The sequence below is a fragment of the Promicromonospora thailandica genome, assembly GCF_024171955.1.
Lineage (GTDB): Bacteria > Actinomycetota > Actinomycetes > Actinomycetales > Cellulomonadaceae > Promicromonospora > Promicromonospora thailandica.
In genome coordinates this window covers 114,206-342,001 of the sequence record NZ_JAMTCS010000004.1, presented here as the reverse complement: position 1 = coordinate 342,001, position 227,796 = coordinate 114,206, and the positions used below count along the sequence as shown (strand labels likewise).

209 protein-coding genes, 2 tRNA genes, 1 pseudogene and 1 riboswitch (2 of these 213 only partly in view) are annotated in these 227,796 nt (G+C 74.0%); of the genes and pseudogenes, 135 read left to right on the top strand and 77 right to left on the bottom strand.

Features of this window, described 5'->3' with window-relative positions; translation table 11 throughout:
• On the top strand, positions 1-592 hold the final stretch of the coding sequence (locus tag APR03_RS08695) for a hypothetical protein (protein WP_253834700.1). It extends 1,562 nt beyond the left edge of the window; the window shows 592 of its 2,154 coding nt (coding positions 1,563-2,154); the start codon falls outside the window, past its left edge; the stop codon is at positions 590-592.
• A gap of 59 nt (positions 593-651) precedes the next feature.
• Here the strand turns inward: APR03_RS08695 and APR03_RS08690 are convergent, their stop codons facing one another.
• The 4 genes and pseudogenes from APR03_RS08690 to APR03_RS25425 all read right to left on the bottom strand — a co-directional run.
• Complete coding sequence (locus APR03_RS08690) at positions 652-1,806, bottom strand: damage-control phosphatase ARMT1 family protein (protein WP_253834698.1); 1,155 nt, start codon at positions 1,804-1,806, stop codon at positions 652-654.
• A 2-nt stretch (positions 1,807-1,808) separates the two neighbouring features.
• On the bottom strand, positions 1,809-1,904 hold the full coding sequence (locus tag APR03_RS08685; RefSeq protein ID WP_253834696.1) for a DALR anticodon-binding domain-containing protein: 96 nt from the start codon (positions 1,902-1,904) through the stop codon (positions 1,809-1,811).
• Positions 1,905-1,914: 10 nt separating this feature from the next.
• A complete protein-coding gene (locus APR03_RS08680) occupies positions 1,915-2,283 on the bottom strand; it encodes a hypothetical protein (protein WP_253834690.1) in 369 nt (122 codons plus the stop codon).
• An 18-nt stretch (positions 2,284-2,301) separates the two neighbouring features.
• A pseudogene (locus APR03_RS25425) lies at positions 2,302-2,454 on the bottom strand (hypothetical protein); the annotation flags it as partial.
• 393 nt (positions 2,455-2,847) lie between these two features.
• On the opposite strand from APR03_RS25425, the gene APR03_RS25195 reads away from it, so the two are divergent.
• The 4 genes from APR03_RS25195 (at position 2,848) to APR03_RS08655 (ending at position 5,996) form a co-directional block, all read left to right on the top strand.
• On the top strand, positions 2,848-3,888 hold the full coding sequence (locus APR03_RS25195) for a protein NO VEIN domain-containing protein (RefSeq protein ID WP_253834688.1): 1,041 nt from the start codon (positions 2,848-2,850) through the stop codon (positions 3,886-3,888).
• 161 nt (positions 3,889-4,049) lie between these two features.
• On the top strand, positions 4,050-4,808 hold the full coding sequence (locus tag APR03_RS08665; RefSeq protein WP_253834687.1) for a DUF6308 family protein: 759 nt from the start codon (positions 4,050-4,052) through the stop codon (positions 4,806-4,808).
• A 7-nt stretch (positions 4,809-4,815) separates the two neighbouring features.
• Complete coding sequence (locus APR03_RS08660; protein WP_253834685.1) at positions 4,816-5,355, top strand: hypothetical protein; 540 nt, start codon at positions 4,816-4,818, stop codon at positions 5,353-5,355.
• The gene (locus APR03_RS08655; protein WP_253834683.1) at positions 5,355-5,996 is read left to right on the top strand and encodes an ankyrin repeat domain-containing protein; all 642 of its coding nucleotides are present in this window, start codon (positions 5,355-5,357) and stop codon (positions 5,994-5,996) included. Before APR03_RS08660 ends, APR03_RS08655 begins: the two co-directional genes overlap by 1 nt.
• Before the next feature lie 4 nt (positions 5,997-6,000).
• On the opposite strand, the gene APR03_RS08650 is transcribed toward APR03_RS08655, so the two are convergent.
• On the bottom strand, positions 6,001-6,801 hold the full coding sequence (locus APR03_RS08650) for a class I SAM-dependent methyltransferase (RefSeq protein WP_308216465.1): 801 nt from the start codon (positions 6,799-6,801) through the stop codon (positions 6,001-6,003).
• A gap of 154 nt (positions 6,802-6,955) precedes the next feature.
• Here APR03_RS08650 and trpS point away from each other — a divergent pair, with 154 nt between their 5' ends.
• Entirely contained in the window at positions 6,956-8,029 is a 1,074-nt protein-coding gene (gene trpS, locus APR03_RS08645) for a tryptophan--tRNA ligase (protein ID WP_253834675.1), read from the top strand.
• A 22-nt stretch (positions 8,030-8,051) separates the two neighbouring features.
• A complete protein-coding gene (locus tag APR03_RS08640; RefSeq protein WP_253834673.1) occupies positions 8,052-8,840 on the top strand; it encodes a hypothetical protein in 789 nt (262 codons plus the stop codon).
• 63 nt (positions 8,841-8,903) lie between these two features.
• Here APR03_RS08640 and APR03_RS08635 read toward each other — a convergent pair whose 3' ends face one another.
• Positions 8,904-9,923 carry an alcohol dehydrogenase catalytic domain-containing protein gene (locus tag APR03_RS08635; protein WP_253834671.1) on the bottom strand — a complete coding sequence of 340 codons (1,020 nt, stop codon included), beginning with the start codon at positions 9,921-9,923 and terminating at the stop codon, positions 8,904-8,906.
• Positions 9,924-10,138: 215 nt separating this feature from the next.
• Here APR03_RS08635 and APR03_RS08630 point away from each other — a divergent pair, with 215 nt between their 5' ends.
• The gene (locus tag APR03_RS08630) at positions 10,139-11,122 is read left to right on the top strand and encodes an AraC family transcriptional regulator (RefSeq protein WP_253834669.1); all 984 of its coding nucleotides are present in this window, start codon (positions 10,139-10,141) and stop codon (positions 11,120-11,122) included.
• A 6-nt stretch (positions 11,123-11,128) separates the two neighbouring features.
• Here the strand turns inward: APR03_RS08630 and APR03_RS08625 are convergent, their stop codons facing one another.
• Complete coding sequence (locus APR03_RS08625; RefSeq protein WP_253834667.1) at positions 11,129-11,335, bottom strand: tautomerase family protein; 207 nt, start codon at positions 11,333-11,335, stop codon at positions 11,129-11,131.
• A 114-nt stretch (positions 11,336-11,449) separates the two neighbouring features.
• Between APR03_RS08625 and APR03_RS08620 the strand changes: the two genes are divergently transcribed.
• The gene (locus APR03_RS08620) at positions 11,450-12,313 is read left to right on the top strand and encodes an MmyB family transcriptional regulator (protein WP_253834665.1); all 864 of its coding nucleotides are present in this window, start codon (positions 11,450-11,452) and stop codon (positions 12,311-12,313) included.
• A 94-nt stretch (positions 12,314-12,407) separates the two neighbouring features.
• A complete protein-coding gene (locus tag APR03_RS08615; protein WP_253834663.1) occupies positions 12,408-13,640 on the top strand; it encodes a hypothetical protein in 1,233 nt (410 codons plus the stop codon).
• On the opposite strand, the gene APR03_RS08610 is transcribed toward APR03_RS08615, so the two are convergent.
• Positions 13,637-15,235 carry a sensor histidine kinase gene (locus APR03_RS08610; protein ID WP_253834661.1) on the bottom strand — a complete coding sequence of 533 codons (1,599 nt, stop codon included), beginning with the start codon at positions 15,233-15,235 and terminating at the stop codon, positions 13,637-13,639. The two genes, APR03_RS08615 and APR03_RS08610, sit on opposite strands and share 4 nt — an antisense overlap.
• Positions 15,235-15,942, bottom strand: coding sequence for a response regulator (locus APR03_RS08605; RefSeq protein ID WP_253834659.1), 708 nt, complete (start codon positions 15,940-15,942; stop codon positions 15,235-15,237). The genes APR03_RS08610 and APR03_RS08605 overlap by 1 nt, the downstream gene beginning before the upstream one ends.
• Before the next feature lie 101 nt (positions 15,943-16,043).
• Between APR03_RS08605 and APR03_RS08600 the strand changes: the two genes are divergently transcribed.
• From APR03_RS08600 to APR03_RS08585, 4 genes are read left to right on the top strand one after another with little or no spacing between them, the layout of a single operon-like run.
• Positions 16,044-16,724, top strand: coding sequence for a hypothetical protein (locus tag APR03_RS08600; protein WP_253834658.1), 681 nt, complete (start codon positions 16,044-16,046; stop codon positions 16,722-16,724).
• The gene (locus tag APR03_RS08595; RefSeq protein ID WP_253834656.1) at positions 16,721-17,776 is read left to right on the top strand and encodes a peptidoglycan-binding domain-containing protein; all 1,056 of its coding nucleotides are present in this window, start codon (positions 16,721-16,723) and stop codon (positions 17,774-17,776) included. Before APR03_RS08600 ends, APR03_RS08595 begins: the two co-directional genes overlap by 4 nt.
• The gene (locus APR03_RS08590; RefSeq protein ID WP_253834654.1) at positions 17,773-18,492 is read left to right on the top strand and encodes an ABC transporter ATP-binding protein; all 720 of its coding nucleotides are present in this window, start codon (positions 17,773-17,775) and stop codon (positions 18,490-18,492) included. The genes APR03_RS08595 and APR03_RS08590 overlap by 4 nt, the downstream gene beginning before the upstream one ends.
• Positions 18,489-19,676, top strand: coding sequence for an ABC transporter permease (locus APR03_RS08585; RefSeq protein ID WP_253834652.1), 1,188 nt, complete (start codon positions 18,489-18,491; stop codon positions 19,674-19,676). Before APR03_RS08590 ends, APR03_RS08585 begins: the two co-directional genes overlap by 4 nt.
• A 23-nt stretch (positions 19,677-19,699) precedes the next feature.
• Here the strand turns inward: APR03_RS08585 and APR03_RS08580 are convergent, their stop codons facing one another.
• Positions 19,700-21,043 (bottom strand): glycoside hydrolase domain-containing protein, encoded by a 1,344-nt coding sequence (locus APR03_RS08580; RefSeq protein WP_253834650.1) that lies wholly within the window; start codon positions 21,041-21,043, stop codon positions 19,700-19,702.
• Between the two features lie 184 nt (positions 21,044-21,227).
• Between APR03_RS08580 and APR03_RS08575 the strand changes: the two genes are divergently transcribed.
• Complete coding sequence (locus APR03_RS08575; protein ID WP_253834786.1) at positions 21,228-22,667, top strand: AAA family ATPase; 1,440 nt, start codon at positions 21,228-21,230, stop codon at positions 22,665-22,667.
• Here the strand turns inward: APR03_RS08575 and APR03_RS08570 are convergent.
• Together APR03_RS08570 and APR03_RS08565 are read right to left on the bottom strand one after the other, a co-directional pair.
• On the bottom strand, positions 22,576-23,778 hold the full coding sequence (locus APR03_RS08570) for an acyltransferase family protein (RefSeq protein ID WP_253834648.1): 1,203 nt from the start codon (positions 23,776-23,778) through the stop codon (positions 22,576-22,578). The genes APR03_RS08575 and APR03_RS08570 overlap by 92 nt on opposite strands.
• Positions 23,775-24,869 (bottom strand): D-alanine--D-alanine ligase family protein, encoded by a 1,095-nt coding sequence (locus tag APR03_RS08565; protein WP_253834646.1) that lies wholly within the window; start codon positions 24,867-24,869, stop codon positions 23,775-23,777. The genes APR03_RS08570 and APR03_RS08565 overlap by 4 nt, the downstream gene beginning before the upstream one ends.
• 303 nt (positions 24,870-25,172) lie before the next feature.
• Here APR03_RS08565 and alr point away from each other — a divergent pair, with 303 nt between their 5' ends.
• The 4 genes from alr to APR03_RS08545 are packed head-to-tail and all read left to right on the top strand — an operon-like array spanning position 25,173 to position 29,078.
• Complete coding sequence (alr, locus tag APR03_RS08560; RefSeq protein WP_253834644.1) at positions 25,173-26,312, top strand: alanine racemase; 1,140 nt, start codon at positions 25,173-25,175, stop codon at positions 26,310-26,312.
• Positions 26,309-27,340 (top strand): hypothetical protein, encoded by a 1,032-nt coding sequence (locus APR03_RS08555; RefSeq protein WP_253834642.1) that lies wholly within the window; start codon positions 26,309-26,311, stop codon positions 27,338-27,340. The genes alr and APR03_RS08555 overlap by 4 nt, the downstream gene beginning before the upstream one ends.
• Positions 27,337-28,374 carry a CapA family protein gene (locus tag APR03_RS08550; protein ID WP_253834640.1) on the top strand — a complete coding sequence of 346 codons (1,038 nt, stop codon included), beginning with the start codon at positions 27,337-27,339 and terminating at the stop codon, positions 28,372-28,374. Before APR03_RS08555 ends, APR03_RS08550 begins: the two co-directional genes overlap by 4 nt.
• Positions 28,371-29,078 carry a M15 family metallopeptidase gene (locus APR03_RS08545; protein ID WP_253834638.1) on the top strand — a complete coding sequence of 236 codons (708 nt, stop codon included), beginning with the start codon at positions 28,371-28,373 and terminating at the stop codon, positions 29,076-29,078. The genes APR03_RS08550 and APR03_RS08545 overlap by 4 nt, the downstream gene beginning before the upstream one ends.
• A 14-nt stretch (positions 29,079-29,092) precedes the next feature.
• Here APR03_RS08545 and APR03_RS08540 read toward each other — a convergent pair whose 3' ends face one another.
• Positions 29,093-29,968: an alpha/beta fold hydrolase gene (locus tag APR03_RS08540; RefSeq protein ID WP_253834636.1), complete on the bottom strand. Its 876-nt coding sequence runs from the start codon at positions 29,966-29,968 to the stop codon at positions 29,093-29,095.
• 84 nt (positions 29,969-30,052) lie between these two features.
• Here APR03_RS08540 and APR03_RS08535 point away from each other — a divergent pair, with 84 nt between their 5' ends.
• The 6 genes from APR03_RS08535 (at position 30,053) to APR03_RS08510 (ending at position 36,331) form a co-directional block, all read left to right on the top strand.
• The gene (locus APR03_RS08535; protein WP_253834634.1) at positions 30,053-30,547 is read left to right on the top strand and encodes a CGNR zinc finger domain-containing protein; all 495 of its coding nucleotides are present in this window, start codon (positions 30,053-30,055) and stop codon (positions 30,545-30,547) included.
• A gap of 669 nt (positions 30,548-31,216) precedes the next feature.
• Positions 31,217-32,392 (top strand): NUDIX hydrolase, encoded by a 1,176-nt coding sequence (locus tag APR03_RS25190; RefSeq protein WP_253834632.1) that lies wholly within the window; start codon positions 31,217-31,219, stop codon positions 32,390-32,392.
• A 55-nt stretch (positions 32,393-32,447) separates the two neighbouring features.
• The gene (locus APR03_RS08525) at positions 32,448-33,137 is read left to right on the top strand and encodes a DUF3592 domain-containing protein (protein WP_253834630.1); all 690 of its coding nucleotides are present in this window, start codon (positions 32,448-32,450) and stop codon (positions 33,135-33,137) included.
• A gap of 142 nt (positions 33,138-33,279) precedes the next feature.
• Positions 33,280-34,278 (top strand): tripartite tricarboxylate transporter substrate-binding protein, encoded by a 999-nt coding sequence (locus tag APR03_RS08520; RefSeq protein ID WP_253834628.1) that lies wholly within the window; start codon positions 33,280-33,282, stop codon positions 34,276-34,278.
• Between the two features lies 1 nt (position 34,279).
• Positions 34,280-34,819 (top strand): tripartite tricarboxylate transporter TctB family protein, encoded by a 540-nt coding sequence (locus APR03_RS08515; RefSeq protein ID WP_308216467.1) that lies wholly within the window; start codon positions 34,280-34,282, stop codon positions 34,817-34,819.
• A 3-nt stretch (positions 34,820-34,822) separates the two neighbouring features.
• Entirely contained in the window at positions 34,823-36,331 is a 1,509-nt protein-coding gene (locus APR03_RS08510) for a tripartite tricarboxylate transporter permease (protein WP_253834624.1), read from the top strand.
• Positions 36,332-36,360: 29 nt separating this feature from the next.
• Here APR03_RS08510 and APR03_RS08505 read toward each other — a convergent pair whose 3' ends face one another.
• Complete coding sequence (locus APR03_RS08505) at positions 36,361-37,107, bottom strand: sulfite exporter TauE/SafE family protein (protein WP_253834622.1); 747 nt, start codon at positions 37,105-37,107, stop codon at positions 36,361-36,363.
• A 98-nt stretch (positions 37,108-37,205) separates the two neighbouring features.
• On the bottom strand, positions 37,206-38,582 hold the full coding sequence (locus APR03_RS08500) for an MFS transporter (protein WP_253834621.1): 1,377 nt from the start codon (positions 38,580-38,582) through the stop codon (positions 37,206-37,208).
• A gap of 258 nt (positions 38,583-38,840) precedes the next feature.
• Between APR03_RS08500 and murA the strand changes: the two genes are divergently transcribed.
• From murA to APR03_RS08485, 3 genes are read left to right on the top strand one after another with little or no spacing between them, the layout of a single operon-like run.
• Complete coding sequence (gene murA, locus APR03_RS08495) at positions 38,841-40,157, top strand: UDP-N-acetylglucosamine 1-carboxyvinyltransferase (protein ID WP_253834620.1); 1,317 nt, start codon at positions 38,841-38,843, stop codon at positions 40,155-40,157.
• A 40-nt stretch (positions 40,158-40,197) separates the two neighbouring features.
• Positions 40,198-40,959 (top strand): lysophospholipid acyltransferase family protein, encoded by a 762-nt coding sequence (locus APR03_RS08490; RefSeq protein ID WP_253834618.1) that lies wholly within the window; start codon positions 40,198-40,200, stop codon positions 40,957-40,959.
• The gene (locus tag APR03_RS08485; RefSeq protein WP_253834616.1) at positions 40,956-41,999 is read left to right on the top strand and encodes an NAD(P)H-dependent glycerol-3-phosphate dehydrogenase; all 1,044 of its coding nucleotides are present in this window, start codon (positions 40,956-40,958) and stop codon (positions 41,997-41,999) included. Before APR03_RS08490 ends, APR03_RS08485 begins: the two co-directional genes overlap by 4 nt.
• 16 nt (positions 42,000-42,015) lie before the next feature.
• Here the strand turns inward: APR03_RS08485 and APR03_RS08480 are convergent, their stop codons facing one another.
• A complete protein-coding gene (locus APR03_RS08480; protein ID WP_253834614.1) occupies positions 42,016-42,699 on the bottom strand; it encodes an AMIN-like domain-containing (lipo)protein in 684 nt (227 codons plus the stop codon).
• Between the two features lie 44 nt (positions 42,700-42,743).
• On the bottom strand, positions 42,744-43,772 hold the full coding sequence (locus APR03_RS08475; protein ID WP_253834612.1) for a GlxA family transcriptional regulator: 1,029 nt from the start codon (positions 43,770-43,772) through the stop codon (positions 42,744-42,746).
• 83 nt (positions 43,773-43,855) lie between these two features.
• On the opposite strand from APR03_RS08475, the gene APR03_RS08470 reads away from it, so the two are divergent.
• Together APR03_RS08470 and APR03_RS08465 are read left to right on the top strand one after the other, a co-directional pair.
• Complete coding sequence (locus APR03_RS08470; protein WP_253834608.1) at positions 43,856-45,163, top strand: MFS transporter; 1,308 nt, start codon at positions 43,856-43,858, stop codon at positions 45,161-45,163.
• Positions 45,164-45,216: 53 nt separating this feature from the next.
• On the top strand, positions 45,217-46,377 hold the full coding sequence (locus APR03_RS08465) for a trans-sulfuration enzyme family protein (RefSeq protein WP_253834607.1): 1,161 nt from the start codon (positions 45,217-45,219) through the stop codon (positions 46,375-46,377).
• Here APR03_RS08465 and APR03_RS08460 read toward each other — a convergent pair.
• The gene (locus APR03_RS08460; RefSeq protein ID WP_253834784.1) at positions 46,374-47,504 is read right to left on the bottom strand and encodes an acyl-CoA dehydrogenase family protein; all 1,131 of its coding nucleotides are present in this window, start codon (positions 47,502-47,504) and stop codon (positions 46,374-46,376) included. The two genes, APR03_RS08465 and APR03_RS08460, sit on opposite strands and share 4 nt — an antisense overlap.
• Before the next feature lie 207 nt (positions 47,505-47,711).
• Here APR03_RS08460 and APR03_RS08455 point away from each other — a divergent pair, with 207 nt between their 5' ends.
• The 4 genes from APR03_RS08455 (at position 47,712) to APR03_RS08440 (ending at position 52,871) form a co-directional block, all read left to right on the top strand.
• Entirely contained in the window at positions 47,712-49,415 is a 1,704-nt protein-coding gene (locus APR03_RS08455; RefSeq protein ID WP_253834606.1) for an aldehyde dehydrogenase family protein, read from the top strand.
• A 117-nt stretch (positions 49,416-49,532) separates the two neighbouring features.
• Positions 49,533-51,110, top strand: coding sequence for an AMP-binding protein (locus APR03_RS08450; RefSeq protein WP_253834604.1), 1,578 nt, complete (start codon positions 49,533-49,535; stop codon positions 51,108-51,110).
• Positions 51,111-51,144: 34 nt separating this feature from the next.
• Complete coding sequence (locus tag APR03_RS08445; RefSeq protein ID WP_253834602.1) at positions 51,145-52,275, top strand: D-alanine--D-alanine ligase family protein; 1,131 nt, start codon at positions 51,145-51,147, stop codon at positions 52,273-52,275.
• Positions 52,276-52,337: 62 nt separating this feature from the next.
• Entirely contained in the window at positions 52,338-52,871 is a 534-nt protein-coding gene (locus APR03_RS08440; RefSeq protein ID WP_253834600.1) for a DUF6232 family protein, read from the top strand.
• A 3-nt stretch (positions 52,872-52,874) separates the two neighbouring features.
• Here APR03_RS08440 and APR03_RS08435 read toward each other — a convergent pair whose 3' ends face one another.
• Together APR03_RS08435 and APR03_RS08430 are read right to left on the bottom strand one after the other, a co-directional pair.
• Entirely contained in the window at positions 52,875-53,627 is a 753-nt protein-coding gene (locus tag APR03_RS08435) for a TetR/AcrR family transcriptional regulator (protein ID WP_253834598.1), read from the bottom strand.
• Positions 53,624-54,100, bottom strand: a complete 477-nt coding sequence (locus APR03_RS08430) for a DUF3515 domain-containing protein (RefSeq protein ID WP_253834596.1) — start codon at positions 54,098-54,100, stop codon at positions 53,624-53,626. Before APR03_RS08430 ends, APR03_RS08435 begins: the two co-directional genes overlap by 4 nt.
• Positions 54,101-54,197: 97 nt before the next feature.
• On the opposite strand from APR03_RS08430, the gene APR03_RS08425 reads away from it, so the two are divergent.
• On the top strand, positions 54,198-55,274 hold the full coding sequence (locus APR03_RS08425; protein WP_253834594.1) for a thiamine-phosphate kinase: 1,077 nt from the start codon (positions 54,198-54,200) through the stop codon (positions 55,272-55,274).
• A 19-nt stretch (positions 55,275-55,293) separates the two neighbouring features.
• Here APR03_RS08425 and APR03_RS08420 read toward each other — a convergent pair whose 3' ends face one another.
• Both APR03_RS08420 and rpmB read right to left on the bottom strand, forming a co-directional pair.
• The gene (locus APR03_RS08420) at positions 55,294-55,806 is read right to left on the bottom strand and encodes a GNAT family N-acetyltransferase (protein ID WP_308216464.1); all 513 of its coding nucleotides are present in this window, start codon (positions 55,804-55,806) and stop codon (positions 55,294-55,296) included.
• Positions 55,807-55,960: 154 nt separating this feature from the next.
• On the bottom strand, positions 55,961-56,158 hold the full coding sequence (rpmB, locus tag APR03_RS08415; protein WP_119143026.1) for a 50S ribosomal protein L28: 198 nt from the start codon (positions 56,156-56,158) through the stop codon (positions 55,961-55,963).
• Positions 56,159-56,441: 283 nt separating this feature from the next.
• On the opposite strand from rpmB, the gene APR03_RS08410 reads away from it, so the two are divergent.
• The 9 genes from APR03_RS08410 to mutM all read left to right on the top strand — a co-directional run bounded on the left by APR03_RS08410 (position 56,442) and on the right by mutM (position 65,402).
• A complete protein-coding gene (locus APR03_RS08410; protein WP_253834592.1) occupies positions 56,442-58,181 on the top strand; it encodes a DAK2 domain-containing protein in 1,740 nt (579 codons plus the stop codon).
• Positions 58,178-60,454 carry an ATP-dependent DNA helicase RecG gene (locus APR03_RS08405; RefSeq protein ID WP_253834590.1) on the top strand — a complete coding sequence of 759 codons (2,277 nt, stop codon included), beginning with the start codon at positions 58,178-58,180 and terminating at the stop codon, positions 60,452-60,454. The genes APR03_RS08410 and APR03_RS08405 overlap by 4 nt, the downstream gene beginning before the upstream one ends.
• Before the next feature lie 75 nt (positions 60,455-60,529).
• Complete coding sequence (locus tag APR03_RS08400; RefSeq protein WP_253834588.1) at positions 60,530-61,513, top strand: endonuclease/exonuclease/phosphatase family protein; 984 nt, start codon at positions 60,530-60,532, stop codon at positions 61,511-61,513.
• Between the two features lie 78 nt (positions 61,514-61,591).
• Positions 61,592-62,203 (top strand): 16S rRNA (guanine(966)-N(2))-methyltransferase RsmD, encoded by a 612-nt coding sequence (gene rsmD, locus APR03_RS08395; RefSeq protein ID WP_253834586.1) that lies wholly within the window; start codon positions 61,592-61,594, stop codon positions 62,201-62,203.
• Positions 62,200-62,697 carry a pantetheine-phosphate adenylyltransferase gene (coaD, locus tag APR03_RS08390; RefSeq protein WP_253834581.1) on the top strand — a complete coding sequence of 166 codons (498 nt, stop codon included), beginning with the start codon at positions 62,200-62,202 and terminating at the stop codon, positions 62,695-62,697. Before rsmD ends, coaD begins: the two co-directional genes overlap by 4 nt.
• 178 nt (positions 62,698-62,875) lie before the next feature.
• Entirely contained in the window at positions 62,876-63,430 is a 555-nt protein-coding gene (locus APR03_RS08385) for a YceD family protein (RefSeq protein ID WP_253834579.1), read from the top strand.
• A gap of 2 nt (positions 63,431-63,432) precedes the next feature.
• Positions 63,433-63,627, top strand: a complete 195-nt coding sequence (gene rpmF / locus APR03_RS08380; protein WP_108495103.1) for a 50S ribosomal protein L32 — start codon at positions 63,433-63,435, stop codon at positions 63,625-63,627.
• Position 63,628: 1 nt separating this feature from the next.
• Entirely contained in the window at positions 63,629-64,366 is a 738-nt protein-coding gene (gene rnc, locus APR03_RS08375) for a ribonuclease III (RefSeq protein ID WP_253834577.1), read from the top strand.
• Entirely contained in the window at positions 64,359-65,402 is a 1,044-nt protein-coding gene (mutM, locus tag APR03_RS08370) for a bifunctional DNA-formamidopyrimidine glycosylase/DNA-(apurinic or apyrimidinic site) lyase (protein WP_253834575.1), read from the top strand. The genes rnc and mutM overlap by 8 nt, the downstream gene beginning before the upstream one ends.
• A gap of 32 nt (positions 65,403-65,434) precedes the next feature.
• Here the strand turns inward: mutM and APR03_RS08365 are convergent, their stop codons facing one another.
• Positions 65,435-66,409, bottom strand: a complete 975-nt coding sequence (locus APR03_RS08365; protein ID WP_253834573.1) for an NAD(P)-dependent oxidoreductase — start codon at positions 66,407-66,409, stop codon at positions 65,435-65,437.
• Between the two features lie 90 nt (positions 66,410-66,499).
• The gene (locus APR03_RS08360) at positions 66,500-67,408 is read right to left on the bottom strand and encodes a C40 family peptidase (RefSeq protein ID WP_308216461.1); all 909 of its coding nucleotides are present in this window, start codon (positions 67,406-67,408) and stop codon (positions 66,500-66,502) included.
• Between the two features lies 1 nt (position 67,409).
• Positions 67,410-67,560, bottom strand: a riboswitch (cyclic di-AMP (ydaO/yuaA leader).
• A 153-nt stretch (positions 67,561-67,713) separates the two neighbouring features.
• Here APR03_RS08360 and APR03_RS08355 point away from each other — a divergent pair.
• Positions 67,714-69,330 (top strand): phytoene desaturase family protein, encoded by a 1,617-nt coding sequence (locus APR03_RS08355; protein WP_253834571.1) that lies wholly within the window; start codon positions 67,714-67,716, stop codon positions 69,328-69,330.
• 72 nt (positions 69,331-69,402) lie between these two features.
• Here the strand turns inward: APR03_RS08355 and cydC are convergent, their stop codons facing one another.
• Genes cydC through APR03_RS08335 form a run of 4 tightly spaced genes read right to left on the bottom strand, consistent with a single transcriptional unit; the run spans position 69,403 to position 75,626 of the window.
• Positions 69,403-71,202 carry a thiol reductant ABC exporter subunit CydC gene (cydC, locus tag APR03_RS08350; RefSeq protein WP_253834562.1) on the bottom strand — a complete coding sequence of 600 codons (1,800 nt, stop codon included), beginning with the start codon at positions 71,200-71,202 and terminating at the stop codon, positions 69,403-69,405.
• On the bottom strand, positions 71,199-73,061 hold the full coding sequence (gene cydD / locus APR03_RS08345) for a thiol reductant ABC exporter subunit CydD (RefSeq protein WP_253834779.1): 1,863 nt from the start codon (positions 73,059-73,061) through the stop codon (positions 71,199-71,201). Before cydD ends, cydC begins: the two co-directional genes overlap by 4 nt.
• Positions 73,058-74,113, bottom strand: coding sequence for a cytochrome d ubiquinol oxidase subunit II (gene cydB / locus APR03_RS08340; RefSeq protein WP_275977257.1), 1,056 nt, complete (start codon positions 74,111-74,113; stop codon positions 73,058-73,060). The genes cydD and cydB overlap by 4 nt, the downstream gene beginning before the upstream one ends.
• Positions 74,114-74,129: 16 nt before the next feature.
• Positions 74,130-75,626 (bottom strand): cytochrome ubiquinol oxidase subunit I, encoded by a 1,497-nt coding sequence (locus APR03_RS08335; RefSeq protein ID WP_253834559.1) that lies wholly within the window; start codon positions 75,624-75,626, stop codon positions 74,130-74,132.
• A gap of 482 nt (positions 75,627-76,108) precedes the next feature.
• On the opposite strand from APR03_RS08335, the gene APR03_RS08330 reads away from it, so the two are divergent.
• From APR03_RS08330 to APR03_RS08320, 3 genes are all read left to right on the top strand, one after another.
• On the top strand, positions 76,109-79,669 hold the full coding sequence (locus tag APR03_RS08330; protein ID WP_253834557.1) for a ribonuclease E/G: 3,561 nt from the start codon (positions 76,109-76,111) through the stop codon (positions 79,667-79,669).
• Between the two features lie 190 nt (positions 79,670-79,859).
• Positions 79,860-81,011, top strand: a complete 1,152-nt coding sequence (locus APR03_RS08325; protein WP_253834555.1) for an acyltransferase family protein — start codon at positions 79,860-79,862, stop codon at positions 81,009-81,011.
• A 26-nt stretch (positions 81,012-81,037) separates the two neighbouring features.
• On the top strand, positions 81,038-81,640 hold the full coding sequence (locus tag APR03_RS08320; protein WP_253834553.1) for a thymidine kinase: 603 nt from the start codon (positions 81,038-81,040) through the stop codon (positions 81,638-81,640).
• Here APR03_RS08320 and APR03_RS08315 read toward each other — a convergent pair.
• Entirely contained in the window at positions 81,627-82,217 is a 591-nt protein-coding gene (locus APR03_RS08315) for a protein-L-isoaspartate O-methyltransferase family protein (RefSeq protein ID WP_253834777.1), read from the bottom strand. The two genes, APR03_RS08320 and APR03_RS08315, sit on opposite strands and share 14 nt — an antisense overlap.
• 114 nt (positions 82,218-82,331) lie before the next feature.
• On the opposite strand from APR03_RS08315, the gene APR03_RS08310 reads away from it, so the two are divergent.
• The 14 genes from APR03_RS08310 to APR03_RS08245 all read left to right on the top strand — a co-directional run bounded on the left by APR03_RS08310 (position 82,332) and on the right by APR03_RS08245 (position 94,538).
• Positions 82,332-85,031, top strand: coding sequence for a glycine betaine ABC transporter substrate-binding protein (locus APR03_RS08310; RefSeq protein ID WP_253834551.1), 2,700 nt, complete (start codon positions 82,332-82,334; stop codon positions 85,029-85,031).
• Positions 85,032-85,244: 213 nt separating this feature from the next.
• Positions 85,245-85,553 carry a 50S ribosomal protein L21 gene (rplU, locus tag APR03_RS08305; RefSeq protein WP_119143071.1) on the top strand — a complete coding sequence of 103 codons (309 nt, stop codon included), beginning with the start codon at positions 85,245-85,247 and terminating at the stop codon, positions 85,551-85,553.
• 76 nt (positions 85,554-85,629) lie between these two features.
• Positions 85,630-85,887 carry a 50S ribosomal protein L27 gene (rpmA, locus tag APR03_RS08300; RefSeq protein ID WP_119143073.1) on the top strand — a complete coding sequence of 86 codons (258 nt, stop codon included), beginning with the start codon at positions 85,630-85,632 and terminating at the stop codon, positions 85,885-85,887.
• 199 nt (positions 85,888-86,086) lie between these two features.
• Complete coding sequence (gene obgE / locus APR03_RS08295; RefSeq protein ID WP_253834550.1) at positions 86,087-87,604, top strand: GTPase ObgE; 1,518 nt, start codon at positions 86,087-86,089, stop codon at positions 87,602-87,604.
• 62 nt (positions 87,605-87,666) lie between these two features.
• A complete protein-coding gene (proB, locus tag APR03_RS08290) occupies positions 87,667-88,848 on the top strand; it encodes a glutamate 5-kinase (protein WP_253834548.1) in 1,182 nt (393 codons plus the stop codon).
• Between the two features lie 57 nt (positions 88,849-88,905).
• Positions 88,906-90,210, top strand: a complete 1,305-nt coding sequence (locus APR03_RS08285; protein ID WP_253834546.1) for a glutamate-5-semialdehyde dehydrogenase — start codon at positions 88,906-88,908, stop codon at positions 90,208-90,210.
• A 126-nt stretch (positions 90,211-90,336) separates the two neighbouring features.
• Positions 90,337-90,489 (top strand): hypothetical protein, encoded by a 153-nt coding sequence (locus tag APR03_RS08280; protein WP_253834544.1) that lies wholly within the window; start codon positions 90,337-90,339, stop codon positions 90,487-90,489.
• A 13-nt stretch (positions 90,490-90,502) separates the two neighbouring features.
• On the top strand, positions 90,503-91,117 hold the full coding sequence (gene nadD / locus APR03_RS08275; protein ID WP_253834542.1) for a nicotinate-nucleotide adenylyltransferase: 615 nt from the start codon (positions 90,503-90,505) through the stop codon (positions 91,115-91,117).
• A 16-nt stretch (positions 91,118-91,133) separates the two neighbouring features.
• A complete protein-coding gene (locus APR03_RS08270; protein ID WP_253834540.1) occupies positions 91,134-92,162 on the top strand; it encodes a hypothetical protein in 1,029 nt (342 codons plus the stop codon).
• Positions 92,159-92,596, top strand: coding sequence for a ribosome silencing factor (gene rsfS / locus APR03_RS08265; protein ID WP_253834538.1), 438 nt, complete (start codon positions 92,159-92,161; stop codon positions 92,594-92,596). Before APR03_RS08270 ends, rsfS begins: the two co-directional genes overlap by 4 nt.
• On the top strand, positions 92,593-93,258 hold the full coding sequence (locus APR03_RS08260; protein WP_253834536.1) for a histidine phosphatase family protein: 666 nt from the start codon (positions 92,593-92,595) through the stop codon (positions 93,256-93,258). The genes rsfS and APR03_RS08260 overlap by 4 nt, the downstream gene beginning before the upstream one ends.
• 92 nt (positions 93,259-93,350) lie before the next feature.
• Positions 93,351-93,426, top strand: a tRNA-Ala gene (locus APR03_RS08255).
• A gap of 232 nt (positions 93,427-93,658) precedes the next feature.
• Positions 93,659-93,796, top strand: coding sequence for a hypothetical protein (locus tag APR03_RS08250; RefSeq protein WP_253834534.1), 138 nt, complete (start codon positions 93,659-93,661; stop codon positions 93,794-93,796).
• 115 nt (positions 93,797-93,911) lie between these two features.
• Positions 93,912-94,538, top strand: a complete 627-nt coding sequence (locus APR03_RS08245) for a superoxide dismutase (protein WP_253834532.1) — start codon at positions 93,912-93,914, stop codon at positions 94,536-94,538.
• 53 nt (positions 94,539-94,591) lie between these two features.
• Here the strand turns inward: APR03_RS08245 and APR03_RS08240 are convergent.
• Positions 94,592-94,664, bottom strand: a tRNA-Ala gene (locus APR03_RS08240).
• 150 nt (positions 94,665-94,814) lie between these two features.
• On the opposite strand from APR03_RS08240, the gene APR03_RS08235 reads away from it, so the two are divergent.
• Positions 94,815-96,644 (top strand): LamG-like jellyroll fold domain-containing protein, encoded by a 1,830-nt coding sequence (locus APR03_RS08235; protein WP_253834530.1) that lies wholly within the window; start codon positions 94,815-94,817, stop codon positions 96,642-96,644.
• Positions 96,645-96,659: 15 nt separating this feature from the next.
• Here the strand turns inward: APR03_RS08235 and APR03_RS08230 are convergent, their stop codons facing one another.
• The 3 genes from APR03_RS08230 to APR03_RS08220 form a co-directional block, all read right to left on the bottom strand.
• The gene (locus tag APR03_RS08230; protein ID WP_253834528.1) at positions 96,660-98,975 is read right to left on the bottom strand and encodes an exo-beta-d-1,3/1,6-glucosidase; all 2,316 of its coding nucleotides are present in this window, start codon (positions 98,973-98,975) and stop codon (positions 96,660-96,662) included.
• 98 nt (positions 98,976-99,073) lie between these two features.
• Positions 99,074-99,967 carry a PhzF family phenazine biosynthesis protein gene (locus APR03_RS08225; protein ID WP_253834527.1) on the bottom strand — a complete coding sequence of 298 codons (894 nt, stop codon included), beginning with the start codon at positions 99,965-99,967 and terminating at the stop codon, positions 99,074-99,076.
• Between the two features lie 69 nt (positions 99,968-100,036).
• The gene (locus APR03_RS08220) at positions 100,037-100,873 is read right to left on the bottom strand and encodes a helix-turn-helix domain-containing protein (RefSeq protein WP_253834525.1); all 837 of its coding nucleotides are present in this window, start codon (positions 100,871-100,873) and stop codon (positions 100,037-100,039) included.
• Positions 100,874-100,992: 119 nt separating this feature from the next.
• Between APR03_RS08220 and APR03_RS08215 the strand changes: the two genes are divergently transcribed.
• From APR03_RS08215 to aztD, 7 genes are all read left to right on the top strand, one after another.
• Complete coding sequence (locus APR03_RS08215; protein WP_253834523.1) at positions 100,993-102,189, top strand: Gfo/Idh/MocA family protein; 1,197 nt, start codon at positions 100,993-100,995, stop codon at positions 102,187-102,189.
• Positions 102,190-102,235: 46 nt separating this feature from the next.
• Positions 102,236-103,861 (top strand): apolipoprotein N-acyltransferase, encoded by a 1,626-nt coding sequence (lnt, locus tag APR03_RS08210; protein WP_253834521.1) that lies wholly within the window; start codon positions 102,236-102,238, stop codon positions 103,859-103,861.
• Between the two features lie 83 nt (positions 103,862-103,944).
• The gene (locus APR03_RS08205) at positions 103,945-105,378 is read left to right on the top strand and encodes a carbohydrate-binding protein (RefSeq protein ID WP_253834792.1); all 1,434 of its coding nucleotides are present in this window, start codon (positions 103,945-103,947) and stop codon (positions 105,376-105,378) included.
• A 63-nt stretch (positions 105,379-105,441) separates the two neighbouring features.
• Positions 105,442-106,095 (top strand): GyrI-like domain-containing protein, encoded by a 654-nt coding sequence (locus APR03_RS08200; protein WP_253834519.1) that lies wholly within the window; start codon positions 105,442-105,444, stop codon positions 106,093-106,095.
• 65 nt (positions 106,096-106,160) lie between these two features.
• Positions 106,161-107,612, top strand: a complete 1,452-nt coding sequence (locus APR03_RS08195) for an HNH endonuclease (RefSeq protein WP_308216460.1) — start codon at positions 106,161-106,163, stop codon at positions 107,610-107,612.
• Positions 107,613-107,667: 55 nt separating this feature from the next.
• Positions 107,668-108,294, top strand: a complete 627-nt coding sequence (locus tag APR03_RS08190; RefSeq protein ID WP_253834517.1) for a DUF6518 family protein — start codon at positions 107,668-107,670, stop codon at positions 108,292-108,294.
• A gap of 93 nt (positions 108,295-108,387) precedes the next feature.
• Complete coding sequence (aztD, locus tag APR03_RS08185) at positions 108,388-109,704, top strand: zinc metallochaperone AztD (protein WP_253834515.1); 1,317 nt, start codon at positions 108,388-108,390, stop codon at positions 109,702-109,704.
• 112 nt (positions 109,705-109,816) lie between these two features.
• Here aztD and APR03_RS08180 read toward each other — a convergent pair whose 3' ends face one another.
• The gene (locus tag APR03_RS08180) at positions 109,817-110,965 is read right to left on the bottom strand and encodes an epoxide hydrolase family protein (RefSeq protein WP_253834513.1); all 1,149 of its coding nucleotides are present in this window, start codon (positions 110,963-110,965) and stop codon (positions 109,817-109,819) included.
• A gap of 80 nt (positions 110,966-111,045) precedes the next feature.
• Between APR03_RS08180 and APR03_RS08175 the strand changes: the two genes are divergently transcribed.
• Entirely contained in the window at positions 111,046-111,999 is a 954-nt protein-coding gene (locus tag APR03_RS08175) for a helix-turn-helix transcriptional regulator (protein WP_253834511.1), read from the top strand.
• Between the two features lie 5 nt (positions 112,000-112,004).
• Here the strand turns inward: APR03_RS08175 and APR03_RS08170 are convergent, their stop codons facing one another.
• Positions 112,005-112,670: a TetR/AcrR family transcriptional regulator gene (locus tag APR03_RS08170; RefSeq protein ID WP_253834510.1), complete on the bottom strand. Its 666-nt coding sequence runs from the start codon at positions 112,668-112,670 to the stop codon at positions 112,005-112,007.
• Between the two features lie 59 nt (positions 112,671-112,729).
• On the opposite strand from APR03_RS08170, the gene APR03_RS08165 reads away from it, so the two are divergent.
• Together APR03_RS08165 and APR03_RS08160 are read left to right on the top strand one after the other, a co-directional pair.
• Positions 112,730-113,590 (top strand): SDR family NAD(P)-dependent oxidoreductase, encoded by an 861-nt coding sequence (locus APR03_RS08165; protein ID WP_253834509.1) that lies wholly within the window; start codon positions 112,730-112,732, stop codon positions 113,588-113,590.
• An 85-nt stretch (positions 113,591-113,675) separates the two neighbouring features.
• A complete protein-coding gene (locus tag APR03_RS08160; protein ID WP_253834507.1) occupies positions 113,676-115,172 on the top strand; it encodes a mannitol dehydrogenase family protein in 1,497 nt (498 codons plus the stop codon).
• A gap of 7 nt (positions 115,173-115,179) precedes the next feature.
• On the opposite strand, the gene APR03_RS08155 is transcribed toward APR03_RS08160, so the two are convergent.
• On the bottom strand, positions 115,180-116,109 hold the full coding sequence (locus APR03_RS08155) for a sugar-binding transcriptional regulator (protein ID WP_253834505.1): 930 nt from the start codon (positions 116,107-116,109) through the stop codon (positions 115,180-115,182).
• Between the two features lie 220 nt (positions 116,110-116,329).
• Here APR03_RS08155 and APR03_RS08150 point away from each other — a divergent pair, with 220 nt between their 5' ends.
• From APR03_RS08150 to APR03_RS08140, 3 genes are read left to right on the top strand one after another with little or no spacing between them, the layout of a single operon-like run.
• The gene (locus APR03_RS08150) at positions 116,330-117,679 is read left to right on the top strand and encodes an ABC transporter substrate-binding protein (protein WP_253834503.1); all 1,350 of its coding nucleotides are present in this window, start codon (positions 116,330-116,332) and stop codon (positions 117,677-117,679) included.
• Positions 117,676-118,623 (top strand): carbohydrate ABC transporter permease, encoded by a 948-nt coding sequence (locus APR03_RS08145; RefSeq protein ID WP_253834501.1) that lies wholly within the window; start codon positions 117,676-117,678, stop codon positions 118,621-118,623. Before APR03_RS08150 ends, APR03_RS08145 begins: the two co-directional genes overlap by 4 nt.
• 2 nt (positions 118,624-118,625) lie before the next feature.
• Positions 118,626-119,462 (top strand): carbohydrate ABC transporter permease, encoded by an 837-nt coding sequence (locus tag APR03_RS08140; protein WP_253834500.1) that lies wholly within the window; start codon positions 118,626-118,628, stop codon positions 119,460-119,462.
• A 23-nt stretch (positions 119,463-119,485) separates the two neighbouring features.
• On the opposite strand, the gene APR03_RS08135 is transcribed toward APR03_RS08140, so the two are convergent.
• Positions 119,486-120,070: a TetR/AcrR family transcriptional regulator gene (locus tag APR03_RS08135; protein WP_253834499.1), complete on the bottom strand. Its 585-nt coding sequence runs from the start codon at positions 120,068-120,070 to the stop codon at positions 119,486-119,488.
• A gap of 65 nt (positions 120,071-120,135) precedes the next feature.
• On the opposite strand from APR03_RS08135, the gene APR03_RS08130 reads away from it, so the two are divergent.
• From APR03_RS08130 to APR03_RS08120, 3 genes are all read left to right on the top strand, one after another.
• Positions 120,136-120,906: an SDR family NAD(P)-dependent oxidoreductase gene (locus tag APR03_RS08130; RefSeq protein WP_253834498.1), complete on the top strand. Its 771-nt coding sequence runs from the start codon at positions 120,136-120,138 to the stop codon at positions 120,904-120,906.
• Between the two features lie 155 nt (positions 120,907-121,061).
• Positions 121,062-121,859: an endonuclease I family protein gene (locus tag APR03_RS08125; RefSeq protein WP_253834497.1), complete on the top strand. Its 798-nt coding sequence runs from the start codon at positions 121,062-121,064 to the stop codon at positions 121,857-121,859.
• A 123-nt stretch (positions 121,860-121,982) separates the two neighbouring features.
• Positions 121,983-122,474: a nitroreductase/quinone reductase family protein gene (locus tag APR03_RS08120; RefSeq protein ID WP_253834496.1), complete on the top strand. Its 492-nt coding sequence runs from the start codon at positions 121,983-121,985 to the stop codon at positions 122,472-122,474.
• A 1-nt stretch (position 122,475) separates the two neighbouring features.
• Here the strand turns inward: APR03_RS08120 and APR03_RS08115 are convergent, their stop codons facing one another.
• Genes APR03_RS08115 through APR03_RS08105 form a run of 3 tightly spaced genes read right to left on the bottom strand, consistent with a single transcriptional unit; the run spans position 122,476 to position 124,479 of the window.
• Positions 122,476-123,264: an anti-sigma factor family protein gene (locus tag APR03_RS08115; protein ID WP_253834494.1), complete on the bottom strand. Its 789-nt coding sequence runs from the start codon at positions 123,262-123,264 to the stop codon at positions 122,476-122,478.
• The gene (locus APR03_RS08110; RefSeq protein WP_253834492.1) at positions 123,261-123,776 is read right to left on the bottom strand and encodes a sigma-70 family RNA polymerase sigma factor; all 516 of its coding nucleotides are present in this window, start codon (positions 123,774-123,776) and stop codon (positions 123,261-123,263) included. The genes APR03_RS08115 and APR03_RS08110 overlap by 4 nt, the downstream gene beginning before the upstream one ends.
• A 25-nt stretch (positions 123,777-123,801) precedes the next feature.
• Positions 123,802-124,479: a YceI family protein gene (locus tag APR03_RS08105; RefSeq protein ID WP_253834490.1), complete on the bottom strand. Its 678-nt coding sequence runs from the start codon at positions 124,477-124,479 to the stop codon at positions 123,802-123,804.
• A gap of 115 nt (positions 124,480-124,594) precedes the next feature.
• Between APR03_RS08105 and APR03_RS08100 the strand changes: the two genes are divergently transcribed.
• Together APR03_RS08100 and APR03_RS08095 are read left to right on the top strand one after the other, a co-directional pair.
• Positions 124,595-125,296 carry a class I SAM-dependent methyltransferase gene (locus tag APR03_RS08100; RefSeq protein ID WP_253834488.1) on the top strand — a complete coding sequence of 234 codons (702 nt, stop codon included), beginning with the start codon at positions 124,595-124,597 and terminating at the stop codon, positions 125,294-125,296.
• Positions 125,297-125,334: 38 nt separating this feature from the next.
• On the top strand, positions 125,335-125,712 hold the full coding sequence (locus APR03_RS08095; protein WP_253834486.1) for a hypothetical protein: 378 nt from the start codon (positions 125,335-125,337) through the stop codon (positions 125,710-125,712).
• A 7-nt stretch (positions 125,713-125,719) separates the two neighbouring features.
• Here the strand turns inward: APR03_RS08095 and APR03_RS08090 are convergent, their stop codons facing one another.
• Entirely contained in the window at positions 125,720-126,520 is an 801-nt protein-coding gene (locus APR03_RS08090; protein WP_253834485.1) for an SDR family NAD(P)-dependent oxidoreductase, read from the bottom strand.
• Positions 126,521-126,612: 92 nt separating this feature from the next.
• Between APR03_RS08090 and APR03_RS08085 the strand changes: the two genes are divergently transcribed.
• Entirely contained in the window at positions 126,613-127,044 is a 432-nt protein-coding gene (locus APR03_RS08085; RefSeq protein ID WP_253834483.1) for a MarR family winged helix-turn-helix transcriptional regulator, read from the top strand.
• A gap of 9 nt (positions 127,045-127,053) precedes the next feature.
• Here APR03_RS08085 and APR03_RS08080 read toward each other — a convergent pair whose 3' ends face one another.
• Entirely contained in the window at positions 127,054-128,223 is a 1,170-nt protein-coding gene (locus APR03_RS08080; protein ID WP_253834482.1) for a UDP-N-acetylglucosamine--N-acetylmuramyl-(pentapeptide) pyrophosphoryl-undecaprenol N-acetylglucosamine transferase, read from the bottom strand.
• A 111-nt stretch (positions 128,224-128,334) separates the two neighbouring features.
• Between APR03_RS08080 and APR03_RS08075 the strand changes: the two genes are divergently transcribed.
• Both APR03_RS08075 and APR03_RS08070 read left to right on the top strand, forming a co-directional pair.
• Positions 128,335-128,946: a GNAT family N-acetyltransferase gene (locus tag APR03_RS08075; RefSeq protein WP_253834480.1), complete on the top strand. Its 612-nt coding sequence runs from the start codon at positions 128,335-128,337 to the stop codon at positions 128,944-128,946.
• 267 nt (positions 128,947-129,213) lie between these two features.
• On the top strand, positions 129,214-129,357 hold the full coding sequence (locus APR03_RS08070; protein ID WP_253834478.1) for a hypothetical protein: 144 nt from the start codon (positions 129,214-129,216) through the stop codon (positions 129,355-129,357).
• 122 nt (positions 129,358-129,479) lie between these two features.
• Here the strand turns inward: APR03_RS08070 and APR03_RS08065 are convergent, their stop codons facing one another.
• Positions 129,480-130,247: an IclR family transcriptional regulator gene (locus APR03_RS08065; protein WP_253834476.1), complete on the bottom strand. Its 768-nt coding sequence runs from the start codon at positions 130,245-130,247 to the stop codon at positions 129,480-129,482.
• Between the two features lie 89 nt (positions 130,248-130,336).
• On the opposite strand from APR03_RS08065, the gene hutH reads away from it, so the two are divergent.
• From hutH to hutI, 5 genes are all read left to right on the top strand, one after another.
• Positions 130,337-131,935, top strand: a complete 1,599-nt coding sequence (gene hutH, locus APR03_RS08060) for a histidine ammonia-lyase (protein WP_253834474.1) — start codon at positions 130,337-130,339, stop codon at positions 131,933-131,935.
• A 29-nt stretch (positions 131,936-131,964) separates the two neighbouring features.
• Positions 131,965-133,641, top strand: a complete 1,677-nt coding sequence (gene hutU, locus APR03_RS08055) for a urocanate hydratase (RefSeq protein ID WP_253834471.1) — start codon at positions 131,965-131,967, stop codon at positions 133,639-133,641.
• Between the two features lie 89 nt (positions 133,642-133,730).
• Entirely contained in the window at positions 133,731-135,257 is a 1,527-nt protein-coding gene (locus APR03_RS08050; protein WP_253834775.1) for an allantoate amidohydrolase, read from the top strand.
• Positions 135,258-135,392: 135 nt separating this feature from the next.
• On the top strand, positions 135,393-136,787 hold the full coding sequence (locus tag APR03_RS08045; RefSeq protein WP_253834469.1) for a formimidoylglutamate deiminase: 1,395 nt from the start codon (positions 135,393-135,395) through the stop codon (positions 136,785-136,787).
• Positions 136,784-137,986: an imidazolonepropionase gene (gene hutI, locus APR03_RS08040; protein WP_253834467.1), complete on the top strand. Its 1,203-nt coding sequence runs from the start codon at positions 136,784-136,786 to the stop codon at positions 137,984-137,986. The genes APR03_RS08045 and hutI overlap by 4 nt, the downstream gene beginning before the upstream one ends.
• Positions 137,987-138,006: 20 nt before the next feature.
• On the opposite strand, the gene APR03_RS08035 is transcribed toward hutI, so the two are convergent.
• From APR03_RS08035 to APR03_RS08020, 4 genes are all read right to left on the bottom strand, one after another.
• Positions 138,007-139,806: a glycoside hydrolase family 35 protein gene (locus APR03_RS08035; RefSeq protein ID WP_253834466.1), complete on the bottom strand. Its 1,800-nt coding sequence runs from the start codon at positions 139,804-139,806 to the stop codon at positions 138,007-138,009.
• A 94-nt stretch (positions 139,807-139,900) separates the two neighbouring features.
• Positions 139,901-141,241 (bottom strand): ABC transporter substrate-binding protein, encoded by a 1,341-nt coding sequence (locus APR03_RS08030; protein WP_253834464.1) that lies wholly within the window; start codon positions 141,239-141,241, stop codon positions 139,901-139,903.
• Between the two features lie 46 nt (positions 141,242-141,287).
• Complete coding sequence (locus APR03_RS08025) at positions 141,288-142,214, bottom strand: carbohydrate ABC transporter permease (RefSeq protein ID WP_253834462.1); 927 nt, start codon at positions 142,212-142,214, stop codon at positions 141,288-141,290.
• A 3-nt stretch (positions 142,215-142,217) separates the two neighbouring features.
• On the bottom strand, positions 142,218-143,087 hold the full coding sequence (locus tag APR03_RS08020) for a carbohydrate ABC transporter permease (RefSeq protein ID WP_253834460.1): 870 nt from the start codon (positions 143,085-143,087) through the stop codon (positions 142,218-142,220).
• A gap of 177 nt (positions 143,088-143,264) precedes the next feature.
• Between APR03_RS08020 and APR03_RS08015 the strand changes: the two genes are divergently transcribed.
• Together APR03_RS08015 and APR03_RS25185 are read left to right on the top strand one after the other, a co-directional pair.
• Positions 143,265-144,353 (top strand): LacI family DNA-binding transcriptional regulator, encoded by a 1,089-nt coding sequence (locus APR03_RS08015; protein ID WP_253834774.1) that lies wholly within the window; start codon positions 143,265-143,267, stop codon positions 144,351-144,353.
• 141 nt (positions 144,354-144,494) lie between these two features.
• A complete protein-coding gene (locus APR03_RS25185) occupies positions 144,495-145,229 on the top strand; it encodes a phosphatase PAP2 family protein (RefSeq protein WP_253834458.1) in 735 nt (244 codons plus the stop codon).
• Here APR03_RS25185 and APR03_RS08005 read toward each other — a convergent pair.
• Together APR03_RS08005 and APR03_RS08000 are read right to left on the bottom strand one after the other, a co-directional pair.
• Positions 145,208-146,764 (bottom strand): glycerol-3-phosphate dehydrogenase/oxidase, encoded by a 1,557-nt coding sequence (locus tag APR03_RS08005; protein WP_253834451.1) that lies wholly within the window; start codon positions 146,762-146,764, stop codon positions 145,208-145,210. The genes APR03_RS25185 and APR03_RS08005 overlap by 22 nt on opposite strands.
• Positions 146,765-146,794: 30 nt before the next feature.
• A complete protein-coding gene (locus tag APR03_RS08000; RefSeq protein WP_253834449.1) occupies positions 146,795-147,421 on the bottom strand; it encodes a TetR/AcrR family transcriptional regulator in 627 nt (208 codons plus the stop codon).
• Between the two features lie 49 nt (positions 147,422-147,470).
• Here APR03_RS08000 and APR03_RS07995 point away from each other — a divergent pair, with 49 nt between their 5' ends.
• Both APR03_RS07995 and APR03_RS07990 read left to right on the top strand, forming a co-directional pair.
• Positions 147,471-149,093: an FAD-binding oxidoreductase gene (locus APR03_RS07995; RefSeq protein WP_253834447.1), complete on the top strand. Its 1,623-nt coding sequence runs from the start codon at positions 147,471-147,473 to the stop codon at positions 149,091-149,093.
• 9 nt (positions 149,094-149,102) lie between these two features.
• On the top strand, positions 149,103-150,035 hold the full coding sequence (locus APR03_RS07990) for a diacylglycerol kinase family protein (RefSeq protein ID WP_253834445.1): 933 nt from the start codon (positions 149,103-149,105) through the stop codon (positions 150,033-150,035).
• A 4-nt stretch (positions 150,036-150,039) separates the two neighbouring features.
• Here the strand turns inward: APR03_RS07990 and APR03_RS07985 are convergent, their stop codons facing one another.
• Complete coding sequence (locus APR03_RS07985) at positions 150,040-150,798, bottom strand: IclR family transcriptional regulator (protein WP_253834443.1); 759 nt, start codon at positions 150,796-150,798, stop codon at positions 150,040-150,042.
• 256 nt (positions 150,799-151,054) lie between these two features.
• Between APR03_RS07985 and APR03_RS07980 the strand changes: the two genes are divergently transcribed.
• From APR03_RS07980 to APR03_RS07965, 4 genes are all read left to right on the top strand, one after another.
• Complete coding sequence (locus APR03_RS07980; protein ID WP_253834434.1) at positions 151,055-152,290, top strand: cytochrome P450 family protein; 1,236 nt, start codon at positions 151,055-151,057, stop codon at positions 152,288-152,290.
• Between the two features lie 85 nt (positions 152,291-152,375).
• The gene (locus APR03_RS07975; protein ID WP_253834432.1) at positions 152,376-153,956 is read left to right on the top strand and encodes a Re/Si-specific NAD(P)(+) transhydrogenase subunit alpha; all 1,581 of its coding nucleotides are present in this window, start codon (positions 152,376-152,378) and stop codon (positions 153,954-153,956) included.
• Complete coding sequence (pntB, locus tag APR03_RS07970) at positions 153,953-155,374, top strand: Re/Si-specific NAD(P)(+) transhydrogenase subunit beta (RefSeq protein ID WP_372494800.1); 1,422 nt, start codon at positions 153,953-153,955, stop codon at positions 155,372-155,374. The genes APR03_RS07975 and pntB overlap by 4 nt, the downstream gene beginning before the upstream one ends.
• A gap of 167 nt (positions 155,375-155,541) precedes the next feature.
• On the top strand, positions 155,542-155,967 hold the full coding sequence (locus APR03_RS07965; protein WP_253834430.1) for a hypothetical protein: 426 nt from the start codon (positions 155,542-155,544) through the stop codon (positions 155,965-155,967).
• A gap of 17 nt (positions 155,968-155,984) precedes the next feature.
• On the opposite strand, the gene APR03_RS07960 is transcribed toward APR03_RS07965, so the two are convergent.
• Positions 155,985-157,406, bottom strand: coding sequence for a hypothetical protein (locus APR03_RS07960; RefSeq protein WP_253834428.1), 1,422 nt, complete (start codon positions 157,404-157,406; stop codon positions 155,985-155,987).
• Between the two features lie 59 nt (positions 157,407-157,465).
• Between APR03_RS07960 and APR03_RS07955 the strand changes: the two genes are divergently transcribed.
• Positions 157,466-158,773, top strand: coding sequence for a glycosyltransferase (locus APR03_RS07955; RefSeq protein ID WP_253834426.1), 1,308 nt, complete (start codon positions 157,466-157,468; stop codon positions 158,771-158,773).
• 14 nt (positions 158,774-158,787) lie between these two features.
• On the opposite strand, the gene APR03_RS07950 is transcribed toward APR03_RS07955, so the two are convergent.
• Positions 158,788-160,233: a hypothetical protein gene (locus tag APR03_RS07950; protein ID WP_253834424.1), complete on the bottom strand. Its 1,446-nt coding sequence runs from the start codon at positions 160,231-160,233 to the stop codon at positions 158,788-158,790.
• A gap of 193 nt (positions 160,234-160,426) precedes the next feature.
• Between APR03_RS07950 and APR03_RS07945 the strand changes: the two genes are divergently transcribed.
• From APR03_RS07945 to APR03_RS07935, 3 genes are read left to right on the top strand one after another with little or no spacing between them, the layout of a single operon-like run.
• Entirely contained in the window at positions 160,427-161,872 is a 1,446-nt protein-coding gene (locus APR03_RS07945) for a condensation domain-containing protein (RefSeq protein WP_253834422.1), read from the top strand.
• Complete coding sequence (locus tag APR03_RS07940) at positions 161,869-163,338, top strand: condensation domain-containing protein (RefSeq protein WP_253834420.1); 1,470 nt, start codon at positions 161,869-161,871, stop codon at positions 163,336-163,338. Before APR03_RS07945 ends, APR03_RS07940 begins: the two co-directional genes overlap by 4 nt.
• The gene (locus APR03_RS07935) at positions 163,319-164,728 is read left to right on the top strand and encodes a condensation domain-containing protein (RefSeq protein ID WP_253834412.1); all 1,410 of its coding nucleotides are present in this window, start codon (positions 163,319-163,321) and stop codon (positions 164,726-164,728) included. Before APR03_RS07940 ends, APR03_RS07935 begins: the two co-directional genes overlap by 20 nt.
• A gap of 85 nt (positions 164,729-164,813) precedes the next feature.
• Here APR03_RS07935 and mqo read toward each other — a convergent pair whose 3' ends face one another.
• Positions 164,814-166,307 (bottom strand): malate dehydrogenase (quinone), encoded by a 1,494-nt coding sequence (mqo, locus tag APR03_RS07930; protein ID WP_253834410.1) that lies wholly within the window; start codon positions 166,305-166,307, stop codon positions 164,814-164,816.
• A gap of 219 nt (positions 166,308-166,526) precedes the next feature.
• Between mqo and APR03_RS07925 the strand changes: the two genes are divergently transcribed.
• Positions 166,527-167,477: an SDR family oxidoreductase gene (locus tag APR03_RS07925; protein WP_253834408.1), complete on the top strand. Its 951-nt coding sequence runs from the start codon at positions 166,527-166,529 to the stop codon at positions 167,475-167,477.
• 6 nt (positions 167,478-167,483) lie between these two features.
• Here APR03_RS07925 and APR03_RS07920 read toward each other — a convergent pair whose 3' ends face one another.
• From APR03_RS07920 to APR03_RS07910, 3 genes are read right to left on the bottom strand one after another with little or no spacing between them, the layout of a single operon-like run.
• Positions 167,484-168,155 carry a maleylpyruvate isomerase N-terminal domain-containing protein gene (locus tag APR03_RS07920; RefSeq protein WP_253834406.1) on the bottom strand — a complete coding sequence of 224 codons (672 nt, stop codon included), beginning with the start codon at positions 168,153-168,155 and terminating at the stop codon, positions 167,484-167,486.
• Positions 168,152-168,805 (bottom strand): pyridoxine/pyridoxamine 5'-phosphate oxidase, encoded by a 654-nt coding sequence (locus APR03_RS07915; protein ID WP_253834404.1) that lies wholly within the window; start codon positions 168,803-168,805, stop codon positions 168,152-168,154. Before APR03_RS07915 ends, APR03_RS07920 begins: the two co-directional genes overlap by 4 nt.
• Before the next feature lie 43 nt (positions 168,806-168,848).
• Positions 168,849-169,403, bottom strand: a complete 555-nt coding sequence (locus APR03_RS07910) for a TetR/AcrR family transcriptional regulator (protein WP_253834402.1) — start codon at positions 169,401-169,403, stop codon at positions 168,849-168,851.
• A gap of 65 nt (positions 169,404-169,468) precedes the next feature.
• Between APR03_RS07910 and APR03_RS07905 the strand changes: the two genes are divergently transcribed.
• Complete coding sequence (locus APR03_RS07905; protein WP_253834400.1) at positions 169,469-169,744, top strand: hypothetical protein; 276 nt, start codon at positions 169,469-169,471, stop codon at positions 169,742-169,744.
• A 132-nt stretch (positions 169,745-169,876) separates the two neighbouring features.
• Here APR03_RS07905 and APR03_RS07900 read toward each other — a convergent pair whose 3' ends face one another.
• The 4 genes from APR03_RS07900 to APR03_RS07885 all read right to left on the bottom strand — a co-directional run bounded on the left by APR03_RS07900 (position 169,877) and on the right by APR03_RS07885 (position 172,656).
• Positions 169,877-170,095 (bottom strand): SCO4848 family membrane protein, encoded by a 219-nt coding sequence (locus tag APR03_RS07900; RefSeq protein WP_253834399.1) that lies wholly within the window; start codon positions 170,093-170,095, stop codon positions 169,877-169,879.
• A 58-nt stretch (positions 170,096-170,153) separates the two neighbouring features.
• Entirely contained in the window at positions 170,154-171,359 is a 1,206-nt protein-coding gene (locus APR03_RS07895; protein WP_253834397.1) for a GNAT family N-acetyltransferase, read from the bottom strand.
• 48 nt (positions 171,360-171,407) lie between these two features.
• On the bottom strand, positions 171,408-172,043 hold the full coding sequence (locus APR03_RS07890) for a GNAT family N-acetyltransferase (RefSeq protein ID WP_253834390.1): 636 nt from the start codon (positions 172,041-172,043) through the stop codon (positions 171,408-171,410).
• Positions 172,044-172,125: 82 nt separating this feature from the next.
• Entirely contained in the window at positions 172,126-172,656 is a 531-nt protein-coding gene (locus APR03_RS07885; protein WP_253834388.1) for a GNAT family N-acetyltransferase, read from the bottom strand.
• Between the two features lie 99 nt (positions 172,657-172,755).
• On the opposite strand from APR03_RS07885, the gene APR03_RS07880 reads away from it, so the two are divergent.
• Genes APR03_RS07880 through APR03_RS07870 form a run of 3 tightly spaced genes read left to right on the top strand, consistent with a single transcriptional unit; the run spans position 172,756 to position 175,534 of the window.
• Complete coding sequence (locus APR03_RS07880; RefSeq protein WP_253834386.1) at positions 172,756-174,144, top strand: DHA2 family efflux MFS transporter permease subunit; 1,389 nt, start codon at positions 172,756-172,758, stop codon at positions 174,142-174,144.
• A 19-nt stretch (positions 174,145-174,163) separates the two neighbouring features.
• Complete coding sequence (locus APR03_RS07875; RefSeq protein ID WP_253834384.1) at positions 174,164-175,027, top strand: siderophore-interacting protein; 864 nt, start codon at positions 174,164-174,166, stop codon at positions 175,025-175,027.
• Positions 175,028-175,084: 57 nt separating this feature from the next.
• Positions 175,085-175,534 (top strand): VOC family protein, encoded by a 450-nt coding sequence (locus APR03_RS07870; RefSeq protein WP_253834382.1) that lies wholly within the window; start codon positions 175,085-175,087, stop codon positions 175,532-175,534.
• A 22-nt stretch (positions 175,535-175,556) separates the two neighbouring features.
• On the opposite strand, the gene APR03_RS07865 is transcribed toward APR03_RS07870, so the two are convergent.
• Both APR03_RS07865 and APR03_RS07860 read right to left on the bottom strand, forming a co-directional pair.
• Positions 175,557-176,480, bottom strand: a complete 924-nt coding sequence (locus tag APR03_RS07865; RefSeq protein ID WP_253834380.1) for an NADP-dependent oxidoreductase — start codon at positions 176,478-176,480, stop codon at positions 175,557-175,559.
• 63 nt (positions 176,481-176,543) lie between these two features.
• A complete protein-coding gene (locus tag APR03_RS07860) occupies positions 176,544-179,081 on the bottom strand; it encodes an ATP-dependent DNA ligase (RefSeq protein WP_253834378.1) in 2,538 nt (845 codons plus the stop codon).
• 173 nt (positions 179,082-179,254) lie between these two features.
• Here APR03_RS07860 and APR03_RS07855 point away from each other — a divergent pair, with 173 nt between their 5' ends.
• From APR03_RS07855 to APR03_RS07830, 6 genes are all read left to right on the top strand, one after another.
• Positions 179,255-179,536, top strand: a complete 282-nt coding sequence (locus tag APR03_RS07855) for a glutaredoxin family protein (RefSeq protein ID WP_253834771.1) — start codon at positions 179,255-179,257, stop codon at positions 179,534-179,536.
• Between the two features lie 79 nt (positions 179,537-179,615).
• Positions 179,616-180,560, top strand: coding sequence for a non-homologous end joining protein Ku (ku, locus tag APR03_RS07850; RefSeq protein WP_253834376.1), 945 nt, complete (start codon positions 179,616-179,618; stop codon positions 180,558-180,560).
• 53 nt (positions 180,561-180,613) lie between these two features.
• Positions 180,614-182,278 (top strand): metallophosphoesterase family protein, encoded by a 1,665-nt coding sequence (locus tag APR03_RS07845; RefSeq protein ID WP_253834374.1) that lies wholly within the window; start codon positions 180,614-180,616, stop codon positions 182,276-182,278.
• Between the two features lie 10 nt (positions 182,279-182,288).
• Entirely contained in the window at positions 182,289-183,017 is a 729-nt protein-coding gene (locus APR03_RS07840) for a metal-dependent transcriptional regulator (protein ID WP_253834372.1), read from the top strand.
• Positions 183,018-183,093: 76 nt separating this feature from the next.
• Positions 183,094-184,284 carry an MFS transporter gene (locus tag APR03_RS07835; RefSeq protein WP_253834371.1) on the top strand — a complete coding sequence of 397 codons (1,191 nt, stop codon included), beginning with the start codon at positions 183,094-183,096 and terminating at the stop codon, positions 184,282-184,284.
• Between the two features lie 45 nt (positions 184,285-184,329).
• The gene (locus APR03_RS07830; protein WP_253834369.1) at positions 184,330-184,974 is read left to right on the top strand and encodes a vitamin K epoxide reductase family protein; all 645 of its coding nucleotides are present in this window, start codon (positions 184,330-184,332) and stop codon (positions 184,972-184,974) included.
• Between the two features lie 28 nt (positions 184,975-185,002).
• Here APR03_RS07830 and APR03_RS07825 read toward each other — a convergent pair whose 3' ends face one another.
• Positions 185,003-186,313 carry an alkaline phosphatase family protein gene (locus APR03_RS07825; protein WP_253834368.1) on the bottom strand — a complete coding sequence of 437 codons (1,311 nt, stop codon included), beginning with the start codon at positions 186,311-186,313 and terminating at the stop codon, positions 185,003-185,005.
• A 137-nt stretch (positions 186,314-186,450) separates the two neighbouring features.
• Here APR03_RS07825 and leuS point away from each other — a divergent pair, with 137 nt between their 5' ends.
• The gene (gene leuS, locus APR03_RS07820; RefSeq protein WP_253834769.1) at positions 186,451-189,396 is read left to right on the top strand and encodes a leucine--tRNA ligase; all 2,946 of its coding nucleotides are present in this window, start codon (positions 186,451-186,453) and stop codon (positions 189,394-189,396) included.
• Positions 189,397-189,528: 132 nt separating this feature from the next.
• Here the strand turns inward: leuS and APR03_RS07815 are convergent, their stop codons facing one another.
• Positions 189,529-190,152 carry a DUF3800 domain-containing protein gene (locus APR03_RS07815; RefSeq protein ID WP_308216459.1) on the bottom strand — a complete coding sequence of 208 codons (624 nt, stop codon included), beginning with the start codon at positions 190,150-190,152 and terminating at the stop codon, positions 189,529-189,531.
• A 43-nt stretch (positions 190,153-190,195) separates the two neighbouring features.
• Complete coding sequence (locus tag APR03_RS07810) at positions 190,196-191,911, bottom strand: helicase HerA-like domain-containing protein (protein WP_253834366.1); 1,716 nt, start codon at positions 191,909-191,911, stop codon at positions 190,196-190,198.
• A 93-nt stretch (positions 191,912-192,004) separates the two neighbouring features.
• On the opposite strand from APR03_RS07810, the gene APR03_RS07805 reads away from it, so the two are divergent.
• The gene (locus APR03_RS07805; protein ID WP_253834365.1) at positions 192,005-192,886 is read left to right on the top strand and encodes a DegV family protein; all 882 of its coding nucleotides are present in this window, start codon (positions 192,005-192,007) and stop codon (positions 192,884-192,886) included.
• Positions 192,887-192,897: 11 nt separating this feature from the next.
• Here the strand turns inward: APR03_RS07805 and APR03_RS07800 are convergent, their stop codons facing one another.
• Positions 192,898-193,767, bottom strand: a complete 870-nt coding sequence (locus APR03_RS07800) for an alpha/beta fold hydrolase (RefSeq protein WP_253834364.1) — start codon at positions 193,765-193,767, stop codon at positions 192,898-192,900.
• Positions 193,768-194,008: 241 nt separating this feature from the next.
• Between APR03_RS07800 and APR03_RS07795 the strand changes: the two genes are divergently transcribed.
• From APR03_RS07795 to holA, 6 genes are all read left to right on the top strand, one after another.
• Entirely contained in the window at positions 194,009-195,058 is a 1,050-nt protein-coding gene (locus tag APR03_RS07795; protein WP_253834363.1) for a ComEA family DNA-binding protein, read from the top strand.
• On the top strand, positions 195,055-197,523 hold the full coding sequence (locus tag APR03_RS07790) for a ComEC/Rec2 family competence protein (protein WP_253834361.1): 2,469 nt from the start codon (positions 195,055-195,057) through the stop codon (positions 197,521-197,523). Before APR03_RS07795 ends, APR03_RS07790 begins: the two co-directional genes overlap by 4 nt.
• Before the next feature lie 110 nt (positions 197,524-197,633).
• Positions 197,634-198,482 carry a hypothetical protein gene (locus APR03_RS07785; protein ID WP_253834359.1) on the top strand — a complete coding sequence of 283 codons (849 nt, stop codon included), beginning with the start codon at positions 197,634-197,636 and terminating at the stop codon, positions 198,480-198,482.
• Positions 198,483-198,490: 8 nt separating this feature from the next.
• On the top strand, positions 198,491-199,195 hold the full coding sequence (locus APR03_RS07780) for an N-acetylmuramoyl-L-alanine amidase (RefSeq protein ID WP_253834357.1): 705 nt from the start codon (positions 198,491-198,493) through the stop codon (positions 199,193-199,195).
• Complete coding sequence (locus APR03_RS07775) at positions 199,192-200,064, top strand: neocarzinostatin apoprotein domain-containing protein (protein WP_253834355.1); 873 nt, start codon at positions 199,192-199,194, stop codon at positions 200,062-200,064. Before APR03_RS07780 ends, APR03_RS07775 begins: the two co-directional genes overlap by 4 nt.
• A 29-nt stretch (positions 200,065-200,093) precedes the next feature.
• The gene (gene holA, locus APR03_RS07770) at positions 200,094-201,101 is read left to right on the top strand and encodes a DNA polymerase III subunit delta (protein ID WP_253834353.1); all 1,008 of its coding nucleotides are present in this window, start codon (positions 200,094-200,096) and stop codon (positions 201,099-201,101) included.
• Positions 201,102-201,175: 74 nt separating this feature from the next.
• Here the strand turns inward: holA and rpsT are convergent, their stop codons facing one another.
• Positions 201,176-201,436 (bottom strand): 30S ribosomal protein S20, encoded by a 261-nt coding sequence (gene rpsT, locus APR03_RS07765; RefSeq protein ID WP_253834352.1) that lies wholly within the window; start codon positions 201,434-201,436, stop codon positions 201,176-201,178.
• A gap of 245 nt (positions 201,437-201,681) precedes the next feature.
• On the opposite strand from rpsT, the gene APR03_RS07760 reads away from it, so the two are divergent.
• Entirely contained in the window at positions 201,682-202,806 is a 1,125-nt protein-coding gene (locus tag APR03_RS07760) for a calcium:cation antiporter (protein ID WP_253834351.1), read from the top strand.
• A gap of 19 nt (positions 202,807-202,825) precedes the next feature.
• Here APR03_RS07760 and APR03_RS07755 read toward each other — a convergent pair whose 3' ends face one another.
• The gene (locus APR03_RS07755; RefSeq protein WP_253834350.1) at positions 202,826-203,389 is read right to left on the bottom strand and encodes a type II toxin-antitoxin system PemK/MazF family toxin; all 564 of its coding nucleotides are present in this window, start codon (positions 203,387-203,389) and stop codon (positions 202,826-202,828) included.
• A 70-nt stretch (positions 203,390-203,459) separates the two neighbouring features.
• Positions 203,460-203,891: a type II toxin-antitoxin system PemK/MazF family toxin gene (locus APR03_RS07750; protein ID WP_308216458.1), complete on the bottom strand. Its 432-nt coding sequence runs from the start codon at positions 203,889-203,891 to the stop codon at positions 203,460-203,462.
• Positions 203,892-203,992: 101 nt separating this feature from the next.
• Here APR03_RS07750 and APR03_RS07745 point away from each other — a divergent pair, with 101 nt between their 5' ends.
• On the top strand, positions 203,993-204,886 hold the full coding sequence (locus APR03_RS07745; protein ID WP_253834349.1) for an aminoglycoside phosphotransferase family protein: 894 nt from the start codon (positions 203,993-203,995) through the stop codon (positions 204,884-204,886).
• Between the two features lie 8 nt (positions 204,887-204,894).
• Here APR03_RS07745 and APR03_RS07740 read toward each other — a convergent pair whose 3' ends face one another.
• Positions 204,895-205,635 (bottom strand): maleylpyruvate isomerase family mycothiol-dependent enzyme, encoded by a 741-nt coding sequence (locus APR03_RS07740; RefSeq protein ID WP_253834348.1) that lies wholly within the window; start codon positions 205,633-205,635, stop codon positions 204,895-204,897.
• Between the two features lie 213 nt (positions 205,636-205,848).
• On the opposite strand from APR03_RS07740, the gene APR03_RS07735 reads away from it, so the two are divergent.
• Complete coding sequence (locus tag APR03_RS07735; RefSeq protein WP_253834347.1) at positions 205,849-207,198, top strand: hemolysin family protein; 1,350 nt, start codon at positions 205,849-205,851, stop codon at positions 207,196-207,198.
• On the top strand, positions 207,195-208,241 hold the full coding sequence (locus APR03_RS07730; protein WP_253834346.1) for a CNNM domain-containing protein: 1,047 nt from the start codon (positions 207,195-207,197) through the stop codon (positions 208,239-208,241). Before APR03_RS07735 ends, APR03_RS07730 begins: the two co-directional genes overlap by 4 nt.
• 15 nt (positions 208,242-208,256) lie before the next feature.
• On the opposite strand, the gene APR03_RS07725 is transcribed toward APR03_RS07730, so the two are convergent.
• Entirely contained in the window at positions 208,257-208,826 is a 570-nt protein-coding gene (locus tag APR03_RS07725; protein ID WP_253834344.1) for a type 1 glutamine amidotransferase domain-containing protein, read from the bottom strand.
• Positions 208,827-208,959: 133 nt separating this feature from the next.
• Between APR03_RS07725 and lepA the strand changes: the two genes are divergently transcribed.
• The 4 genes from lepA to APR03_RS07705 all read left to right on the top strand — a co-directional run bounded on the left by lepA (position 208,960) and on the right by APR03_RS07705 (position 214,188).
• Positions 208,960-210,825, top strand: coding sequence for a translation elongation factor 4 (gene lepA, locus APR03_RS07720; RefSeq protein ID WP_275977254.1), 1,866 nt, complete (start codon positions 208,960-208,962; stop codon positions 210,823-210,825).
• Complete coding sequence (hemW, locus tag APR03_RS07715; RefSeq protein ID WP_253834342.1) at positions 210,826-212,094, top strand: radical SAM family heme chaperone HemW; 1,269 nt, start codon at positions 210,826-210,828, stop codon at positions 212,092-212,094.
• A gap of 141 nt (positions 212,095-212,235) precedes the next feature.
• A complete protein-coding gene (locus APR03_RS07710) occupies positions 212,236-213,207 on the top strand; it encodes a hypothetical protein (RefSeq protein ID WP_253834340.1) in 972 nt (323 codons plus the stop codon).
• A gap of 114 nt (positions 213,208-213,321) precedes the next feature.
• Positions 213,322-214,188: a hypothetical protein gene (locus APR03_RS07705; RefSeq protein WP_253834338.1), complete on the top strand. Its 867-nt coding sequence runs from the start codon at positions 213,322-213,324 to the stop codon at positions 214,186-214,188.
• Between the two features lie 85 nt (positions 214,189-214,273).
• Here the strand turns inward: APR03_RS07705 and APR03_RS07700 are convergent, their stop codons facing one another.
• The 4 genes from APR03_RS07700 to APR03_RS07685 all read right to left on the bottom strand — a co-directional run bounded on the left by APR03_RS07700 (position 214,274) and on the right by APR03_RS07685 (position 218,764).
• Positions 214,274-214,753: a DUF4870 domain-containing protein gene (locus APR03_RS07700; protein ID WP_253834336.1), complete on the bottom strand. Its 480-nt coding sequence runs from the start codon at positions 214,751-214,753 to the stop codon at positions 214,274-214,276.
• Positions 214,754-214,777: 24 nt separating this feature from the next.
• Positions 214,778-215,641: a DUF3097 domain-containing protein gene (locus tag APR03_RS07695; RefSeq protein WP_253834334.1), complete on the bottom strand. Its 864-nt coding sequence runs from the start codon at positions 215,639-215,641 to the stop codon at positions 214,778-214,780.
• The gene (locus APR03_RS07690) at positions 215,638-218,514 is read right to left on the bottom strand and encodes a helix-turn-helix transcriptional regulator (RefSeq protein ID WP_253834332.1); all 2,877 of its coding nucleotides are present in this window, start codon (positions 218,512-218,514) and stop codon (positions 215,638-215,640) included. The genes APR03_RS07695 and APR03_RS07690 overlap by 4 nt, the downstream gene beginning before the upstream one ends.
• A gap of 64 nt (positions 218,515-218,578) precedes the next feature.
• On the bottom strand, positions 218,579-218,764 hold the full coding sequence (locus tag APR03_RS07685; protein ID WP_253834330.1) for a hypothetical protein: 186 nt from the start codon (positions 218,762-218,764) through the stop codon (positions 218,579-218,581).
• Positions 218,765-219,107: 343 nt separating this feature from the next.
• Here APR03_RS07685 and hrcA point away from each other — a divergent pair, with 343 nt between their 5' ends.
• The 3 genes from hrcA to APR03_RS07670 are packed head-to-tail and all read left to right on the top strand — an operon-like array spanning position 219,108 to position 222,059.
• Complete coding sequence (gene hrcA / locus APR03_RS07680) at positions 219,108-220,127, top strand: heat-inducible transcriptional repressor HrcA (protein WP_253834328.1); 1,020 nt, start codon at positions 219,108-219,110, stop codon at positions 220,125-220,127.
• 32 nt (positions 220,128-220,159) lie between these two features.
• Complete coding sequence (gene dnaJ, locus APR03_RS07675) at positions 220,160-221,281, top strand: molecular chaperone DnaJ (protein ID WP_253834326.1); 1,122 nt, start codon at positions 220,160-220,162, stop codon at positions 221,279-221,281.
• Positions 221,282-221,291: 10 nt separating this feature from the next.
• Positions 221,292-222,059: a 16S rRNA (uracil(1498)-N(3))-methyltransferase gene (locus APR03_RS07670; RefSeq protein ID WP_253834325.1), complete on the top strand. Its 768-nt coding sequence runs from the start codon at positions 221,292-221,294 to the stop codon at positions 222,057-222,059.
• A gap of 207 nt (positions 222,060-222,266) precedes the next feature.
• Here the strand turns inward: APR03_RS07670 and APR03_RS07665 are convergent, their stop codons facing one another.
• Both APR03_RS07665 and APR03_RS25180 read right to left on the bottom strand, forming a co-directional pair.
• A complete protein-coding gene (locus tag APR03_RS07665) occupies positions 222,267-223,139 on the bottom strand; it encodes an OmpA family protein (RefSeq protein WP_253834324.1) in 873 nt (290 codons plus the stop codon).
• Entirely contained in the window at positions 223,136-224,644 is a 1,509-nt protein-coding gene (locus APR03_RS25180) for a helix-hairpin-helix domain-containing protein (RefSeq protein ID WP_253834323.1), read from the bottom strand. Before APR03_RS25180 ends, APR03_RS07665 begins: the two co-directional genes overlap by 4 nt.
• 222 nt (positions 224,645-224,866) lie before the next feature.
• On the opposite strand from APR03_RS25180, the gene APR03_RS07655 reads away from it, so the two are divergent.
• From APR03_RS07655 to APR03_RS07640, 4 genes are all read left to right on the top strand, one after another.
• Positions 224,867-225,217 carry an HIT domain-containing protein gene (locus tag APR03_RS07655; RefSeq protein ID WP_253834322.1) on the top strand — a complete coding sequence of 117 codons (351 nt, stop codon included), beginning with the start codon at positions 224,867-224,869 and terminating at the stop codon, positions 225,215-225,217.
• A 119-nt stretch (positions 225,218-225,336) separates the two neighbouring features.
• Positions 225,337-226,389, top strand: a complete 1,053-nt coding sequence (locus APR03_RS07650) for a PhoH family protein (protein ID WP_253834321.1) — start codon at positions 225,337-225,339, stop codon at positions 226,387-226,389.
• Positions 226,386-226,838: an rRNA maturation RNase YbeY gene (gene ybeY, locus APR03_RS07645; RefSeq protein WP_253834320.1), complete on the top strand. Its 453-nt coding sequence runs from the start codon at positions 226,386-226,388 to the stop codon at positions 226,836-226,838. The genes APR03_RS07650 and ybeY overlap by 4 nt, the downstream gene beginning before the upstream one ends.
• Positions 226,839-226,843: 5 nt before the next feature.
• Positions 226,844-227,796 carry the 5' portion of a hemolysin family protein gene (locus APR03_RS07640; RefSeq protein WP_253834311.1) on the top strand. The gene runs 427 nt beyond the window's last position, so the window shows 953 of its 1,380 coding nt (coding positions 1-953); its start codon is at positions 226,844-226,846; its stop codon lies off the right edge, out of view.

Below are 227,796 nucleotides of genomic sequence, written 5' to 3'. Positions count from 1 at the left end.
CTTCCGGATGGCGCAGGAGCACCTGGCGCCCGCCGTCGAGCAACTGATCAACACCGACCCGAAGTACGCGGACCTGCGGAGCGTCTACCGGGCGCGCGTCGCGGCGGCGTGGGTGAAGCAGCGCAACGAGGCGAACCCCGGGCCGTACGACGAGATCATCGACTCCGGTGACGTGTCCTTCTGGCCCGAGGGGACCGACTGGGAGGCCAAGGACGTCTGGGACGACATGATGGAGAACGACTGGACCCGGGTCCAGTTCGAGGTCACCCGCGAGGAGATCGTCGACGGCGAGCCCTACACCTGGGTCTACCCGATCTACGGCGGCGTGGAGCTGGACAAGTCGCCGAGGAAGCAGACGCCGACCGCGGAGTTCCGCCGCGACCACGCCGAGCTGCCCCGGACCGTGCAGGAGTCCCGCGTCGACATCGTGGGCTACGGCGACGAGGACGCGTTCGTCGGCGGCGGGACGGCGCAGCTGCCGGTGGAACCGGAGCCTTCTCCGGAGCCGACCCCGCCGCCTGCTCCGGAGCCGACGCCGACGCCGGACGACCCGCCGGGCCGGAAGGAGCCGCAGCTCGTGGCGACGGGCTGACCGTCGACGGCAGAAGCAGGCCGGCCCGCTGCTGCGGGCCGGCCTGTGCTGTGCTGTGCTCAGGGCCGCACGTGGATGACGGCGTGCGTGCCGTCGGTACGCCACCCGGGCGTGGTCGCCTCCAGGTGCGCCAGGCGGTCCGGGTCCACGCCGACGGCCACGTCCGACTTGAGGGTGCGCAGCGCGACCAGGGGCGCGGGGAAGTAGGCCGTGAGATCCCGGAACGTCGTGGTGGGCTCCCAGTGGGCGTCGCCCACCAGGCGCCGGTAGTTCAGGTCGCCCTTCACGACGACGACGGACGCCCCACCGAGCTCGGCCACCAGGTCGGACGGCATCTCGTGGAAGGTCAGCGGCGTGCACCAGAACGCGTGCGCCCGGACCCGGACCCGCCCGTCGCCGATCGCCGTCCCGAGCCGTCCTGCGATGCCGCAGGCGGCCCCGCCCGCCGCCTCCAGGCGCCGCAGCACCTGGAGCAGGTCGGTCACCGTCGCGTCGGAGACGTAGTACGGCTGCGGCTTGAGGTGCAGGACGACGGTCGCGGCCCGGCCGGTCTCCAGCAGACGGTCGATCAGCACCAGATCGGCGACGAGCTCGCGGCCGGCATTGTCGGCGACGAGGTGCACCCGGTTCTCCGTGCCGCCGTCCAGGAGGCGCCACAGCTCGGCCGAGTCGTCGGCGACGAGGTCGTCGACCTGGGACCTGTCCTGGGCCGACGGGTCGGACATCCGGAAGCCCAGGTCGGCCCGGTTGCCCCACAGCGCGGCGGTCAGCGCCGCCGACAGGCCGTCCTGCTCCGGCGCACCGACCAGGTCGCCCAGGTTCTCCAGGTCGCGCGCCAGGTCGGGCGAGTCGAGCTCCGCGCTCTTCTGCGGGGCGAACGGGTCGACACCGGCCCACGGCCCCGACCCGAAGTAGCCGGTGGCCTCCAGCAGCAGGCGGTAGAAGTACGACTCGGCCCACAGGAACGGGACGTCGAGCCACTTCTGACCCACGTACGCCGCCGACCACACCTGCCACGCCGCCCGGTCGCGGGCGCCGGCGGGCAGGGGCGGGATGGTGTCCATGTCCCGCAGCTCGTCGAGCGCCCCCTGGACCTCCGGCGGGTAGGGCACGAGGCGGCGGACCGTTGCGATGAGGTCGGGATGGCGGCGTGTCAGGACGCCCCAGGGGAAGGAGTCGGGGACGTTCGACAGGATGGGCGGCTGATCCGGCATGGTCACATCCTCTCGGGTGCCCGGATACCGAGCAGGTCCAGGCCGGTGGCAAGGGTCCGGCCGGTGAGGTCGCACAGGGCGAGACGGTTGGCGCGCACGGCGTCGTCGTCAGGACCGTACATCCGCCGGCAGTGCGGTCCGCACCGCGGCGACGACCGTGGACGGTTCCCTCTCGACAACGACCCAGCCCGCATCCCGCAGCTCTGTCCGCTCCTCGAGCCCTGCCCCCGCAGCCAGGACGGCGATTCGCAGCTCGGGCCACGTCAGCAACGTCGCGATCCCGTCGCCGATCTCCTCCCCGACGGCGGGCACCGGCAGATCACCGGCCACGGCAAGCTCCCGGAGCAACGGCTGGACCTCGTTGTCTGCTTCGGTGACAAGTGCCGACCAATCCGGGGCGAGATCGGCAGCCTCCGCCTCGGTCTCGCGGATCCCCGCAATGACGGTAGCGAACGTCTCGGCAGTCGATTCGTCCATCCAGTACGAGCTGGGATTACCCGGGATGAACTGGGACGGCATCGCGTGGCCGAAGCGCAGGGCCGTGTTGTGTGTGTGGGCGAGGGCTGCGGCGACGGTGCGGACGCCGTCGAACCCGCCACGTTCGGCAACGACGGGCGACGGGACGGGCTCCGGTGCCGCCTCGACCAGGACGGAGAAGACTCTGCGCGCGTTGTCACCGATCTGCGACCAGTAGGCCCTGGCGTCCTCGACGTCCGTCTCGACAACGAAGTCGTCGGTACGACACGGCTCGCGTGGCAGAAGCTTCTCGACAAGGTGGCCGAATGACTTCTGCCACGTATCGGACGGTTCGCCCTGCGTGGCTTCAGCATGCGGCTCAACGGTGTCGAAAAGCCCTCGATGAACATAGCTATGGCTCTAAAGGTGTTGATGCATTTGGCCCGAAGGGCCGGTATGTGGACTGAAGAATTCGCCCTCGGGGAGGGTTCTGTCTGGATGCTCGTCACGCTACCGTCGCTTCGGCGGCAGGCTGCGGTTATCCACCCGGGGTCATGTCGTTCCAGCCGTGGGGATGAGGGCATTGTGATCAATGAGTGGTGGGCAAACGACCCTACGCAGCGCTACTGGATGGAGACCATCAAGCGTCGCGACTACGGCGACGCAATTCGAGCTCCGCACAGGAAACAAAATGGGGCAGCTATGCCCTACTACGAACTCGTGAAGTTCGTGCAAGATGGTGACGTAATTTTCCATTGGGATACCGACCGGCCGAGTGGGGCGCCTTCAGCCTTTGTGGGCTGGTCGATCGTCGACGGCGCACCGTACGAAACCGATAGCGTCGTGTACAGTGACGCATCGCCTACGTCTGGAACTGAGGCTTTGCTTCGCGACTACACCGCGCTGGACGAACTGCTCGACTACAACGAAGTTAATAAGCGCTTCGGCGAGGTGCGGGCCGTTCGAGATGCGCTCGCCGGCCGGTTCGACGGACTGCTGTACTTCCCGTTCAACATCCGCAAGGACGGCACGCTTCGCGCTGGCCAAGGAAACTACCTGACCAAGTTTCCGGTTGAGTTGCTCGCGGTCTTTCCGGAGTTGGTGACTGATCGACGAATTCGTTCCTCACGCTCGGATTCGCGCGGCGCGCGGTCGAACGGTGCGCTGCTTCAGTCCCAAGAGATTCGGGGCGAGCGCCGCCAGGCGACGGAGGCCGGTTATGTCGCCGATGCCAAGGTCCGTCGCGCAATAGAGATGCAGGCGGTTCGTCAGGCGATCGATTATTACGAGCTGCAGGGCTACGAATGGGTTGACGTCGGCGCGTCGCAGCCCTACGACTTGCTGCTCACTCAACCGGGCGTGCTCGGCGAACGACACGTAGAAGTCAAGGGATCGACAGGTGAGGCGACAACGGTCGAGCTCACGATCGGAGAGTTGGATCACGCACGAAACCATCAGCCCACAGACCTCTTCGTCGTGAGCGATATCAGCTGGCGGCGCGAGGGCGACCTTGTCGTGACAGATGCCGGACGAGCCCACCTGATCGAGAACTGGTCCCCGCGCCGGAGTTCAGTCAAGCCAATTAGGTTTCGTCACACGGTCCCGCGCGGCGTGGATGTCGGATAATCAGGAACATGTCGGCAGCGTCGGCGGAGGTGTTTCCCCGACCGACTGCCTTCGAGTCACCTTCGTTCATGACGAAGATCGTCAGACTGCGCTCAACGTGTCATGGCGTCTGTGAAGAGATCACCCGCCGCTCACCTACTGCCCGGCACTAGCGTGTGGCTGTGACAGCCGATCCCCAGTCGCCCGGCGTGCCGACTATCCTCGCCCACGCCGAGCTAGCGTTCGCGCTACTTCGCGACTACTACACCGGGACGCTCCAGTCGGGCCGGCCGGCGTTTACCGGCGCCAGATTCGAGACCCTCGGCGGGCCATGGAACGACCGGGTACATGCGGGCGAGATCACGGCAGGAGACCTTGCCGCCGTGTCGTGCCTCTCAGTCAACGTCCCGGGTTCCGCGGCCGTTCGTGTCCTCGAGACCCAGGCAGCCGAGATCAGGGAGCACCTGAGAGATATGCCAGGTCCCGACGTCCCGCTGTGGGAAGTGCCGGATACGGAGATCGTGAAGGGATCTGCCGCCTCACAGCTCTGGTGGCTGCTCCGCGACGGCAAGGATGGTCTCGGCCGCACCACCACCAGCAAGCTCATGGCCCGCAAGCGCGCCAACCTGGTCCCGGTCTACGACAGCGTCGTGGGTAATGTGCTGGGGCTCAGGAACGCCACCGGCCACTGGGAACTCATGCGAACCCTGATGGTGACCGAGGTGAATGGGCAGCTTTTGCATCAATACCTGGACGCGATGACCACAGATGCAGGTCTTGCGCCTCTGGTCACCCCCCTGAGGGCATTTGACGCCGTCGTCTGGTACGCCCATACGTCCAACAGCCGAGTGCGAGAACGGGCCCAAAGGATCGCCGACAAGACGGGACAGTCCGACGCCCTCTCGCCCCTCGACAACGCCGCCCCCGACCGAAGCAGATAGTTTCGCCATGCTCCCCACCCCACCCGACGTCGACCTCGACTCCCTCTTCCGTGTCCCCCAGGGCAAGATGCTCCACGCCCGCGAGTGCCAGCACCTCACGGAGAAGTCGCTCGCCGTCCTGGAACCGGCCACCGAGCTCGACCTCGCCAAGTACCCCATCTGCTCGTCGTGCCGCGACGCCCTGAGCACGGGCGGCCGCACCCACTACACCTCGTTCGACACCGCTCTCGAGGCGCTCCCGGTTCCGCTCGAACACCGCCCACGCATGCGTGAGATTGCGGCCGCACTGGACACGGCGCGAATCTGGATCCCGGCGTCCCGCTCCTACATCGCCGTGTCCGCAGGCCAAGGCATCGAGGCGGCGGCGTACTTCAACAAGACGTTCGTCGATCTGCACCAGGAAGGCGGCGGTTACGACCGCGAGTGGATGCCCGGGCACCGGACGGCTCGGCAGGCGAGCGAGGCGACGTTGGAGAGGCTGCCACCCGTCTGCCCGACGTGCTCTTTTCAGCTGCCCGCCAGCGGCCACTGCGACAATTGCGACTGATGGACACCCACCACTGGCCCGCCGCGACCGACCGCGACGCCTACGCCGAGCCCTTCCTCGCACACACCGACGCCATCGCCGACGCCGCCCGCGCCGGCCGCTGGAACGATGTCTTCGCCACCCTGGATGCCGACAAGGACGCCGGACACCCGAACGTCTGGAGAATCGGCGGAAACTCGGGCTTCACACCCCTGCACCAGGCAGCCTGGCACGGCGCGCCGGCCGAGGTCGTCCACGAGCTGCTCCGCCGGGGCGCCTGGCGCGCCCTGCGCACCGCCGATGGCCGGACCGCCGCGGACATCGCCCGAGAGCGCGGCCACGAGCAGCTCGCCCGGGAGATCGAGCCGCAGCCCGGCGAGCGCACGCTCCAGTACTCAGTGCTCGACGGCCACCTCATGGGCCTCATCGAAGCCCGGGTCCGCCCGGCGCTCTCGATCAGGCTGCGGTACCCGCAGACCGCCGTCGTCCACGAGGTCGGCAAGCTCTGGTACCCCGTGCCCGGGATGTATGGCGGCTTCGCTCTCAAGGCGATCCCGGACGGGGTAGAGGCCGAGAGCTGGATCCGCGTCGTCGGCGGCTCGGGTCAGCGGCACGTCATCACCCGCGAGGGCTGCCGCCTCGTGGAAGAAGGGTTCGTGTGAGGCCTCAGGGCGTCAGCACGAAGTACAGAAAGCTCAGGAACCGGCTCCGCTCCCCGCTCACGATCCGCGGCGGCAGCAGCTCGACCGGCGTATCCGGCGCCGGCGCGGGTTCCGCCACGGCAGACACGGCGAACCCCGCCCCGCGGAACGCGTCGAACATCGCGTGCAACGGCCGGTGCCAGAACGTCAGCGTCGCCTCCTGGTCCCCGAACCGGAACTCGTCCGAGAACCGGTGCACCGCGAAGTAGTCCTCGGTCGGCCGCAGGTGGGCGAACACCGTCGGGTGGTTGACCGACAGCACCAGCCGACCGCCTGGCCGCAGCACCCGCCGGAACTCGGCCAGGGGCGCGTCCCAGTCCTCCAGGTAGTGCAGCACCAGCGAGCAGACGACGACGTCGAACGCGTCGTCCGCGAACGGCAGCGGCTCCGCCAGGTCGGCCACGTGCAGCGGGACGTCGTCGCCCAGACGACGTCGCGCTGTCGCGAGCATCTCCGGGCTGCCGTCGATCCCCGTCATGACGGCACCCGCAGAGCGCAGCGCCGCCGTCAGCGGCCCGGACCCGCAACCGGCGTCCAGGACCTGCAGGCCGGCCACGTCGCCCGCCAGATCGACCATCGCCGGGTGGTTGTAGTACGTGTTGAGCAGGCTCGACGTGTTCTCGGCGTCGTAGGCGGCCGCGAAGCTGTCGTAGTGGTCGGCGAACACAGGGATCCTCTCGAAGACGTCCGACGCACCGTAGCGACGCCCACCAGCACCGGCCCGCACGCGCACCGGACCCACCGACCACTCGCCCGGTATGCTCACCCCATGACCTTCCGGCGCACCTGGTGGCGGCTGCTCACGCAGCCGTGACCTGACGCGCCGTCCGACGTCCCGAGCTGCCCACCGCAGCCGGGACGTTTTTCGTGCGCACGAGAGTCCCCGGGCAGTGGTGGGCCCGAACCGCACAGGAGCCCCCATGCACGCCACCGACTCCGTCCGCACCGCCCGCGAACGCTCCGCCACCCTGGAGCACCAGATCGCGACGACCCCCCAGAAGTTCCGCGTCCTCACCGGCGAGCGCCCCACCGGTGCCCTCCACCTGGGCCACCTGATCGGCACCCTGGACAACCGTGTTCGCCTCCAGGCCCAGGGCGTCGAGATCTTCCTCGTGGTGGCCGACTACCAGGTCATCACCGACCGCGACGTCGCCGACAATCTCCCGGCGACCGTGCAGCAGGTCCTTCTCGACTACCTCGCGGCCGGCATCGACCCCGAGGCGACGACGGTCTTCACGCACTCGGCCGTCCCCGCCCTGAACCAGCTGCTGCTGCCGTTCCTGTCGCTGGTCAGCGTGGCCGAGCTGGAGCGCAACCCCACCGTCAAGGCGGAGACGGCAGCCGCCGAGCGGCGCGGACGGCGGGGCATGTCCGGCCTCATGTTCACCTACCCCGTGCACCAGGCGGCCGACATCCTGTTCTGCCACGGCAACCTCGTGCCCGTGGGGCAGGACCAGCTGCCGCACCTGGAGGTCACGCGCGCCGTCGCGCGGCGGTTCAACAACCGGTACGCCGCGCAGGACCCCTACTTCCCGGAGCCGGACGCCCTCATCGTCCCGACACCGACCGTGCTCGGGAACGACGGCGAGAAGATGTCCAAGTCGGCGGGCAACGCCCTGGAGATTCGCGCGATCGAGGACGAGACGGCCGCCTTCGTGCGCCGTGCCAAGACCGACTCCGAGCGGCACATCACCTACGAGCCCGAGCGCCGCCCGGAGATCGCGAACCTGCTCACCATCGGCGCGCACTTCGCGGGGACGACGCCGCAGGCCCTGGCCGACGACGTCGGTTCCGCCGGCGCCGGGCGTCTCAAGCAGGTGGCGACCGAGGCGCTGGTCGAGGGCCTGCGCCCGGTGCGCGCCCGCCGCGCGGAGGCGGCTGCTCGCGGGCCCGAGTACCTCGCGGGCATCCTGGCCAGAGGGAACGCCAGGGCCAACGAGGTCGCGGACCGCACGCTCGACGACGTCCGCGGCCTCATGGGGATGCGCTACTGACCGCGCTGGGAGGATGAACCGCATGACGCCGCTGCCCGCACCGCCGGACCGCGCCCCCGACCTCGACGACGACTTCGCCGCCGGACCCGCCCCCGCGCTCTGGGTGCCGCACTACCTGCCGCACTGGACCACGTCCGACCGGTCCGCGGCGCGCTTCCGGACGACCGCGGACGGTCTGGAGCTGCGCATCGAGGCCGACCAGCCGGACTGGCGCCCCGAGGACGCCCCGATGCGGGTGTCGAACCTGCAGACGGGCACGTTCTCGGGGCCGGTCGGCTCGCGCCGGGGGACGCACCGGCACCGGGAAGACAGCCTCGTGGTCCGGACCGAGACGCCGACGCGCCTGCTGTGGGCGCCGGCGGCGGGCCGGGTCGACCTGACGGTCAGCGCCAGCCGCGACGAGGGCTGCATGCTGGCCGCCTGGCTCGTCGGCACGGAGCACGAGGCGAACACACCCCGCGACGCGGACGGAACCTCCGGCGAGGTCTGCGTGGTCGAGATCGATGCCACCGCGATCGGCGCGGCCACCACCGCCCGCACCGGCCTCAAGGCGCACCACGACCCGGACCTGACCAGCGACATGGCCGAGGTCGAGCTGCCCTTCGACGTGACCCGCCCCCACACCTGGACGGCGATCTGGGGCGCGGGGGAGACCGTGATCGGCTGCGGGGGAACGGTTCTGCGCCGCATCCCGCAGAGCCCGCGCTACCCGCTGTTCCTCATGGTCGACCTGTTCGAGATCGGCCCGCCGGCCGGCAGCTACCCGAAGACGGCCGTCGTCCACCGCGTCCGGGGTTGGTCAGCTCAGTGACCGGCCGGCCGGCGGCCTGGGGGCACCGTCGGCCGGCCGCGTCCTATGCAACCGGTGTCGCCGTCAGTACGTCACCACCGCCTTGAACCGCACGTCACCGGACTCCGCCCGGGCGTGGGCCTCCTCGACCTGGTCCTTGGTGAACACCTCGATCCTCGGCGTGACCACGCCGCGGGCCACCAGGTCCAGCGCCTCGACGAGGTGCTCGAAGGTGTTGTGGGCCGATCCGATGATCTGGTAGCTGTTCGCCACCAGGGGCAGCGCCGGGAGGGTGAGCTCGTCGGTCGCGATGCCCATCATGACCACCTTGCCCCAGGGCCGCAGCCCCTCCATCGCGCTCGCCACAGCCGCGTGGTTGCTGCTGGTGTGCATGATCAGGTCCGCCCCACCGGCCTCCTGGAGCCCGGCGCCGTCGAAGACCACCTCGTCCGCGCCGAGCTGCCGCGCGAGCTCGGCCTTGTCGGGGCTGTGGGTCACCGCGGTGACGTGGTACCCGGCCGCCTTGGCGTACTGGATGGCCAGGTGTCCCAGGCCACCGATGCCCACCACCGCTACCCGGCCGGTGGGCTTGGTCTGCGCCCGGCGCAGCGCCGCCCACACCGTGTACCCGGCGCACAGCGTCGGGGCGGCCAGCTCCCAGGAGATGCCGTCGGGCAGCAGCACCGTGCCGTCCACGTCGGCCACCGCGTACTCCGCGTGCGCGCCGTCCACGTTCACGCCGGTCAGCACCGGCTCGGCGCAGTTGGCCGCCGTCACGAAGCTGTTGGGGTGCTGCTCGCGACAGAAGTCGCAGTTGCCGCACCGCTTCTGCACCATCGGCAGCCCCACCCGGTCACCCACCTTGCGCTGGGTGACGCCCGCCCCCACGGCGATCACCTCGCCGACGCCCTCGTGGCCCAGCACGAGCGGGAACGGGCGGTAGGACAGCGTGCCGTTCGCCATCCACAGGTCCGTACCGCAGATCGCGCACGCGCGGATCCTGACCAGCACCTGGTTGGGTCCGGCCTCGGGCCGGTCACGCTGCTCCAGCTTCCACGGACCGTTCGCCTCGGCCACCACCACTGCCTGCATCTGCTCAGTCATGTCGGTCCCTCTCGTCGTCACCTGACCTGGGACGCCATTGCCCCCGGCAGCAGTGCCGCCGGGTCGCCGTCCCGCGTCCGTCCACGGTCCCGTGGCCGTCCGGGCGCGTTTTGCCCGAGCCGGTCAATTCCTTGCCAGATGCCGCGGCCAGATGACGCACGGGGCGGCGGGTGACATACGAAGCGGAACCGGGACGGGTCAGGTTCAATCGGTCCATGAAGGCGGATGGAGAAGCGGCGACGGCCCGGAGCCTCGACCGCGCAGCCGACCTCGTGCTGCGGCGCGTGCACGAGCGTGGACGGGCCGAGGCGCTGGGCCTCCGGCTCGCGCACATGACGATCACGCTGGGTCTCGGGTACCAGCGGTACACGCCGTCGATGGCGGTGGTCCTGGCCGGGCGCAAGCGGTCCATCATCGGCGACGACAACCAGGTGTGGGGCGCCGAGCACTTCCTCATCACGCCCGTCGATCTCCCCGTCGTGGCCGGCATCGTCGAGACCGACCCCGAGCGAGGGTTCGTCTCCGCGCGGTGGGAGCTGCCCACCGCGATCGTCACCGAGGTGGCGGCCACGATGGCGCCCCCGTCCCGGCCCGCGGAGCCGGTGGGCCGGCTCGGCACCTGGACGCCCGCCCTGGCCGACGCGTTCTCCCGCCTGCTGTGCCTGCTCGACGAGCCGGAGAACATCCCGGTGCTCGGACCGCTCGTCGCACGCGAGGTCGTCGTGCGGCTGCTGCAGACCGACCAGGCCCCGCGGGTGCTCGCCGCGATCGGCGGTGACGATCCCGTGGTGCCCCGCGCCGTGCACCTGCTCACCGGGCAGATGGCCGACCCGTGGTCGCTGAGCTCGCTCGCGTCCGCCGTCCGGGCCAGCCAGCCGACGCTGTCGCGGCGTTTCCGGGAGGCGACTTCCATGACGCCCATGCAGTACCTCAAGCGCCTGCGGCTCGGCGAGGCCCGCCACCGCATGATCGTGCTGGGGGAGACGGCGGCGCAGGCCGCCGCCGCGGTCGGCTACCGCAGCGTGCCGCACTTCTCCCGCGACTACCGCGGCCTGTACGGGGCGCCGCCCGCCGCGGACGCCGCACGCATCCGGGAGAAGCTGCGCCTGTGGCGGGAGGTCGAGCCGGCCGCCGCCGCCGTGGCCGAGCAGGCGCTCGCCCTGACGCTCGACCCGACGACGCCGGCCCTCACCCACTGATGCCCGTCAGCTCACGCCCAGCACGTCCCGGTCGAGGATGGTGCCGCCGAGGCTCCAGCCGCCGTCGGCCACCTCGTCGAGGATGACCAGCGTCGTGGAGCGGGCGCGCTCGCCGTAGACGGCCACGAAGGCCTCGGTCACGGCGTCCTGCAGCGTCTTCCTCGACTCGGGGGTGAGGGTGTCCGCGGGGATCTTGAGGTTGGCGAACGGCACGGGAACGACCTTTCTGCGAAGGGTTGGACGCACCCACCCTGCGCCCGCTCGCGAGGCGGTACCAGGGGATGCCGTCCCCTGGGTCGGCGGCCCCGGCTCGCGCAGACTGGGAGCATGAACGGAACGAAGTACGCGGAGCTGGGCGCGTTCCTCCGGTCGCGTCGCGAGCGCATCCGGCCCGAGGACGTCGGACTCGTCCCCGGGCCGCGCCGCCGCGTGCCGGGGCTGCGCCGTGACGAGGTGGCGCTGCTCGCGGGCGCGTCCGTCGACTACTACAGCGAGCTGGAGCGAGGCGCGGGGTCGCAGCCGTCGGAGCAGATGCTCGCCGCGCTGGCCCGGGCGCTGCGCCTCACCTCCGACGAGCACGACCACGTCTTCCACCTGGCCGGGCGGCCCGTGCCGGTGTCGGGCGGCCCGGCGTCGCACGTGCACCCCGGGATGACGGACCTGCTCACGCGCATGACGTCGACGCCGGCGCAGGTGATCACCGACCTGCACGTCACGCTCGCGCAGAACCCGCTCGCCGTCGCCCTGCTCGGCGACCACACGCGGTTCCAGGGCCCGGACGCGAGCTTCGTGCGCCGCTGGTTCACCGACCCGCGAGCGCGCGCCCTGTACCCCGAGGAGGAGCACGCGACGCAGTCGCGGGCGTTCGTCGCGGACGTGCGCGCCGCCGTGGCCCGCCGCCCCGCCAAGGACGCCGAGGCGCGGTCCCTCGTCGCCGACCTCCAGGCCCGCTCTCCGGAGTTCGCGACGCTGTGGGAGCGGCACGACGTCGCCGTCCGCCGCGCCGACCGCAAGCGCCTGCTGCACCCCGACCTCGGCCTGCTCGAGGTCAACTGCCTGCACCTGTTCAGCGAGGACGGGCGCCAGCGGCTGCTGTGGTTCACGCCCGCCGTCGGCACCGGCACCGCCGACAAGCTCGAGCTGCTCGCGGTGCTGGGCACGCAGGCGCTGGCGGGGGACGCCCGAGCCTGATCCGGGTGGATGAAATCTGCCGTCGCTGCTGGCGCCGGCCACCCCCGGCCCGCCACGATGCAGGCAAAGGTGCCAGGTGGGGGGGCGGTTGGAGATGTTGGGGAGCGAGGGCGCACGCGAGGCCTCCGTGCGGCTCAGGTTCCGCGGGTACACCGGTGGCGGGTACCTCGCCTCCGTCGTCTGGATGTTGCTGCTCATCTTCGGGGGTATCGGGATCGCGTTCGGTGTGTGGTCCCAGGACCGGTACGACGTGGCGCACGACCTCTACCAGAGCGGTGCGCAGGCCGAGGCGCACGACGCGCAGGTGTATCACCGCACGTGCAAGGGCTGCCACTCGCGTCTTCGCGCGGTGGTCGAGTACCCGGACGGCCCGCGGACCCTCTCCGATCTGCCGACGATCATCGTCGATACGGACGGCCTGCCCGCCGATCGGTGGGTGACGGCTCCGCCGCCCTACGACGGCGCGTTCACGGTGTACTACGACCGCGACGACCCCACCGACCCCGACTCGATCATGTCGCTGCAGGACGTCGAGGACCAGGTCTACCAGGACGGCCCCTTCGGGACGTGGGTGGGCCTCGGGGTGATGCTGACGCTCCCCCTCGTGCTGACCCGGCCCGCCGTGCGTTCGACGATCGATGCGCACCGCAGGTTCCACGCCGCCCGCCATGCCGTCGACTCCCGCCTCGACCTGCTGCACGGCTCATTCGAGGACGACCGCGAGCTCGACGGGCTCCTGCGGACCGCCGCCGAGCAGGCCACCGACCGGAGCCGCTCGACGGTCCGCCGTGAGCGGGTACTCGACCTGGTGATGGCGACGGGCGTGGTGCTGCTGGCCGTGAGTGCGCTCCTGTGGGCGACCGGCGGGCGGGAGGCCGCCATCGCGTACCACCTGCGCGACGTCGGCGTCGAGACGAAGGCTTTCGACGCGCTGGTCACCATCGACACGCGGGACGGTCGCACCGTGTCCACGAAGATGTTCGCGGAGGTCCGCGACACCAAGGACCCGACCGAGTACCACGACGTCGAGGTCGTCGTGCCGGTGCGGTACATCGAGGAGCAGCTCGAACCCGGCTGGTACACCAACGTGGAGCCGTACCGGGACGGGTTCGTCGTGCTGCAGGACACCGGGCACCCGGGCTGGGTGGTGCCGCTGGGCGACCTCGACCACCTGGCCCGACCGGGTGCGATCGTCGTAGCGTCGGCAGCCGGGCTCGCCGGTCTCGCGCTGTGCGTCGGCGTCCTCGCCTGGCCGCTCCGGCGCCGCAGGACCGAACCGGGCCTCATCTTCCAGGTCGACCGGCCGGTCCGGTTCCCGCGCGGCTAACGGTCGTCCGCACCTCGACCGGCCGGCTGCAGGTCCGCGCCGCCCGCGCGCCCCGCGTCCGCCGGCAGCCGCAGCATGAACGTCGTCCCGCGGCCCACCACGCTCTCGACGCCGACGCTCCCGCCGTGCAGCTCCGCGACCTGGCGCACGATCGCCAGGCCCAGTCCGCTGCCGCCCGTGCCGCGGGTCCGCGAGGCGTCGGCGCGCCAGAACCGCTCGAACACGTGCGGCAGGTCCGCCGCGGCGATGCCCTCGCCGGTGTCCCGCACCCGGACGACGACGACGCCCCCGTCGGGCGCGCCCGTCACCTCGACGCTGCCACCGGACGGCGTGTGCCGCACCGCGTTCGCCACCAGGTTGGTCACGGCCTGCCGCAGCCGCACCGGGTCGGCGTGCACCGAGACTCCGGGGGCGCGGGCCGCCAGCCGGACGCCCTTGGCGCTCGCGGCCGCGCCCTGCCCGCGCACCACCTGCTCCAGCACCGCCGCCAGGTCCACGGGCTCGGGGTGCAGGCGCAGCTCGCCGGCGTCGGCCAGCGCGAGGTCCTGGAGGTCGGCCACGAGGTGCTGCAGGTGCAGCGCCTCCTCGTGCAGGGAGTCGACGAGCCCGCGGTCGGTCGGGGTGAGCCCGTCCTGCGCGGCCTCGAGCCAGCCGCGCACGCTGCTCAGCGGGGTGCGCAGCTCGTGCGCCACGTCGCCCACCATCGCGCGGCGCAGCCGCTCCTGCTCGCCGCGCCGTTCGGCCAGGGAGTTGAACGCGGTCGCCACCTCACCGATCTCGTCGCGGGTGCGCACCAGCGCGCGGGCGTCGTCGTCGCCGTCGGTCATGCGGCGCGCGGCCGAGGCGAGCTCGCGCAGCGGGCGCGTGATGCGCAGCCCGACGGCGACGCTGACCCCCGCGGCCAGCGCCAGCACCAGGGCGGCCAGGCCCGCGATGCGGGCCCGGCTCGGCGCCGACAGGTCCACGAACGTGCTGGCCACAGGCTCGCGACCGGTGATGAACAGGCGGGCGGACGGCGCGGACGGCGGCACGGCCACCTGGTCCGTCCCGGGTGCGGCAGCGGCAGCCCGGGAGCGTCTCGCGTCCGGCACGGGCCCCGACGACGGCTCGACGGACGGCTCGGTGGACGGCACGACGGAGGGCACGGCGGACGGCGTCGGCTCCGCCTCCTGCGCGCCGGGCGCGTGCTGCAGCAGCGACCAGTCCACCTGCGCGGGGTCGACGATCGCGCGCGTGTCCGCCAGGTCCACCGCGGTGCCGGCCGCGGGCGGGGTACCGGGGGCGGCGGCCGAGTCGGCGAGCAGGACGCCCTCGGTGTCGGTGAGCAGGATGTGGTACCCGGTGCGGTTGGCCAGCCGCACCAGCAGCGGCTGCACGCCGGACCAGTCCCGGTGGTCGCGCGCCCAGTCGAGCAGCACACCGTAGACGACGGCGTCGTCGCGCAACGTCTGGCCGTTGACCTCCTCGATCGCCGCGTCCGTGCTGCGCACCACGAGCCACGCCGTCGCGGCCACGGAGACCGCGCACACCGCCAGCGACATCGCGATCAGCCGGGTGACCAGGCTGCGGTGCAGCGGCACGCCGCCGCGCGCCATCAGGACGCCGTCCGCTCGGCGAGCTTGTAGCCCACGCCGTAGACCGTGACGAGCTCGGGGGCGGGCCCCGCCGCGGCGAGCTTGCGGCGCAGGTTCACCACGTGGGTGTCCACCGTGCGGCGCGAGACGTACCGGGCCGTGCCGTACAGGTCGGTCACCAGGCTCTCGCGCGTGAACGCGCGCCCCGGCTCGGCGGCCAGCAGGGCCAGCAGCGCGAACTCGCCGGGCGTCAGCCGCACCGCGACGTCACCCACGTGCACCTCGTGCCGCACCGGGTCCACGCGCAGGGCGCCGACGACGAGCGCGCCGTCGTCCGCCGGACCGGCTGCCGGGCGCGACCGGCGCAGCAGCGCGCGCACCCGGCCCATGAGCTCGCGCGGGCTGTACGGCTTGGTCACGTAGTCGTCGGCGCCGAGGTCGAGGCCCAGCAGCAGGTCGTCCTCCGCGGACCGGGCTGTGAGCATGAGGATGGGCAGCCGCGCCAGCAGCGGGTCGCGTTCCGCGCGCAGGATCCGGGCGACGTCGAGGCCGCTGACGCGCGGCAGCATCACGTCGAGCACCAGCAGGTCGGGCGCCTCGCGCCGCACCTGCTCCAGGGCACCCCGGCCGTCGCCGACCACCGTCGTGTCGTGCCCGTCGTTGCGGGCGTAGAGCTGCACCAGCTCGGCCTGCTTGGGGTCGTCCTCCGCGATGACCAGTCGTGCCATGCGAGCCAGCATAGGAAGCCGCGGGCCCGGAACCGCGGGTCTGACGGGCCCCCGACCAGATCCTGACAGGTTCCTGACATGCCGTCCCTAGCGTCGGCGGCATGACCGACCCCACCACCACAGCCACCCCGCGCCGGGCCGCGCTCCTCGCGGCCGCCCTGCTCCTCGTGGGCACCCTGACCGCGTGCGGTACCACGCAGGACACGGCGGCCGACCCGCCCGTCGCCTCCGTCCCGGACAGCACGGACGACGGCACGGAGACCGGCACCGGCGGCGATACGGGCGACGACGACACGAGCGGCGACGACACGAGCGACCAGCCACCGGCCGACGACGCCACGCCCACCGGCCGCCCCCAGCTCCGCATGGACGACTCCCCGGAACGCGAGGCCGCCCTCTGGACCACCTACGACCAGTGCCTGCTCGACAACGGCGCCCAGGTCAACGACGGCAGGCAGGCCGGCGTCGCCGCGGCCACCGGCGGACGCGAGGCGATCGTGGTGCTCCAGCCCGTGCCCGAGGAGGCCACCACCGCGTGCGCCGACCTGCTGCCGCTCCAGCCCCCGGAGCTCGACCCGGACATCAACCCCGACTACCACGACGACTTCGTCGCCTGGGTCACCTGCATGCAGGAGAAGGGCATGCCCGTGCACCTCACCAAGGACTCGGGCGACCCCACCCTCCCGTCCTGGACGTACGACGACAGCGACGTCGTGCTGCCCGACGACGCCGACGTCATCGAGGAGGACTGCATGCTCGCGGCGTTCGGCGGCGACCGGTGAGCCGCCGCCGCACGGCGCTCGCGGCCGGCGTCACCGGGGTGCTGGTCGTCGCGCTGGCCACGGCCGGCCTGCTCTGGTTCCGCTCCGGCACCGCCGACGCCGACCCCGAGGCGACCCCCTCGACCGGGCCCACCACGACGGTGCAGCGCGTCGACCTCACCGACCGGCAGCTCGTGCCCGGCACCCTCGGGTTCGGCGTGCCGCAGACCGTGACCGGCCGCGGCGGCGGCACCGTCACCGCGCTGCCCGCGCCGGGCGCCGTCGTCCGCCGGGGCGAGCAGCTCTACCGCGCCGACGACGAGCCCGTCACGCTGCTGACCGGCGGCACGCCCTTCTTCCGGAAGCTCGCCGTGCCGAAGAAGGCCGGGGAGGCCTACCTCACCGGCAACGACGTGGCCGTGCTCAAGAAGAACCTCGACGCGCTCGGCTACTACGTCGGCACGCGGCAGGACCCCGCCTACACGCCGGCGCTCGGGGAGGCGGTGCGGCAGTGGCAGGACGACGTGGGCCTCGAGCCGACCGGCGAGCTCGACCCGGCGTCCGCCGTCGTGCTGCCCACGGCCGTGCGCGTCGAGTCCGTGTCCGCCGCGCTCGGCGACCCCGCCGACGCCGACCTGATGACGGTCACCTCGACCGCGCGCACCGTGTCCGTGCAGCTCGACGCGGTCCAGGGCGCCGCGCACCCCGTGGGCGCGGCCGTGACCGTCATGCTCGCCGACGGCACGGCCGTACCCGGCGAGGTCGCGTCCGTGGGCACCCAGCAGGGCGACGACGGCGCGCAGAAGTCCGTCGCCGTCATCGCCGCGGACGAGCCCGGCGCGTTCGACGGCGCGACGTCGGACGCCGTGCGCGTCGCCTTCGCGGGCACGACACACGAGGACGTGCTGGCCGTCCCCGTCAGCGCGCTGCTGGCCCTGGCCGGCGGCGGGTACGGCGTGGAGCTGCCGGACGGCACGCTGCTGCGCGTGAAGACCGGCCTGTTCGCCGACGGGCTCGTGGAGGTCTCGGGCGACGGCGTCACCGACGGGCTGACGGTGGTGGACGCGCCATGAGCGAGCCGACCGGCGGCGTCGTCGAGCTCGACCACGTCACCAAGACGTACGACGGCGGCGTGACCGCCCTCGACGACGTGTCCCTCACCGTGGCCGACGGCGACCTGCTGGCCGTGGTCGGTGCCTCCGGCTCCGGGAAGTCGACGCTGCTGCACCTCATGGGCACGCTCGACCGGCCGACCAGCGGCACCGTGCGGGTGGCGGGGGAGCGGGTCGACACCCTCGGCGACCGCGCCCTGTCCGTGCTGCGGGCCCGGCGCATCGGGTTCGTCTTCCAGCAGTCGCACCTGGCCGACCGGCAGGCCGCCGTGCGCAACGTCGAGACCGGCCTGCTGTACGCCGGGGTGCCGCGGCGCCGCCGCGAGACCCTCGCGCTGGAGGCACTGGACCGGGTGGGGCTCGCGCACCGTGCCGGGCACCTGCCGCACCAGCTCTCGGGCGGGGAGCGCCAGCGGGTGGGCATCGCCCGCGCGCTGGTCACGTCGCCGGCCGTGGTGCTGGCCGACGAGCCGACGGGCGCGCTGGACTCGGTGACCGGGGCCGCCGTCGTCGACCTGTTCCGCGCGCTCAACGCGACCGGCGTGACCATCGTCGTCATCACGCACGACCAGGAGCTGGCCGCGTCCCTGCCCCGGCGGGTCACGCTCCGCGACGGCCGGGTGGTGGCCGACGAGCGCGCGGTCGCCGTCGGTGGCGCGAAGGAGGCGGACCGGTGAGGATCTCCCTGCTCGACCTGCTCCGCATCGCCGTGGGCGGGGTCACCGCCCGGCTGACCCGCGCCGCGCTGTCCGTGCTGGGCATCGCGATCGGCGTGGCGACGCTCGTCGCCGTGACCGGGATCCCCGCCTCGGGGCAGCAGGCGCTGCTCGCCGAGCTGTCCCGGCTCGGCACCGACCTGCTGGAGGTCTCGGCCCGCCCCGCGCAGAGCGACGACGTCGCGACCTTCCCCGCCGAGTCCGTCGCCATGGCGGGCCGGGTGGGGCCGGTGACGGGAGTGAGCGCCGTGGCGAACACGCAGGCCTCGGTGCGCCGCTCCGACGTGGCCGACGAGTCGTCCGGCGTGGGCGTGGCCGTGCTCGCGGCGCGCGACGACCTGCTGGGCACCGTCGACGCCGAGCTCGCCGACGGCCGCTACCTCGACGCCGCCGTGGACGGCTTCCCCACGGTGGTGCTGGGCGCACAGGCCGCGCGCTGGCTCGGCATCACCCGCCTGCCCGACGACGGCCCGGGCCCCCAGGTGCTCATCGGTGACCGGTGGTTCGCCGTGGTCGGGGTGCTGGAGCCGGCCCGGCTGGTGCCCGCGATCGACCAGGCGGCGCTCGTGGGCTGGCCCGCCGCGGAGCAGTACCTGGGCTTCGACGGGCGGCCCAGCGTGCTGTACGTGACGGCGCGCGAGAACGCGATCGAGGACGTCCGGGCGGTGCTGCCCGCCACGGTGAGCCCGGAGCTGCCGGGCCTGGTGGCGGTGAGCCGGCCGTCGGACGCGCTGCTCGCCAAGCGCCAGACCGAGACCACGTTCTCGGGGCTGTTCGTGGGGCTGGCCGGGGTGGCGCTGCTGGTGGGCGGCATCGGCGTGGCCAACACGATGATCGTCTCGGTGCTGGAGCGGCGCGGCGAGATCGGTCTGCGCCGGTCGCTCGGGGCCACCCGCGGGCACGTGCGCGCACAGTTCCTCACCGAGGCGGTGCTGCTCTCCGGGGCCGGCGGGTTCCTGGGCGTGCTGCTCGGCGCCGCGGGGACCGTCGTCTACGTGCTCGCGCGCGGCTGGCCGGTGGTGCTGCCACCCGCCGCGGCCGGGCTGGGCCTGGCCGGGGCCGTGGTGGTCGGCGTCGTCGCGGGCCTGTACCCGGCGGTCCGGGCGGCGCGGCTGCCCCCGACCGAGGCGCTCGCGTCGGCGTGAGCCGGGCCGGTGCGGCGTTGCCCTCAGGGGCAGCGCGGCACCGGCGCGCTCCACGTGGTGCTCGACCGGTTGGACACGTAGTAGTCCGTGACCCACCGCCCGTCGCTCAGCCTGTTCCACACCGCGGTGGTGCCCACCCGGCTGCCCGCCTTCTGGCACATCACCGGCGCCAGGGCACCGCGCCGCAGCGGGCTGCCGGTGGTCGGGTAGGACACGCCCGGGCCGGTGCGGGCGTTGAGCGAGTCGGTGGTCACCTGCCCCGGGTACGTGCACCGAGGCAGGGCCGGGGAGAACCCGGTGCTCGACGGCGTGGACACGTAGTAGTCGCTCACCCACGCCCCGGTGGTGAGCCGGTCCCAGACCGCGGTGGTGCCCACGCGCTGCCCCAGGCCCTGGCACACCGCGGGGAGCGCCGCGCCCGGGGCGTAGGAGCGCACCACGGAGTAGGAGGTGCCGGGTCCGCTGCGGGCGTTGAGCGCGTCGGGACTCGTCACCCGGTAGGTGCGCGCGACGGTGGCAACGGGCGCCTTGAGGCGGTCGGAGTCGATGTTGAGGGTCACCCCGCCCCAGGTCTCGTCGTGGTCACCGCGGTACTGCTTGGCGCGCTGGCTGAGCGACCACTGCCAGTTCGGCGCCGTCGGCCAGCCGGTCAGCGCCTGGTTGCCGTCCCACCGCGCCATCCAGACGGCGTCCGGCCGGGCGTAGGAGGTCGAGGTGTAGCTGCTCGACAGGTCACGCAGCCCGGAGTCCTGGTGCACGTACACGCCCGCCAGGTAGCCGGAGGCGTGCAGCTTCTTGGTCCAGGCCGAGACGTAGCGCCGCACCGCGGTGCGGCACGAGGTGACCGTGCGGTCGTAGTGCTCGACGTCGGCGTACAGCGCGCTGCCCGGCAGCAGGCCCAGGGCCTTGGCCCGCGCCACGGCGTCCGTGCCGTCCGAGGTGCCGAGCACCGTGGCGTTCGTCGCGTTGTAACGGTGTTCCTTGTCGCCGAACATGCAGTACGGCTGGTACCCGAAGTAGGTGGGCAGCAGGCGCCAGCCGGCCGCCGTGGCGTCGCGCACCCAGGACGCGGTGAGGTTCGGCTGGGCGCACCCGCGGTTGTTGCCGCCGAAGTAGATGTTCACGGCCGTGTAGGGCGACCTGCCCTTCCACGCTCGCAGCGCCGCGAGCGACGGCGCGGTGCACGCGTCGAAGCCGAGGCGGTCCGCCCGCGTGACCGACGACCCGGACGGGTACACGACCGGCGTCTCCAGCTCGGCGGCGGGCCCGGCGGTTCCGGTGAGCACGGTGCCGGTGAACGCGAGGGCGACGGCGCCGCCGGCGGCGGCCAGGCCACGCACGATGTGCCGGACGACGTGGTGGACCATGGCGCACCTCCAGGAGACGGTTCGGCCCCCTTCTCGCAGTATCCGCCGTCCGGCCGGAACGGCCAGTGCTCCAGGGTCACGATTCGGCAGAGGCGCTACTTTGGTGGCGCCGGGCCGCCGGGACGAGAATCCTTGTCCGCGCAGCGTGACCGGAGGGGCGAGGAGCGAGGCGACCGTGGGTGAGATGTTCGCGTCCGGCAGCACGACGCACGCTCGCGCGCTGGGCCACCGCCTGGAGGCGGCCAGGCGGCGCGCCTTCGTCGGGCGTGCGGCCGAGATCGCCGCGTTCCGGGCCGCCCTGGCCGACGCCGCGGCGTCCACCGTCCTGTTCGTGCACGGCGCGGGCGGCACCGGCAAGACCGCGCTGCTGCGCCGGTTCGTGAGCGAGGCCGAGAACCTGGGCCGCCGCGTGGTGCGCACGGGGCCGTACCGCGCGGCGTCGTCCCTGAACCTGCTCCGGGCCGAGCTCGCCCTGCTCGCCCCGCCCGGCCACGAGGCGGACGACGGCGCCGCGCCCCCCGTGCTGCTCGTCGACGACTTCGACGGCTGGGCCGAGGCCGAGACGTGCCTGCGCGAGGCGCTGCTGCCGACGCTGCCCGTCGGCACGGTCGTGGTGCTCGCGGGCCGTCGGCCGCCCGGGCTGGAGTGGACCACCGACCCCGGCTGGCAGGAGCTCCTGAGCGTGCACGAGCTGGGCGACCTGTCGCTCGACGAGGCGCGCCTGCTGCTCGACCGGCGTTCCGTGCCGCGGGACCGGCACGACGTGCTGCTGGCCGTGGCCGACGGCAACCCGCTGGCCCTGCTCGTGGCGACCGACGCGCTCGGCGCGGGAGCGTCCGACGACGACGTGCGGCTCGCCGTCGCGCACGTGGTGCTCGACCGCGTGGTGGGGGAGCTGCCGTCGCCCGCGCACCGCCGCGCGCTGGAGCTGTGCGCCGCGAACCAGCCGGCGACGGAGGCGACGCTGGCGCCGTTGTCGGGCCTGGTCCCGGGGCCCGGCGCGCCGGGCGCCGTCGGCGACCCGACCGAGCTGTTCCGCTGGCTGCGGTCCCTGCCGTTCGTCGAGGCGGAGCCCGGCGGGCTGCGCGTGCGGCCCTTCGTGTGCCAGGCGATCGGGACCGAGTGGCGCTGGCGCGGCCCGGCGCCGGACGGCGCGAGCGCTGCGGCCCGGGAGGTCGCGCCGGCGGGTCCGGCCGCCCGGAGGCCGCGCGCCGGGCGAGCCCCGGCCGCGGCGCCCACCGTCGCCCCCGTCGCCGCCCCGGACCGGGACGCCTTCGAGAGCGAGGTCCGCGAGGCGCTGCGCTCGTGGCGGCGCCCCGACCTGCTGGCCAAGAACCCCCTGGTGCGCACCCGGATGGTCGCCGAGCGCCCGGAGAAGGACCGGGTCGCGGCGCTGCGCCACGTGCTGCAGGAGGCGCTGGACGAGATGAGCCAGGACCCGCGGGAGGCCAAGAGCCACCGGGCCCTGGTGGCCACCTACCTCGGCGGCGCCCCCACGCAGGAGGCCGCCGCCGAGCGGCTGGGGCTGCCGTTCAGTACGTACCGGCGGCACCTGGGCCAGGGTCTGGCCGTGCTGGTGAGCCTGCTGTGGTGGCGGGAGACCCGCGGCGAGCACGCCGGCTGAACGCCGGCAGGTCGAACAGCCACGTCGCGCCCGCGCTCATGAGCCACGAGTGCAGCGTGAGGCACACGCTGGCGAGCAGCGCCGTGAGCACGACGGGCAGCACCACCGCCAGCACGAGCTGGGGCGCCGTGCCGACCGCGGAGAACGGCCCCACGACCGCGGCGGTGACCAGCGCCAGCAGCGGCATGTGGATCACGTAGATCGGCAGCGTCTGCTGACCGAGCCGGGCGAGCATCGGCCCGACGCGTCGCAGCCGGTCGAGCTGGACGGCGACGGCGACGCCGAGCGCCACCGCGAGCAGGCACACCGCGGGCCACACGCCGAACACGAACTTGAGGTCCAGCACCTGGATCGCGACCATGGCCGCGCCGTAGACCACACCGCCGACCACGACGTGCCGCAGGGTCGCCACCTGCGCCCAGCGCTCGACCAGCGGCCGGAACCGCAGGCCGAGCAGGAAGAAGAACAGGTTCTGGTAGAGCTGGCCGCGGTTGCCCGGCGCGGCCAGCAGGCCCGCCGAGGCGATCGCCGAGAGCGCCAGCGCGGGCACCAGCACCGCCCACGTGGGCAGCTTCCGGGTCACCTTGGCGATCACGAAGTACAGGGCCAGGGCGAACAGGTACCAGAGGTTCGTGGGGGTGATGGTGATCTGCTCGAGCACGTCCAGGGCGCTGTGCGCGGCCAGGGTGTCGAAGTCGGGCACCATCGCCAGCACCGTGGTGTGCACCACGAACCACAGCAGGTACAGGTAGTAGAACCGGGCGATCCGGCTCCGCGCGACGACCGACCAGGGCCGCGCCGTCGCCGAGAGCGCGAACATGCCGGAGATCATGAAGAAGACGGGCATGCGCAGCGGCAGCAGCATGTCGCCGAACGCACCCCACAGCCCGGGCAGCGGCACCGGCAGGTGCCAGTCGATCGTGAGGTACATCTTCATGATCACGTGCCACAGCACGACCAGGAGGATGCACACGCCCTTGGCGACGTCGGCCCAGCCCGCGCGGGGCTTCTTGGCGGCCGCCGGTGCCACCACGGGAATCTGGATCGTCTCCGCCGCGGGGCCCGACGAGCTCGTCGTCGCGCCGCTCGGCGCACTGCTCGGTGCGGTCACGACAGGACGGCGGGTACCGGCCCGCGGGTGCGTGCCGTCTCGATGAGGATGTCCAGCAGCTCGGGGTAGTCGGTGCCGGCCGCCCGCCACATGCGCGGGAACTGCGACATCGCGGTCAGGCCGGGGATGGTGTTGACCTCGTTGACCGTCGGCACCACCTCGCCGTCGACCTCGGGCAGGAAGAAGTCCACGCGGAGCAGGCCCGAGCAGCCCAGCTCGCGGAACACCTCGAGCGCGACGGACGACAGCTGCTCGGCGATGCGCGGGTCGAGGTCCGCGGGCACGACGAAGTCGGTGATGCCGGCCTCGTACTTGGCCTCGTAGTCGAACCAGCCGTGCTCCTCGCCCACCTTGATCTCCAGCGGCGGGCTGGTGACCACGCGGCCGTCGGGCAGCTCCAGCACGCCGAGGTCGATCTCGCGGCCCGGCACCCCGGCCTCGACCAGCACCTTGGTGTCGCTCTCGCGGGCGGTGGCCAGCGCGGCCGGGAGCTGGGCCCAGTCGTCCACGCGCGTGACGCCGACGCTGGAACCGCCGCGCGACGGCTTGACGAAGGCGGGCAGGCCGATCCGCTCCAGGTCCTCCGGCGAGAGCTCGTCGTCCGGGGTGAGCAGCACCGCGCCGGGCGCCACGGGGATGCCGCGGCTCGCGAGGATCCGCTTGGTGAAGTCCTTGTCCATGCTGGTCGCGCTCGCCAGCACGCCGCTGCCCATGTAGGGCACGCCGGCCAGCTCGAGCACGCTCTGCACCGTGCCGTCCTCGCCGTACGGGCCGTGCAGGATCGGCAGCACCACGTCGGCGTCGCGCATCGCGTCGAGGGCGCGGGCCAGGGTCTCGGCCATGGTCGGCAGCACGGCGGGCTCGGGCGTCATGGCGCGCAGGGCGACGTCGTCGACGGCGGGCTGCGTCCCGTCCGGCTCGCCGAGGGCGGCGCCCACCACCCAGTGCCCCGTGGTCGTGATCCGGACCGGCACCACCTCGTAGCGGGTGCGGTCCAGGTGCTGCACGGCGCTGGCGGCGGAGCGGCAGGACACCTCGTGCTCGGTGTTGCGTCCGCCGAACAGCACGACGACACGGGTTCTTCTCGACATCTGTATCTCAATCCAAGGTCATGTCCGGTCACGCGACGACGGCCTCGGCGGCCGCGCACGACAGGGAGCGTCAGCACCCCGGGCCCGGATCCTCGTGCATGGCGCCGCTCGACCTGAAGGTCACTTTGTGCTCGGTTCACGGCTCACCGGAGAAAATACCCTAGACTCGGTCCCTCCTGCTGACGTCTGAGATCGGGTGCCTGCTCCCCGTCTGATCACCGGGATGACCACTGATCGGACTGGAGTGTGAGCAGGAACCTCCGGAAGGGTGCCGCCGTGCAAGTACCGACTCCCCCTCCACGGGTGACGGACACGATCTCCCGGCCCATGGACACGATGGCGGAGGCGGTTGTCGATCTGGACGCCATCGCGCACAACGCCCGCACCTTCGTCGAGCGGACCGGGTCCGACGTGATGGCGATCGTCAAGGCCAACGGGTTCGGTCACGGTGCCACGCGCGCGGCCCGCGCCGCGCTCGCCGGCGGCGCCACGTGGCTCGGCGTGGCCGGCGCCACGGAGGCCCTCGCGCTGCGCGCCGACGGGATCACCGCGCCCGTGCTGATCTGGATGTACCCGCCCGGGCAGGCCTTCGAGAAGGTGCTGCTCGCGGGCATCGACGTGTCCGTGGCCACGGTCGAGGCGCTGGACGCCGTCGCCGAGGCCGCCCGGGCCACCCTGACCGTGGCGAACGTGCACCTCAAGCTCGACACGGGCATGTCCCGCGGCGGCGCGCTCAGCGACGACTGGCCCGCGCTGTTCGAGCGCGCGAGCGCGCTGCACCGCGAGGGCGCCGTGCACGTGCGCGGCATCTGGTCGCACCTGGCCAGCGCCGAGGAGCCCGACATGCACGGGCTGCCCGAGCAGCTCGACTCCTTCGACGTGGCGCGCCGCCTCGCGGCCGACGCCGGGCTCGAGCCGGAGATCGTCCACGTCGCCAACTCGGCCGCCGCGCTGCGCGTGCCGCGCAGCCGGTTCGACCTGCAGCGCGTCGGCATCGGCCTGTACGGCGTCGAGCCCGTGCCGGGGGAGAAGCACGGGCTGCGCCCCGCCATGACCGTGCGCGCCCAGGTGCTGCTCACCAAGCGCGTCCCCGCCGGCACCGGCGTCAACTACGGCCTCGACTACGTGACCAGCACCGAGACCACGCTCGCGCTCGTCCCGCTCGGTTTCGCCGACGGCGTGCCGCGCCAGGCCGCCGGTGTGGCCGAGTTCCTCCTCAACGGCGTGCGCTGCCCGGTCGCGGGCCGTGTCGCCATGGACCAGGTGGTGCTCGACGTCGGCGACCTGCCCGTGCGGGCGGGCGACGTCGCCGTCATGTTCGGCCCCGGCGACCACGGCGAACCCACCGTGCACGACTGGGCGCGCTGGGCCGGCACCAACACGAACGACATCCTCACCGGGATCGGAGCACGCGTGCCGCGACGTTACGAGCCGCAGCCGTGACGCGGACGACCAGCGCGGCCGTCGGCGTGGTCGCCGTCGTCGCCGCCTACGCCGTGGACCGCCACTACCTCCAGGTGGCCTGGACCATCGACCTGCCCGTCCCCGTCGTGTGGTGGTGGCTGGGCGCCGTGCTCGGCGTGCTCGGCCTGCCCCTGCTGCTGACCTCGCTCGGCCGGGCCGTCGAGCGGCCGGCCATCGGGAGCTGGCGCTCCCTGCTGCTCGGCTGGGCGGTGCCGCTGCTCGTGGCGCACGTCGCGTGGCTCGGGTTCACGCTCGCCGTGCTGCGGCAGTTCAACTCCGGGTTCACGGGCATCCCCGCGCGCGGGCTGGCGGAGATCGTCCCGCTCGTGCTGCTGCCCCCGCCCGAGTACTCGCTGCTGTGGTCGCTCGCGCTCGCGCCCGTGGTGGCGCGGCTGACCTGGCGCCTGCCGACGGCGGTGCTCGTGCTGGGCCTCGCGGCGCTCACGCTGCTGACGCCCGCGGTGACGTTCCTGGTCTTCCTCATGGCGGGCCTGCGGCTCGGCCCGGTGGCCGACCGGCTGGCGGACGGCGCAGGCCGGTGGGCCCTGGCCCAGCGGGGCGCCGTCGCGCTCGTCGGTGCCTCGGTGCTGGGGGTGCCGCGGTTCCCCGACGCGCTCGCCGTCGTGGTGGCCGGCCTCGCGGTGCTGCCGTTCGCGCTGACCCTGGTGGACCGGTTCTCGGCGGGCCGGTTCGGCAGCCGCGGCCTCGCCCGGGTGGGCGGCGCGGCCGTCGCGACGTACCTGGCCATGATCCCGGTGCTCGCGCTGATCGACAGCGAGGCGCTGGCCCGGCTCGGGTACGTGGGGCAGGGGCCGCAGTACGCGGTGGCGCTGCTGGAGCCGGTGGTGCTGACCGCCGTCGTCGTGCTGTGCGGCGTGGTGGCCACGGCGCTCGTGCACGTCGTGCTCCGGCGCCTCCGCCCGCGGGGCGCCGACCCCGCTCGACCCGACCCCGGCGCGGACCCCGCGCCCGCTCTCCCGGAGGCTCTCACCGAGGTGGACCGATGAACGTCCGCACCCGGCGCCCGCTCGCCGCGCTCGTCGCGGGCGTCGCCCTGCTCGCCGTGGCGGGGTGCGCCACCGCGTCCGACGCGTCCGAGCCGGCCGAGCCGCCCGAGATCACGCTGACCTTCGCGGGCGACGTGCACTTCGAGGACCGCGTGGCCGAGCTGCTCACCGACCCGGCCACCGCCTTCGGCCCGGTGGCCGAGGAGCTCTCCGACGGCGACCTCACGATCGTGAACCTCGAGACGCCGATCACGTCGCGCGGCGTCCCCGAGGACAAGAACTACCTCTTCCGGGCGCCGGACACCGCGGTGCCCGCGCTGACCGAGGCCGGGATCGACGTCGTCAGCCTGGCCAACAACCACACGCTGGACTACGGGCAGCCCGGCCTCGCCGACACCGCGCGCAAGGCCGCCGCGGGCGGTCTGGACACGGTGGGCGTGGGCCCGGACATCGACGCGGCGTTCACGCCCGTGCACCGCACCGTCCAGGGCGTCGACGTCGCGATCCTCGCGTTCAGCCAGGTCGACGACCTCGCCGAGGAGTGGGCGGCGACCCCGGACCGCGCGGGCATGGCCATGGCGTTCGACACCGAGCGCGCGTACGCCGCGGTGCGCGCCGCGCGCGCCGAGAGCGACCTCGTCGTGGTGCTGCCGCACTGGGGTGCCGAGTACGACCAGTGCCCGACCGGTCGCCAGGCCGCCTTCGCGCAGGGCCTGGTTGACGCCGGGGCCGACGTGATCGTCGGCGCCCACGCCCATGTGCTGCAGGGCGCCGGGCACCTCGGCGACGCCTACGTGGCCTACGGCCTGGGCAACTTCCTCTGGTACAGCGAGGGGCTCGACGAGCCCTACAGCGCCCGTGCCGGCGTGCTCCGGCTGACCGTCCAGGGGCGCGAGGTGACCGGGTCGGAGTTCGTGCCGACCGTGATGACCCCGACCGGCCAGCCCGAGGTGCTCCGCGGCTGGCGCGCCGACCTGGCCCGGCACAACTTCGACGAGCTGCGCGCCTGCGCCGACCTGTCAGGAGAGTCATGACATCCAGCCTGTCCGGTACGTCGTCCGTCTCCCCGGGTACCGCGAACACGCCGCGCGTCGCGACGCTGCCCGCCCCGGACGGCGACGGCGAGATCGTCCTCCTGTCCGACTCGCGGGTCTCCGCGATCGGCGTCGAGGAGAGCGACGAGCCCCTGGTGGTGCTCGACGAGAGCTTCGGCCCGGCCGGGGCACTGGTCCGCGAGGGCGTCGCGCGGCGGCTGCTGCGTGCCCAGGGGATGCTGCCGGACGGCCTGCGCCTGGAGGTGGTCGAGGGCCACCGGCACCCGGCCGACCAGCAGCGCATCATCGACACCTACGCCGCCGAGGTCCGCGCCGAGCATCCCGGCATCGACGCGGACCAGCTCGAGGTGCTGACCAGCCGGTTCGTGTCGCCGATCGCCGTGGCGCCCCACGTGGCCGGCGCCGCGACCGACCTCACGCTCGCCGACGCGAACGGGCCGCTCGACATGGGCACCCCGATCGACGCGACGCCGGAGCAGTCCGGCGGCCGCTGCTACTTCGGCGCGCCCGACATCTCGCCCGAGGCCCGCGCGCTGCGCGACGTGCTGGCGCACGCCCTCGGTTCGGCCGGCCTGGTCAACTACCCCACCGAGTGGTGGCACTGGTCGTACGGCGACCGGTACTGGGCGCTGGTGACCGGGGCCCCTGCAGCGGTGTACGGGCCGGCGGCTCCGCCGTCCTGAGGCGCGCCGTCCGGTCAGGCGGCCGGGCGGAGGCGGCGGTCGAGGAAGTCCAGCATGAGCCGGGCCACCTCGGCGCCCGAGCTCTCCAGGAGGAAGTGCCCGCCGTCGAGCAGGTGGATCTCGGCGTCGTGCGCGTCGCGCGCGAACGCCTTCGCCCCGGCGGGGCCGAAGATCTCGTCGTTGCGGCCCCACACCGCCAGCACGGGCACGCCGCTGTCGCGCAGGTACTGGTGCAGGCGCGGGTACAGCGGCGGGTTGGTGGCGTAGTCGGCGAAGAGGTCGATCTGGATCGCCTCGTTGCCCGGCCGGGACACGAGCGCGTGGTCGTGGTGCCAGGTGTCCGGGCTGACGAGCGTCGGGTCCGGCTCGCCGGTCAGGTACTGCCAGCGGATCGACTCCAGGCTCAGGGCGCCGCGGACGCCGTCCTCGGTCTGCGGTGTGCGCTCGCGCCAGAGGTCGCGGACCGGACCCCAGAACTCCTCGACGAAGCCCTCCTCGTAGCCGTTGCCGTTCTGCGTGACGATCGCGGTGACCGCCTCCGGGTCGCGCAGCGCGAGCCGCCAGCCGACGGGCGCGCCGTAGTCCTGCACGTAGATCGCGTACCGGGTGACGCCGAGCTGCCCGAGCAGCTGCTGGGTCAGGTCGGTGAGCAGGTCGAACGTGTAGCCGACCTGGTCGGCGGGCGGCGCGTCGGACAGGCCGAACCCGAGGTGGTCCGGCGCGACGACGTGGTACCGGTCGGCGAGCCGGGGGATCAGCTCGCGGAACATGTGCGACCCGGCGGGGAAGCCGTGCAGCAGCACGATCGTGGGTGCGTCGGCCGGTCCGGCCTCCCGGTAGAAGAGCTCGTGCCCGGCGACGGTGGCCCAGCGGTGGTGGACGGCGCTCATGTCTAACCCCTTTCGTTGCTGTGGATGGTTAGAAACGGAAGCATGTGATCGTGTAACCTGTCAAGTGAACTTTGGAGGTTAGGTGTGGTAGCCGACGAGACATTCCTGCTCGACCTGCTCAACAGCACGCCCGTGGTCGACGGCGCGGCGCGCGACGAGCTCGACGCCGACTGGCTGCGCGCCCACGGCGGCACCGGCACGCCCGCGGAGCTGCGCGCGACGGCCGAGGCGCGCGAGGTGCTCCAGGCACTGTCGCGGGCCGAGGCCCCGCTGACGGCGCTCGCCCCGCTGCTCGACGGCGTCCGGCGCCGCCCGGTCGTGACCGACGACGACGTGACGTGGGAGCTCGACGTGCCCGACGCGCGCCGTCCCGCCGTCCGCGCGGTGCTGGCGTGGGACGAGGTGCGCCGGTCCAGCCCCGGGCGGCTGCGCCCGTGCGCCAACACCGAGTGCGCACGGTTCCTCGTCGACCACAGCAAGCCGAACCGGGCGCGCTGGTGCTCGATGGCGCTGTGCGGCAACCGCATGAAGGCCCGCCGCCACTACGAGCGCACCCGCACGACGGACGCACCCCGCTGATCTGGGACGCCCACCGAGATCTGGTGCCCGCCGGCTGGCATGGGGTGCCCGGCGGCTGAGATCTGGTGGTCCGGCGCCGAGATCTGGGCCCCCGCGGCTGACATGTGGTGCCTGGCGGCTGAGATCTGGTGTCCCGCCGCCGAGATCTTGTGTTCGCGCTGAGATCTGGCGGTGCGCTACCAGATCTCGACGTCAACTCCAGATCTCGCCGGCGGGACACCAGATCTCGGTGAGCCGGATGAGTGCCCACTGGCTTCTGCCGTGCCGCATGCCGCGCCGTGCCGGTGGCCTGCCCCCGGCATCTGGTGGCCGCCGAGATCTGGTGGCCTGGTGGCGAGGTCTGGTGTTCGCGCTGAGATCTTGCAGTGCGCTACCAGATCTCGGAGTGAACACCAGATCTCGCCGCCGGACCACCAGATCTGGGCAGAGCGCCCGGGTCGGACGGCGATGCCGCACCAGATCTCGGCGGGGCCGCCGTCCCGGCCGGCGACGCGACACCAGATGTCGGCGGAGCGAGGGTCCCACCCGCCGCCGGACCACCAGATCTGGGCGGGGTCGCCACCCTCGTCGGGCGTCGCGGCACCAGATCTCACCCGGGCGGCACCGCGCGCCGACCCGGGTTCACCAGGGGAATGGGTTTCCGGGCGGCGCTGGGGCAGGATGGCCGCCGTGGACCCCGTCGCTGATGCTGCCGCCCTGATCGCCGGCCGTTATCCCGAGGCCCGGTGGGCGCTGCTGGCCGGCAGCGTGATCGACCCGGGAGCGCGCACGGCGGGCTCCGACCTGGACATCGTGGTGTGCGTGCCGGACGACGCCGTGGGCCACCGCGACGCCGTCCGCTGGCGCGGCTGGCCCGTGGAGCTGTTCGTCAACACCGAGGCGGGCCACCGCTGGTTCATCGCCAACGAGACCGCTCGCCGCAAGCCGACCCTGGCCCGGATGATCGCCACCGGCATGCCCGTCGCGGGCGAAGCCGCGCTGGTCACCGAGCTCCAGGCCGAGTGCCGCGAGCTGGTCGAGACCGGCCCGGGTCCGGCGTCCGAGACCGTGCTGGAGGACGCGCGGTACGGGGTGACCGACCTGCTCGACGACCTGGCCTACGCGCGCGACATCGGCGAGGCCGACGTGGTGCGGTCCATGCTCTGGGAGCGCGTCGGGCACCTGGCCCTGGCCGCCGCGGGAAGGTGGGACGGTGGCGGCAAGTGGCTGCTGCGCGAGCTGCGCGCCTGGGACCCCGGCTTCGCGGCCCGCTGGGTCACCGCCCGGTACGACGACCAGGCCATGGTCGACGTCGCCCGCGCGACCCTCGACGCCGCCGGCGGACCGTTCTTCGAGGGCTACCTGCGCCAGGCGCCCGTCGTCGACGACGTCCCCGCCGCCGTGCCGCCCGTCGTGGTGCGGCAGGGCGCCCGGGCCCTCCTGATCGACGACGACGGCCGCCTCGTGCTCCTCAAGCGGACCGTCCCCGGCCGCGCCCCGTACTGGGTGACGCCCGGCGGCACCGTCGAGCCGGGCGACCCCTCGATCGAGGACGGGCTGCACCGCGAGCTGCGCGAGGAGCTCGGCGCGACCGCGAAGATCGGCCGGCAGGTGTTCCTCACCTCCCAGCCCAAGGACGCCGGGGTGGCCGTGAGCCACTACTTCGTGGCGCGGCTCGTCTCCCTGGACCTGACGCTGCGCTCGGGCCCCGAGTTCGAGGAGCCCGTGCGGGGCACCTACGACGTCGAGCACGTCGACCTGCACGACGAGCGGGCACTCGCGGACGTCGACCTGGTGCCCTCCGCCCTCAAGGCCTTCGTCCGCGCCAACCGGCACGCGCTGCTCGCCCAGGCGGGTGAGGTCTGAGCCGGTCGCGGTGGAGGGCCTCGCGCGGCGCGACCTCGCGTGGTTCGATGCGCGGATGAGATCTCGCGTCCCGCTGGTCGTCGCCGGCGGGCTCCTGGTCATGGCCGCCGTGTTCGGCACCGCCGCGGGGGTCCTGGCGGTGCGCACCGCGAGCTTCCTGGCGGGTGCGGAGCGGGCTGGGGGCGTCGTCGTCGGTCTGGACGAGCGGGCCGGTACCGGTGACGGCTCGGCGCGCTACACCTACCGCGCCGTGGTGGCGTACGGCGTCGCCGGGCAGGAGCACCTGCTCACCGACCGCATCGGGAGCGACCCGCCCCGGTACGACGTCGGCGAGCGCGTCACGGTGCTGTACGACCCCGCGAACCCGGCCGACGCGCGGATCGGCACGCGGTACGGGTACTGGCTGGAGACCATCTTCGGCGGCGTCGCCCTGGCGCTCGCCGGAGCGGGACTCGCGATCCTGACCGCCTGGTCACGTACGGCGGCGCACCGGCGGCTCACCGGCACCGGCGAGCGGGCCACGGGCGTGGTCACCGACGTGCGCCCGGCCGGGCGGGTCGTCTGGAACGGTCGCCCGCGCACGGCCACGACGGTGGGCTGGCGGCACCCGTTCGCGGGCGAGCAGACGCTGACCGACATCACGTGGGGCGCGCCGCACGCCGTCGGCGACCAGGTGAACCTCCGGTACGACGCCGACCGGCCCACCCGGGCGGTCGTCGAACCGCCGGCCGGCCCTGCGGTCTGACCGGCGTACATCACCCGCAGGTCACCGTTCGGTCAAGCCACGGGAAGTTTGTGGCGGACGTCACATGCTCGGCGGTACTGTCGCCGTCTCGACCAGATCTCACCCGGGTTCTGGCCCGGATCAAGGACGATCGGAGACGGACATGACCCCCGCCGGACCCCGGAAGGTGGCCGCGTACCTCGGTGCGCTGGCCGGCCTGAGCCTCACCCTGGCCGCCTGTTCCTCGGGCTCTGACCCCGCCTCGTACCCGGACGACGACATCGAGGTCGTCGTGCCGTTCGCCGCCGGCGGCCCCACCGACACGGTGACCCGCATGATCGCCGAGCCGATGGCCGAGGAGCTCGGCGTCCAGCTCGTGGTGCAGAACGTGGAGGGCGCGGGCGGCACCGTCGGTGCCGGGCAGGTCGCCACGGAGGACCCCGACGGGTACACCGTGCTGATGCACCACATCGGTATGTCCACGGCACCCGCCCTCTACGGCGAGGACCTGGCGTACGACCCGGTCGAGGACTTCCGGACCGTCGGGCTCGTCACCGAGGTGCCGATGACGATCATCGCGCGCAGCGACTTCGAGCCGGACACCTTCGAGGACTTCGTCTCCTACGTCCAGGAGAACGAGAGCGAGGTCACGATGGCGACCGCCGGCGAGGGCGCCGCGTCCGACCTGTGCGGCCGCCTGCTGACCAGCGCGATCGGTGTCGAGGTCACGGTGGTGCCCTACGACGGCACCGGTCCCGCCATGGAGGACCTGGTGGGCCGGCAGGTCGACTTCATGTGCGACCAGACCACCAACACGACCGGCCAGATCACCGAGGGCACCGTCAAGGCGTACGCGGTGACCACGCCCGAGCGCATCGAGTCCCTGCCCGACCTGCCGACCACGGCCGAGAGCGGCCAGCCCGACGTCGAGGTGTCGGTGTGGCACGGCCTGTACGTGCCGGCCGAGACTCCGGACGAGGTCGTGGAGCAGCTCACGTCGGCGCTCCAGACCGCCCTGGCGGACCAGTCGGTGATCGACCAGATGGCGGAGCTCGGCACCACGCCCGTCGAGGCCGACCGCGCGACGCCGGAGGCCCACACCGAGCTGCTGACCGAGCAGATCGCCACGTGGTCCGACGTCATCGGCTCGCAGGGAGGCTGAGATCCGCACGCTGCGGCCCGGCTCGACGGGGGACCTCGTCGCGGGCCTGATCTTCGTGGTGCTCGGAGCGGCGTTCGCGGTGGGCGCGCTCGGCTACGAGCTGGGTGACCTGCTCGACATGGGCCCGGGCTACGTGCCGCTCGTCCTCGGCCTGGTCCTGGCGCTGCTCGGGGCGATCTGCGTCGTCAAGGCGTACGTCGCCCCGGACACGCCGGGCGGCACGTCGCCGGGCACGCCGTCGTCCGAGGAGGACGACGGCGCCGCCGTCGACCAGCCCGACCTGCGCCCGCTCGCGGGCCTGGAGTGGCGACCGGTCGTGGCGATCGCCGGCGCGATCGTCTTCTTCGCGCTCACGGTCGACGGGCTCGGCGTGATCCCGTCGACCTTTGGTGCGGTGCTGCTCGCGGCCCTCGCGCGCGACGGCGTCTCCTGGCGCCGGACCCTCGTGATCGCGGTGGGCCTGACCGCCCTGTGCTGGGCGGTCTTCGTGCTCGCGCTGCAGCTGCGCCTGCCGCTGTTCGGCGACTGGCTGGGTGGGTGAGGCATGGATCTCCTGGACAACCTCGCGCTCGGTTTCTCCGAGGCGCTGGCCGTGCACAACGTGCTGTTCTGCCTGCTCGGCGTGGCGCTCGGCACCGCGGTCGGCGTGCTTCCGGGCATCGGCCCGACGGCGTCCATTGCCCTCCTGCTGCCGCTGACCTTCGGGTTCGACGACCCGGTGTCGGCCATCATCATGCTCGCCGGCATCTACTACGGCGCGCAGTACGGCGGCTCCACCACCGCGATCCTGCTGAACATCCCGGGGGAGTCGTCGTCGGCCGTGACGGCGATCGACGGCCACCCCATGGCCCGGCAGGGACGGGCCGGCGTGGCGCTCGCGGCGGCGGCGCTCGGCTCGTTCTTCGCGGGTATCGTCGGCACCTTCGTGCTGGCGGCCGCCGCGGGCCCGCTCGCCGCGGCCGCGCTGACCTTCGGCTCCGCGGAGATGTTCGCGGTGGTCGTGCTCGGCCTCGTGGCGTCCATCGCGCTGGCCAGCGGGTCCGCGCTCAAGGCGCTCGCGATGATCGTGCTGGGCATCCTGCTCGGCACCATCGGCCAGGACCTCTACACGGCGGTGCCACGGTTCACGTTCGGCGTCCGCGAGCTGTGGGACGGGCTGAGCTTCGTGTCCGTGGCCGTCGCGGTGTTCGGCATCGCCGAGATCCTGAAGAACCTGCACGACCCGCGCACCCGCGTGCGGGTCGCGGCGAAGGTCGAGAACCTGTGGCCCACGCGCGAGGACCGGCGCCGGATGGTCGGCCCCGTGCTGCGCGCAACCGGACTGGGCTCGGTGCTGGGCGTGCTGCCGGGCGGCGGCCACGTGCTCGCGGCCTACGGCGCGTACGCGGTGGAGAAGCGGGTCTCGAGGCGTCCGCAGGAGTTCGGGCGGGGCGCGATCGAGGGCGTCACCGGCCCGGAGTCGGCGAACAACGCGGCGGCGCAGACGTCGTTCGTGCCGCTGCTCGCCCTGGGCCTGCCGGCGCACCCCGTGATGGCGCTGCTGCTGAGCGCGCTCATCATCCAGGGCATCCAGCCGGGCCCCGGCGTCATGACGGCGCAGCCCGAGCTCGTCTGGGGCCTCATCGCGTCCATGTTCATCGGCAACCTGCTGCTCGTGGTGCTGAACCTGCCCCTCATCCGCATGTGGGTGAAGCTGCTCGACGTGCCGTACTCGGTGATGTTTCCCGCGATCATCGCGTTCGCCTGTATCGGCACGTACGCGATCGACCAGAACCCGTTCCACGTGCTGGTCATGGCGGTGCTCGGCGTGGGCGGGTTCGTGCTCGTCCGGTGCGGCTGCGAGCCCGCGCCGCTGCTGCTGGGCTTCGTGCTGGGCCCGCTGCTGGAGAACCACCTGCGCCGTGCGCTGCTCATCTCGCACGGCGACCCGACGGTGTTCGTCACGCGGCCCATCTCGGGGGTGCTGCTCGGGCTGGCCGTGGTGGCGCTGGTGATCGCCGTGCTGCCGATGATCCGGCGCAAGCGGGACGTGGTGTTCGCCGAGGAGGACTGAGTCCCTCCTGGGTGACGTGCGGGGCCTGCTCACACCGTGAGCAGGCCCCGCACGAGCGCCGTCAGGGCGCCCGCGAGGGCCACCAGGAGGGCGATGCGAGACGCTACGGCAGTGGGCACGCGCCGCGCGAGGACGGCCCCGAGCCCCACGCCCGCGAGCACCGCGGCCAGCAGCGCCGCCCAGACCCACCAGGCGGGTACGGCGTGCGGCGGGATCGCGCCCAGGCCCAGCTTCGTCGCCACCGACATGGTGTTCATGACGACGAGCAGCGGCTGCATGGTCGCGGCGAACGACCGGTGCTCCCAGCGCGTGGCCAGGGCGTAGGCGGTCCAGGCCGGCGCCGCCACGCCCGACGTCGTGTTCATGAAGCCCGCCGTCAGCCCGGTGAGCACGGCGACGGGCCGGCCCTCGATCCGCACGCGCCGCCGCAGCAGCGCGGAGGCGCTGAGCGCGACCAGCACCGACCCGCCGACGATCACGTCGAGCCACGCGGAGTCGGCCTCTCGCACGGTCAGGGCGCCGAGCACCGACCCGACGAGCATGAGCGGCAGGATGGTGACGACGCGGCGCCAGTCCACGCGGTCGCGCAGGGCCCGTAGCACGAGCAGGGCCGTGACGATCGCGGCGACGTTGCTGACCAGCACGCCCACCGACGCCCCGAGCAGCACGGTGAGCACCGGTGCGGCCACGAGCCCGAGCCCCATGCCGGCCACCCGCTGCAGCCCGGCCCCGACGAGCACGGCCACCCCGGCGGCCACGACTGCCCAGATCTCCACGCCGTCACGCTACCCCGGCCCTGCTGAGTGCTGGGTATTCGCCCTTTTTCGTGTGCCAGACGGGCGAATACCCAGCACTCAGCTGCGGACGGCGGGCGTCAGGCCGAGACGTTGTCCGCGTAGTTCACGTCGCGGGTCTCGCGCTCCAGGAGCAGGGCCACCAGCGTGATCACCGCCATGACCGAGAGGTACACGCCCACCAGCACGGGGGAGCCGTCCGCCTGCGCCCACAGCCACACCGCGATGAACGGTGCCACCGCGGCGCCGAGCACCGACGACAGGTTGTACGCGATGCCGGAGCCCGTGTACCGCACGTTGGCGGGGAACAGCTCGGGCAGCACGGCCGCCATCGGGCCGAAGGTCAGGCCCATGAGCGTGAAGCCCAGGATCAGCAGGGTCTGCACGCCAAAGGTGCCGCCCGCGAACAGCGGCACGAACAGGCCGCCGAACACGATGATCGCCACGGTGACCCAGATGAGGTGCTTGCGGCGGCCGAACCGCTCGGCCATGGGCCCGGACAGCAGCGTGAAGACGCCGAAGAAGACGACGCCGAGGATGAGCATCCAGAGGAAGTCGACCTTCTCGTAGCCCAGGCCCGCGGGCGCGCCGTCCTCCGGCGCGGTCGGCGCGACGCCGTAGTTCAGCGTGAACGTCGTCATCAGGTAGAACAGCACGTACGTGGCCAGCATGATGAACGTGCCGGACACGATCTGCTTCCACGAGCTGCGGAACACGCGCGCCACGGGCACCTTGCTGACGGCCTCGGCCGCGAGCACCTTGCGGAACGCGGGGGTCTCCAGGAGCGACAGGCGCACCCACAGGCCCACGATCACGAGGATCGCGGAGGCCAGGAACGGGATGCGCCAGCCCCAGCTCGCGAACTGCTCGGGCGTCAGCGTGGTCGAGAGGGCGATGAACACCGTGTTGGCCAGGATGAAGCCGATGGGCGCGCCGAGCTGCGGGAACGTGCCGTAGATCGCGCGCTTGCCGTGCGGCGCGTTCTCGGTGGCCAGGAGGGCCGCGCCGCTCCACTCGCCGCCGAGGCCGAGGCCCTGGCAGAACCGGGCCAGCACCAGCACGGCCGGCGCGGCGACGGCCCAGCCGGGCGTCGACGCGGCGGGGATGACGCCGATCAGCACGGTCGCGATGCCCATCGTGAGCAGCGAGGCCACGAGCGTGGCCTTGCGGCCGATGCGGTCGCCGAAGTGGCCGAACAGCACGGACCCGAGCGGGCGGGCGACGAAGGCGACGCCGAAGACGGCGAAGGACGAGAGCAGCTGCGTGGTGGGGTCCTCGGCGTTCGGGAAGAACAGCGCGGGGAAGACCAGCGAGGCCGCGGTCGCGTAGATGTAGAAGTCGTAGAACTCGATCGACGTGCCGATGAGGGACGCGACGACGACACGGCCCCGGGAGTTCCCGGCCGGCTGGTCCTGCTCGCCCGCGGCGGTCCCGGCGCTCGAAGATGCGGTGCTCATGCCTGGGACACTAGGCACCTGTCCGCGATCCGAAAAGGCCGTCTCATTCTATGGATGGGGGCTTGACGTCGGCGCGCGGCGTGTCGAACTGCGCGGGCGTGCGGCGCGAGTGAAGGTGTAGTGAACGGTGAATACTCCCGAACGTGCGCGTGTTGGCACGACCGGCGGCGAGGGGCAGGATCGACCGGGCGCCCCCGGCCACCACAGGCCGGCCCGCCATGCATCCATCATCGGAACGAACGAGACGACGACGAGGATATGAACGATCTGCTGTATGTGAACGGCGGCAACCCGTTGACCGGGACCATCACCGTTCGAGGCGCCAAGAACTTCGTGTCGAAGTCCATGGTGGCTTCCCTGCTGGGCGAGACGCCCAGCGTGCTGCGGAACGTCCCGCAGATCCGTGACGTCAAGGTCGTCTCGGGACTCCTGGACCTGCACGGGGTCAACGTCAAGTACGACACCGACGCGGGCATCCTGGACCTCGACCCGTCCAACGTGGAGTCGGCGCACGTGGCCGACATCGACGCGCACGCCGGCTCGAGCCGCATCCCGATCCTGTTCTGCGGGCCGCTGCTGCACCGGCTGGGCGAGGCGTTCATCCCCGACCTGGGCGGCTGCCGCATCGGCGACCGGCCCATCAACTACCACCTCGACATCCTGCGCCAGTTCGGCGCCGTCGTGGACAAGCGGCCCAACGGCATCCACCTGCGCGCGCCGCGCCGCCTGCAGGGCACCAAGATCTCGCTGCCGTACCCGTCCGTGGGCGCCACCGAGCAGACGCTGCTCACGGCGGTCCGAGCCGACGGCATCACCGAGCTCTCGGGCGCGGCGATCGAGCCCGAGATCATGGACCTCATCGCGGTGCTGCAGAAGATGGGCGCGATCATCTCGGTCGACACGGACCGCGTGATCCGCATCGAGGGCGTCGACCGCCTCGAGGGCTACACGCACACCGCGCTCAACGACCGCATCGAGACCGCGTCCTGGGCCTCGGCGGCCCTGGCCACGGGCGGCGACATCACCGTCAAGGGCGCCACGCAGCCCGAGATGATGACGTTCCTCAACACGTTCCGGAAGGTCGGCGGCCGCTTCGAGGTGCAGGACGACGGCATCCGCTTCTGGCACGCCGGCGGCGACCTCAAGTCGATCGTGCTGGAGACCGACGTCCACCCCGGCTTCATGACGGACTGGCAGCAGCCGCTCGTCGTCGCGCTCACGCAGGCCACCGGCCTGTCGATCGTGCACGAGACCGTGTACGAGAACCGGTTCGGCTTCACCGACGCGCTGCGCAAGATGGGCGCCACGATCCAGGTCTACAAGGAGTGCCTGGGCGGTCGCGACTGCCGGTTCGGCCAGCGCAACTTCCACCACTCCGCCGTCGTCTCCGGCCCCACGCCGCTGTCGGCCGCCGACATCGAGGTGCCGGACCTGCGCGGCGGGTTCTCCCACCTCATCGCGGCCCTGGCCGCCAAGGGGCAGTCGACGGTGCGCGGCATCGGCCTGATCGACCGCGGCTACGAGAACTTCCAGGAGAAGCTGGTGGCCCTGGGCGCGGACGTCACCCGCGGCTGACCCGGCACCGGTGTCGGCGCGGCCGAGTATCCTTTCGGCCGTGTCGACACCACGCCCCGAGTCCCGCATGTATCGCTTCATCGCGTTCGTCGTGCGGAACCTCATGTTCTCGCTCTGCAGGTACGACTGGAAGGGCGGGGAAGGGGAGAACTTCCCGGCCACCGGCGGGTTCATCGCCGCGGCCAACCACGTCACCGAGCTCGACGCGCTGACGCTGGCGCACTACCTGTTCGACAACGGCCGCGAGCCGCGCATCCTCGCCAAGCGGGGCCTGTTCACCTCGCCGCTCACCGGCTGGGCGCTGCGGGGCACCAAGATGATCCCGGTCGACCGGGACTCGGCCCGCGCCACGGAGTCGCTCCAGGAGGCCGCCAACCAGCTCGGCGACGGCGCCTGCGTGGCGATCCTGCCCGAGGGCACCCTCACACGGGACCCCGACTACTGGCCCATGGAGGGCAAGACCGGCGTGGCGCGCATCGCCCTGGCCACGCGGCTGCCCGTGCTGCCGATCGCGCAGTGGGGCGTCATCGAGATCATGCCCCGCTACGGCTTCCCGCGGTGGCCGTGGCCGCGGCGCACGGTGACCATCCGCACGGGCCCGCCCGTCGACCTCAGCGACCTGTACGACCAGCCGCACGACACCGCCACCCTGCGTGAGGCCACCAGCCGCATCATGGACGGCATCACCGCCGAGCTCGAGCAGATCCGCGGCGAGAAGGCCCCGCGCCCGCGGTTCGACCTGCGCAAGCACCCCGACTACGAGGCGAAGATGACCGACTACCCGCCGGTGGTGCGCCCATGAGCGCCGCGGCACAGAACCAGGGCGCCGCGGCACAGACCCAGCCCCGCGTCGCCGTCCTCGGCGCCGGCTCGATGGGCACCACGTTCGCCATGGTCCTGGCCGACGCCGGCTGCGACGTCACCCTCTGGGGTCGCGACGCCGCGGTGCTGGACGCCGTCGACCGGACGCACCGCAACGAGAAGTACCTGCCCGGCATCCAGCTGCCCGCCATGCGGGGCACCACGGACGCGGCCGTCGCGCTCAAGGGCGCCTCGATCGTGGTGGTGTCGGTGCCGTCGCAGGTCTCCCGCGCCACGCTCGAGTCCATGAAGGACCTCGTCGAGCCGGACGCGGTGGTCGTCTCCCTGATGAAGGGTGTCGAGCTCGGCACCGACAAGCGCATGAGCCAGGTCATGGCCGAGGTGCTGGAGCTGCCCGACGAGCGGGTCGCCGTCGTCTCCGGGCCCAACCTGGCGCCGGAGATCGCGGCGCGTCAGCCGACGGCGACCGTGGTCGCCTCGCGCAGCGAGGCCACGGCCCAGCTCGTGGCGGCCGCGTGCTCGACCGGCTACTTCCGCCCGTACACGAACACCGACGTGGTGGGCGTGGAGCTGTGCGGCGCGGTCAAGAACATCATCGCGCTGGCCGCGGGCATGGCCCAGGGCCGCGGCTTCGGCTGGAACACGCTCGCGACCGTGATCACGCGCGGCCTCGTGGAGATCACGCGCCTCGGGCTCGCGGTCGGGGCCGAGCCGACGACGTTCGCGGGCCTGGCCGGCATGGGCGACCTCATGGCGACGTGCGCGTCGCCGCTGTCGCGCAACCACCGGCTCGGCAAGCATCTCGGCGAGGGGCTCACGCTCACCGAGGCCATCGAGGCGACCGGCGGCACCGCCGAGGGCGTGAAGTCCTCGCAGTCCGTGCTGGAGCTCGCACGGACGCACGGCGTCGAGATGCCGATCACGGCCGGTGTGGTCGCGGTGCTGGACGGGTCGCTGCCCGTCGAGGAGCTCGCGGCGACCCTGCTCAAGCGCCCGCAGAAGTCGGAGGCGGCGGGCTGAGCATCAGTGCTGCACGTCAGTGCTGCACGTCGATGACCACCCGCACCGGGTCCTCCTGCAGGAACACCCGGAACGGGCGCTCGCCGTCGTCGATGCCGAGGAACGCGGTCGTGTACCCCTCGAACCAGTAGCGGTACACGATCTCCTCGACGGACTCGGTGTCCTCCGGCTCGATGCGGTCGCCCGAGAACTCCGCGACCCCGCTGTCGGTGGGCGCGGCCGTGCCGGACACGGAGACCGACAGGATCGCGTCGCCGTCGACCTGGACGTCGTCCCCGGAGCCGTCGTCGGTCGCCCGGTCCACGTACCCGACGCGCCAGCCCGGCGTGCCGCTGCCCGTGCCGTCGAGGTCGAGCACCACGCGGTCGTAGCCGCGGTGCGTGGCGACCCGCACGTCGGTGACGGTCAGGAAGGTCTCGCCCTCGCCCGTCGGGTCGGCGGTGTCGGGTCGCGTGTCCGCGGGGAAGGGCGGGCCGGACGCCGTCTCGGTGGCGGTCGGGGCGGGGTCGGAAGGGTCGCGGTCCGGGGTGGCGGCGCCGTCCCCGTCCGACGGCGGCACCGAGACCGCGGGCGCCGGGCCGGGCCGGGCCTCGTCGTTGCCGGGGCCGGTGCAGCCGGCCATCGAACCGGCCATGAAGCCGGCCAGGAGCAGCGCGGCCGCCAGGTTCGCCGTCCGGGTCGTGCGGTGACCTCGTCCCATACCCCCAGCCTAGGGGCTCGGCCGCCGCGCGGCCGGGTGCGGCGTCACGCCGCCCGGTGGAACGTGCGACGGTAGGCCGACGGCGTCACCCCGAGCACCGCCTGCACGTGGGCGCGCAACGACTGCGCCGTGCCGAAGCCGCAGCGCCGGGCCACCTGCTCGACCGGCAGCTCGGTGGTCTCCAGCAGCGTGCGTGCGTGCTCGACCCGCTGGCGCGTGAGCCACTGGGCGGGGCTCTCGCCCGTCTCGTCGCGGAACCGGCGCGTGAAGGTGCGCACCGACATCGCGGCGTGCCGGGCCAGGTCGGACAGCGTCAGCGGCTCGTCGAGCCGGTCGAGCGCCCAGCTGCGCGCGGCGGCGGTGCTCGCGACGCGGCCCCCGGCGGCGTCGGCCCGCTCGGCCTCCCGCTCGAACACCCGCTCGATCGACACGGGCCGCCGGATGTACTGCGCCTGGCCGCCGTCGCGGTGCGGCGGCACCACGGTGCGGCGCGCTACCTCCTGCGCGACGGCGGCGCCGTGGTCCCGCCGCAGCACGTGCAGGCACAGGTCGACGCCGGACGCGACGCCGGCCGAGGTCAGCACGTCGCCGTCGTCGGTGTACAGGACGTCCGGGTCGAGCGCCACGCGCGGGTAGAGCTGCCGGAACCGGTCGCTCTCCAGCCAGTGGGTGGTGGCGGGGCGGCCGTCGAGCAGCCCCGCCGCCGCGAGCACGAACGCGCCCGTGCAGATCGACATCAGGCGGGCGCCGGGCCGGATGCGGGCGAGCGCGGCGGCCAGCTCCGGCGTGAGCTCCTCCTCCGCGCCGTCCGGCCCGGGCGTGTGCGACGCCGTCACCACCACGGTGTCGGCCGTCTCCAGCGCCTCGGGCCCGTGCTCCACCTGGACCAGCACGTCGGAGTCCGACCGCACCAGGCCCGGCCCGCCGGGCGTGCAGGTCACCACTTCGTACAGCGGCCGGTGCTCGGCGTCGCGCGCGATGCCGAAGATGCGGTGCGGGATGCCGAGCTCGAACGGGATGAAGCCCGTCCGGATCAGGACGGCGACACGGTGCGGGCGGGTGCTCCGGTTCATGGCCCCAGCATATGGCCCGAATCTAGCGTTGTGTGTCCCTCGGGCCACTGTTTCGTGCCGCCACGGCGCAGCATGCTGATCCCGTGACCCAGACAGATGCCTCCGCACCGGCGGACCCGTACGCCGCCCAGCCTCCGCGGCGCACCGCGCCCCGCATCCACCCCGCCTGGTGGGTGGCCCTGGTCAGCTTCGTGACCGTCATGTGCGCCGCCGCGTTCACGGCCGCGCCCGGCCTGTTCGTGGACCCGCTGCACGCCGAGCTCGGCTGGTCGCGCGCCACCATCGGCTTCGCCGTCGGCCTCCAGTCGGTGCTGTACGGGCTGACGGCGCCCTTCGCCGCCTCCCTGATGGACCGGTTCGGCATGCGCCCCGTCGTCACCGTCGCGCTGGTCGTCATCACGGGCGGCGCCCTGTCGACCGTGTGGATGTCGGAGCCCTGGCAGTTCGTGCTCGGCTGGGGCCTCCTGGTCGGCGTGGGCAGCGGCAGCATGGCGCTCGCGTTCACCGCCACGGTCACGGGGCGCTGGTTCGTCGCCCGGCGCGGCCTGGTCAGCGGCGTGCTGACGGCGGCGACGGCGTCGGGCCAGCTCGTGTTCCTGCCGCTGCTCGCGTGGATCGTGGAGAACCAGGGGTGGCGGCCGGCGTCGGTCACGGTGGCCATCGCGGCGCTCGTGGCGATCCCGCTGGTGCTCTTCCTGCTGCGCGACCACCCCGCCGACCTGGGCCTGGCGCCCTACGGCGGCACGTACGCACCCAAGCCCGCGCCGACGCGCGGCGCGGCCCGCCGCGCGGTCACGGCCCTGTTCGACGCCGCCCGTACCGGCCCGTTCTGGCTCCTGGCGGGCGCGTTCGCCATCTGCGGCGCGACGACGAACGGGCTGGTGCGCACCCACTTCGTGCCCGGCGCCCACGACCACGGCATGCCGATCACGGTGGCCGCGAGCCTGCTGGCGGTGATCGGCGTGGTGGACGTGATCGGCACGATCGCGTCGGGCTGGCTCACCGACCGGTACTCGCCGCGCCTGCTGCTCGGCGTCTACTACACGCTGCGCGGCGTGGCGCTGCTGTTCCTGCCGTCGCTCATGGCGCCGCAGGTGGAGCTGCCGATGGTCTTCTTCATCGTGTTCTACGGCCTGGACTGGGTGGCCACGGTGCCGCCCACGCTGGCCCTGTGCCGGGAGCACTACGGCGACGACGCGCCCATCGTGTTCGGCTGGGTGCTGGCCTCGCACCAGGTCGGTGCGGGAGTCGTGGCGTTCGCGGGCGGCCTGGTGCGTGACGTCACCGGCTCGTACGACCTGGTCTGGTACGGCGCGGGCGCCCTGTGCGCGGGCGCCGCCCTCATGTCGCTGGTGGTCCGCCGGGCCCGCCTCGACGCACGCGGGGCCTGACACGTGGCGGACGGGCGGGGCGCCGCGCGCGGGGCGGTCGTATCCTCCCGGGCATGAGCACCACCGCTGAGCCCGGGGCGCCCGGCGCCCTCGCCCCCGCCACGCTCGCCGTCGCCGCCGGCCGGCCGGCACGCGAGCAGGGCGGGCACGTCAACCCGTCTGTGCCGATGAACTCGACCTACGTGTCGCGCGGCGTCGTCACCCCGGACGAGCTGTCGTACGCGCGCGGGGACAACGACGCCTGGCACCCCTTCGAGGAGGCGCTGGGCGCGCTGGAGGGTGGCTCCTCGATCCTCTTCTCGTCCGGGATGGCGGCGATCGCCGCCGTCTTCTCGCTCGTGCCCGACGGCGGCACGCTCGTGCTGCCGCGGCATGCCTACCAGGCGGGCATGGTGCTGGCCCGGCAGGTCTCCGAGCGGCACGGCGTGACCCTGCGGTACGTCGACATCGCGGACACCGACGCCGTCGTGGCCGCGCTGGACGGCGCCGACCTGCTCCTCGCGGAGTCGCCCACCAACCCCATGCTCGAGGTGGCCGACCTGCCCGCGGTGCTCGGCGCGGCCCGTGCGAAGGGCGTGCGCTCCGTGGTCGACAACACGTTCGCGACGCCGCTGGGCCAGCGCCCGCTGGAGCACGGCGCCGACGTGGTGCTCCACTCGGTGACCAAGTACCTGGCGGGCCACTCCGACGTGGTGCTCGGCGCGCTCGTCACGCGGGACGCCGCCCTGGCCACGACCCTGCGCGACCACCGGACGCTGCACGGAGCCATCGCCGGGCCGTTCGAGACGTGGCTCGCCCTGCGCGGGCTGCGCACCCTGGCGCTGCGCTTCGAGCGAGCCCAGGCCAACGCCGCCGAGCTGGCCCGCCGGCTCGCGGAGCACCCCGAGGTGGCCGAGGTGCGGCACCCGTCGCTGCCCGGCGACCCCGGGCACGAGCGCGCGACGGCGCAGATGAACGGGTACGGCGCGATCCTCGGCGTCCGGCCGGCACCCCGCGCGGGCACCGGCGAGGTGGCCCGGGCCGACGCCGTGGTCGACGCCGTCCGGCTGTGGCTCCCGGCCACCTCGCTGGGCGGCGTGGAGTCGATGCTGGAGCGTCGCCGCCGCTGGGGCACCGAGGCCACGACCGTGCCCGAGGACCTGCTGCGCCTGTCGGTCGGCATCGAGGACGTCGAGGACCTCTGGGCCGACCTGGACCAGGCCCTGCGCCGCTAGTCGTCCAGCGGGCCCAGCAGGGACTGCGCCACGGTCGCGTGCGCCGAGTCGTCGCTGGACGGGTGGAAGATCCCGGCCAGCACGTCGCGGTACAGCCGGCCGAGCTCCGCGCCGTTGAAGTAGGTGGCGCCGCCCGAGACCCGGATCGCCTGGTCCACGACCTCGCGCGCCGCCTCCGTGACGCGCACCTTGAGGCCCGCGGTCGCCCGGAACCATCCGGCGCCCCGGTCCAGCGCGGGGTCGGCCGCCGACGCGTCCAGGTCCTGCGTGATCCCGTCGATCTGCAGCCACGTGCTGTCCTGGGTCAGCGCCATGGCGGCGATCCGGCGCCGCACGTCGGGGTCCTGCGCCCGGGCCCTGCCGGTCTTCATGGAGGTGCGCTTGCGTGCGGCGTCGACGGCGAGCTCCAGCGCCCGGTCGGCGATGCCCGCGTACACCGCCGAGAGCAGCACCTCGAACGACGTGAAGATGCCCAGCACGTACGGGTCCAGGGTGGGCCCCGGCGGCAGCAGGCGCATGACCCGCGCGGCGGGCGCGTGCGCGCCGTCGAGCACCGTGGTGCGCGACTGCGAGGCGCGCATGCCGATCGTGTCCCAGTCGTCGAGGATCTCGAAGCCGCCGCCGTCGCGCGTGACGAAGGCGTGCACCAGGCGGCCCTCGCTTCCCTTGCCGCCCGGCTCCAGGCCCAGCACGCCGAGCCGCGTCCACGCGGGGGAGTTCGAGGTGAAGATCTTCCTGCCGTGGAACGTGAACCCGCCGGCGCCGTCGGGCCGCGCCTCGGTCCTGGACCCCAGCAGCACCAGGTCGTTGCCCGGCTCCGAGTAGCCGAAGCCGAACACCTCGCCCGCTGCGGCCTCGCGCAGCAGCCAGTCCAGGGACGAGTCGCCGCGCTCGTGCAGGTAGCGGCCCACGCCCACCCACACCTGGTGCATGTTCACGGCCAGCGCCGTCGCCGGGGCGTGCGCGGCCAGGCGCGCCTGCTCCCGCGCGGTCTCACGCAGCGTGCGGCCCCCGCCGCCGAGGCCGGCGGGCACCATGGCCGCGAGGTAGCCCGCGGCCTGGAGGTCCGCCAGGTCCTCGGCGAAGAAGGCGTTGTCACGGTCGTACTCGCCGGCGCGGTCGCGCATGCCGGCGAGCAGCTCGTCGGACAGGAGAAAAGTCACCCCATGAGGCTATCTCCGGTTTCGCCCCCCGGGGAGCCGGTTTTCACACCTGGGACTGTGACGGCCCTCGCCTCCGGCCCGTGCCGCACCCTAGGCTGGGTGACAGGAGCTATTGCAGCACGGGTCAATGAGGGGTGGGGCGACACCCCCCGCGGTCGAAGGAGACAGCAGATGAGCGTGACCGACACCCAGGCCACCACCCGGCGGGACCTCGACCGCGCCGTCGAGGAGCTCAAGGTAGGCGCCGAACGGTGGGCGCAGACGCCGGTCGCCGAGCGCGCCGCGCTGTTCCGCCGGGTGCACGCCGCCGTCGCCCGCGTGGCCCCCCGGTGGGCCGCCGCGGCAGCCGAGGCCAAGAACGTCGCGCAGTCCGACCCGTACGCGGGCGAGGAGTGGATGACCGGGCCGTACGGCGCCCTCGAGAGTGCCGCCGCCTACGCCCGCTCCTACGAGGCGCTCGCGGCGGGCCGGTCGCCGGTCGACGGCCTGCACATCGGTGCGGCCCCCGGCAGCCGCGTCGCGGTGCGCGTGCTGCCCCGCACCCTCCAGGAGTGGGTGCTGTTCAACGGCTTCCGGGCGGAGGTGTGGATGCCGCCGGGCGTCAGCGCGGACCAGGTGCGGCGGGAGGCCGGCCTCGAGGCGGGTGCGGTGGGGCGGTACGGCGGCGTCGGCCTGGTGCTGGGTGCCGGGAACATCTCGTCGATCGCCCCGCTCGACGCGTTCTACGAGCTGGTCGCCCACAACCGCGCCTCCCTGGTCAAGCTCAACCCCACGTTCGGCGGCCTGCTGGAGGTCTACCACGCGGCGCTCGCCCCGCTGATCGAGGCGGGCGTGGTCCGGGTGGTCACGGGCGACGGCGAGGTCGGCGCCTACCTCACGCAGCACAGCGGCATCGACAAAGTGCACATCACGGGCGCCGCGGCCACGCACGACGCCATCGTGTGGGGCACCGGCGAGGAGGCCGACCGCCGCCGTGCCGCCGGCGACCCGCGGCTCACGGTGCCGATCACGAGCGAGCTGGGCGGCGTCGCCCCCATGATCGTGGTGCCGGGGCGGTGGAGCGCCGCCGACCTGCGGTTCCAGGCCGAGCACCTCGTCTCGATGCGCCTGCACAACGCGGGGCACAACTGCGTGGCCGGGCAGGTGGTCGTGCTGTCGGCGGACTGGGCCCAGAAGGACGAGTTCCTCGCCGAGCTGCGCGCCGCGCTCGCGCGGATGCCCGCACGCGACCCCTGGTACCCGGGCACGGCCGCCAAGATCACCCGCGCGCAGGATGCCCACCCCCGGGCGGAGCACCTCGCGGGCCGCCTGCTGACCAGAGTCGAGGCGGGCGACGCGGCCTGCTCCGACGAGTACTTCGCGCCCGTGCTGGCGTGGACCGAGGTGCCCGGCCAGGGCGCGGAGTTCCTGCGCGCCGCCGTCGCCTTCGCCAACGACTCCCTGTCCGGCACGCTGGGCGCCAACGTGGTGGTGGCGCCGCGGGACCGCCGGGCGATGGGTGTGGAGTTCGACGGCGCGATCGCCGCCCTGCGGTACGGCTGCGTCGCGATCAACGCGTGGACCGGCGTCGGCTTCCTGCTGCCGGGCGCCACGTGGGGCGCGTTCCCGGGCCACACGCCCGCCGACGTCGGCTCCGGCGTGGGCGTGGTGCACAACGGGCACCTGCTGGCCGGGCCGGAGCGCAGCGTCGTGACCGGGCCGTTCCGGCCGTTCCCGCGCAGCGTGCTGCGCGGCGAGCTGTCCCTGTTCCCGAAGCCGCCGTGGTTCAGCGGCTCGCGCAGCGGCACCGCCACGGGCCGCGCGCTGACCTGGTACGCGGCCGCGCCGTCGTGGCGCAGGCTCGTGCCGGTGCTGCTGGCGGCCTTCCGCGCCTGAGGTCCCCCGGACGACGGCGGCCGGGCGCGCGGGTCCGTGCGCACGGCGCCGTCTGCCGCCACAATGCTCTGTGTGCCGGACGACGAGGTCCGGCGACCGAGCCCGAGGAGACCGACCATGGTGGTCCGCAGCCAGCTTCCCGACGTCGACGTCCCGCGCGTCAGCCTCCACGAGTACCTGTTCGGCGACGTCGCGCCCGACGACCTCGACCGGGTCGCCGTGGTGGACGGGGTGAGCGGCGCGACGACGACGTTCCGCTCCCTCCTGGCGCAGATCGACACCCTGGCGGGCGCGGTCGCGGCGCGGGGGTTCGGCGTCGGCGACGTCGTGGCCCTGCACGCGCCGAACGTGCCCGCCTACGTGACCGTGTTCCACGGTCTGCTGCGTGCGGGGATCACGGTGACCACCGTCAACGCCCTGGCCAGCGGCCCCGAGATCACCAAGCAGCTCGCCGACTCCGGGGCGCGGCTGCTGGTCACCGTGTCGCCCCTGCTGGCCGCCGGCGAGGCGGGCGCCACGGGCGCGGGCCTGTCCGCGGACCAGGTGGTGGTGCTCGACGGCGCCGAGGGGTACACCTCGCTGGCCGACCTGCTCGCCGATCCGCACCCCGCGCCCGACGTGTCGTTCGACCCGGCGACGCACCTCGCGGTGCTGCCCTACTCGTCGGGCACCACGGGCCGGCCCAAGGGCGTCATGCTCACGCACACCAACCTCGTGGCGAACGTGGAGCAGTCCCTGCTGATCGGCGTGGGCCGCGACGACGTGGTGCCGTGCGTGCTGCCGTTCTTCCACATCTACGGCATGACCGTGCTGCTGAACCTGGCCCTGCGCACCCGGGCGCGGCTCGTCACCCTGCCGCGGTTCGACCTCGCGCAGTACCTCGGCGTGATCCAGGAGCACCGGGCGACGTTCCTGTTCGTGGCCCCGCCCATCGCGCTCGCGCTCGCCAAGCACCCGCTGGTGGCCGAGCACGACACGTCCAGCGTGCGGGCCGTGCTGTCGGGTGCCGCGCCGCTCGACGAGAAGCTCGCCGCGGCGGTCCGGGACCGGCTGGACGTGCGGGTGCTGCAGGGGTACGGCATGACCGAGATGTCGCCGGTCTCGCACGTCATCCCCGTGGACCGCCCCGACATCTCGCCCGGCACCGTCGGCCTGCTCGTGGCCGGCATGGAGGCGCGGATCGTCGACCCGGCCACGGGCACGGAGATCCAGCAGCCCGCCGAGGGCGTCTCCGGGGCGGGCGAGCTGCTGTGCCGCGGGCCGAATGTCATGGTCGGCTACCTCGGCAACCCGCAGGCCACCGCGGAGACGCTGGAGCCCGACGGGTTCCTGCACACCGGCGACATCGTCACGGTCGACGCCGACGGTGTCTTCCGCGTGGTGGACCGGCTCAAGGAGCTCATCAAGTACAAGGGCTACCAGGTGCCGCCCGCCGAGCTGGAGGCGCTGCTGCTGTCGCACCCCGGGATCGCCGACGCGGCGGTGATCGGCCTGCCCGACGAGGAGGCCGGCGAGGTGCCCAAGGCGTACGTGGTGACGGCGCCGGGCGCGACGCTGACCGCGCGCGACGTCATGGAGTTCGTCGCCGAGCAGGTGGCGCCGTACAAGAAGGTGCGGGCCGTGGAGTTCATCGAGGCGGTGCCGAAGTCGGCGTCCGGCAAGATCCTGCGCAAGGATCTCCGGGCGGCGGGGTAGTGGTCCGGTAGTGTCGGGACCGATGCCGCAGCACATGGAACCCACCTCTGCCCCGCGCCGTACGCGCGTCGTCGTCCTGTTCGGCGGCCGGTCCGGCGAGCACGGCATCTCCGTGGCCACGGCCGGCGGGGTGCTGGGCGCGATCGACCGGACGCGGTACGAGGTGGTGCCCGTGGGCATCACCCAGAAGGGCCAGTGGGTCATCGCCGCCGACGAGCCGGAGCGCTGGGCCATCACCGACGGGCGGGCGCCGCAGGTCCCGGAGTCCGCCGGCGAGGTGGTGCTGCCGCTGACCGTGGGCGTCTCCACGCTCCGGGTGCTGGAGCCGGGTCAGGTGCCGTCCGCGCTGGCGGACGTCGACGTCGTCCTGCCGCTGCTGCACGGCCCGTACGGCGAGGACGGGACGCTCCAGGGGCTGCTCGAGCTGGCCGACGTGCGGTACGTGGGCTCGGGCGTGCTGGCGTCCGCCGTCGGCATGGACAAGCAGTTCATGAAGCTGGTGCTCGCCGGCCAGGGCCTGCCGATCGGCGAGTACACGGTCATCAGGCCGGGCGACTGGGACCGGCGCCGGGCCGACGTGCTGCGCGCCGTGGAGGCGCTCGGGCTGCCCGTGTTCGTCAAGCCGGCCCGCGCCGGGTCGTCGCTGGGCGTCACCCGGGTGGACTCGCTCGACGACCTGCCCGCCGCCGTCGAGGAGGCCCGCCGGCACGACCCGAAGGTCATGGTCGAGGCGGGCGTCGAGGGCCGCGAGATCGAGTGCTCCGTGCTCGGCGGGCGCGGCGGTGCCCGCGCGCGGGCGTCGCTGCCGGGCGAGATCCGGGTGACCGACGAGTCCAAGCACGGCGTCTACGACTACGAGGCCAAGTACTTCGACGAGTCCAAGGCGGAGCTGACCTGCCCCGCCGACCTGCCGGACCACCTGGTCAAGGAGGTCCAGGAGGTCGCCGTGCGCACGTTCGAGGCGGTCGACGCCGAAGGGCTGGCCCGCGTGGACGTGTTCGTCACGCCGGACGAGCGCGTGGTCGTCAACGAGATCAACACCATGCCGGGCTTCACGCGGTTCTCGATGTACCCGCGCATGTGGGAGGCCTCCGGGGTGAGCTATCCCGAGCTGATCGACGAGCTCGTGCAGCTCGCCCTCGAACGGCCCACCGGCCTGCGCTGATCGGCTGTACCCTGCCTCTCACCAGCGCCGGGACGGTCCGGCGCGGGTGCTGAGGAGGCAGGATGCTGGGCGAGCCGCGCTACCGGTACGCGGTGCGTGAGGTACGGGTCGCGAACGGGGTGCTCACCATCGGGCTCACGTCCTTCGCGCTGAGCAACGTCATGCGGCTCGAGGTGATCACCGTGGCCCGGCCGCAGCCGATCGGGGCGTGGGCGAACCAGGTGGCGTACCCGTTCGCCATCGTCGCGGTCGTGGTGCTGCTGCTCCGGATGGCGGGCGCGGACGGCATCCCGTGGGAGGCGGCCCTCGCCATGGGCTGCGCCGGGCTGGCCTGGCCCGCGGCCCGCCTCTGGCAGCAGACCCCGTTCTGGAAGCCCGTGTGGCGGTACCCGGTGTACGCCCTGCAGATGGTCACGGCGTCGCAGCACGTGCACCGCATCTGCGCGCACGACGACCGGCACCTCGCGGCGCTGGCCGAGCTGGTGAGCGCCGCGATGAAGGACCCGTCGATCTCCTACCGCGGCACGGTGCAGCTCATCTCCAACGCGGACCAGCTCCACACGCTGGAGGCGGGCAAGGACTCGATGGTGCGCTGATGCTCAGCGGACCGTCGGGTGCGGGTCCAGGCCCATCTGCCCCAGGAGCGCCGCGACCATGTCCTCGTGCAGCGCCACGTGGTCGCCGAACGCGAACTCCTGGTGTCCGTACACGGCCATGCACTGCAGGCCGTAGACCTGCCGCCAGGCGGTGACCATGAGGTAGGCGACGCCGAGCGGCAGGTCCGGTCCGCCCACGGCGTCGCGGTACTGCCGCACCTGCTCGGCCAGCGCGGGCGCGATCTCGTCGTCGGCGGGGTGCGGCACGCCGTCGGCCGCGAGCGTGCGGAACAGCGGCACGTAGTGGCCGCCGACCATCTCCGACATGCGCCGCTGCAGCTCGTGGCTCGCCGTGCCGTCGGGCAGCTCCGAGCGGATGCCCGACCCGATGACCAGGTCGAACTCGGCGGGGTTGCGCACGGCCCAGTCGAGCGAGGCGCGGGTCGAGGCCACCAGGGCCGCCGCGACGTCGCCCGGCTCCTGGCGCGCGACGGCGGCGCGGAGGTGCTCCAGCACCTCCTCGACGATCAGCACGCACAGCTGCGCGATGACGTCCTGCCGGTTCTCGAAGTGCCGGTACAGCGCGGGCGGCGTGACGCCGACCTCCTTGGCGACGGCCGCCATGGTGAGCTTGCTCAGCCCGTGCTGGCCGGCGAGCTGGTGCCGCGCGGCGGCGAGCACGTCGCGGCGCAGCTCGTCGCGCAGGCGCTCGCGCCGGGACTGGACGGTCGGGGCCTCTTCGGTGATCGGGCTCACTGACACTCCTTCGTGGCAGGTACCTGGGACACGGCCTGGGCGAGATCCGCGATGAACGACGTCGAGTGGTCCTCGGTGACCGCGGGCGGCACGAGCACCTCGACGGCGGGGTCCCGGCCGTAGGTGACGAACGACCACGTGCCCGCGTCGTCGGTGGTCACGATCCAGTCGACGGTGGTCCCGTCGCCGGAGTCCACCTGCTGGCAGTCCGCCGACGGGCCGATCTGCTCGACGCCGCACCGCATGGTGACGGCGGCTCCGGGCTCGCCCCAGGCCGCCGTGGCCTGGGAGCTGGTCCGCACCTTCGGCAGGTCGGTGCCGAGCTCGTCGGGGACGGCGAGCATGACGTCCGCGCACTCGGGCTCCGCGGCGTGCGGCGCGACCTCCACGCCGATGGTCCGTGCGCACCCGGCCAGCGCCAGGATCACGAGAGCGGCGGCGGTCGGTGTGGTGACGAATCGGGCAGGAAGCACGGAGACACGTTACCCGCCCGCGATCGCGCCCGTCCCGTGCCTGCCCCGTGCCTGGCTCCGGCGGTGCGCTCGCGCCCCGGTCACCTAGGGTCTACCCGTGACCCTCGTCCGTGACCTCTCCGAGGAGCAGATCCTCGACCGCATCGTGCCCCTGCTGCCGCGCGGCAGCAGCACGCTGGTCGGGCCGGGGGACGACGCCGCCGTCCTCGCGGCCCCCGACGGGCGGTACGTCGTCTCGACCGACGTGCTGGTCGAGGACCGCCACTTCCGCACCCGCTGGTCCACGGGGTACGACGTCGGGCGGCGCGCCGCCGCGCAGAACCTCGCCGACGTCGCGGCCATGGGCGCGCGTCCGACGGCGCTGGTGACCTCGCTCGTGGTGCCGGGCGAGACCGAGCTCGACTGGGTGACGGGGCTCGCCCGGGGCCTGGCCGACGGCTGCGCGCCCGTCGGTGCGGGTGCCGTCGGCGGCGACCTGGCGGGCGGGCCGCTGCTCGTGGTGAGCATCACCGTGCACGGTGACCTCGAGGGCCGGGCGCCCGTGCTCCGGTCGGGGGCGCGGCCCGGCGACGTCGTGGCGCACGCCGGGGTCCGCGGCTGGTCGGCGGCCGGGCTGGCGCTCCTGGAGGCCGGGCTGGTGCGGGCCCCGCTGGCGGCAGTTCCGCTCGAGGTGGCCGACGGCGTGGTGCTGGAGGACGCGTGGGAACGGCTCGTCGCGGCGCACCTGCGGCCCGACCCACCCCTGGCCGCGGGCACCGCGGCCGCCGTGGCGGGGGCCACGGCGATGCTCGACGTCTCCGACGGCCTGCTGCGCGACGCCGGGCGGGTCGCCCGGGCGAGCGGCGTCCGGATCGACCTCGACCCCGCCGCGTTCGCCGCGGACCGGGACACGCTGCGCTCCGCGGCCCGCGCCGTGGCGGCGGCGGCCGGGCTCGGCGACCCCGGCTGGGGGCCGGGGCGCGCCGACATCGACGGCCTCACCGACACGTGGGTCTGGTCCGGGGGAGAGGACCACGGCCTGCTCGCGACCTTCCCGGCCGGGACGGCGCTGCCCGCGGGCTGGTCCGCCGTCGGCCGGGTGCTGGAGGCGGGTGAGTCGGCCCCGGCGGCGCGCGTCACCATCGGTGGCGCGGCGCCCGCCGTGACGCCGGGCTGGGACCACTTCCGGGCGTGACGGCCCGGGCGGCCCGGTGTCAGCCCTTGCGGAAGCGGAGCTGCTTCAGCGGGCGGCCGCCGATCTCGTCGATGCGTTCGGTGCCGTCGGGCTGGAAGCCGTGACGCCGGTAGAAGTGCTGCGCGCGGTCGTTGCCCTCCAGGATCCAGAGGCTCACGACCGTGCCGGGGGCGAGGCCGTCCAGGGCGGTGCGCATCAGGTCGCGCGCCACGCCGGTGCCCCAGGCACGGGGGTGCAGGTAGATCGCGTAGATCTCGAGGTCGCCGGGTTCGGCGTCCTCGTCACGCGACGGGCCCACGCTGGTGAAGCCGACCGGGCCGCGCTCGTCCTCGGCGACGAGCACGGTCGTGTCGCGCGCGGAGACGGCCGCGGTCCACTGGCCGGCACGCTCCGCCACGTCCAGCGAAGCCAGGTAGGAGTCGGACAGGATCTCTGAGTAAGCACCACGCCAGGATGCGATGTCGACACGAGCGATGGCCTCGGCGTCGGTCGTCGTTGCTGGGCGGATGGTCACATCTTCCGGTGCCATCATGACCTCACCTTTTCACCCTGTGAAGGCCGGCGCAACCACTTCTTTGGGCCGGGTTTACAGAGTACGGGAACGACGAAGACGCCCGCCAGGTGACCCGGCGGGCGTCGTCGAACGAATACTGTCGGATCGCGTCAGCGACCCGGCTGCGGCAGCGTCAGGCCGAGACCTTGCGCGTGACCTTGCCGGCCTTGAGGCAGGAGGTGCACACGTTGACGCGCTTGGGGGTCCCGCCCACGATCGCGCGGACGCGCTGGATGTTCGGGTTCCAGCGGCGCTTGGTGCGGATGTGGGAGTGCGAAACGCTGTGCCCGAAGCCCGGGCCCTTGCCGCAGACGTCGCAGTTGGCAGCCACGGTGTCTCCTGAATGTCGTGCACGCCTGTGCATAACGACAGCACGACGTGATGATGGTCTGAGGGGGACGCCCGGACGGCCTCGGAGCGGACAACGCTTCTCGGCGTACCAGGCAACTTCGACAGAGTACCCGATCGCGGGCCACCCCCTCAAACCGTAGCGGTCACGTCGTGCGTCACACCGGTCGCCGCGACCGGCGCGGCCTGTGGACGGGCGCACGCGAGCGTCGTGGCCGCTGGGTACGGTGGGATCCGTTTCCCGTGGACACCCAGGAGGGCCGAGCGTGACCGACGTCGACAGCGGCAGCAGGACGGCCGGTCCCGGCCCGGAGCCGTCCCCCGCGGGCGTCCGTCTCGACGACGCGGCCGTGGTGCGCGCCTGGACCCGGGGCGCGGCGACCGCTTTGCGCCGCGAGCGCGCCGCGATCGACCGCGTCAACGTGTTCCCGGTGGCGGATGCCGACACCGGCACCAACCTCTACCTGACCCTGCGCGAGGGGCTGCGAGCCGTCGAGGCCGCCCCCGGCGACACCGCGGGGCCGCGGCTGCTGGCGGTGCTCGCGCGCGCGGCCCTGCTGGGTGCGCGTGGCAACTCCGGCGTGATCCTCAGCGAGTGGCTGCGCGGCCTGGCGGTCGCCGCCCGGCACGGCGGCACCGCGGCCGACCTGCTCACGCGCGCCGCGACCTCCGCCCGGTCCGCGGTCGAGCGGCCCGCCGAGGGCACCATCCTCACGGCCGCCGACGCCGCGGCGGCCGCGGCCCGGGCGGCCGAGGCGGGTCCGGACGCCGCCGGTCCCGACGGCCGTGTCGTGGCCGCCGCGGCGGCCGCCGCCCGCACCGCCGCGCGGGCGAGCCGGGAGGAGCTCGACGTGCTGCGCACCGCGGGCGTGCTCGACGCCGGGGCGCTGGGCCTGGTGCTCGTGCTCGACGCGCTGGTCGCGGCCGTCGCGGACGGGAGCGGCGCGGGCTCTGCGGGCTCTCCGCCGGGCGGGGTGTCAGTGGTGGGCGGCAGCATGGACCCCGTGAACCTGGACCAGCTCCTCGACGGCGCGGCGCCGCCGGACCTCTCGCCGGACGACGTGCCGGACGCCGGCGCGTCGCACGGCACCGGACCGGGCGCGCTGGAGCTCATGTTCGTGCTCGCCGGGCCGGGCGGCGACGCCGCCGAACCGGTGGCCGCCGGGCTGCGGGCCGCGCTCGCCGCGGTGGGCGACTCCGTGGTCGTGGTCGGCGGGGACACCGGGACGGGCGCGGCCGTCTGGCAGGGCCACGTCCACACCGACCGGCTCGACGAGGCGCTCGCCGTCGCGGCCGAGGCGGCCCGGTCGGGCTCGCTGTCCCAGGTGCACGTGCGGCACCTGGAGGCGGTGGGCCGGCACGAGTGGGGCGTCGTCGTCGCGACGTCCGCGCCCGCGCCCGCGGCGGAGCTGGCGCACGCGGGCGCCGTCGTGCTGCTCACGGGCGGCATCGGCAGCGTGGTCGAGCCGCTGACGACGGACGACGTCGGGCGGGCGGCCGCGTCCACGGGCGCGCGCCGGGTGCTGTACCTCGGCCCGGAGGCGGCGGCGCCGGGCGCCCCGGGCGCGGTGGTGCCCGGGCCCGCGGACACGGCGGCCGCCGGTACCGGTTCGCCGTCCGACGTGGACGAGGTGGTGGCCGTGGTGACGCCGTCCGACGTGCACGCCGTGGTGGCGCTCGCCGCCCTCGGCACCGTGCTGCCGCTCGGCGTGCCGCACGCTGACGACCCCGCGGAGCCGGTCGACGCCCCGGGCGTCGTCGCCGAGGCGTTCGCGGGCCTCGCCGTCACGACCGCACGCGGTGCGGGTGCCGCCGAGGCCCTGCGTGCCGCGGCGGGGCCCGGCACCACCGTCGTGACGGCCCTGCTGGACACGGACGTCCCGGCCGACCTGCCCGGGCGGCTCGCCGCGGTGCTGGCCGAGCGGGCGCCCGAGGCCGAGCTCGTGGTGCTGCCGACGGGCAGGCCGGGCGACGAGGTGCACCTGGGCGTGGAGGGGGAGGCATGACCGCGCGGACCGACGAGCGGCTGGAGCGCGCCTTCGACAAGCGCACCGCGACCGCCCTGGGCAAGCTCGGCCTGCGTACCGTGGGCGACCTGCTGGGCCACTACCCGCGCCGGTACGCCGACCCGGGCGCCCTGGAGGACATCGCGGCGCTCCAGGTGGGCGAGCACGTCACGATCCTGGCCCGGGTCGAGCAGGCGACCGTGCGGCCCATGCGCAACCGCAAGGGTGCGCTCATGGAGGTCGTGGTCACCGACGGCAGCAGCCGTCTGTCGCTCACCTTCTTCGGCAAGCACCGCGGCTCGCTCTACAGCCACGAGAAGCGCCTGGTGCCGGGCGCCACGGGCCTGTTCACGGGCACCGTGGGCCTGTACCGCGGCACACGCCAGCTCACGCACCCGGACTTCACGCTGATGGGTGAGGAGGCCGACCTCGACAGCGACGAGGCCCTGCTGGAGCACGCCACCAAGCCCATCCCGATCTACCCGGCGGCCGCGGGCATCCCGAGCTGGAAGATCCAGGGCGCGCTGCGCGTCGTCCTGGACACGCTGACCGACGACGACGTGCCCGACCCCGTGCCGGACGGGGTGCGCGAGGCCCAGCGCCTGCCCGGCCGGGCCGCGGCGCTGCGCAGCCTGCACCGGCCCGCGACCCTGGAGGAGGCCTACCGCGCGCGGCACCGCATGCGGTTCGAGGAGGCGTTCGTGCTGCAGGTGGCGCTGGCCCAGCGCCGGGCCCGCACCGCCGCGGAGGACGCCACCGCGCGCCCGCCGCTGCCCGCGGGCACGCCCGGCCTGCTGGCCGAGTTCGACGCGTCGCTGCCGTTCACGCTCACCGACGGGCAGCGCGCGGTCGGTGCCGAGATCGCCGCCGAGCTGGCCGACCCGCGCCCCATGCACCGCCTGCTGCAGGGCGAGGTGGGCAGCGGCAAGACGGTGGTGGCCCTGCGCGCCATGCTCCAGGTGGTCGACGCCGGCGGTCAGGCCGCGCTGCTGGCCCCCACGGAGGTGCTCGCGGCGCAGCACGCCCGCACCCTGCGGAGCCTGCTCGGGCCGCTGGCCGAGGGCGGCACGCTGTTCGGGTCCGAGCGCAGCGGCGCGAGCACCCGGGTCGCGCTGCTCACGGGCTCGCTCGGCGCCAAGGCCCGCAAGGAGGCCCTGCTGCAGGCCGCGAGCGGCGAGGCGGGCATCGTCGTCGGCACGCACGCGCTGCTGTCGGAGCAGGTGCAGTTCGCCGACCTCGGCCTCGTCGTCGTCGACGAGCAGCACCGGTTCGGCGTCGAGCAGCGGGACGCGCTGCGCGCCAAGGGGCGCGTGTCGCCCCACCTGCTGGTCATGACCGCCACGCCCATCCCGCGCACCGTCGCGATGACGGTCTTCGGCGACCTGGAGACGTCGTCCCTCACCGAGGTGCCGGCCGGCCGCGCGGGCATCACCACCGTCGCCGTGCCCGCGGGCAACGTCCGCTGGACCGACCGCACCTGGGCCCGGGTCCGCGAGGAGGTCGACGCCGGACGCCGCGCGTACGTCGTGTGCGCGCGCATCCACCCCGACGAGGACGCGGCGGGCCCGCGGCGCACCGCGGGCGCCGACTTCGACGACGTGCCCGAGTTCCTCGACCTCGGCGATGCCGCCGACCCGGGCTCCGGCGCCGAGCGCACGCCGCTGCGCGCCGTGCTCGAGGTCGTCGAGGAGCTCCGGGGGCGGCCCGAGCTGGCCGGAGTCGAGGTCGGCGTCCTGCACGGGCAGATGCCGCCCGACCAGAAGGACGCCGCCATGGCCCGGTTCGCCTCCGGCGAGGCACCCGTGCTCGTCTCGACCACCGTGGTCGAGGTCGGCGTGGACGTCCCCGAGGCCACCGCCATGGTCATCTTCGACGCCGACCGGTTCGGCATCTCCCAGCTCCACCAGCTCCGCGGGCGCGTCGGCCGCGGCACCGACCCCGGCCTGTGCCTCCTCGTGTCCGACGCCGAGCCCGGCACCCCCGCCTTCGCCCGGCTGGAGGCCATGACCCGCACCACCGACGGCTTCGAGCTCGCCAACCTCGACCTCGAGCTGCGCAGCGAGGGCGACGTGCTCGGCGCCGCGCAGTCCGGGCGGGCCAGCTCGCTGCGCCTGCTCCGGGTGGTCAAGGACGCCGGCCTGATCGAGGAGGCGCGCACCGCGGCGAACGACGTCGTGCGGGCCTCGCCCGACCTGGCCGAGTTCCCCGAGCTCGCCGCCGCAATCCGGGCCCAGCTCGACGAGGACCAGGAGGAGTTCCTGGAGCGGACATGACCACACGTGAGGACCGGGTGAAAGGGATGACCCGCTCCTTACGTCCGGCACGGGCAACCGATAGAGTCCCCGCCGATGACGGTCGACGCGAGGCATGCGATCCACAGCAGCAGGCCCGGCAAGACCGCGTGGCAGCGCGGCAGGCTGCTGGCCCTGGGATCGGTGCTGGTCGCCGTTCTCCTTGTGGCGCACGAGTACGTGCCGAACCGCTGGGGAAACCTTGGCAGCCTCGTCCAGACGTTCCTGCCCTGGCTCGGGCTCGCCGTGCCGCTCGGCATCCTCGCCGCCCTGCTGCGGCGCTCGGCGCTCGCGGTCCTCGCCGTGCTGCTGCCGCTCGCCGCCTGGATCTGGGTGTTCCTGCCGCAGCTGCGCCCGGCCGACCCGGCGCCCGGCGACCTGACCGTGGTCCAGCACAACGCGAGCGACACCAACACCGACGTGGCCGGCACGGCCGACGTGCTGCTCGCCGCCCACCCCGACGTCGTGACCCTCACCGAGGTCACCCAGGAGACCGCCGGGCGGTACACCGAGGCGTTCGCCGAGCAGCTGCCGCACCACGAGACCCAGGGCACGGTCGGCGTCTGGTCGCGCTATCCGCTGCGCGACGCGTCCGACGTCGACCTCCGCCCCGTGGGCGTCGAGGCCACCTGGGACCGCTGCCTGCGCGTGGTGCTCGAGCGGGACGACGCGCGGATCGCGCTCTTCGTGGCGCACCTCCCGTCGGTCCGCTTCGGCAGCGGCGGCTTCGAGACCGAGCTGCGGGACGGCAGCGCCCTCCGCCTCGCGGACGTCGTGGCCGGCGAGCAGAACCGGGACGTGCTCGTGGCGGGCGACCTCAACGCCGTCCTCGCCGACGACGCGATCGCGCCCCTCACGCACCAGGTCACCGCGCCCGTGCGGGGCTTCGAGCTCACCTACCCGGCGCAGTTCCCGGTGGTGCAGATCGACCACGTGCTGGCCCGCGGCCTGACCGTCACCGACGTGCGCGCCCTGCCCCGCACCGGCAGCGACCACCTGCCGGTCGTGGCCCGCATAGCCACCCGCCCCGCCCCCCGCTGAGTGCGGGACATCCGCCCTTTCTCGCGGGCCGGGAGGGCGAACGTCCAGCACTCGACAGGGGCGGGTTAGGGTCGGGGCGTGAGCAGGATCGTTGCGGGGGTGGTCGGCGGGCGGTCGATCGCGGTGCCCGCCAAGGGGACCCGACCCACCAGCGACCGGGTCCGCGAGGCCGTCTTCTCCCGCCTGGAGCACCTCGACGTGCTCGACGGCGCCCGGGTGCTCGACCTCTATGCCGGCTCGGGTGCCCTCGGCCTGGAGGCAGCCAGCCGCGGCGCCGCGGCCGTGACGCTCGTCGACAGCGCCCGGCCCGCGACCGACGTCGCGCGCCGGAACGTCACGACCCTCGGGCTGGCCGGCGTGCGGGTGGTCACCGACACCGCCGAGCGGTTCGCGGCCGGCCTCGGCGGAACGGCGGGGGGCACGGCGGAGGGCACGGCGCTCGACCTCGTGTTCCTCGACCCGCCGTACGACCTCGGTGAGGAGGCGCTCGCCGTGGTCCTGGGGCACCTCGCCGCGCCGGGGGTGCTGGCCGACGGCGCCGTCGTCGTCGTCGAGCGGTCCACCCGCACGCCGGAACCGGCCTGGCCCGCGGGCCTGACGCGGTTCGCGCGCAAGGACTACGGCGAGACGGCGGTCTACTACGCGGAGCCGGCCGAACCCGACCCCGCGTCGGATAGCGTGAGCGCGTGACCACCGTCGTCTGCCCCGGGTCGTTCGACCCCATCACCCTCGGCCACCTCGACGTCGTGCGCCGCGCCGCCACGCTGTTCGACGACGTCGTGGTCGGCATCGCGAAGAACCCCGGCAAGTCCGGGCTGCTCGACCTGGAGACGCGCGCGGAGCTCGTGCGCGCCGCGGTGCGGGACCTCGCCCGGGACGAGCCCGTCATGGAGCGCGTGCGGGTCGCCGTCGTACCCGGCCTGCTCGTGGACTTCTGCCGGGAGATCGGGGCGGTCGCCGTCGTCAAGGGCCTGCGTGGCGGGGGCGACTTCGACGCCGAGCAGCCGATGGCGCTGATGAACCGGCACCTGTCGGGCGTCGAGACGATCTTCCTGCCGGGTGACCAGCGGTTCGCCCACGTGGCGTCGTCCCTGGTCAAGGACATCGCGCGGCACGGCGGCCCCGTCGAGGACCTGGTGCCGGCGGGGGTGCCCGCCGCGCTGCGGGCGGCGCTCGGCCGCTAGCCGCCGCGGCCCGTGAGGGCTGTCACTCGTACGGGCGCGCGCGAGGCCGCGCCGATGTCGTAGGATTACCTTTTGGTCCCTGGCGTGAGGTTGAGCGCCGGTCCACCCCCTTCCTCGTCCACCCGGACACCCGTCTTCCTCGGAGCCTGCCATTTCCCGCGAACCGAACTCGCCGCTCGTGCTCGACACGCACGAGCTGTCTCGGCGTCCCGGAACGTCACGGACGCACACCGCGACCGTGCAGGCGCCTGCCGACCTCGGCACGGCCGTCATCGGCATCCCCGAGGGTTCCGACCTGGAGCTGGATCTCCGGCTCGAGGCCGTGATGGAGGGCGTCCTGGTCTCCGGGACGGTCCGCGGCACGGTCCAGGGGGAGTGCAGCCGCTGCCTCGACCCGATCTCCTACGAGACCGTCGTCGACGTCACGGAGCTGTTCGCCTACCCCGACAAGGCCGCCGCGTCGGCCGAGGCGGGGGACGACGAGGTCCAGGACGAGGAGTCCGTCCTGGAGGACGATCTGGCCGACCTGGAGCCTCCGCTTCGGGATTCGGTCGTGACTGCACTACCATTTCAACCGTTGTGCCGGGAGGACTGCCCGGGCCTGTGCTCCGAGTGCGGAGCGCGTCTGGCCGACGACCCCGGTCATCACCATGACGTAGTCGACCCTCGTTGGTCGGCGCTGCAGAGCATGCTCGAATCTACGAGCGTGTCGGACGAGACGAAAGAGAGCTAGCCGTGGCTGTTCCGAAGCGCAAGATGTCGCGCAGCAACACCCGTGCGCGTCGCTCGCAGTGGAAGACCACCGCAGCGACCCTCACCACCTGCCCGCAGTGCCAGGGCAACAAGCTGCCGCACACGGCCTGCCCGACGTGCGGCACCTACAAGGGTCGCACCTACCGCGACGCCCTGAAGACCGTTCACGCGGGCTGACGTGGCCAAGGGCGGGACGTCGCCGGCGAGGCCGGAACCTACCGCGCTGCTCGAGAAGCTCGGGGTCCATCTGGACCCCGAGCTTCTTGTGCTGGCACTGACGCACCGGTCCTTCGCACACGAGGCCGGTGGTATCCCCACGAACGAGCGCCTGGAGTTCCTGGGCGACACCGTGCTGGGGCTCGTGGTCACGGAGGCGCTGTACCGGCGCCACCCGGACCTCTCGGAGGGCGACCTGGCGCGCATGCGGGCGGCGACGGTGTCGCAGCGTGCGCTGGCCGCCGTGGCGCGCACCCTCGGGCTGGGCAAGTACGTGCTGCTCGGCAAGGGCGAGATTCGCACGCGCGGCTTCGAGAAGGACTCGATCCTCTCCGACACGGTCGAGGCCCTGATCGGCGCCACCTACCTGTCGCACGGACTGGAGACCTCCCGCGCCCTGGTGCACCGCCTCGTGGACGCGACGCTCGACGTCGCGGCCGGGCTGGGCGCCGGGCTCGACTGGAAGACGTCGCTGCAGGAGGCGTCGGCCGAGCGCGGCCTGGGCGCCCCCGAGTACGTGGCGACGTTCGAGGGTCCGGAGCACGCGCGGGTCTTCCACTCGACCGTCGTGATCGACGGCGTCACCTACGGCTCCGGCTCGGGCTCCGCGAAGAAGCACGCCGAGCAGGGCGCCGCCGAGGAGACCTACCGGGCGCTGCTGGAGAAGTTCCCGCTGCCCGCCGCCGACACCGGTGCCTGAGCTGCCCGAGGTCGAGACCGTCCGCGACGGTCTCGACCGCCTGGTGGTCGGCGCCGTCGTGCGGGACGTCGAGGTGTTCCGGGAGTACAGCGTGCGCCGGCACGACGGCGGCCCCGCCTCGTTCCGCGGCCAGCTCGTGGGGCGCCGCCTGACGGCCGCGGTGCGCCGGGGCAAGTTCCTGTGGCTGCCGCTCGCGCCGCCGGACGTCGCCGCCGGCGACCCCGCGGCCGCGCTGCTCGCGCACCTGGGCATGTCCGGCCAGCTGCTCGTCCGGGGCGCCGCGCCGTCCGCCGTGTCCAAGGGCGGTGCGCCCGCCGTCGACGGCGGCGCCGCGGGCCCGGACGGCGCCGCACCCGGCCCGGACGGTGCCACGCCCGCCGACGACTGGCGCCACCCCCACCTGCGCGTCCGCCTGCACCTGGCCGGCGCGCCCTCCGGCGCGCGGTACCTCGACTTCGTGGACCAGCGCACCTTCGGGCACCTCAGCGTCCAGGACCTCGTGCCCGACGGCGACCCCGCGGCGCCGTCCGGCGTCCCCGCCGGGTACGGGTCGGACCTGCCCGTGCTGCCCGAGCCGGTGGCGCACATCGCGCGCGACCTCCTCGACCCGAACCTCGACCTGGACGCGCTGGTGCGGCGGGTGCGCCGGCGGCGCACGCAGGTCAAGCGCGCGCTGCTGGACCAGACGGTCGTGTCGGGCGTGGGCAACATCTACGCCGACGAGGCGCTGTGGCGTGCCCAGGTGCACTGGGCGCGCGCGACCGACCGGCTCCGGGCCGGCGACGTGCGCCGGGTGCTGGACGCGGCCGCCGAGGTGATGCGCGAGGCGCTGGCCCAGGGCGGCACGAGCTTCGACGACCTGTACGTCAACGTGAACGGGCAGTCGGGCTACTTCGAGCGGTCGCTCGCGGTCTACGGGCGTGAGAACGAGGAGTGCCGGCGCTGCGGCACGCCCGTGCGCCGCGACGCCTTCATGAACCGGTCGTCGTTCAGCTGCCCGGTCTGCCAGCCCCGGCCGCGCGGTCTGCCCCGCTGAGCTCGATGCGCTACCGCGCTGAGCTCGATGCGCTACCGCGCGAGGTTGCGCGGGGTCTCGCCCGCACGCCAGCGGGTCAGCTGGTCGGCCAGGAACGCGGCCGCGCGCCGTGGCCGCCCGCCCGCCACGTGCGGCGTGAGGATCAGGTTCGGCACGTCCCAGAGCGGTGAGTCCTCGGGGAGCGGCTCGGTCTCCATGACGTCCAGCGCCGCGCCGCCCAGCCGGCCGGAGCGCAGCGCGTCCTCCAGCGCGGCCTCGTCGACGGTGGCCCCCCGGCCCACGTTCACGAACCGCGCGGCCGGCGGCAGCAGGGCCAGCAGGCGGGCGTCGAGGATGTGCCTCGTGGCGGGCAGCGCGGGCAGCAGCGAGACCAGCAGGTCGGTCCGCGCCAGCTGCGCCTCCAGCTCGTCCGCGCCGACCACGGGGTACCCGGCCCGCTCGCCGGCGCGCGAGGCGACGCCCGTGACCTGGGCGCCGAGCGCGGTCAGCAGCGGGGCGAGCCGCAGCGCGATCGAGCCGAAGCCCCAGACGGTCACCCGCGCGCCGTCGAGCGTGTACTCCTGCTCGGTGGCCGGCTCGGCCTGGGCGAACGTGATCTCCTTGGCCCACCGGTGCTCCCGCTGGGCGGCCAGCGAGACGTCGATGCGGCGCACGGTGGCCAGGATCAGGGCCAGGGCGTGCTCGGCCACGGTGTCGTCGTGCAGCGACTGCCCGGAGCAGATGACGACGTCCGGGCCGAACCCGGCCTTGAGCGCCACGTCCGGCCCGGCGGACAGCGTCTGGACCCAGCGCAGCCGGGTGAGCCGGCGGGCGGCGTCGGCCACGACCTTCGGCGGGCTGGACCACGTGACCAGCACGTCGGCGTCGGTGTGCTCCTCGGGGACGGGCTCGTTCATCGCGTAGGCGACCACGGTGTCGGTGCCGCCGGGGCCGAAGGAGGCTCCGCCGTCGGGCAGCCGGGACGGGAAGTCGAGGTCGAACGGGACGTCCGGTACGAGGATCTTCACGCCGGGGACGTTACCGGACGCCGCCCGGGTGACGCGCGGACGCCCGCCCGGACGCCGTGGTCCGGGCGGGCGTCGGCGACGGCCGCGGGGTCAGCCGGTCACGCGGATGTAGACGGGGTTGTTCTGCCACATCTCGGTGTAGTGCACGGGCACGCCCTCCTGCTGGGCCTCGACGACCATGCCGTCGCCCGCGTAGAGGGAGACGTGCCCGGACGTCCAGACGATGTCGCCCGGGCGGGCCTCGGCGGCCGAGACCTGGTAGCCCACGGTCGACATCGCGCTCGAGCTGTGCGGGAGGCTGACCCCGAGCTGGGCGTAGACGTACTGGATGAGCCCGGAGCAGTCGAAGCCGCTGGGGGAGGCTCCGCCCCACACGTAGGGCACGCCCACGTACTCGAGCGCCAGGTTGACGGCCTGCTGGCCCAGGTCGGCGGAGCTCTCGGAGGCGGCGGCCGCGGCCTCCGCCTCGGCCTTCGCGGCGGCCTCGGCGGCCGCTGCCGCCTCCGCCGCTGCCCTGGCCTCCGCCTCGGCCTTCGCGCGGGCCTCGGCCTCGGCCTTGGCACGCGCCTCGGCCTCCGCCTTCGCCCTGGCCTCGGCGATGCCCTCCTCGGTCTCGGCGTACGGGGTCACGGACACCCGCCCGCTCTCGGCCCAGAACTCGGCCTTCTGCGTGACCTTGACCTTGGTGACCAGGTTGTCGGCGAAACCGGCGCGGACCGTGGCGTCCACGGTGTTGCTGACCGGCGTGGCGTTCGCCAGCGTGGCCTGGGTGTGCGTCTCGGCGGGGGCCGTGTGGGCGGTCTGGGTGAAGACCGAGGCCAGCATGCCGGACGTGACGACAGCGATGGCGCCCGTGCGGGCGGCGTTCTCTGCGGCGGTCTGGGTGAGTGCGGTGAAGGGGGTGAGGGCGGGGCCCTCGGCGCGGTGCCTGCCGCGGTAGCTGGGACGGTCTGCCTGGTCGTCCGCCCAGTCCTGGGTGCGGTCGGTGAGTACGGTCACCTGTGATCTCCTCGGACGCCTACGAGGTGAGCTGTCGGGTTCGGATGGGGAGTTCGATCACCCGGCCTCTGACGAGGCTTCACCCCGAGGACACTCGCGTGCCCGGCTTACCTGGTTCCCCCGCCCCTGTCACGTCGTAGCTGCTCAGGACCGGTGACAGGGCTCGGCGTCCGGACCTGGACCTCCCCGCTGCTGGAGAGGTGAGACCGACCGTACCGGCACCTTCCTCAAATGTCACGATTAGGTCACATACCGTCTTGTGATGGAACTCTCTTGGCAATGAGTTCCGTGTCACCATGTCCGCCATGGTCGATCCCACCGCGCCCCACCCGCCCGCGCGCCTGAGCTCCCGCTACGACGCCGTCGTCGTCGGCGGCGGGCACAACGGGCTCACCGCGGCCGCCTACGCGGCCCGGGCCGGCCGCTCCGTCCTCGTGCTCGAACGCGCCGACCACGTGGGCGGCGCCGCCGTCTCGGCCCGGCCGTTCCCGGGCGTCGACGCGCGGCTCTCCCGCTACTCCTACCTGGTCTCGCTGCTGCCGCGGCGTGTGGTCGACGAGCTGGGGCTCCCGATCACGCTCCGGCGCCGCCGCTACTCGTCGTACACGCCCGTGGGCGACGGCGGCCTCCTCGTCGACACGCAGGACGACGACGCCACGCGCGCCTCGTTCCGCCGCCTCACCGGCTCCGACGCCGACGTCGAGGCATGGGGCCGGTTCTACGCGATGACCGCCGAGGTGGCCCGCCGGCTCGCGCCCACCCTCACCGAACCCCTGCTCTCGCGTGCGGCCGTCCGCGACCTCGTGGTCGACGGCGTGGGCGAGGAGGCCTGGCGCGCCCTGTTCGAGGAACCCCTGGGCGGCCTGCTGCGCCGCACCTTCGCCGACGACGTCGTGCGCGGCGTCGCCGCCACCGACGGCCTCATCGGCACGTTCGCCGACCTCGACGAGCCGTCCCTGCGCCAGAACCGCTGCTTCCTCTACCACGTGATCGGCAACGGCACCGGTGACTGGGACGTGCCCGTGGGCGGCATGGGCGCCGTATCGGGAGCGCTGCGCGACGCCGCCGTGGCGGCCGGGGCGACGATCCTCACCTCCGCGACCGTCACCGCCGTCGACCCCGGCGCCGCGGGCGTCGAGATCACCTGGACCGACGCCGACGGGCACACCCGGGGCGTGACCGCCGGGCACGTGCTCGCGGGGTGCGCGCCCGCGGAGCTCGACCGGCTGCTGGCCGCGGCCGGGCGCGGGGCGGTGTCGGGGCCGCCCTCCCCGGCGCCCGCGCCCGAGGGGGCGCAGCTCAAGGTCAACATGCTGCTCCGGCGGCTGCCCCGGCTGCGCGACGGCGTGGACCCCGTCGCGGCGTTCAGCGGCACCCTGCACGTCAACGAGTCCCTGACCCAGCTCCAGGACGCCTACGCGCAGGCCGCCGCGGGCCGCATCCCCGACCTGCCCCCGAGCGAGATCTACTGCCACACGCTGTCCGACCGGTCGATCCTCGGCCCGGACCTCGCCGCGACCGACGCCCAGACCATCACGCTGTTCGGGCTGCACATGCCGGCACGGCTCTTCCGCGCGGACCCGGACGGCGCCCGCGAGCGCGCCCTGGCGGCCACGCTCGCGTCGCTGAACTCCGTGCTGGCCGAGCCGATCGAGGACGTGCTCGCGACCGACGCCGACGGCGCGCCCTGCCTGGAGGTGCGCACCCCGGTGGACCTGGAGGGCGACGTCGGGCTGCCGGGCGGGCACATCTTCCACCGCGACCTGACCTGGCCCTTCGCCGAGTCCGACGACGACACCGCGCGCTGGGGCGTCGAGACGGAGCACCACCGGGTGCTGCTCGCGGGCGCCGGGGCCCGCCGCGGCGGGGGAGTGAGCGGCATCCCGGGCCGCGCGGCGGCTATGGCGCTGCTGGCACCCTGACGCCGCCCGACGGGCCGTCGACCACAGCGGCTGCTGCCACGGAGGCCCCGAGCCCGGCAGCACCCGCTGTGGTCAACGGCCTCGTCGACCGTGCTCCTGCGCTGCCGCCCAGGCGTAGGCCGGGTCCGTGGCGAGGAGATGCTCGTGCCGACCGCGGGCGACGGCGGTCGCGGGACCGTCCCCGGGGCGGCGGCCCAGGAGCAGCACCTCGTCCGCGACGGCCAGGGGCGTGAGCCGGTGCGTCGCCAGCAGGACGGCGCGGCCCGTCGCCCGGGCGTGCGCCGCGAGGGTGCGCACCAGCGCGTCCGCGGTGTCGCCGTCGAGGTGCTCCGCGGGCTCGTCCACGAGCAGCACCCGCGCGGGCGACAGCAGCGCCCGGGCCACCAGCAGCCGTCGGCGCTCGCCGCCCGAGACGGCGGCCGCGTCCGTGCCCACCACGGTGTCCAGCCCCTCCGGGAGCGCGGCCAGCCAGCCGCCCAGCCCGACGGCGTCGAGCGCCGCGCGGGCCTCGTCGGGCGTCACGTCGCCGCGCGCAACCCGCAGGTTCTCCAGCACCGTGGTGTCGAAGACGTGCCCGTCCTCGGCGACGAACAGGGCCCCGGGGCCGCTCACCGTGCCCGACACCGGCGGCACGAGCCCGGCCGCCGTCATCAGCACCGTCGTCTTGCCGACGCCGGACGGCCCCGCCAGCGCGACCACGGAGCCCGGCCGCAGCGCCAGCGACACCCCGTCGACGGCCACGGCGGGCCGCCCATCTGCCCGGAGCCACCCCGCGGCGACGTCCTCCAGGACAAGGCCCCCCTCCGGGTCGGACGCACAGTCCGCCCGAGCGACCTGGTCCTCTGACCCGTCTGCCGGGAGGAGCACCAGCAGGCGCCGCGCCGCCTCGCGCGAGCGGTGCAGCTGCACCGCCGCGGCCGGCAGCCCCGCGGTCGCCTCGAACACCGCGAGCGGCGTCAGCACGATCACGGTCAGCGCCTCCGGCGACAGCGACCCCGCCAGCGCCGCCGGGATGCCGAACGCCAGCGACGCGAGCACCGCCAGACCCTGCGCGAGCGCCCCCAGCCCGGCGGCGAGGCCGGAGGTGCGGGCGCCGTCGTCCGCCACGGCCGACAGCCGCGCGTCCGCCGCGTCCAGGTCGCGCAGCCGCGCGTCGAACCGGCCCGTGACGCGCAGCGCCGCCGACTCCTCCAGCAGCTCCAGCGACACCGCCGACACCTCGCCGCGGACCGTCGCGCCCCGCGCCTCCGTGCGGGCCGCCGCGCGCGCCGCGAGCCACGGCGTCACCACGCCCGCGAGCACCAGGCACAGCGCCAGCGCCACCCCGGCGGCAGGCAGCAGCACACCCAGGAGCACCACCGACCCCAGCGACGTCACCACGGCGATCCCGGCGGGGATCAGCGCGCGGACCACGACGTCGCCCACGTCGTCGACGTCCTGGCCGATCCGGGCCAGCAGCTCGCCACGCCGCACGGTGACCGGGCGGTCATCTTCGGCGAGCCGCTCGTACACGTTGGCCCGCAGCGCCGCCATGCCCCGCAGGGCCACGTCGTGGGACGCGAGGCGCTCGCAGTAGCGCAGCACCCCGCGCCCGATGCCGAACGCCCGCACCGACACCACGGCCACCGACAGCGTGAGCACCGGCGGCATCTGTGACGCCCGCGCGACGAGCCACGCCGCGACGGCGGCGAGCCCGATCGCGCAGGTCAGCGCCAGCACGCCGAGCGTGATCGCCGCCGCGACCTTGCCCGGGCGCACCTCCAGCAGAGGCAGCACCCGCCGCAGCGGGTCGCGGCGCGGCACCGGGGCGGCAGCACGGCGGGGCTCGGACGCCGCCGCGCGGGCCGGAGCCTGGCTGACCTGGTCGATCATGGGGCCTCCCGGCCGGTGGGTGCGGTCGCCGACGGTGCCCCCACGAGCGCCGCCGGGTCCGTCGCCGAGCGGACCTCGACCACCTGGTCCGCGAGGGCGAGCAGCGAGGCGCGGTGCGCCACGACGAGCACGGTGCGGCCCGCGTCGCGCCAGGCCCGGACGGTGTCGAGCACGGCCTGCTCGCCGCGGGCGTCGAGGTGCGCGGTCGGCTCGTCGAGGATCACGAGGGGGCGCGCGGCGGCGTCGTCCAGCAGGGCCGACGTGAGCGCCACGCGCTGCCGCTGCCCCACGGACAGCCCCACGCCGCCGAGCCCGATGCGCGTGTCCCAGCCGTCCGGCAGGGCGTCGACCACGGCGTCCAGCCCGGTCAGGCGGGCGGCCCGAGCGAGGGCGCGGTCCGGGTCGGGGCGAGGGGCGCCGCCGAGCACGACGTCGCGCAGGCGCCCCGGCGGGAGGGTCGGCCGCTGCGGAACCCACGTGAGCCGCGCCCACCAGGCTGCGAGCCCGTCGCCCGCGGGATCGGCCAGGGGATCGGCCAGGGAATCGGTCAGGGCACGCACCGGGCCGTCGTCCGGCTCCAGCCCGACCCGCCCGGAGTCCGGTGCGAGCAGGCCGAGCAGCACCAGCACGGCGGTCGACTTGCCCGCACCGCTCGGCCCCCGCAGCGCGACGACCCGGCCGGTGCCCGGCTGCCCGGTGCCCAGCGGGATCCGCGCGGACAGGCCGGCGGGCGCGAGCACCCCGCGGCCGCCGGCGCGCACGGAGACGTCGTCGAGCACGAGCGTCCCGCCGCGCGAGCGACCGGTCCCGTGCCCGGCGCCGTCCCCGGTCCCGGAGGTCCCCGAGCTGCCCGCGTCGAGCAGAGTGAACGCCCGGTCCACCGCCGCGACCCCGTCGACCGACGCGTGGAACTCCGCGCCCACCCGTCGCAGCGGCAGGTACACCTCGGGTGCCAGCACGAGCACCGCCAGCGCCGGCTCCAGCTCCATGCCGCCCTCGACGAGCCGCAGCCCCACCCCCACGGCGATGATCGCCACGGACAGCGTGGTGAGCAGCTCCAGCACCATCGACGACAGGAACGCGACGCGCAGCGTGCCCATCGTGGCCCGGCGGGACGCGTCGCCCAGCGCGCGTACCCGCGCGCCGGGCCCGACGGACCGCCCGAAGGCACGCAGCGTCGGCAGCCCGGCCACGAGGTCGAGCACCTGGGCCCCGAGCCGCTCGACGACGGCGAGCCGCCGCTGCGACGTCCCCGCCGTCAGCCGCCCGACCAGCACCATGAACAGCGGCACGAGCGGCAGCGTGACCACGGCGATCACCGCCGACACCCAGTCCAGCCCCAGCACCACGCACACCAGCGCGGGGGTGAGCAGCGCCGTGAGCACGAGCTGGGGCACGTACCGCACCAGGTACGGCTCGAGCGCGTCGAGACCGCGCGTCGCGAGGGTCGCGACCTCGGCCTCGGGGCTCGCCCCGCCCGACGCCGTCGACCCGGACGCGGACCCGGCCGCGCCGTCCGGCGTCGGCCAGGACGCCCGCGGGCCGCGCCGCGCCCACGCCTCGACCACCGCACGCCGCAGCTCGGCGACGGTGCGGGCAGCCGCGCGCAGCGCGTACCGCTCCTGCGCCCAGGCGACGACGGCGCGCCCGCCCACCACCAGCGCGAGGCCCGCGAAGGACCAGGACAGCGCCGGGGCGGAGGTGCCGTCGCCGCGCACGACCGGCGTCAGGAGGTCGGCGATCAGGAGCGCCTGCGCGACGATCAGACCCGCGGCCGCCACGCCCAGCCCGACGGTGAGCGCCACGTACCACCGCGCGGCTCGGGCCTCGCGCAGGAGTCGGGGGTCGAGGGGTCTCAGAACGCCGACTCCTTGATCTTCTTCCAGGTGAGCCCGGCGGGCGCGGGGATGTGGTCCACCGTGAGGCGGCGCCGGAAGACCCAGTAGGTCCACCCCTGGTACAGGATCACCAGCGGCGTGAGGAACGCGGCCACCCAGGTCATGATGGTCAGGGTGTACGGGGTCGACGACGCCTCGGCGACGGTCAGGGCGTTGCCGCCGTCCAGGCCGGGCATGACGTCGGGGTACATGGAGCCGAAGATGAGCACGGCGGCAGCGACGATCGTCACGGCCGACAGGCCGAAGGCCCAACCCTCGCGCCCCGCCCGGTTCGTCAGGACCACGCCGACCAGGGCCGCCGCGGCGACGGCCACGACCGCCCACGTCCAGGTCGCGGAGAACGCGACCTGCGCCCAGACCGCCCAGCCGCCGGCCACGAGCACGGCTACCGGTGCCAGCACGCCTGCCCACCGCCGGGCCCTCGCCCGGATGTCGCCGTCGGTCTTGAGCGCCACGAACACCGAGCCGTGCAGCAGGAACAGCACGAGCGTCGTGGCGCCGCCGAGCAGCGAGAACGGGTTGATGAGGGCCCAGAAGCCGCCCACGTACTGGTGTGCCTCGTCGAGCTGGACGCCGCGCACCAGGTTGGCGAACGCCACGCCCCAGAGCACGGCGGGCACCCAGGAGCCCACCTGGATCGCGAGGTCGCACCGACGGGCCCAGACGGCGTCGGAGATCTTGCCCCGGTACTCGATGGCGACGCCGCGCACGATCAGCGCCACCAGGATCAGCAGCAGCGGCAGGTAGAACCCGGAGAACAGGGTGGCGTACCACTCGGGGAACGCCGCGAAGGTGGCGCCGCCCGCGGTGATCAGCCACACCTCGTTGCCGTCCCACACGGGTCCGATGGTGTTCAGCAGGAGCCTGCGTTCCTTCTCCCGGTGGGCGGCGTCACCGCGGGGGAGCAGGGACATCAGCATCCCGACGCCGAAGTCGAACCCCTCGAGCACGAGGTATCCGGTCCACAGGACCGCGATGATGAGGAACCACACGAGTGCGAGATCCACTGTCATGTCCTTTGTCAGTCGGTCAGTAGGCGAACGAGAGTGGACGGTCGGTCTCGTCGCCCGCCGCCTCGGGGGACTCGTCGCGCACCGTGGCGGGCACGCCCTCGACCGCGTAGCGGTGGATGAGGCGGTACCAGATCACGGCCAGCACGCCGTAGAGCAGCGTGAAGACGATCATCGACGTGAGCACCATGCCGGGGCTCACCACCTGCGAGACGCCGCGCATCGTGAGCAGCCGGATCTCGTCGATGCCGGTGGGGTTGGGCGCCACGACCCAGGGCTGGCGGCCCATCTCGGTGAAGATCCAGCCGAACGACGAGGCGAGGAACGGCGTGGGGATGGCGGCGAGGCCGATGCGGGCCAGCCACGGGTTGTCGCTGACCCGGCCGCCCCGCGTGAACCAGAGGGCGGCGAGCGCGAGCAGCGCGGACCCGGCGGCGAAGCCGATCATGAGCCGGAAGCTCCAGTACGTCACGGCGAGGTTCGGCGTGTAGGAGATGGGGTCGCCGGCGTCGTCGGTCTCGCCGAACCGCTCGGCGTACTGCTGCTGCACGTCGTCCACGCCGGGCAGGAAGCTCTCCGGGCCGGAGAAGTGCCCCGTGCCCAGGTAGCTGGCCAGGCCGGGCACCTCCAGGATGTGCCGCACGCCCTCGCACGAGTTGGACAGGTCGCCGATGGTCAGGATCGAGAAGCTGGCCGCCTCCTCGCCCTCGCACAGCGCCTCGGCCGACGCCATCTTGCCCGGCTGCTGCTCGAACATCAGCTTGCCCTGGACGTCGCCGGTCAGCGCGACGCCGACGCCGGCGACCAGCATCACCACGGTGCCGAGCACCACGGCCGGTCGGTAGACGTTCCGCGCCAGCTCGACGTCGTCGGGCCGCCTCGTACGGGCCAGGCGCACCATCCACCACGCGGCGATGCCGGCCACGAAGGTGCCGGCCGTCAGGAACGCGGCCGCGACGGCGTGCGGGAAGGCCGCCCACAGCGTGTTGTTGGCGAGGATCGCCCAGATGGACTCCATCTCGGCGCGGCCCGTCTCGGGGTTGTAGCGGGCGCCCACCGGGTGCTGCATCCACGAGTTGGCGGCCAGGATGAAGAAGGCCGAGAGGTTCACCGCGACCGCGACGGCCCAGATGCAGGCCAGGTGCACCCTCTTGTTCAGCCGGTCCCAGCCGAAGATCCACAGGCCGAGGAACGTGGACTCGACGAAGAACGCGGCCAGCGCTTCCATCGCCAGGGGAGCGCCGAACACGTCGCCCACGAACCGGGAGTACTCGCTCCAGTTCATGCCGAACTGGAACTCCTGCACGATGCCGGTGACGACGCCGAGCGCGAAGTTGATCAGGAACAGCTTGCCGAAGAACTTGGTCAGCCGTAGCCAGCGCTCGTTCCCGGTGCGCACCCAGGCGGTCTGCATGATCGCCACGAGCGGGGCGAGGCCGATCGTGAGCGGGACGAAGATGAAGTGGTAGACGGTGGTGATGCCGAACTGCCAGCGTGCCAGGTCGAGAGCGTCCACTCCGGGCTCCTGTGTGGTCTGCGAGGGGCTCCGAACAGGCGAGGCCCACGCTTGTGAATGTCTTCACAAGCCACTGTACACGCCGCTGAGCACGGGAGAGGCAGGCCGGGTGTCCTGTGCGATACTGGTCGGAGCCGCGCGGGCCCACATCCCTGCGTGGCCTGCAGAGTCCAGAACTGCTCGCGTTCCGCACGCGGTGCCGCTGTCACGTCAGAACGTGGCCGCAGGCGTCCGCGAAGACCGCAGGCAGGGGCCGCAGCCGAGACTTCCGTCCGGATGGGTCGCTTCGCCGCGACACATCGCCGGACGACCGACCGCCTGGCGGTCCGCGTGGTGTGGAGCGGACTCCGGCTACAGGAGCACCTCACGTGACGCCTTCCAGCACCACCGGTTCGACCATCGGGTCACAGGATGATCACGACGCACCTGAGGCGAATGCCCAGGTCACCACTGGTGGGGAGGCCCCGGCGGACAGTACGCCGGTGAAGCGCCCGCGCCGTCGGGCCACCCGTTCCGTCGTCTCGACGGCCAGTGCGGGCCCCATCGTCGTCGGTTCGTCCGACACCCCTTCGACCCCGGCCGAGGGCCAGCCCGTGACCACGGGCGGCACCGCCGCCGTGGCCACCTCGCCGGCGCCGGCGTCCGGTGAGCCGGCCGCGCGGCGTCCGCGCCGCCGCGCCACGCGCGGTGTGTCCTCGCCGACCGCCCCGGCCACCCCACCGACGGCGGACGAGCAGTCCGCGCCGGGGCAGGAGCCCGCCGCGACTGAGACGGATGTCACTGCGCCGGTCCCGGCCACGGAGCCCGTCGCCGCCGACGCCGAGACGATCGACGTGGACGCGGCAGCCGCCGAGCCCACCGGCACCGGCGCACCCGAGGTCGCCGAGATCGAGCCGGTCGCGGGTGCCACGGAGCCCGCAGCCGACGAGCCCGCGTCCGCCCCGCTGGACCTCGAGCTGCCCGAGCCCGTGACGCCCGCCGAGCCGGCGGCCCGCGAGGTCGCGAGCCTCGACGACATCGTGCTGCCCGGCGCCCCGACGCAGGACGCCGAGCAGACCGCGCCGCGTCGCCGCACCCGCCGGAAGGCGGAACCGGCCGAGGCCGCCGCCGCAGAGGCCGCACCTGCCCCCGAGGCCACCGAGCCCGCCGCGGAGGCGCCCCGGCGCAGCCGCTCGCGCCGCAAGCCCGCCGAGCAGGTCGCGGACCCCGCGGCCGAGACACCCGCCGAGACGCCCGCGGCCAGCGAGGTCCCGGCCGAGGAGCCCGCCGAGCAGGCTCCGAAGGCCCGTGCGCGCCGCAGCCGCCGGGCGACCTCCGCCGCCCCGGCCGCCCAGCCCCCGGCACCCGCCGAGGAGGCCGCGGCCGAGCAGACCCCGGTCTCGCCCGCCGCGACCACCTCGGGCACCCGCGTGCCCCGCCTGGCCACGACGGCGCTGCTCTTCCAGGCGCCGGACGACTCCGCCCGCCGTTCGCGCCGCGCCCAGGCCCCGGCCGGACCGCCGCGTCCCCAGGACCTGACGCCGCAGTTCGCGCGCCCCGTGCCGCGCACGGTCGAGGAGCCGACCGCGGCTCCCGCCGAGCCGAGCGCGCCCGCGACCCCGGCGGCCGAGCCCGCGACGCAGCACACGACCGGAAGCGCGGCCGAGCCCACGACCGCGGCCGAGGCGCCCGCCGAGCCCCGCGCCCGCCGGTCGCGCCGAGCCGTGCGCCGCACGGGCGAGTCCGCTGCCCGTCCTGAGCAGGCGGAGCCCGCCGCGCCCGCGCAGGACGAGACCGCCCCGGAGGCCGAGGTGGCTCCGGCCGCTCCGGCGACCCCGCAGTTCGTCGCCGCCGAGCTGAGCGCCGACGATGCCGCGGCCGTCGACGAGGTCGGTGCGATCGAGGACGAGCTGGTCGCCGAGGGCGTCGAGCTCGAGGAGCTCGCCCCGGAGGACTTCGAGGAGTACGACGACGAGGAGGTGCGCCCGTCGCGCCGTCGTCGTCGCCGGGGTGGCCGGGGTCGCCGCGGCGGCCGGGCCGGTCGCGGGGACGACCAGGACGACTCGGCCGACGAGGACGAGGGCCAGGACGACGACCAGGACGAGGATGCGCAGGCGTCCTCCGACGAGGATGTCGACGGCGAGGCCGACTCCGACGACGAGGGCGACGCCCAGGACGCCGCGGACGGTGACGGTGAGGGCGGCAGCCGCCGTCGGCGCCGTCGTCGGCGGGGCACGCGGGGCGAGCGTGCCGAGGCCGCGGCCGCGCGGTCCAGCCGCAGTGACGAGGTCACCGCGCTCAAGGGCTCCACGCGCCTGGAGGCGAAGAAGCAGCGCCGCCGCGAGGGTCGCGACCACGGCCGGCGCCGCCAGATCATCACCGAGGCCGAGTTCCTGGCCCGCCGCGAGTCGGTGCAGCGGTCGATGATCGTGCGCGAGAAGAACGGCCGCACGCAGATCGCGGTGCTGGAGGACGGCGTGCTCGTGGAGCACTACGTCTCGCAGCAGTCGCAGGCGTCGATGGCCGGCAACGTGTACCTGGGCCGGGTCCAGAACGTGCTGCCCTCGATGGAGGCGGCGTTCGTCGACGTCGGCAAGGGCCGTAACGCCGTCCTGTACGCCGGTGAGGTCAACTGGGACGCCGCGGGCCTGGAGGGTCAGCCGCGTCGCATCGAGCAGGCGCTGAAGTCGGGCGACTCGGTGCTGGTGCAGGTCACCAAGGACCCGATCGGGCACAAGGGCGCCCGCCTGACGAGCCAGATCACGCTGGCCGGCCGGTACCTGGTGTTCGTGCCGGGCGGCGGCATGACCGGCATCAGCCGCAAGCTGCCCGACACCGAGCGGTCGCGCCTCAAGAAGATCCTGCGCGAGGTCGTGCCGGACGGCGCGGGCGTCATCGTGCGCACCGCCGCGGAGGGCGCGAGCGAGGACGAGCTGCGCGCCGACGTCGAGCGCCTGCAGGGCCAGTGGGACGCGATCCAGGCCAAGTCGAAGAAGGCCTCGGCGCCCGCGCTGCTCCAGGGTGAGCCGGACATGGCGATCCGCGTGGTCCGCGACATCTTCAACGACGACTTCTCGTCGCTCGTGGTGCAGGGCGAGGGCGCGTGGGACGAGATCGCGCACTACGTGGAGGAGCTCGCGCCCGACCTGCGCGAGCGTGTCTCCAAGTGGGCCGAGAACACCGACGTGTTCGCGGTGCACCGCGTGGACGAGCAGCTCGCGAAGGGTATGGACCGCAAGGTCTGGCTGCCCTCGGGCGGTTCGCTGGTCATCGACCGCACCGAGGCGATGACGGTCGTGGACGTCAACACCGGCAAGTTCACCGGTGCGGGCGGCACGCTCGAGGAGACCGTCACGCGGAACAACCTCGAGGCGGCCGAGGAGATCGTGCGGCAGCTGCGCCTGCGCGACATCGGCGGCATCATCGTCATCGACTTCATCGACATGGTGCTCGAGTCCAACCGTGACCTGGTGCTGCGGCGCCTGGTCGAGTGCCTCGGCCGCGACCGCACCAAGCACCAGGTGGCCGAGGTGACCTCGCTGGGCCTGGTCCAGATGACGCGCAAGCGCGTGGGCCAGGGTCTCGTCGAGGCGTTCTCGGAGACCTGCGAGCACTGCAAGGGCCGCGGCTTCATCGTGCACGAGGAGCCGATCGAGAAGTCGGGCAACGGCACGGGTGGCGCCCCCGCGGCGTCCGAGGAGGGTCCGCGCTCCGCGCGCGCCCGCCGCAAGCGCGGCAAGGAGAAGGCCGTGCAGCCGGAGCCCGCTCCGGTCGCCAGCCTGCCCGAGGAGCGGTCGGAGGCCCGCGAGGCGGTCAAGGCCACGCTCGCGACCATCGCCGCCGCGGCGCAGCACGCCCACGAGACGCACGAGACGAAGGACGTGGCCCCGGACGGCCCGGCCTCCCTGGACGAGATCCAGCTTCCGGCAGCGGGCTCGCCCGACCCGGTCCCGTCGTCCGGCACGGCGGCGGACGCCGTCGCCCCGGCCGCCGACGCGCCGGAGGGAGGCTCCGGCCCTGGGCAGCCGGAACCGCCCAAAGGAGCCGGCGACGAGGTCGCCTGAGCAGAAGAAGGGCTTCTGGGCACGGCTGTTCGGCCTGTGACCTGACGTCCGGGAAGAGGGTCGCCACCGCGAGGTGGCGGCCCTCTTTTTCGTGCGCGCCTCGAAAACCGTTGCGGACCTCATGCGTTCTGTGGTTCATTAGTCGAGTAATGAACCAGTGAACGCCAACCTCTCGACGACGGAGCACACGGTGACGACAGAACACACGGTGACGACGACCGCCCCACCCCGCGCCAGAACCCGGCTCGGCTACATCGACAACCTGCGGATCCTGCTCGCGGTGCTCGTCCTGGCGCACCACGCGGCGCTCACCTACGGTGCGCTGCCCATCTGGTACTGGACCGAGCCGAGCACGAGCGCCTCCGGCCTCGCACTCATGGCGTTCGTGCTGGTCACGGGCTGCTTCCGAATGGGCTTCTTCTTCATGATCGCCGGGCTCTTCGTGGCGGGGTCCGTGGACCGCAAGGGCGGGGGAGCGTTCGTCCGCGACCGGCTCGTCCGGCTCGGCGTGCCCCTGATCGCCTTCACCGCCCTGCTGCGGCCGCTGCTGACGCTGCACGCCCGCCCGGAGGACCAGCCGCTCGGCGAGTACTGGTTCAGCATCGTCGACCCGGGGCCGCTGTGGTTCGTCGAGGTCCTGCTCGTCATGTCGCTCGCCTACGTCGCCCTGCGGTGGCTGCGGACGCGGTCCGGCGGCCCCACCGCCGCCGAGCTGCGTCCGACCGACCTGGCCGGACCGGTCGGCGCGGTCACCTGGCGGCGGATCGGCGCGCTCGTGGGACTGCTGACCGTGACCACGTTCCTCTGGCGGCTCGCCGTCCCGCTCGGCACCTTCTGGGAGATCGGCGCGCTCCCCACGCCGGCGAGCATGCCGCAGTACGTCACCCTCTTCACGGTCGGTGTGCTCGCCTCACGCCGCGGGTGGCTGGCGGGGCTCACCGCGCGGCAGGGGCGCGTGGGTCTGGTGGCAGCGCTCGTGACGGCGGGCCCGCTGCTGGTCACGATCCTGCCGTTCCTCTCGGGCGAGCCGGTGGGCCTGCCCCTCCAGATGGCTCAGAGCCTGCTGGAGAACGTCTTCGCCGTCGGCATGGTCATCGGCCTGCTGGTGCTGTTCCGCGACAAGGTGCAGGGCCGCCACGCCTGGGTGCGCTCCGCCGGGCGCAGCTCCTACGCCGTCTACGTCATCCACCCGGTGGTGCTCGTCGGCGTCGCGATGCTGCTCGCCCCGGTCGTGGCCCCGGCGGGAGTCAGGTGGCTGCTGCTGCTCGCGCTCGCGGTGCCCCTGTGCTGGCTGCTCGCAGGCCTGCTGCGCAAGGTCCCGGGGGTCTCGCGGGTGCTGTAGCGCGGACGTCTGCTTGACTGGCGCCCATGGAAGACGGTCTGGGCGCCGGCCGCCTCGAGGTGATCGCCGGCCCGATGTTCGCCGGCAAGTCGGAGGAGCTGCTGCGCCGCGTGCGCCGCGCCCGGATCGCCGGGCGCGGCGTCCTGGTGGTGAGCCACGCGCTCGACACCCGCCGGGGCGCCGGCCGCGTCACCTCGCACTCGGGCGCGGCCGTCCCGTCCCGCACGGTGTCCGACGCCGCGGGCATCCCCGCCCTGGTGGCCGACGGCGACGACGGCGCACCGGTCGAGCTGGTCGCCATCGACGAGGCCCAGTTCTTCGGCGCCGGCCTCGTGCCCGTCGTCTCGGAGCTGGCCGAGCAGGGCCTCGTCGTGGTCGTCGCGGGCCTGTCGGTAACCTTCGACGGGCAGCCGTTCGCCCCGCTGCCGGAGCTCATGGCGCTCGCGGAGTCGGTCGAGAAGCTCACCGCCGTCTGCTCGGTGTGCGGCGCGGACGCCGCGTTCCACGTGCGGGTGGCCGCCACTCCCGAGCCGGAGAGCCCGGGCGGCGCCTTGGTCCCCGTCGCCGCGCACGTGGGCGGCGCGGAGTCGTACGAGGCGCGCTGCCGGCGGCACCTCAGTCCTGGATGAGCGGCACGAAGCGGTAGCCGCCGTGGTCGGTCGCCCGCGTGCGCCCGTCCGGCAGCCGCTCGATGAGCAGCAGCGACGTCCGCACCGGGATCACCATGCGGCCGCCGTACCCGATCTGCGCCACCAGGGCGCGCGGCAGGGCGGGCGCTGAGGCCGACACCAGGATCCGGTCCCAGCCGTTCTCGCGGGGCATGCCCAGCACGCCGGGCTCGGCCTGCACCACCCTGGCCCACGTCATCGAGGTGCGTTCGACGTTCGCGGCGCCCCACGCGGCGAGCCGCTCGTCCCGCTCGACCCCGAGCACGTGCCCGTGGGGGCCGGTCAGGAACGCGAGCAGGGCGGTGCTCCAGCCGGAGCCCGACCCGACGTCGAGCACGCGCGCCCCGAGGGGGACCCGCAGCAGCCTGAGCATGGCCGCGACCGTGCTGGGCTGCGACGACGTCTGCCCGCGCCCGATCGGCAGCGGCCGGTCCTGGCCGGCGAAGGGCCGCTGGGACCGGGGCAGGAACTCACGCCGGGGCACCGCGCGCATCGCCCGGTCGATGTCGTCGTGCTCGACTGCCGCCATTGAGACCATCAGGATCACCTGCTCCAGAGTAGGCACAGGCGGATCCGGGTCGCCAGGTCCTCGCCCGGTCGGGTCCGTACCGCCATAGACTGCGGCTTTTCGACACCTGAACCTGGAGAGGCTTTGGCCCACGAGACGTCCGGTCCCCCGAAGCTGTCGGTCGCGGCGGTCACCATCGCCGCTCTCACCGCCGTCGCGTTCTGGTCCCTCAAACCGGTCTTCATCTCGATCATCGGCGACCGCGGCGACTTCGCCGAGGTGTACGTCGTCGCTGGTGCGATCTCGGTGGTCACGAGCGTGGTCGGGGCCCTCGTGCTCCGGCGTCGCACGATCGCCGTGCTCCGGGGCGGGCGGCAGGCCCTGTCGGGCGCCGGCTCCGCGGCCCTCTCCGGTCTCTTCCTCGCCCTCTGGTACTACGGCTTCTACCGGGCCCTGTACGGCGCGCCCAAGGTCGACGCGACGATCATCGCCTTCACGTGGCCGCTCATCGCCGTGATCGCCATGCGGATCTTCTCTCCGGCCACCGCCGCCAAGCTCAAGTGGAACGAGTGGCTCATGGTGCTGGCCTCGTTCGTCGGGGCAGCGGCCATCGGCGTATCGAACGCGGGAGCCGGGCAGGCGGACGGTTCGAGCGGCGAGATCGTGTGGGCGTTCGTCGCGGCGATCGGCAGCGGCCTGTACCTGCCGTTCGCCATCAACGCGACCAGGTCGTTCGACCGGCTCGTGGACTCGCGCCCGATCGCGACCTTCTACGCCATCTCGGTGGCCAACGCGACCGCCCTCGCCGCGGTGCTGCTGGCCCTGTGGGTCAGCGGGCAGACGCTGCGCTTCTACGCTTTCGACGCACAGGTGCTGCTGGTGTGCGCCCTCATCGGCATCGGCACGTATCTGGTGGCCGAGATCACCTGGACCTGGGCGTTCCAGGAGTACAAGTCGCTCACGCTGTCCTCTCTCCCGTACTTCTCGCCCGCGGTCTCCGTGGTGCTGCTGTACCTGCTCTTCGACGAGCCGGTGCGGCCCATCGCGATCGTCGGCCTGGTCCTGATCCTGTTCTCCAACCTGACCCTGCACGCGCGGCACCGGTCCATGAACGCGCTGTCGCTGTCGCTGGTCGCGACCGTCTACGTCGCGCTCGCCGCACAGGTGCTGCCGCGCGACGTGCTGAGCTCGGTACCGGAGATGGCCGCGGCGATCACGGGCCTGTTCGCGATCCTCGCCGGTTTCACGCTCTCGCAGGTGGCCGGCCGCCGTACCCAGGAGCTCGACGCGCGGGCCACCGTGGTGCGCCGCCTCATCGCCACCGACGACTCGCGCGAGAAGGATGCGGCGGACGCGCTGCTGCAGGACCTCATCGAGCTCGAGTACGACAGCTCCGCCGAGGGCAAGGAGAGCCGTGCGCTGGCGATCAAGCACAGGCTCGCCGAGGCGCGCACCCCGAACCACGAGAGCGCCCTCGACGCCTTCAACGCCTGGCTCGCGATCCACCTGGACCGGCTGTCGCTGGGGGAGCGGGCCGCCCTGTGGCTCACGGGTCTCGGCAGCATCGTCTTCGTGCTGCTGCTGCGTGGGACGCTGCCGCTCGGCAACGCGGGCGCGATCCTGTTCGCCGGCGGGGCGTTCCTGGCGATGTTCGCGATCCGTGACTACGACCGCAACAACATCCACGGCTTCACGAACCAGATCTGGCGGCTCGAGCAGGGATTCCGGGAGATCGGCAAGAAGTACTACCTGCCGTCCGAGCTCCTCGAGGCGGGGGAGTTCACGCCGTCGCAGGTCCGCGACGGGATCCGCACCCGGGACGCCGAGGGGCGGATCCGGCTGGTGGAGTCCCTGCCTCCCGGCCGCGGCTTCAACGCCTTCTACCTCGGCACGGCGAGCCTGGTGATCCTCGCCATCGTGCTCATGCCGACGGCGTTCAGCGACGAGATCGGCACGGGCACCGCGGCCGCCCCTCGGCCGGGCGAGGTGCAGGCGGCGCCCGAGACGGAGCACGCCACGGTCACCATCGCCGACCCTGGATGGTCGGGTGCGAGCGTGACGGCCGAGATCCTGCGCGACGTCCTCGGCGAGGCCGACGTCACGGTGGAGATCGAGACGATGGACCACGTCGACGCGGTCGCAGGCATGGGGGCGGAGGAGCCGCCCGTGCAGGTGCATCCTGACCTGTGGCTCCAGAACCAGGGGGTGGCGGTGCGCGAGTGGGTGACCTCGGGGAAGATCCATCTCAGCGAGCACTCCTACACGGGCTCCCAGGGTATCTACGTGCTGGACGCGGGCGGCTCCGAGGAGCTGCTGCGGACCACCGACGATCTCTTCGACCCCGAGGTCGCGGCGCTCTTCGACACGGACGGCGACGGCGCCGGCGAGATGTGGATCGGGCCCCGGGGCTGGGCCTCGACCGTCAACCTGGACGCATGGCTCGAGGAGGGCGGCCACGAGTCGATCGAGGGTGAGACGTACTCGGCGACCATCTTCAAGGCACGGCTGGACCAGGAGGCGTCCGCCGGGCGGCCGTTGCTCTTCTACGGGTACGAGCCCGACGGCATCCACGAGCGGTTCGCGCTGCGGCGGCTCGGCCCGATCCCCTGGGAGCACGAGCAGGGTGCCGAGAACGTCGAGGTCCACGTCGCCTGGGCCGCCGCGCTCGAACGGATGTCGCCCCCGGCCGCGCGGATCCTGCGCGACGTCGAGCTCACCGACCAGGACGTGAGCGGCTTCATCGCGGCGGTGGAGCACGACGGCCGCGAGCCCGAGGCGGTCGCCGAGCAGTGGCTGGCGGAGAACGAGGACCGGGTCGCGGACTGGGGGCGGCCCACGGGGTGACCGTGCTGCCCTGCCGGGCGTGGGCAAGGCCACGTGTCCACCGGTTTGTACCCGCTCAGGGCATCGCGTAACCTAGATCTTCGGTGTGCTGTCTGCGCACCCGTCCTGCGTGCCCATGGCGCACCGCACTCGACCGCCGCGGCGGAGCGAGTCTCAGCGAAGCCGGTGGATCCCGTCGTGCGCGCACGCCAAGACTAGAGAGATGAGTTGAACGTGGTGTACGCGATCGTCAAGGCCGGTGGCCGCCAGGAGAAGGTGTCCGTCGGAAGCATCGTCGTCATGGACCGTGTCCAGTCGGCGCCCGGTGAGACCGTCGAGCTCCCGGCCCTGCTGCTCGTGGACGGGGAGAAGGTGACCACCGACGCGAAGAAGCTCGCGAAGGTCAAGGTCACCGCTGAGGTCGTGCGGGACGAGAAGGGTCCCAAGATCACGATCCTCAAGTACAAGAACAAGACCGGCTACCGCAAGCGCCAGGGTCACCGTCAGTCGCTGACCCGCCTCAAGGTCACCGGCATCAAGTGACTTCCGCTGCGGGCACGTCCTGACGAGCCCGCCTGCGATCCCGATTCTCCTTCGTCCCGAAAGACAGGTTCTTCAGATGGCACACAAGAAGGGCGCGAGCTCCTCGCGCAACGGTCGTGACTCCAACGCCCAGCGCCTCGGTGTGAAGCGCTTCGGTGGCCAGGTCGTCAAGGCCGGCGAGATCATCGTCCGCCAGCGCGGCACCCACTTCCACCCGGGCAGCAACGTCGGCCGCGGCAAGGACGACACCCTGTTCGCCCTCGACGCCGGCGCCGTGCAGTTCGGCACGCGTCGGGGCCGCAAGGTCGTCGACATCGTGACTGTCGAGGCCTGAGCCGGAGGTGCAGCGAAGGGTGAGTGCCGAGGAACGAGGCACTCGCCCGTAGCGAAACCGCAGGCTCAGACCGCGACAGTGCTGCCTGAGTACCGGCTTCCGCGTAAGGGGGCGCACCGGTGACGGTGCGCCCCCTTACGCCTTTTCATGAGCGGCCCCGGGGGCCGCTCACCCGTGCAGTACCTGAGAGGATCAAGACATGGCCAGCTTCGTGGACCGGGTGGTGCTCCACGCCGTCGGAGGTAACGGCGGGAACGGCTGCGCCTCGATCCGCCGGGAGAAGTTCAAGCCCCTGGCAGGGCCCGACGGCGGCGACGGGGGCGACGGCGGCTCCGTGCGGCTCGTCGTCGACGCCAACACGACCACCCTGCTGGAGTACCACCACTCGCCGCACCGCCGGGCGACGTCGGGCACCCAGGGGATGGGTGACGACCGGGACGGCGCCAAGGGCGGCGACCTGGTGCTCAAGGTGCCGGACGGCACCGTCGTGAAGGACCTCGACGGGAATGTGCTCGCCGACCTCGTGGGCGAGGGTGCCGAGTACGTCGTCGCGGCCGGCGGCAAGGGCGGCCTGGGCAACCGGGCGCTGTCGTCGCCGAAGCGCAAGGCGCCCGGTTTCGCGCTGCTCGGCGAGGAGGGCGAGGCCGCCGACGTCGAGCTCGAGGTCAAGACGATCGCCGACGTGGCGCTCGTCGGCTTCCCGAGCGCGGGCAAGTCGTCGCTCATCGCGGCGATCTCGGCTGCCCGGCCCAAGATCGCGGACTACCCCTTCACCACGCTGGTGCCGAACCTCGGCGTCGTGCAGGCGGGGGACTCCCGGTTCACCGTCGCCGACGTGCCCGGCCTCATCCCGGGCGCGAGCGAGGGCAAGGGGCTCGGCCTGGAGTTCCTGCGGCACATCGAGCGGACGGCGATGATCGTGCACGTGCTCGACTGCGCCACGCTCGAGCCCGGCCGCGACCCGATCAGCGACCTCGACGTCATCGAGGCGGAGCTCGCCGCGTACGCGGGCGACCTCGGCATCGCGGGCGGCCGCGTGCCGCTGACCGAGCGCCCCCGGCTCGTGGTGCTCAACAAGATCGACGTGCCGGACGCGCGCGAGCTCGCGGAGTTCGTGCGGCCCGACCTGGAGGCCCGCGGCCTGCGCGTCCTGGAGATCTCCACCGCCAGCCACGAGGGGCTGCGCGAGCTGAAGTTCGCGCTCGCCGAGACCGTGGAGCGGGCCCGCGCCGCGGCTCCGGCGCCCGAGCCCGCGCCGATCGTGCTGCGCCCGCGCGCCGTCAACGAGTCGAAGTTCACGGTGCGCCGCCTGGGCGGCGAGACCGACTACTGGTTCGAGGTGCGCGGTGAGAAGCCGGAGCGCTGGGTGCGGCAGACCGACTTCAACAACGACGAGGCGGTCGGCTTCCTCGCGGACCGGCTCGCGAAGCTCGGCGTCGAGGACGGCCTGTTCAAGGCGGGCGCCGTGGCCGGCGACGAGGTGCGCATCGGTGACCCGCGCAACGCCGTCGTCTTCGACTGGGAGCCCACCCTGCAGACCGGACCGGAGCTGCTCGGCGGCCGCGGTACCGACCTGCGGCTCGACCAGAACGAGCGGCCCACGCGTGGCGAGAAGCGCCGCGAGCACCACGAGCGCATGGACGCCAAGGCCGCGGCCCGCCAGGAGCTGTGGACCGAGCGCGAGTCGGGTCACTGGACCGACCCCGAGGACAGCTGACGCGAGGCCCCGGTGCCCGCGTCGTGAAATGACCGCGCGTGCCGGGGCGGGGTGCGGCGAGGATGGGGGGCGTGAGCTCCCTCGAAACCTCGGCAGGTGCCCGGTCCGTCATCGCCTCCGCGCGGCGCGTGGTGGTCAAGATCGGCTCGTCGTCCCTGACGGGCCCGGACGGGCACCTCGACGTCGGCGCGCTGCGTCGCGTCGTGGAGGTGCTCGCCGCCCGGCAGGCCGCGGGCGCCCAGGTCGTGCTCGTCACGTCCGGCGCGGTCTCGGCGGGCATCGGACCGCTGAGCCTCGGCACGCGGCCGCGCGACCTCGCCACCATGCAGGCGGCGGCCTCGGTCGGGCAGGGCCAGCTCGTGCGCCGGTACCAGGAGGAGTTCGCCGCGTACGGCCTGCAGATCGGCCAGATCCTGCTCACGGCCGAGGACACCGTGCGCCGCTCCCGCTACCGCAACGCCCAGCGCTCGCTGGAGCGCCTGCTCGCGCTCGGCGTGGTGCCGCTCATCAACGAGAACGACGCCGTCACCACCGACGAGCTGAAGTTCGGCGACAACGACCGCCTCGCCGCGCTCGTGTCCCACCTGGTGCGGGCCGACGCCCTGCTGCTCCTGACCGACGTCGACGGCCTGCACGACGCCCCGCCGTCCCGCCCCGGCGCCCGCCGCATCCCGCTGGTGGGCGACCTGGAGGACGTCGCGGGCGTGGAGGTCACCGCGCGCGGCAGCTCCGTGGGCACCGGCGGCATGGTCACCAAGCTGGAGTCGGTCCGCATCGCGACCGGCGCGGGCGTCCCCGCCGTCCTCACGCTCGCGGCCAACGCGGCCGCGGCGCTCGCCGGCCAGGACGTCGGCACGTTCTTCGCCGCCACCGGACGCCGCACCTCCGCGCGGCGGCTGTGGATCGCGCACGCCGCGCGCACCCAGGGCCGCCTGCACCTGGACGACGGCGCCGCGCGCGCCGTGCTGGGCGGCCGCGCCTCGCTGCTGCCCGCCGGGATCACGCGCACGGAGGGCGAGTTCGACGCGGGCGACCCGGTCGAGCTGGTGGCCCCCGACGGCACCGTGATCGCCCGAGGCCTGGTCACGTTCGACGCGAGCGACCTGCCCGCCCTGCTCGGCCGCTCGACGTACGCGCTGCGCGACGAGCTGGGCGAGGGGTACGACCGGGTGGTCGTGCACCGGGACGACCTCGTGCTGGACCGGCCGACGAGCTCCGCCGCCGCGTCGCGTCGCGACGGGTAGCGTCCGCACCACGAACTACCCCTCCGCATCCGTGCGGGTCCGACGTACTCTCGACCCATGACGACTGTGAGCCCCGAGGCGGTCCGTGCCCAGGGCGGGACGACCGAGGCCGAGGTGCGCGACGTCGCCCGGCGCGCCAAGGTCGCCTCCCGCGCCCTGGCCACCGCGAACCGCATGACCAAGGACGCCGCCCTGCGCGCCGTCGCGGACGCCCTCGTGGCGGCGGCGGACGAGATCGTCACCGCCAACGCGCAGGACCTGGACCGGGGCCGCGCCGGCGGGATGTCCGACGGCCTGCTGGACCGGCTCGCCCTCACCCCCGACCGGATCGGCCGGATCGCCGACGCGCTGCGCGACGTCGCCGGCCTGCCCGACCCGGTCGGCGAGGTCGTGCGCGGCCAGACCCTGCCGAACGGCCTGCGCCTGCGTCAGGTGCGCGTGCCCATGGGCGTGGTCGGCATGATCTACGAGGCCCGGCCCAACGTGACGGTCGACGCCGCGGGCCTGGCCCTCAAGTCCGGCAACGCGGTGATCCTGCGCGGCGGCAGCGCGGCGGCGGCGTCGAACGCCGTCATCGTGTCGGTGATGCGGGACGCCCTGGACGCGAGCGGCCTGCCCGCCGACCTCGTCCAGTCGATCGACGCGTACGGCCGCGCCGGCGGCGTGGCGCTGATGCGCGCCCGGGGCCTCGTGGACGTGCTCATCCCGCGCGGCGGCGCCGACCTGATCCAGACCGTGGTCCGCGAGTCCCTGGTCCCCGTGATCGAGACCGGCGTCGGCAACGTGCACGTCTACGTGGACGCGACGGCCGACGTCGCCATGGCCGTCGCCATCGTCATGAACGCCAAGACGCAGCGCGTCGGCGTGTGCAACGCGGCCGAGACCCTGCTCGTGCACGAGGACGCCGCCCCGGAGTTCCTCCCCGCGGCGCTCGCCGCGCTGGCCGACGCCGGCGTGGTGCTCCACGGGGACCCGGCTGCCATGTCCTTTGCCCCCGCCGGGGCCGACGTGGTGCCCGCGACGGACGAGGACTGGGCCACCGAGTACCTGGCGCTCGAGCTCGGCGTCCGCGTGGTGCCGTCGCTCGACGCCGCGATCGAGCACATCCGCACGTGGTCGTCCGGGCACACCGAGGCGATCGTCACCCGCGACATCGCCGCGGCGGACCGGTTCGTCGCCGAGGTGGACTCGGCCGCGGTCATGGTGAACGCCTCCACCCGGTTCACCGACGGCGGCGAGCTCGGCCTCGGCGCGGAGATCGGCATCTCCACGCAGAAGCTGCACGCGCGCGGCCCCATGGGCCTGACCGAGCTGACCACCACGAAGTGGGTGGTCACCGGGGACGGGCACATCAAGCCGTGACGCGTCGCGGGCGTCCGGGAGACCTCCGCAGGATCTCCTTGCGACCGAGTGCCGCCGTGCACTCGCCCCAGGGCGTCCGTGAGAGACTAAAGCCCACCTGAGCACGTCCGACTGGGAGGAACACCCGTGCTGCACACCGCCGTCCTGGCCGCCGAGGCCGCCTCGGAGCACACCAACGAGCCGATCGCGCCGATCGCGCTGGGCCTGATCGCCTTCGGTGCGCTCGTGGCCGCGCTGGTCGTCACGTACGCGTTCCGCAACGTCGGTAACCGGCACTGAGCACGCGCACCGCATGAGTGCCCCCGCCGGGACCCGGCCCCGCATCGGTGTGATGGGTGGCACGTTCGACCCCATCCACCACGGCCACCTCGTGGCCGCGAGCGAGGCGGCGGCGCACCTGGGACTGGACGAGGTCGTCTTCGTCCCCACCGGCAGGCCGGGGTTCAAGCAGAAGCAGCGGGTCACCCCGGCGGAGCACCGCTACCTCATGACGGTGATCGCCACGGCGTCCAACCCGCGCTTCACCGTGAGCCGCGTCGACATCGACCGCGAGGGCCTCACCTACACGGTGGACACGCTCCGGGACCTGCGTGCGCAGCGCCCGGACGCGGACCTGTTCTTCATCTCGGGAGCGGACGCCATCCAGCAGATTCTCCGGTGGAAGGATGCCGAGAAGCTGTGGGACATGGCACACTTCGTCGCTGTCACACGGCCAGGGCACCTGCTCTCCGTGGACGGGCTTCCTCGGGACGGCGTGACGACGCTCGAGGTTCCTGCGCTCGCCATCTCCTCGTCCGACTGCCGACGTCGGGCCGAGGAGGGGTTGCCGGTCTGGTATCTGGTGCCTGACGGCGTGGTCCAGTACATCGCCAAGCACGGACTGTATCGAGGTCTTCACGATGAGTGACAACAAGGGTCGTCCCATGACGCGCCGCGAGATCCGCGAGCGTGAGGCCGCCGCTGCGGCCGCTGCCGCCGGTGGTGCGTACCCACCGCAGGGCGGGCAGCCGCAGCAGCAGCCTCCGCACCGCGGCGCGCCCGCGCCCGAGGGCGGCTGGTCGCCGCAGAACCCGCCGGTCGCGCGGCCCCCGCAGGCGACGGGCGGCTCGCGGGGCGTGGACGCCACCGGGCGCCTCACGCCCGTGCAGCAGCCGGGCGGCGGCAACCCGCCGTCCCCGTTCCTGGGTGGCAACCAGGGGCGGCCCTCCGCCCCCGGCAACCCCGGCTCCGCGCCGGCCGGCGGGCAGGGCCCCCAGGGTGGCCCGCCACCGAACCCGTTCGGATCCCGTCAGCCCGCGCCGCCCGCACCGCAGGCCCCGCAGCAGGGTCGGACCGGGCGGTTCGCCCCGCAGCAGGCGCCCCAGGCTCCCGGCACGTCCGGTGACCCCGGGCAGACGACGCAGTGGAACGCCGCGCCGCCCGCACCCGCACAGCCGCAGTCCGGCCCGCAGTCGCCGTTCGGTGGCCGGCCGGGCGCCCCGGGCGGTCTGGCGCAGCAGCGGCCGGGCACACCGGCGGGCGGGCAACCGAGCGGCTCCGCCGCCGCGCCCACGCTCCCGTGGGAGTCGCCGGCTCCCGCCTCGGCCCCGCAGTCCCTGCCGCCGGGCGGTGCCCCCGCGGCCGACGGCTCCCCGTTCCCGCGGCGCCCCGGACCCGGCTCGGGCCCGGTCGGCGGCGCCGCCCCGCAGCCCCCCGGTGGCCCGGGACAGTTCCCGGCACCCGCCGCCCCGTCCCGCTCCGCGCGCCGCGAGGTCGAGGACGAGTGGGACGAGGAAGAGGACGAGGGGCCGCAGTACACCTGGCTGCACTACATCATCCTGGTCGTCGTCGCGTTCGTGCTGGGCCTCCTCATCTGGAAGCTCGTGCTCGAGGGCGACAGTGCGATCACCGACGAGCAGGCCGCCGCGCTGCTGGGCTCGCTGCCCGGCTTCACCCCAGGAGGACACCTATGACGGCGACCGAGCGCGCCACCGAGCTCGCGGTCATCGCCGCGCGTGCCGCGAGCGACGTCAAGGCGCAGGAGATCATCGCGCTGGACGTGAGCGAGCAGCTCGTGCTGACCGACGTGTTCCTCATCGCGTCGGGCGCGAGCGAGCGGCAGGTGTCCGCGATCGTCGACGCCGTCGAGCGGGCGCTGTTCAAGGAGGGCGTCAAGCCCATCCGGCAGGAGGGCAAGTCGGAGGCGCGCTGGGTGCTGCTCGACTTCGGCGACGTCGTGGTGCACGTGCAGCACGCCGAGGACCGCACCTACTACGCGCTCGAGCGGCTGTGGAAGGACTGCCCGGCGATCCCCCTCCCGGAGGACGCCCGCGGGGGTGGCGACCCGGCCGAGTACCGCGAGCCGGACGACGGCGCGATCCACCTGGCGGGAGACCCGCAGCGGTGACCGCAGGGACCATCGTGCTGCTGCGCCACGCGCGCACCGCGTACAACGCGGGGCTGCGGCTGCAGGGACAGATCGACATCCCCCTCGACGAGGTGGGCCGCTGGCAGGCCGAGCAGGGCGCGACGGCCCTGGCGGCGTCGCACAAGGCGTCCCTGGTGGTGTCCAGCGACCTGGAGCGCGCCCGCCACACCGCCGAGGCGTACGCGCGGCACATCGGGGTGGACGTCGAGACCGACGCGGGCCTGCGTGAGCGGTCGTTCGGCATCTGGGAGGGCCTGACCGACGCCGAGATCGCCGAGCGGTGGCCCGAGGAGCACGCGGTCTGGCGCGGCGGCGGCGAGCCGCCGGTCGAGGGTGTCGAGTCCAAGAGCGTGGTCGCCCGGCGCATGGAGGAGGCCGTGCTGCGGCACGCCGAGGCGCTGGGTGCGGGGGAGACCCTCGTGGTCGTGTCGCACGGTTCGGCGATCACGCAGGCGGTCACGCGGTTGCTCGGCCTCGACCCGGCGGTGTGGCGCGGGCTGCACGGCCTGCACAACGTGCACTGGTCGCACCTGCGGGCGTCCGGCCCGGGGGCCACGCCGGCCTGGCGGCTCGTCGCGCACAACGTGGGTGCCGGCTACCCGTTGGACACGTGGCAGTCGGGGCCCGAGGCGCGGCAGTGACCGAGCGCACCCGGATTGGATTTGGTCCTCGGCGCCGGTCTGCATAGACTAGCGACGCTCGCCCGGCCGAACGGCTGGGGGAGACCATTTCTGGGGCTGTGGCGCAGCTGGTAGCGCACCTGCATGGCATGCAGGGGGTCGGGGGTTCGAGTCCCCCCAGCTCCACCAGAGCATCTGGTCAGAGGCCGTTCCGGACCCCGTGTCGCACGGGGGAAGGGACGGCCTTCGTCGTACCCGGCTGCCACATCTCGTCCGGGTGCCGTCTCAACCTGAGGGGGTCCCGGCGCGTGAGTAGGAGCATGGAGACACTGACAACGGAGCGGGTCGACGTCCGGGTGGGCGGCCCGAGGCGGCGGTCCTGACCACCCTCGGGCCCGGCCCGGACAGCGGGACGCGCTGGGTGGACGCCGCGGCCTCCGCGGACCGGGTCGTCTGGACGGAGGAGGACAGCGCCGAGCTGGAACGCCTGCAGAGCCAGGAGTCGTACAGCTTCGCCGACGTGGGGCAGACCCTGGTGTACGTGCGGACGTCCTGGTGACGGCCGACCGGTGAGCGCGGCGGGGTGTGGCGGGCGTCACGCGACGGAGGCATTGCCCTCAACCTAGGTTGAGGTCTTAGCGTCGTAGGACATCAACCCGAGAGGACTGAGGACGATGGCCGTCTACACCCTGCCCGACCTGCCCTACGACTACGCGGCGCTCGAACCGCACATCAGCGGGCGGATCATGGAGCTGCACCACGACAAGCACCATGCCGCGTACGTCGCGGGCGCGAACGCGGCCCTCGACGCCCTGGCGCAGGCCCGGGAGACCGGCGACCTGGCCGCGGTGAACCTGCACGAGAAGAACCTCGCGTTCAACCTGGGCGGGCACACCAACCACACCGTCTTCTGGCACAACCTCTCGCCCGAGGGCGGCGGGGAGCCGGACGGTGAGCTCGCGGCCGCGATCACCGACCAGTTCGGCGGCTTCGCCGCGTTCCAGGCGCACTTCGCGGCGGTGGCGACCGGGATCCAGGGTTCGGGCTGGGCGGTGCTCGGCTGGGACGCCGTCGGGCAGCGCCTGGCGATCTTCCAGCTCTTCGACCAGCAGGCCAACGTGCCGCTCGGCATCACGCCCCTGCTGATGCTGGACATGTGGGAGCACGCGTTCTACCTGGACTACCTCAACGTCAAGGCGGACTACGTGAAGGCGTTCTGGAACCTGGCGAACTGGCAGGACGTCGCGGCGCGGCTCGAGCGGGCGCGCACCGCGACGGGCGGGCTGCTCACGGCGGTCTGACCCGTCCGTGCACGACGAAGGGCCCGGCCGACGGCCAGGCCCTTCGTCACGGGTGGAGCTGGGGGGACTCGAACCCCCGACCCCCTGCATGCCATGCAGGTGCGCTACCAGCTGCGCCACAGCCCCGGATGTACGCCCTACGGGCGAGCCCCCTGAGCATAGACCGATCGGCCCCGGGAGACCAAAGCGAGGCCGGCAGTCGCCCGTCGCCGTCCCGTCGGTGTCCGTTCCGCTCCGCGTCACCCCGGCGCCAACCGGCGCCGCCAGGCTGGCGGCGTGGACACCTCGCTCTCGCGCCGATCTCTCCTCCGGGCCGCCGCGGCCGTCCCGGTCCTGTCAGCAGCCTCCGCCGGGACTGCGGCCGCCGCGCCGTCCGCCACCCCGAGCGGCGGGCTGCCGGACGGGCGGGACCCGCGCTTCACGATCGCCGTCCTGCCCGACACGCAGTACCTCCTGGACGAGGGCGGCTCCGACGCCGAGCCCGTGCGCGCGACGCTGCGCCACCTGGTGCGCGAGCGGGGGAGCGACAACATCGTCTTCATGACCCAGCTCGGCGACGTCACCGAGCACGGCACCGAGGCCGAGATGGACGCCGCGCGCCGCGCGTTCGAGTCCGCGGGGCGGCTGCCCTACAGCGTGCTGGCCGGCAACCACGACGTCAGCGGCGACGACCAGCGCGGCGACACCCCGTACCTGCGGACCTTCGGCCCGCGACGGTTCGCCCGGATGGAGACCTACGGCGGCTCCTCACCCGACGGCTACAACAGCTACCACGTGGTGCGCGGAGGCGGGCGGGAGTGGCTCGTGCTCGCGCTGGACTGGCGGCTCTCCGACGCGGGGGTCGCCTGGGCGCAGCGCGTGCTCGACACGCACCCCCTGCCCACGATCCTCACCACCCACGACCTGGTCTGGGCCGAGGACGACGGGAACGCCCACCTGTCCGACAACGGGCAGCGCCTCTGGGACCGCCTGATCCGCGGCAACGACCAGGTCTTCCTCGCCCTCGGCGGACACTACTGGCCGTCGGGTCGCACCACGCTGACGAACGACGCGGGCCGTCCCGTGCACCTGCACGTCACGAACTACCAGGACCGCTACTACGGCGGCGCCGGCATGCTCCGCTACTACCGGTTCGACCTGGCGCGCCACGTGATCGACGTCGAGACGTTCTCCCCCTGGCTGCGGGAGAAGAAGGCCCCCACACCCCTGGAGACGGAGCACGTCGAGCTGAGCGGCGACGTCGACCGGTTCACGGTCGAGATCGACTTCGACGAGCGGTTCGCCGCGTTCGCGCCGCCGCCCGTGCCGGCGCCGCGGCCGCCGTCGGCCGTGCTGCCGCGCGACACCGTGGCCTACTGGCGGTTCGACGCCGCCGGGCTGGCCGCGGCAGGCTCCGACGGCGCGCCCGTGCCGCCCGGGACCGTCGCCCGCGACCTGAGCGGGAACGGCAACCACCTCACGTCGGCGCTCCTGCACGACAGCGGCCCGGACACGCTCACCTGGTCCGCGGAGCACCATGACGGCCAGCCCGCCCATGCCAGCCTGCGGTTCGACGGCGGCAAGGGACCCGACCGGGGCGCCGTGCTGCGCACCGGAGCGCACGCGCCGGTCAACAGCATGACGTTCGAGCGGGGCTACACGATCGAGACGTTCCTCAAGCTGCCGGAACCCTTCGAAGGCGACCACGCCTGGATGGGCATCCTGAGCTGGGAGGGCAGGGCGGGCGACGCCGGCAAGCACAGCGGCTGGTCGGACGACGAGCCGACGTGCAGCCTCAACGTATCGGGCGAGCGGTTCCTGCAGTTCATCGCCTACCCCGTGCCGGTCGACGCCGACCCGACGTCGTGGAGCCACGCGCTGCCCGTGGGCCGGTGGACGCACGTCGCGGTCGTCAACGACGGGCGGCACACGGTCATGTACGTCGACGGCTCGCGGATCGTCCGCAACGCCGCCGAGGAGGGGCGGGGGATCGCCACCCTCGGCAAGCCGTTCGTCATCGGCGGCACGCAGTCGGCCGAGCGGTACGGCCAGGGCTTCTACGGCTGGATCGGCGACACCAGGATCGTGGCCCGGGCTCTGCGCCCGGACCAGTTCCTGCTCCGCTGACTCCTCCGACGAGCCTCAGCGGGGGAGCACCGTGAAGGCGGCGGTCAGGAGGTCGGTCCGTCGCGACGACGGCCCCACGCGGAGCTCGAAGGCGCCCGGCTCGACCACGCGGCGGCCCTCGCGGTCCACGATCGTGCAGTCCGCCACCGGCAGGTCGAGCTCCACCGTGGCCCGCGCGCCGGGCTCGAGGTCCACCTGCCGGTAGGCCTTGAGCTCCTGGTCGGCCCAGCTCGCCGACGTCACGCTGTCGCTCACGTACACCTGGACGGTCTCGCGCACCGGGCGGGTGCCCGTGTTGGCCACGGTGACGCGGGCGCGCACGACGTCGGCCTCCGTCAGCTCGGTGTCGAGCACCCGCAGGTCGGAGTACTCCACCGTGCTGTAGGACAGCCCCTCGCCGAACACGAAGGCCGGCTCCTGCGTGAGGTCCGCGTACCGGGTGCCGTGCTGGCCGCGCACCTGGTTGTAGTAGGTGGGCTGCTGGCCCACGTGCCGCGCGAAGGAGATGGGCAGGCGCCCGGACGGCTCGATCAGCCCGAGCAGCAGCTCCGCGATCGCCCGGCCACCCCGCATGCCCGGGTTGGCCACCCAGAGCACCGCCGCCGCGTCCAGCGCGGACCGCGGCAGCACGAGCGGCTTGGAGGCCATGACCACGACGACCAGCGGCGTGCCGGTCGCGGCCAGCGCGTCCAGCAGCGCGACCTGCCCGCCGACCAGCTCCAGGGTCGCCGTCGACTTGTACTCGCCGACCAGCTCCACCTGGTCGCCGACCACGGCCACGACGTAGTCGGCGTCCTGCGCGCGCTCCACGGCCTCGGCGATCAGCTCGGGGTCCGGGTCGCGGGGCACGGCGATCTTGGGGCGAGGCTGCCCGTCCGGCAGGGTGTCGCCCTCGGGCGGGGTCACCAGGGAGACGATCTCGGCGCCGAGCGCCGTCGAGACCGTCCAGTCGTCCGGGGCCAGGGCGGTCAGGCCGTCGAGCACCGTGGTGATCATGTGCCGGGGGTGGCCGTCGGGCAGCCAGTCGGCCTGGCCCGAGCTCCCGGCCCAGTCGCCGAGCTGCGCCTGCGCGGCGTCGGCCAGCGGTCCGACGACGGCGACCCGCCGGGGCCGGTCGTCGTCCGACCCGGTGGCGCGCCCGGCGTCGTCGAGGGACGTGAAGCCGCCCGCGAACGGGAGCGTGCCGCCCGTGTTGCGGAGCAGGACGAGGGAGCGGCGCGCGATCTCGAGGTTCACCGCCGCGTGCGCGTCCGAGCCGACGACGGCCGCGTCGCGCTCCAGCGTGGGCCGGCGCGGGTTCTCGAACAGGCCGAGCTCGAACTTCAGGGTGAGGATGCGGGCGACGGCGCGGTCGAGGTCCGACTCGGCCAGCAGGCCGCGCTCGATGGCCTCCTGGGCGCCCTCGAAGAACTGCGGGGTGGTCATCACCATGTCGTTGCCGGCCCGGACGGCGGCGGCCGCGGCGTGGGTGTGGTCGGGCTGGACCTTCTGCTCCCACACCATACGTCCCACGTTGTCCCAGTCGGTGATGAGGGTGCCCGTGTAGCCCCACTCGCCGCGCAGCACGTCGTTGAGGAGCCAGTCGTTGACGGTGATCGGCACGCCGTCCATCGTCTGGTAGCCCAGCATGAAGGTGGCGCAGCCCTCCTTGGCCACGCGCTCGAACGGCGGCAGGAACCAGGACCGCAGCTTGCGCCGCGAGATGTCCGCCTCGGAGGCGTCCCGCCCGCCCTGGGTCTCCGAGTACCCGGCGAAGTGCTTGGCGGTGGCCAGGATCGCCGTCGGGTCGCCGAACCCGGAACCCTGGTAGCCGCGCACCATCGCGGAGGCGAGCTCCCCGATCAGGTACGGGTCCTCGCCGAACGTCTCGTCCACGCGGCCCCAGCGCAGGTCGCGGGCGATGCAGAGCACGGGGCTGAAGGTCCAGTGCACGCCGGTCGCCGCGGCCTCGACGGCCGTGATCCGGGCCGCCTGCTCGGTCAGCGCGGGGTCCCAGGTGGCGGCCATGCCGAGCTGGGTGGGAAAGATCGTGGCGCCCTCGAAGAACGAGTGCCCGTGGATGCAGTCCTCGCCCACCAGCAGCGGGACGCGCAGCCGGGTCTGCTGCACCAGGTCGTGGGCGTGGCCCAGCCGGTGCGGCGAGGTGTGCAGGATCGACCCGACGTGCTTGCGCAGGATGTCGCCCTCGTAGTCGCCGCGGGCGTCGAGCTGGAGCATCTGCCCCACCTTCTCCGCGACGGTCATCCGGGACAGCAGGTCGGCCACGCGCTCGGGGACCGGCAGGGTCGGGTCGAGGTAGGCGGCAGTGGTCGTCGCCGTGCTCTCGCTCATCGAGCCGTCCTGTTCGTCTCGCGCTCGTCTACCACAGCTCTCCTCGGGTCGGTGGGGGCATGCGCGGGGCCACGCCGGCGCACGATGCTACGCACAACTTACAGGGCGGTAGGTTTCGGGTCGCCGAGGTGGAACGCGCCCTGGCCGACGACCACGCCCGTGCCCGTGATCGTCACGGCGGCGCCGTCCGCGCCGAGCGTGATCAGGCTCGGCCGGCCGAGCGCGCGGCCCTGCTCGACCACGACGCGGGCGGGGTCGGTCGCGAGCCCGTCCCGCACCAGGACGGCGGCCAGGGGTCCCGCCGCGGTCCCCGTCGCCGGGTCCTCCGCGATGCCGACGGTCGGGTTGAAGAACCGCGTGTAGGCCGTCACGCCGGGGTCGTCGGGGTGGGGCGCCCAGACGTAGCAGCCCTCGGCCCCGGCATCGGCCAGCAGGTGGCGCAGGACGGCGGTGTCCGGCGCGGCGCGGTCCACCGCCGGGGCGTCGCGCAGGGGCACGAGCAGGTGTTCCGCGCCGGTCGAGACCACCTCGGCGACGCGCCCGTCGGCGAGGTCCGCGACGCCGAGGCCCAGGGCGGCGGCCAGGGCCGCGCCGTCCTCCACGCGGCCCAGGAACCGCGGCGCGGACTGCTCCATGGTGACCAGCCGCCCGGTCACCCGAACCTCCAGCAGGTCGGCGCCGATCTGCTGCACGAAGGTGTCGCGTCCGGGGTCGAGCCGACCGGACCCGGCGAGCCAGATCCAGGCGCCCATCGCGTTGTGCCCCGCGCCGAAGACCTCGACACCCGCGGGTGTGAAGGACCGCAGACGGTGGTCGGCGGGGAGGCCGGCGTCGGCGCGGACCAGGAACGTCGTCTCGGACTGGTTCAGCTCCCGCGCGATCGAGCGCATCGTCTCCTCGGGCAGGAGGTCGGCGTCGGGCACGAGGGCGAGGGGGTTGCCCGCCAGGGGCCGGGTCGCGAACACGTCGACCCAGTAGAACGGAACGTCCACGATGACTCCCTCGTCGGCCGGCGGGCCCGCTGCGGGGGCCCTGCTCCCGGGTGCGGAAGCGTACCGGGGTCAGCGGGGCTGGTCGTGCTGGTTCTCCCGCCGGTAGGCGGCCGGCGGCATGCCGCACGCCGCGCCGAAGGCGCTGTAGAACCGGCTCACCGAGCTGAAGCCGGACTCGGCGGCGACGTCGGTCACCGGCAGGTCCGTGGTGACCAGCAGCCGGCGCGCCTCGGCCAGACGACACCGGGTCAGGTAGTCGACGATCGTCGTGCGGACCACCCGGCGGAACTGCGCCATGGCGTAGCCGGGGTGCAGGCGCACAGTCCGTGCGACGTCGGTGACGGTGAGCGGCTCCCGGAAGTGCTCGGCGACGTACCGCACCATCGTGAGCACCTGCCGCAGGGTCGGGTCGCCGCTGGTGACCTGCCGCACCGGCTGGTCCGCGGTCGTCAGGCCGAGGCGCCGCACCCGGGCCTCGACCTCCAGCATCGCGATGCGGCGCGGCTCGGGCCGTTCGTCGGACAGGTCCGTCGCCCACTGCGCGAAGCTGCCGGGGTCGGTCGGCAGCGCGGCCGACGGCGGGGCGACCAGCGGCGTGCCCGACAGCAGGCGGCCCACGAGTGCGCTCGGCAGGCCCCAGCCGAGGAAGGTCGCGAACGGTACGTGCACCCAGAACGCGCGGGTCGCCGTGCTGGCGATGAGCTGGTGCGGCACCGCCGCCCAGAACGCGGCGACGGACCCGGGCCCGATCTCGACCGGGACGCCGCCGAACAGGTAGAGCATGGTGCCGCCCTCGGCGACGAGGTTGATCTCCAGGTCGTCGTGCTGGTGCGCGGTGCCCATGAGGCTGGGCCGCCCCTCCCAGCTCAGCAGGGCCGGGGGCTCGATCTCGATCCGTGGGGTCATCTGCGCATCCGGGCCATCTGAGTATCCGGGAAGAACCCGCTCCGATCGATGAAGAGTTCGCCGATCGTAGGTACGTAGGGTCGGGGCCGTCAACGACACCCCGCACACAAGGAGCGCCCGTGTTCTCTCTCGGCATCGTCGGAGCCGGCCAGTTCGCCGGCCAGTTCGCCAAGCTGTGGCGGCTGCACCCCGGGGTGGGGGACATCGTCGTCACCGACCTCCTGCCCGAGCGGGCGCAGCGGCTCACCGACGAGTACGACCTCGCCGGGACCGTGCCGTCCTTCGAGGACCTGCTCGCGTCCGACGTCGACGCCGTGGCGATCTTCACCCAGCGGTGGACGCACGGCCCGCTGGTGGTCGAGGCGCTGCGCGCCGGCAAGCACGTCTACTCGGCGGTGCCGATGGCGATCTCCGAGGGCGAGATCACGGCGATCGTCGACGCGGTCCGGGAGACGGGGCTCACCTACATGATGGGCGAGACCAGCTACTACAACCCCGCGGTCGTGCACGCGCGCGAGCAGGCCGCCCGGGGTGCGTTCGGGCGCCTCTTCTACGCCGAGGGCGACTACCTGCACGACATGGACCTCGGCTTCTACGACGCCTACCGCTACAGCGGCGGCGAGAGCTGGCGGTCGACGGCGAGCTACCCGCCCCTGATGTACCCCACGCACTCCCTGGGCGGCATCCTCGGCGCGTGGCAGACGCACGCGACCAGCGTGTCGGCGATCGGCGTGCTCGACGACCGGGACGACGGCGTCTTCGACCGCGAGGTGAGCCAGTTCGGCAACGACTTCTCCAACGCGACCGCGCTGTTCGAGGCCGCGGGCGGCGGCGCCTTCCGGGTCAACGAGTTCCGCCGGGTCGGGTTCCCGTCGCACGTCCGCGAGTCCCGGTTCCGGTTCTTCGGCACCGAGGCCAGCCTGGAGCAGCTCGTCAACGTGAGCCTCTGGCAGGACAAGCAGGAGGTCACCGACCTCACCGAGCACCTGCGGCCCGCGCCCACGCTGTCCCCGGACGACCCCTCGCTCGAGCACGTCTCGCCCGCGCTGCGCGACGCCTTCACCTCGGGCTCGGCGCCGGTGCACGACCGCTCGCGGCTGCCGGCGGAGTTCGCCCATGTGTCCAACGGGCACGAGGGCAGCCACCACTTCCTGGCCGACGACTTCGTGCGGGCCGTCGAGACCGGGGGCCTGCCGCCGGTCAACGCCTGGGTGGCCGCGCGGTTCACGCTGCCGGGCGTCGTGGCGCACGAGTCGGCGCTCAAGGGCGGCGTCCGCCTGGACATCCCCGACCTCGGGGACGCGCCCGCGGGGTGACGGCCGTCGTCGTCCGCTCCCAGGCGGGGGTGGGAGACTTCGGGGCGTGACGCAGGAAGCCACCACGCAGCCGCCCCCCGGCCCCCGGGCCGCCGTCCGGACCGAGCCGACCGGCTCCGCCCGGACGCGGCTGCCCGACCCGCCCCTCCTGCCGCTGTGGGCCGCCGTCCTGGTGGCCGTGGCGGCGGGCCTGGCGCTCGACGGGGCGTTCCCCTCCCTCGGGTGGTGGCCGCTCGCGTTCGTCGCGGTCACCCTGTCGCTGGTCACGTTCGTCGGACGGCGGGCCTGGGGTGCCGTGCTCGTGGGCGCGGCGTTCGGGGCGGCGTTCTGGTTCCCGCACGTCGCCTGGTCGTCCCGGTTCCTCGGCGACGACCCCCTCGGCTGGGTGCCCTGGGTGGCGCTCGCGACCGTGCAGACCCTGTTCACCGCGGCCCTGTCCCCGCTGATCACGCTCGCCTACCGGTGGGTGCCCCGCCGCCGCCCGCCGGCCCGGCTGATCGGCCTGCCGCTGCTCGTCGCGGGCGCGTGGCTCACCCGCGAGCTCGCGATGGGCTCCTGGCCCTACGGCGGCTTCCCGTGGGGCCGCCTCGGCCTGAGCCAGTCCGCCGGGCCGGTCGCGCCCGTCGCGTCCTGGCTCGGGATCACCGGACTGGGCTTCTGCATGGTGGTGCTGTGCGCCGCCGCGATCGAGGTCGTCCGCCACCTGCGCACCGCGGCCCCCGGCCGCGACCGGTGGACCGCGCCCCTGCCCGCCGTGGCGCTCGCCGCGCTGCTCGTCGTCACGCCGCAGTTCCCGACGGCGCACGCCGGGACGCTGCGCGTCGGCGCCGTGCAGGGTGACGGCCCCGCCGCCTACTCCGACGACCGCGCGCCCGGCGCGCTCCTCGACGCCCAGCGGGCGGCGTCCGTACCCCTGGAGAGCGAGCAGGTGGACCTCGTGGTCTGGCCCGAGGGCGGCGTGGACAGCGATCCGCAGGCCGACCCCGGCACGGAGCGGGCCCTCGACGCGGCCGTCGGCCGGTACCGCGCGCCGCTGCTCCTCAACGCCGCGTCCGAGGACGGCGACCTCATCCACAACCGCTCGTTCCTCTGGTCCGACGACGGCGCCGTCGCCTCGCACGCCAAGCGCCACCCCGTGCCGTTCGGCGAGTACGTGCCCGACCGGTGGCTCTACGGCGCCATCGTGCCCAGCCTCGTCAACCTGCTCGGCCGCGAGTACAGCCCCGGCACCGACGCGCCCGTGGTGAGCACGGGGGACGCCGTCGTCGGCCTCGCCATCTGCTTCGACGTCGTGTTCGACGACGTGATCCGCGAGGGCGTCGACCACGGCGCCCAGGTGCTCGTCTTCCAGACCAACAACGCCGACTTCCGCGGCACCGACGAGAACCTGCAGCAGACCGCCTTCGCGCGGATGCGGGCCGTCGAGACCGGGCGCGCCGTCGTCAACCTCTCCACCACCGGCACCAGCCAGGTCTTCGCGCCCGACGGCGCCGCCGGCCCCGCCCTGCCCGCCGACGCGCCCGGCCTGATCGTCACCGACGTCGAGCTGCGCGACGGCGTCACCGCCGGCGTGCTCCTCGGGCCGTGGATCCAGGTGCTGATCGCCGCGGGCACGCTGCTGGCCCTGGCGGCGCTCGCGGTGCGCGCCCGGAGGGGGTCCTCGCCGCAGTAGTTCATCTCCTGGCCACGGACCGGCCACGCCTGCCTCGTACCGTCACGACCGCACCGCGTTTCCGAGCCCGGGAGAACCAGCCGATGTCATCCGCACGCCTTCGCCGAGGACTCCTCGCGACCACAGCAGGCCTCCTCGCCGTGCTCGCCGTCGCGGCCCCTGCCTCCGCCGCCGGAACCACGCCCGGCCTCGACCGGTCGGTGGCCGACGCCGGCACCGCGCCGGTGCCGCCCGCCGAGCCGAAGCCCCAGGTGGACGGTGTGAGCGAGCTGAACGTGCTCGCGTTCAACCTGTGGCACGGCGGCACGCGGATCGACGACGGCGCCGAGGAGATCGCCGACGTGCTGCGGGAGACCGACGCCGACGTCACGTTCATGCCCGAGCAGGGCGACGCGCCCGCCCAGGTCGCCGCGCTGCTCGGTTACGACCACGTCATCGCGACCGACACCGGCATCGTCTCGCGCTACCCGATCCTGGAGACCGACACCGTCGACCGGTGGTGGACCAAGGCGGTGCTCGACGTCAACGGCACCGAGGTGGTGGCCTACGGCGGTCACCTGGAGTACCGCTGGTACGCCACCTACCTGCCCCGCGGCTACGGCGGTGCGGTGCTCGGGGACTGGCCGGACGGCTGGGACACGTGGGACCGGCTCCCGGGCGGCCCGGTCACGGACGTGGACGCGATCCTGGAGGCCAACCGGCAGTCGGGCCGGCCGGCGACGGCCGCCGCGCTCGTCGAGGACGTCGCGGCCGAGCGTGCGGCGGGCCGCATCGCGGTGGTCGGCGGGGACTTCAACGAGCCTTCGGTGCAGGACTGGACCGAGGCGACCGCCGACCTCCAGGACCACAACGGTCTCGTGATCCCGTGGCAGAGCACGCGGACGCTGCTCGACGGCGGCCTGGTCGACGCCTACCGCGAGGTCCACCCCGACCCCGTCGCCAACCCCGGCGTCACCTGGCCGTCGGACAACCCGCTCTTCCCGACCTCCGAGCTCACCTGGGCGCCCGGGGCCGACGAACGGGACCGCATCGACTACGTGTTCGTCACGCCCGACGAGCGGATCTCGATCGACGCGGCGTCCGTCGTCGGCCCGCAGTCGACCATCGTGCGGAACGAGCGGGTCGACGACGACAGCGCCGACCAGATCCTCACGCCGGACGCCGTCTGGCCCTCGGACCACAAGGCGGTCCTCGCGTCGTTCAGCGTCTGCGCCGACGGGTGCGCGCCGGCCGCCCCGGCCTGGGCCGCGGCGTCGACCTACGGTGCGGACGACGAGGTGTCGTACGCGGGCTCGACCTGGCGGGCGGCCTGGTGGACGCGCGGCCAGGAGCCCGGTGCGCCCTACGGCCCGTGGCAGGAGATCGCCGAGCGGGACGGCGTCGCGCAGTGGACGGCGTCGCGGATCTTCGAGGCCGGCGAGGTCGCCGTCCACGACGGCACGACCTACGTGGCGCGGTGGTGGACGCGCAACCAGGTGCCCGGTGACCCCTGGGGCCCCTGGCGGCCGCAGCAGTAGGCCGCGCGGGCCGGCTCGCCGCGACCGTGCGGCGAGCCGGTGCGCCCGCTACCGTCCCTGGTCATGACCGACAGGACGACGGGCAGGCCGGCTGGCAGGACGACCGGCAAGGTCGACCTGAAGAAGAGCCTCGACGCCTACCGGGCGCAGCGGGGCAGGTTCCGCCTGGTCGACGTGCCCGAGCAGCAGTACCTGATGATCGACGGGCACGGCGACCCGAACGCCACGGCGTTCGCCGAGGCGGTCGAGACGCTGTACCCGGTGGCCTACGCGCTGAAGTTCGCGAGCAAGCGGGACCTCGGGCGGGACTACGTGGTCATGCCCCTGGAGGGGCTGTGGTGGGCGCGGGACATGGACGCGTTCACGGTCGCGCGCGACACGTCGCGCTGGGACTGGACGCTGCTGGTGCTGCAGCCGGACTGGATCGGGCCGGACCTGTTCGCGGCGGCGGTGGAGGGCGTCCGGCGGCGGTCCGCGCCGTCACGGCTCGACGACGTGCGGTTCGCGCGCCTGGCGGAGGGTCGCTGCGTGCAGACGCTGCACGTGGGCGCGTTCGACGACGAGGCCGGGGTGCTCGCGCGCCTGCACGAGGAGTTCGTGCCGGCGAACGGCCTGCGGCTGACCGGGCGGCACCACGAGATCTACCTGAGCGACTTCCGCCGGGTGGCCCCGGAGAAGCGGCGCACGATCCTGCGCCAGCCGGTGGCGTCGGCCTGACTTCGGTTGTCCACAGATCTCTTTCTCGTCCAACATGTCGATCAGATGTTCGATATCGTGGGGCTATGACGCAGACCACGGACGGCACGGCGATCGAGGCGGGCGGGCATCCCGCCTCTCCCGTGGTGCTCGACGCCGTCGTCGTGGCGGGTCTGCGTGCCGTCCTTGCCGACGGCATCCTGCCCGGCGCCACCGACACGGCCGGGCCCGTGACCCGGGAGACCGCGGCGGCCTGGGTCGATCTGCTGGCGGAGCTGGAGAAGGTCAAGCACTCGGTGGCCGCCGTCGAGGCGCGGGCGGCCGTGGCGCTCGACGAGGCAGCGAGGGCTGCCGAAGCCCGGCACGGTATCCGCGCCGAGCGGCGCGGACGGGGCGTTCCGTCCCAGATCGGCGCGGCGATGGGGCTGTCGCCGAACGCGGGTGCCGCCTTCCTCGGTGACGCGAGGGTGTGGGTGCGGCAGATGCCGTACACCTTCGAGGCGCTCCGGGTCGGGGCCCTGAGCGAGTGGCGTGCCCGGGTCCTCGTGCGCGAGACGTCGCACCTGAGCCCCGAGCACCGGGCCCTCGTCGACGAGGAGGTCTGCCGCGATCTGGAGGCGCTCGCGGGCCTGGGCACCAAGCGCCTCACGGCGCGCGTCAGGGCCGTCGCGGCCCGGCTCGACGTCCACGCCTGCGTGCGCCGGCTGGCCACGGCGGAAGGTGAGCGGCACGTCTCGATCCGCCCGGCACCGGACCTCATGGTGTACCTGACGGCCCTGGTGCCGATGAAGCAGGGCGTCCAGGCCTACGCCCAGCTCGTGGCGCGCGCCGAGGCGGCGCGTGCGGCGGGCGACGAGCGCTCCGGTGGCCAGCTGATGGCCGACACGCTGATCGAGCGGGTGACCGGGCGTGACACAGCCGAGGACGTCCCGGTCACGGTCAACCTCCTGGTGTCGGACGAGACGTTGCTCGCGGGCGGTGACGGTCCCGCGGTCGTGCTGGAGGGCTCGGCGGCGGGCGTGGGCGTGGTTCCGGCGCCTGTGGCCCGAGAGCTCGTGGCCGCGGGCGTCGACGCCGAGGCCGCATGGCTGCGGGCGATCTACGTCGACCCGTCCGGGCGTCTGCTGGCGACCACGAGCACGAGTCGCTTCTTCCCGGACGGCATCACCGCGCTCCTGCGCGCCCGGCAGCAGGGCCTCTGCGCCACGCCGTACTGCGACGCCCCGGTGCGGCACGCCGACCACGTCGTGCCCCACGCCGAGGGTGGCGCGACCAGCCTGGGCAACGGGCAGGGGCTCTGCGTCCGGTGCAATCTCGCCAAGCAGGCCCCCGGCTGGACGCAGCGCAGGCTGGACCGCGACGGCCCCGAGGTCACGCGGACAGTCGCCCCGACCGGCCACGCCTACCTGTCCGAGCTGCCGGACCCACCGAGTCCCGTCCGCGGCGCGGGCTCCCTGAGCTGCGCCGTGCCACGCGGGGCCGTGTTGAGACCGAGGAGACGGCCGGCCCGGCGGGCCGCGCGTCCACCCCTGGTCTGACGCCGTCAGCCCACGGGCCGATGTGGGGCGCCCTGCGCCGCGGTTAGGTTGCGGCATGACCACGGTTACCCGGGCGCCGTCCGCCGGCGCAGTGCTCTCCCGCCCGCTGGCGCGTGCGTTCGTCGTCGTGCTGCTCAGCTTCGTCCTGGGCGGCCTCACGTCGTACGCGCAGGGGTTCCTGCCCGACGGGTTCCGGTCGTTCGCCAACTCTGCCAGCGGGTGGACCGTGCTGACTGCGGCGCTCGTGTACTGGTCCCGCGCGCGCACCGGCGCCGCCGCGGCGCTCGGCCCCGTGGGCTTCGCGGTGCTGCTGGCCGGCTACTCGGTGGCCGCCCAGGTGCGCGGCTACTACTACGACCCGACGCTCTGGATCGTGCTCGGCGTGCTCGCCGGGCCGTTCGTCGGCATGGCCGCCGCCTGGCTCCGCACGGAGGGCATCCGCGCGGCGCTCGGCACCGCGCTCCTCGCGGGCATCGGGGTGGGCGAGGCCGTGTACGGGCTCACCGTGATCAGCGAGACGACCAGCCCGGTGTACTGGACAGTGATCGGCCTGGCCGGTGTCGCGCTGCTGGCCGGGATGCTGGCGCGCCGGATCCGGGAGCCCCTCGCCGCCGTCGCCGCCGTCGTGGGCACCCTCGTCCTGGCCGCCGCGTTCGTGACCGCGTACATGAGCCTCGGCTGAGCGCGACCGCAGCCCTCCTTGTTTGAGAATCGTTCTCACATCTGGTTGACTCCGTCCCGGTATGAGAATGATTGTCATTCTAGGAGGAGAATCATGAAGAGAACACTGACGAGCCTCGCGGCCGTGCTGCCGCTGCTCCTGCTCGGTGCCTGCGCCACGGGGGACGGGGCGGCGGCAGGCTCGGCGTCGCCGTCCGTCACGGACGCCCACGAGGACGAGCACGAGGGCGAGCACGACGCGACCGAGGCCCAGGCGAGCACGCCGCGCCTCGCCGTCACCTACGACGGCGGTGTGCTCGTGCTGGACGCGATGAGCCTCGAACCCGTCGGCGAGATCGCGCTGGAGGGCTTCGCGCGCCTGAACCCGGCCGGCGACGAGCGCCACCTGCTCGTCTCGGCCACCGGCGGATTCCAGGCGCTCGACCTGGGCACCTGGGCCGAGGCCCACGGCGACCACGCGCACTTCTGGACCGCCGAGCCCAGGCTGACCGACGTGCGGTACGACGCCGCCGAACCCGGTCATGTCGTGGTGCACGAGGGCCGCACCGCCCTGTTCGACGACGGCAGCGGCCTGGTCCGGGTGATCGACTCGGCGCATGTGGCCGACGGCGACGCACCGGTGCGGGAGCACACCACGCCGTCGGCCCATCACGGGGTGGCTGTCGAGCTGAGCGACGACACGCTGGTCGTCTCCGAGGGTACGGAGGAGGAGCGCACCGGCATCCGGGTGCTGGACGGCGACGGCGAGGAGATCGCGGCGTCGGACGAGTGTCCCGGGGTGCACGGCGAGGCCGTCGCGGCCGACGAGGCCGTGGTGATCGGCTGCGAGGACGGCGCGGTGGTCTACGCCGGCGGCGAGATCACCAAGGTCGAGGCCCCGGACGCGTACGGCCGTATCGGCAACCAGGCCGGCACCGAGGCGTCCCCGATCGTGCTCGGCGACTACAAGACCGACCAGGACGCTGAGCTGGAGCGCCCCACGCGAGTGTCCCTGATCGACACGCGGGACGGCTCGCTCGAGCTGGTGGACCTGCCGTCGTCGTACACCTTCCGGTCGCTCGCCCGGGGCGAGGAGGGCGAGGCCCTGGTGCTCGGCACCGACGGGCAGCTGCACGTGATCGACCCCGAGTCGGCCGAGGTGACGGCGTCCGTCCCGGTCATCGACGCGTGGGAGGAGCCGCTCGACTGGCAGGAGCCGCGGCCCGCGGTCCTCGCCCTGGACGGCTCGGTCTACGTGACCGACCCGGCGACGGACTCGATCCACGCGGTCGACGTCGAGACGGGCGAGGTGTGGAGGTCGGCGGAACTCGGCGTCACCCCGAACGAGCTGAGCGGCGTCACGGGCGCCGACCCGCACGCCGACCCACGCCCACTGACCCCACCCTGCCGAGATAGAACTCTGGCGAAGTAGAACTCTGGCGGAATCGGATTCCGCCAGAGTTCTACTTCGCCAGAGTTCTATCTCGCCAGAGTTCTATCTCGCCAGAGTTCTATCTCGCCACGGTTCTCCTTCGGCGGGTGGGTCAGGGGGTCTCGAAGAAGGTGCGGAGATCGCCGACCAGGACGTCCGGGACCTCCAGGGCCGCGTAGTGGCCGCCCGTCGGGAACTCGGACCAGTGCTCGATGCGGGCGTTGTCGCGCTCGGCGAGCGACCGGATGGTCTGGAAGTCGTCGGCGAAGACGGCGACGCCGATGCGCCCCGTGCTCACCACCGGCTCGGCGCCCGAGCGCTGCTCGGTGAAGTGGTACCGCACCGCCGTGGCGGAGGTGTTGGTGAGCCAGTAGAGGCTGACCTGCGCCAGCACCTGGTCGAGGGAGACCAGGCTGGTGCCGTTGCCGAAGTTCTCGAAGAGCTCGTTGTAGGCGAGCTGGCCCACGGGGGAGTCGCTGAGCGCCGCCGCGATGGTCTGGGGCCGCGACCCGTTCATCGCGTTGTAGGCACCCACGCTCTGGAACCACTGCATGTGCTCCAGCGCGGCGAACTCCTTCGGGCCGAACCCGTCCATCTCGCCCTCGGCACCGGAGGGGAACGAGAAGAGCTGGAGCAGGTGCGCGCCCAGGAAGCCCTCGGGGTCCAGCACGGCGAGCTCGCGACCGATCATGGTGCCGGCGTCGCTGCCGTGCGTGCCGTAGGACTCGTAGCCGAGCCGCCGCATGAGGGTGTCCCAGGTGCGGGCGACGCGGGCCATGGTCCAGGTGCCGCCGTCGGCCGGCTCGCTGAGCGGGGTGCTGAAGCCGAAGCCGGGGATCGACGGGATCACGACGTGGAAGGCGTCCTCGGCGCGGCCGCCGTGCGCGACCGGGTCGGTGAGTGGGCCGATCATGTCGAGGAAGTCGAGGAACGAACCCGGGTAGGTGTGGGTCAGCACGAGCGCCCGTGCGCCCGGCTCGGCCGAACGGACGTGCAGGAAGTGCACGGTCTGGCCGTCGATCTCCGTGAGGAACTGGGGGAAGGCGTTGGCCCGCTCCTCGACGGCGCGCCAGTCGAACGCGGTGCGCCAGTGCTCGACGGCGTTCCGCAGGTAGGACTCGGGCGTGCCGTACTCCCAGGAGTCACCGGGTGCGGCCGGTGCGAAGCGGGTGCGGGCGAGGCGGTCGGCCAGGTCGTCCAGGTCGGCCTGGGGGATCGCGATGCGGAAGGGGCGGATGTCGGTGCTCTGCGTGGTGTCCATGTCTCCGACACTACGGAGGGTTCCGGAACGCTCCTTTCCTGTATTCTCGGCGAACCAGAAAAAGATCCGAGGAGCCCGGAATGACCACCACCGCGGGCCGCCTGCTCGCCCTCCTGGGCCTGCTCCAGTCGCGTGCGGACTGGTCCGGCGCCGAGCTCGCCGCGCGGCTCGACGTCACCGGCCGGACGGTGCGCAACGACGTCGCCCGCCTGCGTGACCTGGGCTACCCCGTGGACGCCGTGCGTGGCCCCGGCGGGCGCTACCGGCTGGGGGTGGGCGGCAAGCTGCCGCCCCTGGTGCTCGACGACGAGGAGGCGGTGGCCATCGCGGTGGGGCTGCGCGCCGCCGGGGCCGTCGCCGGTATCGAGGAGAGCAGCGCGCGGGCACTGGGCAAGCTCGAGCACGTGCTGCCCGACCGGCTGCGCCGCCAGGTCGCGGCGCTGCGCGACGCGACGGAAGCCGGTCCGGCGAACACCAGCAGCAACGTCGAGGACCCTGCCGTCGACCCCGCGCTGCTCACCGAGCTGGCCGCGGCGATCCGCGACCACCAGGGCCTGCGGTTCTGGTACCGCGGCGAGCAGCCGCGCGAGGTCGAGCCCGCGCGGCTCGTGGCGTGGCAGCGGCGCTGGTACCTCGTGGGTCGCGATGTCGCGTCGGGGGAGTGGGAGCCGTTCCGGGTGGACTGGCTCGAGCTGCGCGTCCCGGGCGGACGGCGGTTCGTGCCCACCACGCCGCCGTTCGACCTTACCGAGTTCGTGGTGCGCGAGGTGGCCCGGACGGGCTGGTCCGTGCACGCGCGGGTGCTCGTGCACGCCCCGGCCGACGAGGTGCTGGCCCGCATCAACCCCGCGGTCGGCACGGTCGAGCCGCGCGACGACGCGAGCTGCGTGCTCGTCACCGGCGGCGACAGCCTGGAGACCGTCGCCGTGTGGATCGGCATGCTCGGGCTCGACTTCACGGTCGACGGCCCGCCCGGGCTGGTGGAGCACCTCGGGGTGCTGTCCCGGCGGTACGCGGCGGCGATCGGGGCCTGATCGCCTCAGGCGGTGCGCTCGGCGATCCGCCCGCGGAGCATCGACGCGAGGATCCGGGACAGCTGCGGCTCGACGTCGACCAGGGCGTGCGCGAGCCGCGGGTCGGAGCGGTAGAGCGCCGCCACCTCCGGACCCGGGGTGGCGATCTGGTAGAGCGTGCCCGCCAGCGAGGTGGCCGCCGCCACGAGGTCGACGCCGTCCTGCTCCGTGAGCGCCGGCAGCGCCGCACGGACGGCGGGCAGGATCACGCCCAGCCCGTCGCCGGTCGTCAGCTTGAACTCCCGGACCTTCTCGACCGAGACGTTGCGCTCCAGGTTCAGCGGCGTCTGGGCCAGCAGGTCGCAGAACATCGGGCGTGCGGTGAGTGTCGCGGCGAACGCGGCGGCGACGGTGTCGGCGTCCGGCCGTGCGAGGGCGCCGACCCGTTCGGCGAGGTCGGGCGCCCAGTCCCGCCAGCCCTCGGCCGTCAGCCGCAGGAAGATCTCCTCGCGCGTCTCGAAGTAGCGCAGCATCGCCGACTTGTGCATGCCCACGGCCTCGGCGATGTCGGTCAGGGTCACCTGCCGGATGCCGCGCTCGGCGCCGAGCCGGCGGGCGGCGTCCAGGATGGCGTCCTCGCGGAGGCGCTTGGCCTCGGGGGAACGGGCCCGTTGGAACTCGCGTGTCGGCATGCTCACATCTTAGCGCAACGGGGTTGCGCAATGTAGCGCAACGATGTTGTATTAAAGCCATGCAGCAGCAGACATGGTTCATCACAGGTTCGTCCCGCGGCTTCGGCCGCTCCCTCGTCCGCGCGGCGCTCGCCGCCGGCCACCGGGTCGCCGCCACGGCGCGGCGCCCCGAACAGCTCGACGACCTCGTCGCCGAGTACGGCGACCGGGTGCTCCCGCTCCCGCTCGACGTGACCGACCCGGCGGCGGCCCGTGCGGCGCTCGCCGAGGCCGCGGCCCGGTTCGGGCGGCTCGACGTGATCGTCAACAACGCGGGCTACGCCAACGTCAGCCCCATCGAGACCACCCCCGACGCCGACTTCCGCACGCAGTTCGAGACCAACTTCTGGGGTGTCTACAACGTGTCCAAGGCGGCGCTCCCCCTGCTCCGGGAGCAGGGCGGCGGCCTCGTGATCCAGTTCTCCTCGGTGGGTGGCCGGGTCGGCGGCTCGCCGGGCATCGGGTCCTACCAGGCGGCGAAGTTCGCCATCGACGGGTTCAGCCGCGTGCTCCGCACCGAGACCGCGCCGTTCGGCGTCCGGGTGCTCGTCGTGGAGCCGAGCGGGTTCCGCACCGACTGGGCGGGCTCGTCCATGTCCGTGGCCGAGGTGCCACCGGAGTACGAGGCCACCGTCGGTGCGATGAACACGCGGCTGCGGCAAGGCGACTCCGGCACCGCCGGGGACCCGGACCGCGCCGCGCAGATCCTCGTCGAGCTCGCCGCGCACGACGACCTGCCCGACAACCTCCCGCTCGGCGTGAACGCGACCGAGATGTCGACGGCGCAGGACCGCCGCCTCCTGGAGTCCGACCTGCGGTGGAGCGCGGTGAGCCGGTCCGCGGACTTCGGCGAGCCGTTCCCCGTCACGCTCCCGGCCTGACGTTCGCTCATCTGTGAGCGGCGGCATGCTCATCTGTTAGCCTGACGACGGTTCGATCGAGTCGGAAGGGCGGCGGAGGAGCACGATGACGGCACTCAGCGACAAGACCGTGGACGGTCTGGTGGGGTCCGCGCCCGAGGGCGCGGACCTCACCGTCCCCGCCTACGACCGGACCCGGCTGACCACCGGGATCGTGCACCTCGGGGTGGGCGGCTTCCACCGCGCGCACCAGGCCATGTACCTGGACCGGCTGATGGCCGACGGCGCGGCGCTCGACTGGGCGATCTGCGGCGTCGGCGTGCTGCCGGGCGACGCGCGCATGCGCGACGCGCTGGCCGCGCAGGACGGTCTCTACACCCTCGTGCTCAAGCATCCCGACGGGCGCCTGGAGGCACGGGTCATCGGGTCGATCACGGAGTATCTGCTCGCCCCCGACGACCCCGAGGCCGTGCTGGAGAAGATGGCCTCGCCCGAGGTGCGGATCGTCTCCCTCACCGTCACCGAGGGCGGGTACAACATCCACCACGTGACGGGCGAGTTCGACCTCACGGACCCGGGCGTCGCCGCCGACCTGGCCGACGGCGCCGTGCCGGCGACGACGTTCGGGCTGGTCACCGAGGCCCTGCGCCGCCGCCGCGACCGCGGGGTGCCGCCGTTCACCGTGATGAGCTGCGACAACATCCAGGGCAACGGCGAGGTCGCGAAGCGTGCGTTCACCACGTTCGCCCGCGCGAAGGACGGCGATCTCGCCGACTGGATCGAGGCGAACGTCGCCTTCCCGAGCTCGATGGTCGACCGCATCACGCCCGTCACCACCGACGCCGACCGCGCCATGGTCGCCGAACGCTTCGGCATCGACGACGCCTGGCCCGTCGTGGCCGAACCGTTCGAGCAGTGGGCCCTGGAGGACACGTTCCCCACCGGGCGCCCGCCGTTCGAGGACGCGGGCGTGCAGGTGGTGTCCGACGTCGAGCCCTACGAGCTCATGAAGCTGCGCCTGCTCAACGCCGGCCACCAGGCCCTGTGCTACGTGGGCTACCTGTCCGGGCACCGGTACGCGCACGAGGTCGCGGGCCAGGACGTCTTCGCCCGGTTCCTGCTCGGCTACATGGACCGCGAGGGCACGCCCACGCTGGCCCCCGTGCCGGGCATCGACCTGCCCGCGTACAAGCGCACGCTCGTCGAGCGGTTCGCCAACCCGCACGTGGCCGACACCCTGGCCCGCCTGTGCGCCGAGTCGTCCGACCGCATCCCCAAGTGGCTGCTGCCCGTGGTGCGGTACCACCTGGAGCACGGCGGGCCCATCGAGCACGCGGCGCTCGTGGTCGCCTCCTGGGCGCGGTACGACGAGGGCGTGGACGAGGCGGGCGAGCCCATCGAGATCGTGGACCGCCTCGCCGGCCGGCTGCACCGGGCGGCGCTCGCGCAGCGCGACGACCCGCTGGCCTTCCTGCGCGACCGTGAGGTGTTCGGCGACCTCGTCGACGACGAGCGGTTCACCGCGGCGTACACGGCGGCGCTCGCGTCCCTGCACGAGCGCGGCGCCCGCGCCACGGTCGAGGAGCTGGTGGCCCGCACCTGACGACGGGTCAGAGGGCGAGGGACTCCAGGGCGGTGGCCGCGGCGTCGTCGACCACCAGGGTGTTGGCGATGCCGCCACGGACGGCGGCGACCAGGCCCGGCGCGACGGCGGATCCGTAGCCGATCGCGATCACCTCCGGCGTGCCGACGAGCTGTTCGAGCGTGACGCCCACGACCCGCTCGTCGAGGCTCGTGCGGACGGGGCGTCCCGCGGCGTCGAACAGGCGGCCCGAGCACTCGGCGACGACGCCTGCCGCCGTCGCCGCCTGCTGCTCCTTGGGGCTGATCTGCGGGAACACGGTCGAGGTGCGCTCGGACCAGTGCCCGATCGCGACGACGGCGACGTCCAGGTGGTCGGCGCGGGCCAGGGCGTCGGCGATCTCCGGCTGGCGGCGCATGCCCGCGGCGGTGGCGGCGTCGGCCACCAGGAGCGGCGACCAGACGGGCCACGTGCGCACCCCGGGCATCTGCGCGAACGTGTTGATCAGGCCCAGGGAGTTGCCGCTGCCCTCGACGGGCAGCGCCCCCACGAGCTGCACGACGTCGCAGTGCGGCAGCCGGCCGATGTGCCGCACCGCGGCCTCGACGGTGCGGGACCAGGAGATGCCGACGGTGCTGCCCTCGGCGATGTGCTCGCGCGCCGCGCGGGCGAGCTCGACGGCCACGTTCTCGCGGGTGGTCGTGACGTCCTCGGCGCTGGCCGCGATGAGCACCTCGCGCAGGCCCAGCCGGGCCGCGAGGCGTGCGCCGCGCTCGCCGTCGGCCCGGGGCGGCGTGATCTCGATGCGGACCACGCCGAGCTCGCGCGCCTGCGCGAGCAGGCGGGCCACCTGGAACCGCGAGATGCCGCGACGGCGCGCGATCTCCACCTTCGACCTGCCGTCGAGGTAGTAGTCGGTGCTCACCTCGACCATGAGGTTCGAGTCGTTCTGGGTCACCTGCGTCCTCACTCCCCGCAGGCGTCGGCGGGAGCTTTTCGGTCCGGTGCGTGGAGGCTTGCCTCCGGGCACCGTTGAGCGGGGGGTCTTGCTCACCTGAGCATAGCGAACTACTCTGCGTTTGCAGATGAGCACGCACAATTTCTCAAATGAGCGCGGCAGAGCAGGCTGTGCCGAGGAGAGGACGAGGATGTTCCGACCTCCAAGGGGTGGTTCACCGGTGAGGGCGACGCTGGCCGCCGGGGCGGCCGCCGTCGCGCTGGCCCTGTCCGGCTGTGCCGGGGCGGGCGCCGTGGGTGGCGGTGAGGGGGAGCAGATCGTCGTCGCGATCGTCTCCAACCCGCAGATGCAGGACGCGATCTCGCTGCAGGACGTGTTCCGCGCGGCGCACCCGGGCGTGGACGTCCGGTTCGTGTCCCTGCCCGAGAACGAGGCCCGGGCCAAGATCACGGCGTCCGTGGCGACCGGCGGCGGCGAGTTCGACGTCGTCATGATCTCCAACTACGAGACGCCCATGTGGGCCGAGAACGGCTGGATCGAGAACCTGCAGCCGTACATCGACGCGACCGAGGGGTACGACGCCGACGACTTCGTGCCCAGCGTCCGCGAGGCGCTCTCCTACGAGGACGACATGTACTCCGTGCCGTTCTACGGCGAGTCGTCGTTCCTGGCCTACCGGGCCGACCTCTTCGAGGAGGCCGGCCTGGAGATGCCCGAGCGGCCGACCTGGGACGACGTGCGGGAGCTGGCCGGCGAGCTGAACGACCCGGCGCAGGACTTCTCCGGCATCTGCCTGCGCGGCCTGGCCGGCTGGGGCGAGGTCATGGCCCCGATGAGCACCGCGATCAACACGTTCGGCGGCGGCTGGTTCGACGAGGACTGGAACGCCACCCTCGACACGCCCGAGAGCCGCGAGGCCATCGAGACCTACATCGACACCGTGCAGTCCTTCGGCCAGCCGGGCGCCGCGACCTCCGGGTTCGGCGACTGCCTCACCCGGTTCGCGCAGGGCCAGTCGGCCATGTGGTACGACGCGACGTCGATGGTCTCCACCGTCGAGGACCCGGCGTCCTCCACCGTGGCGGGCAAGGTCGGCTACGCGCCCGCGCCCGTCGCCGACACCGAGTCCGCCGGCTGGCTGTACAGCTGGTCGCTGGCCATCCCGAGCACCAGCGAGCACAAGGACGCCGCCTGGGACTTCGTGTCCTGGATGACGAACAAGGAGTACATCGAGCTCGTGGGCGAGGAGATCGGCTGGGAGCGGGTGCCCCCGGGCAGCCGCCTGTCCACCTACGAGATCCCCGAGTACGCCGAGGTCTCGCAGGCCTACGCCGACGCGACCCTCGACTCCATGAACGGGGCCACGCAGGACTCCGCGATGACCCACCCCGTGCCCTACCCGGGCATCCAGTTCGTGGGCATCCCCGAGTTCCAGGACCTCGGCACGCGGGTGGGCCAGCAGATGTCCGCGGCGATCGCCGGCCAGGTTCCGGTCGACGAGGCCATCGCACAGTCCCAGCGCTACGCCGACACCGTGGCGGAGACCTACCGGGCCCAGGAGGAGCAATGAGCACCTCGACCATCGACCGGCTGGAGGGCTCCCGCCGGGCGGCACGCGCCGCGGCGTCGGAACGCGCCGTCAGCCGCGCGGAGGGCTGGCGCCGACGCGGGCCGCTGCTGCCCGCGCTGATCTTCACGATCATCGTCACGCAGCTCCCGTTCCTCGTGACCATCTGGTACTCGCTGCGCTCGCAGAACCTGCTGCGGCCGGGCGAGGACATCTTCGTGGGCCTGTCCAACTACCTGGACATCGCCGCCGACTCGACGTTCCGGCAGACCGCGCTGAACTCGGTGGTCATCACGCTGGGCTGCGTGCTCGTGGCGATGGTGCTCGGCATCGTGCTCGCGCTGCTGCTGGACCGGCCCTTCGCCGGGCGCAGCGTGGCCCGCACCATGCTCATCACGCCGTTCCTGGTGATGCCGGTGGCGAGCTCCGTGCTGTGGTCGGTGGCGCTGCTCAACCCCACGTACGGCCTGCTCAACTGGACGCTCGGGCTGGTGGGCATCGAGGCGGTCGACTGGACCTCGACCTACCCGATCGTCGCCATCCTCATGGCGCTCGTGTGGCAGTGGACGCCGTTCATGATGCTGCTCGTGCTCGCGGGCCTGCAGGCGCAGCCCAAGGACGTGCTGGAGGCCGCGTCGGTCGACGGCGCGGGGCCGTGGCGCACCTTCACGTCGATCACGCTGCCGCACCTGCGGCGGTACATCGAGCTGGGCGTGCTGCTGGGCGTCATCTATGTGGTCAACACCTTCGACCAGATCTACCTGATGACGGCCGGCGGGCCCGGTACGGCCAGCGCCAACCTGCCGTTCTACATCTACCAGCGCGCGTTCCTCGGCTTCGACATCGGGCAGGCCGCCGCCATGGGCGTCGTCGTCGTGATCGCCACGATCATCGTGGCCTCCGCGGCGCTGCGCCTCATCTTCCGCAGCTTCGAGGTCAAGGAGTGAGCATGTCCGACGTGACCCGTACGTCCCGCGGCCGGGCGACCGGTGGCGTGCTGACGACGCTGACCTGGCTGCTCGCGCTGGCCTTCTTCTTCCCGGTGGCCTGGATGGCGGCCACGGCGTTCAAGCAGGAGAACCAGGCGGCGTCCGACCCGCCCACGTGGTTCTTCGCGCCCACGCTCGACCAGTTCCGGGCCGTCATCGAGGGCGGGTCCGGCACCTACGTGGCCAACTCCGCCATCGCGACCGGCGTGTCCACGGTGCTGGTGCTGCTGCTCGGCATCCCGGCGGCGTACGCGCTGTCGATCCGACCGGTGGAGAAGGTCAGCGACGTGCTGTTCTTCTTCATCTCCACGAAGATGCTGCCCGTCGTGGCGGTCATCGTGCCGATCTACGTGGTGGCCGGACAGCTCAAGGTGCTCGACAACATCTGGACCCTCGTGGTCCTGTACACCGCGATGAACCTGCCGATCGCGGTGTGGATGATGCGGTCGTTCTTCCTGGAGGTGCCGGGGGAGGTGCTGGAGGCGGCGTCCGTGGACGGGGCCGGGCTGATGCGCACCCTGCGGTCGGTGCTCATGCCCATGGTGGCCCCCGGCATCGCCGCGACGGCGCTGATCTGCGTCATCTTCGCCTGGAACGAGTTCTTCTTCGCGCTCAACCTCACCGCGTCCCGCGCGGCGACCGTGCCCGTGCTCATCGTGTCCACGATGACGAGCGAGGGCCTGTTCCTGGCGCGGCTCTGCGCGGCGGCCCTGCTGGCGTCGCTGCCGGTGATCATCGCCGGTTGGGTGGCGCAGAAGCAGCTCGTGCGCGGGCTGTCGATGGGCGCCATCAAGTAGGGGGGTGGCGTGGCCGGGTACCGTCACGCCGCCCGGAGGTAGTCGATCATCAGGTCCATGGACGCCTCGAGGTGGTCCGTGCTCCCGGTCGCGCGCAGCACCTGGACCCCGCCCTGGATCCCGGCCACGAAGGCCGCGGCCACCCGGGCGGGGTCCAGGTCCGTGCTGACCCGGCCGCCCTCCTGCATCGCGACCACGCCGGCGGCGACCCGGCGCTGCCACTGGTCGAGCAGCTCCGTGACCACCTCGACCGACCCCGGCGTGGTGGTGACCTGATCCATCAGCGCCGCGAGCGGGCAGCGGCGCCCCTGGCTGCGGTACCGGGCCAGCACCGAGTCGCGCCAGTCCGTCCACGAGGCCCAGGAGTCCAGGCGGCTCAGGTGCGGCTCCTGGTCGAGCAGCACGCGGTCGGCCTCGTGCCGGGCGACGGCGAGCAGCAGCTCGTCCTTGCCGCCGGGGAAGTAGTGGAAGATCTGCCCCTTGCTGGTGCGGGTCACGGTCCGGATGTCGTCCAGCGTGGCCGTTCCGGGGTCCGTGCCGCGCAGATACGTCGCGGCGCCCTCGACGATGCGCTGCCGGGTCGCCCGGCCCTTCGGCGTCAGCTTCACGTTCTGACGGTACGGTCGAAATTCTGGACTTGCCAGTCCAAAAATGGGTTCCTACCGTCGACGGCATGACGCAGAGACTGCAGGGGCGGACCGCCCTCGTGACCGGGTCCACCAGCAACATCGGCAGAGCGATCGCCCAGGCGCTCGCCGCCGAGGGCGCGCACGTCATCGTCTCGGGACGCGATCAGCGGCGGGGAGACGCCGTCGTGCGCGACATCCGCGCCGCGGGCGGCGTCGTCGACCTCGTCCGCGCCGACCTGGACGGCACACCCGAGGCCAGCCACGCGCTCGCGGCCGCGGCCGCGGACGTGCTGGGCGGGCGGATCGACGTGCTCGTGAACAACGCCGGCATCTATCGCTCGGCACCGACGCTCGCGGACACCGACTCGGCGTCGTTCGACCGGCTGTTCGCGGTGAACGTCAAGGCGCCGTACTTCCTGACCCAGGCGGTCGCGCCGCGCATGGTGGCCGACGGCGGGGGTGTCGTCGTCAACCTCGGGTCGTGGGTCGCCCGGCTCGCCGGGCCCACGGGCGGCGCCTACGCCGCGACCAAGGCGGCGGTGGAGTCGCTGACCCGGTCCTGGGCGGCCGAGCTCGGCCCGCGGGGTGTGCGCGTCAACGCCGTCTCGCCGGGCGTCATCCGGCCGCCGGACCTCGACCCGTCGATCGGTTTCTCCGAGAACATGACCGTGGGTACGCCGGCCGGCGCCCCCGGCCACCCGGACGCGATCGCGGCCGCGGTGGTCTATCTCGCCTCCGACGACGCCCGGTTCGTGCACGGCACCGTGCTCGACGTCGACGGCGGTCGCACCGGGGTCGCCGTGGTGGCCGCCTGACGGAGCCCCGGGCAGACCAGGTGAAAGCACGATGTGTCGGGAGATTTCACCCAGAATTTACTGAGGGACCTTCAGTCCGGCGGGTCCGCCGTGGAAGTGTGGTCGGGCACCGCGGCCTGGACGGGGTCGCGGGCCTGACGACACGGAGGTCGACGATGCGCACACGTCTCGCACGGGTATGGGCCGGAGGGGTGTCCGCGCTGGTGGTCGCGGCGGGGGTGCTGGCGGCACCGGGTGCGGCGGCGCAGGCACCGGCCGCCGACGTGCCCGCCGGCTACTACGACAGCGCCGAGGGCCTCACCGGCGAGGCGCTCAAGGCGGAGCTGAACGACATCATCAGCGACGCCGACGCCCTGTCGTACAGCCAGGTGTGGGACGGGCTGAAGGCCACGGACCAGGACCCGGCCAACTCGAACAACGTGATCCTGCTGTACAGCGGGCAGTCGCGGGCCAAGAGCCTGAACGGCGGCGACGTGGGCGACTGGAACCGCGAGCACGTCTGGGCCAAGTCGCACGGCGACTTCGGCACGTCGACCGGCCCCGGCACCGACCTGCACCACCTGCGGCCCACCGACGTGCAGGTCAACAGCATCCGCGGCAACAAGGACTTCGACACCGGCGGCAGCGCCGTCAACGGCGCGCCGGGCAACTTCACCGACTCGGACTCGTTCGAGCCGCGCGACGAGGTCAAGGGCGACGTCGCCCGCATGATCCTCTACATGGCGGTGCGCTGGGAGGGGGAGGACGGCTTCGCCGACCTCGAGCCCAACGACTCCGTGAGCAACGGCTCCGCGCCCTACCATGGCAAGCTCTCCACGCTCCTGGCCTGGAACGACGCCGACCCCGTGTCGGCCTTCGAGGCCCGCCGCAACGACGTGGTCTACGAGCAGTTCCAGCACAACCGCAACCCGTTCGTCGACCACCCGGAGTGGGCCGACGCGATCTGGGGCTGAGGCACGCCGGAATTTGTCCCGCGGAACCGTGGCCGCCGCCGGGCCGCGTCCCTACCCTGGGAGGTGCAGGTCCGCACGGTCGGCCGCGACGGCCGGCCGGCGGATGACACGCCGGAGGTCGCCATGGCAGGCGAGAGCACGTCCGAGGTGCGGGCACCACGGGTCCCGCCACGCTGGTTCGTCCGCACGGCCTGGTCCGTGCACCGCCGGCTGTACGACCTGAGCGGCGGCCGGTTCGGTCTGCGCCGCCCGCGGTCCGACCGCTGGGGCATGATGCGGCTGACCACGTCGGGCCGCCGCACCTGCCTCGAGCACAGCGTGATCGTCGCCTACATCGAGGACGGCCCCAACCTCGTCACGCTCGCCATGAACGGCTGGGCCGAGGGCGACCCGTCGTGGTGGCGCAACCTGCGGGTGCACCCCGACGCGACCGTGAACCTGGTGGACGGCGAACGCCTGGTGCGCGCCCGCGCCGCCCACGGTCACGAGCGGGAGCGCCTGTGGGCGGCGTGGCGGCAGACGGAGCACGACGTCGACGCGCACGCCGCACTCCGGTCCACCGAGACGCCGGTGGTGGTGCTGGAGCCGCGGTACGAACCCGACCGGCCGGCGTGACCTACAGCGTCGCGGAGGCCAGCGCCTCCTCCTGTCCGTCGAGGGTGATCTCGACGCGCTCGACCTCGGTGAGCGGCAGGGCCGACGAAGCGTCGAGCCCGATCGTCGCGCCGCCCGACCAGGACCACGTGCCCGCCACCGTGCGGGCGCCGTCGCGCGCGACCAGCACGAGGTCGTAGGTGATGGGCTCGGACGGCGTGTAGTCGCGGTCCGGCGGCTCCTGTCCGGGGGCCGGCGGGTAGTGGCAGCTCCAGCGCAGGCTCGTGCCCCAGGTGGTGGGCGTGACCACCAGCTCGGCGCGCATGTCGACGTCGCCCACCGGGCGCAGCTGCACCGTGCGGGCCTCGGCGACGGCGGCCGTCGTCGGCGGGACGTCCTCCGGGCCGCCGAGCAGCGTGCCGCCCGCGACGCCCACGGCGAGCAGCGCCGAGGCCGCCACGGCCGCGAGGGTGCGGCGCCGGCGACGTGTCCGGCGGGCTGCTCCGGCGAGCCCCGCCAGGGGGACCACGTCCGACGTGTGGTCGGCCTGTACGACGGCCGGGCCGACGCCGTCCCCCGGGTCGATGCCCGGCAGGTCCGCGGCCAGCGCCTCCGCGTGCGCCGCGGTGAGCGTGCTGAGCAGGCCCGGCATGCCGGCGAGCTCCGCGACCGCGGAACGGCACGCGTCGCACTCGGCCAGGTGCCGCTCGTAGGCCCGGCGGTCGCTCGGGCTCAGGGCACCGAGCACGTACGCGGCGTCCCACTCGGCGTAGCGGTCGCCGCCGTGTCCCTCGTCCGCCACCGGGATCATGACGTGACTCCTTTCTCCTGCAGGGCCAGGCGCAGCGCCCGCAGGCCGTAGTGCAGGCGTGACTTCACCGTGCCCGGGGCGATGCCCATCTCGGTGGCGAGCTCGGCCACCGAGCGGCCGCCGTAGTAGGCGCCCACGACGACCGCCCGGTGCGCGGGCGAGAGCGACACCAGGGCGTCGGCCACCAGCCACGAGTCGAGCACGGCCTGCGTCGTGTCCCGCACCTCGCGGTCCGGCACGTGGCCGGTGGCGCGCTCGCGGGTGCGGCGGGCGCTGCGCAGGTGGTCGACGGTGAGGTTGCGCGCGACGGTGAACAGCCAGGCGCGCACCGAGTCCTCGGAGCGTTCGAGCACCTCGGGGTGCCGCCAGGCGCGCAGCAGCGTCTCCTGCACCACGTCGCGCGCCTCCTCCTCGTCGCCCGTGCGGCGCACGACGTAGCGGTAGAGCGCGTCGGCGTGCGCGTCGTGGACGGCGGCGAGGAGCTCGTCCTCGGCGCCCGCGCCCGTGTTCACCGTCCCGTCACCTCCTGCCGCCGGCCTACTTCTCGAGCTGGAGCGAGAACTCGATGCTGCCATCGTCCTCCACCGTCACGAAGCCCAGGTCCGGGGCCTGGACGTCGAAGTCGGCGAACGTGATCGGCACGCTGCCGACCACCTGGACGGGCTCGCCGCTGGTCGCGTCACCCGCCACCTCGGCCTCGACCGTGGCGGGCCGCGTCTCGCCGTGGATGGTGAGCTCGCCGGTCAGCTCGACGGCGGTGGCGCCCTCCTCGATCGGCGCGGGCTCGGTGAGCTCGAACGTCGCCGTCGGGAACGTGCCGGCCTCCATGGCCTGGTCGCGGAAGTAGGCGTCGCGCGGGGCCTCGTCGGTCGCCACGCTCGCGATGTCGACCTCGACGGTGGCCGCGGAGATCGCGCCGTCCGCCACGGTGACCGAGCCGGTGACGTCCTCGGTGCGCCCGGTGACCGTCACGTCGTTGCCCTGCAGCACCTCCTCGACCCGGTACCCGGCGAAGGAGCCCTCGCCGATGGTCCAGGTGCCGGCCGCAGCGTCGCCGTCGGGCAGCGGGGCCACCGACTGCTCGAGCGCGGGTGCCTCGGCCGCCGCCTCGTTGGCCCGGTCCGCGTACAGGCCCGGTCCCCAGATCGCCGCCGCCGCGCCCACCACGACCACGGCCGCCCCGACGCCGAGGCCCACCTTTGCTCCTGTGCGCACGTCCGCCCCTCTCGTTCGCGGGCCGACCCTGCGCCGGCCTCTGCCCCACACGACGGGTGAAAGGGCCGGTCGGTTCAATCGGATCCCGGACACGTCGGACCACTAGGCTCGGGGCATGCGGATCGGGAGCCTGGACGACCTCTTCGACGAGCTCGACCGGGTGGTCGCGGGCAGCGCGCGCGGGGACGTGACGCGGGACGCCGCGGAGTACTGGACCGCCATGCTCACGCGCGAGGGGCACCCGCTGGGCACCCGCCTGCCCGACGAGCCGCTCGCCGACTGGCACGCCCGCGGCCTGCTGGGCGACCTGGACGGGGCCCGGGTGCTCGACGTCGGCTGCGGCAACGGGCGGAACGGGGCGTGGCTGGCCGCTCGGGGCGCCGTCGTGACGGGCGTGGACCAGGCGGCCCCGCTGCTCGACCAGGTGCGGCCCGCCCTGCCCGCCGCGATGACCGTGACGGCCCTCGACGTGCTGCGCGACCCGCTGCCCGACGGGCCGTTCGACCTCGTCTACGACTCCGGCTGCTTCCACCACCTCGCCCCGCACCGCCGCATCACCTACCGCGAGCGGATCCTGCCGCTGCTCGCGCCCGGCGGCCGGTACGGCATCGTCGCCTTCGCGCAGGAGCGCCAGCCCAGCCCGCCCGACGCCGCCGTCCTGACGACCGGCGACCTGGGCGGCGGCGCGTCGTTCCTGCTGGCGGACCTGGAGCGGATCTTCGCGCCGCTGCGCCCGGTCGACGTGCGGCCCGTGCGGGACGACGTCGCCGGGACGTTCGGGGCGGCGTTCCTCAACGCGGGGCTGTTCGCGGTCTGACGGCGGGTGCCGCACCTCCCGGCCGGTAGGGTCGGCGGATGCCGCGTACCCGGATGCTGGTCCCGCTGGTGGTGGTCGTCGGGACGCTCGCCATGCTCGGCCTGGCGTTGCCGCCGCTGTTCCTGCTGGTCGACGAGATCGCGGTGCCGCCGGCGTCGGCCCTGCCCGCCCTGCCGGACGGCGCCCGCGTGCTCGGTCAGCAGCTCGGCTGCGGCTCCGGCGGCTGCTGGCAGGAGGTGACGGTGGCTGCCCCGGAGGGGATGTCGGGCGACGAGCTCGCGGAGCAGGTGCTGCCCGAGGGCCGGACCAGCGCGTTCCGGAGCATCGTCGACCTGCGGCGGGTGTCGTCAGGAGTGATCGACGCCGACGCGGAGTCTGCCCGGTTCTTCGTGCAGTACGACCGCTGGATCGACTGACCGCAGGTCACTCCGCGCGGACCGCGTCCATGCCGACGGAGCGGTTGACCCAGGCGGCGAGGCGCGTGGTCGTGGTGCGCGGGAGGAAGCGCGCGGCCCAGGAGCCGATCTGGTTCAGGCGGCGGCCCGGGTAGGACGCGCTCCGGCCGCGGGCGAAGTCGTCGAGGGTGCGGCGGACGACGTCGGCGGGCGCGTCGACGTGCCGTGGGTCCATCGTGTGCGTGGTGCCGTCGAAGAAGCTCGTGTCCGTGCCACCGGGATGCGCGGCCATGACGTGGACGCCGGTGCCGCGCAGCTCCTCGGCGAGGGCCTCGGTGAACGACAGCACGAACGCCTTGGTCGCGCCGTAGCCGGCCTGGTAGGGCATGGGCTGGAAGGCGGCGGTCGAGGCGACGTTGACGATGCCGCCGTGCCCGCGGGCGGCCATCGTGCGGCCCAGCGCGTGGCTCAGCGTCATGAGGGCAGTGATGTTCAGGTCGACCGCCACCTGGTTCGGCTCCAGCGGCCGCTCCAGGAACGGGCCGGCCGGGCCCATGCCGGCGTTGTTCAGGAGCAGGTCGACCGGGGTGTCGGCCAGGTCGGTCAGCAGCCCGGCCACCTGGGTGCGGTCCGTCAGGTCGGCTGCGAGGGTCCGGACGGCGACGCCGTGAGCGGTCCGGAGCCGGGCGGCCAGCTCGTCGAGGGCGGCCGCAGACCGTGCGACCAGCACGAGGTCCGAGCCGCGCCGGGCCAGCTCGGTCGCGTAGGCGGTGCCGAGCCCGCGGGACGCGCCGGTCACGAGCGTGGTGCTGCCTCGGTAGGTGTACATGGGTGGACCTCCGTCGGAAATGCTTCGAGTCTCGAAGCAATCGGACCTAGCACCCCTTCGAGGCTCGAAGTAATCACGGCTAGGATCGGCACATGGGCCAGACCGACCTCGAAGCCGTCGTCCGGGCGAACCACGAGCTCTTCATGCGCACCGGGGACCGCGCCGCGGACGTCGTCGCCCGGCACCGGCTCACGCTCGCGACGGCTCAGGCGCTGTGGGCCATCGACCCGGAGGAGGCGCCGCCGTCGATGACGGTCATGACCGAGCGGCTGCACTGCAACGCGCCGAACCTCAGCTTCGTCACCAAGCAGCTCGTCGAGCGTGGCCTCGTCGAGCGCGCCACCGACCCGCACGACCGCCGGTCGCGCGTCGTGGTGCTGACGGACGAAGGGCGGCGGGTGCGTGCCGAGATCATCGCCGAGACGCTGGAGCGGACGCCGTTCGCCGCCCTCGACGGGGCCGAGCTGCGGGAGCTGGCGAGGCTGCTGGCCAAGGTGCTCGCCCCGGCCGGCGGCGGCGCCTGACCGCCGGGGTCAGACGCTGCGCGCCGCCTCCAGCAGCAGGTCCACCAGGCGCTCGGCGGCGTCGGGGTGACCGTTGCTGCGGGCGGCGTCGGCCATGCGGGCGCGGCGTCCGGGGTCGGCCAGGAGGCCGGCCAGGGCCCCGCGGAGGTCGGAGAAGTGGAGGTCGCCCTCCAGGGTGATCGCCGCGCCCAGCGCCTGCAGCCGGCGGGCGTTCTCGGACTGCTCGTTCCCGGCGGACGACGCCAGCGGGACGAGCACGGCGGGCTTGCCCAGCGCCGTCAGCTCGGCGATGGTGCCGGCCCCGCTGCGGGAGACGACGACGTCGGCCAGGGCGAGCACGTCGGGCAGCTCGGCTCCCACGAAACCCATGACCCGGTACCGCGCAGCCAGCTCGGCCGGGAGGGTCGCGGTGCGCTCGAACATGTCCTGGAGGTTGTTCGGCCCGCACTGGTGGATCACGTTGGTGTGCTGCAGCAGCCAGGGCAGCGCCTCGGTGACCAGGGTGTTGATCTGGACGGCACCCTGCGCCCCGCCCGTGACGTACAGGACGGGCAGGTCCGGGTCGAACGAGTCGAGACCGAGCGCGTCCACCGCCTTGAGCGGCTCGCCCGTCATCATCTCCGCGCGCACCGGGTTGCCGGTGACCACGGCCCGCTCGCGCACGCGCTCGGGCAGCAGCTCCAGGGTCGACGGCGACGACACCGCCACCCGCGTGGCCCGCTTCGCCAGGAGGCGGTTGGCCAGTCCCAGCCCCACGGTCTGCTCGTGCACCACGAGCGGACGGCGCAGCATGTTCGCCGCGAGCCCGACCGGCACGGCGACGTAGCCGCCCGTCGACAGGACGACGTCCGGCTTGAAGTCGGACACGATCGACCGGGCCTGCGCGACGCCGACCGGGACCCGCGCCATGTCCTTCATGTTGGCGGTCGAGAGCATGCCCAGCGGGTTGCTCGACCGCCGCAGCTTGCCCGTGGCGACGGGCAGGAACCGGATGCCCTCGGCCGCCGTGACCGTGGCCTCCAGCCCGTCCGCCGTGCCCGCCCACAGCACGCCGACCGGGGTGCCCTCAGCGGCGAGCCGGGCCTGCAGCGCGCGGAGCGTGGTCAGTGCCGGGTAGGTGTGGCCGCCGGTCCCTCCACCGGTGACGAGCAGTCGGAACTCGCGCTGGTTCGAACTCACGAAGACATCTCTCCCGAGGGCGGCAGGGGTGTGGGGGCGCGAGGCTCACTGTAGGCGATTTGTGCGGGTCGGATGCTTCGCGGGCGTGGTCCGGGCTGGGACACTCGGGGCGTGCACATCACGGACCTTGAGCCGTCGCAGGTCGACGAGGCAGCGGAGCTCGCAGCGGCCGCCTATGCCGAGGACCCGATCTTCCAGGCGGTCTTCAGCACCGCGAAGCGTCGGCGCGCCTTCCACCTGACCGAGCAGGGGATCACCCTCCGGCAGCACGACCCCGCGCGGGTCGTGCGGGTCGCGATCGACGGCGGTGCGGTGGTCGGCGTGGCCATCTGGAAGACCGACGGTGCGGGCGGTGGCGTGCCCGGTGAGCTGGACCGTCGTGCCGAGAAGTTGCTGAGGACGTTCTTCCGGAAGCTCGGCGCCGACCGGCAGCCCTACGCGCGGTTCGCTGTGGCGCTCCGGGCGGCGATGCCCATGGACCCCGACGTGTTCCTCGCACAGCTCGCCGTGCGGCCGGACCGTCAGCGCGAGGGGATCGGCCAGGCGCTCCTGGACGACGGCCTCGCCCGTGCCGATGCCCGAGAGCGGACCGTCCGTCTGCAGACGAGCCTCCCGCGCAACGTGGCGTTCTACGAGCGGTCCGGCTTTGTCGTCGTAGGGCGGCACGAGCTCTACATCGGCTCGCCGCCGCTGTGGAACATGCGGCGCGATCACGTTCGGTAGGGCGACGGCCCGCACGCTCGCGCACCCACGGTCACGACGTTGTCGCTGACCGACGCGATCCGGCCACTCGTGAAAAGAAATGTGCGTACACGAATTGTGTTTGCATGTTCCATTTCTTCATTCTTTAGTGACCTTGACGCATTCCTTGTCTCGCTGGCAGGATCTCCGCCACCTATCCGTGCGGGCATATGGCCTGCACGGCGTGACGGAGAGAAGAAGGAAATGGGTGATGGGATCGCAACGGGTGTCGCCGTAAAGGTCACCGGGGTGTCGAGCACCGAGCGAGGCGCCGTGGGCGTGGTCAAGGCGATCCGGCCGGGATGGGCCGGCAAGGAGGCTGTCGTCGTGGCGGTCGGCGTGCTGCGCACCCGCGAGTTCACCGTTCCGGTGGCAGACCTCTCGCGGGCGTAGCTGTCGGGCAATTTCGCCGGAGCGCTTTTTTGCGAATGTTTTCGGCACTGCGCCAGAAGCCATTCTTACTACTGCTCTGACGCTGTTGCAGGCATATGCATCATTGCAGGTCAGCAATGCATTTATCGCGCCCCGAGCCGCCTGCTCACCTCGCGCGCGGCAACCGCCGCCCGCTCCGCCAGACTGGCCCGCGCCTCGTCGTCGTACGCCTCCGAGCGGAACGTGATCGCCAGTCCGGCCACCGGCCGTCCCGTGTGGTCGACGACGGCGGCGGCCACCGACGCGAACCCCGCCGTCACCTCGCCGTCCTCCTCCGCGTAGCCGCGGGCCCGAGCGAGTCGCAGCACGTCGCGCAGCTCCCGGAGGGTGCGCGGCCCCGCGCCGGTGAGGTCCGTGAACGACCCTGGCGTCGGGTACAGCGCCCGCACCTGCGCCGGGGGCAGCAGCGCGAGCACGGCCCGGCCGCTGGCGGTGAGATGACTGGGGAGATGCACGTCGACGTCGGTCACCAGGGGCGGGCGGCCCGCCGCGCGCTGCTCCACGAGGTACAGCACCTCGCGGCCGTTGAGCACGGCGAGGTGCCCGTTCTCGCCCGCTGTCTCGACCAGCCGGGCGACGACGGGGGCCGCCAGGCGGGTCAGCGGCGCCTGCCGGGTGTACGCGCTGCCGAGACCCAGCGCGGCGACCCCGAGGCCGTAGCGGCGCTCGTCGGGGAAGTGCCGCACGAAACCCTCGTCGCGCAGCACCGACAGCAGGTGGTAGACGCTGGACCGCGGCAGCCCGAGGCCGTGCGCGATGGCGCCGGCGGGCACGGGGCCGGGCTGGGCCGCGAGGAAGCTGAGCAGCCGCGCCGTGCTCCGGGCCGCCGGTACGGCGCTGCTGCCGACCACTGTGTCCTCCGTGTGAACTGTCTCGTATCCCAGACTCTATCGGCGTCCGCCCCCGCGCCGAGCGGGTCGCGGCGGGGTTCCATGGGCGCATGAGCACCCTGCACGACGCGGCGCCGACGCCGACCGCACCCGCAGTCCCCGGGCACGTCGTCCTGGACGGCACCCCGCTCACCGTCGAGCAGGTGGTCGCCGTCGCCCGGTACGGCGCGTCCGTCGAGATCCACGACGACGCCCTCGCCCGCATGGCCCGCAGTCGCGCCGTCATCGAGGCGCTCGCCGACGACACCGTGCCCCACTACGGCGTCTCCACCGGCTTCGGGGCGCTGGCCCGGCGGCACATCCCCGCCGAGCAGCGCGCCCAGCTCCAGCTCAGCCTCGTGCGCTCGCACGCCGCCGGGTCCGGGCCCGAGGTCGAGACCGAGGTGGTGCGCGCGCTGCAGCTCCTGCGGCTCGCGACCCTGGTCACGGGGCACACCGGCGCCCGGCCCGTCACCGCGCAGACCTATGCGGCGATGCTGAACGCCGGGATCACGCCCGTCGTCCACGAGTACGGCTCGCTCGGCTGCTCCGGCGACCTCGCGCCGCTCGCGCACGTCGCGCTCGCCGCCATGGGGGAGGGCCGGGTGCGCGTCGACGGTCAGGAAGCCGACGCCGCCCGCGCGCTCGCCGACGCCGGCATCGAACCCCTGGTCCTCGGCGAGAAGGAGGGCCTCGCCCTCATCAACGGCACCGACGGCATGCTCGGCATGCTGTGCCTCGCCCTCCACGACCTGCGCCGCCTGCTCACCACGGCCGACGTCGCGGCGTCCCTCTCGGTGGAGGCCCTGCTCGGCTCGGACGCCCCGTTCGCGCAGGACCTGATCGCGATGCGGCCGCACCCCGGCCAGGCGGCGTCGGCGTCGAACATGCGCAGGATCCTGGCGGGCTCGCCGCTCATGGCGAGCCACCGCGAACTGGACGAGCACGGCAACCCCGCCTGCACCCGCGTCCAAGACGCCTACTCCCTGCGCTGCGCGCCGCAGGTGCACGGGGCCGCCCGCGACACGCTGGAGCACGCCGCCACGGTGGCGGGCCGGGAGCTGGCCTCCGCGATCGACAACCCGGTGGTCACCTCCGACGGCCGCGTGGAGTCCAACGGCAACTTCCACGGGGCGCCCGTCGCCTACGTGCTCGACTTCCTCGCCATCGCGGCCGCCGACCTGGCCAGCATGAGCGAGCGGCGCACCGACCGGTTCCTCGACGTGGCCCGGTCCGAGGGGCTGCCCGCGTTCCTGGCGCACGACCCCGGCGTCGACTCCGGGCACATGATCGCCCAGTACACGGCGGCCGGGATCGTCTCCGAGATGAAGCGTCTGGCCGCGCCCGCGAGCGTGGACTCCATCCCGAGCTCCGCCATGCAGGAGGACCACGTGTCCATGGGCTGGGCCGGCGCCCGCAAGCTGCGCCGGTCCGTCGACGGGCTCACCCGGGTGCTCGCGATCGAGGTGCTCACGGCCACGCGCGCCCTCGACCTGCGCGAGCAGGCCCCCGCGACGGGTACGGCTGCGGTGCACGACGCCGTCCGCGCCGTCGTGCCCGGGCCCGGACCGGACCGCTACCTGGCCCCCGAGATCGAGCACGTGGTCGGCCTCGTCGCGAGCGGACGGGTCGCGGGGGCGGCCGCGGACGCCGTCGGACCGCTCGACTGAACCCCCGAACCCTGCCGAAGGAGACCCACATGAACGAGCCGTACGACCGGGGCACCCCCGTCGCCGTCCGCGCCCCGCGCGGCACCACCCTCACCGCGCGGAGCTGGCAGACCGAGGCGCCGCTGCGCATGCTCATGAACAACCTCGACCCCGAGGTGGCCGAGCGGCCCGACGACCTGGTCGTCTACGGCGGCACCGGCCGTGCGGCGCGCGACTGGCCGAGCTACCACGCGATCGTCCGGTCGCTGACGGACCTGCGCGAGGACGAGACGCTCCTGGTGCAGTCCGGCCGCCCCGTGGGCGTGCTGCGGACCCACGAGTGGGCGCCACGCGTGCTCATCGCCAACTCCAACCTGGTGGGCGACTGGGCCACGTGGCCCGAGCACCGCCGCCTGGAGCAGCTCGGCCTGACCATGTACGGGCAGATGACAGCGGGGTCGTGGATCTACATCGGCACGCAGGGCATCCTCCAGGGCACGTACGAGACGTTCGCCGCGGTGGCCGCCAAACGGTTCGGTGGCACGCTCGCCGGCACGCTCACCCTGACCGGCGGCTGCGGTGGCATGGGTGGGGCGCAGCCGCTCGCCGTCACGCTCAACGGCGGCGTGTGCCTGGTGGTCGACGTCGACCCGGCCCGCCTCGAGCGGCGCGTCGAGACGCGGTACCTCGACGTCGTCGCGTCGTCTCTCGACGAGGGGCTGGAGCTGGCGCTGGCCGCCAAGCGCGAACGGCGCGCGCTGTCGGTGGGCGTGGTCGGCAACTCGGCCGACGTCGTGCCGGAGCTGCTGCGCCGCGGCGTCGAGGTGGACGTCGTGACGGACCAGACCTCGGCGCACGACCCGTTGTCGTACCTGCCGTCGGGGGTGGCGCTTGCGGACTGGGCCTCGCTCGCGGAGAAGGATCCGGAGGGGTTCACCGAGCGCGCCCGGGAGTCGATGGCGCGGCACGTCGAGGCCATGGTGGGGTTCCAGGACGCGGGGGCCGAGGTGTTCGACTACGGCAACTCGATCCGCGACGAGGCCCGGCAGGGCGGGTACGGGCGGGCGTTCGACGTCCCGGGGTTCGTGCCGGCGTACATCCGGCCGCTGTTCGCCGAGGGCAAGGGGCCGTTCCGGTGGGCGGCGCTGTCCGGCGACCCGCGCGACATCGCCGTGACCGACCGGGCCGTGCTCGACCTGTTCCCCGACGACGACCACCTGGGCCGCTGGATCCGCGCCGCCCAGGAACGGGTCGCGTTCCAGGGGCTGCCCGCCCGGATCTGCTGGCTCGGGCACGGGGAGCGCGACGTCGCGGGGCTGCGGTTCAACGAGCTCGTCGCATCGGGCGAGATCTCCGCGCCGGTCGCGATCGGGCGTGACCACCTCGACTCCGGCTCGGTGGCCTCGCCGTACCGGGAGACCGAGGCCATGGCCGACGGCTCGGACGCCATCGCGGACTGGCCGCTGCTGAACGCCCTGGTCAACACGGCGTCGGGCGCCACGTGGGTGTCGCTGCACCACGGCGGGGGCGTCGGCATGGGCCGGTCGATCCACGCCGGGCAGGTGTCCGTGGCGGACGGCACGTCGCTCGCGGCGGAGAAGCTCGCGCGCGTCCTGTCGAACGACCCCGCGACAGGCGTGCTGCGGCACGTCGATGCCGGGTACGACGACGCCGTGGCCGCCGCCGGGCGTGGCGGGCTGCGGGTGCCGATGGGGGAGGGGGCGTGACGGGTTCCGGCGGGGCGCTCTTCGGCGGGGCGTCCGGCGGCGGGACGTTCGGCGGCGGTCGGCGTGCGGAGCCGGGCGCGGCGTCGGGCCTGACCGGCGTCGACGGCCTGCTCGCGGCGATCGCCGACGTCGGGCGGGCGCCGTCCGGCGGCTACGAGCGGTTCGCCTGGACGGGGCACGACCTGGCCCTGCGCGAGTGGTTCGCCGCGGAGGCGGCCGCGCGCGGGCTCGCGGTCACGGTGGACCGCGCCGGGAACCAGTGGGCCTGGTGGGGCGACCCTGACGCCGACGGCCCCGGCGTCGTGACCGGGAGCCACCTCGACTCGGTGCCGGGCGGCGGCGCGTTCGACGGGCCGCTCGGCGTGGCCGGCGCCTTCGCGGCGCTCGACGCGCTGCGAGCTTCGGGCGTCATGCCCCTGCGTCCGCTGGGCATCGTGAACTTCTCCGACGAGGAGGGCGCACGGTTCGGGCTGGCGTGCCTCGGGTCGCGGGCGCTGACCGGGACGGTGCCCGCGGAACGGCTGCTCGGGCTGCGCGACGGGGCCGGGGACACGCTCGCGGACGTGCTGGGGCGGGACGCGGGCGTCCGGATCGATCGTTACGGGCACGACCCCGAGGCCCTGGCCCGGGTCGGCGTCTTCGTCGAGCTGCACGTGGAGCAGGGCCGGTACCTCGCCGACCTGGTGTCCGACGAGGCGGCACCGGTCGCCGTCGGCGCCGCGATCTGGCCGCACGGACGCTGGCGCGTCGACCTCGCGGGCGAGGCCAACCACGCCGGCACCACGCCGCTGGCCCACCGCCACGACCCGATGCTCGACCTGGCGCGGCTCATCACCGACGTACGCGCCGCCGCCGAGCAGGCCGGGGCGCTCGCGACGCTGGCCAAGGTCGAGGTCGAGCCGAACGGCGTCAACGCGATCCCGTCCCGGGTCCGGGCGTGGATCGACGCCCGCGGCGAGACGGAGGCGGCGGTCCGCGCGGTCCTGACGGGCGGGAGCGGGCCGGCGCCGTCGTCGACTGCAGACTTCCGTTCGGTGCCGGGCGGTCGCGCCCCGTCGACTGCAGACTTCTCGACGCGTCGGCCGTCGACTGCAGACATTCTCTCGGACCGGCCGTCGACTGCAGACTTGCTGACGGCGTCGGGCGGCCTGGGCGTGACGAAGTCTGCAGTCGGCGATGGCGGGACGAACTCTGCAGTCGGTGGCGGGGTCGCTGGGGGTGACAGCGTCCTGGCGGGAGGTGGTGCGCCGGACGGGCTCCGGCGGTGGGAGCTCGTCGAGGAGTCGTGGACGCCCGCGACCGTCTTCGACCCGGTGCTCGCGGCGCGCCTGGCCGACCTCGTCGGGCGGCCCGGATCCGACCTGCCCGCCCCCGTGATCGGCACGGGCGCCGGGCACGACGCCGGCATCCTCGCCGCGGCCGGTGTCCCGACGGCGATGCTGTTCGTCCGCAACCCGACCGGTGTCTCCCACTCGCCGGCCGAGCACGCCGACCCGGACGACTGCGCCGCCGGGGTCCAGGCCCTGACCGCAGTCCTGGCCGACCTGCTCACGGCACCGACCGGCCCGGCCGCCTCGGCCGCCCCCGCACCGCCCGGCGTCGGCGGCGCACGGTGACCCACCCCACCGTGACCCACCCCGCCGCCGCCCACCCCGCCGTCCTCCGCTTCGACACCGAGGTTGCTTCGCTTTGACGGCCGTCAAAGCGAAGCAACCTCGGTCTCGAAGGGGATGCCGACCGACAGGAGGAGCATGACCGCCTACTGGTGCGAGCAGGCCTGGCTGCCCGAGGGAGGCCCCGGCCCGGCGTCCCGCGTCGTCCCGTCCGTGCGGGTCGAGACCTCCGGCGGGCGGATCGTCGCCGTCCGGCCCGGGGAACTGCCCTCTCACCAGGACGTACGCCTGCGCGGTCTGGTGCTGCCCGGGCTCGCCGACGCCCACTCCCACGCCTTCCACCGCGCGCTGCGCGGGCGCACCCACTCCGGCGGCGGGTCGTTCTGGACCTGGCGCGAGGGCATGTACGCGCTGGCCACGGCCCTGACGCCGGAGCGCTACGAGCGGCTCGCGCGCGCCGTGTTCGCGGAGCTCTCGCTGGGCGGCACCACGGCCGTCGGCGAGTTCCACTACGTGCACCACCGCGCCGACGGGACCCCGCACCCGCAGGACCCGAACGCGATGGCGGAGGCCCTGCGCGCCGCCGCCCGGGACGCCGGGGTGCACCTCACGCTGCTCGACACCTGCTACCTGCACGGCGGCCTCGGCCCCGGCGGGCACGAGCCGCTCGCGCCCGAGCAGGCCCGGTTCGGCGACGGCAGCGTCGAGCGCTGGGCCGCGCGCGTCGACGCCCTGCGCACCGCCTGGGCCGACGACGACCGCGTGCGCGTCGGCGCCGCCGCCCACTCGGTGCGCGCCGTCGCGCCCGACGAGCTCGCCGCGGTCGCCCGCTGGGCCCGGGAGGCGGGCGCCCCGCTGCACGTGCACCTGTCCGAGCAGCCGGGCGAGAACGAGGCGGCGCTCGCCGCCTTCGGCCGCACGCCCACGCGCCTGCTGCACGACGCCGGGGCGCTGGGGCCGGGCACCACCGTGGTGCACGCGGTGCACCTGACCGACGACGACGTCGCGCTGCTCGGCGGCACCCGCACGGGCGTGTGCCTCTGCCCGGTCACGGAGCGCGACCTGGCCGACGGCATCGCACCGGGGCGTCGGCTGGCGGACGCCGGGAGCCCGCTGTCGGTCGGCACGGACCAGCACGTGGGCGCCGACGTGCTCGCGGAGGCCCGCGGCGTCGAGGAGCACGAGCGGCTCGCGACCGGCCGACGGGGAACGTTCGACCCGGCGGCCCTGGTCGACATGGCGTCGGCGGCCGGGCACGCCGCGCTCGGCCGGCCGGACGCGGGCCGGATCGTGGCCGGCGCCCCGGCCGACCTGGTGGCGGTGCGCCTCGACACGGTGCGCACCGCGGGCGCCGACCCCGCGCAGGCGGTCCTGGTGGCGGGGGCCGGGGACGTGTCCGACGTCGTGGCGGGCGGCGACGTCGTCGTGCGCGACGGTGTGCACCGGGTCGGGGACGTGGCGCGCCTGCTGGCCGAGGCGATCGAGGAGCTGTGGGCCGCCGCGCGGGAGATCACGAAGGGGAACGACCGATGAGCGTGCTGCTGACGAACATCGCAGAGCTGGTCACGAACGACCCGGCGCACGGCGGATCGGGCGACACCGGCCTGCTCCGGGACGCCGCCGTCGTCGTCGAGCAGGGGCGCGTCGCGTGGACCGGGCCGGCCTCACGGGCGCCGGCCGCGGACGCCGTCGTCGACGCCGGGGGCCGCGCCGTCGTCCCCGGGTTCGTGGACTCGCACTCGCACACCGTGTTCGCGGGCGACCGCGCCGCCGAGTTCGCCGCCCGCATGACCGGCGAGCCGTACACAGGCGGCGGCATCGCGACGACCGTCGCCGCGACGCGCAGCGCGAGCGACGACACCCTGCGCGCCCGGGGCCGCGCGCTGGTGGGGGAGATGCTCGCGCAGGGCACCACCACCGTGGAGATCAAGAGCGGGTACGGGCAGGACGTCGACACCGAGGCTCGCACCCTGCGCATCGCGCGGGAGCTGACGCCCGAGACGACGTTCCTCGGCGCGCACACCGTCCCCGCCGAGTACGCCGACGACCGCGCCGGATACGTCGATCTCGTGACCGGGCCGATGCTCGCCGCCTGCGCCCCGCACGCCCGCTGGGTCGACGTGTTCTGCGAGCCCGCGGCGCCCACCGCCTTCGACGAGGACGAGGCCCGGACCGTGCTGCGCGCCGGACAGCGGGCCGGGCTGCTCGCCCGCGTGCACGGCAACCAGCTCGCGGCGGGCCCGGGCGTGCGGCTCGCGGTCGAGGTGGGTGCGGCCAGCGTGGACCACTGCACGCACCTGACCGCCGCCGACGTCGACGCGCTGGCCGGCTCCTGGACCGGACCCTCGGGCAGCGGGACGGTCGCGACGCTCCTGCCCGCCGTCGAGTTCTCCACCCGCTCGCCGTACCCCGACGCCCGCCGCCTGCTGCGCGCCGGCGTGCCGGTCGCGCTCGCCACCGACTGCAACCCGGGCTCGGGCTACAGCTCGTCGATGCCGTTCGTCGTGGCGCTCGCGGTCCGGGAGATGCGGATGAGCCCCACCGAGGCCCTCTGGTCGGCGACGGCGGGCGGGGCGCTCGCGCTGCGGCGGGACGACGTCGGGCACCTGCGCGTGGGTGCGCGCGCCGACCTGACCGTCCTGGACGCGCCGACACATCTGTACCTGGCCTACCGTCCGGGGGTCCCGCTGATCCACGAGGTCTGGCAGGACGGCGTCCGCGTGCCCCGCTGAGGTCTGGTGCGGGCCGCCCGCTACTGCTCCGTGACGCCCAGGTCCGGTCCCGCGACGAACGACGCGCGCGTCGCCCCCGTGCCGTGCAGCTCCAGGAGCACCAGCTCGTTGCCCGCGTCGCGCAGGAGCGGGCCCGGCACGTACAGGGTGTGCGTCGGTCCGAGGCTCCAGTACCGGCCCAGCAGCTCGCCGTTGACCCAGGCCAGGCCCTTGGTCCAGCCGTCGAGGCGCAGGAAGTGGTCGGTGCCGCCCGCGGTGTCGAACGTGCCCCTGTACAGCCCCGCCCCGCCCGGCGCGGCGCCGCCCGCGGGCAGCGCCCGGCCGGGCGCGTCCAGCGCGGCGCGCAGCAGCTCGGGCGCCTCCTCGACGCGCAGCGCGCCGGCGTCCCAGGTGTTCAGCCGGCGGCTCGCGGTGCGCACCGGACCGATCAGGCCCTTGGTCTCGCCGATCCGCGGACCGTAGTTCACGCGGCCCTGGTCCTCCACGAGCAGCGTCAGGTCGCCGGCCCGCGCCGGGAGCGCGACGGCGAACGTGTGCGAGCCGCGGTCGAGCACACCCACCTGCTCGTCGTCGACCAGGACGACGGCGCGGTCGCGCACCTCGCCCACCGACAGCACGAGGTCGTCGGCCTCGATCCGCGTGCGGTAGACGGCGAAGCCCGACCACAGGGCCAGGTCGTCGGTGCTCGGCGTCGCGGTGAACGTGCGCAGGTCCTCCCGCAGCAGGCTCGGCAGCGCGTCGGCCAGGGGCACCCGGGCCGTCAGGTCGACGTCGAGCTTCGGGGCGGCGGCCGGACCACCGGCGAGCTCCCCGGCGTCCGGCACGGGCAGGTGCCGCGCGATCACGTCGCGCAGCGCCCAGAACTTCTCGGTGGCCGACCCGTCCTCGGCCAGGGGCGCGTCGTAGTCGTACGACGTCGCGATGGGCCGGTAGATGCCCTTGTCGTTCGCGCCGTTGGTGAGGCCGAAGTTGGTGCCGCCGTGGAACATGTAGAGGTTGACCGAGCCGCCCGCCGCGAGCAGGTCGTCCAGGTCGGCGGCGTTGGCCTCGGCGGGCGCCAGGTGGTGCTCCAGGCCCCACGAGTCGAACCAGCCGTCCCAGAACTCCATGCACATGAGCGGGCCCGTGGGCTGGTGCCGGCGCAGCACCTCGATCCGCTCGGTGGTGCGCGAGCCGAACGTCGCCGTCCGGTGCAGCTCCGGCAGGCCGCCGCGGGCCAGCATCTCGTCGTTCGCCTGGTCGCAGGTGAACAGCGGCACGTCGATGTCCTGGGCGCGCACCAGGTCCACGAGCGCGCGCAGGTACTTCTGCCGCTCGGGCAGGGGGTCGTCCCCGTAGGCGCCGTACTCGTTCTCGACCTGCACCATGAGCACCGGGCCTCCGCGGGTCACCTGGCGCTCGGCCACGAGCGGCAGCAGGTTCGCGTAGTAGGTGCCGATCGCGTCCAGGAACCGCGGCTCGTGGCGGCGCACGCCCACGGACCGGTCGGCGAGCAGCCACGCCGGCAGGCCGCCGCCGTCCCACTCCGCGCAGATGTACGGGCCGGGACGCACGATCGCGTGCAGGCCCTCGGCCGCCACCAGGTCGAGGAACCGGGCCAGGTCGCGCCGTCCGTCGAGGTGGAAGACGCCGGGCTCGGGCGCGTGGAAGTTCCACGGCACGTACGTCTCGATGGTGTTCAGGCCCATCAGCCGGGCCTTGCGGATGCGGTCCGCCCACTGGTCGGGGTGCACGCGGAAGTAGTGCAGCGCACCGCTGACGACCTGGGTCGGCTCGCCGTCGAGCAGGAAGTGCTCGGGCCCGATCTCGAACGTGGCCATGTGGGGTTCCTCGAAGTTCTGTGCGGCACGAAGTGGTGACACGGACGACGGCGGGGGTGCGGCCCCCGCCGTCGTCACCGGTGGTGCGGTGGGGTCACTCGCTGACGGTGAAGCCCTGCTCGTCGCCGTAGCTGACGATCGACTCCTGCCAGGCGCCCAGGGCGTCGGTCAGCGGCGTCGAGCCCGTGTAGGCCTGGCCCACGGTGTCGGGGAAGACGCTGTTGGCGTAGACCTGGTAGGGCAGGTACTGCCAGCCCTCGACGACGCCGGTGGCCGACGCCGAGAGCACCTCGTTGATCTTCTGCCCGCCGAAGTACTCGGGCTCCTCCGCGAGGAACTCCTCGTCGGTCAGGTCGGCCAGCGTGGCGGGGAAGTTGCCGCCCTCCAGGCGGGTCGCGACCCCGTCGCCGGCGTTCGCGTACTCGAGGAAGCCGTAGGCCAGCGCCTTCTTCTCGCTCGCCTCCGTGATCGCGAGCGACGAGCCGCCGTTCTCGGCCGTCTCGTTCGCGCCCGCGGTCCACTGCGGCATGGGGGCCACGCGCCAGTCGCCCGCGGCCGGTGCCGCACCCGACTCGAGGTTGGCCGGCATCCACGCGCCCGTCACGAGCGCCGCGATCTCGCCGCTGCCGAGGCCCTGGAACCACTCGTCCGACCAGCCCGGGACGTCCGCGAGCAGGCCCTCGTCGATGAGCTGCTGCCAGGTCTCGGCGAACTTCGTGGAGCCCTCGTCGGCCAGGTTCACGGTCACGTCGGTGCCGTCCACCTCGAACGGGTGACCGCCGGCCTGCCAGATCATCGAGGTCGCGAAGCCCGCGTCGCCGTTGTCGGCCGTGATGTACGTGTTCGGGTCGTGCTCGTGGATGGCGCGCGCGGCCTCGACGAACTCGTCCCAGGTGGCGGGCACCTCGACGCCGGCCTCCTCGAACGTCTTCGCGTTGTAGAACAGCGCCATGGGGCCGGAGTCCATCGGCAGGCCGTAGACGGCGTCGCCGTCGGTCACCGCGTTCCAGGTACCGGGCGAGTAGGTGCCGTCGAGCTCGGACGCGCCGAACGGCGCAAGGTCGGCCAGCGACCCGGCGATCGAGAACTGCGGCAGGGCGTAGTACTCCATCTGGGCCACGTCGGGCACGCCCGACCCGGCGCCGATCGCGTTCTGGAGGGCCACGTAGTGGTCGTTGCCGGTGCCGACGTTCGCCAGCTCGACGTCCACGTTCGGGTACTCGGCCTCGAACTCCTCGACGACCTTGTCCAGCGTGGGCTCCCAGGCCCACACGAGCAGGTCGCCGCCCTCCTCGAGGGCCGCGGCGACGTCCTCGGGGGTGACGTCCTCGGCGGCGCTGGGACCGTCGGACCCGGACCCGCACGCGGTCAGGGCGAGCGCCAGGGCGCCTGCCGCGGCGACCGCGCCGACGGCGCGGTGGTGGCGGATGGTCATGGTGGTTCCTCTCACTTCATCGTCAGATCTGGGGAAGGGGTGAAGGTCATTCCTTGACGCTGCCCGCGGCCAGGCCCGACTGCCAGTAGCGCTGCAGCAGCAGGAACGCCACGACGAGCGGCAGGATGGTCAGGAGGGAGCCGGCGATCACGAGGTTGAAGATCGCCTCCCCGCCGGCCGTGGTCGCCTGCGCGTTCCAGGCGTTCAGGCCCAGCGTCAGCGGGTACCAGTCCGGGTCGCGCAGCATGATCAGCGGCAGGAAGTAGTTGTTCCACGTGGCCACCACGGTGAACAGCAGCACCGTGACGATGCCGGGCGCCATCATCGGCAGGCACACCTGGAAGAAGGTGCGGGCCTCGCCGGCGCCGTCGATCCGCGCGGCCTCGATGATCTCGTCCGGCACGGCGTCGGTGGCGAACGTCCACATCAGGTAGAGCCCGAACGGCGAGATGAGCGACGGGATGATCACCGACCAGGGCGTGTTCGTCAGGCCCATGTTCGCGAACATGAGGAACGTGGGCACGGCCAGCGCCGTGCCCGGCACGGCCACGGCGCCGATCACGACGGCGAACACGGCGCGCTTGCCGGGGAAGTCGAACTTCGCCAGGCCGTAGCCGCCGAGCAGGGCGAGCAGGGTGGCGCCGCCCGCGCCCAGCACCACGTACAGCAGGGTGTTGAGGAACCAGCGGCCGAACACGCCGCCGTCGTAGGTCAGGACGCCGACGATGTTGTCCCACAGGGCGAAGTCGCCGCTGAACCACAGCCCGAAGGAGCTGAACAGGTCGGGCTGCGTCTTGGTGGCGTTGATCAGCAGCCACACCAGCGGGATCAGGGCGTAGACCCCGATCAGGGCGGTGAGCACCGTGAGCAGCACGCTGCGCGTGGGGCGGGCGTGCGAGGTGCGGCGCACCCGCAGGCGGGGCCGGGAGCTGCGCGCCCGGACGGTGGGCGCGGTCATCAGGACGTTGCTCATGGCTCAGGCCTCCTTGCGCATGCCGCGCAGCTGGACCACGTAGGCCACGAGCATCGTGAGCACGCCCATGATGATCGCCACCGTGGCCGAGTAGTTGTACTGCTGGCCGGAGAACGACAGCGAGTAGGCGTACAGGTTCGGGGTGTAGTGCGTCGAGATGTAGTTGGGCGACAGCGGCTGCAGGATGCTCGGCTCGTTGAAGAGCTGGAACGAGCCGATGATCGAGAAGATCGTCGCGATCACCAGCGCGCCGCGGATCGCGGGCAGCTTGATCGCCGAGATCACCCGCCACGGCCCCGCGCCGTCGATCTCCGCCGCCTCGTAGAGCGACGTGGGCACCACGCGCAGCGCCGAGTAGAAGATCAGCATGTTGTAGCCCACGAACTCCCAGGTCACGATGTTGCCGATCGCGGGGAGCACCAGCGTGGAGGCCAGCGGGTCCGGGATGTTCGTGCCGAGCAGGTCGTTGAAGTTGCCGACCAGGCCGAACCGCTCGCCGTACATGAAGCCCCACATCAGCGCCGCGACCACGCCGGGCACGGCGTAGGGCAGGAAGATCGTGAGGCGGAAGAAGTCACGCCCGTACAGCCGGCCGCTGTCGAGCGCGAGCGCGACCAGCAGGGAGATGCCGAGCATCACCGGCACCTGCACCAGCAGGAACAGCGTCACGCGGCCGACGCCGGCCCAGAACTGCGGGTCGCTCAGCGCCCGGGCGTAGTTGTCGAGCCCGACGAACGACGTGCCGCCCACGAGCTGCGTCTGGAACAGGCTCAGCCAGAGCGAGTAGGCGATCGGCGCCAGGAAGACCAGGGCGAAGACGGCCATGAACGGCCCGACGAACCCCCATCCGGTCCAGCGGCTGCGGCGTCGCATCCGTCTCGCGGTCTTGGGCACGGCCGGTGGCGATGCGAGCGTGGTCACAGGAAGTCGCTCCTTCACGAGTGGGGTCACCAGGTCGTCGTGTTGACGTCAACATGGTGACGCGGACTAGGGTGCTCGTGAGTCTCCCGGGTGTCAAGCGCGCGCCGGGACGAGACGCATCACGAGGAGGTGGGTGCCGTGGAGGGCAGAGGTCCGTCCCTGGCCGACGTCGCGGAGCTCGCCGGGGTCTCGACCCAGACCGTCTCCCGCGTGTCGATGGGCCTGGACAACGTGCGCCCGGCGACCCGGGACCGGGTGCTGGCCGCGATGGCGCAGCTCGGCTACGCCCCCAACACCGCGGCGCGCGCGCTGCGGTACGGGAGCTTCCGGACGATCGGCATGATCGCCCACCGGCTCGCCCGCACGGGGGAGTCCCGGACGGTCGAGGCGGTGGTCGAAGCGGCACGTCACGAGGGGTACACCGTGACGCTGGTCGATGTCGAGAGCCCGTCGTCGCAGGACATGGCCGCCGCCGCGACCCGGCTGTCCCACCAGGCCATCGACGGGCTGGTCATCGTGCGCGCCGAGACCGCCACGCCGGACACGCTCGCGCTCCCGCCCCGCATGCCGGTCGTGGTGTCCGACTCGCGGTTCGTGGGCCACCACCCCGCCGTCGGCGCCGACCAGGCCGACGGCGCCCGCCAAGCGACCCGGCACCTCCTGGACCTCGGGCACCGCACCGTGCACCACGTCGCCGGGCCCGCGGGCTCGGCACCCGCGCAGGTGCGCGCCGAGGCGTGGCGGGCCACGCTCGACGCGGCCGGCGCCGTCGTGCCGCCCGCCGAGGTGGGGGACTGGACCGCCGGCTCGGGCTACGCGGCCGGACGGCGTCTCGCCGCCGACCCCGAGGTGACGGCGGTGTTCTGCGCCAACGACGAGATGGCCGCCGGGGTGCTGCGCGCGCTGCACGAGGCCGGCCGCTCCGTGCCGGGCGAGGTCTCCGTGGTCGGGTTCGACGACATACTGCTGGCCGAGCACCTCTGGCCGCCGCTGACCACCGTGGCGCAGGACTTCGACGAGATCGGCCGCCGCCTGGTCGCCCGCCTGCTGCGCCAGGTGCGGGACGGTCGCCGCACGGGCACCGACGAGGTGCGCCTGGCCGAGACGACGGCGGCCGAGGCGGAGCCCCCGGACGGCGCCGACCTGCACGAGGTCGTGCCGGTCGAGCTGCGGGTCCGTGCGAGCACCGCCCCACCCCCGGTACGGTCTGTCCCGTAGGCGGGGTGGGCGGTCCGGGTGAGGGAGTGAAACATCTCATGCCGGCGACGTCCGGACGACACGCGTCCGGCACCGAACATTCACCCCGGGGCCCGTAGGATCGGCTCGACGGCGCAACCAGAGGGCAGGGGTGGTACACGAGTGGAGTCACAGTCCGCGGGGACTCTGCTCGACCCGCCGACCCGTCCGACGTGGCGCAGCTCCGTGGTGGCCGCCGTCGTCGGCGCCCTCGTGTTCGCCGTCTGCATCTGGCAGGTCGTGGTCCGCGGGCCGTTCATCGCGTGGGACTGGCAATTCCACTACTACGTCGACGCGCACCACCCCATGGGCTGGGCCAAGATCTTCCTCGACGTCATGGCCAGCGTCACGGGCGAGCGCCTGTTCACGATCCCCATGGTGGGCGGCACCGCCTGGTACGTGGCGCGCAAGCAGGGCGGGCCCGGCTCGTTCTGGAACATCGCCACGCGCCGGCCGATGATGGCCGTGCTCGCGGGCCTGGCCACCATCGCGTCCATCGGCTACGGCACCAAGTTCGGCCTCGGGCGCACCGGCCCGCACCACAACATGGACGTGCTGCACGCGGGCGGCCAGGCCTTCCCCTCGGGCCACGCCGCCAACACGTTCTTCACCGGCTTCTTCATCCTCTGCCTGCTGTTCTCGCAGGCCGGCCTGTACCCGAGCCGGAGCCGCCTGCGCCGGATGATCCCGGTGGTCGGGGTCGTCGTGATGATCGCGGGCGCCCTCATGTCGTGGCTCGACTACCACTGGCTGAGCGACATCCCCGGCGGCTGGCTGCTGGGCTTCATCGCCTGCATGGTGGCGCTGTCGGTGCTGCGCGCCGGGCCGCGCCGGCCTCAGAGCCGCGCCAGCACCTGATCCACGACCTCCCGCACGGCGTCGGCCACCGCCTCCCGGTCCGCCGGGACCAGGCCGATGCGGGTGCGCCGGTCCAGCACGTCGTCGGCGTCGAGCGCGCCCTCGTGCGTGACCGCCCACTCCACCTCGGCGCGCGTCACGTCCAGGTGCTCCGTACCGGGTGCGCCCCCGCCGACGAGGTCCGCGGCCCCCGCCACCGTGGCGGACGCGAGCACCGTGGCGGCCTCCGCCCCGTACCGGGCGGCGAGCCCAGGCGGCAGGTGCCGGGCGTCGCCGGGGCCGGGCGCCCCGACCAGCGGCAGGTCCGCCGTGCGGCACGGCCCCGACCGTAGGCCCGCGTGCCGCACCGCGAGGTCCACGGCGTCCCGCGCCATGGCCCGGTACGTGGTCAGCTTGCCGCCCAGCACGTTCACCGCCCCCGTCGCGCGGGACACCGCCACCAGGTGCTTGCGGGACACGTCCGGCGACGCGGCGCCGCCCGACCCCGCCACGTCGACCAGCGGCCGCAGCCCCGCGTAGGCGCCCACGACCTCGTCGGGCAGCAGCGGCCGGTCCAGGGCCACCGACACCGTGCGCAGGAGGAAGTCGATCTCCGGGCCCGTCGGCTCCGGCACGTCCGGGACGGGGCCCGGGGCCTCCTCGTCGGTGAGGCCCACGATCACCCGGCCGAGCTGCACGGGCAGGGCGAACACGTAGCGGGAGCCGCGGGAGCCCGGCACCGGCACCATGAGCGCGCCCGCCGGGCCGCCCAGGCGCGCCGCGGGCACCACGACGTGCGTGCCGCGGCTGGGCCGCAGCCGCACCGACGGGTCCACCGTGCCCGCCCACACGCCCGTCGCGTTCACGACCGCCCGGGCCCGCACGGTCAGGGACGCGCCCGTGCCCGTGTCCTGGAGCGTCGCGCCGTCGGCGGCCAGGCGCACGGCCCGCGTGCGCGTGAGCACGACCGCGCCCAGACCGGCCGCGGTACGGGCGAGCGCGACGACGAGGCGCGCATCGTCCACCAGCTGGCCGTCGTGCGCCACCCACGCCCCGGCCCGGTGCGCGGGCGCGACCGCGGGGAACAGGCGCGCCACCTCGTCCGGGCGGGCCCGGTGCGGAGCGGGCAGCACCCGCGACGACGTCCGCGCGTCCCGGCGCAGCAGGTCGCCCAGCCCGAGACCGACGCCCGCCGTCAGCCGCTGGGCCGGGCCGCTCCCGGGCGTGCGCGGCAGCACCTGCGGCAGCGCCCGGACCAGGTGCGGCGCCGTGCGCGTCATCAGTACGTGGCGCTCGCGGGCGCTCTCCCGCGCGACGCCGACGTCGCCCGTGGCCAGGTAGCGCAGGCCGCCGTGCGCCAGCTTGGAGCTCCAGCGGGAGGTGCCCCAGGCCAGGTCCCGCTCCTCGACCAGGGCGACGGACAGGCCCCGGGCCGCCGCGTCGAGCGCCGCGCCCGCGCCCGTCACGCCTCCGCCGACCACGAGCACGTCGACCGTGCGGGAGGTCAGCGCGTCGAGCTCGTCCGCGCGGCGCCGGGCGGTGAGGGCGGTGGACATCGGTCCTGCTTCCGGTGGGTGACGACGGGGTCAGGGGCGGAGGTAGCCGTCGAGCGTGCGGGCGAGCTCGGTGCGCAGCGCCCCGGCGTCGATGACGGTGGTCACCGTCTTGTGCGAGAGCACCGCCGACTGCGAGACGAGCAGCACCATGACGGCCATGTCGGTGGCGGAGCCCGCGCGGACCGTTCCGCCGGCCTGTCCCGCGGCGATCGCTGCGGCGAGCCACTCGAGCACCACGCGCTGCGACCGGCCGATCCGCTGGAAGGAGTAGCGCGTGAAGACCTCGGGCTCGGCCTCCAGGAGGCGGGCGAGCACGGGGTCGGCGTGGAACGCTTCGCCGAACCGGACCACCTTGTCGACGAGCGTCGCGCGGTCGGCGGCCTGCGGGCCGACCTGCGTGATGATCCGCTGCATGCGGTGGGCGACGAGGGCGCGCAGCACGTCGTCGGCCGACTCCCAGCGGCGGTAGACCGTGGGGCGCGAGACGGAGGCCGAGCGGGCGAGCTCCGCGATCGACAGGCCGCGCGTGCCGCGGGTGGCCACCAGCTCGGAGGCGGCCTCCAGCAGGCGCGCCTCGACCGGGTCGGCGCCGGCAGGGTGGGCGACGGTGGTGGCGGTGTCGGCGTGCCGCACCGGGGGGTCGTTACGAATTGTCATCTTGTGTCAAACTGTAACGCACCTCACCCGAGACGACCCGGAGGACTCCGTGAGCACGCAGCCACAGGACGAGCGCCTCGACATGCGCTGGGACGGCTGGGGCGACCCGGCCCGGGCCCACGGCCTCCCGGGCGGCGTGAAGCTGCTCCTCGGCGCGGTGCTGGGCCGGGTGCCCAAGGCGCCGCCCGGCCCCGACCTCGCTGACGTCCGGATCAGCACGCCGCCCCTGCCGGACCCCGACCTCGCGGCGCTGGCCGGCGTGGTCGGCGCGGAGCACGTGCGCACGGGGCACGACGTGCGGCTGCTGCACGCGGGCGGCAAGTCGACGCCCGACCTGCTGCGCCGTCGGCAGACCGAGCAGGCGGCGCCGGGCGCCGTCGTGCTGCCGGGCACGGACGACGAGGTGGCGGCGGTGCTGGCCGTCGCGGGCGAGCGCGGCCTCGCGGTGGTGCCGTTCGGCGGCGGCACCGCGGTCACCGGCGGCCTGGAGCCCGACGCGGGCCCGCACCGCGGCGTGGTCAGCCTGGACCTGCGCCGGCTGTCCGGACTGATCGCGTTCGACGACGTCGACCAGGAGGCCACCTTCGGCGCGGGCACGACGGCGCCCGCCGCCGAGGCGGTGCTGGGGGAGCGAGGGTTCGAGCTCGGGCACTTCCCGCAGAGCTTCGAGTTCGCGACGCTCGGCGGGTTCGCCGCGCTGCGCTCCTCGGGCCAGAGCTCGGCGGGCCACGGGCGGTTCGACGCCATGGTCACGGGCCTGCGCGTGGTGACCCCCACGGGCACGCTCGACCTGGGCCGTGCGCCCGGCTCGGCGGCGGGGCCCGACCTGGTGCGGTGGTTCCTCGGCTCGGAGGGCACGTTCGGCGTGATCACGCGGGTCCGCGTGCGGGTGCACCCCGTGCCGGAAGCCCGCCTGTTCGACGCGTGGACGTTCGGCGGCTTCGCGGCGGGCGCCGACGGCCTGCGCCGGGTCGCGCAGCTCGGCACGGGGCCCACCGTGATCCGCCTGTCCGACGAGGCCGAGACGGCGGTGTCGCTGGCGCAGGTGGGCAGCATCGGCCGGGCGCTGACGAAGGGGTGCTCCGCCGTCGTCGTGCACGAGGGGCCCGCCGACCTGGCGGCCGCGCGTCGCGCGGCCACGAGCCGCGTGCTGCAGGAGGCGGGCGGCGTGCCCGCCGCGCCCCGGCTCGCCGCCGCGTGGGACCACGGCCGCTTCAAGGCGCCGTACCTGCGCGACGCGCTGCTCGCGCACGGCGTGTTCTGCGAGACCCTGGAGACGGCCACGACCTGGTCGAACCTGCGCGCACTCAAGGCTTCCGTCACCTCCGCGCTGACGCAGGGGTTCGACGGGGCCGACGCGCGCCACCGCATCCTGTGCCACGTGTCGCACGTCTACCCGACGGGCGCGTCGCTCTACTTCACGGTGATCGCGGGCCTGGGCCCCGAACCGCTCGACGCCTGGCTGCGGATCAAGGCCCGGACCAACGACGCGATCATGGCGGCGGGCGGCATGATCACCCACCACCACGGCGTGGGCACGGACCACGCACCGTGGCTGGAGCAGGAGATCGGCCCGGCGGGCGTGCGGATGCTCCGGGCCGTGCGGGCCGAGCTCGACCCCGCGGGGATCATGAACCCGGGCGCGCTCCTCGCCCCCGCGCGGGTCCGGTAGGTTGCGCGCATGACAGAGCCGTCAGGCGGGCACGTCGCCGTGCTCGTGAACCCCGTGTCGGGGCGCGGGGCCGGTGCGGACAGCGGGCAGGTCGCGGTCGAGCGGCTGCGGGCGCGGGGCGCCGTCGTCCGGGTCTACGAGGGGGCCGGCGAGCGCGAGACCGTGGAGCTGGGGCGACGCGCCGTCGAGGAGCGGCCCGACGTGCTCGTGGTGGTCGGCGGCGACGGCACGGTCTCGGCGGTGCTCGGACCGGTGCTGGCCGCCGGCGTACCGCTCGCGGTGATCCCGGGCGGTACGGGCAACGACCTGGCCCGCGAGCACGGCATCCCCCTGCACGACGCCGCCGCCGCGGCCGACCTCGCGCTCGACGGTGCCCGGCGGCGGGTCGACGCCGGGACCGTCACGGCCGCCGACGGCACGGTGCGGCACTTCGTCACCGTGCTGTGCGCGGGCCTGGACTCCCTGACCAACGAGCGCACCAACCGCATGACCTGGCCCACCGGGCCGGCCCGGTACAAGGTGGCCGTGTACCTGGAGTGGCTGCGGCTGCGCCGGTTCGGCTACCGGCTGCACCCCGCGGGCGCGCCGCGGCTGGACCGCGACGGCTACATGCTCGCGGTCGGCCTCACCCGGTACTACGGCGGCGGCGTGCCGATCTGCCCGGACGCCGAGCCCTCCGACGGGCTGCTCGACGTCACGCTGATCGAGGCCGTGGGCCGGTTCCGGGTGCTCGCGTTCGACGCCCTCGTCAAGGCGGGCGACCACGTCGGGCGGCCCGGGGTCACGACGCTGCGGACGTCCGCGCTCCGGCTCGAGGGGCCGGCGGGCCTGGTGGCCTACGCCGACGGCGAGCCGGTGGGCGCCGTGCCGCTCACGGTCGAGGCGCACCGCGAGGCGCTCACGCTGTGCGTGCCGCGGTCCGGCAGCGCTCGTGCGGTCTGACCGCTCAGGCGCCGGCCAGATCGCTCGCCACCAGGCGGAGCTCGCGGCGGGCGTGCTGGGGGACCATCTCGTCGGGCACAGTGAGCCCCACGGCCCACGCCGCCTCGCCGTGCCGGCGGGGCACGAGGTGCGCGGCGCACGTGATGCCGTCGCGGAACTCGCCGTGCTCCTCGACCACCGCGTCCGGCCGCATGCGGGCGAGCTGCCCGTCGAGCGCCGTGATGTCCGTGGCGGTGCGCGGCGTGAACTTGCGCAGCCCGGCCTCGACCACGAGCTCGTGGCGCTCGCGGCGGGACATGCCGAGCAGCAGGGCCTTGCCGAGCGCGGTGGCGTGGGCGGAGACGTCCAGCCCGCGCTCCAGGTCCTCGAGGTAGGGCGAGCCCGGTGCCTCCGCGTAGTCGACGACGACGACGCGCCCCGCGCTGATGCGGCCCAGGTAGGCGCTGTACCCGGTGCTCTGGGCGAGGTGGCGCAGCACCTCGCGGGTGTCGGGACCGCGGCCGAGCGAGCCGAGCTGCTCGTAGAAGCGGTTGCTCACCTGCTCGCCGACGTCGTACGTGCCGTCCTTGAGCCGCGCGACGTAGCCCGCGTACGCGAGCGTCCGCACCAGGTGGTACGTGGTGGAGAGGTTGAGGCCGCTGCGCCGGGCGATGGCCTTGACGGGCAGGCCTGGCGACCGGGTGACCACCTCGAGGACCCGGAGGGCGCGCGCGACGCTCTGCACCAGGTCGTCCGGGCGTTCCCGCTCGGAGTACAGAGTCACGTGCCCCCCTTGCTCGTCGGTGGTGCCGCCTTGCTCGTCGGTGGTGCCCGCCGGGTGGCTGTGGCACCACCCGGATGGGTCTCGACAGGGTGGTTCGAGGGTGCGACAGTGTATGCCCTCGCAGACATGGTAGCCACGGCGGGGGCCGTGGTCACGACTGCGACAGCGACACGGGTGGGTTCACCCTGGGCGATCGAGGACGACTGCACAGAGTGGTGGATCCATGAAAATACCTGAACCCGGGCATATCGGGCAAGTGCTTCGGCTTGACGGTCTGTCCGGTGTCGTCCCCCTGAGATCCCTGGTGGAGGCGTCGGCGCTGCCCGACCCCCGCGAGCTCTACGACGAGCTCGAGCGCGACTGGGGCGAGGTGGCCCCCGTCGAGCTGGAACCGGGCGTCCCCGCCTGGCTCGTCCTGGGCCAGCGGCTCGTCTACGAGGTGATGCGGGGCGAGCACCTCTTCGCCACCGACCCCCGCACGTGGAACGGGCACGCCCGCGGTGGCCTGCCGCCGGGGTCCGGCCTGCGCCCCGTGCTCACGTCCCACCAGCGCCTCGCCGCCAACCACACCGACGGGGCGCTGCGGCGACGCCTGCGCGTGCCGCTCGACGACGCCTTCGAGCAGCTCTCCGAGAGCATCACCGCCGCCCGCACCCGTACCTTCTGCACCCTGCTCATCGACCGGTTCGAGGACCGCGGGCGTGCCGACCTCATGCTCGAGTACGCGTCGATGATCCCGCTGCTCGTCGTCGCCGACATGATCGGGTTCGACCCCGAGGACGGGCAGCGCCTCTTCGACCTCACGCGCCTCGTCGCGGGCGGCCGCCCCGGTGCGGCCGAGGCCGTGGCCGAGGTGGACCGCATGCTGGTGGCGCTCGCGGCGGCGCGGCGCGCCCGCCCGCGGCGCGACCTCGCCAGCGCGCTGGTCGCGCACCCGAACCTGCGGGACGACGTCGAGGTGGCGCACTCCCTGCTCGTGGTGGCCTACTCCGGCAACCTGACGCTCACCGCCTGGGTGGGGCAGACCCTGCTGCGTGCCCTGACCGACGCGCGCTTCTCCGGCCGGCTGCACGGCGGCCGGATGGACCTGGACCACGCCATGGACGAGGTGCTGGCGCGCTCGACACCCACGATCCACACGCTGCCGCGGTTCGCGCGCCAGGAGATCGTGCTGGGCGACAAGGTGGTCGCGGCGGGGGACCCGCTCGTGCTCGCGATCCACGCCGCCAACACCGACCCGCGCACGGACACGGGCGACCCGTGGGACCACGTCGGCAGTCGTGCCCACGTCTCGTTCGGCACCGGGCCGCACGCCTGCCCGGCGCCCCGGACCGCCCGGGTGATCGCGCGGATCGCCGTCGAGACGGTGCTGCGCCGCCTGGACCTCACGCTCCGGGTGCCGGCGGCGGAGGTCACCTGGGAGCGCGCCCTGTGGATCCGGCAGCCGGTGAGCCTGCCGGTCACGTTCCCGCGGCCGGTCGTCTCGGCCTGAGGCGGGGCCCGCCGGGCGTGTCGCCCCGCGGCCGGGGCGTGTCGGAGGCACAGGGTAGGTTGCGCACGTGAGCGAGGAGGGTCACATGCGCATCGGCATACCGGACGACGGCGGACCGCTCGTGCCCGCCACCCCGACGACCGCGGCCCGGCTGGTCGGCCTGGGCTACGAGGTCGCGGTCGCGGCGGGGGCCGGCGCGGGGGCAGGCTTCCCCGACGCGGCCTACGCGGCGGCGGGGGCCTCGGTCGTGCCGGACGCCGAGGCCTGGGCCGCAGACGTGGTGGCCGTGACCCGCGCCCCCGCGTCGCTCGCGGCACCCGGTCCGGCGGCCCTGCGGCCCGGCGCGGTGCTGATCGCCCAGATGTCGCCGGCCGCGCGGCCCGAGCTGCTGGCCGAGCTCGCGGACCGCGGCGTGACCGCCCTCGCGCTGGACGCCGTGCCGCGCATCTCCCGCGCGCAGTCGCTGGACGTGCTGAGCGCGCTGTCGAACGTCGCGGGGTACCGCGCCGTGGTCGAGGCGGCGGCCGAGTTCGGCGGGATGTTCTCCGGCCAGGTCACCGCGGCGGGCACCACGCCCCCCGCCACCGTCTTCGTCATCGGCGCGGGCGTGGCCGGGCTCGCGGCCATCGGCGCGGCCGGCAGCCTCGGCGCGCAGGTGCGCGCCTTCGACGTGCGACCGGAGGCGGCCGAGCAGATCGAGTCCATGGGGGCCACGGTGGTCCGGGCCGACGACGCGGCCCAGCAGGTCAGCGCCGACGGTTACGCCCAGGCGCTCACGGCCGACCAGGAGGCCGCGGCCCTGCGCGCGTACGCGGCCGAGACCGCAGGGGCCGACGTCGTGGTCACGACGGCGCTCGTGCGCGGCACCGCGCCCACCACGATCACCGCCGAGATGGTCGCGGGCATGCGCCCCGGCAGCGTCGTCGTGGACCTGGCCGCGCCCGGCGGCGGCAACTGCGAGCTGACGGTGCCCGGCGAGCGCGTCGTGAGCGACAACGGCGTGGTGGTGCTCGGGTACACCGACCTGCCTGACCGCATGCCCCGGCACACCTCCGAGCTGCTCGGCACCGCCGTGGCCAACCTGGTCCAGCTCGGCACGCCGGACGAGGACGGGCGGCTCGTGCTCGACCTGGACGACGTCGTGGTGCGCGGCATGACCGTGGCCCGCGACGGCGAGGTGCTGTGGCCGCCCCCGCCGGTCGCGGTCTCGGCGGGGGCGGCGGTCGCCGAAGGGCCGGGTGCCGCTGCCTCCGGGGCGGCCCCCGCGGCGGCCGCCCCGGCGCCGGCCCGGGCGCGGCGGCCGGCCGGCCGCGTCGTCCTGCTCGCGGTCGCGGCCGTGCTCGGGGTGCTCGCGGTGGCGGCCTCCCCGCCGGACCAGGCCGCGCACTTCACGGTGCTGGCGCTGGCCGTCGTGGTCGGGTTCTACGTGATCTCGCACGTCACCCACGCACTGCACACCCCGCTGATGTCCCAGACCAACGCCATCTCGGGGATCATCCTCGTCGGCGGCATGCTCCAGATCGGCTCGTCGGACCCGGTGGTGACGACGTTGGCCGTGCTGGCCTCGGCGGTGGCGAGCATCAACATCTTCGGTGGCTTCCTGGTCACGCACCGCATGCTCGGCATGTTCCACCGCGGCGGTGCCGGCGAGGGGAGCGGGCGATGAGCACGGGGATGAGCGTGGAGTCGGTGGTGCAGGCCGTGTATCTCGTGGCGGGCGTGCTGTTCGTGCTGTCGCTCGCCGGCCTGTCGCGGCAGGAGACGGCGCGCCGCGGCGTGCTGCTCGGCATGTGCGGCATGGTGCTCGCGCTCGCCGCGACGGTCGCCCTGGCGCTGGTCCGGTCCGAGCGGCCCGTCGGGGTGACGGCGGGGCTGATCCTGCTGGTGCTCCTGGTCGGCGCCGCCGTCGGCACCTGGCGGGCCCGCACGGTCGAGATGACCCAGATGCCGGAGCTCATCGCGCTGCTCCACTCGTTCGTCGGCGCGGCGGCCGTGCTGGTGGGCTTCGGGTCCTACCTCACGGAGCCCGCGACGCCGGGGGCCGGCGGCACGGTGCACCTGGTCGAGGTCTTCCTGGGTGTGCTGATCGGCGCCGTGACCCTCACGGGCTCGGTGGTGGCGTTCGGCAAGCTCTCGGCGCGGCTGCGCTCCTCGCCGCTGCTCCTGCCCGGCCGCAACTGGCTCAACCTCGCCGCCGTCGTGGCCTGCGGCGGGCTGCTCTGGTGGTTCCTGACGGCGCCCGCGGTCGGCCTGGTGCCGCTGCTGCTCATGACGCTGGTGGCGCTGGCCCTGGGCTGGCACCTGGTGGCGGCGATCGGCGGAGGCGACATGCCCGTCGTCGTCTCGATGCTGAACTCCTACTCCGGGTGGGCGGCTGCCGCGGCGGGCTTCATGCTGGGCAACGACCTGCTGATCATCACCGGGGCGCTGGTCGGCTCCTCGGGTGCCATCCTCAGCTATCTCATGTGCCGGGCGATGAACCGGTCCTTCGTGAGCGTGATCCTGGGCGGGTTCGGCGCGGAGACCGGCGCCGCCGCACCGGGCGGCCCGGTCGAGCCGGGCACCTACCGCGAGACGACGGCGCTCGAGGTGGCCGACCGGCTCACCGCCGCGCGCTCGGTGATCGTGGTGCCGGGCTACGGCATGGCCGTGGCGAAGGCCCAGTACCCGGTCGCGGACCTCGTCGCCCGGCTCACGGCGCGTGGCACCACCGTCCGGTTCGGCATCCACCCCGTGGCGGGGCGCCTGCCCGGGCACATGAACGTGCTGCTCGCCGAGGCCAAGGTGCCGTACGACCAGGTGCTCGGCATGGACGAGATCAACGGCGACTTCCCCGCGACCGACGTCGTGCTCGTGATCGGCGCCAACGACACGGTCAACCCGGCCGCGCAGGACGACCCCGGCTCGCCCATCGCGGGCATGCCGGTGCTCGAGGTGTGGCAGGCTCAGGAGGTGGTGGTCTTCAAACGGTCCATGGCCACGGGCTACGCGGGCGTGCAGAACCCGTTGTTCTTCCGTGAGAACACAGCCATGCTGTTCGGAGACGCGAAGGAGCAGGTGGAGCTGATCGTGCAGGCGCTCTGAGACGGGCGCCGGTGGTCCGGCACAGGGCGCCAGGGGGCGGCGGCCTGCGCCTACAGGTGGTCAGGCGCGGGTGAAACGAAGGTACCGCGCTGTGATCGCGGGGTAACGACTTGGTATAAAGGGGCGCGCCAGGAAAGCCCGGCGCAGTCCCTCAGTGCGGAGGCCGAGTGTTGACACGCTCTCTCGCGACCGGTGCGGTCGCGGTCGTCGGGTTCCTGGCGCTCGTCGCGACCACGGAGCTCTTCTGGTTCGGGCCCCCGACCGGCGCGCAGAACGCCGGCGAGCTGTTCGCGTCGTTCGGCGGCGCGGCCCTGACCTTCATGACGTGGGCCGCGGTCGGCTGGAGCGTCGCCCGCATGGCCCGCGCCCTGCGGCTGGCCCGGTTCTCGCTGCCGATCGGTCTGGCCGTGCCCGCCGCGGCCGTCGTCGCCTTCGCGGTCACGGCCGAGCTGGACGCCTGGTCCACGGGGTTCGGCGTCGTCTCGTTCGCCGCGGCGTCGGCCGGGGTGCTGGCGACGCGCCGCCGCCGGAGCACCCCCGCCCCTGACCCCGTCGAGGAGCCGGGCCACCCCCCGCTCCGCATGGCGGCCTGACACCGGCCCACCCTTGCTCACCAGAAGCGGACCGGGAGTCCGTGCCGGGCGTAGACCGTCTCCACCGCGGCACGCACCTGGCCCGGCTCGCCCAGCCGCTCGATGTCGAGGCCGAGCACCACGAGCGTCGCGACGCCGTCGTGCTCGGACCACCACGAGTCCAGGCCGCCGCGCATCTGTCGCAGCCGGCCCCGGGTCAGCCCCTGCGTCACCCCGCGCATGAGCACGCTCGTGGCCGGCGTGCCGAGCGGCGCGGCGAACCCCGCCGGCAGCCTTCCCAGGTTCGAGGCCAGGCACAGCGGCGCGGTGGCGTCGCGCGCGGCGCGCTTGGCCACGGCGTCCGGCACCATCTGCATGAGCGGCTTCAGCGGCCCCAGGGTGTCCACGCGCGTGCCCGACGTCAGGGCCCGGAACTCCGCGGACGCGCTCGCCCGGATCTGCGCCATGTCGGCCACCACCCCGGCACGCTCCGGCGCCGGCGTCACGGTCGTGTCGACGGTGATCGACACCCCCGACGTCGCGTTCGACCGCAGGTCGTCCTTGCCGCGCAGGCTCACGGGCACGGACACCCGCACCGGCATGCCCGCGGTCGCCGCGCCGGCCGCCAGCAGGATCTCCGTGCACACCGCGATGAGCAGCGAGTTCGCCGTGCCGCCCGCGGCGTGGGCCGTGCGGTGCCAGGTTGCGGCGTCGGTGTCGACCACGACGACGGGCGGGTGCGCCGGCTGCGTGTCGTCGGCGCGCGGCTCGGGGCGCGGCCGGTCCGAGGACTGCTGCGCCAGCACCGGCGGCACGGGCCCCTGGCGCACGGCCCGGCGCAGACCGCCCACGGCGGCCCGGGCCTGCCCGGTCGCGTCGCGCAGGTCGGCCACCAGCCCCGTGCGGATCCGCTCGCCGTCCCGCGGCAGACGGCGGGGGCCGGACGGCGACGTGAAGCCGCCGGTGTCGTCCGCGCGGAACCCGGCGGCGGCGACCGCGGCCTGGAGGGCACCCACGTGCATGCCGCCGTCGGCGACCACGTGCGACGTGACGAAGCTGAGCACGCTGCCCCCGCTCACCGTGGGCGCCGCCGCGAGAGCCCAGGTGGGGCCCTGCTCCGGGTCGAGGTGCGCCTGGGCCTGCCGGTCCGCCCAGGCGAGCACCGCGTCGTCGCGCACGGGCGTGGACTCGATCGCCGGATCGAGCGAGACCGCCGACGCCGACCACCGGGCCCGCGCGCCGGGCAGCCGCCCCGGCCGGACCACGCGCTGCAGCGGACCCTCGGTCAGGCCGCGGTGCAGGGCCCGCACCGCGCGGGGCTCCAGCGGCACGGGCAGCCGCCAGACGGTCTGGTTGACCACCGAGACCCCGAGCACGCGGCGGGTGCGCAGGAACAGGTCGTCGTCGTAGGTGAGGCGGTTGGTCGCCGCCGGGTCGGTGAGGGTGGCTGGGCTGGTCACGGGGCCTCCGGTGCGGATGCGGTGCGGGTGAAAGAGCCGTGGGTCGGTAGGGTGCGCGCGTGCGTCACGTCATGGCCCTGGTGGGCAGTCGAGGAGATGTCCAGCCGGCGCTCGCGGTCGCGCTGGAGCTGCGGCGCCGCGGGCACGAGGTGGTGACCGGCGTGGCCCCCAACCTGGTTCCGCTCGCGGGACGGCTGGGTCTGGACCCCGTGCCGCTGGGCATCGACTCGGCCCGGCTGCTGGGTTCGGACCTGGTGCGGCGGGACATGCGGTCGGCCCACCCCGTGCGCCGGGTGCGGGCGCTGCGCGCCGTCGCGGCGGCGGGCTGGGCCGAGCTGCGGACCGGGCTGACGGCGCTGCTGGACGACGTCGGCGGCGCCGACACCGTGGTGACCGGCCCGCTGGGACAGGAGGTCGCGGCCGCCGTGGCCGAACGGCGCGGGCTGCGCACGGCCGCCCTGCACTACTGCCCCGTGCGGGCCAACGGTGTGGTGGCGCCGGTCGGCGGGCTGCGCGGGCCGCGCGCGACCCGGGCGGCGTGGGCGCTGGGGGAGCGCGTGCGCTGGGGTCTTACCCGGCGCGCGGAGAACGAGCAGCGTGCCGCCCTCGGCCTGCCCGGCACCCGGGTGCACCTGCCGGCTCGCCTGCGCGACGCCGGTGCCGTGGAGATCCAGGCCTACGACCCGGTGCTGGTGCCGGGCCTGGCCGCGGAGTGGGGGCCGCGCCGCCCGCTCACCGGTTTCCTCGCCCTGGACGACGACGCCCGCGCCCGCCTGGGCGAGACCGGCGCGCGGGCCGGCGACCGGCTCGACGCGCGGGACGGCGGGCTCGACGACTGGCTGGTCGACGGCGACCCGCCCGTGTACGTCGGGTTCGGGTCGATGCCGGTCGCCGACCCCGCCGCGCTCCTGGCCGCCGTCGACGCCGCGTGCGCGCAGCTCGGGGTGCGGGCGCTGGTCAGCGCGGGCTGGAACGACTTCTCGGCGGTCGCGGCGGGCGGCACCGGCGCGCGGGTCCGCGTCGTCGGCGCGGTGGACCACGCCGCGGTGCTGCCCCGCTGCCGGGCCGCGGTGCACCACGGCGGCGCGGGCACCACGGGGGCCGTGCTGCGGGCGGGGCTGCCCGCCGTGGTCGGCTGGTACTCGGCCGACCAGCCCCTGTGGGGCGAGCTGCTGCGCCGGGCAGGGGTCGGCGTGGCCCGGCGGGCGAGCGCGCTCACCGAGCCCGGCGTCCTGGCCGGCGCGCTCGCCGAGGTGCTCGACGACGCCACGGCGGCCCGCGCCACCGCCCTCGCGGCGCGGCTCGTGCCCGCCGGCCGGGCGGTCGCCGCCGCGGCCGACGCGCTCGACGGCGGCGTCCGGGTCTGACCGGGCCCGGGCTGTCACCACGGCACCGCGGGCAGACGCCAGGCGGCGGCCTCGGCGAGGACGAGTGCGCGCAGCGTGCCGGCGTCGGGCACGCGGTCGGGGTCGAGGGCGGCGACGCTGAGCGTCGTCGTCGGGCCCACCGTGGTGCAGAAGGCGACCAGGCCGCCGCCCGCTGCGCGCAGCTCGGCGGCCGTGGCGCCCTGGTAGTGCGACAGGGTGGCGACCGCGCGGACGGACCCGCCGGGCGCCTGGGTGTAGCCCGCGGGCGGCTTGCCCAGGTTGGAGGCCAGTGCCGCCGCGACGGGCGGCTGCGGCAGGCGGCTGACGACGGTGTCGGGCAGCATCTGCACCAGCTCGAGCGGCACCGGCGCGGCGCCGGGCTCCGCCTGGCCGACGGCGGCGTACGCCTCCTTCGCGGCGGACCGCACCCAGCCGAGGTCGCGGGCGTCGAGCACGTCCGCCGGGATGGTGACGCGGGCGATCTTGGTGGAGTTGGCGCGCGGGTCGTCCGGCGCGCGGGTGGCCACGGGCAGCGCGACGGGTACCGGCTCGCCCGGGAAGCGGCCCGTGGCGTGCACGAGCCGCGCGAGGAACGCGACGAACCAGGTGTTGGGCGTGCCGCCGCGCTCGGCGGCGGCCTCGGCCACGCGCTCCGAGGGCAGCTCGACGTGCAGCACGGGGGCGCGCCACGTGCCGGGGTCGCGGGGCGGCGGCGCGGCCTGGGCCGCGGCGGGCAACCCGGCGGGCGTCCGCGCCGCGGCGGGCAACCCGGCGGGCGGTCCGGTCGTCGGCTCGGCCCCGGCCGGAAGCCCGGTCGCCGTCGCGTCCGGTCCCGCCGCCGCCCGCCGGTCGCGCGCCGCCTGCCGCGCGCGGGCCTGTGCCCAGCGCGCCACGGCCGCCGCCTGGGCCGCGGCGTCGGCGGCGTCGGCCAGCAGGGCCCGGCTCCCGCGCTCCGGCACCGGCACGACGATCGGGTCGGCGTGCGTCGCGGCGCGCACCACGGCGTCGATCAGGGCGGCGCCGTCGGCGACGGCGTGCGCGCACGTCAGGGACACGATCCCGCCGACGACGGCCGCGCCGTCGTCGCCGTCGGCCACGACGTCGGCGGCGGCCAGCCGCCAGGACCGGCCGCGGGCGGGGTCGAGCGGCACGTCGGCCTCGGCCTGCGCCCAGGCGCCGATCCCGTCCTCGGCCACGGCCGCGGTGCGCAGGTCCAGCACGGGCAGGGTGCCGGCGGGCGCCCACCGGTGCCGCGCCCCGGGCACGCGGGCGCGGACCACCCGACGGTGCAGCGCGCCCTGGCCGAGGCGTTCGGCCAGGTCACGGAGCCGGTCGGCGTCGTACGGGCCGTCCAGCCGCCACAGCACCTGGTTCACGGCGGGGCTCGCGCCGCCCTCGTGCCGGCGCAGGAACATGTCGTCGGCGAACTGCAGGCGCAGGGTGCGTGGCGTGTCGGTCACGCTCGTCTCCCGTCCGGTTCGGGCACGGTCGTCTTCAAGTGGCAGACCATACCCGGCATATCGCAGGGGACTAACTTTCACCCGGCATATCCGGTATAAAGGTCGCCGCAAGGGGACTGCGGAACTCGTCCGACGTCGTGCCGGCCGTGCCCACACCGACTCGCCCACACAACGACTCGAGGGACCCGCACGTATGGAATACACCGAGCTGTCGGCCTACGAGCTGCCCGCCGGGACCGTGACGTCGTGGACGCCACGCGCCGACGCCGGACGATGGCAGCAGGACCCGCGCGACCTGTCGCCGGGTCACGAGGCCCACCTGCGCGACTCCGAGCCCGGCTCCTGGATCGGCTCGGTGCTGCGGGTGCCCGGCCCGTACGAGCCCGAGGCGCTGCGGCGCGCGATCCACGCCTGGATGAGCCGCCACGAGGTGCTGCGCACCACCGTCACGCGGGACGCCGACAGCGGCTGGCGCCGCGTCACCGCCCCGGCCGAGGCCGTCGCCGTCCGCGACCTCGTGGTCGGCGACCTCACCGCCACCCAGGTGGGCACGCTGCTGCCCAGCCTGCTCGCCGACGTCTCGCCCACCGCCTGGCCGCACTGCGTGCTCGCGAGCGTCGTGCCCGAGCCGAGCCCCGCGGCCGACGACGGCTTCGTGCTCGCCTTCGGCGCCGACCACTCCGTGATGGACGCCTACTCCCAGCTGCTCTGGTTCGAGGAGATCGTCTCGCTGTACGACGCCGCCCGCCGCGGCGTGCCCGACGCCGAGCTCCGCGCGCTCGAGGTGGGCTCCCACGTCGACTTCTCCGCCGAGGACCGCAAGCTGGCCATGACGCTCGCCGCCGACGGCGAACCCGTGCGCCGCTGGCTCGACTTCCTCGGGCCGGACGCCGCGTTCCCGCGCTACGCCGGCGTCACGCGCCCCGCCGCCGGCGCCGCCGAGGCCGCCCGCCCGCAGGCGTCCCGCTCCGAGTGGCTCGCCACCGTCGAGCAGACCGACGACCTCAGCGACCGCAGCCGCGCCCGGGGCGCGTCGGCACAGTCCGGGGTGCTGGCCGCGTTCGCGCACGCCGCGCGCCGGGTGCACGGCGTCGACCGCCTCCGGTTCGTGCTGCCGATGCACACCCGGTACGCGCCGCAGCACGCCGCCGCGGTCGGCTGGTACGTGGGCCTGTGCCCCGTCGACCTGGACCTGAGCGGCACCCGGCCCCTGCTGCGGGAGGTGGACGGCGCCGCCGGCCCGGCGCACGTGGTCGACGGCGACGCCCTGACCGCCTCCGTCGAGCGGGTGCACGCCGCGATCTCGGCCGGGAAACCCCTCGTGCGGTACTCGTTCGCCCGCGTCGCCGAGCTCGGCGGGATCGCCGACACCCCCCACTTCGCCGTGTCGTACGTCGACACCCGGTTCGTGCCCGGCGCCGAACGCTGGAGCTCCTGGTCCGCGCGGACCCTGCGCAGCCCCGCCTACGGCACCGACGAGCTGTACCTCTGGTTCCTGCGCACCCACGAAGGGCTCAACGTGTCCACCCGCCACCCCGACACCCCCGAGGCGCACGCCGCGATGGACGCCCTGATCACGGAGCTGCGCACCAGCCTGGGCGCCTTCGGCTCCGCCGGGCTGCGGGAGGCGGTCGCATGATCCTCGGCGCGCTGGGCACCTGGACCACCGCCCCCGGCCAGGTGCTGCACGTGCGGCCGACGGCGCCGGCGCTCGCCGCCGCGGCGTCCGCTCCCGTGGACCCCGGCCCGCCGTCGTTCCTGCAGGGCGACCACCTGCGCGCCTACGCCGCCCGCCGCGCCGCGGGCGGCGTGCACCGGGCGTGGACCGGCACCGCCACCCACCTCGACGGCCCGTTCGACGGCCCTGCCCTCGCCCGGGCGCTCACCCGCTTCGTGCGGCGCCACGAGGGCCTGCGCACCTGGTTCGACGTCGACGCCGGCGACCCCGTGCGGCACCTGGTCCCTGCCGATGCCGTCGCCTTCGAGACGGTCGAGGTGCCCGCGTTCTCGCCCACGCCCGGCCTGCCGTGGGACGAGTGGCTGACGACGCACCTGACCGCGACGTTCGACGCCGCCTGCCGGCCCGACTCCTGGGCCCCGTTCGCGCTCGGCGTCGTGGTGACCGACGACGGCCTCGGCCTCTTCTGGGGCTGCGACCACGCCTTCACCGACGGCGCGTCCCAGCTCATGGTGCTCAGCGAGATCGAGGAGCTGTACCAGGCCGAGCTCGGCGGCGACGCCCCCGACGAGCCCACGACGGCCGGGTCGTTCCTCGACCACGCCCGGGCCGAGCACGCCCTGGCCGCCGCGACACCGCCCGACGCCCCGGAGATCCAGGCCTGGTCCGGCGCCGTCACCACGCACGGCGGCCGGCTGCCCCGGTTCGCGCTCGACCTCGGCCTCCCGCCGGGCGAGACCGCGCCCGTACGGATCCGCTCGGCCGACCTGCTCGACGCCGACGGGCTCGCCCGGCTCGAGGCGCTCGCGGCGGAGCACGGCGCCCGGTTCACCGGCGCGGTGTTCGCCGGGATCGCGCTCACCGACGCGCGCCTGACCGGCGCCGCCGACTGGTTCGGCGTGACCGTGGTGGGCTCGCGCGGTCCTGGCTTCGAGACGGCGCAGGGCTGGCTCTGCAACTTCGCCCCGGTCACGTTCCCGGTGTCCGAGGGCGGCACCCCGGCGTCCTTCGGCGCCGTCCTGCCCGTGGCGGACGCCGCGTTCCGCCGGGCCCGGGCCGTGGCGGCGGTGCCGGTGCACGCCGCGCTCGGCGTCATGCTCGCGGGCGGCGTGCTCGACCCCGCCTCGCTCGGCAGCCCGCAGCTCATCAGCTACCTCGACCTGCGGCGGTTCCCCGGCGCGGGCCGCCCGGCCTACGCCAACGGCCTGCACTTCACGGGGGAGGGTCGCACCGCCAACGCGTCGCTGTGGGTCAACCGCGACCACGAGCGGCTGTACGTGGTGATGCAGACGCCGGACGTGCCGTCCGCGCAGGCCGCCGCGGACCGGTACGTGGCCGAGCTCAGGGCGACGTTCGCGGCGGCAGCGGATCCTGGCGAGCCGGGGACCGAGCGCCGGGAGGAGACGGGTGCGGCTCGCCTCGGCTGACCTCTGGGAGCCGGCGCCGGGCCGGGTCGTCACCTGGGACGTGCGCCCGGGCCGGGACCGCGCGCCGGTCCCGGCCCCGCTCACGTTCAACCAGCGCAACCACCTGCTCGGCGCGGCGGCGGGGGAGCCGAGCGTGTGGATCGCGGCCGCGTTCGACGTCGACGGACCCGTCGACGTCGAAGCTCTCGAGGCCGCGTTCCGGGAGCTCGTGGACCGGCACCCCGGCCTGCGGGTCGAGGCGCTCCGCGAGGATGCGGCGGGTACGGCCGGCGACGTGCGCCTCGTGCGGCACGACGCCCGCGCGCTGGTCTGGGAGCGGTACGAGGGCCCTGCGACCGCCACCGTGGCGCAGACCCGGGAGCACCTCGTGGCCGAGCTCGGCCGCCGGTGCGCGCCGTTCGGGTACCCGGCGTTCCTGCCCGCGGCGATCAGCCGGGCGGGGCGGTCCACGGTGGTGCTCGGGATGGACCACCTGCACACCGACGCGTGGTCGACCGCCGTCGTCGTCGACGAGCTGGCCGCCGCGTACGCCGCGCACACCCGGCAGGAGGTCACGGCGTCCGCTCCGGCGGCCGTGGTCGGGGCGGACGCCGTGCCGCGGCCGGTGCCGCTCCGCGTGGGCGACGACGACCCCCGCCTCGCCGCGTGGCACGGCTTCCTGCGGGGCCGCGGCTGGGCGCTGCCCACGTTCCCGCTGCCGCTGGGCGTGCCCGACGGCGCCCGCCTGCCCCAGCGCACCGTCGTCGTGCCGCTGTGCGACGCCGCGACCGCCGACGCGGTGGGGGCACGAGCGCGGGCCGCGGGGGCGTCGACGTCCGCGGCCGTGCTGACCACGCTCGCCCGTGCGGTGCGCGACCTGGGCGGGCCGGCGACGCTCGAGACCCTGCTGCCTGTGCACACCCGGGCGGACGCCGCGGCCCGCGGGTCGGTCGGCTGGCACACCACGACCGTGCCGTTGCGGATCGACACGGAGGGTCCGGCCGTGCCGGCCCGGGACTGGGCGGGCGCCGTGCGCCCGCGACCCGCCGTGCCGGACACCGCCCTGGCCGCGACGGGCAAGGCGCTGCGGGCCGCGCGCGAGCTGGCGGCGGTACCGCTCGAGCGGGTGGTGGAGTCGCTGCCCGAGCCGCTGCGGTTCGAGCGGGTCGACATCTTCCAGGTGTCGTACCTGGACTACCGGCGGCTGCCGGGGTACGCGGCCGCGGTGCGGCACGACGCGCACCACGTGTCCGCCGCGACCCGGGCGGACGACCTGCAGCTCTGGGTGACGCGTACCGACGACGGCCTCGCCGTCCGCGCGCGCATGCCCCGGACGCCGGAGGCGACGACGACGGTCGACGCACTCCTGACCCGCTGGGCAGCCCTGCTGGCGGCTCTGCCCCGAGGTTGAGCCGAGAACGACCTGAGGTACCGGACCTGCAGCGATCCGGTACCTCAGGTCGTTCTCGACGACCCCCCGAGGGGGACAGCGAACGTCAGGCGTTCGTGGTGACGGTCTCGCGGGGGGCGAGCTGGGCGGCGTCGTCGGCCACCGCGCCGCCGAGGCTCGGCATCATCGCGGTGAGCTGCGGCTTCCACTCCGCGTACCTGGCGGGGAAGCAGCGCTCCAGCAGGCCGGTCATGGCGGCGACCGCCGTGGACGCGCCCGGGGACGCGCCGAGCAGGCCGGCGATGGTGCCGTCGGAGGCCGCCACGACCTCGGTGCCGAACTCCAGCACGCCGCCCTTGCCCTTGACCCACTTGATGACCTGGACGCGCTGGCCGGCGACGATCTTCTCCCAGTCGCCCGGCTGCGCCGTCGGCATGAACCGCTGCAGCTCGTGGAACTTGGTCTCCGGCGCGGCCGCGACCTGGCCCACCAGGTAGCCGGTGAGGTCGAGGTTCTTCACACCGGCGCCCAGCATCGAGAACACGTTGTGCAGGCGCAGCGACGTGATCAGGCCCAGGTACTTGCCCTTCTTGAGGTACTTGGGGCTGAACCCGGCGTACGGGCCGAACATGAGGTAGCCCTTGCCGTCCACGATGCGCGTGTCCAGGTGCGGCACCGACATGGGCGGGGCGCCGACGTCGGCCTTGCCGTAGACCTTCGCGTGGTGCTGCGCCACGAGCTCGGGGTTCGCGGTGCGCAGGAACTCGCCCGAGATCGGGAAGCCGCCGTACCCGCGGGCCTCCTTGATGCCCGAGGCCTGCAGCAGCGGCAGCGCGCCACCACCCGCGCCGACGAAGACGAACTTCGCGGTCACGGTGCGGCGCCGGGTGCCGGCGTTCCAGGAGCGGTCGTGCAGGGTCAGGCGCCAGCGCCCGTCCTTGAGCTTCTTGAGGCCACGCACCTCGTGGTTGACGTGCAGCTCGGTGTTGTGCGCCGTCGCGAAGCCGATCAGCTTCTTGGTGAGCGAGCCGAAGTCGACGTCGGTGCCCGCGGCGGCGCGGGTCGCGGCGATCGGCTCGTCGGCGTCGCGCTCGAGGGTCATCAGCGGGGCCCACGCGCCGATGACGGCGGGGTCGGTGCTGAACTCCATGTCGCGGAACAGCGGGTGCGCGCTCAGGGCCTCGTAGCGGCGGCGCAGGAAGTCGACGTTCTCGGCACCGCGCACGAACGTCATGTGCGGGGTGACGTTGATGAAGTCGGTGCCCTCCATCAGGCCGGCGGTGAGCAGGTGGTTCCAGAACTCGCGGGAGGTGTGGAACTGCTCGTTGATCGTGACGGCCTTGGAGATGTCCACGGAGCCGTCCTTGCGCTCCGGGGTGTAGTTCAGCTCGCAGAGCGCGGAGTGGCCGGTGCCCGCGTTGTTCCACGGGTTGGACGACTCGAGCGCAACCTCGTCGAGACGCTCGTAGATCCCGACGCGCCAGGTCGGCTCCAGGATCGTGAGCAGCGCACCGAGGGTGGCGCTCATGATCCCGCCGCCGATCAGCGCGACGTCGACCTCTTCGGAGGGACGGGGGGCGCTCTGGTGGTAAGAAGTCACGGCTAGAACGATAGCCCGCTTGTGAAAAGCGGAACGAGCGCTGTGGCATGAATCACGTGATACGTGCCGTGACCTCGCTCACGCGCGCGCCGACGCCGGAGCCACGCCCCGGCGAGCCTGTGATCGGCAGGCCCTGGTTCCGGCCCCGCGGCCCGCCGACGATCGGAGTCATGACCGCCGGCACCCGCCGGCGGCGCACGACACGAAGGAGCCGTACCCATGTCACGGACACCGCTGGACATCACCGTGCCGAGCCTGGCCGGGAAGCGCGCGCTGGTCACCGGAGCCAGCGACGGGATGGGCCTGGGCCTGGCCACCCGGCTGGCGGCCGCGGGCGCGGAGGTGCTGATGCCGGTCCGCAACCGGAGCAAGGGCGAGGCGGCCGCGGCCACGGTCCGGCGCACCGTGCCCGACGCCGACATCGCGCTGCACGACCTCGACCTGGCGTCGCTGGACTCCGTCGCCGCGCTCGGGCAGACGCTGCGCGCCGAGGGCCGGCCGATCCACGTGCTGATCAACAACGCGGGCGTGATGCAGCCCCCGGGGCGACAGACCACCGCAGACGGGTTCGAGCTCCAGCTCGGCACCAACCACCTGGGGCACGTCGCGCTCGTCGCGCACCTCATGCCGCTGCTGCGCGCCGGCCGGGCCCGCATCACCTCCCAGGTGAGCGTCGCGGCCGAGCGCGGCGGCATCCACTGGGACGACCTGAGCTGGGAGCGGTCGTACTCGGGCATGCGCGCCTACGCCCAGTCCAAGATCGCGCTCGGGTTGTTCGGCCTCGAGCTGCAGCGCCGCAGCGCGGCCGAGGGGTGGGGCGTCACCAGCAACCTGTCGCACCCCGGCGTGGCGCCCACGAGCCTGCTCGCCGCACGCCCGGAGATCGGCCGGGACCGGGTCACGGTGGGCGGGCGGCTCGTCCGGGCGCTCTCGGCGCGCGGGATCCTGCTCGGCACCGTCGAGTCGGCCCAGCTGCCCGCGCTGCTCGCCGCGACCGGCCCGGAGTCCCGGCCCGGCGTGCTCTACGGGCCGAGCGGCCCCCGGCACCTCGGCGGCCCGCCCGCCGAGCAGCCCCTGTACCCGCCGCTGCGCAGCGAGCCGGAGGCCGCCCGGGTGTGGGAGATGTCCGAACGCCTCACCGGCGTCAGCGTCGCCGCCGCGGCGCGCTGAGGCGGGCTACCGGGCCGGCGTCGCCGAGGGCCACGGACCCAGGGCGGGCAGGTCCCCCGGCAGCGGCGTCGGCGGCACCCGGCCGGCCAGCCACACCGTCACGTCCCGCGGGTCGCCCGCGACGTCGTCCACGGACACGCCCCGCGGCAGCCGCACCGCGAGGAACTGGCGCAGGTGGGCGTGCAGCGCGTCGTCCCACGTCTCGAAGCCGATCTCCTGCGCCGTGCCGGACAGCGCGTCGACGGCGTGGATCCGCACCTCGCGCCACCAGGCCAGCAGGCAGCCGGACAGCGGGCCGGCGCGGTACCCGGTGGGCGCGTCCCACACCGGCGAACCGGGCTCGGGCCACGCCGCCGCCAGGTCGTCGCGCAGTGCGCGCAGCACGGCCAGGTGCTCGGCCACCGTGCGCCCGGCGCCCGCCTCGATGCCGGCGTCCCGGGCCGCCTGGCTCGCGTACACGGGCACCACCTCGCCGCGGGCCGCCGCCCGGGCCTGCCCGAGCAGCGCCGTGCCGAGCCCGGCCACGTGGGACAGCACGTGCCCGCGGGTCCAGCCCACCAGGGCCGACGGTCCGGCCAGGTCCTCCGGGTCCAGCCGTTCGACCGCTGACAGGAGCCCGTCCAGGGCGGCGAAGGAGTCGGCCAGGGCGTGCCCGGTGGTCTCGGTCGGTCCGGTCACGGCCACAGCAGCCCCCTCGTCCAGCCGTCGGCGTCCGCCCGGTACAGCAGGCGCGTGTGCGGACCGTCGGCGGGCGCCTGCCAGAACTCGACGCTCGTCGGCGCCAGCACGTAGGCCGTCCAGCCCTCCGCCGCCAGCTCCGGGTCGGCCGTGACGGTGCGCAGCGCCTCGGCGAACGCCCGCTCGTACTCCGCGCGCGAGCCCAGCGGCTCGCTCTGCCGGTTCACCAGGCCCGCCGCCCGGGACGCGTCGGGCCGGGCCAGGAAGTCGGCCCGGCTCGCGTCCGGCCCCGCCGGCGCGGCGCTGCCCGTCACCTTGACCTGCCGGCCCAGCTCCGGCCAGAAGAACGTCAGCGCGGCGTGCGGGTTCGCCGCCAGGTCCCGGCCCTTCGGCCCCGTGGACTGCGACGCGAACCACCACCCGTCCGCCGTCACGTCCTTGAGCACCAGCGTGCGGGCAGTGACGTGCCCCGCGGCGTCCGCCGTCGAGAGGGTCGCGGCGTGCGGGGCCAGGAGGCCGCCGTCGATCGCCTGGTCCAGCCAGGCCTCGAACAGCTCGTGCGGGGTCGCCGGTGCGGCGTCCGGGTCGAAGGCCGGGAGGCCCGGCCGGGCGAAAGCGGGCAGCGCGCGCAGGCGCTCGCGGAGGGTCACGTGCTCTCCTTGTGGTCGGTGCTGTGTGGTCGGTGCTGTGGGGTCATTGGTGCCGGTCCAGCAGGCCGACGAAACCGCGCACCGCTGCGGTGAGCGCGTCGGGGTCCTGCGTGGCGCGGGCCAGGACGTACCCGCCCTGGATGATCGCGAGGGCGGCGTGCGCGCGGTCGCGGGCGACGTCGTCGGGCAGGCCCGTCTCGCGGAAGATCGTGGTGAGCGCCGCCAGCAGCCGCACGAAGTAGGCGGTGAGCACGTCGCGCAGGCCGTCGTCGTCCATCACGGCCTGGTCGGCCGTGTGCCGGCCGATCCGGCAGCCCGCCAGCGCGTCGCGCGGCCGCTCGAGGTAGGCGATCACGCGCTCGAGGGCGGGGGAGCCGCTGTCCAGGGTGCGGAAGGCGCGCGCGAGCGCGTCGTCCACCGTGGCGCCGACGGCGGCCACCGCGAGGTCGTGCTTCGTGGGGAAGTGGTGGTACAGGCTGCCCTGGCCGACACCGGACGCCGCCAGCACCGCGCGCGGGCTCGTGGCGCCGACGCCCTGGGCGGCGAACAGGTCCTGCGCGGCGTCGACGAGCCGGTCGCGTGCGGCGGCGGTGTTCATGGGCGTCACCATACCTACCTCCAGGTATGCCGCCAACCGAATAATGCCGGCGCTCGGGAGATCTGGTGCCGCTGCCGCGCGGGCGCGCTGAGATCTGGTGGTTCGCCGTCGAGATCTGGCGGTTGAGCCGAGATCTGGTGGCGCACTGCCAGATCTGGACGTGGACACCAGATCTCGGCTGCCGAGCGCCAGATCTCGGCGCGGCAGGGCAGGGCAGGCGCGGGCGCGAGTGGCGCGGCCACCAGATCTCGGTGTCCCCATGCGCTGAGATCTGGTGGTTCGCCGTCGACATCTGGTTGTTGAGCCGAGATCTGGCAGTGCGCCACCAGATCTCGGCGTAGACACCAGATCTCGGCTGCATGGCGCCAGATCTCAGCAGGCAGCGCCGGGCGCGGCTGCATGGCGCCAGGTCTCAGTGGGCAGCGTCGGGCGTGGGTGCGCGGCGCCAGATCTCGGCGCCCGGGCGGGAGAGGTCAGAACAGGGTGAGGACGCCCAGGACGCCGACCGCCAGGGCCAGCGCCAGCGAGACCCCGATGAGCACCGCGTGGACCGTGCGGAACCGGGTCGCGCGGCCGTCGGCGTCGCGCGAGCGGGGGTCGGCGGCGATCCGCTGCCAGAACCGGGGCCAGATGAGCAGGTTCCAGGCGGCGGTGAGGATCAGCACGACGGACCAGGCGACGGGGATGTTCACGCGCCCAGTATGTGCCCCGGCGGTGCGACGGTCCGTGGCGCGACGTGGTCAGAACGGGTCAGAAGTAGTCGCGCACGTGCACCTGCCGCCCGGCGAACAGCGCGCCGAGGACGGCGTCGTACCCGTCCGGGCCCGCCAGGTGGCCCGCGAGCCGCAGGTTCGCCGCCGACTGCGCACCCGCGTAGAGCAGCGCCAGCCCGTTCGCGGTGAGCACCGGGCGCTCGTGGTGCGCGTCATCGACGGCGACCGGGTCGTGCTCGAGGTGCGTGACGCCGTCCGCCACGCTGAGCGTCCACGCGCCGGCGAGGTCGGCCGGGCCGCGCACCGCGAACGGGACGCGGGCACCCTCCAGCGGCGACTCGATGCCGCCGAGCGCCCCGGCCACGTCCAGGATCCGCAGCATGTAGGGGTGTGCCGCGTGCACGGTCGAGGTCAGGTCGGGCAGCACCAGCCAGGCGGGGTCCAGGCCCGACGTCGACACGCGTGCCGTGCCCACCACCGTCGAGAAGCTGCCGATCGTGCGCCACAGGGCGCGCGCCGCGTCGGGGGTCAGAGCGATGAGGTCGTCGACCTCCATGACCGCGGTCGCGGGCGTGTAGCCCTCCCCGCGGATCCAGCTCGCGAAGCCCACCACCTCGCCCGCGGCGTCGACGGCCAGCGTGACGCCCGTGTAGTCCGCGAAGAACTTCTCCGGTGGCGTCCAGAACGGCTTCTCGGCGCGCGAGATCGGCCCGTTCTGCCGCGCGGCCCAGGCCCGGTGGACGCCGACGACCGCGTCGAAGTCGGCCACCCCAGCCCGGCGGGTCACGACGCCGTCGGGCGCGGGCACGCGGGCGAGGTTCTGCAGGGGCACGTCCACGTCGTCGAACGAGCCGATCACCTCGTAGCCGAGGCGGCGGTAGATGCCGGGCGCGGTGGGGTAGAGGGTCGAGACGGTCTCGCCGCCCTCGCGGGCCTCGGTCAGAGCGGCCGCGAAGAGTCGCGCCAGGTGCCCGGAGCCCCGCCGCTCCGGCTCGACCGCGACGCCCGCGATCCCCGCGGTGGACACCGGCGCGCCGTGGAACCACGACGTGAAGCCGTAGACCCGCAGGCGGGCGGTCAGCTCGTCGCCGTCGAACGCGCCCCACTCGCGGAAGCCCGCCGCGGCCCACTCCTCGCGGGAGGGGACGGCGCGCCCGCCGTCGGGCACGCCGAACGCCTCTCCGCCGAGGCGCGTGTAGGCGGGCTGGTCGTCGTACCCGACGGGACGCACGGTGATGCTCATGGGGGCGACCCTAGGGAAGAGGCGGGCCGGCGGGCGAACCGAAAAGCCTCAGTCGCCGAAGTAGGCCACCAGCTCCTCGGCGGGGTGCGGCCGCACCAGGGGGGTGCGCGTGACCTCCAGCGGCTCGGGCGTGAGCAGGCTGGGCAGCTCGGCGTCGGCCGTGCGGTTGCCGGGCGTGATGCCGTCGTCCGGGACGAGGTCGCGCTGGAACATCACGGCGTCGTGCCACTGGCCGTGCTTCCAGCCGATGCGCTCGAACGACCCGGCGCGCTGGAACCCGGCCGCCTCGTGCAGGGCGACGGCCGGGTCGTTCGGCAGCACGATGCTGGCGACGACGCGGTGGTAGCCGCGGCGGGCGAGGCGCTCCAGGAGCGCGTCGTACAGCGCGCGGCCGGCGCCCTGGCGCTGGTGGTCCGTGGCCACGTAGACGTTGGTCTCCAGCGTCCAGCGGAACGTGGGCCGGTCGGCGAACGGCTTGGCGTAGGCGAAGCCCGCGACCACACCGTCGGTCTCCAGCACGAGCCAGGTCTCCCGTCCGAAGAACCGCTCGATGCGGCGGGTCATCTCGCGGGCGTCGGGCGGGGTGGTCTCGAAGGTCGCCGCCGAGTCGGCCACGAAGGGGGCGTAGATCCCGGCGCAGGCTGCGGCGTCGTCTGGTGTCGCGACGCGGACGATGCGGTCCATGCACGGATTCTTCTCCGCTCCGGAGGGGGCCGATGATCGCAGCGCGGAATTGACGGCGGTGGGTCGAACGGGTAGATGCAGGTCACACGGGCGACGGCGGGGCCGCGCCGAGCCCCGGTGCGAGGTCCTTCTGCAGGCGCAGCACGTCGTGCCACTGCCCGTGCTTCCAGCCGATCCGGTGCAGCGTGCCGACCTCCTCGAACCCGAGGGCCGCGTGCAGGCCGCGGCTCGCGTCGTTCGGCAGGGCCAGGCCGGCGACGGCGCGGCGGAAGCCGCGTCCGGCCAGGCGCCCGAGAAGCGCCTCGTACAGGGCGCGCCCGGCGCCCGTGCGCCGTCGTCCGGCCTCCAGGTAGACGCTGGTCTCGACGGCCCACCGGTAGGCCTCGCGCGGGGAGTAGGGGCTGCCGTAGGCGAACCCGACGACGTCGCCGGGGTCGCCCTCGGCGACCAGCCACGCGTGGGACGCCGAGTACGCGGTGATCCGCCGCGCCATCTCGGCCGCGTCCGGGGGCTCGGCCTCGAAGCTGACGTGGGTGTGCCGCACGTAGTAGCCGTAGATGTCCGCGCAGGCCGCGGCGTCCGCAACGGTCGCGGGCCGGATTGTGAGGTCCATCCCCCGATGGTGCCGCACGCCCCGCACGAGCCGGGCACGAGGGGGCGAACTTCGCGCCGCCCGGCGCGGGTGTCGGTGGCGGGGCATAGCGTGACCCTCGTGACCACGCTCCAGCGGCGGGTGCTCCTCGTCGCGATCCTCGGCTCCTTCGTGTCCTTCCTCGACGGCACGGTGGTGAGCGTCGCGCTGCCCGCCATCGCGCGGGAGCTCGGCGGACCGGGGGCCGAGGGCCTGGCGCTGCAGCAGTGGGTCGTGGACGCCTATTTGGTGACGCTCGGCGCGCTGATGCTGGTGGCCGGCTCGGTGTCGGACGTCTACGGGCGGCGCCGGGTGCTCGCGACCGGGCTCGCGGGCTTCGCGGTGGCGTCCGTGCTGTGCGCGGTGGCGCCCACCGGTCCGGTGCTGGTGATCGCGCGTGCGCTGCAGGGCGTCGCCGGCGCGCTGCTCGTGCCGAGCTCGCTGGCGCTGATCGTCGCGACGTTCTCCGGCGAGGCGCAGTCCCGCGCGATCGGGCGGTGGACGTCGTGGACGACGGCGGCGATGATCGTCGGCCCGTTCGTCGGCGGCCTGCTGGTCGACCTGGCGTCGTGGCGCTGGGTCTTCTGGATCAACGTGCCGGTGATCGCGGTGACGCTCTGGCTGCTGCGCGGCATCCCTGCCGCCGACGGCGAGCCGGGCCGCCGGGTCGACGTGCCGGGCGCCGTGCTCGCCGCGTTCGGCCTCGCGGGCGTGGTCTTCGGGCTGATCGAGGGTGACCGGCTGGGCTGGGGGTCGCCCGGCGTGCTGACCTCGGTGCTGGGCGGCGCCGTGCTGCTCGTGGCGTTCGTGCTGTACCAGCGGCGCGCGGCCGACCCCATGCTGCCGCTGCGCCTGTTCCGGGCGCGCAACTTCGCCTGGGGCAACCTGGCCACGACGGCGATCTACGGCGCCCTCTCGCTCGGCGGCTTCGTGCTCACGCTGTTCCTGCAGCAGGTCGCCGGGTACTCGGCGACGTGGTCCGGGCTGGCGCAGCTGCCCACGACGCTCGCGATGATCGGGCTGTCCGCCTGGTTCGGCACGCTGGCCGGGCGCTACGGGCCGCGGCTCTTCATGACGGTGGGCCCGCTCGTGGCGGGCGCCGGCTTCCTGCTCATGCTCGCGATCGACGAGACCGCGTTCTACCCCACGCAGGTGCTGCCGGGCCAGCTCGTGTTCGGGCTCGGCCTCTCCATCACCGTGGCGCCGCTGACGGCCGCGATCCTCGGCGCGGTTCCCGCCCACGACGCCGGGATCGGGTCGGCGGTGAACAACGCCGTCGCCCGCGTGGCCGGGCTGGTGACCGTGGCCTTCGCGGGGATCATCACCGGCGGGGTGCTCGACGTGGCGTCGTTCCACCGGGCACTCCTGGTGACGGCCGGGCTGCTGGTGCTCGGCGGGCTGCTCTCGCTGGCCGGTATCCGGAGCCCGCGTGGGGTGGATCCGGACCAGGCCCTGGTCAAACCCACTTAGGCATGCCTAACCTCAGCACATGGCACACAAGGGGCGCAGAGCGGTCGACCCGCACGTCGTCATGGCCGAGGTGGTCAACACCAAGCGGATCACGCCGCACATGATGCGCGTGACCCTCGGCGGCGAGGGGCTGACGCAGTTCACGCCGGCGGGCTACGACCAGTGGTTCCGGCTCTTCCTGCCCCGCCCGGGCCAGGACGTGCTGCGGCTGCCGACCCGTACCTCCGCCCTCTGGTACGCGGAGTACCTGACGACGCCGAAGGCGCGCCGCCCCTGGGTGCGCAACTACACCGTCCGGGCCGCGCGTCCCGACCTGAACGAGATCGACGTCGACTTCGTGCTCCACGGCGCCGAGGACGACGGCGCGGACGCTGCCGACGCGCACGGCCCCGGAGCCGGCTTCGCGCTGGCGACCGAGCGTGGCATGCACGTGGGCCTGCTCGACCAGGGCATCGGCTTCGACGCCGAGCGTCCCTGCGACCGGGTGCTGCTGGTCGCCGACGAGTCGGGCCTGCCCGCCGTGGCGGGGATCTGCGAGTCGCTGCCCGCTCACGCCCGTGGTGTCGCGGTCGTCGAGGTGCCGACCGCCGACGACCAGCAGGACGTGCGCGCGCCGGCGGGCGTCGAGCTGCGGTGGGTGGTGCGCTCCGCCGTCGACCCGCACGCGGTCCCCGGACAGGCGGCGCTGTCCGCGCTGCGCGACCTGGACCTGGGGGCCGGTCTCGGCCCCGACCCCGCGGCCTGGGGGCTGTACGCGTTCGTGGCCGGCGAGTCGTCGCTGGCCACGGGTGCGCGGCGGCACCTGGTGGGCGAGCGGGGCGTGCCGAGGTCGGACGTCGACTTCGTGGGCTACTGGCGCCACGGGCGCTCGTCGCCGGGCTGAGCCCGGAGCCCACCGAAATCCGTTGGTGGGCGCCCCGGTCTGTGCCAGGGTCCGGGGATGGTCTCTTTCGTCTCCCACGTGACCGTGGACTGTTCCGACGCCTACTCCCTGTCCCAGTGGTGGAAGCCCGTGCTCGGCTACGAGGACGTGCCGGGCGACCCCAACCTGCCGGGGCACACCGAGTGCATGATCACGGACCCGACCGGCGCGGGCGTCGACGTGCTGTTCGCCGAGGTGCCCGAGGGCAAGTCCGGCAAGAACCGGGTGCACCTCGACCTGCGCCCGAAGGAGGGCTTGCGGGACACCGAGATCGAGCGGATCAAGGCGCACGGCGCCACCGTCGTCGGCGACCACCGCGGCATCTACGGCCCCGGCTCCGGCTGGGTCACCTTCGCCGACCCCGAGGGCAACGAGTTCTGCGTGGTGCGCTCGCGCGCGGAGGTCGAGGCGCACCGGGCGGCGGCCGAGCAGGGCACCACGGAGGGCGTCGAGCCCGCCGGTTCCTGACCGGTCCCGGCGGGCGCCGTCGTCAGACCCGGACCACGATCTTGCCGCGGGTGTGCCCCGACTCGCTGGCCCGGTGCGCCTCGGCGGTGTCCGCCAGGTCGAAGACCTGGGCGACCTCGACCGACAGCTTCCCGGAGTCGAACAGGGCGGTGAGCGCGTCGAGGTCGGCGGTGGAGGGGCGCACCCACACGTACTGGCCGCCGTGCTCCGTGCGGGCGGTGGCGTCGGTGATCGAGGCGATGGTGCCGCCGTCGGCCAGCACCTCCGCGCTCGTCGCGACCGCGCCGCTGCCGACGAGGTCGAGGGCCACGTCGACGCCGTCGGGGGCGAGGGCGCGGACGCGGTCGGCGAGGCCGTCGCCGTACGTGACGGGCTCGGCACCCAGGCCGCGCAGGAACTCGTGGTTCGCCTCGCTCGCGGTGCCGATGACGTGCGCCCCCAGCGCTCGTGCGATCTGCACGGCGAACGCGCCGACGCCGCCGGCCGCCGCGTGCACGAGCACCGTCCGGCCCTCCCGGACGCCGGCCCGCTGGACCGCCTGGTACGCGGTGAGGCCGGCGAGGGGTACGGCCGCTGCCTCCTCGAAGGTGAGGGACGCGGGCTTGCGGGCCAGGGTGCGGACGGGCGCGGCGACCAGCTCGGCGAACGTGCCGCCCTGGACCACGTCCTTGCGCACGTACCCGTACACCTCGTCACCCACCTGGTACTCGGGGGTGTCCAGGCCCACCTGCTCGACCACGCCGGCCACGTCCCAGCCGGGGATCGCGGGCAGGTGCGTGTCGATCAGCCCCTGCAGGGCACCCTCCCGGACCTTCCAGTCCACGGGGTTCACCGAGGCGGCCCGGACGCGGACCAGGACGGTGTCGGGGCCGATGTGCGGGTCCGGCTGCTCGGTGAGCTCGAGGACGTCCGCTCCGCCGAATCGTGCATAGGTGATCGCTCGCATGGTTGGGGCAACCTCTCGTCCTCGTGGGGGTATTCCGGGTCTGCAGAAAAGTGTGCCAAGCGGTCACGCCTCGCCGGGCAGCTCGAGCTCGACGTCCGCGGCCTTCTTGTCCGGCCGCCAGCCGCGCCACACCGAGTGCCGCATGCGCCGCTCGCCCGACGCCCCGTCGCTGCCCTCGGCCCAGTCGGCGAACGTCACCTCGCCCACCAGGCGGGGGGTGACCCAGCGGGCGTCTCGCGCGTCCTGCGCGGGCACGCCCGTCGCGCCGGGCGTCGCGCGCTCCAGGTCCCGCAGGCGTGCGGTGATCTCGCGGCGCTCCCGTTCGGTGAACCCGGTGCCGACGCGGCCGACGTAGCGCAGGGCGCCGTCGTCGGGCACCGCCATGAGCAGGGAGCCCATGACGGAGGCGTTCGCGTGACCCGGCCGCCAGCCCACGACGACCACCTCCTGGGTGGCGCTGTGCTTGACCTTCAGCCACTCGCGCGAGCGCCGTCCCGTGTAGGTGGAGGTCCGGCGCTTGGCGACGACGCCCTCCAGGCGCAGGGTGCGCGAGGTGCGCATGGCGGCCTCGAGGTCACCGTCGAACACGGGCGGGAGGTGCACGGGCGGGCTCGGGGTCACGAGCGACTCGAGCAGCTCGCGCCGCTGCGTCCAGGGGCGGCCGGTGACGTCGTCGCCGTCGGCCTCGAGCACGTCGAAGAGCATGAGGTCGACCTGGACGCGGGCCCGGGCGCGGGCGACGTCGTGCTCCTTGCGGAGGTTGGCGCGCTGCTGGAGGCGGCGGAAGTCGGGGCGCCCGGCACGGTCGAGGGCGACGATCTCGCCGTCCAGCACCGCGGGGAGCCGGTCGGGGTCCACCTGGGCGGCGAGGGCGGCGAGCTCCGGGAAGGTGACGGTGAGGTCCTGGCCGGAGCGGCTGACGAGCCGGACGGTGTCGGGGTCGGTCACGTGGGCGAGGGTGCGGAACCCGTCCCACTTCATCTCGAACATCCACGCGTCGGGGTCGCGGAGCTCGCCCGCACGGGCGGCGCCGGCGAGCATGGCGCGGTAGGAGCGGCGTGCGGCGGGGGGCGTCCCGGACCGCGCGGTGCGCTCCGGCTCGGCGGCGGCGGTGTCGGTGGCGGTGTCGGTCTCGGGTTCGGCGGCGGCCTCCGGCGTGCCGGGCGCGCCGTCCGGCTGGGCCTTGGTGAGATGGATGAGCCAGTTGTTCTCGGCGTCGCCGTCGCGCCCGCGGGTGCGGATCAGGGCGAGGCGGCGGGAGCCGCGGCGCTCGGAGCGCAGGGTGACGATGACCTCGTCGTCGCGCCACTTCTCCAGCTCGTAGGTGCCCGAGTCCCAGATGGTGACCTCGCCGGCGCCGTACTCGCCCGCGGGGATGCTGCCCTCGAACGAGCCGTACTCCAGGGGGTGGTCCTCGGTCTGCACCGCGAGGTGGTTCTTCGCGGGGTCGGTGGGCTCGCCCTTGGGCAGCGCCCAGCTCACGAGGACGCCGTCGTGCTCGAGGCGGAAGTCCCAGTGCAGGCGGCGGGCGTGGTGCTCCTGGATGACGAAGGACGGCGCGTCCGGCCCGGCGCCCGACGGCTCGCCGCCGCCCGGGGGCCCGAACGGCTCCGGGGTCCTGCCCGGGTCCCGCTTGGCGCGGTAGGTCTCCAGCTTCTCGAACGTGGCCAGCCGCTCGGGCGTGGGCTCGAGCGCTGCGCGGTGGCCTTCGAGCAGGGGCGCGAGGAGGTCGCCGTCGGCCTCGATGTGCTCGACCACCTCCTCGGGGGTGAGCTGGGCGAGGTCCGGGTCGTCGAGCTCCTCCCACGTGCGGGGCGCGGCGACGTACGGGCGGTCGAGGCCGCGCAGCGAGTAGGGCGCGATGGTGGTCTTGTTGCCGTTGTTCTGCGACCAGTCGACGAGCACCTTGCCCGTGCGCAGCTTCTTGCTCATGTCGCTGACGACGAGGTCGGGGTGCTCGGTCTCGAGGTACCGGGCCAGCTCGTGCGCGACGGCGGAGACGGCGTCCGACCCGAGCCGCGTCTCGGAGCTCCGGCCGAGGGCCGCGTAGAGGTGGATGCCCTTGGACCCGGACGTGACCGGGTAGGGCTCCAGGCCCATGCCCTGCAGGATCTCCCGGGCCCAGCGGGCCACCTGCGCGCACTCGGGCAGCCCGGCGCCCGGCCCGGGGTCGAGGTCGAGCACGAGGCGGTCCGGGTCGAGCCGGGCGCCCGTGCGGCCGAACTGCCACTGCGGGGTGTGCAGCTCCAGCGTGGCGGTCTGGCCCAGCCAGGTCAGGGTCGCCAGGTCGTTGACGAGCACGTAGTCGTTGGACGACCGCTTGTGCTGGATGGACCTGCGCTTGACCCAGTCGGGGGTCGAGGCGTCGAGGTTCTTCTGGAAGAACATCTGCCCGCCGGTGCCGTCGGGCCAGCGCTTGCGCGTCGCGGGACGGTTGGCCGCGTGCGGCAGCAGCACGGGAGCCACCTGGGTCAGGTAGTGCAGCACCTCGCCCTTGGTGGTGCCGGACGCCGGGTAGAGCACCTTGTCGAGGTTGCTCAGGCGCAGGCGGTGACCCTCGACGGAGACCGTCTGCGTGACCGTCCGCTGGGTGGGCGCCATCACACCATCGTGCCGCCCGTGGCGACGACGCGCTCGTGCGCGGTGCGGCGCGCCGCCCGAGGCCGTGGGGGAGCGAGCGAGATCACGCGGCCGCGGGTCGTGACGGGGCGAGCGGGTCCGCTAGGCTCCCGCGGGTGATCTCGGACGACTTCGCGACCGGGCCCTTCCGGGGGATCCTCGCACCCGACGGCGACCCCGCGGCGGCCCCGCCGCAGCAGCTCACCGTGTACGGCGCCGCGTGGTGCCGGGACTGCCGCCGCAGCAAGGCGGTGCTGGACGTGCGCCGCGTCGAGTACGTGTACGTGGACCTCGTGGCGCAGCCGGACCGGGCGTGCGAGGCCGAGGCGCTGACCGGCCGCAAGACCATCCCGGTGCTGGTGTTCCCCGACGGCGAGCACCTGGTCGAGCCCACCAACGCCGAGCTCGCCGCGAAGCTGGACCGCGCGGGCCTCTGACCCCCGCATCGCCCCGTCCGCGGATTCGTCCCAGGACGAAACCTGGGCGAGTGGTGCGCTTGGGGCGCACTATAGAAGCATGAGGGCTATCTGGAAGGGTGCCGTTACCTTCGGTCTCGTCAACGTCCCGGTCAAGCTGTACAGCGCGACCGAGGACCACGACGTGCCGCTGCACCAGGTGCACGACACCGACGGTGGGCGCATCCGGTACAAGCGCGTGTGCGAGATCGACGGCGAGGTGGTGCCGTACGAGCACATCGACCGCGCCTACGACGACGGCGAGCGCACCGTGGTGCTCACCAAGAAGGAGCTCGCACACCTGCCCGCCGAGCGCGACCGCGAGATCTCCGTGGTCGAGTTCGTGCCGAGCGAGCAGATCGACCCCATCATGTTCGACCGGACCTACTACCTGGAGCCGGACTCCAAGTCCACGAAGGCGTACGTGCTGCTGCGCCGCACGCTGGAGGAGACCGACCGCACCGCCGTCGTGAAGTTCGCGCTGCGGCAGCGCACCCGGCTCGCGGCGCTGCGCGTGCGCGACGAGGTGCTCGTGCTGCAGACCCTCCTGTGGGCAGACGAGGTGCGCGAGGCCGCGTTCCCGGCCCTGGACGAGCCCGCGCGGATCAGCGACAAGGAGCTGGCGATGTCGGCCCAGCTCGTCAGCAGCTTCGAGGCGGACTTCACGCCCGAGGACTACGAGGACGAGTACCAGGTGCAGCTGCGCAAGCTGGTCGACGCCAAGCTCGAGGCGGGAGAGAGCGTCGACACCGCGGAGACCTTCGGCGAGACCGAGGAGGAGGGTGAGGGCGCCGAGGTGGTGGACCTCATGGAGGCCCTCAAGCGCAGCGTCGCGGAGTCCAGGTCGAGATCGGGTTCGACGTCGGGGTCCGGCACCAGGTCCGGCTCGAAGTCGGGCTCGAAGTCGGGGTCGGGCACGAAGTCGGGGACCGCCTCGAAGTCGGGCTCGAAGTCCGGCACCGCCAAGAAGCCGGCGTCGAGGTCGCGGTCCCGCAAGGCCGGCTGACGCCGCCCGCCCGTGGCGGGTGAGCACCCCGTACGCATGAAAGGCTGGGCGGGATGACTCGCCTTGCCCCACCCCGCTGGCTGCGCTGGACCCTGGCTGGTGCGCTCGCGGCCCTCGCCTGCCTGATGTACGGGATCACGACGGCGCGGGCCGAGCTCAGCCTCGGCCCGCACGAGGCCACCTACGCCGTCACCGCGCAGGACCGGCTCGTCGCGGACCTCGGCCCCCTCGGCACCGTCGTCACCGACTCCCCGCTGCCGCTCACCCTCGGCGTCCGGATCACCGTGCACGAGATCCCGGCCGACCTGTCGGCCGTGGACGCCGCCAGCTTCGACGCGCTCGCGGGCGACCTCGACGGCTACCTCCAGTTCTTCGACACCCCGCAGCAGACGGTGCGCACCGTCGCGTGGGCCCTCGCGTGGGACGCCGCCCGGGGTGCCGGGGGCGCCGCCGTGGTCCTCGTCGCGGGGGCACTGGGCGTGCGCGCGCTGCTCGGCGCGGCGCGGCGCCGTGAGCTCGCCCGCGCCGCCGCGGCCCGCACGTGGGAGATCACCGCGGGCGTCGCCGTCGTCGTCCTGGTGGCCGCCACCGCGACGGCGAGCTCCGCGCCGCAGGAGCGGGCCGCCCTGCCGGCGTCGGCGGTGTTCGAGGGGACGGCGCTGGAGGGGGCCCGGATCACGGGCCGGCTGGCGGGTGTGATCGACACGTACAGCGGCCAGCTCGTGGAGACGTACCAGGCGAACGAGGTGTTCTACGCGGGCGCGCGGGAGCGGCTGCTGGAGGCGTGGGACGCGCGGGTGGCCGAGCAGGAGGTGGCGGACGGGACGGGCGCGTCGCCGTCGGGCAGCCCGGACGCACCGGAGTACGTGACGTTCCTGCTGGTGTCGGACCTGCACTGCAACACGGGCATGACGCCGCTGATCCGGGATCTCGCCGACCGGATCGGGCCGGACGTCATGCTGAACGCGGGGGACACGACGATCAACGGGACGAGCGTGGAGTCGGTGTGCGTGGACTCGTTCGCGTCCGCGGTGCCGGACGGCGTGCCGTTCGTGGTGGCGGACGGCAACCACGACTCGCGGCTGACGACGGCGACGGAGCTCGCGAACCGGCAGGTGGTGCTGGACGGCGAGGTGGTCGAGGTCGAGGGGGTGCGGATCCTGGGCGACCGGGACCCGCTGGAGACGCGGATCGGTGGCGGCACGGTGATGTCGCGGGAGGAGACGCCTCAGGAGGCGGGGGAGCGGCTGCGGGACGTGGCGTGCGAGGTCGCGGGCGAGCCGGGCCTGGGCGGGTACACGGGCGAGGACCGGGTGGACCTGCTGCTGGTGCACCAGCCGGCCGTGGGTGACGCGGCGCTGGAGTCGGGGTGCGTGCCGTTCCAGGTCTCGGGGCACATGCACACGCGGATCGGGCCGGACGTGGTGGGGTACGGCGTGCGGTACGTGAACGCGAGCACGGGTGGTGCCACCAAGGGGAACACGTCGGTGGGCCCGCTGCGGGACTCGTCGGAGATGACGGTGCTGCGGTTCGACCCGGAGCGGCGCCGGTTCGTGGACTGGCAGCTCGTGGAGGTCACCCCCGAGGGTGAGGCGTTCGTGGGGGAGCGGCAGACGGTGCCGCCGGTGGTGCCGCTGCCCGACGAGGTGCCGGACGACGTACCGGGTGACCTGCCCGGCGATGGTGCGGCACCCTCGTCGTCGCCGTCCGGCAACTAGGCTCGGGGGTGTGGACATCGCAACCGACCCGGCCGAGCTGACGCCCGTCGCCCAGGACTACCTGAAGGCGGTGTGGTCGGCGCAGGAGTGGTCCGACGAGAAGGTGACCACCAAGCACCTGGCCGACCGGCTGGGGGTGGGCGCGTCCACGGTGTCCGAGACGGTGCGCCGGCTGTCGGGGCAGGGTCTGCTGGAGCACGAGCGGTACGGCGCGATCCGGCTGACCGACGACGGGCGCAGGCTCGCGCTCGCGATGGTGCGGCGGCACCGGCTGCTGGAGACGTTCCTGGTGAGCCAGCTCGGGTACGGCTGGGACGAGGTGCACGACGAGGCGGAGGTGCTGGAGCACGCCGTCTCCGACGTGTTCGTGGAGCGGATGGCGGAGCGGCTGGGCAACCCGTCGCGCGACCCGCACGGCGACCCGATCCCGAGCGCGGACGGCACGGTGGTGCGGCCGTCGGCGGTGCCGTTGTCGTCGATGCACGCGGGTGACGCGGGCACGGTGGTGCGGATCTCGGACGCCGACCCCGAGGCGCTGCGCTACCTGGCGGAGCTCGGCATGGACCTCGACATGCGGGTGGAGGTGACCACGCGGCGGGAGTTCGCGGGGACGGTCGCGGTGACGTGGACGTGCCTGACGTCCGACCCGGAGGCGCCCGGCGCCGAGCCGCGCTCCGTCGAGCGGGTGGCCGACCTCGGCCTGCTGGCGGCCTCCCGCGTGTGGGTGTCCCAGGAGTAGTCTGTCCCCCGTTCCTCCCCTTTCGTCGCCGGTGTCGCCGACGGTGCCTCGAATCGATACGACATCTGGAGACCACGTGACCAGCACCTCCCTGCGCTCCGCCGCGCCCGCGCTCGTCGCGCTGGCCGTCGGCGGCTTCACGATCGGTACCACGGAGTTCGCGGCGATGGGCCTGCTGCCGGACGTCGGGGCAGACCTCGGCGCCACCGATCCGCAGGTAGGACACACCATCACGGCGTACGCGCTGGGCGTCGTCGTCGGGGCGCCGCTGCTGACGGTCGCGGCGGCGCGGATGTCGCGCAAGCGGCTGCTGCTGGCGCTCATGGGGTTCTACACGGTCGCGAACGTGCTGTCCGCGGCGGCGCCCGACGTCGGCTGGCTCGTGGTCGGCCGGTTCCTCGCCGGCCTGCCGCACGGGGCGTTCTTCGGCGTCGGCGCGGCGGTGGGCGCCGCCGTCGCCGGGCCCGCCCAGCGGGGGCGCGCCGTCGCGACCATGATGACGGGCCTGACGATCGCCAACGTCGTGGGCGTGCCGCTGTCCACGTGGGTGGGACAGACCTTCGGCTGGCGCGTGTCCTACGTGCTGATCGGCGGGCTCGGGCTGGCCACGCTGCTCGGGCTGTGGCGTCTGGTGCCCGCAGGCGCGGGTGGCGAGGGCCGCTCGGTGCGCACCGAGCTGGCGACGCTGCGCAACGCGCCCCTGTGGCTCGCGTTCGGGGCGGGCGCCGTCGGGTTCGGCGGCATGTTCGCCGTGTACACGTACGTGGCGCCCACGATGACGGGCGTGACGGGGCTACCCGGCGGAGCCGTGCCGTGGGTGCTCGCGCTGTTCGGCGTGGGCATGACGGTGGGCACCCAGATCGGCGGGCGGCTCGCCGACCGGGGTGTGCTGCGGGCCGTCGTGATCGGCTTCGTCGCCACCGCGGCGTCGCTGGTCCTGTTCGCGCTCACCGGCGCCTGGGTGGTGCCCGCCCTGCTGGCCCTGTTCCTGCTGGGCGTCACGTCGCAGATCCTCGGGCTCGCGTTCCAGACGCGGCTCATGGACCTGTCGCCGGGCGCGCCGTCGCTCGGCGCGGCTCTGTGCCACGCGGGCCTCAACGTCGCCAACGGCGCGGGCGCGTTCGTCGGCGGCCTCGTGATCGACGCCGGGTGGGGCTACCTGGCGCCCGCGTGGGCCGGGTTCGCCGTCACGGTGCTCGGGCTCGGCCTGATCCTGGCGTTCGGGCGGCAGCGGGTGGTGCACCAGGTGCCGGAGACCGCATCGTGACCCGGATCCCAGCGAAGCTCCAGGGTTCGCCGGTACCGTAGGCGCGTGACTGGGACCGGGGCGACCATGACGTCGTCGGACAACGCATCGCAGGGCGCCACGGCCACCGAGCCGTTCGGCGCACGGACCATGGGCCTGCTCCTGGTGGTGCTCGGGGGCATCGGGTTCATCGCCTCGTTCGCGCTGGCCTGGGAGAAGTACCTGGCGTTCGTCGAGCCGGACCGCACGGCGTCGTGCAGCATCAACCTCTTCGTGACGTGCAGCGCCGCCATGGACTCGTGGCAGGGTGCGCTGCTCGGGTTCCCCAACCCGTACATCGGCGTGGCGGCGTTCCCCGTGGTGGTCACGACGGGCGTGATGCTGCTGCTCGGCACCCGCCTGCCGCGCTGGTACTGGGGGTCGCTGCTGGTCGGCACCGTGCTGGGCCAGGCGCTGATCTTCTTCCTGATGTACACGAGCTTCTACGAGATCGTCGCGCTGTGCCCCTACTGCATGGTCGTGTGGACCATCATGTGGCCGCTGCTGTGGTACCAGCTCGTGCGGGGCATCGGCTCGGGCGACCTGCGGGTGGGCGAGGGCCTGCGGGACGCCGTCGTCGGCAACCGGCACATCATCCTGGTCATCGGCTACGTGGCCGCGGTGGCCTGGCTGCTCCTGGCGGTCGGCGGCCCGCTGGTCGACTCGTTCTGACCCGCTCACGCGCCGAGGTCGGGCGGCCTCAGCGGCGCAGTGCCTCGCGCAGGACCCGGCCCTCGGCGCCCGACGGCGGGGCGTAGCCCAGCAGCGCCGAGATCGTGGGCGCGACGTCGACGTGCCGCGGGTGCGCCGGCCGCACGCCCGGCCGCACCCCGGCCCCGGCCAGGACCAGCGGCACGCGCAGCTCCGTCCGGGCGCCGTGCCGGCCGGCCGCGTCGGCGGGCGTCGGACCGAACGACCAGCCCGGCTCGGGCTCGACGACGAGGTCGCCGTAGCCCGGGCTCATGCGCAGCCTGCGCTGGTCTCCCTCGTCGAGCACGTCCCGCACCTGGGGCAGGCCGCGCAGCGCACGCTCCAGCCGGCGGACGGCGGAGCGGTCACCCGCGCGCTCACCGATGACCCGCACGTCGGCCACGCCGCCCACGACGATGACGACGTCGGTGCCGGGCGCCGGCGTCTGCCCGCTGGTCAGGATCTGCGGGGTGAACCCGGCGTCCTCGATCGCGGCCAGGCCCTCGGCGCCGAACCCCTTGTCGAAGGTGGTCATGCCGTGGTCGCCCGTGACCACGAACGCGGTGCGGCCGTACACGCCGGCGTCCCTGGTCGCCTGCACGAGACGGCCGATCTGCGCGTCGATGTCGGCGAGGGCGGCGGGGATCCGCGGGTCGGCGTCGCCGCCTTCGTGGCCGATCGCGTCGAGCACGTCGCAGTACACGGCGATCAGGTCCGGCACGCCGTTCGCCCGGACCTGATCGCCGCCGGAGTCGACGGGCTCCCCGTGCAGCACGGACACGGCGTCGTCGGTACGGCGGGCGCAGTCGCCGCCGGGCTGCGTGTAGAGGCCGTCGGGGTCCCCGAAGGTGACGCCGTAGTTCTGCAGGATGAACCACTGCGCCGAGAACACGGTGCCGCCCTGGGCGCGGATCGACTGCGCGACCGTCGGCACCGCGAGGTCCCGCTGCTGGCCGCGTGCCGTGTTCGTGGAGGTGTCGAACCAGTACGCCGTGTTGCGGTGCGTCGCGGGCCAGGCGCCCGTGGCCACCGACGACCAGGACGGGTTGGTGATCGACGTCATCACACCCGTGGAGGTGCTGACGCTGCCCCGGCGCAGCAGGCGCTCGAGGTTCGGCATCGGCGCCGCGCCGGAGCGCACCAGGTCCAGGTACTCGACGTCGAACCCGTCCAGGGCCAGCAGCACGACGTGGTCGGCAGGGGCGTCGCGGGGCGCGGTGCGCGGTCCGGTGCCGGGCGCGGCCGCGGCGGTGGAGGCGACGGTGGTGGCGAGGGCGACGGCGATGCAGGTGGCGAGGGTCTTCCGCAACGAGGGCATCATGCGGGCCATTCGAGCACCCGGACGGCGAACGGCGGGGGAGGTGCGGGCGAATGTCGCATGAACGCGTCCGCAGGGCCCGGGCCTGTGGACAGCCGAGGCCGGGCGCCCGCGCGGTCGGTAGACTTCCAGCCGTGACCATGCCCGACGCACCCGAGCGCACCACGTCCCCGGACGAGCCCCGTTTCCGCTACACCCCGGCCCTCGCGCAGCAGATCGAGCTGCGCTGGCAGGACATCTGGGAGGAGCGCGGAACCTTCCACGCGGCGAACCCGCAGGGGCGACTTACGGGGCCGGGCGGCAGCCCGGCACAGGGCGACCCGTACTTCATCATGGACATGTTCCCGTACCCGTCGGGTGCGGGCCTGCACGTCGGCCACCCGCTGGGCTACATCGCCACGGACGTGACCGGGCGGTTCCGCCGGATGCGCGGCGACAACGTGCTGCACGCGCTGGGCTACGACGCGTTCGGCCTGCCCGCCGAGCAGTACGCCGTCCAGACCGGCCAGCACCCGCGCGTCACCACCGAGGCCAACATCCTCAACATGCGGCGCCAGCTGCGCCGCCTGGGCCTGGGGCACGACTCGCGCCGCACCTTCGCGACCATCGACCCCGAGTACGTGCGCTGGACGCAGTGGATCTTCCTGCAGATCTTCGACTCCTGGTACGACACCGAGGCGGAGCGCCCCGGGCCGTCGGCCGGCACCGGCCGGGCCCGCCCGATCGCGGAGCTGCGCGCGGAGCTCGCCGCGGGCACGCGGCCCGTCCCCGGGCACGACGGCGACAACACCGGCGGCGCCGTCTGGGCAGGGCTCAGCGAGCTCGAGCAGCGTGACGTCATCGACGGCCAGCGCCTGGCCTACATCGACTCCTCCCCGGTGAACTGGTGCCCCGGCCTGGGCACCGTGCTCGCCAACGAGGAGGTCACGGCCGACGGCCGGTCCGAGCGCGGCAACTTCCCGGTGTTCCAGCGCAACCTGCGCCAGTGGAAGATGCGCATCACCGCCTACGCCGACCGCCTGGCGGACGACCTGGAGCTGATCGACTGGCCCGACAAGGTCAAGTCGATGCAGCGCAACTGGATCGGCCGGTCGACGGGCGCGAACGTGAGGTTCGACGTCGTCGGCACCGCCGAGGGCGACCCGGCCGGTGCGGCGGGCACCCTCGAGGTCTTCACGACCCGCCCCGACACGCTGTTCGGCGCCACGTTCATGGTGGTGGCTCCCGAGCACCCGCTGCTCGACGAGGTCCCCGCGGCCTGGCCCGACGGCACGCGCTCGGCGTGGACCGGCGGGTACGACACCCCGGTCGAGGCCGTCGCCGCCTACCGGCGCGAGGCGTCCGCGAAGACTGCGGTCGAGCGCCAGGCCGACGCAGGCAAGAAGACCGGCGTCTTCACCGGCCACCTCGCGGTGAACCCCGTGAACGGCACGCAGGTGCCGGTCTTCACCGCGGACTACGTGCTCATGGGCTACGGCACCGGCGCCATCATGGCGGTGCCGGGCGGTGACGAGCGCGACTTCGCGTTCGCCGAGGCCTACGACCTGCCCGTGATCTACACGGTCGAGCCGGAGGGCGGCCTGCCCGAGGGCCACACCGGCGCGTACGCGGGCGAGGGCGTCGCCGTGCGCTCCGCCAACGACGAGATCTCGCTCGACGGCCTGGGTGTCGCCGAGGCCAAGGCGAGGATCATCGCCTGGCTGGAGAGCAGGAACATCGGCGAGGGCACCACGACCTACCGCCTCAACGACTGGCTGTTCAGCCGGCAGCGCTACTGGGGCGAGCCGTTCCCGGTCGTGTGGGACGAGGACGACCGGCCCGTGGCGATCCCCGACGCGATGCTGCCGGTCGACCTGCCGGACGTGCCCGACTACGCGCCGCGCACCTTCGACCCGGACGACGCGACCTCCGAGCCGGAGGCGCCGCTGGGCCGCAACGACGAGTGGGTGCACGTCACCCTGGACCTGGGTGACGGGCCGCGCACGTACCGTCGCGACACCAACACCATGCCCAACTGGGCCGGGTCGTGCTGGTACTACCTGCGCTACCTGGACCCGGCCGAGAACGGCGCGGCCGCGCTGCCCGAGCTGGAGCAGTACTGGCTGGGGCCGCAGCACAACGCGACGTCCGGCCCGGCAGGCGGTGTCGACCTGTACGTGGGCGGCGTGGAGCACGCGGTGCTGCACCTGCTGTACGCGCGGTTCTGGCACAAGGTGCTGCTCGACCTCGGCCACGTCACGAGCCTCGAGCCGTTCGGCAAGCTCTTCAACCAGGGCTACATCCAGGCGTACGCGTACACCGACTCGCGCGGCCAGTACGTGCCGGCCGCGGAGGTCGAGGGTGACGAGCAGAGCGGCTACACGTGGCAGGGCCAGCCGGTCAACCGCGAGTACGGCAAGATGGGCAAGTCGCTCAAGAACGTCGTGACGCCCGACGAGATGTACGAGCAGTACGGCGCCGACACGTTCCGCGTCTACGAGATGTCGATGGGACCGCTCGACCTGTCGCGCCCCTGGAACACGCGCGACGTCGTCGGCTCACAGCGGTTCCTGCAGCGGCTGTGGCGCAACGTCGTCTCGGAGGAGACGGGCGAGCTGACGGTGACGGACGACGAGCCCGACACCGCCACGCTGCGCATCGTGCACCGCACCATCGCCGACGTCCGCGCCGAGATGGAGAACATGCGGCCGAACACGGCGATCGCCAAGCTCATCACGCTGAACAACCACCTCACCGGCCTGTCGTCCGTGCCGCGCGCCGCCGTGGAGCCGCTCGTCCTCATGACGGCGCCCATCGCCCCGCACATCGCGGAGGAGCTGTGGTCCCGGCTGGGGCACGAGGAGTCGCTGGCGCACGAGCCGTTCCCGACCGCGGACGAGCAGTACCTGGTCCAGGAGACCGTGACCTGCGTGGTCCAGGTCCAGGGCAAGGTCCGCGCGCGGTTCGAGGTGGCGCCGGACATCTCGGCGGAGGACCTGGAGGCGACGGCCCTGGCCGAGCCGAACGTGATCAAGTTCCTGGACGGGCGCGGCGTGCGCAAGGTCATCGTCCGGGCCCCCAACCTGGTCAACATCGTCCCCGCGTAGGACATCGCCCCGTGCGTGGTCGCGCTGGACCACGCACGGGCCCGCGCCTATAGTGGAGATGCGCAAGAGGGAGAGATCCTGAGCGCCCTGCCTTCAGCCCCCGCACCGTCGGGGGCTGTCGTGCGTCCGGAGTCAGGGCTCCCAGAGTCGATCGTGTACGGGCACGTTCCCCAGCGCAGACCACAATGCCTTGTTCGCTGCCGCCGCGCGTTCGTTGCGGTCGACCCCGTCGGCCAGTCGCTGATAGAGGAACGCCACGAGATCCGCTGCCTGCACGAGCCTGCTCCCGGCGGACGAGACGAAGTAGACGGTGTCGGCGATCCGCTGCGGCTTGCCCCGGTATCCCCAGACCCGCTCACGGCGTGCCTGGCGGAGTGCGGCCTGAGCGCTGCGCGCCGTCCGGTGCTCGTCGGCGATGACGATCAGGTCCTCCCCACGGCGGTTGGCATACCTGTTCAGCTTCTCGAGAAGATGAAGCAGGGTCGTGACGTGCTCGTCGTGTCGGCCGGCATAACGGTCGCGAAAACTCTTGCGGTCCAGTCCTTCCACCCAGATGCCCTCCGCATGCTGTGCCGTCACGTCGAAGGCCTGCCGGTAGATCGAGATGCGCGCCCGCACCATGGACTTGAGCGGTGCCCCCGCCACGACCGCGTCGAGCTGCTCGGCGAAGGGTCGTACGTCGTCGGCCCGCACGACGAGCCCTACCGTGCGGTAGCACCGCGTGTTCGACGTCTCATCTATGTAAGCCAGGAGCACGCCTGAGTCTCACACGCCCGGGGGTGATCTGCGCTGCGGGGACTCAGCGGCGGCGGGTGCCGAACAGGGAGCGGGTCAGCTCCCGGACGATGACCGTGCCCGCGGTCCGGGCCAGTGACGTCACCACGCGGTTGCGCTCGCGCGTGGTCTGCTCCTTGTGCCGGGCCTGAGCGCGCTCGCGGGTCGCGGCCTCCTTCTCCAGCCGGGCGCGCTCCTTGGCCAGCTCGCGTTCGTCCTCGGCCGCGGTGGCCGACCCCGCGGCGGCCTCGCGGCCCGCCGCCTGCTCCTGAGCCTTCGCCTGGAGCAGCTCGAACGCCGACTCCGCGTCGACCGGCGTGCCGTAGCGCGCCTGCCCGGGGGAGGCCGCGACCACCCGGTCGATCTCGGCGTCGTCCGCGGGGTCCATCGAGGCCTGCGGGGCCCGCACCCGGGTCCAGGCCACGGGGGAGGGCGCGCCCTTCTCGGTCAGCACCGTGACCACCGCCTCGCCCGTACCGAGCTCCTGCAGCAGCCGCTCCAGGTCGTACGGCGACGTCGGGAAGGTGCGGGCGGCGGCACGCAGCGCGGTCGCGTCGTCGGGCGTGAAGGCGCGCAGGGCGTGCTGGACGCGGTTGCCGAGCTGCGCCAGCACGTCGGCGGGCACGTCCTTGGGCGACTGCGTCACGAAGAACACTCCGACACCCTTGGACCGGATCAGCCGCACGGTCTGGACCACCTGCTGCAGGAAGTCCTTCGAGGCGTCGGCGAACAGCAGGTGCGCCTCGTCGAAGAAGAAGACCAGCTTGGGCCTGTCGGCGTCGCCCACCTCGGGCAGCTCCTGGAAGAGGTCCGCGAGCAGCCACATGAGGAAGGTCGAGAAGAGCTGCGGACGGTCCTGGACGGCGGGCAGCTCCAGCACGCTGAGCACGCCGAGGTCGTCCCGGGTCGCGATGAGGTCCGACGTCGCGAAGGCGGGCTCCCCGAAGAACACGTCGGCGCCCTGGCCCTCCAGCCCCACGATCTCGCGCAGGATGACGCCGGCCGTGGCCGCGGAGACGCCGCCGATGCCCTTGAGCTCGCCCTTGCCCTCGTCGGAGGTCAGGTACGCGATCACCGACTGCAGGTCCTTGAGGTCGAGCAGCGCCAGGCCCTGCTTGTCGGCCCAGTGGAAGATGAGCGAGAGGCTCGACTCCTGCGTCTCGTTCAGACCGAGCACCTTCGACATCAGCAGCGGCCCGAAGTCGCTGACCGTCGTCCGGATCGGTACGCCCTTGCCGATGCCGCCGAGCGAGTAGAACTCGACCGGGTACTGCGTGGGCGTCCAGTCCTGGCCGATGCTCGCCGCACGCTCGGCGACCTTCGGGTTGTCCGCCCCGGGTACCGCGAGGCCGGACAGGTCGCCCTTGATGTCCGCGAGGAAGACGGGTACCCCGGCCAGCGACAGACCCTCGGCCATGCCCTGCAGCGTCTTCGTCTTGCCGGTTCCCGTCGCGCCGGCCACCAGGCCGTGCCGGTTCAGCATCGAGAGCGCGAAGCCGACCTGGACCTGCGGGTTCGGCGTCGCCTCGCCGCCCGGCTCACCCTCCAGGAGGGCGCCCAGCGGCAGCGTGGCCTCCGCGGCGTAGCCCGCAGCGACCTGCGCCGCGTAACCCTCCGGCGCTTCCGCCGGTTCCTCGGCGGGCGCCCGCTCCGCGGCGCGCTCCGCCTCCTCGAGGGCCTTCTGGGCCGCGGCAGCGGCCTCGCGCAGCCTGGCGAGCTCCGGCGTCGATGCATCGGACATGTCTCGGATGCTAAGTCGGGCCCACCCGCTCCGCGCGGCGAGGACCCGCGCGTTTACCGGTCGGGTTCGTCGCGCGGATAGAGTGGCGCGGTCATGCGCACCCGTCGTCGTCCTTCCCGCCCGGCACCCCAGGAGGTGCGGGTCGTCACCGACTCGACCGCCTGCCTGCCCGCCGGGCTGCCCGGCGGTCCCGTGGTGGTCCCGCTCCGCGTCCTGGTCGGCGACGACGTCTACGCCGAGGGCGAGGACGTGACGCCGGAGCGGCTCGCCGAGCTCGTCGCCCAGGGCGAGCGGGTGACGACGTCGCAGCCGCCCCCCGAGGCGTTCGCCGCCGTCTACCGCGGCCTGGCGGACGACGGCGCGCGGTCCGTCGTGTCGGTCCACCTCTCGGGCGCGCTGTCCGGCACCGTGGGGTCCGCGGGCACGGCCGCCGCGCGGTCACCCCTGCAGATCCGTCCCGTGGACTCGCGGACGGGCGCCGCCGGGCTCGGTTTCGCCGCCCGCGCGGCCGCCGAGTGCGCGGCCGCCGGCGCCGACGCGGCCCACGTCGCCGCCCGTGCGATCGAGGTCGCCGGTACGGCGGACGCCGTCTTCGTGGTCGACACCCTGGAGCACCTGCGCCGCGGCGGCCGGCTGTCCGGCCCGGCCGCGGCGCTCGGCACGGTCCTCGGGGTCAAGCCGATCCTGCGCCTGTCCGACGGCGCCGTCGAGCTCGCCCAGCGGGTCCGCACCCGCGCCGCCGGAGCCGAGCGGCTGCTGGAGCTGGCCACGGGGTTCGTCGCCGAGGCGCGCCGTCCCGTCGTCGCCGTGCACCACTTCGGCGCCTACGACCGTGCCCAGGCCCTCGCAGGCCGCCTGCACACGCGGACGCGAGCCGACGTCGAGGTCACCCCGCTGAGCGCCGTGCTGGGCGTGCACGTCGGTCCGGGCACGCTCGCCGTCGTCGTCGCGGACCTGGGCGACCACACCCACTGACGGGCCGGTGCTCAGCCGCCGAGGACCTCGCGCAGCCGCTCGGCGAACTCGACGGGCTTGTCGGCCGGCTGACCGTACTCACCGCCGCTGAACCCACCGTGCCCGCCGGGGAAGACGACCGGCTCGCTGCCCAGCAGGGCGGCGACCGCGCGCGCCGAGCGGCCCGTCATCTGCTCGCCGGTCTCGGCGCCCACGGCGACCAGGACACGCGGCGTGCCGCCGCGGAGGGTGTCGTACGGCGGCTCGTACGGCGGCAGCACGCGCATGTTGACGCCGAGCATCAGGTCCTCGCGCGAGCCGTCGTCGCCGGTCGGCAGACCGAACAGGGCGGGGTCGGGGTCGGGCCGGTCGGCGTACTCGGGGGTGAGCTCGCCCTCGACCATGACCAGCGTGATGAACTTCGCCATCGCGGCGCCGAAGCCCCTGGCCTGGTAGGTGTCGTGGATGTCCGTCATGGCGGCGACCATGGCGTCGCGGTCGGGGAGCACGGCGGCCAGCGGCGGCTCGTGCGCGACGACCGTCCGCACGTCGCCCGGGAAGGCTGCCGCGAGCTCGAGCGCCACGACCGCACCGCCGCTCGATCCGAGCAGGTCGACGGGGCCGCCGTCGACCGCCGCCACGACCCGGTGCACGTCGTGGGCGTGGACGGCGACGTCGGGGTCCGCGCCCGGCTCCCGGGTGCTGCGCTCGACCCCGCGCGGGTCGTACGTCACCACCGTGCGGTCCGTGAAGTGGCTCGCGAGCGTGGTGAAGCCCTCGGCGCCCATCGGCAGCCCGATCAGCAGCAGCGGCGGGGCGTCGGACGGCGTCGCGGGCTCGCGCACGTCGTAGGTGAGGACGGCGCCCGGCACGTCGAGGGTGAAGGTCTTCTTGTCGGTCATCGTGCACTCCTGGGGTCGGCTGGTGGGTACGCTGCTGCGTCCGTCGTGCCAGGTCCGACGACGGTCCCACGCGGAACTCATCGGTGCCCGTCGACCCGGATCCGGGCCACGGCACGGGAGACCCGCCGCACGGGCCTCCGTGGGTGCGAGCGTGACCACAGGGTGCCGTCCGGCCCGCTCGTGCACAGGCACGCCGCGGGGCCCCTCCGCGGTGGCCCGGCTCCGCCTAGCGTCCTGGGACATGCAGCCAGACACCGCGTCCCGCCCACCGTCCCCGTGGCCGTTCAGCCCCGTCCTCGGCGCCACGAACGACGCCACCGCGAACGACGCCACCGCGAACGACGCCACCACGAACGACGCCACCATGAGTCACGGCACCACGGACGGTGCCACGCCGGACGGTGCCACGCCGGGCGACGCGGTGCCGGACGACCCCGGCCGGCAGCCGCCGTGGCGCGCGGAGGCTCCAGGCGCCGAGGCGCACGACGACACCGACGCGCTCGTCGCCCGCCTGCGGGCCCGCCGGTCCGCGACGGGCGTGGCGGCGGCCTACGCCGCGGCGCACGGCCATCCGGCGGACCCGCGCGCCGAGCAGGGGACGCGCCGGTGGGCACTGACCGGTACGACGGCGGCGGTCGCCGTGGTGAGCGTGCTCCTGCTGGGACTGGTCGTGGCCGCGCTGTCGCTGGGCGGCGACGGTGTCGTGCCGGTGGCGGCCGGAGACAGCACACCGGGGCCGGGCGCCACCGAAGCGAGTGCCACCGGAGCGAGTGCCCTGCCGGCCGGGACCGCACGGCCGCCGGCAGCCGAGGCCGACACCGCCGGCGGGCCGGCTCAGATCGGCGCCGACCTGCTCGTCCACGTCGTCGGGGCGGTGCGGAAGCCGGGCCTGGTGACGGTGCCCGCCGGCGCCCGGGTGGCCGACGCCCTGCGTGCCGCCGGGGGACCGACCGACGCGGCCGACCTGACCGTCGTGAACCTGGCCCGCACCGTGACGGACGGCGAACAGCTCTACGTCCCGGAGCCGGGAGAGGCACCCCCGGGGCCCGGCACGCCGCCCGCAGCAGGACCGGGGCCGGGATCGGGCACCGGCGGTGCGGTCGACATCAACACCGCGGACGCCGCGGCGCTGGAGGCCCTGCCGGGCGTGGGACCGTCGATCGCCCAGGCGATCGTCGAGTGGCGCGAGACCAACGGACCGTTCGCGAGCGTCGACGAGCTGGAGGACGTGCCCGGCATCGGCCCCGCCACGCTGGACGAGATCCGGGACAGCGCCCGGGTCGGACCGTGACCGACCTGCGGCTCGCACCCGCGGCGCTCGCCGCCTGGTGCGTCGCCTGGCTGCTGACCGGGCCCGCCGCCGGGCTGAGCGGCCCGGCGACCTGGTGGGCCGCCGCCGCGGTGGGCACCGCCGGCCTGGGCCTGGCCGGTGCTGGTGCCGGTGCTGGTGCCGGTGCCCCGACCCGCGGCACGGCGCACGGCTTCAGGTCCGCCGCCGCGCACGTCGCGCTCGCCGGAGCCTGCGTGCTCGCGGTGGCCGTGTCGGCGCACGTCCAGCTCGCGGGCCGCGCACCCCTCACCGCCCTCGCGGGACAGCGCGTGACCGCGACGCTCACGGGTGTGGTCGTCTCGCAGCCCGAGCCGTTCGCGTTCGGCGCGGGCGGGGGAGCCGACGGCGCGCAGCGGTACCGCTGGGTCCTGGCAGCCCGCACGGTCGACGCCCGCGGCGTCGGGTCCGTCGCCGCCGGCCACGTCCAGGTGCTGTCCGCCGGCCTGCCGCGCTACGGGGCGTCCGTCACCGTCTCGGGCAGCCTGCGCACCGCCGACCCAGGACGGGCGGAGGCCGCACGGCTGACCACCGACGGCGTGCCCGAGACCCGCGCCCCTCCGGCGGCCCTGCGCCTGCTCGACACCCACCGGGTGGCCCTGCTCGACGTGACCGACCCGCTGTCCCCGCAGGCCCGCGGTCTGGTGCCCGGCGCCGCGATCGGCGACACGTCGCGGCTGCCCGAGGACGTCGCGGACGAGATGCGCGCCAGCGGGCTCAGCCACGTCACCGCGGTGTCCGGAGGCCACTTCGCGGTGGTCGTCGCCGTCCTGACGCTGCTCTGCTCGGTGGCGCGCGTGCCGCGTGCGGTCCGGGTCGTGCTCGTCGCGCTCGCGTCGCTCACCTTCGTCGCGCTGGTCCGGCCCGAGCCCGCCGTGCTCCGGGCGGCGGTCATGGCGGCGTTCGCGCTCGCGGGCGTCGCCCTGGGCCGGCCCGCGCCGTCGGCCCCGGCGCTCGCGGCGTCGGTCGTCGGTTTGCTGGTCGTCGACCCGTGGCTGGCGCGCTCGTTCGGCTTCGCGCTCTCCGCGGCGGCGACCGCGGGGCTCGTGCTGCTCGCGGCGCCGCTGGCCGCCCGGCTGGAGCCCTGGACGGGCCGGGCCGGCGCGTTCGCCCTCGCGGTCCCGTCGGCCGCCCAGGCCGCGTGCGGTCCGGTGCTCGTGCTGCTCGACCCGGCGGTGTCCACCGTCTCCGTGCCGGCGAACCTGCTGGCGGCGCCCGCCCTCGTGCCGGCCACCGTGCTCGGGCTCGTCGCGACGGTGCTCGCACCATGGGTGCCGGGCGTCGCGGGGGTGGTCGCCGCGGTCGCGGGCTGCGCCACGTGGTGGATCGCGGCGGTCGCCCACGTCTTCGCGACCGCTCCGGGTGCGGCCGTGCCCTGGCCGGGCGGCCCGGCCGGTGCCGTGCTGCTCGCCCTCGCGACGGCGACGGTGCTCTGGGTGGTGCTGCGGGGCGCACCCCGGCGGGGCTGGCCCGAGCCCTGGCGGGCGGCCGCGCGCTCGGCCGTCCGGGACGCGCTGACGGGCAGGTGGCGCCGGGTATCCGCACCGCGCGCGCCGGGCGGCGGTTCTCCCGATACCTCGCGGACGGCCGGCCGCGACCGTACCTGCTTCGTCGTCCTCCTGGCCGCCGCCTGCGTCGTGGTGCTCGTCGCCGTGACCGCCGTGCCGCGCCTGGTGGGCCGCGCGGCGCTCCCCGCCGACTGGGTGGTCGCGGCGTGCGACGTGGGCCAGGGGGACGCGGTCGCGCTGCGCACCGGGCCGGCGTCGGCGGTGGTCGTCGACGTGGGCCCGGCCGGGACAGCGGCCGGGAGGTGCCTCGACCGGCTCGGCATCACGCGCGTCGATCTGCTCGTGCTCAGCCACTTCCACGCCGACCACGTGGGCGGGCTCGGACCGGTGCTCGCGGGGCGCGAGGTGACGGCGGCCCTGGTGTCGCCCGTGGCGGAGCCCGCGGCCGGCGCCGCGGTCACGGGTGCGGCCCTGGCGGCCGCCGGCATCCCGGTCCGTGCCGCGCGGACGGGGGAACGCGGCGTGGCCGGCTCGATCGCGTGGCGGGTTCTCCTGGCCGGCGCGGGCGAGGGGGCGAACGACTCCAGCGTCGTGCTCGCCGCCCGCACCGGGGACCTGGACGTGGTGCTGCTCGGGGACCTGGAGGACGCGGGACAGGCGGCGCTCGTCCCGTTGGTGGGGGCCGTCGACGTCGTGAAGGTCGCCCACCACGGCTCGGCGGTGCAGTCGCACGAGCTGGCGCGGCGGCTCAGCCCGGCGGTCGCTCTCGTCTCGGCGGGCCGGGACAACGACTACGGGCACCCCACCCGCGAGGCGCTCGGCCTCTACGCCGGCGCGGGGGCCGCGGTGGTGCGGACCGACGAGTGCGGCACGGTGGCCCTGGTCGTGCGCGGAGGGGAGGTGGGCCTGGCGGGCTGCTGACCAGGACCGGTCGACACGCACCGCGACGTATCGCGAAACGTTGCGGATCCCGTACGCGCGCCTACCGTGGGTGATGTCGGAGACGCTCCGGCATCACGTAAGGGGGCTTCGTGATCGATCTCAAGCTGACCGCCCGGCGGCACCGCCGGGCCATCGCGATCGCCGTGGCGGCCGCACTGCTCGTACCGGCGGCGACGTTCAGCGCCGCCGGGCAGGACCAGGCTGCCGCGGTGCTGCAGCAGCGACAGGAGCTGCTGGACCAGGCCGTCGTGACCGACGTCTCCGAGGCCGAACAGGTCGTGCGGGTGGACGTCAGCCGGGACCCCGGCGCGGCGGACGCCTGGCTCGACGAGTCGGCCCAGGTGCTCGACGGCTGGACCGTCGTCGTGGCGGGCACCGAGGCGTCGTCCGGGGAAACCCGCGCGGCGCGGGACGCGGAGGCGATGGCGGCGGACCCGGCGCCGGGCGCCGCGGACTGCCCGGAGATCCCCGAGGGGCCGCGCTTGCAGGACGGAGCCACCACCCCCTACCTGGGCTGCGGCACGACCGCGGCCGTGCACCCCACGGCCCGCTCCGACGGCCGGGGCGGCCTGCAGTCGCAGGACGGCGCCGAGGTGGCCCTGGGCGAGACGATCACCGGGGGCTCGGCCGGGACCACGCTCGCCGAGGCCGTCGACGCGGTCCTGGCGGCCTACCTGCCCGGCGCGGGCCTGGCACCGACGACGGTCGAGCTCGACGACGGCGCGGCCACCGTCGACGTCGCCCCGGGCTTCGAGGAGGCCCTCGCGGACGCCGGGGTCTACCCCGGCGACGTCTGGCAGGCACTCCTGTTCACCGCGCACAGCAACGGCGCCGTCGACTCCGTGACGTTCACGCTCGGCGGCGACTGCCTCGCCTTCGCGTACGCGACCGGCGGCGACATGTGCGCCGCGACCGACCTGCCGATCGAGCTCGGGTGAGGAGCACCGTGCGTACCACCGCGCAGACCACAGTGATCCGGCGCGTCCTGTCCGGCGCGGCAGGCCTCGCGCTCGTCGCGAGCGGGCTGCTCGCCCTGGCACCGGCGGCGTCCGCCGACGTGACCTACGTGCCCGAGAAGTGGAACGGCAAGGTGGTCTACCTGTCCCAGTCGTGCCACGACCGCGGCGACACCGTCTGCCACGACAACAGGGGCTGCCTCGGGTTCAGCGAGAACACCAACTCCCGCCTCGTGGCGATGTCGGCCGTCCGCGCGACCGGGACCTCGCACCCCAACCTCCTGGAACGGGGCTACAAGGTGGTCCGGGGCAACGGCCTGACCCGGCAGAACATCGACAGCTCCAACCGGGTCGGGGCCGACGTGCACGTGCCCCTGCACTCCAACGCCATCGACAAGGGCTGCGAGAGCGGCCTCCCGGCCGACCGGTACGGCACCCACGTCCTGTACGTGTCCAAGGCGGGCCGCCAGTGCGCCGAGCGGCTGGTGTCCAGCGTGGGCGCGAGCAGCCCCGGCACCAACGACACCCGCCAGTACCGCACGGACCTCGGCGAGCTCAACCAGACCAACGCGGTCGCCTGCTACCTCGAGCAGGACTTCCACGTCTGGGACCGGGGCGTGCGCTGGATGTGGGCCCGAGACGCCTGGAGCTGGCGCATCGCCGCGGGCATCGACGCGTACCTGGGCTACCCGTGAGGCGGCCTGCCGCGGTCCGGCGCCGCACCGGCCTGCTCGTCCCCGTCGCCGTCGTGCTGCTGGCGCTCGCGGCGTGCTCGCCCGCCCAGGAGGGTACGTCGGGCGTGGGCGCGACGCCGGGGCCGACGAGCGCCGAGGGCAGCCCGTCCCCGTCGGGCAGCTCAGCGGACGAGGCACCGGGCGGTGCCGGCTCCGGCGGCCCCGACCTCGCCGTGCGGACCGCCGGTACGGCCTGGCTCGTCACCGGGACCGGCTTCACCGGCGGCAACCAGTACCTGGTCCAGTGCACGGGTGGCACGGCACCGGGCGCCGAGGCACTGGACGAGTGCGACATGTCGACCCGGGAGCAGGTCGTCGCGGACGGGCGGGGCCGCATCTCGGCCACGCGCCAGGCGCGGGCGTTCGTGCACGTCGGCTCGGTGCGCGAGGTGGACTGCGCCGCGGACCCGTGCACGCTCGCCGTCGCGGACCTGTCCGACCAGGTGCTCGCGTCGGCCGCGGCTCCGTTGCCCGACGACGCGGAGACGCCCGACGCCCCTGTGCTCGAGCTGTCGGAGCAGGAGCTGGGCGCGGACCACGGGACGGTCACCGTGACCGGCACCGGCTACGCCGCGGGCGCCGTGGTACGGCTCGCCCAGTGCGCGACGACACCCGACGGCGGCGTCGACGCGGAGAACTGCCTGTACGACGACGGGAAGCGGGTGGTCGCCGACCGCGGCGGGTCCGTCGTCACCCGGCTGCCCGTGGAGCGCGAGATCGCGCTCGTCGGCGGCGGCACGGCGGACTGCGCCGAGCCCGGCGCGTGCGTGGTGGCGAACGCCCGGACCGACGGCGGCCGCCTGGCGGCGGCGGACCTGCTCTGGGAGTAGATGTCGGTGGCGCGTGGCAGGCTGTGTCCGTGCCTCCAGCGACCAAGCGACGTACCGCCACGCCCCCCTCCGGCCGGAGCTGGGACGAGCCCACGCTCGCGCCGGTCGTGCTCGTCCGGGGCGCCGAGCCGCTCCTGACCGAGCGCGCGGTGGACGGCGTGCTGCGGCTCGCCCGCGAGCGTGACCCGGAGGTCGAGAAGGTCGAGCTCGAGGGGGCCACCTACGGCGCGGGGCAGCTCGCGGTCGCGGCGAGCCCGTCCCTGTTCGGGGAGGCCAAGGTCGTGGTGGTGCGATCGGCGGAGTCCGGTACGGAGGACCTGATGGCCGACCTCATCGCCTACGTCGCGGGACCGGACGAGGAGACGGTCGTCGTGGTGGTGCACGGCGGGGGTCAGCGCGGCAAGAAGATGCTCGACACCGTCACGCGGTCCGGCGCGCCCGTCATGGTCTGCGAACCCGTGGCCAAGGACGCCGAGAAGGCGTCGTTCGTGGTGGGGGAGTTCAAGGCCGCCCGCCGCCGGATCGACGCCGAGGCGGTGCGGGCCCTGGTCGACGCGCTCGGCAACGACCTGCGCGAGCTGGCGTCCGCCTGCTCGCAGCTCGTGGCCGACACGACCGGCACCGTCACTGTCGACACGGTGGACCGGTACTACGGCGGGCGCGTGGAGGCCACGGGCTTCCGGGTCGCCGACGCCGCGGTGGCCGGCGACGCGGGCTCGGCCGTCGCGCTCCTGCGGCACGCCCTGGACACGGGCCTCGACCCGGTGCCGATCGTCGCGGCCCTCGCGCTGCGGCTGCGCAACCTCGCCAAGGTCGCCTCGATGCGCGGCGGCGGGCTCACGGCCAAGGACCTGGGCATGGCGCCCTGGCAGATCGACCGCGCACGCAGGGACCTGCGCGCCTGGACGCCGGAGGGGCTGGCCGCGGCGATCTCCGCGGTCGCGCAGGCCGATGCGGACGTCAAGGGGGAGGCCCGCGACACGGTCTACGCCGTGGAGCGAGCGGTCATGACCATCGCGCGGTCGCGGCGGTCCTGAGGCACGGCGGCCCGGTCCCGGACACGCGAAGGACGCCGTCCACCCGAGGGGTGAACGGCGTCCTCGAAGTCAGCTCAGAGAGCCGCGACCTGCTTCGCGATGGCCGACTTGCGGTTCGCGGCCTGGTTCGCGTGGATGACGCCCTTGGCGACAGCCTTGTCGAGCTTGCGCGACGCGACGGCAAGGGCGACCGTCGCGGTCTCCTTGTCACCGGCGGCGACGGCCTCACGCACCTTGCGGACGTGGGTCTTCAGCTCCGACTTGACGGACTTGTTGCGCAGACGAGCCTTCTCGTTCGTCTTGATGCGCTTCAGCTGGGACTTGATGTTTGCCACGAGTGGACTTCCTGGTGTGTTCGCCGGATGGCGAGCGGATAGGTCGTAGAGGGCGGTCGCAGATCCGGGACTGGGGTGGGGACCCGTGGAGAGGAGCTGCGACTGTGCCCGCCGACCTGGGCGGACACGCGACCTCCAAGATTACCAGAGGGACCGGGCCCCCACCGAACCGCCCGGTGTGACGGCGGCAACGCCGCCCGCCGGCCCGAGAAGTCGCGCTGACGTGGGACCTTAGACTCCGGCCCATGAATTCCGCGACCGTGAGAGGCCGATTTCAATGGACCGTGGTGGTCCCGATCCTTGCGCTGGTGCTCCTCGTCGCGACGTGGAGCAACCATGAGCACCCGGTCGTCCTGACGGCCGTCGGGGCGGCGCTGGTCGGTGCGGTCCTCGCGGCGGTCCACCACGCGGAGGTGGTGGCCCACAAGGTGGGCGAGCCGTTCGGGTCGCTCATCCTCGCCGTGGCGGTCACCGTCATCGAGGTCGGTCTGATCCTCATGCTGATGAGCAGCGGCGGCGACGCGTCCAGCACCTACGCCCGCGACACCGTCTTCGCCGCCGTCATGATCACCTTCAACGGGATCGTCGGGCTGAGCCTGCTCGTCGGGGCGAGCAAGCACCGCCTGGTCAGCTTCAACGCGTCGGGCACGGGCTCGGCCCTCGCCACCGTGATCGCGCTGGCCGCGGTCACCCTGGTCCTGCCCCGCTTCACCACCTCGGCCGACGACGGCGCCTACACGCCCTTCCAGCTCGGCTTCGCCGCGGTCGCGTCCCTCGCGCTGTACGGCGCCTTCGTGTTCACGCAGACCGTGCGCCACCGTGACTTCTTCCTGCCCGTCACCAGCGACCGGTTCGGCCGGGTCACCGGCATCATCCGTGACGAGGACGGCGACCACCACGCGGACCCGCCGTCGGCCCGCGAGACGTGGTTCAGCGTCGGCCTGCTCCTGGTCGCGCTGGTCTCCGTGGTGTTCCTGGCCAAGATGCTCTCGCCCACCATCGAGCACGCCGTCGTGGCGGCCGGCCTCCCCTACGGCGTGGTCGGTGTCGTGATCGCCTTCCTCGTGCTGGCGCCCGAGTCGATCGCGGCCGTGCGCAACGCCCTGCGCAACCGCGTCCAGACCAGCCTCAACCTCGCCTACGGCTCCGCGATGGCGTCGATCGGCCTCACCATCCCGAGCATCGCCGTGGCGATGATCTGGATGGGCGGCAAGCTCACGCTCGGCCTGGACCCGACGCAGATCGTGCTGCTGGCCGTCTCCGTGGTGGTGGCGATGCTGAGCGTCGCGCCCGGCCGGGCCAAGACGCTGCAGGGCGTGGTCCACCTGGTGCTGCTCGGGGCGTTCCTGGTGGTGTCGATACAGCCCTGAGCCCGGGCGGTCGCGGCCGTCAGAGCGCCGCGACCACCCGGTCGAACACCGCCTTGTCCAGCACCGCGCCCTCGCGTCGCACCGCGTCGGGGTGGATCCGGACCACCCGGTTCAGCCGTACCTCGGAGGGTCGGCCGGAGCGGTCCCAGTCGCCCGTGCCGATGTCCATCCAGCGGCGTCCGGCGCGGGCCTCCTGCTGGGCGTCACGGTCGTGGTCCTGGCTGGTGAGCTGGAGCGCGAGCAGCCAGGGGCCGTCGTTGCCGACGATCAGCACGGGGCGGTCCTTGCCCTGGCTGTGATCTTCCTCATACGGCACCCAGGACCAGACGACCTCGCCCGGGTCCGGCTCGCCGTCGAGCTCGGGGCGGTACACCGGCGTGACCGTGCCCACGAAGTCGCCGGGGTAGCCGTCGGTCTCGGGGAGGGCGCGGCGCGCGGGCCGCGTGGGCCGCGGGGCCGTCCTCTGGTCGGACCTCTGGTCGGACCTCGGGTCGGACTTCGGGTCGGTCTTCGGGTCGAGCGCTGTGCGGACGACTGCCTCGACGACGTCGCCGAGCAGCTTGAGCCACGGGTTCTGGGTCACGCAGGGCAGGGTAGCCCGGCGCCGGCCCGCGAGCAGGCGGGCCGACGGCGGAGCCGTGTGCCGAGGTCGCTCAGGTGAGCTCGAGCGCCCGCTCCATGTACTTCACGACCTCCTCGAAGACGTCCTGGTCGAGGATGTCGCCCTCGCGGCGCACGTCGTCCGGGTCGATGCGGACGACCCGGTTGATGCGCACCTCGGAGTCGTGCCCGGAGGGGTCCCAGCGGCCGGTGCCGACGTCCATCCAGATGCGGCCGGCCCGCGCCTCCTGCAGCGCGTCGCGGTCGTGGTCCTGGCTGGTGAGCTGGAGACCGAGCAGCCAGGGCCCGTCCCGGCCCACGAGCAGCACCGGGCGGTCCTTGCCGCGGCTGTGGTCCTCCTCGTAGGGCACCCAGGTCCAGACCACCTCGCCGGGGTCCGGGTCGCCGTCCAGCTCGGGGTTGTAGATCGGGTGGACGTCCCCCTCGTAGTCGCCGGGGTAGCTGTTGTCCGATGCGAAGGTCACGCCGGAACCGTACCGGAGCGGGCGAACCGGGCAGGCTCATGCCGGCCCCACCATCGGAATTGCCTGGCCGCCGCACGCACGCGGGTGCCACGGTGGGTCGCGTGAGCACGCTGCACGACGACGAGGTCGTCTCCACGCCGGACCTGGTCCGCCGCCTCGTCGCCGCCCGGTACCCGGCGTGGGCCCACCTCCCGGTCACGCGCGGCCCGGCGGGCGGCACGGACCACCACCTGTTCCGGGTCGGCGACGAGCTCCTGGCCCGGATGCCCAAGACCGGATGGGCCCGGGACCACGCCGTGGCCGACGCACGCTGGCTGCCGCACCTCGCCGCCCACCTGCCCGTCGAGGTCCCCGTCCCCGAGGCGGTGGCCGGTCCCGGCGACGGTTTCCCGTTCCACTGGTCGGTGGTGCCGTGGCTCGAGGGCGCGCCGCCCGCACCCGGCGACCTGACCCGCGAGGGCGTCCGCGACCTCGGCGAGGCTGTCGCGGCCCTGCGCGCCGTGCCCGTCGCGGGCGGACCGGTCAAGGAGGGCACGTCCCGCGGCGTCCCCCTGTCCCGGCTGGACGACGACGTGCGCGCCGCCGTCGTCGCATCCGGTGACCGCGTCGACGGCGCCGCCGTGCTCGCGGCCTGGGACCGGGCCCTGGCCGCCCGCCCGGCCCCCGAGGGCCGCTGGATCCACGGCGACCTGCTGCCCGGCAACCTGCTGGCCCGGGGCGGGCGGCTGACGGGCGTCATCGACTGGGGTGCCATGGGGGTCGGCGACCCGGCCGCCGACCTGATCCCCGCCTGGGGTACCGGCTTCACCGCGGCCGAACGTGCGGACTTCCGGGCTGCGGCCACCGCGGGGCTCGCCGACCCCGCCGACGCCTGGGACCGCGGCCGCGGCTGGATGCTCGTCCAGGCCGTGATCGCGCTGCCGTACTACTGGGACCGCTGGCCCGAGTTCGCCCGCGCGAGCCAGGCGCGGGTCGCCGCGGCCGTCGCCGCCTGAGCGGCGGCCTACGGCACCAGCGGCTGCTCCAGCGCGGCCTCGAGGTCGGCGCGGTCGCCCTCGACCGTGAGCTGCGCCTCGGCGGGCGTGAGCCGGCCCCACAGCATGAGCGCCAGGCCCTCGGCGGTGCCGGACACGACCACGTCCGGCGCCACCTCCTCCGCGCGCTGTCCCGGGGCGCCGAGCACCCACAGCGGCGTGCCGGGCGCATCGGTCGCCACGAGTGTGACGGGATGGCGCAGCGGCGCCATCCGGCCCAGGCCGACCTGCCGGGGCTGGAACATCGTGACCACCTCGTCGACGCCGTCCGCCCACACCTCGGGCTCGGCGCCCGCGAGCCCGAGGGCGCCGTGCCCGGCGACGGACGCCCGCAGGTCGTGCAGGTGCACGAGCGTCTCGTGCAGCTGCCTGCGGTGCCAGAACCGCACCGGCCCCGGCCCCAGGGGTTCGGGATGGGCCAGGACGCGGGCGGTCGCGTCGGGGGAGAGCTCCGTCAGGGCGCGCCGCAGCGTGGCGACCTGCGCCGCGAAGTGGGGCGCGAGGTCGAACGGGCCGTCGCCGAGCGGTTCGGCCTCGACCCGGTAGGCACAGCTCGCGGCCCAGTGATGGATGCCGGCAAGGTGTTCCACCAGGTCACGCGCCGTCCAGCCGGCGCAGGCGGGGACGGGCGCGGCCGGGTCGGCGTCGTCGATGGCGGCGAGGAAGTCGTCCTGGAGACGGGTCAGGAGCGCCAGGTGGTCGAGGCTCATGGCCCGAAAGGTACCGCCGCCCACCGACATCCCGGGTCACGCTCCGGATGACGGGTCCGGTGCCCCGTGGAACCGTAGGACCGCAGCGGTCGTTCTCCCCACGACACGACCCGCAGAACCAGAGAAGGAACCACAGCAGAACACCATGGACGCAGACAGTCATAGTCCCTGCCCAGCCGTACGCCGCAGCACCCCCGGACGGAGGTGGTGGCGTTGAGCTGGGTGATCTCCCTCCTGCTGGGCGTGCTGGTGATCCTCGCGATCACCGCCGTGACGGGCTACTTCGTGGCGCAGGAGTTCGCGTACATGGCCGTCGACCGCGCGCGCCTCGCGGCCCGCGCGGAGTCCGGGGACGCGGGTGCGCGCCGCGCGCTCGGCGTGACCCGCCGCACGAGCTTCATGCTGTCCGGGGCGCAGCTCGGCATCACCGTGACGGGCCTGCTCGTGGGCTACGTCGCCGAGCCTCTGGTCGGCGAGGCGCTGGGCGAGGCACTCGGCGGCGTCGGCGTGCCGGCCGGGACGGGCGTCGCCGTCGGCACGGTGCTGGCACTCCTGTTCTCGACGCTGGTCCAGATGCTGTTCGGCGAGCTCGTCCCGAAGAACCTCGCCATCGCACGGCCCGAGCCCGTGGCGCTCTGGCTCGCGCGCTCCACGACGGCGTACCTCGCCGTGTTCGGCTGGCTGGTCAGGGTCTTCGACGCGGCCTCCAACGGCCTCCTGCGCCTGCTGCGCATCGAGCCGGTGCACGACGTCGAGCACTCGGCGACCGTCCGCGACCTGGAGCACATCGTCGCGGACTCGCGCGCCAGCGGGGACCTGCCGGACGACCTGTCGGTGCTGCTGGACCGCGTCCTCGACTTCCCGCGCCAGGACGTGGAGCACGCCATGGTGCCGCGCTCCCGCGTCGGCGTGGTGCACAGCGGTGACGGCCTCGCGCAGGTGCGCGAGCTCATGGCCACGGGCCACTCGCGCTACCCGGTGGTGGACGACGACGGCGAGGTCACCGGCGTGGTGCACCTGACGGACCTGCTGTCGGCGCCGGCCGCGGCGAGCGTCTCCGACCTCGTGCGCCCCGCCCTCGTGCTGCCCACCTCGATGGCGCTGCCGGACGCGCTGCGGCAGCTCTCGGTGACCCGGAACCAGCTCGCGTGCGTGGTCGACGAGTACGGCGGGTTCGCCGGCGTGCTGACGGTCGAGGACCTCGCGGAGGAGCTGGTCGGCGAGATCACCGACGAGCACGACGACGAGACCGACCCGGTGACCGCGGCGTCGGACGGCATCTGGGTGATGGCCGGCGACGTGCACCTCGACGAGGTGGAGCGAGCCGTCGAGCGCGACCTGCCCGAGGGCGACCACGAGACCATCGCGGGCCTGGCCATCGCGGCCCACGGCGCCCTGCCCGTGGCGGGCGACGTGGTCGACGTCGTGCTGCCCCCGGACCCCGCCGACCTGGTGGCCGCCGAGCCGCACCCGGCCGAGGCCCTACGCATCGAGGTGCTGGAGGTGGAACGGCACGTGCCGTCCCGCGTCCGGGTCACCGTGGTCGAGGAGGAGAGCCGATGAGCAACCCCTGGGTGGTCGCCGCCGCGACCGTCGTCATCATCGCGCTCAGCGCGTTCTTCGTGGCCGTGGAGTTCGCGCTCCTGGCCGCCAAGCGGCACCGGCTGGAGGACGCCGCGCCCACGAGCCGCTCCGCCCGGGCCGCGCTGCGCAGCTCCGGCGAGCTCACCGTGCTCCTGGCGGGCTCGCAGCTCGGCATCACGGTCTGCACGCTCGCGCTCGGTGCGATCACCAAGCCCGCGGTGCACCACTGGCTCACGCCTCTGTTCGAGACGTGGGGCGCCCCCTTCTGGGCCGCCGACGTCGCCGGCTTCGCGCTGGCCCTGGTGCTGGTCACGTTCCTGCACCTGGTGGTGGGGGAGATGGCGCCCAAGTCGTGGGCGATCGCGCACCCGGAGACCAGCGCCATCATGCTGGCGCTGCCCATGCGGGCGTTCATGACGCTGACCCGGCCGGCGCTCCTCGCGCTGAACGGGGCGGCGAACTGGTGCCTGCGCCGGATCGGGGTCGAGCCCGCGGACCAGGTGGCCGCCGGCCAGGGGCCGGACGACCTGCGCCACCTGGTCGAGCACTCGGCCAGCGTCGGGGCGCTCGACGTGGCCTACTCCGACCAGCTCTCGGGGGCGCTCGACCTGCGCCGTCTGACGGTCGAGGACCTGCTGGCCGGCCACGCGGCGCCGTCCGCCGTCGGCCCGGGCGCCACGGCCGCGCACGTGCAGGAGGCGTCCCGCGCCTCCGGCCACCTGCGCATCCTCGTGCAGGACGGGCAGGGCCGGCCCGAGGGCGTGGTGCACGTGCGCGACACGCTCCTGCTGCCCGACGACGCCCCCGTGGCGGACGTCGCCCGGCCCGTCTTCGTGCTCGGGGCGGACGTGCCGCTGCACACCGCGCTGACCCGCATGCGGGAGACGGGCAACCACCTCGCCGTCGTGCCGCGGTCCGACGCCGACGGGCCGGACGGGCCCGGTGCCGACTTCGGCGTGGTCACGCTCGCCGACGTGCTGCGGCGCATCCTGCCGCGGACGGCGGCGGCCCGGCCCGCCTGACGCCGGCCGCGCCGGTCAGGACCCCGGCCGGTGCGCCTCCAGCACCGCCTCGATCTCGCGCAGGAAGTCGGGCAGGTCGTCCGGGTTGCGGGACGTGACGAGGGGGAACCCCGCGCCCGTGTCCCGGACGACCGGCTCGTCCACCCAGGTGCCGCCCGCGTTGCGCACGTCGGTGGCCAGGGACGGGTAGCTCGTGAGGCGGGCGCCGGACACCTTGCCGGCCTCCACGAGCAGCCACGGGCCGTGGCAGATGGCGGCCACGGGACGCCCGGAGGAGGCGAACGCCTCGACGACGTCCACCGCGTCCCGCTGCAGGCGCAGCGTGTCGGCGTTGATGGTGCCGCCCGGCACCAGCAGCAGGTCGAAGCCGGCCGGGTCCACCTCGGCCACGGTCGTGTCGGGCGCCACCGTCTCGCCGGGCTTCTCGTCGCCCACCAGGGTGCGGACGTCCTCGCCGGACACCGCGGCCAGGGTGACCACCGCGCCGTGGTCGCGCAGGTGGCGCAGGGGCACGATCAGCTCGTCCTGCTCCACGCCGTAGTTGGTGACGATCGCGAGCACTTGCCTACCGGTCAGGTGCGACATGGTTCTCCTCCGTCGGTCGGGGTCGCTGTCCCTCGACCGTAGGCACGCCCGTCCCCCGCTCGCACGGGACGTGGGAGAATGATGGTTGGCCCCGCCTACCCTGACCACCCCCTGACGACGGAGCGAGATCGCTTTGCCCATCCCCGGTCCCACGCTCACGGCGCGCATCCAGCCGAACGCCACCGCGCCCGAGCTGATCCGCAACTTCTGCATCATCGCGCACATCGACCACGGCAAGTCCACGCTGGCCGACCGCATGCTCCAGCTCACGGGCGTGGTCGAGGCGCGCGCCATGCGCGCGCAGTACCTGGACCGCATGGACATCGAGCGCGAGCGCGGCATCACGATCAAGTCGCAGGCCGTGCGCATGCCCTGGGAGCTGGACGGCACACCGCACGCCCTGAACATGATCGACACCCCGGGCCACGTGGACTTCACCTACGAGGTCTCCCGGTCGCTGGCCGCGTGCGAGGGCGCCGTGCTGCTGGTGGACGCCGCGCAGGGCATCGAGGCGCAGACCCTGGCCAACCTGTACCTGGCCATGGAGAACGACCTGGAGATCATCCCGGTCCTGAACAAGATCGACCTGCCCGCGGCGCAGCCCGAGAAGTACGCCGAGGAGCTGGCGAACCTGGTGGGCGGCGACCCGGACGACGTGCTCAAGGTCAGCGGCAAGACCGGCGCGGGCGTCGAGGCGCTGCTGGACCGGATCGTCGAGCGCGTCCCCGCCCCGGTGGGCGACGCCGACGCGCCCGCGCGGGCCATGATCTTCGACTCGGTCTACGACACCTACCGCGGCGTGGTCACGTACGTGCGCGTCGTGGACGGCAACCTCAACCCGCGCGAGCGCATCACGATGATGTCCACGCGGGCCAGCCACGAGCTGCTGGAGATCGGCGTCATCTCGCCGGAGCCGAACCCCACCAAGGGCCTCGGGGTCGGCGAGGTGGGCTACCTGATCACCGGCGTGAAGGACGTGCGCCAGTCCAAGGTGGGCGACACGGTCACCAACCTGGCCAAGCCGGCCACGGACGCGCTCGGCGGCTACAGCGACCCGAAGCCCATGGTCTTCTCCGGCCTGTACCCGGTCGACGGCTCGGACTACCCGGACCTGCGGGACGCGCTCGACAAGCTCAAGCTCAACGACGCCGCGCTGAACTACGAGCCGGAGACGTCGGTGGCGCTCGGCTTCGGCTTCCGCGTGGGCTTCCTCGGCCTGCTGCACCTGGAGATCGTGCGCGAGCGCCTGGAGCGCGAGTTCAACCTCGACCTCATCTCGACCGCCCCGAACGTCATCTACGACGTGACCCTGGAGGACGGCACCGAGGTCAAGGTGACCAACCCGAGCGAGTTCCCGGGCGGCAAGATCAAGGAGGTGCGGGAGCCGGTCGTCAAGGCGACCATCCTGACCCCCAGCGAGTTCGTGGGCACGGTCATGGGCCTGTGCAACGAGCGCCGCGGCGTGCAGCTCGGCATGGACTACCTGTCCGAGGACCGCGTGGAGCTGCGCTACACGCTGCCGCTGGCGGAGATCGTGTTCGACTTCTTCGACCAGCTCAAGTCGCGCACGCGCGGCTACGCCTCGCTCGACTACGAGCCCAGCGGCGAGCAGACGGCGGACCTGGTCAAGGTCGACATCCTGCTGCAGGGCGAGCAGGTCGACGCGTTCAGCGCGATCGTGCACCGCGAGAAGGCGTACGACTACGGCGTGCTCATGACGGGCAAGCTCAAGGAGATCATCCCGAGGCAGCAGTTCGAGGTGCCGATCCAGGCGGCGATCGGCGCCCGGGTGATCGCGCGCGAGACCATCCGCGCCATGCGCAAGGACGTGCTCGCCAAGTGCTACGGCGGTGACATCAGCCGCAAGCGCAAGCTGCTGGAGAAGCAGAAGGAGGGCAAGAAGCGCATGAAGAACATCGGGTCCGTCGAGGTCCCGAAGGACGCCTTCATCGCCGCGCTCTCCTCCGACTCGGCCCCCGCCAAGGACAAGAAGAAGTAGGTGCCCGCACTACCCCCTGGCGTCCCCGTCCCGGACGACGGCGCGCTGCCGGCCTGGGTGCGCCCCGCGGCCCACGTGTCCGACCGGCCGTTCGGCGTGTACGTGCACGTGCCGTTCTGCTCCGTGCGGTGCGGGTACTGCGACTTCAACACGTACACGGCCGCCGAGCTCGGCGGGGGTGCGAACCAGGCCGCCTACGCGGGCACGGCGCTGCGCGAGGTGACCCTGGCCGGGCGCGTGCTGGCCGACGCCGGCCGCGCCCCGGCCGCGGTGTCCACCGTCTTCTTCGGTGGCGGCACGCCCACGATGCTGCCCGCGCACGACCTGGCCCGCGTGCTGGACGGCGTCCGCGACACGTGGGGGCTGGCCGACGGCGCCGAGGTGACCACCGAGGCCAACCCCGACTCGGTCACGCCGGAGTCGCTGCGCGTGCTGGCCGACGCCGGGTTCACGCGCGTCTCCTTCGGCATGCAGTCCGCGGTGCCGCACGTGCTGGCCACGCTGGAGCGTACGCACGACCCGGCGCGCATCCCCGACGTCGTGCGCTGGGCGCGGGACGCCGGGCTGGACGTGTCCCTCGACCTCATCTACGGCACGCCCGGCGAGTCCCTGGCGGACTGGCGCACGAGCGTCGAGGCCGCGCTGGCGACCGGCGTGGACCACGTGTCCGCCTACGCCCTCGTGGTGGAGCCGGGCACCAAGATGGCCGCCCAGGTGCGCCGGGGCGAGGTCACCCTGCCCGACGAGGACGACCAGGCCGCGAAGTACGAGCTCGCCGACGACCTGCTCACCGCGGCGGGTCTGCGCTGGTACGAGGTGTCCAACTGGTCGCGCCCGGGTCACGAGTGCCGGCACAACGTGGGCTACTGGCGCGGCCACGACTGGTGGGGCGTGGGGCCGGGGGCACACAGCTACGTCTCGGCGGACGACGACGGCGCGCACCCCGCCGGCGTCCGCTGGTGGAACGTGAAGCACCCCCGGGCCTACGCGACCCGGCTGGAGGCCGGGCAGAGCCCCGGCGCCGGCCGCGAGCTGCTGACGGCCGCGGAGGCGCACCTGGAGCGCGTCATGCTCGGGGTCCGCCTGCGGGAGGGCCTCGACCTCGGTGTGCTGACGCCGTCGGGCCGCACGTCCGTGGCCGGCCTCGTGGCGCGCGGCCTGCTCGACGGGCCGGCCGCGGTGGGCGCGGGCGACCGCCCCGCGCGCGCCGTGCTGACGCGGCGCGGCCGCCTGCTGGCCGACGCCGTGGTGCGTGACCTGACCTCCTGACCGGCGGCGTCCGCCGGGTCCTCTTGCGGGCGAAATCGTTTGTTTGCTCCGGTGGTCGGATCGTCGTATTTTGTGCCCGTCGAGATGGACCAGCTCAGCTGGTGAGGGGGCGGCCGACGCCGCCCGGCGAGGGGCACGTGGATGAGCAGCACGGACGGCTGGACCCCGCAGGACCCGTACGGACAGCAGCAGCCCCGGCCGCAACAGCCCGAACCGTTCGACCCGTACGGTCCGCGCGACCCCTACGGCCGCCCGGCCAACCCGTACGGCCGGCCCGACTACCAGCCGCGCCCGCAGCAACCGGGTCAGGGCTACCCGCAGCAGCCCGGCCAGGGGTACCCGCCCGTCCAGCAGCCGGGCCCGGGCTTCCCGGGGTACGGCGTCCCGGAGTACCCGGCGCCACAACCCGCGGACCCCGGGCCGCGGGCGCCCGAGGAGCCGGCGACGGTCGGCCGCGCCTGGCGCTGGGGCTGGGGCGCGTTCGGTGCGAGCTGGGGCACGTGGGTGCTCATGAGCCTGCTGGTCGGCGTGGCGCAGGTCGCCGTCGTGCTGGCGTTCAGCCCCTCCACGGTGGACGCCCTCATGAACGCGACCGACCCCGAGGCCGTCGCGGCCGCCCAGGCCGCGGGCCGGACGGTCACGGCGCGCGGTATCTCGGCGGCGGGCACCGCCGTCGGGTTCCTGCTCCAGGCGCTCCTGTACGCGGGGGCGCTCGCCGCGACGCGGACGCGGTCGGTGCGGCTGCGCGACTTCTTCCTGCTGCGCGGCTTCGGCGGCCTCCTCGCCTACGCGGTGGTCACCGGGGCGCTCGGCTTCGTGGCGACCACGGTGCCCATGGTGGGCTGGCTCGTGCAGGTGGTGTTCACCCTGCTCCTGCTGCCCGTGCCCTTCCTGCTGCTCGGCGGTGCGGGCCTCGGCCGGGCGTTCGGGACCGGCGTCGGGCTGGTGCTGACGCACCTGCCGGCCGTGCTCGGGGTGTACGCGATCTTCGCAGGACTGGGCCTCGCGTCGGTCTTCACGTGCGGCCTCGGCGTGATCGTGCTCGGCCCGGCGATGCTGTTGGTGGGGGCGTATCTCGTGCAGCGGTGGACCGGTGAGCCGGTGCACGTCTGAGGTCCCCGCGCACCGCCGCCCGGAGGGCGGATGACACGCCGGTAGTTTCCGGGTGCGACGGTGCGGAGAAAGGGTGAAAGTGGTGGTCGGAGAGCCGACAACCAGGGAGCCCACATGAGCGAGAACACTCCGCAGAACCCCTACGAGCCGGGTGCGGGCGGCCCCACGCCGCCGTCCGGCCCGGCCCAGCCGCCCGCCTACGGGAGCGGGCAGCCCCCGGCCTACGGCGGCGGCCAGCCGCCCGCGTACGGTGAGTCCGGCCGGCCGCCGGCGTACGGCGGCCCGGGCGACACCTACGGCACGCAGGCCGGCGCGCCGTTCTCGGTCGGCGAGGCGCTGGGGTACGGCTGGCGCCGGTTCACGGGGAACTGGCTGTTCTGGGTGCTGTTCGTGCTGCTCACGTTCGTCGTGGGCGCGATCTTCAACGCACCCTCGTTCGGCGATCTCCAGGAGATCAACGAGGCCGCGATGCGCGGTGACATCAGCGCGAGCACGGCCGCGGGAGCGTCGGCCGGCGGTTCGTTGCTGCAGCTGATCGGGTCGCTCGTCACGTCCGTGCTCAGCGCCCTGGGCGTCAACGCGGCGCTGCGCGAGGTGTCCGGCGAGAAGGCGACGTGGGGTTCGTTGTTCAAGGTCAACAGCTTCGGCATGGTCGTCCTGGCGGCGCTCCTGCTGCTCGCCGCCAGCTTCGTGGGCGTGCTCCTGTGCGGCGTCGGCCTCATCGCCGTCGCGATCTTCTCGGTGTTCACCTATCACAACGTCGTCGACCGGAACCTCAACGCGTGGGAGGCCTTCACCACCTCGTTCCGCCAGGTGGGGCAGAACTTCGGCGCCGTGTTCCTGCTGGAGCTCGCCGTCCTGGGCATCAACATCGTCGGCACGCTCGTGTGCCTGATCGGTCTCCTGGTGACCATCCCGCTGACCACGATCGCGGTGGCCTACGCCTTCCGCCGCCTGACCGGCGGCCCGGTCGCGGCCTGACCCCCGCGCGAACCACCCGCACGAACGACGACGCGCCTGCCCGCCGGTCCACCCGGCGGCAGGCGCGTCGTGGTCCGAGGCGCGACTACTTGATGAAGCGAATGTTCACCGGGTAGCGGTACGGCTCGCCCCGGTTGTTGGCGACGGCGGCCAGGATCTGGAACACGATCGCCGCGATGAACACGACGTAGACGATCCCGCCGATGCCGAACGTGACCAAGGTGATGATCACGGCCGCGACCTGTGCGACGACGAGCGTGATCTGGAAGTTCAGGGACTCCTTCGCCTCCTGGTCCACGAACCGGCTGCGGTCCCGGAAGACCAGCCAGATCACCAGGGGGGCGATGAAGCTCATGACGAACGGGCCGACGTGGGCGAAGATCGACCACATGCGCTCGTCGGACGGCGTGAGCGGCTGCGGCTGGTACGCGCCGGGGGCCGGGTAGGGCTGGCCCGCGTAGGGCGACGGGCCGGGCTGCGGGGTCCCGTAGGCGGGACCCGGCTGGGGCTGTGACGGCTGGCCGGGCTGCTGGGGCGGCTCCGGCTGCTGTGTGTTCTCGGACATGGGCTCAACCGTAGAGGCTGGACCTCACGACTCGGTCACGAAATCGATAAGTTCCTCCACCCGACCGAGCAGGGCGGGGTCGAGGTCGCGGAAGTCCCGGACCGTGCCGAGGATGCGCTGCCAGCCGCGGGCGACGTCCGCCTGTGTCTGCGCAGGCCAGCCGAGGGACCGCAGGATGCCGAGCTTCCACTCCGTGCCCCGCTCGATCACGGGCCAGCGCTCCAGCCCCAGGCGCTCGGCGCGGACCGCCTGCCACACGTCCACGTAGGGGTGACCGAGCACCAGCACCGTGCCGGCCGGCACCCCGCGGAGGGCCTCGTCGGCCAGCCGCTGCTCCTTCGACCCCGGGACCAGGTGGTCCACGAGCACGCCGACACGGCGGCCGGGCTCGGGCCCGAACTCCGCGAGGCGCTCGGCGAGGTGGTCCACGCCGTCGAGCATCTCGACCACGACGCCCTCGATGCGCAGGTCGTCGCCCCACACCTTCTCGACGAGCTCGGCGTCGTGCCTGCCCTCCACCCAGATGCGGCTGCCGCGCGCGACGCGCGCCCGGGCGCCGTGCACCGCCACGGAACCGGAGGCCGTGCGGGCGGGCGGCGCGGGGGCGCGCTGCGTCACGGGCGCGGTCAGCACCACGGGCTTGCCCTCCACCCAGAAACCCGGGCCGAGGGGGAAGGAGCGGGTGCGGCCCCGCCGGTCCTCCAGGACCACGAGGTGCATGCCGCCCGACTTCTCCACCCGGACGACGGCGCCCACCCAGCCGGTCTCGACCTCCTCGACCACGAGCCCGAGCTCGGCGGGCACGGGCTGGGACGTCGGGCGCCGCCCGCGCTGCGCGCCGGGGAACTCGGGGGACAGCACGTCGGAGCCATACCGGTCGTCAGTCACCGGAGGAGAGTAGATCGCAGCGCCGCCTCGGTGCGGGTCGCCACGCCCAGCTTGCGCAGGATCGCCGAGACGTGCACCGACACGGTCTTGGCCGAGATGAACAACCGCTCGGCGATCTGCCCGTTGGTCAGGCCCTCGGCCACGAGGTCCAGCACCTGCCGCTCGCGGGCGGTGAGCGCGTCCGCCCCGGCCGCCGACGGCGCGCCGCCCGGCGGCGGTCCGCCGGCCCGCGCGGCGAGCCCCGCCCGCTCCGCGAGGCCCCGCGCGCGCCCGGCCACGAGGCCCGCCCCGATCCGGTCCGCCTCGGTGGCCGCCGACTCCAGCGCCTGGCCCGCGGCAGTGCGCTCGCCGGCCTCCAGGAGCCGCCCGCCCTCGCGCAGCAGCGCGTACGGCCGCAGGTGCGCCGGGCCGGGCAGCTCCGCGACGGCGGCCCACGGCCCGGTGCCGAGCTCGGCCTCGACCACCGCGGACCACACGGGGAACGTGGGCCAGCCGGCGTACGCCGCCAGCGCCGCCCGGTACGGGCCGTCGTCCGCTCCCAGCAGCGCCACCGCCCGGGCGGCGACCGCGAGCCGCGGCAGGTCGTAGGCCGGGATGTGCGGCTCGTGCGGGTCCACCACGCTCGCGACGTGCCCCAGCGCCGCCGCCGGATCGTCCCGGAGCAACGCCAGCTCGGCCCGGGTCACCGCGACCCGGCCGCGGATCTGCGCCTCCAGCCGCCCGAACCGGTCCCAGGACGACGCCCGGCGCCGCGCCTCCGCCTGCGCCCGCTCCACCTGCCCCTGCCACAGCGCGAGCCACGTCAGGCGCTCGCTGAGATAGACCGCGTACACGCTCTCGTGCACCAGCGGCAGCGCACGCTCGTACCAGGCGGCGGCCTCCGCCCACCGGCCGAGCCCGATCCGGGCCTCGGCGACGTTGCCCTCGAGCATGAGGCGCGACCCCTCCGACGCACCGTGCCGCCGCGCCTCGACGATGCCCTCCTCGGCGATCCGTACCGCGCCGGCCCAGTCGCCCGTCGTGAGCAGGGCGTCGGACCCGTTGATGTAGTAGCGGCTCAGGCCCTGCCACGCCCCGTCCGCGGCGTCCCGACCGCGCTCGACCTCGACGAACCCGCCGGTGTCGCCGCGCTGGATACGGCTCATGCCGAGCAGGTTCAGCGCCACCGACCGCAGCTCGTCGCTGCCGACCGCAGCCGCGGTCTCGTAGGCGGCGGTCGCGGCCTCGACCCCCTCGCGGGTGTGGCCGTCGAGCATCGCGCGGCGGGCCCGGAGCACGAGGAGCTGGGCCCGCACCGTGTCGTCCCGGCCCGGTTCCACGAGGGCGAGGGCTCGGTCGATGAGCTCGGCGCCCTCGTCCGACCCGGCGTGCCCGGCGATGAGCGCGGTGTCGGACAGCATCCGGGCGAGCCCGACCTGGTCGTCGGCGGGCCACTCCTCGATCGCCTGGTGCGCCACCGCCAGGGCGCGTGCGGTGCGGGTGGCGCCGCGCAGCGCCTCGGCGACGGTGCGGAGCAGCTCGTGGTGGGACAGGCCCGCGACGTCCTCGGCGTCGGGCACCTGCTCCCAGAGCTCGAGGGCCCGCTCGCCCAGCGAGACCGCCGAGACCGAGGCGGCCTCGGCGGCGGCCGCGCGGTGGCCGGCGACGGCGGCGGCCAGCGCCCGGTCGGGCACGCCCGCGCGCCACCAGTGGTCGGCGATCCGGGACAGCCGCGCGACCGAGCGGGTGCCCGCAACGGTGGTCGGCTCGAGCGTCCGGGCGTAGGCGGCGTGCAGCCGACGGCGCTCGCCCGGCAGCAGCTCGGCGTACACGGCCTCCTGCACCAGGGCGTGCCGGAACGCGTAGCCGGTCTCGGTGGCCACCAGCACCTGGGCGTCCACGGCCTCGCGGGCGGTCTCCTCACGTGTGGCGCCGGCGGGGGCACCCTGCACCTCGTCCAGCACGGCGTCGAGCACGTCGTGCGCCACCCGGGGTCCGTCGGCAGCGGCCACGCGGCACAGGGCCTGGGCCCCGTGGCTCAGGTTCCAGTAGCGCAGCAGCAGGATGTCGCGCAGCGTCCCGGGCAGGTCGGTGCCGAGGAACCCGACCAGCTCCTCGACGTAGAACGGCACGCCCTCGCTCCGGTCGGTCAGGTCGGCGAGCAGGTCGTGGTCGAGCGTGCCGGGTCCCGTGCCGGGTCCCGCGCCGGCGGACGTGTCGAGCAGGTCCTGCGCCATCTCGCGCACCTCGTCGGCGCCGAGACGGTCGAGGTCGAGCCGCGTGACGAGCCGGGCGCGGCCCAGCTCGGCCATGACCGCGCGCAGCGGGTGGGCGCGGCCGACGTCGTCGCTGCGGTAGGTGAGCAACAGCAGGAGGCCGGCCGGCGCGGTCCGTGCGAGGCGGACGGCGGTGGCGCGCGTGATGTCGTCCGACCAGTGCAGGTCCTCCAGGACCACGACCACCGGACCCCGGGCGGCGAGCGCCGTGAGCAGGTCGGTGAGCACCTCGGGGACGCGGTCGGCGCCGGTCGTGTCGGCGCCGGGGGCGCCGTCGTGCGCGAAGAGGTGGGGTGCCACCGCGGTGAGGGCGCCGGACGCCGGCCCGGCGGCGGTGGCGAGGGCCTCGGCGCCCACGGCCTGCACGGCGGCGTGCAGCAGGCCGGTGAGGGCGGCGTAGGGGACGGGGCCCGACCCGGAGTCGGCGCACTGGCCGGCGAGCACGGTGGCGCCGTCGGCCCGGGCGGCGAGCTCGTCGAGCAGGCGGGTCTTGCCGATGCCGGCCTCGCCCGCGACCACGACGGTGCGGTGGGTGCCGGCGCGGGCGTCGTCGAGGGCGGTGGTCAGCTCGCCGAGCTCCTGGGCTCGGCCCACCAGGCGGGCGCGGGGGACCGGCATGGGGTCATCGTCCCATGCCGGTCGCCGTCGTCCGCGGGTCATCGCCGCTCGTCCCGGGCCCGGGTCAGGCGATCCGGGCGCGGGCCGGGCGGGTCGTGCGGGCCCGGGCGGCGCGGTCTGCGGCGCGCCGCTCGGTGGCCTGCCGGCGGGCGGCGTCCCGCTGCTCACGGGCGACGCGGGCCTGCTCGGCGCGGTGGTCGAGCTCCTGCTCGTGCCGGCGGTACTCGGTGTAGTCGGAAAAGCCGAACATGGTGGTCCTCCTCCTCGCCGGCCCCGTGCCGGCAGTGACTCCAGGTTCGTCGCTGAGGTGGGGCGGGCGGATCGGGCGGTCGCCGCATCTTTCGGGGCGGGTCCGCGGGTGCCGGCGGGGGTGCCTAAGGCATCGCCCTAGGCACCCGCGCGCCGGGGCCTCAGGGCGCGGCCCGGGACGGCCGCGGTGGGTGGGCACTGGGTACGCCGAGAGCCGAGCGCGGGTCGGGGACTTGGCGGCTGGCGTGCGCCGCGTAGGATTGGCACTCGGCCGGTGAGAGTGCTGGAGCGGGCAGGAAACCGGACGCAGGTCCTGGACGTTCTACTGGACGGAGGTGAGCGCGATGAGCGAGGAACGCAGGCTCGACGTCTTGCGGGCGATCGTGGAGGACTATGTCCGCACGCGGGAGCCCGTCGGTTCGCGCATACTCACCGAGCGGCACAAGCTCGGCGTCTCCCCGGCCACCGTGCGCAACGACATGGCGGCCCTCGAGGAGGCCGGGCTCATCGCCCAGCCGCACACCTCCGCCGGGCGCATCCCCACGGACAAGGGCTACCGGCTGTTCGTGGACCAGCTGGCCGAGGTGCGGCCGCTGACCGTGCCCCAGAAGCGGGCCATCGAGACCTTCCTGTCCGAGGCGGTCGACCTGGACGACGTCGTGGCGCGCGCGGGGCGGCTCATCGCTCAGCTCACGGGCCAGGTCGCCGTCGTGCAGTACCCGTCGCTGCGCCGGTCCGGGCTGCGCCACCTCGAGCTGGTGCCGACCGCGGAGGGGCGCCTCCTCGTCGTCGTCATCACGGACACGGGCCGCGTGGAGCAGCGCTTCCTGGACGTGCCGGTGAACCTCGACGACTGGACGCTCGGCGACCTGCGTGCCCGCTTCAACGCGGCGGCCGCGGGCCACCGGCTCACCGAGATCGGCACCGCGTTCGCGCGGCTCACGGAGGCGATGCCCGAGGAGCAGCGGGCGCTGGCCACCGCGGTCGCGGAGGTCGTCACGGCGGCGCTGGCCGAGGAGAGCGAGGAACGCATCGTGCTGACGGGCCAGGCCAACCTGGCACGTTCCGGCATGCGGTTCGAACAGGGCCTGCGCCCCGTGCTCGAGGCGCTCGAGGAGCAGGTGGTCCTGCTCGGCCTGCTCACCGAGATGTCCGACGAGGCCGGTGTGGCCGTCAGCATCGGCCACGAGAACCGGGTGGCGGGCCTGTCGGAGACGTCCGTGGTCACCTCCGGCTACGGCTCCTCGGACGGCGACAGCGTCGCCATCCTGAGCTCGATCGGCCCCACCCGCATGGACTACCCGGGGACCATCGCCGCGGTGCGCGCCGTCGCGCGCTACCTGTCGCGTGTGCTGCCCGGCTGACAAACTCACCTCATCATCACGAAGAGAGACCTGTGACCGACTACTACGAGATCCTCGGTGTCCCGCGCGACGCCTCGCCCGAGCAGATCAAGAAGGCATACCGCAAGCTGGCCCGTGAGCTGCACCCGGACGTGGCGGGGGAGGCGGGCGAGGAGCGGTTCAAGGACGTCGCTCGCGCCTACGAGGTGCTCTCCAACGCGGACAAGCGCCAGCAGTACGACATGGGCGTGGACCCCACCGCCCCCGGCGGTGGCGCCGGCGGCGGGTTCGGGGCCGGGTTCGGCTTCCAGGACATCTTCGAGACGTTCTTCGGCGGCGGTCAGCCCTCGGGCCCCGTCCCGCGCGCACGGCGCGGCAACGACGCGCTGGTGCGCCTCGACATCGAGCTCGGCGAGGCCGTGTTCGGCGCCAAGCGCGAGATCCAGGTGGACACCGCCGTGGTGTGCAACACCTGTGGCGGCGACGGCGCTCGGCCGGGTACGCACGCCCGCACGTGCGACGTCTGCCACGGGCGCGGCTCGGTGCAGCGCGTGGCCCGCTCGTTCCTGGGCCAGGTCATGACGAACCAGCCGTGCTCCGCCTGCGGCGGCTTCGGCACCGTCATCCCCGAGCCGTGCACCGACTGCGCGGGCGAGGGCCGCGTGCGGTCGCGCCGCACCATCGCCGTCAACGTGCCCGCGGGCGTCGACACCGGCACGCGCATCAAGCTCTCCGCGCAGGGTGAGGTGGGCCCCGGCGGCGGCCCCGCCGGCGACCTGTACGTCGAGATCCGCGAGCGCGCCCACGACACGTTCGTGCGGCGCGGCGACGAGCTGCACTGCACCCTGCAGGTGCCGATGACGGCGGCCGCGCTCGGCACCGTCCTCGAGCTCGACACCCTGGACGGGCTCCAGGAGATCGACCTGCGCCCCGGCACGCAGCCCGGCCAGGTCGTGACGCTCAAGGGGCTCGGCGTGGGCCACCTGCACTCCGCGGGACGCGGCGACCTCAACGTGCACATCGAGGTCCAGGTGCCCACGGCCCTCGACGAGGAGCAGACCGCGCTGCTGCAGCAGCTCGCGACGCTGCGCGGCGAGGAACGCCCCGAGTCGCGGCTCGCGTCGGTGCAGGGCGGCGTGTTCTCGCGCCTGCGCGACAAGCTCAGCGGCCGCTGACCGCGGACCCATGAGCGCACCGGTCTTTCTCGCGGACGCGTCCGTCGCCCACCCGCTGGCGGGGTACGCGCCCGGTTCGGTCTACGTGCTCGACGGCGCGGAGGGCCGGCACGCCGGCGTGGTCCAGCGCCGCGGGCCGGGCGAGCGCATCGACGTGGTCGACGGCGCGGGCGTGCGCCTGCGGACCGTCGTCGAGTCGGTCGACGGAGCCGGTGTGCACCTGCGGGTCGAGGACGTCGAGGTGGAGCCGGAGCCCGCCGTCGTCGTCACGCTCGTGCAGGCGCTCGCCAAGGGCGACCGCGACGAGATGGCGATCGAGGCGGCCACCGAGGTCGGGGCGGACGCCGTCCTGCCCTGGCAGGCCGAACGCTCCGTGGTGGTCTGGCGCGGAGACCGCGCCGCCCGGTCACGGGCGCGCTGGGTCAGCACGGTGCGCGCCGCCACGAAGCAGGCGCGCCGCGCGCGGATGCCGTCCGTCGGCACGGCGCTGAGCACCAAGCAGCTCGCCGCGCGGGCGCGTGAGGTGGTCGAGGCGGGCGGCGTGGTCACCGTGCTGCACGAGGAGGCGTCCACGCCGCTCGCCGACGTGCCCCTGCCCGAGGCGGGGGAGCTGCTCGTCGTGGTGGGCCCCGAGGGCGGGATCTCGGACGGTGAGGTCGCGGCGCTCACAGAGGCGGGGGCGGTCACGGCGCGCCTCGGCCCGCACGTGCTGCGCACGTCGACGGCGGGCCCGGTGGCGATCGCGCTCCTCAGCGCCCGCCTGGGCCGCTGGTCCTGAGTCTCTGGTTACCGACCCCGCCGAGATCTGGCGTCCGCACGGGTCGGCCCCGCTGAGATCTGGTGCCTGCGCCGGTCGGCCGTGCTGAGATCTGGTGCTGTTCCCCCGAGATCTGGGGTTGACGCCGAGATCTGGTGGTGCACGACCAGATCTCGACGTGAACCCCAGATCTCGGCGGGGAGACGCCAGATCTCGGCGGGGAGCGGGTCAGGGGCGGACCAGGAACTCCACGCGGCGGTTCTTCTCCAGGTCCGCGTACGTCGTCGGCACCACGAGCGGCTCGGACTCGCCGTAGCCCTTCGACGTCAGCCGGTCCGGGTCCACGCCCAGCTCCACGAGCCGGTCGAGCACGGCCTGCGCACGGCGCTCGCTGAGGCGCTGGTTGTGCTTCTCGGTGCCGAGCGAGTCGGTGTGGCCCTCGATGCGGACCTCGACCTCCGGATGCTCCTCGAGCACCTCGGCGGCCTCCCGCACCACACGCCGGCCGTCCTTGGTCAGCCGGGCGCTGTCCGTGACGAACGTGATGTTCGGGATCTCCACGAGATCCTCCTGGGCCGCCTTGCGCTCCGTGCGGGTCGGCTTCCGCTTCGGCTCGTCGTCGGACGGCGGCTCGGTCGCGTCGGTCTCCCCGTCGGCCGCGGTCTCCTCGGCGTCGGTCGTGTCGCCGGAACGGGAGTCCTCGGGCTCCCCGGTCGGCTCGGCATCCGCGGTCGGCTCCGGCTCCGCCGTCGCCTCGGCTTCGTCCTCGGCCGAGAGGGACTCGTCGCTCGCGCCGGCCCCGCCGTCCGCCTCCACGAGACCGGACGGGCCGTACGCCACCGCCGTGCGGATGCCCGTGACGCCGCTGACGACGTCGGCCGCCGCCAGTGCGTCGCCGTCCGAGCCGGCCGTCACGTCCGCGTCGCGGCCCGTGACGTCCACCCGCACCCCGTCGAGACCGGCCGCGGCGAGCGCCTCCTGCGAGCTCGCGGTCAGCGTGTCCTCGATGTGCTCCCGGAAACCGGTGTTCTGCACGGCCGAGATGGCGCCGAGCCCCAGCGCCACCGCGATCACCGGCGGCAGGACCACGCGCAGGTTCACGCCTTCACCCCGGCCTGCGGCTCGGTGTCACCCTCGGCGTCCGCGACCTTGGCCTCGTCGGCGGCGAGGGCGGCGGCCTTGGCCTCGGCGCCCTCGATCTCGTCGACGTCGGCGTAGTCCACGTCCTCGACGAACTTCGCGCGCCGCTCCTGCCCGCCGACCAGGTAGTCCTGGTACTCCTGCAGGCCGTCCTCGTCGCCGTCGACCAGGTACTGGGCCTGGTCCGCCCAGCTCGTGGCCGCCGGGGCGAACGTGATGCCGGCGGTGGCGAGGGCGTCCCGGAGGTCGGCCTCCGACGCCGCGGCGATCTTCGCGTAGGTCGTGTAGCCGGCCGCCTTGAGCGCCGCCTCGATCTTGGGGCCGATGCCCTCGATGCGCTGGAGGTCCTGCGGCTCGGGCTCGGGCTCCGGCTCGGCGGCCTCGGCCGCGGCGGCCTCCGCCTCGTCGGCGGCGAGGGCGGCGGCCTTGGCCTCGGCGCCCTCGATCTCGTCGACGTCGGCGTAGTCGACGTTCTCGTTGAACTTCGCGCGCCGCTCCTGCCCGCCGATCAGGTAGTCCTGGTACTCCTGGAGGCCGTCGGCGTCGTGGTCGACGAGGTACTGGGCCTGGTCGGCCCACGTGCTCGCCGACGGCGCGAACTTGATGCCCTGGCTCGCGACGGCCTGCCGCAGCTCGTCCTCGGTCGCGCCGGCGATGCGGGCGTAGGACCCGTAGCCGGCGGCCGCCAGCGCCGCGGCGATCTTGGGGCCGATGCCCTCGATGCGCTGCAGGTCGTCCTGGGGCTCGGCCTCGGCCGCGGCCTCGACGGGTGCCTCGGTGGTGTCGGAGGCGACGGTCTCCTCCGCCCCGGCGCTCGCGGCCAGATCGGTCGCCTGCGCCGCGGCGTTCGCCTCCGCCGCCGCGCGGGCGACGGCCTCCGCCTCGGCGACGACGTCAGACTCGGCCGCCGTGACCTCCGCCTCCGCCGTGTCGCCCGCCGTGTCGTCCGCGGGGACGTCCGCCGTGCCGGAGTCGGTCACCGTGCCCGCGTCGGCGGCGTGCGCCCCGTCCGTGGTGTCGCCGTCCGCGGTCCCCGCCGCGTCCCCGGTCGAGCCCTCGGCCGAGCCGTCGCGTGCCGCCTCGTCGCCCGCCGGGTCGCCCGTGGTCGACGCCGCCGGCGCCTCCTCGGCCGGTGCGTCCTGCGCGGCGGCGTCCGTACGGGTGCTCGTCCGGTCGTCGTCGGACGGCTCGGCGGCGGCCGCCGCCGTCGTACCGGCCGCCGTACCCGCCGCGACCGCGAGGGCCTGCACGGGCGCGGCCTCGTCGGCGGCCGTGCCGTCCGCGGAAGAGTCCTCCGCGGAGGCGCCCCCGGTCCTGCCCGTCCCGCGCGCCGCCTCCTTCTCCGCGGTGTGCTTGCCCTTGGCGCGGTGGCCCCAGACGAGCCAGCCGATCCAGATGCCGATCGCGAGGCCGACCAGGGCCGCGACGACGATGAATGCGAGCGATTGGGTGATGAACCAACCCACGCGAACCTCCAGGTGAATGCTGCTGTGTGTGGTGTGCGGACGACGACTGGACCGGCTCGCCTCGACCACGGTGAAATGGGTCGGATTACGCCAATCTCCATCGAACGCGGCAAACTCTCCCACATCCCTTTCACGGAGGCATTTCCGCCCGGGTAACGGTCTGGGAAACCCGGCAGGGCGCCCCTGCGGGCGGGTGCCCGGGGCCGCCGGTAGCCTGCCGCCATGACGAGTACCGACAGTCCGGACTGCCTCTTCTGCAAGATCGTGGCGGGCGACCTCCCCGCGGACGTCGTGGCGTCGTCGGACAGCGCCGTCGCGTTCCGCGACATCGCGCCCAAGGCCCCCGTCCACGTGCTCGTGGTGCCCAAGGAGCACTACCCGGACGTGCCGGCGCTCGCGGCCTCGGACCCCGCGGGCCTGGCCGCCGTGGTCGCGCTGGCCGACGGCGTGGCGAGCGAGCTCGCCGACGGTCAGTACCGCCTGGTCTTCAACACGGGGCCGAAGGCCGGGCAGTCGGTCTTCCACGTGCACGCGCACCTGCTGGCCGGCGGCGAGCTGCCCGGGTTCGCCTGAGGCGAAGACACGGGCGAACCCTGTGGAAAGTCCGTGGCGCAGCCCTGCCGGGTCGATAGGATGAGAGCTGTCGTCATCCCTACCGCACGAAGGAGCGGATCGGCCCGCCGGGCCGGCTCATGACAACTTCGCCCAGCACACAGTCCCAGACCCGGATCGAGCACAAGATCGTCGTCCCGGCCCACATCCCGACGGTCGCGCTCCTCGGGAGCCGGGACTCGGTGCTGCGGGCCGTCGAGGAGGGCTTCCCCGGAGTCAACGTCCACGCTCGCGGCAACGAGATAGCGGTGAACGGACCCGCGGGCGACGTCGCCCTGGTCACGCAGCTGCTCGACGAGCTGATCGAGGTCGTCGAGGCGGGCACCCAGCTCACCCCCGAGGTCGTCAAGCGCTCGGTGGCCATGCTGAGCGACGCGTCGGCGTCGCGGCCCGCCGAGGTGCTCACGTTCAACATCCTGTCCAACCGGGGTCGCACCATCCGGCCCAAGACGGTGGGGCAGAAGGCGTACGTCGACGCCATCGACTCCAACACGATCACGTTCGGCATCGGCCCTGCCGGTACCGGCAAGACCTACCTCGCCATGGCCAAGGCCGTCCAGGCGCTGCAGGCCAAGCAGATCAACCGGATCATCCTCACGCGCCCCGCCGTCGAGGCCGGCGAGCGGCTCGGGTTCCTGCCCGGCTCGCTGTCCGAGAAGATCGACCCGTACCTGCGCCCGCTGTACGACGCGCTGCACGACATGGTCGACCCCGAGCAGGTGCCCAAGCTCATCGAGGCGGGCACCATCGAGGTCGCACCGCTGGCGTACATGCGCGGCCGTTCGCTGAACGACTCGTTCATCGTGCTCGACGAGGCGCAGAACACCTCGACCGAGCAGATGAAGATGTTCCTGACCCGCCTGGGCTTCGGCTCCAAGATGGTCATCACGGGCGACGCCACGCAGGTCGACCTGCCCGGCGGCACCCAGTCCGGCCTCCGGGTCGTGGAGGACATCCTGCTCGGCGTGGACGACGTCGAGTTCTGCCGCCTCACGTCGTCCGACGTGGTGCGGCACCGTCTGGTCAGCGACATCATCGACGCGTACGCACGGTGGGACGTCGTCGCGGGCGGTCAGCGCCCTGGCCGTCAGCCGCAGGACCACCGTCCGGGGAGCAAGAGGCAGCGCCGGTGAGCATCGAGGTCAACAACGAGTCCGGGTTCGAGGTCGACGAGGCGGAGTTCGCCGCGCTCGGCCGGTACGTGCTGGACGCCATGCGGGTGCACCCGCAGTCGGAGCTGTCGATCATCTTCGTCGACACCACCGTCATGTCCGACCTGCACGTGCAGTGGATGGACGAGCCCGGCCCCACCGACGTCCTGTCGTTCCCGATGGACGAGCTGCGCCCCGGGCGCGACGGCGAGGTCACCCCCGCGGGCACGCTCGGCGACATCGTGCTGTGCCCCGAGGTCGCCGTCACCCAGGCCAAGGCCGCCGGCCACTCCACGACCGAGGAGCTCCTGCTCCTCACCACGCACGGCATCCTCCACCTGCTCGGCTACGACCACGCCGAGCCGGAGGAGGAGAAGGAGATGTTCACGCTGCAGCGCAAGCTTCTCCTGACCTTCCTCGCCACCCGGTGACCGGCGTGATCGTCCTGCTCCTCACGGTGGTCGTGCTCGTCGGCCTCTCGCTGGCGGGCATGCTCTCGGCCGGCGAGGCGGCGCTGCTGCGCGTCACCCGGGCGTCCCTGACGGAGGCGCTCGCCGAGGCGGAGCTCGGGCAGTCACCCGACCCCGACCGCGCGGACCGCATCCGGCGGGCCCAGGCCCTGGTCGTGGACCCGACGGCGATCGTCGCCTCCTTCGCGCTCGTGCGCGTCATGTCCGAGGTGGTCGCCATCGCGGCCGGGACGCTGCTCGTGCAGCAGGCGATCCCGGGCAGGGAGGTGCCCGACGAGCTGCCGGTCATGCTCATCGCGCTCGTGGTGGGCGCGGTCATCGGCGTGATCTTCGTGCGCGTCTCGCCGCGCGCGCTCGGCTTCCGCCGGCCGGTCGCGGTGCTGGTCGCGCTCGTCGGGCCGCTGACGGGCGTGTCCCGCGCGGTCGCCTGGCTGACGCGCCTCTCGGTACCCCGGCACGACCCGTCGCCGCCCACGGAGGCCGAGCTGCGCGACATCGTCGACCGGGTCGGGGAGAGCACCGCCTTCGAGGAGTCCGACCGTGAGCTGCTGCGCTCGGTGATCGAGCTCGGCGGCACCATCACCCGTGAGGTCATGGTGCCGCGCACCGACATGGTCACCGTCGCGGCGGACACGTCGCTGGACCGCGTGCTGCGCCTGTTCCTGCGCTCCGGTTTCTCCCGGGTCCCGGTGATCGGCGAGTCGGTGGACGACGTCGTGGGCGTCGCCTACCTCAAGGACGTGGTCGCCGCGGTGCACTGGCCCGTGGGCGCCGCCGCGCCCGAGCCGACCCGCCGCCCGGCGGGCGACGTCGCGCGCGACGCCGTGTTCGTCCCCGAGTCCAAGCCGATCGACGACCTGCTGCGCGAGATGCAGGCGTCGGCCAGCCACATCGCGCTCGTGGTCGACGAGTACGGCGG

What these genes read in the sequence shown, in the direction of transcription:
- APR03_RS08690 (WP_253834698.1), bottom strand. Translation starts at nt 1,806, where the DNA reads ATGCCGGATCAGCCGCCCATCCTGTCGAACGTCCCCGACTCCTTCCCC.
- APR03_RS08680 (WP_253834690.1), bottom strand. Translation starts at nt 2,283, where the DNA reads ATGGACGAATCGACTGCCGAGACGTTCGCTACCGTCATTGCGGGGATC.
- APR03_RS08660 (WP_253834685.1), top strand. Translation starts at nt 4,816, where the DNA reads ATGCTCCCCACCCCACCCGACGTCGACCTCGACTCCCTCTTCCGTGTC.
- APR03_RS08655 (WP_253834683.1), top strand. Translation starts at nt 5,355, where the DNA reads ATGGACACCCACCACTGGCCCGCCGCGACCGACCGCGACGCCTACGCC.
- trpS (WP_253834675.1), top strand. Translation starts at nt 6,956, where the DNA reads ATGCACGCCACCGACTCCGTCCGCACCGCCCGCGAACGCTCCGCCACC.
- APR03_RS08640 (WP_253834673.1), top strand. Translation starts at nt 8,052, where the DNA reads ATGACGCCGCTGCCCGCACCGCCGGACCGCGCCCCCGACCTCGACGAC.
- APR03_RS08635 (WP_253834671.1), bottom strand. Translation starts at nt 9,923, where the DNA reads ATGACTGAGCAGATGCAGGCAGTGGTGGTGGCCGAGGCGAACGGTCCG.
- APR03_RS08630 (WP_253834669.1), top strand. Translation starts at nt 10,139, where the DNA reads ATGAAGGCGGATGGAGAAGCGGCGACGGCCCGGAGCCTCGACCGCGCA.
- APR03_RS08620 (WP_253834665.1), top strand. Translation starts at nt 11,450, where the DNA reads ATGAACGGAACGAAGTACGCGGAGCTGGGCGCGTTCCTCCGGTCGCGT.
- APR03_RS08615 (WP_253834663.1), top strand. Translation starts at nt 12,408, where the DNA reads ATGTTGGGGAGCGAGGGCGCACGCGAGGCCTCCGTGCGGCTCAGGTTC.
- APR03_RS08610 (WP_253834661.1), bottom strand. Translation starts at nt 15,235, where the DNA reads ATGGCGCGCGGCGGCGTGCCGCTGCACCGCAGCCTGGTCACCCGGCTG.
- APR03_RS08605 (WP_253834659.1), bottom strand. Translation starts at nt 15,942, where the DNA reads ATGGCACGACTGGTCATCGCGGAGGACGACCCCAAGCAGGCCGAGCTG.
- APR03_RS08600 (WP_253834658.1), top strand. Translation starts at nt 16,044, where the DNA reads ATGACCGACCCCACCACCACAGCCACCCCGCGCCGGGCCGCGCTCCTC.
- APR03_RS08590 (WP_253834654.1), top strand. Translation starts at nt 17,773, where the DNA reads ATGAGCGAGCCGACCGGCGGCGTCGTCGAGCTCGACCACGTCACCAAG.
- APR03_RS08580 (WP_253834650.1), bottom strand. Translation starts at nt 21,043, where the DNA reads ATGGTCCACCACGTCGTCCGGCACATCGTGCGTGGCCTGGCCGCCGCC.
- APR03_RS08575 (WP_253834786.1), top strand. Translation starts at nt 21,228, where the DNA reads ATGTTCGCGTCCGGCAGCACGACGCACGCTCGCGCGCTGGGCCACCGC.
- APR03_RS08565 (WP_253834646.1), bottom strand. Translation starts at nt 24,869, where the DNA reads ATGTCGAGAAGAACCCGTGTCGTCGTGCTGTTCGGCGGACGCAACACC.
- APR03_RS08550 (WP_253834640.1), top strand. Translation starts at nt 27,337, where the DNA reads ATGAACGTCCGCACCCGGCGCCCGCTCGCCGCGCTCGTCGCGGGCGTC.
- APR03_RS08545 (WP_253834638.1), top strand. Translation starts at nt 28,371, where the DNA reads ATGACATCCAGCCTGTCCGGTACGTCGTCCGTCTCCCCGGGTACCGCG.
- APR03_RS08540 (WP_253834636.1), bottom strand. Translation starts at nt 29,968, where the DNA reads ATGAGCGCCGTCCACCACCGCTGGGCCACCGTCGCCGGGCACGAGCTC.
- APR03_RS08525 (WP_253834630.1), top strand. Translation starts at nt 32,448, where the DNA reads ATGAGATCTCGCGTCCCGCTGGTCGTCGCCGGCGGGCTCCTGGTCATG.
- APR03_RS08520 (WP_253834628.1), top strand. Translation starts at nt 33,280, where the DNA reads ATGACCCCCGCCGGACCCCGGAAGGTGGCCGCGTACCTCGGTGCGCTG.
- APR03_RS08510 (WP_253834624.1), top strand. Translation starts at nt 34,823, where the DNA reads ATGGATCTCCTGGACAACCTCGCGCTCGGTTTCTCCGAGGCGCTGGCC.
- APR03_RS08500 (WP_253834621.1), bottom strand. Translation starts at nt 38,582, where the DNA reads ATGAGCACCGCATCTTCGAGCGCCGGGACCGCCGCGGGCGAGCAGGAC.
- murA (WP_253834620.1), top strand. Translation starts at nt 38,841, where the DNA reads ATGAACGATCTGCTGTATGTGAACGGCGGCAACCCGTTGACCGGGACC.
- APR03_RS08485 (WP_253834616.1), top strand. Translation starts at nt 40,956, where the DNA reads ATGAGCGCCGCGGCACAGAACCAGGGCGCCGCGGCACAGACCCAGCCC.
- APR03_RS08480 (WP_253834614.1), bottom strand. Translation starts at nt 42,699, where the DNA reads ATGGGACGAGGTCACCGCACGACCCGGACGGCGAACCTGGCGGCCGCG.
- APR03_RS08475 (WP_253834612.1), bottom strand. Translation starts at nt 43,772, where the DNA reads ATGAACCGGAGCACCCGCCCGCACCGTGTCGCCGTCCTGATCCGGACG.
- APR03_RS08465 (WP_253834607.1), top strand. Translation starts at nt 45,217, where the DNA reads ATGAGCACCACCGCTGAGCCCGGGGCGCCCGGCGCCCTCGCCCCCGCC.
- APR03_RS08460 (WP_253834784.1), bottom strand. Translation starts at nt 47,504, where the DNA reads ATGCGCGACCGCGCCGGCGAGTACGACCGTGACAACGCCTTCTTCGCC.
- APR03_RS08455 (WP_253834606.1), top strand. Translation starts at nt 47,712, where the DNA reads ATGAGCGTGACCGACACCCAGGCCACCACCCGGCGGGACCTCGACCGC.
- APR03_RS08450 (WP_253834604.1), top strand. Translation starts at nt 49,533, where the DNA reads ATGGTGGTCCGCAGCCAGCTTCCCGACGTCGACGTCCCGCGCGTCAGC.
- APR03_RS08445 (WP_253834602.1), top strand. Translation starts at nt 51,145, where the DNA reads ATGGAACCCACCTCTGCCCCGCGCCGTACGCGCGTCGTCGTCCTGTTC.
- APR03_RS08440 (WP_253834600.1), top strand. Translation starts at nt 52,338, where the DNA reads ATGCTGGGCGAGCCGCGCTACCGGTACGCGGTGCGTGAGGTACGGGTC.
- APR03_RS08420 (WP_308216464.1), bottom strand. Translation starts at nt 55,806, where the DNA reads ATGATGGCACCGGAAGATGTGACCATCCGCCCAGCAACGACGACCGAC.
- APR03_RS08405 (WP_253834590.1), top strand. Translation starts at nt 58,178, where the DNA reads ATGACCGCGCGGACCGACGAGCGGCTGGAGCGCGCCTTCGACAAGCGC.
- APR03_RS08400 (WP_253834588.1), top strand. Translation starts at nt 60,530, where the DNA reads ATGACGGTCGACGCGAGGCATGCGATCCACAGCAGCAGGCCCGGCAAG.
- APR03_RS08355 (WP_253834571.1), top strand. Translation starts at nt 67,714, where the DNA reads ATGGTCGATCCCACCGCGCCCCACCCGCCCGCGCGCCTGAGCTCCCGC.
- cydC (WP_253834562.1), bottom strand. Translation starts at nt 71,202, where the DNA reads ATGATCGACCAGGTCAGCCAGGCTCCGGCCCGCGCGGCGGCGTCCGAG.
- cydB (WP_275977257.1), bottom strand. Translation starts at nt 74,113, where the DNA reads ATGACAGTGGATCTCGCACTCGTGTGGTTCCTCATCATCGCGGTCCTG.
- APR03_RS08320 (WP_253834553.1), top strand. Translation starts at nt 81,038, where the DNA reads ATGGAAGACGGTCTGGGCGCCGGCCGCCTCGAGGTGATCGCCGGCCCG.
- APR03_RS08315 (WP_253834777.1), bottom strand. Translation starts at nt 82,217, where the DNA reads ATGGTCTCAATGGCGGCAGTCGAGCACGACGACATCGACCGGGCGATG.
- rpmA (WP_119143073.1), top strand. Translation starts at nt 85,630, where the DNA reads ATGGCACACAAGAAGGGCGCGAGCTCCTCGCGCAACGGTCGTGACTCC.
- obgE (WP_253834550.1), top strand. Translation starts at nt 86,087, where the DNA reads ATGGCCAGCTTCGTGGACCGGGTGGTGCTCCACGCCGTCGGAGGTAAC.
- proB (WP_253834548.1), top strand. Translation starts at nt 87,667, where the DNA reads ATGGGGGGCGTGAGCTCCCTCGAAACCTCGGCAGGTGCCCGGTCCGTC.
- APR03_RS08285 (WP_253834546.1), top strand. Translation starts at nt 88,906, where the DNA reads ATGACGACTGTGAGCCCCGAGGCGGTCCGTGCCCAGGGCGGGACGACC.
- nadD (WP_253834542.1), top strand. Translation starts at nt 90,503, where the DNA reads ATGAGTGCCCCCGCCGGGACCCGGCCCCGCATCGGTGTGATGGGTGGC.
- APR03_RS08270 (WP_253834540.1), top strand. Translation starts at nt 91,134, where the DNA reads ATGACGCGCCGCGAGATCCGCGAGCGTGAGGCCGCCGCTGCGGCCGCT.
- rsfS (WP_253834538.1), top strand. Translation starts at nt 92,159, where the DNA reads ATGACGGCGACCGAGCGCGCCACCGAGCTCGCGGTCATCGCCGCGCGT.
- APR03_RS08245 (WP_253834532.1), top strand. Translation starts at nt 93,912, where the DNA reads ATGGCCGTCTACACCCTGCCCGACCTGCCCTACGACTACGCGGCGCTC.
- APR03_RS08230 (WP_253834528.1), bottom strand. Translation starts at nt 98,975, where the DNA reads ATGAGCGAGAGCACGGCGACGACCACTGCCGCCTACCTCGACCCGACC.
- APR03_RS08220 (WP_253834525.1), bottom strand. Translation starts at nt 100,873, where the DNA reads ATGACCCCACGGATCGAGATCGAGCCCCCGGCCCTGCTGAGCTGGGAG.
- APR03_RS08205 (WP_253834792.1), top strand. Translation starts at nt 103,945, where the DNA reads ATGTCATCCGCACGCCTTCGCCGAGGACTCCTCGCGACCACAGCAGGC.
- APR03_RS08200 (WP_253834519.1), top strand. Translation starts at nt 105,442, where the DNA reads ATGACCGACAGGACGACGGGCAGGCCGGCTGGCAGGACGACCGGCAAG.
- APR03_RS08195 (WP_308216460.1), top strand. Translation starts at nt 106,161, where the DNA reads ATGACGCAGACCACGGACGGCACGGCGATCGAGGCGGGCGGGCATCCC.
- APR03_RS08190 (WP_253834517.1), top strand. Translation starts at nt 107,668, where the DNA reads ATGACCACGGTTACCCGGGCGCCGTCCGCCGGCGCAGTGCTCTCCCGC.
- aztD (WP_253834515.1), top strand. Translation starts at nt 108,388, where the DNA reads ATGAAGAGAACACTGACGAGCCTCGCGGCCGTGCTGCCGCTGCTCCTG.
- APR03_RS08180 (WP_253834513.1), bottom strand. Translation starts at nt 110,965, where the DNA reads ATGGACACCACGCAGAGCACCGACATCCGCCCCTTCCGCATCGCGATC.
- APR03_RS08175 (WP_253834511.1), top strand. Translation starts at nt 111,046, where the DNA reads ATGACCACCACCGCGGGCCGCCTGCTCGCCCTCCTGGGCCTGCTCCAG.
- APR03_RS08170 (WP_253834510.1), bottom strand. Translation starts at nt 112,670, where the DNA reads ATGCCGACACGCGAGTTCCAACGGGCCCGTTCCCCCGAGGCCAAGCGC.
- APR03_RS08165 (WP_253834509.1), top strand. Translation starts at nt 112,730, where the DNA reads ATGCAGCAGCAGACATGGTTCATCACAGGTTCGTCCCGCGGCTTCGGC.
- APR03_RS08160 (WP_253834507.1), top strand. Translation starts at nt 113,676, where the DNA reads ATGACGGCACTCAGCGACAAGACCGTGGACGGTCTGGTGGGGTCCGCG.
- APR03_RS08145 (WP_253834501.1), top strand. Translation starts at nt 117,676, where the DNA reads ATGAGCACCTCGACCATCGACCGGCTGGAGGGCTCCCGCCGGGCGGCA.
- APR03_RS08140 (WP_253834500.1), top strand. Translation starts at nt 118,626, where the DNA reads ATGTCCGACGTGACCCGTACGTCCCGCGGCCGGGCGACCGGTGGCGTG.
- APR03_RS08130 (WP_253834498.1), top strand. Translation starts at nt 120,136, where the DNA reads ATGACGCAGAGACTGCAGGGGCGGACCGCCCTCGTGACCGGGTCCACC.
- APR03_RS08125 (WP_253834497.1), top strand. Translation starts at nt 121,062, where the DNA reads ATGCGCACACGTCTCGCACGGGTATGGGCCGGAGGGGTGTCCGCGCTG.
- APR03_RS08120 (WP_253834496.1), top strand. Translation starts at nt 121,983, where the DNA reads ATGGCAGGCGAGAGCACGTCCGAGGTGCGGGCACCACGGGTCCCGCCA.
- APR03_RS08115 (WP_253834494.1), bottom strand. Translation starts at nt 123,264, where the DNA reads ATGATCCCGGTGGCGGACGAGGGACACGGCGGCGACCGCTACGCCGAG.
- APR03_RS08100 (WP_253834488.1), top strand. Translation starts at nt 124,595, where the DNA reads ATGCGGATCGGGAGCCTGGACGACCTCTTCGACGAGCTCGACCGGGTG.
- APR03_RS08095 (WP_253834486.1), top strand. Translation starts at nt 125,335, where the DNA reads ATGCCGCGTACCCGGATGCTGGTCCCGCTGGTGGTGGTCGTCGGGACG.
- APR03_RS08090 (WP_253834485.1), bottom strand. Translation starts at nt 126,520, where the DNA reads ATGTACACCTACCGAGGCAGCACCACGCTCGTGACCGGCGCGTCCCGC.
- APR03_RS08085 (WP_253834483.1), top strand. Translation starts at nt 126,613, where the DNA reads ATGGGCCAGACCGACCTCGAAGCCGTCGTCCGGGCGAACCACGAGCTC.
- hutH (WP_253834474.1), top strand. Translation starts at nt 130,337, where the DNA reads ATGAGCACCCTGCACGACGCGGCGCCGACGCCGACCGCACCCGCAGTC.
- hutU (WP_253834471.1), top strand. Translation starts at nt 131,965, where the DNA reads ATGAACGAGCCGTACGACCGGGGCACCCCCGTCGCCGTCCGCGCCCCG.
- APR03_RS08045 (WP_253834469.1), top strand. Translation starts at nt 135,393, where the DNA reads ATGACCGCCTACTGGTGCGAGCAGGCCTGGCTGCCCGAGGGAGGCCCC.
- hutI (WP_253834467.1), top strand. Translation starts at nt 136,784, where the DNA reads ATGAGCGTGCTGCTGACGAACATCGCAGAGCTGGTCACGAACGACCCG.
- APR03_RS08035 (WP_253834466.1), bottom strand. Translation starts at nt 139,806, where the DNA reads ATGGCCACGTTCGAGATCGGGCCCGAGCACTTCCTGCTCGACGGCGAG.
- APR03_RS08030 (WP_253834464.1), bottom strand. Translation starts at nt 141,241, where the DNA reads ATGACCATCCGCCACCACCGCGCCGTCGGCGCGGTCGCCGCGGCAGGC.
- APR03_RS08025 (WP_253834462.1), bottom strand. Translation starts at nt 142,214, where the DNA reads ATGAGCAACGTCCTGATGACCGCGCCCACCGTCCGGGCGCGCAGCTCC.
- APR03_RS08020 (WP_253834460.1), bottom strand. Translation starts at nt 143,087, where the DNA reads ATGCGACGCCGCAGCCGCTGGACCGGATGGGGGTTCGTCGGGCCGTTC.
- APR03_RS08005 (WP_253834451.1), bottom strand. Translation starts at nt 146,764, where the DNA reads ATGTCCACCGCCCTCACCGCCCGGCGCCGCGCGGACGAGCTCGACGCG.
- APR03_RS08000 (WP_253834449.1), bottom strand. Translation starts at nt 147,421, where the DNA reads ATGACAATTCGTAACGACCCCCCGGTGCGGCACGCCGACACCGCCACC.
- APR03_RS07990 (WP_253834445.1), top strand. Translation starts at nt 149,103, where the DNA reads ATGACAGAGCCGTCAGGCGGGCACGTCGCCGTGCTCGTGAACCCCGTG.
- APR03_RS07975 (WP_253834432.1), top strand. Translation starts at nt 152,376, where the DNA reads ATGCGCATCGGCATACCGGACGACGGCGGACCGCTCGTGCCCGCCACC.
- pntB (WP_372494800.1), top strand. Translation starts at nt 153,953, where the DNA reads ATGAGCACGGGGATGAGCGTGGAGTCGGTGGTGCAGGCCGTGTATCTC.
- APR03_RS07945 (WP_253834422.1), top strand. Translation starts at nt 160,427, where the DNA reads ATGGAATACACCGAGCTGTCGGCCTACGAGCTGCCCGCCGGGACCGTG.
- APR03_RS07940 (WP_253834420.1), top strand. Translation starts at nt 161,869, where the DNA reads ATGATCCTCGGCGCGCTGGGCACCTGGACCACCGCCCCCGGCCAGGTG.
- APR03_RS07925 (WP_253834408.1), top strand. Translation starts at nt 166,527, where the DNA reads ATGTCACGGACACCGCTGGACATCACCGTGCCGAGCCTGGCCGGGAAG.
- APR03_RS07910 (WP_253834402.1), bottom strand. Translation starts at nt 169,403, where the DNA reads ATGAACACCGCCGCCGCACGCGACCGGCTCGTCGACGCCGCGCAGGAC.
- APR03_RS07895 (WP_253834397.1), bottom strand. Translation starts at nt 171,359, where the DNA reads ATGAGCATCACCGTGCGTCCCGTCGGGTACGACGACCAGCCCGCCTAC.
- APR03_RS07890 (WP_253834390.1), bottom strand. Translation starts at nt 172,043, where the DNA reads ATGGACCGCATCGTCCGCGTCGCGACACCAGACGACGCCGCAGCCTGC.
- APR03_RS07885 (WP_253834388.1), bottom strand. Translation starts at nt 172,656, where the DNA reads ATGGACCTCACAATCCGGCCCGCGACCGTTGCGGACGCCGCGGCCTGC.
- APR03_RS07875 (WP_253834384.1), top strand. Translation starts at nt 174,164, where the DNA reads ATGGCACACAAGGGGCGCAGAGCGGTCGACCCGCACGTCGTCATGGCC.
- APR03_RS07870 (WP_253834382.1), top strand. Translation starts at nt 175,085, where the DNA reads ATGGTCTCTTTCGTCTCCCACGTGACCGTGGACTGTTCCGACGCCTAC.
- APR03_RS07865 (WP_253834380.1), bottom strand. Translation starts at nt 176,480, where the DNA reads ATGCGAGCGATCACCTATGCACGATTCGGCGGAGCGGACGTCCTCGAG.
- APR03_RS07860 (WP_253834378.1), bottom strand. Translation starts at nt 179,081, where the DNA reads ATGGCGCCCACCCAGCGGACGGTCACGCAGACGGTCTCCGTCGAGGGT.
- ku (WP_253834376.1), top strand. Translation starts at nt 179,616, where the DNA reads ATGAGGGCTATCTGGAAGGGTGCCGTTACCTTCGGTCTCGTCAACGTC.
- APR03_RS07845 (WP_253834374.1), top strand. Translation starts at nt 180,614, where the DNA reads ATGACTCGCCTTGCCCCACCCCGCTGGCTGCGCTGGACCCTGGCTGGT.
- APR03_RS07825 (WP_253834368.1), bottom strand. Translation starts at nt 186,313, where the DNA reads ATGATGCCCTCGTTGCGGAAGACCCTCGCCACCTGCATCGCCGTCGCC.
- leuS (WP_253834769.1), top strand. Translation starts at nt 186,451, where the DNA reads ATGCCCGACGCACCCGAGCGCACCACGTCCCCGGACGAGCCCCGTTTC.
- APR03_RS07810 (WP_253834366.1), bottom strand. Translation starts at nt 191,911, where the DNA reads ATGTCCGATGCATCGACGCCGGAGCTCGCCAGGCTGCGCGAGGCCGCT.
- APR03_RS07805 (WP_253834365.1), top strand. Translation starts at nt 192,005, where the DNA reads ATGCGCACCCGTCGTCGTCCTTCCCGCCCGGCACCCCAGGAGGTGCGG.
- APR03_RS07800 (WP_253834364.1), bottom strand. Translation starts at nt 193,767, where the DNA reads ATGACCGACAAGAAGACCTTCACCCTCGACGTGCCGGGCGCCGTCCTC.
- APR03_RS07795 (WP_253834363.1), top strand. Translation starts at nt 194,009, where the DNA reads ATGCAGCCAGACACCGCGTCCCGCCCACCGTCCCCGTGGCCGTTCAGC.
- APR03_RS07760 (WP_253834351.1), top strand. Translation starts at nt 201,682, where the DNA reads ATGAATTCCGCGACCGTGAGAGGCCGATTTCAATGGACCGTGGTGGTC.
- APR03_RS07740 (WP_253834348.1), bottom strand. Translation starts at nt 205,635, where the DNA reads ATGAGCCTCGACCACCTGGCGCTCCTGACCCGTCTCCAGGACGACTTC.
- APR03_RS07730 (WP_253834346.1), top strand. Translation starts at nt 207,195, where the DNA reads ATGAGCAACCCCTGGGTGGTCGCCGCCGCGACCGTCGTCATCATCGCG.
- APR03_RS07725 (WP_253834344.1), bottom strand. Translation starts at nt 208,826, where the DNA reads ATGTCGCACCTGACCGGTAGGCAAGTGCTCGCGATCGTCACCAACTAC.
- APR03_RS07710 (WP_253834340.1), top strand. Translation starts at nt 212,236, where the DNA reads ATGAGCAGCACGGACGGCTGGACCCCGCAGGACCCGTACGGACAGCAG.
- APR03_RS07705 (WP_253834338.1), top strand. Translation starts at nt 213,322, where the DNA reads ATGAGCGAGAACACTCCGCAGAACCCCTACGAGCCGGGTGCGGGCGGC.
- APR03_RS07700 (WP_253834336.1), bottom strand. Translation starts at nt 214,753, where the DNA reads ATGTCCGAGAACACACAGCAGCCGGAGCCGCCCCAGCAGCCCGGCCAG.
- APR03_RS07690 (WP_253834332.1), bottom strand. Translation starts at nt 218,514, where the DNA reads ATGCCGGTCCCCCGCGCCCGCCTGGTGGGCCGAGCCCAGGAGCTCGGC.
- APR03_RS07685 (WP_253834330.1), bottom strand. Translation starts at nt 218,764, where the DNA reads ATGTTCGGCTTTTCCGACTACACCGAGTACCGCCGGCACGAGCAGGAG.
- hrcA (WP_253834328.1), top strand. Translation starts at nt 219,108, where the DNA reads ATGAGCGAGGAACGCAGGCTCGACGTCTTGCGGGCGATCGTGGAGGAC.
- APR03_RS07670 (WP_253834325.1), top strand. Translation starts at nt 221,292, where the DNA reads ATGAGCGCACCGGTCTTTCTCGCGGACGCGTCCGTCGCCCACCCGCTG.
- APR03_RS07655 (WP_253834322.1), top strand. Translation starts at nt 224,867, where the DNA reads ATGACGAGTACCGACAGTCCGGACTGCCTCTTCTGCAAGATCGTGGCG.
- APR03_RS07650 (WP_253834321.1), top strand. Translation starts at nt 225,337, where the DNA reads ATGACAACTTCGCCCAGCACACAGTCCCAGACCCGGATCGAGCACAAG.